The organism is Lysinibacillus sp. GW823-FHT02G10 (genome assembly GCF_058797135.1).
This window is the reverse complement of record NZ_JBXAJI010000001.1, coordinates 1,668,115-1,898,800: the sequence shown is the minus strand read 5'-3', so window position 1 is coordinate 1,898,800 and position 230,686 is coordinate 1,668,115. Positions and strand designations below refer to the sequence as shown.

The following is a 230,686-nucleotide window of genomic DNA, read 5'->3' as shown; positions in this document are numbered from 1 at the left end:
TGTAGAGTCTGTAATTGTTGTAATGAGTTAAGCGCATTTGACGTAGAATCAATGAAGTTTGGAGGATGTTCCAAAGCTTCGCGAATGGCTGTAAGCTGTTCGATGATTGGTTGATTCGCTTCTGCATTACTTTCCTGTAAAGAACCAATAATGGTTGTTAAAGAGTCTTCTAATTGCTTACGAGTCGAAGCATCTGCCTGAATTAATTTTTGCAGTGCCTCAAGCGTTTGAATACTCTTGTTTATGTTGTCTTTAGAAGTTGACAATTGATTTTTAAGTGCCTCTTTCGTTTGCGTAATGGAGGCAGGGTCAAAATTTATACGATTGAGCTTATTGATGATCTCTGTAAAATGTTGGGCAATATTTTGAACAGTTGTGACATCCTTTTTGATGATAGGGGATAGTTCATTAAATAAAGCATCTGCTTCATTCACTAAATGTAAACCCCTTTGAATGGTAGTTAAACCATCTGTTGTTAGTTGTTCCACCTGTGGAACTTGTGTCAGTGCCTGATTAAGTAATTGATTTGCCTCTTTTCCTTGAGTAGAGGCTTGCGTTAAAAATGAATTAATATCAGGTAAATGCTGTTCGATAGTAAAAACATAATTTTCGAATTTGCGGAAATCAGGGATGTCACGTTCCATTTCAATTCCAATTGTATTAAAAATAGAAAAAAGTGTCCCATTGACGGTGGATACAAATTCATTCGAAACCTGCTGTGTAAGTACGCTCGCTCCTTTACTTGTAATTTTAGGGGCAATAGGATTCTTTTTTTCATTTACATAATAATCAATATGGGCCTTCGTTGGTTGGTCGGTTAAAATAGAGGTTAGTTTTTGCGAAAAATCATTTGGAATGATTATGACTGCAAAGTAATCACCATTTTTTAATTGTTCCTTAGCTTTTTTCTCTGTTTCGAGCTTCCAAGTAAAGCTTTTATTCGTACGTAAAGTCTCAATTACTTCATCCCCGACATTAATTGCTTCATCTCTTACAGTGGTTCCCGTATCTTCATTGACAATCGCGATTTTCATATTAGAGGTGTGAGCGTAAGGGTCCATGGAGGCATAAATATTTAGCCAGGCATAAAGAGATGGAAGAAAAATTAGTCCACCTATAATGACAGCTACGACCCAGTTTGTGACAATATTACGGATATCTTTTGTATAAATTTGAAAAACATGCTGGAACGAGTTTTTCATCATAATCACCCCACATTCAAATTTGCATGAACTCTCACTATGTATGTTCCCAAATATACTTGAAATTATGTTATAAATGTGAAATATCTTCATTTAAAGGCGAATTAGTTTACTAGGTTTTCAAAACAATTTATAATCAATCGCGAATGCACTAAAACTAGGGCTTTTAGTGTAAAAAAGGAGGTCACTACTTTAGTGAAAAAATTATTAATTATTGGTTCAGTGATTGTTGTTTTATTTGCAGCAATTATTGTGCTTACCAACGTCTCAAACAAAAGTAAATTAGAAAGTGCAAATAACCCTTATGGCGATAAAAAGCTAAAACAAGAAACAATTGATCAATTGGATGATGAAAACTATCAAAACATTATGTTACCAGACGAACTAGAAGCTAAAATTAAAGCGGGTGAACCGGTTAATGCTTACTTCTTCAGTCCAATCTGTGTACACTGTCAAGCATTTACACCAGTATTAATGCCAATTGCCGATGAGCTTGGTGTTGATATTGCTCAATTGAATGTCTATGAATACGATGATTTATGGGAAAAATATAATATTGAAGCTACACCAACATTCATTCGTTTCGAAGATGGTAAAGAGGTAAATCGCTTTGTAGGAGCTCTTAAAGAAGAAGATTTACGAACGTTCTTAAATACGGTTGTGTTAAATAAATAGAAAAGGAAGAGACTGTATCATAATTATTTAGATACGGTCTCTTTTGTTTTTGTAGTGTATACTAAAAATACTGAATAGTTGTACACTGGAGGAATTCTGAATGTCAATGGATGATTATTTTTATAATGGTGAACTGATGAAATGCTATGAATTAGCGAAGCAGGTGACAAACGAAGAGGACAAAGTATTGGCACAAAAATATATTCGATTATTAGAAGAATATGAATTTGATCGTTATCCAAAGCCAACTGCTCATATCGAAGTACAGCATGTGGAACGAGCTGATGAAAGCTATCCAGAATCAGATCTAGTTGTAGAAATACGAGCAATAAAAGATGAAGAGGCATTTGCGAAGCGTATTCAGCAATTGGAGGAAGTCGCAAAAACTGGAACATCAGCTGACAAAGCGCAATCCTTTTTTACACAAGGAGAGCTGTTCTTATTCGCACATCATTACAATGAAAGTGTTCACTGTTTTCAGCAAGCAGTAAAGGAAAACCCAAACAAGGCTGTCTACTGGGGGATCACAGGGCAGACGATGCATCGTTTTGGTTGGATGCCATTTGATGCGCTCGGTTATTTGGAGCAAGCGATTCAGCTAGATCCAACAAATCCTCGTTGGAAATGGAATAGAGCCCTCGTACTTATTCAATTGGCAAAAGATTTGCAAATGGCTCCATTTATAGCGAATGCTGCACTGACATTGGAGGATGCGCTAGCTTCTTGTGGTGAAGAGCAAAAATCGTTGAAAGCTGCTATTCAAAATACAATCGACAATATGGATAGCTATGTTTTCTCATAAGATAATTGGATGTCTCCAAAGTATATGGAGTCATCCTTTTTACTTAAAAATCAAGTGAGCGGGGTTCGTTGCCATATTTCACAATCATGGTATGATAAGAAAGAAAATGATTTGTAGATATAAAGGACGGATTTTTTATGGCACAAGAAGCGGCAAATAAGTTTATAGAAAACGTATGTAATCATTTAGTTCGCAATATGAATATTACAAAAGTGGAAGAGCATTTTAAAGAAACAATTACTATGCAGCGACAATCAGCCGCAACATCTATGGACTTTTGGGACATGTTGATGATTAATATGCTTTATTTTACTGAGAATGAACAGGCTTGGGAGCAGGAATTTCTAAATATGCTTCAAGCTAAGGAGTGGCTAAAGCCATCAGCTCTTGAAGAGGAATTATTAATGCATCAGATGCGAATTCGTCAACAAGTGGCAGAGCAATTGGATGCTGCAAAGAATTTATTCCATAAGCAATATGAGACAGAAGGCATGACAGAGGAAGCGATTATTTATGACTATGCCTATAGCTCTGCTGGGCATTCCATGCGTATGGATTTATTAACCGTGCTTGTATCCACGCCAGAGCAATCAAAAATACTCTTTGATGCAGATCCACAAGAAACGATACGAATTGTCAATGGCTATATTGCCTACCATACAGATGGATTAATTAATAAAACAAAATTACACTAATTTTGTTACAAAGCTTCACGCGAAAGGAATTTGATTAAATGAATACACCATTTACTTTTAACCATACACAACCAACAAATATGGACCCTACGAAGAAGTACCCTGCTATTTTTTTGCTTCATGGCATGGGCAGCCATGAAGATGATTTACCACAATTAGTGCAGGATTTTCAAGAGCAATGTCATATATTTAGCTTACGAGGGCCAATTACGCAACATCCCGGCTATGCTTTTTTTACCATTCAAGAGGTGGGGCAACCAGATCGTGCAATCTTCGATAAAGTGTTGATTGCATTGCAACGATTTATATTAGAGGCTATCGAAGAATATCAAATCGATCCTCATAAAGTATTTGTTTTAGGCTTTAGCCAAGGTGCGGTTTTAGCACAATCACTTGCCTTTGTGATGGGGAATTTAGTGACGGGTATTGTTGCATTAAGTGGCTATACGCCAAAGTTTGTGACGGAGGAGTATGCTATTCGTTCTGTAGAACATTTACATGCTTTTATTTCGCACGGTGATTATGATTATGTAATACCTTCTCAATGGGGAATGGAAAGCAAGGAGATCTTTGAACAATTTGGTGCCACGGTGACATTTAAACAATACCCAGATGGACATGGTGTAACACCTGATAATCTACGTGATCTAGTAGCATTTTTAGCGCAGCAACTACAGGAAGAAATTCAATAAAAGGAAATCCGAGGCAAAAATTTGTCTCGGTTTTTTTGGCTATCGTAATTCAAATTATTTTTCTCCAATAGTGTTTGGAAGAATCGAGGCAAGAAGGTTCAAATTCACGTCAGTCGGTGGTATCATAGTAGATGTTGTGAATGAACGTGCTTTGTTAGATGAAAAACATGTACTTTATGTGAAAAGAGAGACAGAACAGAACTAAAAGGGGTAAAATAATAATTTGATGTGCTAGATGCAAATTTTGTCGCTTTCTATCGATGAAAGCGTGTAGAAATTATGGAGAAAAGGAATTAAGCTGAATGGAACAAAATCTGAAAACGGAGCATAAACCACTATCCTCCGAAAAAACAAGAGGGAAGTCATCACGTTCTTCTATTTTAGCGCAAACCGTCAAGACAGGGATTATCAAATCCAATTTAATACCTATGTGGGCTGGTTTAACGCTAGGCATGTACAAAAATAAAATGACATTTGTAGACAATATACCAGAAATTATTTTTTCAACAATCGGTTCCGCCCTTGTCATTGGAGCTGCGGGGGCCTTTAATAATGTCTATGATCGTGATATTGATGCAATTATGCCTCGTACACAAAGCAGACCAACTGTAACAGGTGAAATGTCAGCAAAATCGACGTTATCATTAGCTGTTGTAATGTTAATTATTGGCGTAGCTGTGCTGGCACTTGCTTCACCTTTAGCAGCGGCATTTGGATTATTAGGCGTTTTCCTATATGTAGTCCCTTATACAATGTGGACAAAGCGTCGTACGATATATAATACAGAAATCGGTAGTATTAGTGGTGCGGTGCCACCATTAATAGGTTGGTCTGCTGTATCTACAGATATTACACACCCAGCGATACTTGGTTTATTTTTTGTTATGGTCATTTGGCAAATGCCTCACTTTTATGCTATTGCCATTCGCAAACGTGTAGACTATGAAGCAGCCAGTGTACCCATGCTACCAGTTATCAAAGGGATGCGTCGAACGTATTATCAAACCAATTTCTATTTAATACTATTGATTCTATCAAGCTTTTTATTTGGCTCGCTAAGTGTAGGCATCATGCTTGTGGCATTGATCTTAAGTGTTGCTTGGCTAGTGATGAGTATTTACGGTTATCATAGTAATACAGATCAAGTGAAATGGGCTACCAAAATGTTTGTTTTTTCCCTATTCCATATGACTATACTATTCACAACTGTTATTGTGTACTCGCTAGTAGGAGTTATTTTTAAGTTATATTAATTTTTCAAAAATTGCCCTGAAAAAAATAAAGTTGTGCGAAAACAATTACGAAAATAAAAACCAACAAGTTTACTCGTCACTTGTTGGTTTTTTATTGTTGACAGAAATGATTTGGCGGCTAGGCCACTCGAATGCATGTAACTGTCCGCCAAACACAGCTCCACCATCAATGCCAATAATATTATTTTCTCCGAAATAAACACGATAATCGGTTGGATCATGATGCAGGTTATACGTAGGGGTATGGCCAAAGATTACTGTTTTTTCCCCTTGATAGCCTGCGTGGAATTCCTCACGAATCCAAAGTAAGCGCATGGGGTCAGTTTCGGCTATTGCAGCACCTGGCACAACGCCACCGTGGACGAAAATAGCATCCTCTAACTCAATATATATTTCAAATGTCTCGATTAACTGTAAATGTTCTTCAAGCTTAGGGAGCGTTTTAATAAAGCTAGGCAGAGTATTACTTTGGATGGCTTCCTCAAAGTCTGCCAACTGATAGCCATAGCTTGCTAATGTTGCCTCACCACCACAAAGCCCTACCCAATGGTTCCATGGCTTAGCAAGACCTGAACGGCATGCATTGAGCATGATCGCCTCATGATTGCCTAGTAAAACTCGTGCACCTTTTGTCTGTAATTCACTCACTAAATTTAACACACCACTAGAAGAGGGCCCTCTATCAATATAATCACCAAGAAGAAAAAGCTGGTCGTTCATTGGGTCATAGTTTGCTTTTAATAATAATTCTTCCAGTAGCCCTAATTCTCCATGTATGTCACTAATTGCTAGTATACGGTTCATTTACGAGCATCCTTTCTAATAGTACAGCTTTACCCTTAAGTATAGAGAATTATTCTACAAGTTTCGACTTTTCTAGCTTCTCCTAGCTTTTTTCATAGAATTTTTAAAGAAACAATTCTCTTACTACTATGTTTATCATATGAAGGATGTTTTTATAGCTTTATTCATTTGTCTAGAGAAGATGGGTGATGAGAGGAGGGAAATGCTTGAAACGTAACAGCAGAAGCAAATTGCAATGCTCCTACTGTTTGACTTAAAAATTATATCTGTAGTTTTTCCCATGCTTGCTTAGCTATTTGTTCATCAAATGTTGAAATGAGGCGAAAATTATTGCTGTCTAAAATGCGATAATGCTGACTGATGACGTTTTGCTGTAGTCGAAAACCACCATACTCCTGAATGTTTTTCCACCATATGTATCCACCCATTGTTTTCTCTTTTGGCTGCAATGTTCCATTATTTGCGATTAAATCTACAACCTCTAATGGATCACCACCAAGCTCATGCTGTAAAATCGTACTGTCTCTACACAATGTGCAAACTGTAACAGTAGTTGTCCAACCAGCTAGTATACGGCCCTTTTCAATTTGGACAAGTGTTTTTTTTGATAATCCTAGTAAATCACTCATTTGATCCTGTGTGAAAGCTTTTTCTGTACGGATTAATTTCAGTTTTTCTGAAACGAGTGTGATTAATTGTTCACGATTCATCCTAACACCCCTTATTTTCAGATTGTTAAGTTCCATTATACATGAAAGTAAAGAAGCGTGTTTTTCTTTCACCTTGGGAAGTGGCAGAGGTCGCGTAAAATTAAAACAGACTGCCCCTAATGGACAGTCTGTTGGATGTTAGATTTCATATTTTTTCGTATCCGAGATCACCCTGAAGTGGATGCCTTTAATCTGTGCGCTGACTTTATGGCGGAGTGTATCAATATCCACAAGCTCCTCTTTATTTTTGACACACACAGCAATCTCTTGTAAAAGCTTTGTAAAAGATTCTTTAAATAGAGAGCGCATATTATCGAAATCTAAACTACGAAAACTCCCATCAATATCGAAAGCTTCAACTGAATTTAATTGCTTGGAAGCTCCTGCAAACCGATCATCGTAGACTGTGTAATTTTCATCTGTTACCACGATAATAAATAGAACTTCTCCCGTGATTGTTTTTAACTCAATATTTGTTTTGTGTTTTTTTACATCAGTAATAATGTGAATACCATCTGAATGATATAGCTTAAATAATGTCATGTGTATGGCCCCCTGCAACTAAAATCATTTTCTCTATTCATTATATAGTGAAATGGCTAATAATGGAATAAGGAATACTGTTTCCTACTGTTACGATTGAACCTCTGTTTTAAGAGGTAGACTTTTTCGAAGAGGACGAACCTCTATATAATGAATTTGATGACCTTGTTGCTCATAGATGCTAAAAATATAGGAGCCTAGCTCAATATTTTTTGATGCTTTAATGCCGTTATTCACAGTTAAGAACCAACCACCTAATGTTTCCACTTCTTCAGCATCCAGGGTAATGTTTAATAGATTTTCTACATCTTCCACAAGCATTTTTGCATTTAATAAATAGTGATGATCTGTAATTTTTCGAATATCCGCAATTTCATCATCATCAAACTCATCTCGAATTTCACCAACAATTTCTTCTAAAATATCTTCAACCGTTACAAGACCAGATGTACCACCATATTCATCCATTAGGATAGCCATATGGATTCGTTCCTTTTGCATACGTACAAGTAATTCTTGAATGGGCATTGTTTCAATTACGCGAATGACAGGATTTATGAAATCTTCTAGAACTAAGGAGTCGTCTGTAAGTTGTTCAAGTAGACCCTGTGTTAATAGTTCTTTCGCATTGATGAAACCTAATATATTATCTCGGTCCCCATCATAGATCGGGTAACGCGTATATTTTTCAGAAGCGATGTAATGAATAATGTTTGTAAAAGATTCATTTTGTTCAATTCCAATAATTTCTGTTCGGGGAACCATGATTTCACGAGCAATACGTTCATCAAATTCAAAGACGTTATTGACATATTTGAGCTCAGATTTATTGATTTCACCACTCTTAAAGCTTTCAGACAGTAATAATCGCAATTCTTCCTCTGTATGAGATAGCTCATGTTCGCTAGCAGGTTTCATACCGAATAAGCCAACTAACACGCGTGCAGAACCGTTCAAGAACCAAATAAATGGATACATGATCTTATAGAAAAACATAATGGGTTTTGCGAAAAGAAGTGTAATGGATTCAGCTTTTTGAATGGCAGCTGTTTTTGGGGCTAATTCGCCGACCACTACATGTAAAAATGTAGCAATGGCAAAGGCTGTTCCAATTGTAAAGATCGTCATATATTTATCAGAAATACCGATTATTTCAAATAGCGGGTGAAGCATAAATTCAAAAGTTTTTTCACCAACCATCCCGATACCAAGAGCGGTTACAGTAATCCCTAATTGACACGCCGATAAGTATTCATCTAAGTGTTGAACAACATGTTTAGCAGCAACTGCTTTTTTATTGCCTTCTGCAACCAGCTGATCGAGTCTTGAGGAACGTACTTTTACAATGGCAAATTCTGTTGCCACGAAAAAGCCTGTTAAAGCTAATAGAATGGTAAAAATCGATAGGTTTATTATGGTCTCCAAATAGTCGTTCTGTAAAAACAGAACGTCACCTCCTAATTATGAATGAGTAATAATAAAGATTGCATTAATGCAATACTTTCGGGTGAAACATTTTTCTTAATCGTTTCAATTTTTTTATCATCTTGCTTGTTCATTTGTGCGAGCAGAGATGTAACATCATGCTCTAAATCTTGCATTTTTAAACGAAGCACCTGTACATCGATTTCTTCATAGGGTGTGATGTTTAACTCATGTTGGATTTGTACAAGTGAAAGCCCCTGTTGTTTGCGCTGTTCAATAAATTGAAGCCGTTTAATCATGGCTTGGTCATAGTAGCGATAATTTGCTGCAGAACGTTCTGCATCTAGCAAACCAATATTTGTATAGTAATCAATTGTTCGTTTAGTAATGCCTGTTTTTTCTGCAAGCTCGCCAATCTTTAATTTTTCTGTCCCAATGCAAACACCTCCAAACCATCACGTGATACTTTGATTATAACGTGATGGTTTTAGTTTATTCAAATGATAGCCTTTGATATTTCGAAATTATAAGATTTTTTACAAAAAAAGAACGTTTCTACCATGATTAAATGGTAGAGACGTTCCTAGGTTTACGGAAGTAAATAAGTATCGTATAGGTGATGGAGTGCTTCCTCACCATTTTTTTGTAAGAGAATTTCATCATTATATGTAAGTGTTATGCTCGTTTGTTGGCTATCAATTTTGTCGTCAATTATTTGACAGGTAACAGTCACAAAGCCTGATTCAGTAAGCTTTTCTTTCATATCGTCACTCCACGCCTGATCAGAAAATAGTGGAGGCTTCCAAGTACCTCTCACATGTAGCTCATTTTTTTCAAGGTCATAATCCCAGCGTATGTCACGTAAAATAGTTTTAAATAGGTCATTAACCGTAAACGATGTATCTTTATAGTTAATGTCTAGAGCACGTATTGCATGGACATCTCGGCTAACTGCACTAGCTGCGGAATTAGCAGCTGAATTGATGCCTGAGGCAGCATCTTTAATTTCTGAAAATCGACCACCACATCCAGAAAGTAGTGCGCAGATGCATGTGATACAAGCAACTTTTGTCATCCATTTCACAAGTAGTCCCTCCAGTCTAGTAAGTTGTTATAACTATCTTAACGAAAAGAAAAATATGAAGAAAGGGCATGAAGGCGGTAGTTTGTGACGGTTTTGCAACGATGCGACCTCCACTTGATTGTTCGGCATTTGAGAATTATATAAGTCTGAATATTTAGTAAAAAAACAAAAGAATGGGAGCGGTTTGTGATGAAAATTAATGATGAAATGCTTGATCGATTAGGAACATATTTTGTTTATCATGCTGTTTATGATACTTATGGGATTACGTTTGAAAACTTTGTGGAGCGTTGGCTACGAGGCATACTTGACATATAATGAGCTGTACTTTTAAAAACTCCTGGAAACAGGAGTTTTTATCTATAAAAAATACATATTTACTCTTAAATTAGATACTTTACTCATGTCTAATGATGCTATAATTAGCTTAATTGGTTACGTATCTATTACTTTCTATCTAAAGGGGATGATGCATATGAATTTATTGGGGAAAATTCTCACAACTGTCATTTGAACAGTAGGTATTCGCAGTTCTAACAGCTGTGAATATTTATCAAACAAAAAATTAAATGATTGAAACAGCTCAAAAAATGGCACAAGCAGAAACATCTAATATCGCGTACCAGATTCAAAATTTAATAAACAAGCACTTGATGTCTTCTTACAACATATCGTTGTTACTGTGGCGCAAATTGAGGAAGTGACAACTGCCTCTCTTTTAATTTAAAAGGAAATGGTAGAGGTAGTGCGAGTAATGGAAAAATATAGCAGAAATCCTATCAGGTATGACGAACTCCTTACAACAAACACTCGCAAAATTCCATTTTTAGTAGAGAACTAAGGCTGCGTGTCATCTTATGTATAACAGGATGACATGCAGCTATATTGTAAGTTAAATTCTATAAGAATTATTTTTTCTGAATATTTAGTTATTTATTGACGCATAAATGCTATTATTTATTTAGTTGCTATAGGTGGGAGCTGGTACATATGAAATTACTACATAAAATATTACTGACAACGTTATCTACAATGATGATTGTGTTCATCATTATTTTAAGTGTCAATATTGTAAAAACCAATACATTAGCATTGGAGGATGCACGACAGCTTGCTCAATCGCGGGCGTCCGAAAGTGCATATAAAATGCAAATGGAACTTGATTATGCGATGGATACAGCAAGGACAGTAGCCTCTAATCTCCAAGCAATGGTAGCCAATCATAAGGGAGATCGTGATTTAGCAAACGAGATGCTCAAACAATTACTCGAACACAATGACACCTTTCTAGGGGTTTGGACGATTTGGGAGCCAAATGCCTTTGATGGACAAGATGCTCATTTTGCCAATTTGAAGGGGCATGATGCATCAGGTCGTTTCCTTCCATATTGGGCACGCAGTAACAATGGTGTGACGCTTGCTCCTCTAGAAGACTATGAAACTAGTGATTATTATGTATTACCTAAAACGTTGAAACAAGAGGTTATTTTAGAGCCGTTAACTTACCCAGTTGACGGTCAGGATGTATTGATGACTTCCACAGCTATACCTATTCAAATAGATGGAAAAGTCGTTGGTCTTGTTGGAATTGATATAAGCTTAGAGACATTGGTTGCCATTAATAATGAAATTGTACTCTATGATACAGGATATAGTGCCATTGTGTCTCATAAGGGGACATTTGTTTCCCACCCATCTCCTGATTATGTCAATAGACCAGTGACTGAAATGGAAAAATATAAAAATACGGATAAAATTTTGTCTGCTGTTGAACAGGGCAAACCCTATCTAGTAGAGGATTATTCATCCTATTTACAGGAAGCTTCCTTTATTGCTGTCTCACCTATCCAAATTGGTCAAACGTCGACACCGTGGGCATTGCAGGTAATTATTCCGTCTGATGAGGTAATGGCAGCCGCAAGTGAGGCAATGTGGTTATCAATACTACTAGCTATTATTGGTATTATTGTATTAGTTGGTGCCATTACTTGGATAGCTCAACGGATCGTCAAACCAGTGGTTCAGACAGTGGAACAGGTCAAAACCATTGCTGGTGGAAATTTAGCAGTGGAGCCGTTACAGGTTCGTTCGAAGGATGAAATTGGCGAGCTTGCACATGCAATGAATCATATGACAGACAATATGCGTGAGCTGTTACAAGCGGCTACACATATTTCCAATCAGGTGAATGTATACAGCGGAGATTTACGTGCTTCTACCAATGATATGAGCATCAGTATCGAACAGGTGTTAACAACAACAAGTGAGTTGGCGACAGGTGCTACCGTACAAGCCGAACAGGCGTCTACCACATTAGGCGTTACACAAGAGGTTGAGCATAAATTGCAAGCAATTCAAATGGCAATTGAAGAAATGCTTCAGGATTCTCAGCTTACAACAGCGTCTTCTAAACAAGGTTTAATTCATGCAGAGCAGTCTATTCAAGGGATGGAAGTGATGTCTGAAAAAGTGTCACTGACAGCTATGGTCGTCCAACAGCTCAGCGACCAATCAACAGAAATTAATCGTATTTTACAAGTCATTAATGCTATTGCAGGTCAAACAAATTTATTAGCATTAAATGCGGCGATAGAAGCTGCTCGTGCAGGTGAGCACGGCAAGGGCTTTTCGATTGTGGCAGAGGAAGTACGAAAGCTTGCAGAAGAATCAGCCAAATCAACAAGCCAAATCGCCTCCATTATTGATATGGTTGTTAGGGAAGCAGCAAAGGCTAGTGATGCTATGCAAAGTGTTGTCTTAGCTGTGGAAAACAATACGCAATATATTGATGCCAATAAGCAGGCACTTGATGCGATTTTACGCCATATTGTCGATACAGTAGCGCAAATCGATAATGTGACAGCTGCCTCCAGTGTCATTCAAAGGGAGACGCAGGAGGTTGTTCGTGCAGTGGAAAATATGACAGCTGTTAGCCAGCAATCCTCAGCAGGAACAGAGGAGTTATTGGCAACGATGGAACAGCAGAATTTAGCGGTTCATGACATCAATAGCAAAGCCCAACAATTAACAGCTATGACAGACTCTTTACAGGCAGCACTAGCTAAATTTCAATATTAAATTAAAAGAGCTGTAGGCAAGGTGAAATTTTCATCCAACCTTACCTACAGCTCTTAATACTTATTTGAAAAATTGTGTAATAAATTGATTCGCTTCTTGCCAGTTATAAACCCTTACAACATTATTAGGAACGGCAAGACGATTATAAGGTGTATCAAATAACACAACAGGTATTTTTAATTCCTCTGCCAGCATCACCGCATTATCATGCTTATCCTCAAAGAAAGCTTCTACACGATGTTTTTTTGCAGCGGCTAGTTTATCATGGCTGCCGAGAAGCTCAATATGGTCGTAAGGTATAGCTTGCGATTTAAACCAATTGACAGTGATGTCTGCTACATTTTCACCTCGTGCAGAAATATAATACAGCTCAAAATTATTTTTCCAAGCGCTTAGAATATTTTTTGCATCTTTTGCCACCTCAGAGACTTCGTACATATAAGGTTCATTTTCCTTAAACCAAGTATTAAAGGCACTTCGGTCAATAGGGTGTGGGAAGGCAGATAAAAAATCATATTCACAAACATCATCTAGCGTAATATTTACATTGTACTGTTTATTAATATGTGGAATGAGTGTACTTGGACATGTCACAGTCCCATCAATATCAATACCAAAGCGGGGCTTTTTCATGCTAGCACCTCCTTAGGCATTCGCTTTTTGAGCTTCTTCCGCTGCACGTTTTTCTTCCATTTCTGCTGCTAATTTATCAATTTCTTTCTTCAGTTCTTCCACCATTGTTTCTTCTGGCACTTTACGGACTGTTTTCCCCTTCATGAATAACAAGCCTTCACCACGGGCACCAGCAATACCGATATCTGCCTCACGCGCTTCTCCAGGACCGTTTACCGCACAGCCTAGAACAGCCACTTTTAACGGTACATTTAATTTTGAAATATATTCTTCTACTTCATTTGCAATAGAAATTAAATCAATTTCAATGCGTCCACATGTTGGGCAAGAAATCAAAGTTGCCATATTAGAAGCGAGGCCAAAGGATTTTAATAGTTCCCGTGCTACTTTAACCTCTTCTACAGGGTCAGCAGAAAGGGAGATACGTAATGTGTTTCCTATACCTTTTGAAAGGATGGCTCCAAGACCTGCTGCTGATTTTACAGTACCAGCAAATAATGTTCCTGATTCTGTAATCCCTAAATGTAGCGGATAATTAAAGGCTTTAGACGCCTTTTCATAGGCTTCAATGGCAAGGTTAACGTCAGATGCCTTCATTGAAACGATAATATCGTGGAAGTCCAAGTCTTCCAAAATTTTAATATGGTGTAGAGCAGATTCTACCATACCATCAGCCGTAGGATAACCGTATTTTTCTAAAATATGACGCTCTAATGAACCGGCATTTACACCAATACGAATTGGTATACCTTTTGCTTTGGCTGCATTAACAACAGCTTCCACTTTTTCTTTACGACCAATATTACCTGGATTAATACGTACTTTATCAATACCATTTTCAATGGCTTTTAATGCTAATCTATAATCAAAATGAATATCAGCTACTAATGGAATATGAATACGTTTTTTGATTTCGGCAATCGCGTCCGCTGCACGTTCATCTGGTACAGCAACACGAACAACTTGACAGCCTGCTTCCTCAAGACGAAGAATTTCTGCAACTGTTGCTTCTACATCATGTGTTTTGGTTGTACACATACTTTGAATGAATAATTCATTACTACCACCAATTGTTAAGTTACCGACACGCACAGGACGTGTATTTGAACGGTGACAAATTTCACTCATTAACTTTCTCTCCTTTTCGGGCCACTATTTTCAGCCGTCACTGTCATTTATTTTAGCAGTGTAAGAAAATAAGGACAAGGAAGAAACGCTAACTTTTCATTTTCCGCATTTGTTTTCAAGCTCAAATGAGAGAGGAAGCTTGATATTTTCACCTGGAACTAGTGCTTGTAATTGTAAGTGTGGGTTTAAGTTGTAAAAAAGTTGTAAGCGTTCTGGAAAGGTCATGGGAACTTTAGCAGGGTGTAGAGCAAATAAACTATGAATGGTATCTCCTTCAATCGTTTGTACAGTAATATAATTTGGCTCACGTTGTTGTTCACAAAGTCCGTTTTCTGAGCTCTTTGTGGATAAAGCCGCAAGTGGGATAGACCCTTCTGTTAAATCTACTTTGACGACAAAGGCAATTACGATGATGATAGTTGTTAAGATGAATGCTCGCAAAAAATCCCCTCCTTTTCTACACTATATTGAGAAGAGAGGGGATTCATGCACATTATTTTATATTTGGTTGTTTTGGATATTTTGTAAAGGCCACAATTAATAGAGAGATGGTTAAAAATAAAGATAGTACAGTGATAACAGTACTGTTAACGGGCAGATAGTCTGCTAACATCGAAAGTAACGTAGCCCAAGTGATCGCAAAGGTAGTTGTTCTCCAGATATGGCGATACTCACCCCGACGCTTCATCGCCTTCAAGATAAATAAACCTGCTAAAGCATAAAGGGCAATTTGTGCAAAAATAAGCATTGTTGTCACGACGAAAAGCATTAGGAAGGTGAATGGATATAAGAGCCATTTAATGCCCTCTATGTAATCTGTTAAACCAGTTAAACTATCCATATCGAATGTATCAACGGACATACCTGCTGCAAAACGACCTAAAGAGAATACGGACACAATGGTAATCAGTAGAAAAGTATATTGAATAACCTTTCCAATAGGTAATAAACGATAGGCTGCTAGTTTTTTAGGATGTATAAGACTATCAATAAAAAGCTGTGAGTGTTTCATGCTATATCTCCTCCAATCGATATTTTAACATGTTCAATGAGGACAAGATATGAAAGAAGTATAAATGAGGAGGGTCTTGATGTTAAAATGTTAACATTATGTAAAGAAGTTAAAGGATTTCTTTACTTTTTGTTTGGAATCATTTAATGATTAGAACGAGGGTAGTAGAGATGTAGGAATTGGAGCGAAAACAATTGACAATAGATTGGCAAAGCATTCTCTTTCAGTTTTTAGGCGGACTAGGGGTCTTTTTATTTTCCATTAAATTCATGGGGGATGGGCTTCAAAAATCAGCGGATGATCGGTTACGTGAATGGTTAAATCGCTTTACCACAAACCCTGTTATGGGTGTCCTGGTAGGTATATTTGTAACAATTTGCATACAATCAAGTTCTGCCACAACAGTCATCACTGTAGGGTTAGTGAGTGCTGGTTTTTTAACACTGCGTCAAGCAATCGGCGTCATTATGGGGGCAAATATTGGTACAACTATTACAGCATTTATTATTGGTATTAATATTGGACTCTATTTTTACCCTTTATTGGCAATTGGGGCAGCCTGTTTATTTTTCTTAAAGAAAGCAACGTATCAACATATTGGTCAGATTCTATTTGGCTTTGGCGGTTTATTTTTAGGGCTAGAGTTGATGAGTGCTAGTATGCAGGCGTTACACCAGCTTGCAGATTTTGCATCGTTAACGCTTCATTTAAGCAATCAACCGATATTAGGCATATTTTTAGGAACCATTTTCACATTACTTGTGCAAAGCTCTACCGCAACGGTGGGGGTATTGCAAGGTTTATATGCAGAACAATTAATTGGTTTAAATAGTGCCTTACCGATATTGTTTGGGGAAAATATTGGCACGACCATTACAGCTGTTTTAGCTTCTCTTGGTGCTTCTATTTACGCTAAGCGTGCAGCAGCGGCTCATGTATTATTTAATGTGATTGGAACGATTATTTTCATGTTATTGTTCACACCGTTTATGCAATATGTACAGTGGATCAGTGGCATATTTCATTTAGAGCCTCGCATGCAGATTGCCATTGCTCATGGCTCATTCAATGTCTTTAATATGATGATCCAACTACCATTTATTGCTGGACTCGCAGCCTTAGTTACAAAGCTATTGCCGGGACATGATGGCCATATCAATGTAACAACTAAGCATTTAGATCCTTCATTCATTGATTCCTCTCCTGCTATTGCGCTAGGTCAAGCTAAAGAAGAGGTATTACGCATGGGTGAACATGCATTGCGTGGGTTAGAAGAAACGTTTTTATATATGAAATCTGGAGAGACAGAGCATATTCCAACGGTGCTACAGCTAGAAGTCGGGCTAAATCATCTAGACAATGAAATTACTGATTATTTAGTAATGGTGTCTAAGCAGCCTCTTTCCCGTGCAGACTCTGTAAGACATCATACTTTATTGACAAATGTAAGGGATTTTGAACGAATTGGGGATCATTTTGAAAATATATTAGAGCTTTTACAGTACAAGGATCACCACGAGGTAAGCTTAAGTAAATCAGCGCGACAGGACTTAATAGGTATGTTTAGTTTAGCCATAGAGGCAGTGCGCAAAAGTATAGAAGCATTAGATACCGCTAGCTTAAGTTTAGCTCAAGAAGTAACAGAGCTAGAAAGCCTGATTGATGATATGGAAGATAAACTACGTCAAAAGCATATTGCCCGATTAAACACAAATGAGTGTAGTGGGGCTGCAGGAATTGTTTATATGGATATCGTTAGCAACCTAGAGCGTATAGGAGACCATGCAGTAAATATTGCAGATTCTATTTTAGGCATTCGTCATTAATGAAACTTTTCACTTTGTTATTTCGTATGAAAGGCAATGCACGTTAAAAGGAGAGAATCTTTATGGAAGTTGTTGGCTGGATCTTAGTGATTGCCTGCTTTATTATTTCATTTATTGGTTTAGTATATCCAATTATTCCCGGAGTACTGTTTTTAGTCGGTGGGTTTTTGCTCTATGGCTTATTTTTCTCATTCGCAGAGCTAAGCTGGTGGTTTTGGGTCATTGAAATACTATTTGTCGTGTTGTTATTTGGGGCAGATACTGTGGCAAATGCGTTTGGTATCAAAAAGTTTGGTGGTTCCAATGCTGGTATGTGGGGGAGCACCATTGGGTTATTAATTGGTCCATTTGTGATCCCTGTGGCAGGGATTTTAATTGGACCATTTTTAGGGGCTGTGATTGCGGAACTAATCGTTGAGAAACGTACATTTAGTGAGGCAGTGAAAAGTGGTGTAGGTTCTTTAATTGGCTTTTTGACATCTACTGTTGTCAAGGCTGTTATTCAAATTGTTATGATTATTGTATTTTTTATCGCCATTTAATGCCTTTCTTTTAAGGTTTAGTGTGTGAGAGAAAAGGGTAAGATAGTAAACATATCGGTATTTCGGTCAAAAGGCTGAAATCTTCAAATTGAAGTATTTTTCGTTGAATGGTTTGACCAATTTTGATAATCTAAGGATGTACTAATTATTTCTTATTTTAGGGAGGAACTTAACAATGGCTTACGAATTACCACAATTAACTTACGCTTATGACGCATTAGAACCACATATCGATGCAAAAACAATGGAAATTCACCATTCTAAACACCACAATACTTATGTAACAAACTTAAACGCAGCAGTAGAAGGTACTGAATTTGCAGAAAAAGACATTAACGACTTAATCGCAAACCTAGATGCTCTTCCAGCTGACAAACAAACTGCTGTACGCAACAACGGTGGCGGACATGCTAACCATACATTATTCTGGGAAGTAATCGCTCCAGGCGGTTCAAATACACCAGTTGGTGAAGTAGCAAAAGCAATCGATGCTAAATTCGGTTCTTTCGACGCTTTCAAAGAAGAATTTGCTAAAGCTGCTACAACTCGCTTTGGTTCAGGTTGGGCTTGGTTAATCGTTGATGGTGACTCAGTTGCTGTTACGTCTACTCCAAACCAAGACTCTCCAGTAATGGAAGGGAAAACTCCAGTTTTAGGCTTAGATGTATGGGAACATGCATACTACCTAAACTACCAAAACCGTCGTCCAGATTACATCGGTGCTTTCTGGAACGTAGTAAACTGGGATGTAGTAGAAGCTAAATTCCAAGCTGCAAAATAATAACGAATAATTGGCTGTGCCTAAAGTGAGCAATCACGGAGGCATAGCCTTTTTTTGTTGGATAAAACAGCAAATTAAGGGATAGAATCTGAAAATATCAGGATAATGAAGACGAAATATAAGGAGAGCGTGAAATAGGGCAACCTTTCTCCATAAAGTACCGTCAAATAAATGATGTTTTACATAAGAAATCGAAAGTGCGTGCTTTTCTGTCATACCTTCGAATGGTATACTAGGTATCGTGTATTGAAATGATCAGAAGATGAGGAGGGGAATACATATGCGCAAAGCACCTGGAAAAAATCGCGCGGCGAGTGTTAAAGCAAAACATCATTCTAACTTAACATTTCGTATGAATATCCTTTTCTTTGCAATATTTATCGTATTTTCAATGTTAATTTTTAGACTTGGCTATATGCAAATCGTCAAAGGGGAAGATTATGTACGTATTTTAGAGCGTACAGAAGAAGTTCCTGTCAACACAAGTGTACCAAGGGGACGCATGTATGATCGTTACGGTCGTATTTTAGTGGATAATCACCCGGAAAATGCCATTACGTATACGAAAATGCAAACGACCACAACAGAGGAGATGCTTGATATCGCGAAAAAGCTGGCACAGTTAATTGAACAGCCAACAAAGCGTGTCACATTGCGTGATAAACAGGATTTTTGGATATTACAAAATCACGATGCTGCCTATGAAAAAGTCACAGAGGCAGAAAAAACAAAAATTAATGCACAAGAAAATATTACAACAAGTCAAATTAATGCAGAGATTGATAAACTGGTACGGGAACGTATCACAAACGAAGAACTTTTACAATTAACAGAGGCAGATTTAGAGGTATTAGCGATTTATCGTGAGATGGTGTCTGGCTATAATCTATCTCCTCAAATTATTAAAAGTGAAAATGTATCAGCTGATGAATTTGCTCGTGTATCTGAGCGTTTAACTGAACTACCAGGTGTTAATACAACAACAGACTGGAAACGTGTCAAATTATCATCTTTATCTATTCTTGGACGTACAACGGTCCCAACAAAAGGGATACCAAAAGAGAAGCTCAATTACTATTTAGCACGTGACTACTCACGTAATGACCGTGTGGGAGAAAGTTACATTGAAGCACAATATGAAGAATTACTACAAGGTCAAAAAACAGTCGTCAAAAATATTACCAATAAAAAAGGTCAAGTAGTCGATACAGTCACAACCTATGAAGGGGAGCCAGGTAAAGACTTAATCCTTTCATTGGATAGTGAGCTGCAGGCTGAAACGGATAAGATTGTTGAAGAAGAACTGCTTAACTTAAAGGCACTTCCAGGCTCCTATTTATTAGACCGTGCCTTCCTTATTATGATGGATCCAAATACAGGCGATATTTTATCGATGGTAGGTAAGAAAATAGAAAAAAATCCCGAGACAGGGCAAAATGAAGTCATTGACTATGCATATGGATCGTTTACAACAGCCTATGAGGCAGGTTCATCTGTTAAAGCAGCAACAGTCCTCACTGGCTACAATCAGGATGTTATTTCGATGGGTACTTCAATGGGAGACGAGCCGATTATATTAGCTGGCACGGACCCGAAAACGTCTATTTTTAACAGGGCTGGATATATCCCGATGAATGACTTGTTAGCATTAGAACGTTCTTCCAACTCCTATATGTTTAAAATTGCGATGCTGCTTAATGGAACCCCTTATAGTTATGGTATGCCATTACGCTTAAAGGACGATACGTTCTCAAAAATGCGTAATAATTATGCGCAATTTGGTTTAGGTGTGAAAACAGGCATTGATTTACCAAATGAATTTAGCGGAGTGCGTGGTCCATCAGGTCCAACAATGGGTGGTAAAACACTTGACTTGGCGATTGGTCAGTATGATACGTATACACCACTTCAACTTGCACAATATATTTCAACAGTTGCCAATGGTGGCTATCGTATTCAGCCACATGTTGTGAAAGAGGTTCGAGACCCATCACAGGATGGGAAGCAATTAGGGCAGTTAGTAACAGAAGTAGGTCCAACTATTTTGAATCAAATTGATAATCCTAAAGAAGAGATCGATTATGTAAAGCAAGGGCTACGTCGTGTATATACTGGTTCACATGGTACAGCACGAGCACAATTTGCCGATACTCCATATACAGCTGCAGGGAAAACAGGGACAGCAGAGGTAGTGTATTATGGTCCGTTACGTGAGCACTACGGCACAAATACGATTAATTTAACGCATGTTGGCTTTGCCCCATATGAAAATCCTGAAATTGCCTATGCAGTTGTGATCCCATGGGTTAATACAAATTTAGCGCCACACTACTATCAAAATAATGTCATTGCTAGACGTTCTTTAGATAAGTATTTTGAATTAAAAGCAAAATATCAAGCTGAAAAAGTAACTGATAGCAATGTAAAACAGCCAATTTTACCAGCGATTACGGAAGAAAAAATTGGAGAGAATGAGCAGGAATAAAGGGTATTGGATATGCGCTAATACAAAACGGATTTGGAAAAATTATTTTCCAAATCCGTTTTATTTTTACTTTTTTATGAATTTTGAATGATGTTAAGCTAATTCTTAAGTAAATATGGAATGTATACGAAATGCGCAATTCAGAGGTACTTGTCAAAATTGCTGATGAACTGAATCAGTTGTGAAATTTAAACTTAACTAAGTAGTGAAAGGGGCGTTTGCATAGCAAAACACCCCTTTCAGATATTTAGTGCCTTTATGCGGATAATTGCTGAATGGCTAATTCAAATTGCTCTCTTGGTTTTACCCCATAAAGTTCTATATTGTTATAGAAATAAGAAGCAAGCATAAAATCAATCGCCTCTTGAAGTGTGTAGTCCCGATGTTCCATTACTAATGATAAATATGTTTTAAAATAATCGACATTTTGTACTTTTGCATGTTTCATGACAAAGGTCAAACTCTCCTTATCATTAAAATAAATATTTCCTGACACAATTGCTTATTATAACACCTTTCCTATAGGAAGCAAGTTTCCCCTATTGTAAATTCATCTTTACAAACGTTTACAAAGCATTACATTCCTTTACATCTCTTTTACGAACCGTTTATACGACTTCAACAATCAGTCATTATAGTAAAGATTGTAAGACAAATAACTATAAAACAGTTCATGACGGAGGCAAATGAGATGAAAAAGTGGAAGTACTTAACGATGACAGCGGTAATGGGTTCTGCATTAATGCTAGGTGCATGTGGTAGCGATTCTGCACAAAACGGAAACAATACAGAAACGAACGCACCAGCAAGCTCAGGACAAGAAGCTGCTGATGAAAAGCTACAAGGGTCTGTAGCTGGAGATGGCTCATCAACAGTAGCACCAATCATTGAGGCAGTTGTTGAAGAGTATGCAGGTACACAACCAGATGTCAAAGTATCAGTGGGGGTTTCTGGTACTGGTGGTGGTTTTGAAAAATTCATCGCAGGTGAAACAGACTTTTCAAATGCATCTCGTAATATAAAAGATGAAGAGAAAGCGAAATTAGAAGAAGCGGGCATTGATTTTACAGAGCTAGCTTTAGCATATGACGGTTTATCAGTAGTCGTGAACCCAGAAAATGATTGGGCGAAGGACTTAACGGTAGAACAACTACAAAAAATTTGGATTGAAGATGGGACAGAGAAAAAATGGTCTGATATTGATCCATCATGGCCAGATGAAAAAATCGTTTACTATTCACCAGGTACTGATTCAGGCACATACGATTACTTTGATGAAGTGATTTTAGATGGAGCAGATCTAGTAAGCTCAGCAACATTATCAGAGGATGATAATATGCTAGTGCAAGGTGTAGCTGGTGATAAAAATGCGATTGGCTTCTTCGGTTATGCTTACTACCTTGAAAATAAAGATAAATTAAACATTGTCAAAGTAAATGGCGTAGAGCCAACAAATGAAACAATTGAAGGTGGCGAATATACACCACTTTCACGTCCATTATTCACATACGTAAAAAATAGTGCAATGAAGGACAATGAAGCAGCATATGACTTCATTAAATTTACACTTGAAAACGCAGGCGATATGGCTGAAGCAGTGGGCTATGTTCGTTTACCTGAAGAAAAATATACTGAAGGCTTAAAAACTTTAGAAGGCTTAAAATAAGAAGACATGCATAGAGGGGAAGAGATGTATGCTCTTTCCCTCACTTATTTGAAAGGAGCTCCCAATGGTTTCTCAAAAGGAAGATAAGACATCATCTGTGCAGCAATTAATTGCAAATTCGCGCAACCAAAAAACAAAGAAAATAGTGGAAAAAGCCATGCCAGCTCTATTATTTTCTGCAGCTATTATTTCGATATTAACAACATTTGGCATTGTTTTCACCCTTATTTTTGAAACGTTTGAATTCTTTAAACGTGTGTCGATTACGGATTTCCTTTTCGGTACTAAATGGTTACCGTTTTCAGGTAACGAACCGTTATTTGGGATACTGCCATTAATCGCTGGTACATTAAAAGTGACACTTATTGCAGTTGTAGTAGCTGTACCATTTGGAATTGCTTCAGCTATCTATTTAAGTGAATATGCAAGTGAGAAAACACGACGTACAGTGAAACCTATTTTAGAGGTATTAGCAGGTGTGCCAACAATTGTTTATGGCTTCTTCGCTTTAACATTTGTCACACCAGTTTTACAAGAAATTGTACCTGGACTCAAACTATTTAATGCATTAAGTCCTGGTATTGTTGTAGGGATTATGATTTTACCAATGATTACATCTCTTTCAGAAGATGCCATGTCATCTGTACCAAATAGTATGCGTGAAGGAGCCTTAGCTCTAGGTGCGACGAAATTTGAAGTAGCAATCAAAGTAGTATTACCAGCTGCGCTTTCAGGGATTGTCGCTTCTGTTGTGTTAGCTATTTCCCGGGCAATTGGAGAAACAATGATTGTATCGCTTGCAGGTGGTTCAACACCGAAATTTGACCTCAATGTGACAGACTCTATTCAAACAATGACTGCATACATTGTACAGGTTTCAACTGGTGATGCGGGTTATGGTACAACTATTTATTACTCAATTTATTCAGTAGGATTTACACTATTTATCTTTACTCTAGTAATGAATTTACTTGCTCACTATATTTCGAAACGCTTCAGGGAGGTTTACTAGCATGCGCTATATGGATGACACAGTCGTCATGAAACGAATGACAAAGCGTATTACAGCAAATAAAGTTTGGAAAAGTCTCTTTTTCTTAGCTACTACGTTTGCACTTGTTGCTTTAGCTATTTTACTGTACCGCATTGTGACACAGGGGATTGATTACTTAAATATCGATTTCTTGACGAATTTTGCATCACGATTTGCGGATAAGGCAGGTATCAAAGCTGCTTTAATCGGTTCGCTTTGGTTAATGGCAGTTGTAGCACCAGTATCGATTATTTTAGGAGTTGGTACTGCGATTTATTTAGAGGAGTATGCCAAGAAAAATAAAATAAATGACTTTATTCGCATGAATATATCGAATCTAGCAGGTGTTCCTTCCATTGTTTTTGGATTACTTGGATTAACTATTTTTGTACGTATGATGGGTCTAGGAAAAAGCATTTTAGCTGCTGGCTTTACAATGAGTTTGTTAATTTTACCTGTTATCATTGTAGCGGCTCAAGAGGCTATTCGTGCAGTGCCAAACGAACAACGTGAAGCTTCATATGGCATGGGTGCAACGAAATGGCAAACGATTTTGCGTGTTGTATTGCCAGCTGCCATTCCAGGTATTTTGACAGGAAGTATTTTAGCCTTGTCTCGTGCCATTGGAGAAACAGCTCCACTAGTTGTAATTGGAATTCCAGTTATCCTCCAGTTTTTACCGAATGGTTTACTGAGTCAATTTACAGCATTACCAATGCAAATCTATGATTGGGCAAAACGACCACAAGAAGCCTTTCAATACGTAGCAGCCGCAGGTATTTTAGTGCTTATGACAGTGCTGCTACTAATGAATTCGATTGCCATCTATATCCGAAATAAATTCCAAAAACGTTATTAATGAGGTGACCTTATGGTAGTAGATTTTAAAGAGGAAAAAACAATTGTCAAACGGAACCAGGCAACGACTAAGCCTATAGCAGATGTGGCGAAAAATATTGTCTATGATACACGCAATTTAAACTTATGGTATGGTGATCATCATGGTTTAAAAGATGTTAATTTAAGCATCTATGAAAATGAGGTAACGGCTATTATTGGACCATCTGGCTGTGGGAAATCTACGTATCTAAAAACATTAAACCGCATGGTTGAACTTGTACCAATCGTACGTACATCAGGAGAAATTTTATATCGTGAGCGAAATATTTTAGATAAAAACTATACGGTAGAGGAATTAAGAACACGTGTAGGTATGGTATTCCAAAAGCCAAACCCGTTTCCAAAATCCATTTATGATAACATTGCCTATGGACCAAGAATTCATGGCATTAAAAATAAAAAAATTCTCGATGAAATTGTGGAGAAATCATTAAGAGGGGCAGCCATTTGGGACGAGGTAAAAGACCGTTTGAATCAAAATGCCTACGGATTATCAGGTGGTCAGCAACAACGTATTTGTATTGCACGTTGCTTAGCTATTGAGCCTGATGTCATCTTAATGGATGAGCCAACATCTGCCTTAGATCCGATTTCTACGTTGAAAGTGGAAGAGCTGGTTCAAGAACTGAAAAAGGATTATTCCATTGTCATCGTGACACATAATATGCAGCAAGCGGCACGTATTTCTGATCGTACAGCATTCTTCCTAAGTGGAGAGGTTGTCGAATACGATAAAACGGATGTTATTTTCCAAACACCAGCAGATCAACGTACAGAAGACTATATTTCGGGACGTTTCGGCTAAGGAGGAGCAATGAATGATCGTACGTGAACGTTTTGAACAAGAGTTAAAAGAGGTACAGGGACAATTTCTTGCAATTGCTAATAGCAGTATCCTTGCATTAAAAACAGCTTTTGAAGCATTGGTAGAGCAGGATTTAGAAAAGTCTTTGAAAATTTTGGAGGACGATTTAATCATTAATCGCCTTGAAGAAGAAATTAATGACCATGTGATCCTAATGATTGCCAAGCAACAACCAGTAGCAACAGATTTACGCCGTCTCATGGTTCTCGTAAAGGCAGCTTCAGATATGGAAAGAGTAGGGGACTATGCGGTTAATATAGCTAAAGAAGCAATTCGAATTGGTAAGGAGCCGATGATATTCCCAATAACAAATCTCCAAACCATGTGCAATAAAACAGTAGAAATGCTAGAGAGCATCATGAAGGCCTTTACTGAGGAAGATACGGTACGCGCTAAAGAGATTGCAGAGTTAGATGATTACGTGGACGATTTATACGGGGCAACGATCACCCTTTTACTCCGTGCTGGGGTAGAAAACCCCTCCCATATTTCACAGATTACGCACCTAACATTTATTTGCCGCTATTTAGAGCGTTCTGCTGATCATGCTACAAATATTGCTGAACATCTATTTTACTTAGTAAAAGGCAAACATTATGAATTAAATAATTAAGAAAGAAGAGCTGCGTTTTAGCTCTTTTTTTCATTTGCAGAAAAAAATCTCCTGAAGCAGCAACATTGTCTTTGGCTGTAGCGTCTTTATAGCAAGCGTTTTTGTATTGTCAAAAATTTTTTTTGGTTATACTATAGACATTATCCAAAAAATGTGGTGCTTAGGAGGTGCTGCTACATGAAAGATGCAATTGAATCCCTCATCAAGCAATTTGACAAGCAGTTGACAATAGAACAACTTGACTATTTACGTTTTCTCTATGAAAACCTACATATAGAGGAGTTAAGTGAAGGGGAACAACATTATTTTATCGATTATTTTTTCAAGAGTGAGCCATTACGAAATATGGCAGCATTTGCTCTGGAATTGACGGATATCATGCATGAAATCCAAGAGAATATTCCTGCTATTGAGAAGGCAGAACGCTTAGCAAATGGCAAAGAACAACGCCAGTATTATGAACGAAAATGGTCAGAGCTTAGACGTCAAAAGCTTAAGCAACAGACAACGAAAAGCGGCAATATTTACTATGTACCCTTTCATGATTATCAACAAGACCCTGGCCCGATGATTATTTGTTTAGAACAAACGACAGGAATGGCCGCTTATTCTGAGATTTGTAAAAGTATGATTTTAGCGTTATTTATGAGTGCACATCGAGAAGGCCGTGATTTATACATTGTACCGTATGATCGGCAAATTCATGTCCACTACCGCTTTGAAAATGGTCATTTAAATTTAGCTGATTTTAAAAGTTTTATCGAATATAAGGCAAAGGGAGAGGCAGCCATTTTACCTGTTTTACAATTTGTGAAAGCATTGCTACAGGAAAATCAATTAGGTACAGAAGCAGATGTCATTATTTTTACAGAAGGAGCACCTATTGATGGGCAGCATCTCGTTGGCAAGCAAGCAAAAATGATGCTAAAGGAAATGAAGCAAAAATATCATGCTGAATTTTCGGTAATTGCCATGCATGAACATAACTTTAATAAACAGCAATTTTGGTTTGCTAGTAAGGCTTTTTTTGCAGATGATGCCATACAATAACAAGAACGGGGCTAACCATTACAGAAGGTCGGCTCCTTTTTGCTGGCGATACATAGGTAGTTATAAAGGAGAAATACATGGATTCATTACATTGGTTATTACCTAAATTTACAGTCCCAACCTGGCTAGATGGCTTAATTGCTGTCATTATTTGTTTAGTCGGGTGGCTTATTCAACGATTCATCATCAAAAAAATTATTCATCGTGTTGTACTATTTTTAAAAGATCGTCAGCGCAATTTCCAAGCAAATGTACTGGCTCAATTTAGTAAAGCAATTGGCTATGCCTTTATGACGACTGTCATTGTGCTAAGCTTATCTTATTTAATAAAAGTCCCTTTATTTACACATCCATCAACAAAGAATTTTGTATTGTCTATTATGGTGTTTTTTGCTTTTAAAGGGATTTACGATGTTTTGAATTTTTATACGAAACAACCATTTGAATTAACAAGCGAAGAGGATCAGAATGTTTTACTACCGTTTTTTCTACGAATCGGTAAAGTACTTATCATGATTTTTGCTATGTTTACGATTGCTTCCTTTTGGGATTTTAATCTGAATGGCTTTTTAACTGGAATCGGCTTAACGGGTGTGGCGATTGCCTTTGGGATTCGCGATACACTAGCGCATGTATTTGGTGGCATGTCCGTAGCTTTAGATAATCCATTCCAAATAGGAGATTGGATTGCGACAGAGGATCAAAAAATTGAAGGAACGATTGAGGATATCAATTTAAGAAGTACGTTAATTCAAACAGGAGACAAAGGACTTGTGTATGTGCCGAACTCCTATTTAGTGAATCGCCCACTTTATAATTTATCTAAACGAGAAAAACGGAAATGTGAGCAATTTTTATATATCGCTGCTGCTAATAATGAGGAAGACATACGTAGCGCTTTAACGGCCATTCATAAGGAAATTTATTTACATGCTAAAACAGAGAAAGACATGATTCATGTATTTATAGATGAATTTCATCATGATTCGTATCGCGTGCTTGTTCGATTCTTTGTTGCCTCAAATGATACCGCTGTTATGCTGGAAGTGCGGCAGGATATTTTATTTGCCATTCGTCAAATAATGGAGGAGCTATCGATTACATTAGCTAGCCATCCTGAAGAAGAAAGTCTGCGAAATAAAAAATAAATTGAATTGTAAGATAGTTTGCTTTACAATATTACCAAGAAATCAGCTTTGATGAAGAGTAGTAGCTAGTACAATTTGTTATAGAGAGCTAGTGGTTGGTGAAAACTAGTACAAATGTTTAGTGAATGGACTTCGGAGCTCTAATCCTGAAAAAAGTACGGATTAGCGGATGCCTACGTTACAAGGCTTAGAGAGGGTTTTCCTATCAGGAGACCAATGAAGGTGGCACCACGGCTTTTCCGTCCTTTTGTGATGGAAAGGCCTTTTTATATTTTTTTCTTTAGACGGCAAATGTTTTAGCTGAATGAAGAGAAAGCCTTTAGCAGATTTCTGCTGCTAAAGATAGATGAGGTGTAGATGAGCAGAGCTTAGAGAAGGAGAGAAGAGTATGACAGTTGAGCTTAGAAAGTATGCTATGAAAGTATTACATGGGGATATGATGACCCCGATCTCTGTGTATCAATCACTGAAAGGGCAGCATAAAATGTTGTTCGAATCCTCAGCGAAACATGAGGAAAGTGGGCGATATTCCTTTATCGCCATCAATCCAGTGGCTGAACTAAAAGGAAACAATGAAGAATTCGTGTTTTCAAAAGGAGCAGAAAATGACAAGGCTAGAGGCAATGTGCTTGATCGATTAAAAGAACTAATACCCTTTCATAAAGAAAGCTATCCTTTTGCATTCTTTGGAGGAGCTATAGGTTTCTTTGGCTATGAAACAGCATTTTACACAGAAAAAATAGGTGACTATTTACAGGATGATTTAGCTATGCCTGATGTTCATGTTTTTTTCTATGATACATTTATTGTTTTTGATCATCTAACACAAGAAATTACACTAGCTTCGATTGATCTATTTCAGGATGGGCGTTCATTAGAGGAGATGGAAGCTGCTATTACAAGGATGGAGCAACAGCTTTGTGCAGGTACGACCTTTGAGGTATTAAAGGTGGATGAGCTACAGTTTAAGCCTATGATTTCAAAGGAACGATTTGTTGCTTTGGTGGAACGTGCTAAGCAGCATATTTTGAGAGGTGATATTTTCCAAATTGTGTTATCGCAACGTTTTTCTGCGCCGTTTACAGGTTCGCCGTTCTCGCTCTATCGTCAATTGCGCACGTCTAACCCATCACCCTATATGTTTTATATGGATTATGGTGACTATATTATTTTAGGAACATCTCCTGAAAGTCTTGTAAAAGTAAAAAATCGAAAAGTGACAACCAATCCAATAGCAGGTACAAAGCCGCGTGGCACGACAATAGAACAGGATGAAGCCATCGCAAATGCGCTATTAGTGGATAGCAAGGAAATAGCTGAACACCGTATGTTAGTGGATTTGGGTCGCAATGATCTTGGACGTATTGCAAAAGTGGGTTCTGTCAAGCTAACCAAATACATGAAAATTGAGCGCTATAAATATGTGATGCATATGGTATCTGAGGTTATTGCCGAATTGCGAGATGACCTCCATGTACTGGATGTACTTCGTGCTTGTTTACCTGCTGGTACAGTGTCAGGGGCACCAAAAATTCGGGCCATACAATTGATTAATGAATTAGAACCAGTAAAACGTGGGGTGTATGCGGGAGCAGTAGGCTATATTTCGACAACTGGTGATATGGACTTGGCCCTCGCGATTCGCACGATGCTCATTAAGGATCAAAAGGCACATGTACAAGCAGGAGCAGGTATTGTTTATGATTCGATTCCATTGTCAGAATATGAAGAAACACTGAATAAGGCACGTGCCCTATTGGAGGTAAAAAAATGATTCTAATAATAGATAACTACGATTCTTTTACCTATAATTTATTTCAACAAATCAGTATGCTTGGAAAAAGCGTCAAGGTTGTACGGAATGATGTCATTACTATAGAAGAAATTCAAAAACTATCGCCAGAAGCCATCATTTTATCACCAGGGCCAGGAACGCCAAATGAAGCAGGGATAACGATAGAGGTCATCAAGGAACTCTATCAAAAATTCCCTATTTTAGGTATTTGTCTAGGGCACCAATCGATAGGTCAGGCTTTTGGCGCAAATATTGTACAGGCAAAAAATATTATGCATGGAAAGCTGTCCCCATTACAATACGAGCAAACAGGTTTATTTGCCCAATTAGATGGGGATATCGAGGTTATGCGATATCATTCACTTATTATTGAAGAACAAACTTTACACAAGGATTTTAAAATACTCGCCACAGCAGGTGATGACGGAGAGATTATGGCCATTCAACATAAAGAATATCCTCTTTATGGGCTGCAGTTTCATCCTGAATCAATCGGCACAAAAGAAGGCAGTATGATGATGCAAGCCTTTCTAGAAAGTATAGCGTAATAAAAAAGCTGTCGCCTCATATATGAATGGGCGCCAGCTTTTTAAATTATTGTTTCTTGCCTGTAATTAAATTAGCTATTTCTTCTAAAGTCATGGAAGAATTGACCTCATAGGAGCCGATTTGTAAGCTTCTAGCATATTTAGGGTTAGCAAGTAGTAACTCCATTTCAACACTATTGGTAATAATGCCACCGTCTTCAAGTTTTTGGGCCACACTATACGGTGTGATACCACTATAGATTTGCAGAGACATCGTTGTTACATCTGTATACGCTTCTTTATCAGCTTGTTCAGATGCATCTGTTGTAGAAGTTTTTTCAGTCGTATGTACTTGCTTTAATTGATCCTTTAACGAGGCAATTTCTTGATTGGCCTTACTTAGTTTGTTTTGTAGTTCTTTTACCTGTTGTTGATTGGAAAATTCCTTAGTAGGAAGACCAATATTTACATCGAAGCGGTTTGCGAGTGCAAGCAATGCCCCAACAAGAAAAATGGCTATACCAAATGCACGAATGGCAGACTTATTCATCAATCAACGCCCCCCGTTTGCAATCACTTGCCGAACTTGCTCTTCTGTTAAATTTGAGCGAATACTAATATCTGCTACAGAAAGACCCTGTTTATTTAATTCAAGTACCTGACTAATAATAATTTGATGAATCGGTTTTGCTGGTGCTGTTGTTTGTCCAACTTTTGAACTCTGTGCAGCCTGTTGAACGGCCTGCATGACTTGGTGCACTTTAGGATCTTGACCTTTTGGAGGGATACTTGATTTTGATTTCACTTGGAACTCTGGCTCTAGTAAAAGTTCTTCCTCCACAATCTTAAGGCGACGTTTTAAATTATTCGTTTCTTGGAAGATGGAGATAGATAATTCTTCGACATCTTGTTCGATTTTTTTCGAGCTATTTTTGAAAAAGAACGAAACAATGATCAGAAAAATGCCAATACTCATTAATACGATGGATAAATCCAATAGTTTCACCTCAATGTAGTATGTAATTATAAGATATTTTACCATATGCAAACTTAATATGAAATGAAGGTAGATTTTTTTTCAGTTTATGTTATAATAGGTTAGTCGTATAAATCATGCTCAAATTTAAATTCTTGATATAGAGTGGGAGGGTTAATGATGCGCGTAAATATTACTTTAGCTTGCACAGATTGCGGCGAACGTAACTACATTTCTAAAAAGAACAAGCGTAACAATCCAGAGCGTCTTGAACTTAAAAAATATTGCTCTCGCGAGAAGAAATACACTCTTCACCGTGAAACTAAGTAATCGCTCATTAAGCCAAAACCACAAGTGGTTTTGGCTTTCTACATTTTATCACATCATTCAATGTAACAATTCCAGGAGGATATGAAGTTTTACGATATAGGAGGTAGCCTAGATGGATAAAACAACTTTACGAAACACGGTACGCCAAGCCCTTGCAACTATGACGGATGAAGACTATCATCGTCAATCATTAGCTGTGTTAAACAAGGTGCTACAGGAACCATATATAATAGAAGCAAATACAATTGGCATGACCATTTCAAATAAGCCAGAAGTCGACACAATTCTTATAATTGAGGAATTATGGAAACTAGGTAAAAAGGTCGCAGTTCCTAAATGTCACCCAAAAACAAGAGAAATGTCATTTTATGCCATTGAATCATTTGCACAGCTTGAAACTGTATATATGCATTTGCGTGAGCCCATTCCAGCAAAAAGTGAGTTTGTTGACGCAAATGAGATGGATATCATTGTTGTACCAGGCGTTGTTTTTGATCCATACGGTTATCGAATCGGCTATGGCGGTGGTTATTATGACCGCTATGTATTAAACTATAATAAGGGTAAGCTGATGTCGCTGCTCTTTGATGAGCAAATCATTGATTGTGTTCCTACTGAAGCACATGATTGCCCAGTAGATATCATTGTGACGCCCACAAAACGTATTGACTGTGTTGCACAACGAGGAGCGAATGAAAATGGATAAAATGCTAGATATTTATGAACTCTTGAAAACATATGGTACCTATATTTATACACGTGATCCTATTGGCGATTTGATGTTGATGGAGGATGAAATACGTGAGCTCTATAAAGCGAATGTACTAGATATAAAAGATTATCAAATGGCTCTACTGCTTATTCGACAAGAAACAACAAGACTTCGTATGGAAGAGCATAAAAAGTAATGTTTGAAATATAATGTAATTGGGTATTGTAAAATTAATGTAACATGTATGTAATATTCTTAAAAACAGTGGGTTTCCGCTGTTTTTATGTTTTTACGAAACTTTTTACAATGCAAAACGTATATATAGATATCTGGTGCATAGAAAGAGCAGGGAGAAAAAATTTTCCCTAAGATATGTGTTGATTATCTGTTAAAAAAGGATTAAGATATATTTTGTTTCCGTAACAAAATGTAAAAAATTATTATTTTTTTGTAAGGAAGTAGGGAGGATGTTAGGAATGAAATCAATAAAGTGGCCTAAACATTCATTTATGATACTAGCAATTATAGCAACTTGGATCAAAACGGTCATTGTTTACCACACAAGCTTTGAAATGAAAATTGAAAATGCAATGCAACAGTTTATTTTATTTATTAATCCATTAAGCTTCTTGCTATTTACGTATGGTTTATCACTATTCTTTAAATCAGCAAAAGCTAGAAATCGTTATTTGATTACGGTCAGCGTTATTTTGTCCATTGTTTTATACGGAAATGTAGCGTTCTATCGATTCTACAATGATTTTATTACGCTACCAGTATTATTCCAAACAAGTAACTTTAGTGACTTAGGAACATCAGTAGCAGCCATTGTTGAGCCTTGGGATGTATTATATTTCGTTGATGTCGTTATCTTAATCTTAGCGAATAAATTTTTACCAAAAATGAAAGATGCATTTAAAGTGAATATTGAATTCCGTCGTGCATTCTTTGTGCTTGCAATAGCAATGACATTCTTAAATTTAGGATTAGCAGAAACTGAGCGTCCACAATTACTAACACGTAGTTTTGACCGCGAATTATTAGTAAAAAACATTGGTACGTACAATTACCACTTGTATGACATTTATATTCAATCTAAATCATCTGCACAACGTGCGTTAGCCGATGGTAGTGAACTAGTAGAAGTGAACAACTATATACGTTCTAATCAGGCTGCTGTAAATCCAGAGATGTTTGGGAAATATAAAGGTCGTAACCTGATTGTGGTATCGATGGAGTCATTACAAAACTTTGTCATTAATAATGACATGAATGGTCATGAAATTACGCCATTCTTAAACTCTTTAACAAAAGATAAAGATACGTATTATTTCAGTAACTTCTATCACCAAACAGGGTTAGGAAAAACTTCTGACTCGGAGTTTATTGTTGAAAACTCACTGTTTGGTTTAGGTCGAGGTGCTGTATTCTTCACACATGGTGGAAATACGTATAATTCAATGGCTGAACGCCTTGGAGAAAATGGATACTTTACAAATGTCATGCACCCTAATAATAAATCATTCTGGAATCGTGACATGATGTATCAATCGTTAAAAATTAATAAATTCTACGATATAGATTCATATACTGTGGAAGAGGGGCAAGCTGTAAACTGGGGAATGAAAGATGTTCCATTCTTAGAGCAATCAGCTGCTTTAATGAAAGATATGCCTCAGCCATTCTACTCTAGACTTATTACTTTAACGAACCATTATCCATTTACATTGGATCCAGAAGATATTATGATTCCTGAATATGATTCAAATTCAGGTACATTAAATCGTTACTTCCAAACAGTACGTTACATGGATGAGGCTTTAAAAGACTTCTTCCAACAGTTAAAAGATCAAGGTGTCTATGATAATTCTATTATTGTGATGTATGGGGATCACTATGGTATTTCTGAGAACCATAATAAAGCAATGGCACAATATTTAGGAAAAGATCAAATTACACCAATGGATAATGCAATGCTTCAAGAAGTACCTTTATTCATCCACATCCCAGGAGCTGGCGATGGAAAAGAAATGACTGAGATTTCAGGACAAATGGATTTACGTCCAACGATCTTACACCTTCTTGGTGTTGAAACGTCAAAAGATATGCAAATGGGTGCAGATTTATTTTCTCCAGAGCATGAGGACTTTGTAGTCTTCCGTGATGGACGTTTTATTACAGATAAATACGTCTATGCTGGTGAAGCTTGCTATGACAAAGCAACTGGCGAAGAAATAGATGGTGAGCCATGTCAGTCTTATGCTGATCGTGCTACAATGGAGCTAGAAAATTCTGATGCCATCATTAATGGAGACTTACTTCGCTTCTATGACGAAAAAACAGGTAATTTAAAGCAGGATTCAGTTAAATAATCAAAGAGAGATCTCGTATAGGGATCTCTCTTTTTTATTGCTGATAAAAAAGAATTAGTCTCAAGCACTATTCATAAAATTTTTTTGTGAATCCTATGCTAAAGAAAACACCTTTCGCAATGTTTTACAACACTATGCAACGTGAATACACTTTATTGAACATTTCTTTTTATTGACAAATAGCAAGATACGATTATAATAAGTGTAAATATCTGCATAACGAAGATTTGTTTTTCGCATTTCGGAGTATAAGAGTGAAAGGCATCGAAAAGAACGAGTAACTTTAATGGAACTGACAGAGAGTAGCCGGTTGTTGAGAGGCGCAAGGGGATATTAAAGTGAATACATCTTGGAGCTGCGTACCGAAACTATAGTAGGCTACGACGGGGTTGCATCCGTAATCATTGCAAAAGTATCGCTATGGCTGTACTTGTTGAGGAGAGCTATGTGAATAGCTCTCGAAAAAAGGTGGTAACACGTTTATCTACGTCCTTTAGGAATTTCCTAAAGGCGTTTTTTTATGCCTTCTAAGCAAAAACGTGTAAAGCTATTAAAGCCTTGTAAACAAAATCGGTACCCCATTTACTCTTATAGAACTTGCAATATTAATATTTAATATTACAAGGAGATGTTTCGTATGTTTTTAACACCAAAGGAGCAAATAGCGATTATCAAGAAGGGTGCTAACAAGATCGTTGATGAACAGGATTTATTTGAAAAATTAGAGCGATCGTATAAAGAACAGCGACCTTTAACGATTAAGCTAGGGCTCGATCCGTCCGCACCAGATATTCATTTAGGTCATGCGGTTGTTCTACGGAAAATCAAGCAAATGCAAGATTTAGGCCATCATGCAGTTATTGTTATCGGTGATTTTACAGGACGAATTGGCGATCCTACAGGTAAAGCTAAGGGGCGAACAGCCTTAAATGACGATATAGTGAAGAAAAACGCCCAAACTTATTGTGAGCAAATTTTTAAAGTAATAGATCCGAACAAGACAACTGTTCGTTTTAATAGTGAATGGTTAGCGAAGCTGTCCTTTGAAGAAGTCATCAAGCTAGCAGCCACAACATCTGTTGCTCGACTTCTAGAGCGCGAGGATTTTCAGAAACGTTACCAGCAGCACATCCCAATTGGTATACATGAGTTTTTCTACCCACTTATGCAAGCATATGATTCAGTAGAACTTGAGGCAGATATAGAGTTAGGTGGAACGGATCAGACGTTCAATATTTTAATGGGACGCACCTTACAAAAGCATCGAGGATTAGAAAAACAAATTGCTATTTTTATGCCCTTACTAGAGGGGTTAGATGGTATTGAAAAAATGAGTAAGAGTTTAGGTAATTATATTGGCATCAATGAAGCACCTGAGATTATGTTTAAAAAGGTGATGGAAGTACCAGATACTTTAATTATCAAATATTTCGAATTAGCAACAGATGAGCATCCACTACAAGTGCAGGCTATTCAAGATAGACTACAAAAGGGAGAGAATCCCCGCGATTTGAAATTCCTATTAGCAGAAATTATAACGGCTTTATACCATGGATCTACAGCAGTGGAGGAAGCAAGAGCTTATTTTGAAGCAGCATTTCAAAAAAAGGAAATACCAAAAAACATTCCTATACTGCTCTTAGAAATTGATAAGGAAAGAATCGTGGATATCATTCCACAACTAGTGGCAATGGGTTTTATTCAAAGTAAGAGTGAGTTTTTGCGGTTAATCAAGCAAAAAGGAGTATCCTTGAATGGAGAAAAAATGGCGATGGATGACATATCACAAGTATTAATGAATAATGATGTTCTACAAATCGGCAAGAAGCGGTTTCTTCAATTCAATAAGTAATAATAGACAAAAAAGAGCAATCTCCGAAGAGACTGCTCTTTTTCTGTCTGAATTTTAGTGTAATTTTGGTGGGTAACCGCTGTGAACAATCGTCATGATGACGAACCATCCGAATACAGCAGCACTTAATAAGTTGAAAACAACGCTTAATAGGTTCTTTTCTTTAATTGCTTGGAATGTACCAAATACAGCTAAAATCGCTACTAGACCAAAAATAACCATTAATAAGTTCATTAAAAATAGACACTCCTTTCGACATCAGAAAATGAATGTCGCAAACAATATTCCTCCTTAATTGTAAACGTTCTACTTGTTTTTGTCGAGGACTAAAATACTGTAAACTATGAACATTTATCGTCAAATTGTGGCAAAGCCTGTATAATAAGAAGTTGAGGTGATAACTATGATGAACGTACGAAGTTATTCTCTTGGTCCCGTCCAAACGAATTGCTATATCGTATCGAATAAAGAAAAAGAATGTATCGTATTTGATCCAGGTGAAGAGGCGGAGCGTCTAATTAAAACAATCCGTAGCAACGGCTTAAAACCTCTTGCTATCTTTTTAACACATGCCCATTTTGATCATATAGGGGCAGTAGATGCAGTGCGTGAGGTATTTGACGTTCCTGTATGGATTCATGAAAAGGAAGTTAGTTGGCTAGCAGATCCAACGAAGAATGGCTCTAGTAAATATCCTGCATTACCAGATTATAGGGTAGCTGCACCAGCGCAAGATACAATTATCAAAAAAGAACAGCAAATTGAAATGAGTAATTTTGTGTTTCAAGCTGTTTTTACACCTGGGCATTCACCGGGGAGTATTTCTTATATCTTTGAAAATGACGGTTTTGCCATCGTGGGAGATACGTTATTTGAACAAGGTGTAGGACGTACAGATCTATTAGGTGGATCAACCAAAATTTTATTGGAATCTATCCATAATAAACTGTTGACATTACCTGAGGATACTATTATCTATCCTGGACACGGTAATTATACAACGGTAGGCGCAGAAATGGAGACAAATCCTTTTTTAAATGGATTTTAAAACATGGATAATAAACTGTTTTAGCACATAAAAAAGCGTATCTCACCGAAAGTGAGATACGCGATTTTGTTTGTATTAATGACCGCCACCAGGTACGTGAATGAATGTTGTATAGTACGTGAAGCCAGCGAAGAATACAGTTAAATATGCTCCGAAAATGTACATGTACATACGTTCTGAAAGGTTTAAGAAGCCTAATAATAAGAATAAACCTGTATTACCTAAGAATAATAGCGATACCTCGTTCATACCTCCAAGGTAGAACATAACGGCAAAAATACCTGTCCAGAATGCCATAACTTTATACATATTATCCATGAAATTTCCCCTCCTTTTGCCCACGACACAATAATCTCTTACTCATTATAAATGATATGAAAGGTGTCTGTAAACTGGAACTTCTCCATGTTTGTGACAAACAAATGGATTTTTAATCTAGCTATCGATTTCTGTCACGTTTATTTCATATTTACATAAATCGCAATTATGTATCATACTTTCCATTTGCACAAATTCATTGTTCGTAAACAATGCATCTAATTGCCCTTTTAAATAGGATTCATGTAATGAACAAACAATTTCAGAATAGGCTGTCAGTTGCTCCTGGAATGGACAATTGAAGATGGAGAAGATAACTTTTTTTCCTTGCTCAGTTTGTTGAATCTGTGGGATATAGCCAATTAAAGCGGCATTGTCCGTTAATAGCTGAAGTTTTTCATCGAAGGAAAGAGAATTACTTAATGTCAATTCAGCACTCATATAATTTTTCATTTGCTGGTAGCCGTCTTGGTAGCTAATTTCCTGGCACTTTGTTAATGCAGATGGACCAAAGTCTTCAATTAATTGTATCGTCCATTTTAATAAACGATCTTCATCACGTCTTGGAAAAGTAAGAGATACGCCTTTTTCTGAAGCTTTATAAACACGTCCAGGTCTGCCACCTTTACCTGTTTTTACATAGTCAGCTGTAATAATATTTATTTCTGAAAGCTTCGTTAAATGAAGTCGAGCAACGTTTGGATGGATACCAAATTTATCAGCAATATGTTGTACAGTAACTGTTTTTTTCTCTTGCAATATGTACTCATAAATAGAGTATCTTGTTTCATCCGCTAGTGTACTAGTAATTTTTAATGGATGGATCATGAGCTTCACCTCTTTAATTAATTATAAAAATTATGTTCGTCTACCAAGTGTTAGGAAAATAATCATGTTGATACTATTATATTGTATTATTGAAAAAGATACAGTTCATTTCGGCATAAATATTAATTTTTTCATGTATTTATATTCTTTTTTAGTGGAAAATTGCACTTTATCCACATTTTTATAGCAAAAAACATTATTGGCAGAAAATTAACTTATAAATTTTTATTTTCTGAAAAGGGCTTTTCTCGTGGCGAGTTCCTCCTTATACTAGGAAATAACGAATAGAGCGGTCATATTCGAATGAACTAAAAGAGAGGTGCATATATGCAGAATATTGAAACAGTTGTTGAACAAAAATGTGAGCAACTTTTACTAAAGGCCTATCATTTTGGAGCATCCGATTTATTGCTAGTTCCAGGAAACATAAAATATCGGATCTATTTTCGAAAATATGATAAACTTCTCCACGCTGGTGAGCTACCTCATGAACTTGCAGAAAGAATGATCTCTTACTATAAATTTCTTGCAGAATTAGATATTAGTGAGCGTCGTAAACCTCAAAGCGGTGCCTTTCAAAAGGCAATGGAGCAAAATTCTTATTCGTTTCGTGTATCCACACTGCCTTCTGTATTTTTAAAAGAAAGCTTAATTATTCGTTTACTTCTCCAAAATCATGCATTTCCACTAACTTCCCTAAGCTTTTCCAAAAGCGCAGCTTACCAACTCATGGAGCTGGTACAAAACCGACAAGGTCTTCTGTTTTTTACGGGAGCAACCGGCTCTGGCAAGTCTACTTCACTTTATTCCCTCATCCACTACTGTTCCACAGAATTGAATCGACATGTGATTTCTTTAGAAGATCCTGTAGAAAACAGCCAAGCCAATTTACTTCAAATTCAAGTCAACGAGCGAGCAGGCGTTACATATGCTGCAGGATTAAAAGCCATTTTGCGCCATTCACCTGATGTCATTATGATTGGTGAAATTCGCGATAGAGAAACAGCAAATATTGCCATCCAAGCCTCTCTAACAGGGCATTTAGTTGTCTCCACTATTCATGCAAAAGACTCCATTAATTGTCTCTATCGTTTAATGGATTTAGGTGTGTCGATAGAGGAGCTTCGTCAAACGGTTATCGGTATAGTTGCCCAAATGCTTGTTCAAACCTCAGCTATACATGAAGAACGTCGAGCTGTCTATGAGATATTACATGATGACCATCTATCAAGAGCCATCGCCGCCATCAAAGATAAGGGCAATTACAAACTTCCTTATGATTTAACATTAATGGGACAAAAAGAATTAGTGGAGAGCCTATATGCAGTTACAAACATACATCGATAAAATTGTTCTTTTTTATAATCGGGCTACGAAATGGCGGGTAAAGGAGCAAGCTCAGCTTTTCAATCGTTTATGTGTATTAATGCAGGAAGGATATTTATTTCCCCAAGCTATTTCCATGCTACTACCTCATCATATTGAAGCACATGAGGACATACAGCAGCAAATTGATGAAAAGCTCAGACAAGGAGTAGGCGTTGCAGGGATATTTGAAACATTACAGCTAGGGAATCATTATTTAATGGCAATTAAGGTGGCGGAAAACAATGGCCACATGATAGAAGCATTTAAAGGTGTAGCTAAACAGATAACAGTAAGTGAAAAGACTAAAAAAAAGTTAATCAAGCTGCTGATCTATCCTGTCACACTGATTATCTTTTTATTGTTATTATTTTTTGTGTTTCGTACATTTTTTTTGCCGAACATTGAAAGAATGGTCGGCAGTCGTACCTCTGAAACAGAAGAGACAAGCATTGCATTGTCCAATCTGTTATTGCATGTTCCAGATGTAGTTATCTCGACCATGTTCATAGTAATAGGTAGCGTATTCCTTTTTCGATTCTATCTTAAACGACAAGCTGTTGCTCATCAACTTACAGTCTTATTAAAAATCCCCTTTATACAACGCTATTTTAGGTTGACTTTGACAAGGCAATTTGCTGCTTATTTAGGAAGCTTACTACAAAGTGGATTTTCATTACAAGCAAGCCTACAGCTATTAGAGGAACAGCAACTACAACCATTTCTTCAAGTTCTTTCACAGCGTATAAAAGATAGAGTCATCTTTGGGGAATCACTCACACACGCGGTAACGATCATGGCCGTTTTTCAAAAGGATTTTCCGATGTTCGTTGAGCATGGCGAGCACAGCGGATATTTAGGAAAAGAGTTAGTATTGTATAGCGATTTATTAATGGAAAAGCAGGAACAGCTTTTGCAAAAAATATTAGCTTTTGTGCAGCCAAGTTTCTTTATCCTTATAGCTGCTTGTATAATAGCGGCTTATATCAGTTTATTATTACCCATCTATCACATGATTGAATTAGTTTAGGAGGAAGATGATGAAACGTCTTAACCAACAAGCTGGTTTTACTTTAATTGAGATGCTTATAGTTTTGTTAATTATATCCATTCTTATTTTAATTACAATCCCAAATGTTACAAAGCATTTCGCCACAATAGATAAGAAAGGCTGTACGGCTTATATAAGCATGGTACAAGGTCAAGTAGAGGCGTATCGTGTAGATTATATGGCTTATCCTACCTTAGAGGATTTAGTGGCGAAGGGCTATTTAAAGGAAAATGAAACAACCTGCCCAAATAAAGAAGAAATAGTGATTACTAATGAGGGAGAGGTACGTCCAGCCAATGTCAACTTGGAAACAGGTACGGATAGCTAATGAATGTTCATAAAAACGGTGGTTTTACAATTCTTGAAATGCTGGTTGTCTTATTTCTTGTTATGAGTTTAACAGCGATTGTTAGTAAATTCTCATTGAAAATAGCAGAAACCAAGGAATTAGAACGATTTTTTACGCAATTACAACTGGATATTCAATATATTCAAACCTATAGTATGAGCCAACGACAATATATAGCCCTGAAAATGGAAGGTTCAACAAATCGTTATACTATTCAAAAAGATATTTATACTCATTTATATGAACGCTCTTTTCCAAAGGGGGTTGAATTTTTGCCAGCGGAGAGTTCAATTCAAACACTTGTCTATAACTATAGCGGCAATGTGATGACAGCAGGCACCATGGCATTTAAAACACCACAGGGCAAGAAAAAAGTAATCATAACATTAGGGCGAGGGAGAGCTAGGATTGAATGAGTCAGGCTATTCTTTTATAGAAACTATTTTAGGTGTGGGTATTTTGATGCTGCTTTGTACCTCGTTAATTCCCATTACCTATACGATGAAAACAAATCTTGCTAATAAAAAAATGGAGCTAATTGCAGCTGAAACAGCATACGAAGGTTTAAAACAGTACCATGCGATTCAAGTAACAGAGGGCTCTCGGACCATTGAACAGGTTGCTTATCATTGGATAGTTGACGAACAACAAGTCTGTGTCCAATTTCAAAATTTACAAGAGTCACGCCAAAAATGTATCCAAGTGACAGGTGAAGTGCATGAATGAAAAAGGCTATACATTAATAGAAGCTATGTTTCAATTAGTCGTTTTTGTGCTTATTTCTCATTTTTTTGTCCTTATAATACTTTGGTTTGCTGAAATGAAATCAACTATGCTAATAGATGAACAAACAAAGTGGGAACTATTTGTTTCTGACTTGAACCTCTCTCTAAAAGAACTTTCCACCTTTTCCATTCGTGAAGATCAAAAAAGAATAACTTTCCAAACAGCTAATACGCTCCATCATATTGATTGCTACTCGAATATTATTCGTGAGCAGGTAAAGGGTGGACATGTTCCTATGCTAATAGGAATCAATAAATGTCAATTTAGCTATTCCGAAAATAAGCTGACGGTAGCTGTTGAAATGGCTAGTGGTATTCAAAAGGAGCGAACCTTTTATGTGCCAATTATTGAAAAATGACAGAGGGGCTATTTTTTTGATCGCAATTGCATTATTATTTTTTGTAACTACTTTTGTTCTTGCGTATTATATGTCTTATGAAATGCAGTATCGAACATATGATGGGCTAGAAAAATTGAATGTTCGAGCTACGATAAATTTATTGGGACAAATTTTGTCAGACAGTGTAGAATCGTAGTTATAAGAAGGTGAATCGAATTGCGAAAAATATATTTAGTTGGTTTTATGGGTAGTGGAAAAAGTGCATTAGGAAGACGTTTAAGCTATTTATTGAAGATGCCATATTACGATATGGATCATGAGATTGTGCGTCAGCAGGGGATGACAATTCCACAGATTTTTGAAAAATACGGTGAGGCCCACTTTCGAGAAATAGAAACAGAATTTTTGAAAAATTTTAGGGACGAGGCCTGTATTATTTCGACTGGTGGTGGCGTTGCCATCAATGCTGAAAATCGAAAAATTATGAGACGCAGTGGACTGGTGTTTTTTTTAGATGCGTCGTTTGAGGATATTTATAAACGAGTTCAGCATGATCCAAATAGACCCATTGTACAGAGCTCTACAAAGGAGGAGCTAGAAAGTCTGTATCACTACAGAAGGAAGTTTTACCGTGATGCAGGTCATATTCAGGTACTGACAGAAGGTAGGACGATTCGCCAAATTCTAGAGTATTTAGTATTTCAAGTGAAAAGATTGAAAAACGAACGATAAGTAGCTTATTTTTATTTAATGTTCGTGTTTTATTATCTTTTAAAAAATGATTGCCTTTCCAATGCATTTAATGTTAGGATATAGACAAATAAGTAACTAAATGTTCATTGAATACTAAATAGTACCAAGATTTATCTTGGGCGGATGATTGTGCGGGGAGAGAGCGTGTAGACGTCACCGAAGGAGCAAGTAGCAATGGGCTATGAATCTCTCAGGTAAAAGGACTCGTACAAGACGCAACTCTGGAGAGAGCTGTAGTATAACAATAACAGCCACCAAAGGGGAAAGCCGACTGATTGGCAACGGTAAAGCTTGCGAGCCAGTCTGGTGTAACTTTCAGGTGCAAGGACAGAGAATCCCGAAAAGGGGTTCGTCTGTCTTTTTTTATGTCTATAGCCCGTTTTACTTAAGTGACTGTAGGAATACAAAAAGCAGACGAACTACTACCAGTAAAAATGTAACTAACAATAAGGGGGCAAAAAAGAATGTCGAATGAATTAAAACGTACACCTCTATTTGAAGAATACGCGAAATATGGTGCAAAAACAGTTGACTTCGGTGGATGGGAATTACCTGTTCAATTCTCTTCTATTAAAGAAGAACATGATGCAGTACGTAATCGTGCAGGCTTATTTGATGTATCACATATGGGAGAGATTTTAGTAACAGGTCCCGATGCATTAGGTTTTTTACAAAATCTTTTATCAAATGATGTATCAAAAATTGTTGACGGTCAAGCGCAGTACACGGCAATGTGCTACGAAGATGGTGGCGTTGTTGATGATTTATTAACATATAAATTAGCTGACAATCACTATTTATTATGTGTCAATGCAGCTAACATTGAAAAAGACTATGATTGGATGATGGAAAATCAACATCAATATGATGTGACGATTGATAACCAATCGGATGCCTACGCACAAATTGCTCTTCAAGGACCACTAGCAGAAGAAGTTCTTCAATCCCTTACTTCGACTGATGTAAGTGCCATTAAATTTTTCCGCTTCCAAGAGAATGTGGAGGTTGCAGGACATAAAGTATTAGTGTCTCGCAGTGGCTACACAGGTGAAGATGGCTTTGAATTATATGGCGCTCCAGAAGACATCAAAGCGCTTTGGGGTAAAATTTTAGAGGCAGGTCAAGAAAAAGGTGTGGTTCCAGCTGGACTAGGATGTCGTGATACACTTCGTTTTGAAGCGGGGCTACCACTATATGGTCAAGAGCTATCAGCAACAATTTCTCCTCTAGAGGCTGGTATTGGTTTCGCTGTGAAATTAAATAAAGAAGGCTTCATTGGTCATGAAGCATTAGTAGCTCAAAAGGAAAATGGTCTACCACGCAAACTTGTAGGCATTGAAATGATTGATAAAGGCATTCCACGCCATGGCTACAAAGTGTTTAAGGATGGTCAAGAAATCGGTGAAGTGACAACTGGTACACAGCTTCCTTCATCAAAACGTAATGTTGGTCACGCATTAATTGACAGTCAATTCGCAACAATCGGAACTGAACTAGAAATTGAAATTCGCGGTAAACACTTAAAGGTAATAACAGTAGAAACACCGTTTTACAAGCGTTCAAAATAATAGTTGAAAAGAGGGACCTACATTTATGAAACATCGTTATTTACCTATGACGGAGCAAGATCAAAAAGAAATGTTAGACGTAATCGGTGTATCCTCAGTCGATGAGTTATTTGAGGATATTCCTGAGAAAGTCCGTTTTAAAGGCCTTTATGATATTAAAGAAGCAAAATCAGAATCTGCGTTATTAAAAGAGTTAACGGCACTTGCTGCTAAAAATAAGGACACAAATGCCAACGTATCATTTTTAGGTGCAGGTGTTTATAACCACTATAAACCAGTGATCGTAGACCATGTTATTTCTCGTTCAGAATTCTATACAGCTTATACACCATATCAGCCAGAGATTTCACAAGGTGAGCTACAAGCCATCTTTGAATTCCAAACGATGATTGCTGAGCTAACGGGAATGGATCTTGCTAACTCTTCTATGTATGACGGTGGTACAGCATTGGCAGAAGCGGGTATGTTGGCAGCTGGTCATACGCGTCGCAAGAAAATTTTAGTGTCAGAAGCAGTGCACCCAGAATATCGCGATGTTGTTGCTACATATGCATATGGTCAATCCATTGATATCGTGACTATCCCGCAAAAAGATGGTGTGACAGATGTGGGTGCATTAAAAGAGTTAATCGATGACAACACAGCAGCTGTTATTGCACAATATCCAAACTTCTTTGGACAAGTGGAAGATATCCAAGTGATCGGGGATATTGCACATGCTGCAAAAAGCTTACTCGTTGTATCTTCTAACCCATTGGCATTAGGAATTTTAACGCCTCCTGGCAAGCTTGGTGCTGATATTTGTGTAGGTGATGCGCAAGTATTTGGTATTTCTGAAGCCTTCGGCGGCCCACACTGTGGTTTCTTTGCAGTGACAACAAAATTGATGCGTAAGGTACCAGGACGTCTTGTTGGTGAAACAGTGGATGGTGAAGGCCGTCGTGGATACGTATTAACACTACAAGCACGTGAACAACATATCCGTCGTGATAAAGCAACTTCGAATATTTGCTCCAACCAAGCACTACTTGCACTTGCAGCTTCTGTAGCGATGACAGCTCTAGGAAAACAAGGAATTCGTGAAATGGCTACTCAAAATATCGCGAAAACACGTTATGCAAAAAATGCCTTTGAAGCAGCAGGCTTTACAGTAGCATTCCAAGGCGCACACTTCAATGAAATCGTTGTGAAAACGAATAAATGTGTGAAGGAAATCAATAAAGGCTTAATCGAAAAGGGTATTATCGGTGGCTATCCTTTAGGTCAAAATTATGACTCTCTTAAAAATCATGTGCTAATCGCAGTAACTGAATTACGCACGAAAGAAGAAATTGATGCACTTGTTGCAGAAATGGGGGCTCTTAATGCATAACGAAAATCAATCACTCATTTTTGAAATTTCAAAAGAAGGTCGCGTTGGCTATAGTTTAGAAGCACTAGATGTGCCTGAGGTAGACCTAGCAGATTTATTACCTGCAAACTTAGTACGTTCAGAGGCAGCAGAACTACCTGAAGTGTCTGAGCTTGATATTATGCGTCATTATACAGCACTTTCTCGTAGAAACCATGGAGTAGACTCTGGCTTCTATCCGCTTGGCTCTTGTACGATGAAATATAATCCGAAAATTAACGAAACAGTTGCACGTCTTTCTGGCTTTGCAAATGTTCACCCATTACAGGATGAATCAACAGCACAAGGGGCAATGGAGCTTCTTTATGATCTTCAAACTTCTTTAGTGGAAATTACTGGGATGGATGAAGTTACATTACAACCAGCAGCAGGTGCTCATGGAGAATGGACAGCGTTAATGATGATTCGTGCCTTCCATGAAGCAAATGGTGAAGGTCACCGTAACAAGGTAATCGTTCCTGATTCAGCTCACGGTACAAACCCAGCATCTGCGACAGTAGCAGGCTTTGAAACAATCACTGTTAAATCAGATGAAAATGGCTTAGTTGATATCGAAGACCTTCGCAAAGTAGTAGGCTCTGATACAGCAGCACTAATGTTAACGAACCCGAATACACTAGGGTTATTTGAAGAAAACATTATCGAAATGGCAGAGCTAATTCACTCTGTAGGCGGTAAAGTGTACTATGATGGTGCGAACCTCAATGCTGTAATGAGTAAAGCACGTCCTGGCGATATGGGCTTTGACTGTGTGCATTTAAATCTACACAAAACATTTACAGGCCCACATGGTGGCGGTGGTCCAGGTTCTGGTCCAGTAGGTGTAAAAGCAGATTTAATTCCATTCCTACCAAAACCAGTATTAGTAAGAACTGAAGAAGGCACATATCACTTTGACTACGATCGTCCACAATCAATCGGACGCGTAAAACCTTACTATGGTAACTTTGGTATCAATGTTCGTGCTTATACGTACATTCGTACAATGGGTCCTGATGGCTTAAAAGCTGTTACAGAATATGCTGTATTAAACGCCAACTACATGATGCGTCGCTTAGAGCCATTCTATGATCTACCATATAACCGTCACTGTAAACATGAATTTGTCTTATCGGGTCGTCGTCAGAAGAAACTAGGCGTTCGTACATTAGACATCGCAAAACGTCTGTTAGACTTTGGCTACCATCCACCAACAACATACTTCCCATTAAATGTGGAAGAGGCGTTGATGATCGAGCCAACTGAAACAGAATCTAAAGAAACATTAGATGCATTCTGTGATGTAATGATTCAAATTGCGAAAGAAGCAGAAGAAAATCCATCAATCGTTCAAGAAGCACCTCATACAACAGTCGTATCTCGTCTAGACGAAACACGCGCTGCTCGTACACCAGTGCTTCGTTATCAAAAAGCATAGTCTCCAAAACCGTTCACGTTCATGTGAGCGGTTTTTTTGTCAAAAAGACATGCATGAGTTAGTTATGAAAAATCTGAGTATCTTACAAGAGAAGTGCTAAGTAATGCAAAATTAAAAGTTGATGGAAGTTTCGTTGATAAGTATATAAGATTGGTGTTAAAAGACTCTGATCTTGATTTATTTCCATTAAACGATTTAAACTTGGAAGATACCTGTTTTGTTCAGAAAAATTTAAATCTGTGAAAAATTCCATCTTAAAGGGATTCAATTTAAGGACTTAGAGTTAGTGCCTAACTATCTACAATCGAAAGTATAATTAATAAAATCTTTGCACCTTATTAAGCACAAAAATATGATAGGGTTAGGTTGGTTCTATTAAGGGGGGAAAGTGGTGGAAGAAGATATCAAGTTTGGTAATAGTCTATTATACTATAAATGTGATAATATTGAATTTTTAAAAGGTTATGGACAATTGTATACAGAATTTGATGATGGCGTTGCAACTAGGCAGATCAATATAATAAAAAACGATATGTACTGTTCTTCATCATTGCACGATTGGAACGAAGATATTGGATTTTTATTGTATGACGGACATATCGATAGTTTAGATGTAAGCGATAGTGTACCTATTACAAGATTAGATTTTGAGAACAAATGGCAGGAGGGAATTGTAGCTAACAAATCTCCAATAAACTACTTAAAGGGCGATGCATCTCTTCCTTTAGAAGAACATACACTCATTATTCATGTAGTCAATATTTTAGGAAAATGGGGAAAAGGCTTTGTTTTATCTTTATCAAAGCAATTCCCTATTGCTAAAAATGATTATGTAAAATGGTCGAAGGATAAAGAAACTTTTGGGTTAGGAGAGGTTCAGTTTGTATGTGCAGACCAGCAGAAAGCTAATTTTGTTGCCAATATGCTTGCACAGCATGGTGTGAGGAAAAATGATAAAGATCGTACAACCTATATTGATTATGATGTGCTTCGTTTATGTTTAAGAAAAGTTGCGAGGTTTGCATTAAAAAATAGATTATCGATACAGATGCCTAAAATTGGTTCAGGTTTAGCTGGAGGAGATTGGAGAGAGATCGAAAAAATAATAAATGAGGAATTGATTTATTATAAAATTAAATGTACTGTTTTTGAATTGTGATAAATTAAATTAAAGTTAGGGGTGGCATCTATGGTAGATACAAAATTGAGGGAGCGGGTGTTTGACACTTTATACGGTGGGATTATCGGTGATCTAATGGGCGTACCTGTTGAGTTTAAACAAAGAGGGACTTTCCATGTGCAAGATGTGATGGGGTACGGTACTTACAATCAGCCACCTGGTACTTGGTCTGATGATACTTCTTTAACACTCTGCCTGGTCGAGAACATTATTGAAAATGGGGATACCAAAACATTAATGAATAAATTTGTACAATACATGGAGCAGGGCTATCTCACACCATTTGGCGAAATGTTTGATATTGGAATTACTACAGCTGAAGCCGTTTCGAACTATAAAAAAGGTGTTCCGCCAGCAAAATGTGGTAAAACGGGCGAGTTTGATAATGGCAATGGTACGTTAATGAGAATTGCTCCTTTAGTATTCGTTGTCATGCATGAGGTAGATTTTACTAAAAGAAAAGAATTAGTTCATCAGTATACAGAGATTACTCATGGTCACCCACGTTCCATAGTAGGGTCCATCATTTACATTGAACTATTATTAAGCTTATACCGAAATAATTCACTAGAAGTGGCCTTAAAAGAGGTCTTTGAACTACTCCAAAATAATTTACAAAATGAAATGAAAGCAGAGTTAAATGCTTATGCAAGGATTTTTCATGAAAACTTTTTAAATACGCCTGAAGACGAGATTCAATCGAGTGGCTATATTGTTCATTCGCTAGAAGCGGCTATTTGGTGTGTAGGTAATTCTACAACATTTAAAGAAGCGATTCTGATGGCAGTTAATTTAGGAGAAGATACGGACACCGTTGCAGCAATTACAGGATCGATCGCGGGAATGTATAAACAGTTGGACAATATTCCAGAAGAATGGTTAGGTAAAATTGTCAGTAAACAAAAGGTTGATGCCTTAATCCTGGCGTTTTATAAATTTTGTGCAGCGCAGACGTAAAAAAGTTTATTGGAAAGGACGGTGACGACATGTTACCTATACATAATAGCTATACAGCAAATCCACCAGCAACAGATCACCAAATTGTGCACATAGAACATAGGCTGAATTGCCAACTTCCGAGTGCGTATACACTTGTATTAAAGGAAAGTAACGGTTTATCGTTTACGAATGGCGTGTTCATTTATGGTACAGAGGAAGTAATAGAAAGAAACCAGACTTGGGAAGTGGAGGAATATGCAAAAGGCTATATTGCAATTGGTGATGATAGTGGAGGAATGGTCTTTTTAATGGACATAAAGGCAGAGGATTATCGTGTTTTAGCAGTAGATAGTGGTGATATGAACCCAAAGCATGCAACATTGATTACTTGTGATTTCTACAAGTGGCTACAAGAAGGGTGTCGGTATTAGCAAAAGAGAAAAATGAAAAGCTTCTTCCTACTAGAAGGAAGGAGCTTTTCATTTGTTTTTATGTCTATTATTGGAGAAAAATAATTGAAAATAAAGCAAAATTATTACGTAATCTATTATTTTTTGAATTTTTTAGAAAATTATGTTGAATTATTGGAGAGAGGTAGTATAATGAAAATATAGTTACATAAATGGTTAATAATTCCTTATTAAGAGGAATTATTGGCAAAAAATAGTGACTATAAACTAAAAAAATGAAGAAATGAGGCGATTTTAATGATTAACATGATTCAGTATTTAGAGCAAAATCCGACGTTAGTGACATTGTTAAAAGAAAAAAAAGCTTCTCTCATTGGTGTAACAGCATTAGAACAAAAGGCAATATTGGATTCGTTTGATGAAGATTTCTGTTCTCAAAGTTTAATTTGGTACTAAAATATTTTATAAATAAACCTATATGGATAGCTATAAGTTTTTATTTATTTATTGGTTTATATTTAATTAATGTAACTTATAGCTCTCCTTCAATAAATATTGAAATTCAAGAAGAAGACGGCCAATGGTTCGTAAAGAAGCCATATTTTAAAAAATGGGCAGATAATCATCAAATAATGCTAGGGGATATTGTTTTAGAAGTTAATGGTACGCACACAGAAAATGTTTCTAATCTAGAATATGATTCTGTGATTAGAGCAGCAAATGAATTAGTAATAAAAAAGCCAGATGGCCAGATATTAGTGGTGAAAATAAGGCATTTAGATATTCCTCAACAATTCTATTATGTGTTAGTTATTCCTTCTTGTTATTTTCTACTCACTTTATTTATTACTTTATATATTAAATACAAACAAAAAAATTCTAACTTAATTAAATTACTTATTTTATTTATCCTTACTGTTTCTCTGGCATATGTTAGTAGCGGTGCTTCAAGCCGACTAGATCCTATTGGAATAATAGTAAATAGAAGCAGTATGTTGTTATGTTTAGTAATTTTAATACATTTTTTAAAAGAGTACTTTTATTTTCTGAATCTCAAATGGATATTTTTTGAAAATGTAAAAATACTTTATTTAATTCCTATATCTGCTGTTATACTTAGTTTTTTTAGTATAATAATTCCATATACACATTACCACCATTCTTATATTGTACTTGGTATTTTCTTTCTACTCTTGGTGACCTTATTAACCATTATGATAGTCGGGTATCTAAAATATAAAGTACCTCAACTAAAAGTTCTGTTGAGTAGTGTTTTTATACCATTTTTACCTTTTCTTTTTATGTACGCTTTACCTGTAATAGTATTTAATAGGTATATACTTTCTGCAGAAATTTGTTCTCTATTCTTAATGCTTATTCCTTTTAGTTTTATCTTTACACAACTTACTGAACGTATATTTGATATGGAGTATTTTATTTCACGATTACGATATTACTTCAATTTCTCATTTGGATTTACTATGTGGTTGTTAATAGGACTATATTTACTCACTGATCTTTCAATTACGCGCATGACGGAGATTTTCTTTTTTGCCTTTCTATCGTTAATGGCGTTGTTCTACATTAAAGAGCGGATTGATTATCGTAAGCGGAAAATTTTATTTTCTACAAAAGGCGACTACATCCACCGCTTGTATACGACCGTTGAGAGTATTGGTAGAGTGGTGAAAATTGAGGACTTATTGGAGAAATTTGTACAGGAGGTTGTGGTTCAGCTTGAAATGGAAAGTGTGTATGTGCTCACATATGATTTTCAAACACATCAAGTTACCTTAACAAATAAATCCAAAGAATACACGCAGCATCAAATAGATGAGGTACTAGTCGAACGATTAGGCTTGGGAGATATTAAAAAGACAGATCATTTCTATATCGCCTTTATTCATCAGGATGTGAACTATAAACGAATCCTTGTTGTGGATCATAATAAAACGATTTATCTCAAGGACGAGGAACTGCTCTGGCTAGAATTATTGCTGCTCTATTTAAATAATTTTATCGAAAACACAAAAATGGTTGAGGAGCTTTTAAATCAGTTAAAGCATATGAAAGAAGCTGATAATCGACAGCTACCATGGCTCAATAAATTACTCTGGCTAAGGTTCGAGGAAGAAAAATATCAGTTAGCACAGGAACTTCATGATACGATTTTACAAGAACAACTGCACATTGCAAGGGAAATGGATGTCCTCATGCATACCAAAGAAAAAGAGGAGATCCCATCTAAACTTATAAAGCTTCATGAACATATGATTATCTCTCTGAATGATTTGAGGGGCTATTGCGAAAACTTAAAGCCACCTCTATTAGATACATTGGGCTTAAATGCAGCCCTTGAAAAACTAATACAGAAAATTCATAAACGGGCTAATTTTGTTTTGATATATACGATTGACCGCCTCTATTTAGAGGATGAGCGTTTAAATTTAATGATTTATCGACTGTTCCAAGAATTATTAAACAATGCGTTAAAACATTCCTATGCTAATACAGTTGAAATACATTTATTGGGCACCGAAGAGGGATTCCAAATTTTGTATAGCGATGATGGTGTTGGTTGTAATATAGATGATATTCTACTTGCCGATTCTATGGGCATACAAGGCATGCAGGAGCGCGTTCAAGCTTTTAATGGGAAATTCGCATTAGATAGCAAAGTAGGAGAAGGGATGACGATTCGTATCCAAGTAAGTGAAACCCAACATACGAATCCCTATACCTATAAGACCCTGACCCGACCAACTTATATGATACGAGGATAACCAGATGAAGCGGAAGCATAAGTGCATATATTTTTTTAATACCTTTTAATCTCTTCGTAGAGGCTACGAATGTGGGTTAGAAGGCTTTTGTTTGAAAAGTATTTATTTATAATCAAAAATGATAAAACGTTATCAAAAAAATATTATTTGTTAAATAGTAAATCAGGAAAAAATACACTTTTTAGAGTATTTACCTAATATTCAAGGAAATTATGGCCATATGACCGATATAATTCAGGAGAAGGATTGAGGAGGTCAATAGATTTGAATAAAAAATTATTTTTAACAGCAGCAGCTATTCCTGTTGCACTTATCGTTCCCACTGTAGCAGGTGCGGCCGAAACAGTTTCAGTCACTGGAGAAAATATTGTCAATGCAACATTAAAAGTAGAAAAATTACCAAATGATTCAATCGTCAATGCCTATCAATGGTATTATCTAGAGGAAATTACTGGTGAAGAGGGTTCAACAAATAAGCCCATCTCGGGAGCAACATCTATTTCCTTAAAAGTGCCTGTTGAAGCAGCTGGAAAAAGCATTTTTGTGGAAGCAACTACGACAGACGGTAAAAAATTTAAAAGTGCACCGCGCACTATTCAGCCATTAGAGCTCGATATCACCATTCCAACGTTAGAAGGTCAATCCGCTGGTTTTGTAGCACCTGGAGAAACAGTGAAAGTAGCTGGTATTACTGTAACTGATAAGAATGGTGCAAAATTGCAAAGTGATCAAATTACATATAGTTATCAATGGTTTTATAAATTAGGCGATAACTCCTTTACTATCATAGAGGGAGCTGCAGGTAGTACATATACGATTCCGAAGGATGCCATTGAAAAGGATATTAAAAATATTGCTGTCACTGTCAAAGCAAAAGTGGGTCTTTCTTTTGCGGAATCTAAACTATCTGATACCATCACAGTCTCTAAACAACCCACTGATACTTTAACGAAAGAGATTAAAGCTTTACTGGTCAATGATAATAAATACAATGTATCAAGTTTAGCAGAATTTAGTGCTAAAGTTGCGGAACTAGAAAAAAACTATCAATCCTTATCAGCGGCAGCTAAAGGTAATGTGTCTAATTATGATGTCTTAAAGCGAGCACTTGCTGATGTTGAATTAATAACTAAGTTAAATGAAAAATGGAGTAAAATAGAGACTAGTAATGAAAAAGAAATAAAGGAACTAGAAGAGGCTTATAATAAGCTAGATCTGTTACAGCGTAGCTTAGATGTAGATGAGACCCTATATACGAGCATTAAAAATCTATTAAACGAGCCAAATGATCTTGAAGAGATAAAAGAAGTCAGAAAACTCAATCAAGCTATTATTAATTTATTATCTTATGAAAATTCACTTGTGAAATATGTAGCTTCGGATGTTGATTCCTTACAAGCGAGCGTAAAGACAATCGAAGCAGATATTGAGAAATTATCACAAAGCTACCGAGCCGCTGTTCAAAACCAAGCAATTTTGTCTGAGGCTAAATCGGATATTAAAAAGGTCGAGCAATTCATTAAATCATTTGATAAATTAGCTACAAATAGTACGCCTAATAAACAAGTGACGACTGCTAAATCAATACGTACAGCCTATGAAAAATTAACGTATAAACAATTAAAATTAGTGCCAGATGTGTATGTGCAGCGTTTGACTACAGCAGAACGTGCAGAAGAAAGCCAAATTATAAATTTAAATAATGTCATAGATAGCTATATTAGTGATGATGTTTATCCGTTCAATCCGTCTGCTGGTTCATGGCAAAGTCATGTCAATAATGTTAATCAAATGATCAAGGAATATAAGAGCTTAACAAAAGCCTCCGCAGCACAAATTATTGGTTACGATAGTCTTGTTACTTTACAGAAAGATTTAAAAGCAGCTGAAAAAGTAATTAAAGATATGGATGCCTATCAAAAATTATCTGCAACAACTGGTGTAACGGAAAGTAAACTTAATTCAAGCTATACAGGTACTTTAAAAGCTTATAATAATCTTACAAATTTACAGCAATCACTTGTATATAATGCTGAAGAATTTTTACTAAACACGCCAAAGATTTCAGTTGATGGCAATGGTAAAGTGCCTACTGATAAAGCAGCAGCAGAGGCGTTAAAGGCGGATATAGCCAAATTTGCGGATGTTACGAAATATTCATTCAATCAATTAGAAACCGCTGTTAATACAGCTTCTGAATCCTATAAAAAATTGTCTTCAGCTGCAAGAAAATACGTGACAAATTATTATTTATTAACAGCAGCAAATAAGGATATTACAGGAGTAAAATCATTCTATAAAAAAATACAGACTGCTAGAGAAGAAACAGATGCTGCGAAAAAGGCTAAAAAAGTTGAAACAGTGCAAAAAGCTTATGCGAAATTACCTGCGAATCAGCAGCATTTAGCAAAAGAACAATATGAAGCTTTATTAAAAAATCAAAATATAGATGAAAATGCATCGAAAATTACACAGCTAAATAATGATATTGCCACAATTGTTTCCAATAATCTCTATGTCGTAACGATTGAACGTATTAAAAATCTTTCTACACAATATAGTAGCCTTAGTTCAAGTGAGAAAAAACTGATTACGAACTATGATATTTTAAAAACTGCGCTTGCAGACGTGAAAAAAGTGGAAAGCTTTATGAAGACCTATGAGAAATCCTTTGCTTCAAATCCAAGCACTGTGATCAAGGCATATGAAAAGCTTACATCTAAACAAGTGAGCCTGATTGATGCAGGAACTAGACAATTGATCATTGATAAGCAAAAAGGACAACAACAAACGAATGAAAATGCATTGTCATTAATTGAATCCATCAATTCACTTCTTGTAAAAGGTGAATATATCAATGGTTTACAGGAGAAAGTAAGTGAAATCCGTAAAGCCTATGATGCTCTGAGTGATGCTGATAAGAAGGTTGTTAAAAATTATTCGAAGCTCACGCAAGCAGAGGGTGATTTGAAGAAGGTTGAAGAGGTGCATGCTATATACGAACCAGCAGGGAGCAGTAATGATGCTGCACGTAAAGCATGGCAAACAGCCTATGGAAAGCTCTCTAAAAGATTAGAGTTACTCTATACAAACATGTATCCAACCGAGCAATAATTGTTACTTCCAGATGGCCTCGAACAGTTTTCGAGGCTTTTCTTTATACATAAGATTTGTCTAGTAATTTGATTGTCCGCTATACTATGTACAACAAAGGAAGAAATTTTTTACATAAAGATTGTAGTTTCACAAAGAAGGTAGGAACAAAAGATGTATAAAATAGGTGTTGTTGGTCCCATTCAATCCGTTGAAAGAATTATTGCCTTAGCACGAGAAATCGAACAGGATATGGAATTTATTCCGTATATATATGAAGTGGCGACAGAAACAAAGCATCTTGTGGAGACACATAATCAGGCTGTCGATTTCTGGTTGTTTTCTGGTTACATCCCTTATAAGCTTGCCAGTCAAACGAATGTATCCAAAGATAAATTGACCCATATTATTTTTTCCGAAGCGGCTATTTATCGGGGTTTTTTAGAGCAATCCTATCAGCAAAAAAAGTTTATAGAAAATGTTAGTATCGATATTATTCCTTCGCCTTCTCAAATGGCTTCAGAAAGTCTTGCAGAGATTCAGCATAATGTCCATCATATGTATTTAAAGGAATTTGATGTCGCTATTGATCCACAAGAGCTATTTGATTTCCACTATAGTCTTTGGCAGGCGGGCAAAATTGATTTTGCGATTACTTGTTATCCCTCTGTTGATGAAGAGCTGAAGAAACGAGGCGTTCCATCATATTGGGTTTCCCCGACAAAAACAGAAATTTATCATACAGTTCAGCTTTTTACAGAGAAGATCAAAACGTCCTACTATAAAGAGACACAAATTGGTGCAGTCATGCTTGAAATTAAGGACTTTGATTCATTAAAAGAGCGCATGAAGCAAGGCTATCGTATTCAATATTTAGAATTGCGTACGAAGGAAAATCTACTACAGCTCTGTGAACAGATTGATGGCTCTCTTATTGAAGAGGGGAATGGTAAATATACGATCTTTAGTACAAGAGGTGCGATTGAAGGGCAAATACGATTTTTACAGGAAAAAATGTATCAGTTGTCGATTGAAATGGAGACGAAGGTGACAGCGGGCATTGGCTTTGCTCAAACAGTGTTCAATGCTGAGTTACATGCTCACCGAGGACTAAGACAGACGAAGGAAAACGAGGCTATTGACATCGTGATGATACAGGATGATGGCACCATTATTGAATCGGTAGGGAATGTAGAAGAGCTATCCTATTCCTACCGAGCAGAAGACCCTTATATTTTAGAAAAACTAAAAAAAGGGAATATTAGTATTAAAACCTATATGAAAATCCATGCACTTGTACAAAAAATGCATTGGAAGCATTTTACGACAAAGGATTTAGCGACACAACTGCAAATGAGCGAGAGAAATGCCCAACGAATCGTAGCAGATTTATGTAATGTAGATTTAGCGAGAATTTGTGGGGAAGAATTGCAGCATACTCGAGGCAGACCTATTAAAATGTATCAACTTGTCTAAAAACAAAAATGTCCCAAACCAATAAATGGTGTGGGACATTTTTTTATGCTTTTTGAAGCCTTAAATACTGATAAATTAATGAATTTAGCGGTTATTTAGGTAAATAATATAGATTTACGAAGACGATTATCTATTAGAAATTTTCAAAAAAATATTGTCTTTTTATTGAACTTTGATTATTATACGAATATATAACGAAAATGTCGGTATATAAAAGGGGATTTACGGACAAGGGGGCAAGCATATTCAAGAATAGTCGTGGCAATAAAGAGAGGATTTCTATATATGGGAGGGATATGAATGACAACAAATGAAATAACGAAGAAATCTAGAAATGTCATCCTTGCACTTTTATTTTTAGGCTGGTCTTTAGGGAATTTAGATCGCTATATTATGAACTATGCAGTAGTCTCGATTACAGGGGATTTGCAACTGGATGCATCTTCAACGGGTATTATTTTAAGCGCTTTCTTTTTAGGCTATGCCATTATGCAAATACCGGGTGGCTGGCTTGCCGATAAGTTTGGCGCAAAACGAGTTTTATTAATGGCTGTTATCACGTGGTCTATTTTTACGGGCCTAACGGCTATTGCTTGGTCTTTAACAGCAATGATTGTGATTCGCTTCTTATTTGGCATTGGTGAGGGTGGTTTTCAGCCATCAAGCTCTAAAATTATTGCTACGATTTTCCCAAAAGAGGAAAGAGGTAGAGCGATGTCCATCATGCTTACTTCTGGTGGCATTGTTTCACTCATCGTCCCTTTGCTAGCTGCTTATTTATTAGGAACGATTGGCTGGCGCATGATGTTTATCATCATTGGGGCCATTGGGGCAATAATTGCCTTTATATATTGGAAATACATTCAACTCCCGAAAGATGAGGCAGCTACAGCTGGAACAGAAAATACTACGAACAAAGTGAATTTTAAAGAGTTACTGAAAACACCCCTAATGTGGAATTTAATCATTGCTTATTTTTGTATTTATGCAGTGAACTGGGGATTAGTTTCTTGGATTCCAACATATCTTCAAAAAAATCGAGGCTTGGATTTAATGTCCATTGGTTGGGCGCAAACAATACCTGCGATTACAACGATAATTGGTGTATATGGTAGTGGCTATATCATTGATAAGCTACCAAAAGGTATGGAGAAAGTGTTAGGCTCCATCTCCTGCGCAGTCATTGGTCTTTTATTGTATTTAATGTTTACTGCCAAAACAGTGACGTTATTTATTGGTTACCAAACAGTCGTTTCGATATTTATTGCGTTTGTCATTACATTACTACCTGTTATTGTACTCAAGAAATTACCTTCTTCTATCACAGGTTCTGCAATGGGGATTGCCAATACAGGGGGACAATTAGCAGGGTTTGTTACACCGATGGCAATTGGATTTATGGTGGATGCCTTTAATGGCTCCTTTGATGCAGCCTTTTGGATGTTAATTGGCTTTGCGCTTATCTGTATTGTGTCGCTTGTCACACTAAACGACCAAAAAGGAACATTGTTAAAAGCATAATGAAATTGGAGGGACAAATATGAGTTATCATGAGAAAATTTCAATGTTAATTGAAGCAAAACAGCAAGCTACAGTAGCATTAAGCGATGCAATTTGGGCTGTACCCGAGCTTCATTTTCAAGAAAAGAAATCGATGGAATATATGAAACAGGCACTAGAAAAAGAGGGTTTTCAAACACAAGTCGGTGTTGCGGGTCTTGAAACAGCGCTTGTTGGAACTTATGGTTCTGGCAAGCCTGTAATTGCCTTTTTAGGTGAATATGATGCGCTTCCAGGCTTGAGTCAAAAAGGTGGGGCGACACAACATGAGCCTCTTGTGGATGGTGGAAGCGGACATGGCTGTGGTCATAACTTATTAGGTACTGGCGCATTCGCAGCTGCTGTTGCTGTAAAGGATTATTTAGAGCAAAATCATCAGTCAGCAACAATCCGTTTTTACGGTTGCCCTGCAGAGGAGAATGGATCTGGTAAAGCTTATATGGCAAAGGCTGGCCTTTTTGATGATGTTGATATCGCGATCTCTTGGCATCCAGGTACGTTTTCGACTGTGATGACGTGTAGTTCTCTAGCAAACTATGCCGCAACGTTTAAGTTTACGGGCAAAAGTGCTCATGCCGCAGCTGCACCACATCTTGGACGAAGTGCTTTAGATGCTGTTGAGCTTATGAATGTTGGGGTAAACTACTTACGAGAACACATCATTCCAGAAGCGCGTGTGCATTATGCCATTACTAATTCTGGTGGAACTTCGCCAAATGTAGTTCAACCATATGCAGAGGTAACGTATCTAGTTAGGGCACCTAAAAAGCAGCAAGTACAGGAAATTTATCAACGCGTTGAGAACATTGCAAAGGGTGCCACAATGATGACAGGGACGTCAGTGGACATCGAGTTTGAAGGTGCTGCTTCGAATCTTATTACAAATAAAACACTTTATGATGTGATGTATCAACAAATACTTGAAATTGGTATGCCAGACTATACAATAGAGGATGAACAGTATGCGCAGGCTATTTTCAATACGTTTACACCAGAAGTACAAGCAGCTTCATTAGTAGGCTTACGTAAAGAAGATGCCAAGCTATTACAAGGAAAAGTGATTGCTGATCATGTTCCAGGCATGCTACCTGAATTTATTATGGGTGGCTCTACAGATGTTGGAGATGTTAGCTGGAACGTACCAACCGTACAGTGTACAACTGTATGCATGGCATTAGGGACACCATTACATACATGGCAGGTAGTGTCTCAGGGAGTGACCCCAATAGCGCATAAAGGAATGCTACAGGCTGCTAAAATTATGGCTTGTACAGCCTTAGCGTTGCTGGATAATCCTCTATACATTGAAAAAGCGAAAAAGGAATGGCAAGAACGTCTAGATGGTGAAACATATCAATCTTTAATTCCAGAGGGAACACAGCCACCTAAGCGCTAACAGGATAGAGTCTTCATAGGAGAACTATGAAGGCTCTGTTTTTGCCTCATTTTGAAAGGAGAACGCGACATGTCAACACAACCCAATCATCAGCATCATCTTCTAGCACAGTGGGTATCACAGTATCGTGCAGCTACCAAAGAAGGGCAATGTGCTAATTATATCCCTGCTTTAGCCAAAAAAGATCCTAATCAATTAGCTGTGGCGATTGTTGGGACTGAAGGCCACGAAATCAAAGCGGGAGATACCGAAGAACTATTTACCCTTCAAAGCGTTTCCAAGGTTATTACCTTTATTTTAGCCTGTATGGATCGAGGCTTACCATATGTTTTAGAAAGAGTAGATGTTGAACCAACAGGAGATACCTTTAACTCAATTATTCGCTTAGAAAGTCATCAGCCAGGTAAACCCTTTAACCCGATGATTAATGCTGGGGCTATTACGGTATCCTCCATGTTGGCTGGTCATTCTCCACAAGAGAAGGTCACAAAGATTCTACAATTTTTAGAACAAATCATAGGCAAGCAATTGAGTATCAATGAAGAAGTATTCCAGTCAGAGTGGCAAACGGCTAATCGTAATCGAGCATTGGCCTACTACTTAATGGATTCAGGGTTTTTAGATTGTCCAGTAGAGGCGGCGCTTGAGGTTTATTTGAAGCAATGTGCAATTGAAGTCAATGTATCAGATTTAGCCATGATTGGCCTAGTTATTGCGAATGATGGCTATCACCCACTGTTAAAGAAACAGCTATTCCCAAAACAAGTGGCAAAATTAGCGAAGGCTTTGATGGTAACGTGTGGTATGTACAATGCCTCAGGGAAGTTTGCAGCATTTATTGGTCTCCCTGCCAAAAGTGGTGTATCAGGTGCGATTCTTGCGGCTGTTCCAGGACATGCAGGCCTACACTCGCCGTTTCCTACTGGCTGTGGTATCGGAATTTACGGCCCAGCGATTGATTCAATAGGAAACAGTGTTGCAGGTGTACAGTTGCTGAAACAGCTAGCAACAGAATGGGATATGACTATTTTTTAATAAGTGAAGATGATTTCAGCGCTTAGTCTGAAGTCATCTTTTTTTCATTTTATAAATAATAAATAAAACGATAAACCAAATTGGTGTTAACAGCAGTGCTGTACGCGTAGCCTCAGAAATAAACATCACTATTAATAAAAAGGCGAAAAACGCAAGCACAACGTAGTTGATAAAAGGTGTCAGTGGTGCTTTGAAGATTGAAGCTTCATGTAAAGCACGTTTTTTTCGTTTGTAGATAATGTGCGAAATGATGATAATGCTCCACACCCATATAAAACAAATTGCACTAATCGTCGTCACAACACTAAAGGCGTTCTCTGGCATCAACTTACTTAACAGAGCACCAGCTGATACAACAATAGTAGAAATAACGAGTGCATTACTTGGTACACTGTTTTTGTTGAGTTTGGCGAATGCTGGAGATGCCTGTTTATTGTTACCAAGATTATAGAGCATCCGACTTGTGGAGAATAACCCACTGTTACCTGCTGAAGCCGCTGAAGTAAGCACAACAAAATTTATAATACCAGCAGCAATCGGTATACCTGCTAATGTAAACACTTGGACAAAGGGGCTGCTTGAAGCAGACATCTCATACCATGGGTTAATACATAAAATGACAAATAATGCCCCTACATAGAAAAGTAAAATGCGAAATGGAATTTTATTAATGGCAGAAGGAATATTTTTTTGAGGATCTGCTGTTTCAGCTGCTGAAACCCCCACTAATTCCACACCAACAAATGCAAAGACAACCATTTGGAAGGCCATTAAAAAGCCGTATATTCCATTTGGGAACATGCCTCCATGTGCCCACAGGTTTTCAACTGATACTGTTCCTGAGCTAGTTTGGAAGCCAGTTACTAGCATAATAAGACCAATAATAATAAGTGCTACAATTGTAATAACTTTAATAATAGCGAACCAAAATTCTAGCTCACCAAAAAGCTTAACAGTTAATAGATTTAGTAGTAATAACAATACGAGGCAACCAATGGCTGGCACCCATTGTGGGATATCAAACCAATATTGTGTATAAACCCCCACCGCAATAATGTCTGCCATCGCCGTCATAATCCAACAGAACCAGTATGTCCAACCTGTGATATAACCTGCCCAAGGCCCTATGTATTCGGATGCGAAATCCGTAAATGAAGTGTAGCCTGCATTGGATAGTAACAATTCACCTAAGGCACGCATCACAAAAAATAGCGCTGTCCCTACAATTAAGTAGGCTAGGATGATCGAAGGCCCTGCTAAGGCAATAGCTTTTCCAGAGCCTAAAAATAAACCAGTCCCAATTGTTCCACCAATGGCAATAAGCTGTACATGGCGATTTTTTAAATCTCGTTTTAATTGTTGCTGTTCCACGTTAATCCCCCTCAAAGATGCATAAAAAACTATGACTGGAAAAATAAAAAGAGACTAGTTGTGACACTAGTCTCGGAAAAACGTCAGAATAACAAATACCATTTATTCGCAGATGTCTACATGAAATGGTGTAGCATCGCTTATAAAAGCTGTATTACTCCTCTGTCCTTTTGCCTGAGATAGTGAACCCTTCGGCGACGCAATGTGCGCTCTCTCCAGAACTGCTCCTGCTATAGTTTGATCCATAGCATTCATAGCTTATTAACTTGATAATCAATTATTATTGTAAGATATTATACATCCTAACAGTGCTTCTAAAATTATTCAACAATAAATTTTAACTATTTTCAGAAAAATAGAAGAATAGGGTTCGTAACTGGCATATCTCTAACGAAAAATAGTATTTTTGGTCATACAAAGTGTTTCGTGAAGGAGTTTTTAAATATGAGGTGGTTTATTGGAAGATTGCTCAACGTAGCTTTCGAAGTGCTCAAACATAAGTGAAAACCGCTCCAAAAAGACATCAAAGCGCTCATTTTTATGAGGATCCGACTCAAGTAGCGAACTCGTTCAAAGTAGATTTTGTATCAAATAAGGGGACTATAATGCGTTTTGTTGCTTTACTTTTTTATTTTAATGACATGAAGCTCGTACAGCATCATTTGAAATAGATATAATATAGTAGAAACTCTGAATTTTTTAAAAAAGAAGCCGTCTCATAGTACTTTGAGACGACTTTTTTTGATGAGAGCATTAATATTTTTTTGCTTTTATTTTACCTGTCCAAGTTTTGAAACCACCTTGAAGTTGGTAAATTTGGTTGTACCCACGTTTTTTAAGAAATAGTGCAGCACGTGAGCTACGGCCTGTATTTTGACAGTATAGATATACTGGTAAATCTGGGCGGATTTCTTTATAACGTTGACGTAGTGTTGTCGAAGGCACATTTCGTGCACCAAGAATGTGACCAGCATCAAATTCTTTTTGCTCACGAACATCGATCAGCTGGGCTTTACGATAGCCTTCTATGAATTGCTCTTGTGTTAGGTTGGTTACGGCTTTTTTGAGTCGTAGTGCATTAATTCCGATATATGCAATTGTGACTACTAAAACGACACCGATTGTGATAAGTATGTCCAAGATTTTCTTACCCCTTTCTATCTTCTCTATTATTATAAAAGATGCGCTAGCGATAGTCCAATGAGTTTGATAAAATTAACTAGGTTGTAGCGAATTCGCTTTTTTCGTTACACAAGCAATCGTTCGCAAGTTGAACTGTAGTATAATATTCGTTAAAGTTGACCCACAGGTGGGGCCTGATGGATCATTTTATATTTGTAGGAGATGAGCATATGACAACTTGGTATTTTTTAAATTCAGGGAAATGTAGTCCTTCTTTTAATATGGCACTAGATGAAGCCTTACTTGATTGGCATAGTGAGGGGTTAATTCCACCAGTAATTCGTTTCTACGAGTGGGAGCCTGCGACATTATCCATTGGTTATTTTCAACAAGCTAAGAGAGATATTAATTTAGATGCTGTGCGTGAACAAGGCTTAGGTTTTGTACGTCGACCAACTGGTGGACGAGCTGTCCTACATGAACATGAGCTAACTTATAGTGTCATTGTGACGGAAAGCTATCCGAATATGCCAGAATCTGTGACAGAGGCATATCGTGTGTTAAGTGAGGGAATTTTGCAAGGTTTCCATAACCTAGGTATGGATGCCTATTTTAGTGTACCTGATACAGAGGAGAAAAGAGCGGACCTGAAGAGTCCAAAAAGTGCTGTTTGCTTTGATGCACCAAGTTGGTATGAACTTGTCGTAGAAGGGAAAAAAATAGCTGGAAGTGCTCAAACACGTCAAAAGGGTGTCATTTTACAGCATGGCGCCATTTTATTAGATTTGGATCAAGAGAAATTATTATCCGTATTTAATTTCTCCAGTGAAGAAGCGAAGAATCGTATGCGTAGAAAGCTACCAGAAAAGGCTGTTGCCATCAACAGTCTTGTAAAAGAGCCAGTGACAGTTGAACAATGTGTGACAGCTTTTAGAGATGGCTTTGCAAAATCGTTGCAAATTGAATTAAAACCATTTACACTTTCTGAGGAGCAATTAGAATATGTCCAAGCTTTAGAAGAAAAAAAATATGCTTCAGATGAGTGGAACTTTAAAAAGTAAAAAATGGTATGAAAAAAATATTTTTTAACGTTCAATCCTAGTCATAACAAGTAGTTCTGAATCTATTAAAAAAAGCAAGAGTTGAATTAAAAAACTATATATAGTATCTTTTTTAAAGACATATACACAATATGTAGTGTTTAACGACACAAGATATTGTGTATTTATTTTGTAATGAAGAAAACAAGGGAGGCTAAACGATGGTACTCACAAATCATCAACCCGAAGTAAACAATCAATTTGAACAGTTAAACAAAGATATTGAACAATTCCCGCAGGTACACCCCGTAACATCTGATATGCATATTACACACAAAGGTGTATCAAGACTTGTCATGATCGATCGCTATTCGTTTAAAGACACAGAAAAGAAAACATTGAAAGCCGGCGACTTTGTTGTATTAACGGTAAAAGCTGATCCGAAATTTCCTGCACGTGGTTTAGGGACAATTCAAAAATTGGACATGTCTACAAAAACAGCAGAGATTTTAATTGAAGAGGATTATCGTAGCGCATTAGACGATCCACAAGAGCAAGAAACGGGTGTGATTACGCGTTCAATTGACGTGTTAGAAAAGCCTCTTGAGATATTTTATGAACAGATTGCAAAACGAAACGCAACAGGCCTTGCTGCTGTTGAAAAAACACCAGAAAAACGCCAAGAATGGTTTGAAAAATTTTATGAGCAATTAGTATCCTTGAAATTCATTCCAGCTGGACGAGTGATTTATGGAGCTGGATCTGAAACTGATGTAACCTTCTTTAACTGTTACGTGATGCCATTTGTCGCTGACTCTCGTGAAGGTATCAGTGATCACCGTAAGCAAGTTATGGAGATTATGAGCCGTGGTGGAGGTGTTGGAACAAATGGTTCAACATTACGCCCACGCAACACATTAGCTCGTGGTGTAAACGGTAAATCATCTGGTTCTGTCTCCTGGTTAGATGACATTGCTAAATTGACACATCTAGTGGAGCAAGGTGGATCACGTCGTGGCGCACAAATGATTATGCTAGCAGATTGGCATCCAGATATTGTGGAGTTTATTATTTCCAAAATGCAAAATCCACGTATTCTGCGTTACCTGATCGAAAATACAACGGATGAAACAATTATCCGTCTAGCCAAAGAAAAATTAAACTTCAAGCCACTTTCTATGCAAGAAGAAGCGATGTATCAAGGCATCGTGAATTATAAAAACATTGAAGGCTTAGGTGGATTTGATACAGCTATCATTCGTGAGGCTGAAAATAAATTACGTGATGGCGGCACGTACACTGTTCATAACCCAGAGTTTTTAACAGGTGCCAACATTTCTGTGACATTAACAAAAGAATTTATGGAAGCAGTTGAAAAAGATGCTGACTTCGAGCTTCGTTTCCCAGCCGTTGAAGAATATACAAAGGAAGAAATGAGCGTTTACAACACGAAATGGCATGAAGTTGGTGATGTTCGTGAATGGGAGAAAATGGGCTATAAAGTCCGCACATACCGTACAATTAAAGCAAAAGAGTTATGGAATTTAATTAATGTATGTGCAACATACTCGGCAGAGCCAGGTATTTTCTTCATTGACAACGCCAATGACATGACAAATGCAAAGGCATACGGTCAAAGTGTTGTAGCGACGAACCCATGTGGTGAGCAACCACTTGCACCATATTCTGTGTGTAACTTAGCTGCTGTGAATTTAGCACAGTTTGCGAATAAAGAAAATCAATCAGTTGATTACGAAGCACTACGTGAAACAGTTCGTGTTGGTGTTCGTATGCAGGATAATGTGATTGATGCGACACCTTACTTCTTAGAAGAAAACCGTGTACAAGCTCTTGGTGAACGTCGTGTCGGATTAGGTGTTATGGGCTTAGCCGATTTGCTGATTTACTGTGAAAAAGAATACGGTTCAGAAGCAGGTAATGCGTTAGTCGATGAAATCTTTAAAACAATCGCTGAAACTGCGTATGAGGCGTCTACAGAGCTTGCGAAAGAGCGTGGTAGCTTCCCATTCTTAGTAGGTGCTACAGACGAAGAAACAGCTCGTTTACGTAAAGCCTTTACAGAGACAGGCTTTATGCAAAAAATGCCTGCTCATATCAAAGAGCAAATTTTAGCGACTGGAATCCGTAACTCACATTTATTAACGGTGGCACCAACAGGGTCAACAGGAACAATGGTAGGGGTAGCAACAGGTCTTGAGCCATACTTCTCCTTCACGTACTATCGTTCTGGTCGTCTAGGTAAATTCATTGAAGTAAAAGCTGAAATTGTCCAAGAATATTTGAACCGTCATCCAGAAGTAAATGAGCAAGAGCTTCCAGAATGGTTCGTTACAGCAATGGAGCTAAAACCAGAAGCGCATGCGGATGTGCAATGTATTATTCAAAAATGGATCGATTCATCTATTTCTAAAACTGTAAACGCACCAAAAGGCTATACAGTACAGCAAGTTGAAAAAGTGTACGAGCGACTATATAAAGGTGGCGCTAAGGGTGGTACGGTCTATGTTGACGGTAGCCGTGATTCACAAGTACTTACACTAAAAGCAGAAGAAAATGATATGGATCAACTTTCATTTGAAGAGGAATTGGTTGAAGAACATACAAAACGTCCAGTCGTATTAGTAGATACGATTCAAGCGTTAGAGTCAACAACTGTTATTGGCTCAGACGTTGGGAATACATGCCCAGTATGCCGTAAAGGCACAGTCGAAGAAATGGGCGGCTGTAATACATGTACAAACTGTGGCGCACAGTTGAAATGCGGTCTGTAATTAATATTTTAAATTAATTTGTTGTGGCTTTGAAATAAAGTTGCGATCTATATAATGGCAATGAAATACCTCTTTAGATATTTTATCTAGAGGGGTATTTTTCATGTCTAACACAAACAGAACATCTAAAATTATAATTGGCTGTATAACAAGAAGAATTTTTTGAGGTGCAAATTACTTCAATTAGGCGACTCTTGTTGAGTTGTAGGGGAATGTTAGTACAATAAAAAGAAGTGTTGTTAGATACATTAAATAAACTAAATGAAATGATTTTGTGCAGCAATTCATTCAAGCCAGGGGTGGCACTATCAACATCATTGGTGATAACATTCAAGCAAAATAAGATTTTCCTAAGCATGTCTGTAAAGCAACGTGTGCAGACAATGCGGCCATGGAGAACTTCTTTGGCTAAATGTATTACAGAGAAGAATTGATCTCCGACGAAGCGTTTAAGAAGAAAATAGAAAAGTATATCGATTACTATAATAATGATCGAATTAAACAAAAATTGGCCGGCATGAGTTCAGTAAAATACCGAACTTATGCCAGCCAATTAGCTGCATAAATAAAACTCTAACTTTAAGGGGTCACTACCAATACAAGCGATCTAACATTTTTCTTTTTTGTCTCAGCCTCTTGTATTTGGCTTTTTCTATTCTGAAAGCTGTTCTTTTCCAACTGTATCTTTTATATAAGAGTGAGAGTTTGCGGCTTCTTCAATTTCCTTGAATGCCCAATGTGTTGCTTTGACATCTGGGAAGCTTGGTTTTGTCACACCGTTTAATGGACCACGTTCAAACATGCGGTTCATCATTACGACTACTTGTGCACGTGTTAAAGCAACATTTGGTGCAAAGCTTCCATTCTCAAGGCCATTGATGAGGCCTGCAGTACGGTTTGCTTCAATAATCCACTGTGCCCAATGGCCTTCAGTATCCTTGAACGTAATTGCCACACCTTCTTCAACATAAAGCTGTTTATAGTTGGCTACGACTGCCGCCATTTCAGCACGTGTGATGTTGGCATTTGTATGGAAGTTACCATTGTTATCACCATTCATAATGCCCTGTTCTTTTACAAAGGCAATTGCTCCTGCAGCACTATGGTTTTTGGCTACATCTTTAAACGGTGCTTTCTTTAATGCTTGTCCTTCTGTATAGCCTAAAATACGAGCCATCATGATCGCTACTTGTGCGCGTGTAACATTCTTATCAGGACCAAATGTGCCGTTGGGGAATCCTTTAATATAAGCTTCATGCTCGCTTACCTCTGGCTTTTCAAATTGAATAATGGTAAACGTACTAAATTTATCTACAGTGAAGCGTAGACCAAGCTCACCCTTTGCCATTGTGACGACTTTAGGAAAGACCACTTTTTTCTCACCATCTGAGTGTTCAATAAAGACGGCTAGTTGCTCTAAGAATCTTTGACGTGCTACTGCTTCTGTTGGTACCTTTACATCTCTTAGTGGTAGTGTTACTTGTACTGGACGACTTGGCATATTCGTTTCTATTGTCATTGGACGAGCTACCACACCCCAATCGTTACTTTGTAGTGTCTCTCGGACAACTTTTTCTACTTTAGCGCGTTCTTCAATCGCTTGACGCTCGCTTTCTTTCTTTACTGGTACTAAACGGAAGTAGAAGTTATCGTCAAGGCCTTCCATTGAGCTTTGTGGAATTGCAATATGACCATTTACTGTTGAAATTTCTAGTGATAAACCATTGTCACGTAATGTTTGTAGAGATTGCTTTGGTATTTCTACTGTTACTTTATCCACTTCATCATTCACATCAGGAATGACGATACGTGCAATGTTATTGCCAATTTGTTTTGCTTTTTCTACAGTTTCTAATGCTTGCGATGGTGTGAAGTTGACGAAGTCTGTCATTTCACCATTGGCATGTTTAGTGCGTTCAATTTCCACTGTTGTTTTTTCAAGTGGATGGTTACCATCAATTTCTAATGCTACTTGGATTTTCGTTGTTGTCGAGCTTGGATTAGTTGTTGCAGGGATAGAATTTGGCGTCCATGTATCACCATTGCTACTTGATTTTTGAACCGTAAAATTAATTTTATATGTTTTTGTTGTAAATCCATCTTCTGCTGTGACAACAATTGTTGTTGTACCTGGTAAACTTGTTGCATTCGTCACGACTGCACTCGCTTTATCCTTATCTGCGACAGTCGGAATTACCTTAGGAACCATAGTAGTGTATGACGGTAATTCGACATTGTATATTTCTTTTTGAGATTCGAACTCTGCTACAGTTGAGGCGTTAACAGTTAGATTACTTAATGTTGCATTATTGCTTAAAGTTGGTGTTAAATTTTTAACCGTAAAATTAATTCTATATGTTTTTGTTGTAAACCCATCTTCTGCTGTGACAACAATTGTTGTTGTGCCTGGTAAACTTGTTGCATTTGTCACAACAGCATTCGCTTTATCCTTATCTGCAACAGTTGCCATTACACCTGGAACCGTAGTAGTACCTGCTGGTAATTCTACGTTGTATATTTCCCTTTCAGATTCAAACTCTGCTACAGTTGAAGCATTAACTGTTAAGTCTCTTAATGTTGCATTATTGCTTACAGTTGGTGTTGAATTATTTTCAACATCCTCTAAAGTCTGTTCAATATTGCTATCTAAACTATAAAAATACTCAACTGTTTTAGCTTCACCAGGTTTCATGTTACCAACAGCAAAAGTTAAACCAATCCATGAATCATAAGTTGTTTCAGCTACTTTACCGTCATCATTAAATGCAGTTGGATCAAATGGATTGGAACTATTAATGGATGCGCGTGATTTTGAATCTGTAGACATCAAAATCAATGCATTTCCAGTAATAGGACCCTTCGATAATACAACAGATTTAGCATCATGCGGATAGTTAAATGGAACCGAATTGATAGTATCAAATATAAGATTCTTATCCGCATCAATATCAGGATCTACAGAACGCATATAACGTACATCTAAAAGTTCTCTATCTGTCATATTCGTCATTTTAACTGTAGCTTTAAAAAATTTATCATTTGCTTTAAATGAAACAGTTTGTTCTATTTTTAATGCACCATCAGACGTTACCCCACTCGTTTTTGCTACTAAATTATCTTCTGTCGATAAATCTTCATTAGTGCTCATTAGAATCTCCATAGATCCTAAAGCATTTGCATTTAAAAATACTTTTGTGCTATCATCACTTTCTTTATAACCAACATAAAATCCTTCGTATGGGCTTCCTGGTAAGAAATAATCGCCACTGTTCATTGCTTCCCCACTATCAAACCCATCAGAATCCACTGTAAATCCTAAATTTTGACGTCCAGTAGGATGGAAATCTATTGGGGCTGCACTTTCCGTTCCAAACGAACCACCTTTTGAAATCCCCATCTCAATGTATTTTCCTCCAAGGAAGATATCATCACCAACTTTTTCATGTCTCGCATAGGAAACATTTTCCGGAACTATCAACTCTTCAGGTTGAGATTCTTCCGGCGCTATCGGCTCTTCAATTTGTGATGCTTCTGCTCCTACAGAACTTATAGGAAACAAGCTAAGTAATAACATACAAATTGTCATTATCAATAATTCTTTGCTTTTTTTCATAACTTTTTCTCCTTTCCGAATAGGATAATGCCTCGTTTTATATTTTTTTATAATGAGGATTCATTAACAAAGTTATTATAAATAAACAAACTCTCAAATAACTCTCAAAAAAATAATGAATTTTCCTATTTAGATAGAAGAGTTTTACAAGTCTTTAATAAATACATTTAATCCATACTTATATTTGAATATGTAATCTTTTTGTGTTATTCAATAATTTATCAGATTTTTATCAGTTATTTTAAACATGCTCCTAAATTTTGCCCTTTGTTTTTAAATGAGCAGTTTTACAATTATTAAAACAATCATGACTACTCCTTGTTTTTTTTTTTTGAGGGAATAGAGAGAGCCTATCATCTAGCTAGATTTGTAGAACGAGATGATTTTTTTGGATATTTATGTTAAATCCACTATAATGTATGTGGAGCAGGTTAGTTTATTGATTTGCTTAGAATATTTTGAGTTTCATTTATTAAAGCTTAAGGAGACAAGCATATGACGTTATATTCTGTCCTAGTGGCGAACAGTGCTTTACAAACAGTTGATTGTACAGGAATTGCTGAAATAACAGTAAGAGAATTAAAAAAATTATATCCAATTACAGAGAGTACACCAACACAGTCGTGGCATTTGATGGATGATGATGCACGAGTTTTACATGCAGCAGATGAATCAGATTTTGAAAATTTGAATATATTTGAATGGAATAATCCACCTTATGACTTAGGGCTTTATAATGAAAAATCCTTTGTATACGGCATCGAGGGAAATTGGGGTCCTCAATTTTTAGAAGATTTTTTAAGTTATTTGAAGGAACATATACAACCAGAGCAAGGTGCTGAATTAATTAGGTTTTGGGCAGGGGATTATGATAAAAAACTAAAAATCCGTCGTATTACGATGGATGACCTTGAATTGCATCACCTTGAAAGCTTAAAGAACGAGGAATACATACGTGTCGCTTTTGTATAGCTACCTCTGAATGATGGAACTCCACATAATAAAAAGCAAAAACATAAAGCAATAGATGAAAAGGCAAATCAAGCCCTATTTCCAAATTTAGAAGATGAGGTAGAAATTTTATCAAAAGAAGAAGATGAATTATTTCAGGAAAATTAATCTTAACTATCTACATGTTAGCAAGACAAAATTGATTAGCCCCATTCATAGAGTGGAAGAGGTTAGAAAATGGGATAGGTATAGTTACTCGCCATTATCAAATCCACCTCCATTAATATAGCGGTAGTTTGGAGGGGATAGATACCCAATCGAAAGCTGTCATTTTGTTTCAAAACGGCAGCTTTCTTAGTGTTGAAAAATAAAACAGTCAATTGAAAGGTAGAAATGGATTTCCGTTGCAAGCTACTTGCTTTCCTGTGGGCGACCGCCAAGCCGCTTCCTCCGCTACCGCTCCGTTTAGTGGCTCGCCTGTCTCTCTATCCCACGGGAGTCAAGTAGCCTTCCACTCCAACCCACCAAAGTGTTACCTTTTTATAGAAAGTTTTTTAGTAAATTGAAGGTGTTCACTACTCTTTATGAAATGGTGTTGTCAAGCATCACATCTCCACATTGAAATAACCCTCTAAGAATATAGATAATGGGCGATTTGATCGCTCCACTACTATGAAAAAAGTAAAGACATTTTGCAGAATAATTGATTGGAGTGGAGCCAGCGTCACTCCTAGGGGATTTAGCGTCACAGATGAGACCCTAGAGCGAACGTAAGTGAGTGAAGCGGCTCATCGGACGCCCCCTGGAAAGGACGCTGGCGGAACGGAAATCAACCTCTCACCTTGCAAAGTTACTTTTTCTGCTGTTGACATCATCTTTTTTCAACAACAAAGCTGTCATTTTGTTTCAAAATGGCAGCTTTTTATATACAGCACAATCAATGCTCTTTACATTTAGGGATTACATCAGGAAGGTCTTTTTATTTGATGATAGATTTTAGAAGGAGTATTCTTCAAAATATGGAATTAAAATAAAGTTCGCTAAAAAGATGCATTTTACCATCGTCGAGACTCAGTTTTAGTGGTTTGGCACATCACTTTATTAATCATTACATGTTTGGAAACAGAATGAACAATAAAAGGAGAGAAAAACATGAGTATAGAAATTTTTAATGGAGAACGATCTGTAGAGAGTGTGCAATTTGAAAAATTATTGTTTTCACAAAGTAATAAAAAGAGCTTTTCTAGTATTGAAAATGCTCAACAATTTATTAAGCAAAGAGGAACAGAAAATATTCACCCCTATGTGATTGGGGAGGATGTCAATCTTTTAAGCGCTTTGAAGGAGCAAACATTCGAGGATATGCAGGTTTTTATTTTAAATGACCAAAAGTCTTCATCACAAATGGTGATTCTTTATATTCATGGTGGAGCTTGGACGAATCAACCTTTAAATTTACACTGGTTGTTCATGGATAAAATGGCACAAGCCTTAAATGCAAAAGTTATTGCGCCTATCTATCCAAAAGTCCCTCATTTTAGCTATCAAGATACGTACCCAAAGATGCTCAGCTTATATAAAGAGATTCTAGCATCTATTGAAAGCTCCAATCAATTAACCATTATAGGAGATTCAGCAGGTGGAAATATAGCACTTGGTCTAATTCAACTGTTGAAGCGAGACGGTCTGCCTCAACCACAAGATATTATTTTATTGTCGGCATGTGTTGATATGAGTTTAGAAAATCCACTTATTCAGGAATATGAAGAAAACGATCCCATGTTAGCTAGTGAAGGAATGGAAGTCATAACAAAAATATGGGCAGCTGATAAAGCTCTAAAGGATCCAATAATTAGTCCAATTTATGGCGATTTTCAAGGAGTTGGCAAGATAACTCATTTTATTGGGTCCCACGAAAGCTTATATCCAGATGCAATACAGTTTGATGAAAAGCTAACAGAACAAGGCGTTGCAATCAATACCTTTGTTTATCCTAAGATGAATCATGTGTTTGTTGTGATGCCGATCCCTGAGGCAGTGGATGCGCAACAGAAGATTATCAATATCCTAAGTAAATAATTCACAGAAAAACGTGTTTTGAGCCATTCAAAATACGTTTTTTTCTATATACATTTTTAGCAAGGTTTATTTATTTGTAGATGTTTGAAAAATAAAATTTGTGAATTGCAGAAATCGCAGAAGGATTTGTCAAAATTAGTTGGTGTCTCAAAACAATCAATCACTGCAATTGATTTGGGAAAATTTAATCAATCATTAGAGCTTACCTCCAATATTTTAAAAGCTCCTGAATATGATGGGTGTTTTTTTACAGCCCTACTAGTAAGTAAAAAAAGATTCTAAGTAAGCTAAATTGTACGTTTAACCCCTTTGGATAGGCCTATTTAAAGGGTGTTTTTATTGTTCGCCAGAATCTTTGAGATTACCACTTATTCCTTGATAACGACCAGTTGTCGATAATCCATTTACAACATGTATGGAAAAATTTATAGTGAGGCGTAGAAAGGACAGTGATCATATGAAGGTGGAAATATCGATTGACCCTACATATAAAGAACCCAAAGTAATCATTCTCACAGATAAAATGACTGATGACATTGAGCATCTTATGCAAATTATTACTACGACAGCAGAAAGCACTTTATTAGCTTTCTCCCATAAAGGCGTTGAATTGATCGATAGTAAGGAGATCGTGCGTATTTATACAGAGCAAAAAAAGGTTTGTGTCCAGAGCATTCACGGTGTTTATACGGTACGTTTGCGTCTTTATGAGCTGGAGGAAAAGCTCAATCCTCAAATGTTTCTCCGTATTTCAAATGCTGAAATAGTCAATCGCTACATGATCAAGCATATGGACATTAGTAGAACAGGTACAATCGGAGTTGAATTGAAGAATGGCACGAAAACATACGCTTCTAGGCGTTATGTAAGCAAAATTAAGAAGCAATTAGGAATCTGAGGTGATAAATATGCGAAAAGACATTTTAACACGTATTATTGGTGGATTTTTGATAGGTATAGTAATGGGACAAATTGTGCAATTCTTTGTATCAATGGGCATAGGGCAAGGAAAATATGTTTGGGTGGTACCAGAATTTCGTGCTTACTTTACAGATGAAATAAGTGCAATAATTACTCAAATTCTATTAACGGGTGTTATTGGCATTACCTTTGCTCTTGCTGCACTTATTTTTGAAATGGCTAGCTGGGGAATGTTGAAGCAATATTTCGTCCACTTTTTCATAACGGCAATGATTTGGATACCGATTGTAACGCTACTATGGATGCCAAAAACGATGGCTAATATTTTTTCTCTCGTAGCCAGCTTTCTTGGAACTTATATTGTGACATGGGTTTTACAATATAGATTTTCACAACGTGACATAGAAAAAATTAATGCGATTCTTACCAATCGAGGTGAAGAGCAGGATGATTAACATAAGAGATTTAACAAAGCTTTATAAAGAGCGTGTAGTCGTTAATCAATTAAATTTACAAATCCATCAAGGTGAACTTTTCGCTCTTTTAGGACAAAATGGTGCTGGCAAAACAACCACAATCAAAATGTTGTGTGGGCTCCTTTCACCTACAGAGGGGGATGCCACAATAGATGGAAAAAGCATTGTGCAAAATACACAGGCTGTAAAACAAGTTATTAATATTTCTCCTCAAGAAACGGCCATTGCGCCTAATTTAACGGTATATGAAAATCTATTATTATTCAGTCAGATTTATGGCTACGAAAAAGAAAAAGCACAACAACAAGTATATGACAAAATGGCCTTATTCGGACTGACTCCACATCAGCATGACAAGGCTAAGACACTATCTGGCGGCTACCAGCGTCGTTTAAGTGTAGCAATGGCTTTAATGTCAAACCCAAAGGTATTGTTCCTCGATGAACCGACTTTAGGGATGGACATACGGGCAAGGAATGATGTATGGAACATATTGAAGCACTTAAAAGGACATGTCACGATTATTTTGACCTCCCATTATTTGGAGGAGATAGAGGCTTTAGCTGATCGTGTAGGAATTATGCATCATGGGCAAATATGTGCACTAGGCACGATCCAACAATTGATCAGTGAAACAGGCAAGCATTCTTTAGAAGAGGTATTCTTGGAAAAAACAGAGGAGGCGTTATTGTGAGGGTAGCTGCGTTTGCAACAAGGAATCATAAAGAGATTGTCCGTGATCCAATCACTTTATTATTTGGTATAGGCTTACCAATTCTTTTATTGGGCTTATTTTCTGTTATGCAAAAAAATATGCCATTTGCTTTATATGAAATGAATAACCTAACACCGGGCGTCATTGTATTTAGTTTTTCTTTTCTCACACTGTTTTCAGGAATGTTACTAGGAAAAGATAAAAGTTCATCCTTTTTAATGAGGATTTTTGTTTCTCCTTTGTCTGCCGCTGATTACATTTTAGGGTATATGATACCTTTACTACCAATAGCTCTGCTACAAATTTTTGTTTGTTTAGCTACCGCCATGTTTTTAGGGTTGCCATTTAATAAGTCTATCCTCTTTATGATTCTTGCACTTCTAATAATTTCACCACTCTATATTAGTTGTGGATTATTATTTGGGACATTATTTACAGATAAGCAGGTAGGAGGGATATTTGCCATCTTTGTTAATGTGACAACTTGGTTAAGTGGAACATGGTTCGAATTAGATATGATTGGTGGACCATTCCAAAAGATTGCGCAGCTTTTACCTTTCATGCACGCAGTCAATGCAGCTAGGGCTATCTTACATGCAGAGTATGCGAATGTGTTTTATTCACTTATTGTTGTCATTGGTTATACAATAATTATGACAATTCTCGCTATCTTTATGTTTAAGCAGAAAATGCAAGGCAGTACAAAATGAAAAAAAGGCAGCTCCGACGTTGGGCTGCCTTTTTTATTAATCATGATTTAATGTCGCAGCGATTTCAGGTTGCTGCTCTACTTGGCGTAGCATATTAAAGGAAGCAATCGCTACTTCTACTTGATCGTCCTTCGGTTCACGAGTTGTTAGTAATTGGAGCCATAAGCCAGGGTAGCCAAGGAAGCGTAACACTGGAATATTACGGCAGGCATTTGTCGCTTGTAAGACTTCAAATGAGATCCCCAGAACAACAGGAATTAATAGAATACGATCTAAAATACGAAGCCACAGTGGATCTGTAGGCACAAAGAAATATAAAAACATCCCAACGAACACTGTGAATAATATGAAGCTACTGCCGCAACGATAGTGTAGGCGTGATTGAGCTTGAACATTTTTTACGGTAATGTCTAATCCAGCTTCATAGCAATTTATCACCTTGTGCTCTGCACCATGGTACTGAAATACTCGTTTAATGAGGGGTGTTAACGAGATAAAATATAAATAGGCTAGCAGTAACAATAATTTAATACCGCTTTCCAGTAAAATTTGTCCCGTTTTTCCTTCAATCCATTTTGAGAAAAAATCAGCTATAAAAACAGGAATTAATGTAAAGGCAAATTTTCCAAATAGAAAGGAAAGAATACCTACTACAGCAACGCCCAGTATCATTTGAAGTTTAGAGCCTTCTTCTTTATGATCTTCCTCTTCACCAGGTGTCACATCATAGCGATCCCCAGCAAATTGCATGTGACGAGAACCTAAGCCAGCGGATTCAATTAGCGCGACAACGCCTCGTACAAATGGGATTTTTTTAAGCTTTTGTAACAAAGGTTTTTGTACTTTTTTGAAATGATAATAATCAATGGAATCATCGTTACGACGAATGGCTGTAACAGTATGTTCCTTTCCTCCGAACATCACACCCTCTAATTGTGCTTGTCCCCCGTATACAGGTGAATTGCTCAAGGCTAACACCACTCTCTTTATATATTTCAACTGTACCATTGTACTAAATTTAGTGAAAAACCTCTACCGTTACGCATAGTAAATTTTCTATATGGCTACACTAATCGTACATTTTAGGAAATAATTAGTGTGCATAAAGGAGAGGTATAGGGTGAAAGTAGCGACAATTACAGCACTTGTCAATGCGCTTGTTTTAGCGCTGTGCTTAAAAGGTTTACATTATTTCCATCTCATTAAATGGCATCCGATAGGGTTTTATAAAAAATGGAATTGGTTTGAAGAAAGCTCCAAATTATTTCAATGGACCTTTTTTATTTTTCTACTATTTATTATCGGCTTATTTTTATACATGACTATGCGCTATGTATATATCATCCCAGCTGTTTTTTCTTCCCTTTTATTAGGTCTTTTGGTGACCATCTCATTGGAATGGATTGCTTTAGATTTACCATTACAGCTTACGTCTTTTAAAAAACTGTCGATTCCCTTTATGGTGACCGTTATTTGTTTATTACGTTTCTTGCTTGAAACCGCCAATTTCCATCAGAAGGAACATACAGCACAAAAACAAAGTTGAAGGTACAAAATATCCCCTTCGTTTAAGGGGATATTTATGGCACCACTAGTTGAAATTAGTTGCTGAATGCACGGTGTATGATAAAATAAATGGCAAGTACATAGAAAGAGGCGAATAGAAGCGTGAAGTTATTATGTTTGAATGGACCGAACTTAAATCGACTTGGTAAACGAGAGCCACATATTTATGGACATGAAACATTGGATGATGTTCGAGAAAATGTTCAAAATCTTGCGGCTTCTTTAGGTGCTACAGTTGAATTTCGTCAATCCAATCATGAAGGGGTACTAGTAGATTGGGTGCATGAAGCAGAGGACGAAAAATATGATGGTATTATCTTTAATCCTGGTGCATATACCCATACAAGCATCGCATTGCATGATGCGATAGCAGGTATTTCTGTGCCAGTTATCGAAGTACATATTTCCAATATCCACAAACGTGAGGCTTTCCGACATCATTCCTATCTTGCTCCGGCCTGCCTTGGTCAAATTTGTGGACTAGGTACGAAAGGCTATGAACTGGCACTACGTACATTTATCGAGAGGGAGAATTGATTATGTTGAAATTACAAAAGCTACGTAAAGCACTTCAAGAACAAAGCATCGATGGTATTTTAATTACGAATGGGTACAACCGTCGCTATATGACAGGTTTTACAGGGACAGCAGGCGTAGCAATTGTGTCTCAAAATGATGCTGTATTTATTACAGATTTCCGTTATACAGAGCAGGCTGCTGCACAAATTCAGGACTTCCGTATTGTCAAGCATGAAGCCACAATTATTGAAGAAATTGCTACTCAAGTAAATAATATGGGTATCAAATTATTAGGCTTTGAGAAAGATACTGTAAGCTATGGCACTTATGAACTGTATAAATCGAAGATTCAAGCAGATTTAGTGCCGATTTCTGGGCTAATTGAAAAAATTCGCTTGATTAAGACGGAACAAGAGATTAATATTATTAAGGCTGCGTGTGAAATTGCAGATCACGCATTTACACATATTTTAGGCTTCATCAAGCCTGGTAAAACCGAGCTTGAAGTTTCGAATGAATTAGAATTTTTCATGCGTAAACAAGGAGCAACTCAGTCTTCGTTTGACACGATTGTTGCGTCTGGTCTTCGTTCAGCATTACCACACGGCGTTGCAACGAATAAAGTGATTGAAAAAGGCGACTTTGTTACATTAGACTTTGGTGCGCTTTATAATGGCTATATTTCGGATATCACACGTACTGTGGCTGTGGGAGAACCATCTGAAAAATTGGTAGATATGTACAATACAGTCCTTGCTTCTCAACTGTTAGCACTTGAAAAAGTGGGTCCTGGATTAACAGGTATTCAAGCGGACGCGATTGCACGTGACTACTTAAAAGAAAAAGGATATGGCGAAGCATTTGGTCATTCTTTAGGACACGGTATTGGTCTTGAAGTACATGAAGGCCCTGGCTTATCGATGCGTTCTGATACAGTGCTAGAGCCAGGTATGGCCGTGACGATTGAACCAGGTGTTTACTTACCTGGAATCGGTGGTGTCCGTATCGAGGATGATATTTTAATCACAGAAACGGGTAATGAACTACTAACACATTCGTCAAAAGAACTCATTATTTTATAAACTTTGGAGGAACACAAATGATCTCAGTAAACGATTTCCGTACAGGTCTAACAATTATTGTTGATGGCCAATTATACCGCGTGTTAGATTTCCAACACGTAAAACCAGGTAAAGGTGCTGCGTTCGTACGTTCTAAATTACGTAACCTACGTAACGGCTCAGTGAATGAAAAAACATTCCGCGCTGGTGAAAAAGTTGAAAAGGCACAAATCGATAATCGTAAAATGCAATATTTATATGCACAAGGTGACGAGCATGTATTTATGGACTTGGAATCATATGAGCAAACTGAACTAGCTTCATCTGCTATTGAGTATGAATTAAAATTCCTAAAAGAAAACATGGAAGTGCATATTCAATCTTACCAAGGTGAAATGTTAGGTGTTGAATTACCAAACACTGTTCAATTAGAAGTAACAGAAACAGAACCAGGAATCAAAGGTGATACAGCTTCTGGCGGTACAAAACCTGCTACTCTTGAAACAGGTCTAATCGTACAAGTACCATTCTTCGTTAACCAAGGTGACGTTTTAATCATTAACACGGATGAAGGTTCTTACGTTTCGCGTGCATAATGATCAGCCTACTCTTTTCATTAAAGAGTAGGTTTTTATTTTTTTCTTATACATATACTGTCAAATCGTTCATTTAATGTGATAATAGATAGAAGCACTATTTAATTTTTATTGAGGTACTATCAAGTTTCTATCATCCGATAGATGGTCATTACTGGTAGAATTGTTTACAATCAGAGTAAGGAGTGAAAGGTATGCTACAAACAACATTTGATATGCGATATCCAATTATACAAGCACCAATGGCAGGCGTGACATCACCTAAATTTGTGGCGGCTTGTGCTGAGGCAGGCCTATTAGGTTCAATTGGTGCAGGTTACTTAGATGGTGAACAAACAAAGCAGTTTATTCAAGAAGTGAAGAAATTAACGACAAAGCCCTTTGCGGTCAATTTATTTGTGCAAGAAGAACCCAAAATTGATGTCGAGGTTTTACAACAAGCCAGAATGGCACTGCAACCTTTTTACGATGAATTAGGATTATCCCCTGTACAGAGCGTAACATCAAAGGAAGTTTTTGCGGGACAGGTTCAAGCTGTGATTGAAGAAAAGGTAGCAGTTTGTTCATTTACATTTGGGCTGCCATCTCCGGCTGTTCTTAAACAATTAAAAGATCATGGCGTCTATACGATTGGTACTGCAACCACATTAGAGGAAGCCATACTGGTGGAGCAAGCAGGAATGGATGCGGTTGTATTACAAGGGGGAGAGGCTGGCGGTCATCGAGGCTCTTTTACTGACCCTTTGCAATTAATTCCATTACATGACTTACTACAACAAGTAGTGGGAAAAGTTGCGATTCCGATTATAGCTGCGGGAGGCCTTGTAACCAAAGAGGATATTCAAAAGGCACTTGAAAGTGGGGCACAGGCAGTACAAATTGGTACGGCTTTACTAGTAGCAGATGAATGCGAAATTTCGCCACTCTATAAAAATGCTGTATTGGCATCAAAAGAACAACAAACGACGATTACGCTTGCATTTACTGGTAAACCAGCAAGAGGTTTAGCAAATGATTTCACGAAACGTATGGAGGATGCGACAGTAGCACCCTATCCACTACAAAATTATCTAACGACTACCATTCGTAAGGAAAGTGCTGAGCAAGGTAATGCAGAATATTTATCCATGTGGATGGGTGAAAATAGTCACCTCATACAGCAAACGGATACGGTGAAAAACATTGTGAGCAAACTATTATAATTTTTTATCGTAGAAGATCTCTATACATCTGTATAGAGGTCTTTTTTTTTGAAGAGCGACATATATTGCTGTACACGAGGGGGCGTAGGAATGGAATTACAAGACGTATTAAGAGTTGCTGGAGTGGGACTAGTCGTTGCGCTTCTTCATGTTTTCTTTGATCAAACAGGGAAGAAGGAGTTTTCATTTTTCCTCTTTTTCATTGCTTACTTATATATGACAGCAGAATTACTTCGATTTTTACGTCTATTCTTTAATGAGATTTTAACCTTCTTCCAATGGCTTACCTCATCCGGGTAATGTGAATGGAAATTGTCATCGTCGCTGTTGTCATGCTGCTTTTATTATTGCTGATAAAAGAAGTTATACAGCCACTCCATGCGCTAATCAGTGTGATGTTTTCTTTTTTGCTTTTTGGCATGTTGTTCTCGACGCTTTTATTGCCTTTCGCCAAACAATTGTTAGAAACACTTGCGTTTTTACCTTATGCGAAGGCTATTTTAATCAGTGCAAGTATGTTCTATGTCGGGCAGTGGGTGGCATTGCTTTTGGCAGAACATAATTATAAAGTGCTCGGGAACATCGTTTTTGCTGCGGTGAAAATTGTGATTTTGCTGTATTGGTTTAAAGAATTTCTGGCTGTTCTACAGGAGGTGTCGGCCATTTTAAAAAGGCTAAACTAAGGAGCGAAGCCATTGCAGGAGCAAATATTATCGTTTTTAATCGACCCATTCTTTCTCTTGCTCAAGATGACGCTCATGCTTTGCAGCTACGTCATCATCATTTTGATTGTGAACATGCTATTACCAGAGTTTGAAAAAGGGACAAGGATACTTTTTTTTCTTATCGTTTTAGCAACAATCGGTCCTGTTGTTGTCAACTCCTTTACATTAATTGATGAAATTGCACAAGGACTAGCCCATCTATTTACGGCATTTTATCCGATTCTTACATCAAGCTTTTTATTATCCAGTAGTATTACAGCGATTGCTTCCTGGCAGCCTTTTTTACTGTTTTTTGTACAAGTCCTCACCATTATCAGTAGTAAGTGGCTTATTCCTGGCGTGCTTTTGGCCATTGTCTTTGATGTATGCAGTGTGATCGTAAAGGAAATATCCTTTACTCGAATAGCTGAATTGATTCGCTTTACAATTATGAGCATCGTGTCGGCCTCAGTTATTTGCTATGTCTTACTGATGACCGCAAGCGGTGTAGCAGCATTTAGTGTCAATGCGGCTGTAGCAGAGCCCGTCAAAAAATTAATTGAAGAAAATATTCCAGTTGTTGGTTCTTTTATTGTGGATAGTTTTTCGATGTTTCAGCATATGACTCAATTTACATCTTCTCTTACAAGTATTAGCGCCTTTATCGCCGTCATTACGGTGTCTTTTATCCCAACCGTGCAGCTTGTAGTTAGTGCCTATTCTTTGAAAATGCTCGCTGCTATTTTAGAACCGATTGCCTTTGATGATATTTGTAGACTACTAGATCAAGTTAGCAAATCACTATTTACTTTATGTGCTGTATCATTTTTAATTGCTTTTTCATTTATGTTTTCTTGTTTTTTCCTCATTGTGTTCGTACAAGTCATGGCAGGGGGGAGATAGATTGATTCTTTTATTGGCATTGCTGTTTGTCTGTCAGATTTTTGTGTTTCTAACGGATGATAAGGAAATAATTTCACTGACAAAGTTGGTCATCACGTTAGTATTTTTGCAATTGCTATTAAAGATTCCATTTATCAATTCATAGGAAGAAACAAGCGTACATACACTTGAAAAAGAGAAGATGAAAGGAGGCAATGTACAAGTGATGTGGAAAAGACACGAAAAAAAACAACGTCATTGATGGTTTTAATTTTGATAGCTGCCTCCGTGGGAATTTTCATCATTTTACCTATGTATCAAACGAATTCAACAAGCGACAATGGTTCACCGCTCACGAATGAAGAAAAACTTGAGCAAACCCTGAAGGCAATGGAAGGTGTTGGGAAGGTTAAAGTCTACTTTTATTATGGAGAGATGACAGATGATCAGAATGCCAATAAACTATTCAGCCAATATTTTCGAGGGACTGAACAAGGCACGAAAAACGTGACAGGAATGCTCGTTGTTTCAGAGGGTGCTTCCGATATCTTTGTGAAAAATGAAATTCGTGCTGTCGTCAGTCAAGTGATGCAATTACCGATTCATCGAATTATTATCGTTCCAATGGAAAATAAGGAGGAAAAGTAAATGCGCGTACGTAGAAGAACAGTTTGGTTTATGACATTATTAAGTTTAGTAGCAGTCATTTCAGTGTATTATTTGGTAGATCCAGCAAAGCAATTCAATGGTCTTACTATTTTTACAGATGATACACTGCAACAAACAGCTGTCACAGGTGTTACAGATCAGGAGGCAACAAATGATATAACACAAGAAGTATCTTCACCAAGTCACTTATTTGAAGAAATGCGTATGCAGGTTAGTGATGAGAGAAGCCAGCTTCGTGAACAGTTAACACAAAAGATTGCCTCAGAAGAATATTCTGCCGAAGAAAAAAATGAGGCATATAATGAAATGGATGGCCTTATTAAACGTGAATCAGCTGAAGCTATGCTTGAGATGCTCGTAAAATCATTAGGCTACTCTGATGCGTTTGTTCGTGCTGAGGGAGAAAAAGTGTCGGTGACAGTGATGGCAGAGGAATTGTCAAAAGCCCAAGCAAACGAAATTATTTATTTGGTAAAAACAGAGATGGAAGGCGCAAATGATGTGCAAGTTAAGTTCAGTGCAAATAATTATTAAAAAATAAAGAAAAAAATAAATTTTTAGTTAATTATTAAAAGGTTGTTATATATCAGCTTCATGAAAAGGCTTTCGCTTAGTAAAGGAAAGCCTTTTATTTTGTTCATATTTACTTAATTTTCATTTAACTATTTCAAATTGATACGAAAAAATATAGAATAGTTATTGTAGTAGATTTTAATTCATAAGGAGAGTTAGAAATGTTCAAAATTCAAGAAATTCGTGAAATTATCAAATTAGTGGATTCTTCTTCTATTGACGAGTTTGTGTATGAAGTAGATGGCGCAAAAGTAAAACTTAAAAAGAATAATGTTGTTGTTACAGAAACTGTAGCACCTAAAAAAGAAGTAGTAGCCCCTGTTGTACAACAATCTGCACCAGCAGAAGCTCCAGCAGTAACATCTGCACCAGCGAAAGAAGAAGCGCCAGCACCAGCTGCAGCGGCACCATCAGTTAACGACCCATCGTTACATAAAATTGTATCTCCAATGGTCGGTACTTTCTATCAAGCACCAAACCCAGATTCTCCTGCTTACGTAAAAGTGGGTGACAAAGTAGGGGACGAAACAATCGTATGTATCGTAGAAGCAATGAAATTATTCAACGAAATCGAAGCAGAAGTGCAAGGGGAAATCGTTGAAATTCTAGTTAAAGATGGCGACTTAGTAGAGTACGGCCAACCATTATTCCTTGTAAAAGCTAAGTAAGGAGTGCAAAACAAATGAAAAAAGTTTTAATTGCAAACCGCGGCGAAATCGCTGTGCGTATCATTCGTGCTTGTAAAGAGTTAGGCATTCAATCGGTTGCTGTGTACTCTGAAGCAGATGCTGACGCATTACATGTGAAGTTAGCAGACGAAGCTTATTGCATCGGACCGAAGCTATCAAAAGATTCTTATCTTAGCTTCCCAGCGCTACTTAGCGTAGCTGAAAAGACAGGTGCTGATGGCATCCACCCAGGATATGGCTTCGTATCAGAAAACGCTGATTTTGCTGAAGCTTGTGAAAACGCTGGCATTAAATTTATCGGTCCATCATCTGATTCTATTAAAATTATGGGCATCAAGGACGTTGCACGTACAACAATGGAAGCAGCAGGCGTTCCACTTGTTCCAGGTACTGGTATTGTACCAGATATCGAAACTGGTAAAGAATGGGCTGCTAAAATTGGTTACCCTGTCATCATCAAAGCAACTGCTGGTGGTGGCGGTAAAGGAATCCGTGTAGCACGTACAGAAGAAGATCTTGTAAAAGGTATTGAAATTACGCAAAAAGAGGCTGCTGCAGCATTCGGTAACCCTGGCGTATATTTAGAGAAATTTATCGAGTACTTCCGTCACTGTGAAATCCAAGTTTTAGCAGATGGCTACGGTAACGTGGTGCATTTAGGCGAACGTGACTGTACGGTTCAACGTCGTATGCAGAAGTTAGTAGAGGAAGCTCCATCTCCAGCCCTATCCTCTGAGCGTCGTGCTGAAATGGGTGCAGCTGCAGTAAAAGCGGCACAAGCATGTAACTATGAAGGTGCTGGCACAATCGAGTTTATCTATGACTATCAAGAGGACAAGTTCTACTTCATGGAAATGAACACTCGTATTCAGGTTGAGCACCCAGTAACAGAAATGATTTCTGGTGTAGATCTTGTACAACAACAATTAAAAATTGCATCTGGTGAGAAGCTTCCATTCACACAAGATGATATAAAATTAAATGGTTGGGCGATTGAATGCCGTATTAACGCAGAAAATGCCTATAAAAACTTCATGCCTTCAGCAGGAACTGTTGATACGTATATAACACCAGGTGGCTATGGTGTACGTATTGATTCTGCTGTCTATGCAGGCTATACAATCCCACCATATTACGATTCAATGGTAGCAAAACTAATTGTTCACGCGGATACACGTGAAGAAGCGATTGCAAAAATGAACCGCGCCTTAAGTGAATTCGAAGTATCTGGTCCTGGAATTAATACAACCATTCCATTCCACCAAGCACTAATGAACAATGATGTCTTCAAATCAGCGCAATTCAATACGAAGTTCCTAGAAGAGAACGATGTATTGGGTGTAGCAGAAAAAGTGAAGTAAGCGTTCGCAAGTTTAAACCTCCTAGCTATTATTAGTTAGGAGGTTTTTTATGTCTAAGCATAACTAGATAGAAGACTTACTTGCAGGTAGGAAGATCAATCATAGAAGTAAGATTGACCGTTATAGAAGCTTAAACCGTACTAGTTGAAGTGTGAAAAAGATTATAAAAGTTCTATTTTATAGATAGAAGATCGTTATCTGGTGTTAACATACCATTCTTTGTTGAATAATCTCCTATGTTTCTGTAAAGCACAGCTGTCTTTATCGCATGGCCTTCTTTCGCAAATACAAGAAGGAAAATATCTTCCCGTACATCTAATCCACTAATACTACCTTTAAACTGTATGTTCATTGTTTCTTCAATCGCATCTTTCGTTGTATAAGGTCCAAAAATTTGCGCTTTTTCCCAATCAAAATCCGTTAATTTATTTAGTGAAACTATAGTTGTACCATTATTTGCTTTTTCCATTATATTTTTCGCAAGCAATGTATCTTCACTAGCACTATTCCCAAAAAATAAAAAAAACATTGTAAACATGAGGACAACCCCACCGATGCCAAACAACCATTTTTGTAACATACTCTACCTCTACTTTATCTCAAATCAATTCTATATTATAGAAAGAATACTATATAATAGAAGAAAGAAATAGTCATCCCCCTGAAAAGGAGTGAAACAATGGATGCCAATATACAATAAGCTAGTGAGGGATAAAATTTTAGAAGTAATTGAAGCGAAGGGTTTATCCTATCATGCACGCATTTTAGAACCTAGTGAGCTGGTAAAGGCAATAAAGGCTAAAATGATAGAAGAAGCTACAGAATTTTACGAAGCCCAGCATAAAGAAGATAGTGTTGAAGAGCTCGCAGACATACTGGAGCTCATTCATATGGCTATCGGTGTGCTAGGTGTAAGCTTTGAGGAGCTAGAAGCGACCCGTGTACACAAGAAGAAAGCTCGTGGGGGATTTGAAAAGGGAATTTATTTAATCGATGTCGTGGATCAGTAAAGTCGGTTTTAAATTAAAACGGCTTTCGACAGCCAAACCTTCCTTTTTATAGTATAATAAATGTAAGTACAGCACTTGTTTGTGATGTGTAAGGGAAAGGATGATATTTGTATGGCAGAGAAAGTAGGACAATCTTTCGTACAACCAACACCTTCTGGGAAAGAAGAGCTTGGAAAAATTGAGGTAGCGGCAGAGGTGATCGAGGTTGTGGCTGGGATTGCTGTCAATGAAGTAGAAGGCATTGCTGCAACTCGTGGGAATATTGCGACGGGTGTCGTGGAACGTTTCGGTAAAAAAGTACACAATAAAGGCATTAAATCAGGTGTAACGGAAACTGGTGAAATTGCGATTGATGTATTTTGCTCTGTGAAATATGGATATGCCATTCCTAAAGTAGCAAAAGAAGTTCAAACGCAAATCCGTCAGGCTATTTTTAATATGACGGCACTAGAAACAGCAGAAGTAAATGTGCATATTACAGGTATTCACTTTGAAAAAGAAGAGACAGTAGTGCATGAATAAAAAAGAAAAGGATTGCCCAATGATGATTCGTTCATCATTGGGCAGTCCTTTTTATATGGATTTCTCTAGGATGTTCATGTGGATGTATCGCTATTTTATAATTCTATATGCTTTGGCTTTCTCCAGAATAACGCAAGTATGACGCCTAGCACCAATACGATTGTAGCAAAGTAGTATGGATAGTTCAGATTGATATCGAACAATATCCCACCTAGAATTGGGCCAAAAATATTACCAAGACTTGTAAACATAGAGTTCATGCCACCAACAAATCCTTGTTCATTTCCGGCAATTTTCGATAAATACGAAGTAACAGCAGGTCGAATTAAATCGAAGCCTACGAAAATAAAGAATGTCACGAATAAGATGGCAAAATAATGACTCACGATCGTCATGGCGAATGTTAATACTGCTGAAAGGATTAGTGAGTAACGAATAACATTAATCTCACCCATTTTCTTTGTCAGCCAATCAAATAGTATTAATTGAGCTAGTGCCCCAACAATACCACTTCCTGTAATAATTATGGCAATATCCGATGGTGTAAACGCAAATTTGTGATCAACGAATAAGCTAAACAATGATTCGAATGCAGCGAGGCCAAATGATAACACGAAAATAAGAATGAATGGTATGAAGTAGAGTGGACTAAACACACGTTTGACACTACCTAACATGGATTGTGCTACTTCTTCATTGTCTGTAGCACGTGTTGGCTCTTTTAAAAACAGCAATGACAGGATAGCTGCGAACAGACCAAGTACCCCAGCTGCATAAAATGGGACACGTGTACCAATTTCAGCTAAAAAACCACCGATCCCAGGGCCGATAATAAAACCTGTGCTAATGGCTGCACTCATATAGCCAAGTGCCTTAGGGCGCTGTGCCAATGTCGTAATATCAGCTATATAGGCGGTTACAGCTGGCATAATGAAAGCGGCACTCACGCCACCTAACATACGAGAGACAAAAAGAATTTCAACAGAACGACCAAACCCAAATAAAAACTCAGAAAGTCCAAAAATAAAAAGACCTGCAACAATCATAACTTTGCGGCCAATATTATCAACAAGCTTACCTGCAATTGGTGATGCAATTAATTGTGTAATGGCAAAGGCTGCCACCATATAACCAACAACAGAGCCAGAAATATGTAGCTCATTCATGATGGTTGGTAAAACAGGGATGACTAAACCAATCCCTAAAAAGGCAATGAAAAGATTAGATAATAAAATAGCTAAGGTTATATTTTGTTTCTTGCTCATAAACTTCTCCTTCTAATTGTTCGCGATACATGTTTTCAATCTACTAGAATATTTCCATGTAATACGATAAACCCTATAGTAACTATAGGGTCAAAAGATTTGTTTTTATTTTTTAAAATTTTTATCAGTTTGGGAGTTCTGGCTGAGAGTTATACGAATGCGCCACTACTTTTTCGGAGGAATTTTGTGTCTCTTGTTTTTGCCTAATCTTTAATTCTACTATAAATTTCTTTTCTTGTTCCATAGTGAGCGTTGCTGGCATGTATAGCTCATACACTTGCGACTCAAATAGTTCCTCCTGAGCTAATACATGATTTCTCAACTTTTCATAGAATGAAAAATAAGTATCAGGATCGTAAATAAAGGCAATGCATACATATTTACCGCCAGGAATAATGGTTTGTTGTATGTTTGGTGAAAGCTGCGAAAATGTGCGCTCCGTTAATAGGGGAGTGAAAATAGCATCATAAATGATGTCATTGACATCTTTATAGGGCTCTAGTGGATAAATACAGCCATAACGACTGTTTAAGACACTGCCTTCCTTTTCGATGATTTTAATTAAAGTGGCATAGTATGTACTGGTGCTCGATGTCGGTGTTAATTCAGTAGTGGTTACTTGAAGAACGGGCATTGCTTCCTCTATTTGCGCATAAATCTCACCGAAGACTGGGATATCAATTTGCTCTTGTAATTGCTTTTTTGTTTTCAGTAAGGTATTTTTTGCTTCGTTTAAACGTGAAATTTTTTCATTGATGCGTAGCTCCTGCTGAGCTAAAAAATCAAGCAATTCCTCTGAGGTTAATCTAAGTGCTTTTTTTATATCATCGAGCGTCACGCCGATATATTTAAGGGACTTTATAATGTCTAAATAGAATAGCTGATTGCCTTTATAATACCGATAATTGGTGAAGGTATCGATATAAGCAGGCTTAAATAAATCAATTTGATCATAATAACGTAATGTCTGAACCGATAAGTTTGAAAGTTTGGCAACCTCACCTATCGTATAATAATGTTCCTTCATAAATGGCCTCCACTAATAAAAGCTAAAAAAGTTTCGAATGGCATCAAAACGAATTTTATGCTTGCATCCACCCAGTAAAATAGGTGAGATGTACGTTCCTTCATTTGTTGATATTGTTCTTCACTGTCAACCATTTTAAATGTTTTTTGCAGCTAAGACATATAGCTTCAGTTTGCATTGTGACACCTCTAAAGTTTTTTCTTTATTATACCATTACGAACAGGAAACATTCATTTTTGGAATACCACTATTCGATGAGAAGTGGGCTTAAACAAAAAGTTCCTTGAAAAAGGTTCAGATTATTGAAAACTTGCTTGAAATCGTGTTTCTCATGTGATTTTATGCTATTATAAACCTTAATGCCACTTAAGAAGGAGAGCTTTACATGAAACGACATGAAGCACGCGAAAAAGCGTTGCAAGTTTTGTTTCAGCTAGACAATACGGATCTAACAGTTGAAGAAGCAATGGGCCATATTAAAGGTCAACCTACCAATGCCTTCTACGAAAAGATCGTAAATGGAACAGCTGAACATTTGGAGGAAATCGATGCTACATTAGAACAGCATCTTGAAAAGTGGTCACTTGCCCGTCTACCCAAAATTGAAAGAACGGTTTTACGTTTAGCTGTATATGAATTGTTATACATGCCAGAAACACCAAAAAGAGTAGTACTAAACGAAGCAATCGAGTTATGTAAAACATTTGGCGATGATAGTTCATCTAAATTCGTCAATGGTGTACTTTCTAAATTTACAGAACAAGAATAATGTGTTGAATTGGAAGGAGTAACGAAGGTTTATGTCAAGTGCAATTATTAATGGTAAAGAGATTGGTCAAGAAATTCGTAATGCTGTAGCAGAGCGTGTCATTCGTTTAAAAGAGCGAGGATTGACACCTGGTTTAGCGGTTGTGTTAGTTGGAGACAACCAGGCATCAGCTACATATGTGAGAAATAAACAAAAATCTTGTGAAGCGATTGGTATGTTTTCAGAACTCATTAAATTACCCGAAGAGACAACGCAAGAGGAATTACTAGCACAAATTGAGCTTTTAAATCAACGTGAGGATATTCATGGTATTTTAGTTCAATTACCACTCCCAAAACATATTGATGAGGATACAGTCATTGCAACGATTGCTGTCGAGAAGGATGTGGATGGATTCTCACCTGTAAGCGTTGGGAAAATGATGCTTGGCCAAGAAACATTTTTACCTTGTACACCGTTTGGCGTGATGAAGCTTCTTGAGTATTCAGGAATTGAAATCGCAGGAAAGCATGCTGTAATCGTAGGTCGTAGTCATATCGTTGGTAAACCAATGGGACAACTACTTTTACAAAAGGATGCAACGGTAACCTATACACACTCTAAAACGCCAGATTTACCTTCATTTACAAAACAAGCAGATATTTTAATTGCCGCAGTCGGACGTGCAAACTTTATTACGAAAGAGCACGTGAAAGAAGGGGCTGTTGTTATTGATGTAGGCATTAATCGCGATGACAACAATAAATTATGCGGTGACGTAAACTTTGCAGAAGTAGATGGAATTGCGTCTCATATTACGCCTGTACCAGGTGGTGTAGGACCAATGACCATCACAATGTTACTATTCAACACAGTGCAAGCAGCTGAAAATACGCTTGCAAAATAAAAAACCTTTTGAAGAAAGTCATCTCAACATTGTGTGAGGTGACTTTTTTGTTGTGTAAATTCAGAACTTTTCTTCGATTATGTCGTCTAATGTAACGTTTGGGACATACATACTGAGGAGGAGGTTTTTATGGAAAATATCGATATTATGTTAATTGTCAAGCATATCATTATTGGACTTGTCCAAGGCTTTACAGAGCCAATTCCTGTATCGTCGAGTGGACATGTAATGATTGCTAGCGAAATGCTGGGACTAGGTGAACAAGGTTTTACTTTTGCCATCTTAACCAATACAGCTTCGTTACTTGCTATTATGTATATTTATCGTGAGGATATTGTTCGTCTGATCAGTCATTTTTTTCTTTACTTGAAAACTAGAGAAAAGCGGTATAACGCAGATTTTCGCTTTGCTCTCTATATTGTCATCGGTTCAATTCCTGCTGGCGTTTTAGGGGTGTTATTAAGTGATGTTATTGCAGATAACGTAAGTATGACAACGATTGCGCTCATGCTATTTGTGACAGGGACTGCATTATGGTTAATTCGTAATATGCGTGGCAAGAAGAAAGATGCAGATTTACGTGCTAAAGATGCCATCATTGTAGGGCTGGGGCAAGCAGTTGCTTTAACGCCAGGCATTAGCCGTTCAGGAGCTACGATTATTTCCGCCATAGCAGTAGGGATGAAGCAGGATACAGCCTTACGTTTTTCCTTTATGCTTTATATTCCTGTAAGTTTGGGTGGGGTAGTCCTTGGCATTACAGATTTTTTAGACGAGCCGAATAAAGGTGCCTTAGCTCTTCCATATGCCGCCACTTTCTTGGCAACACTCATTATGACTTATTTTGCGATGCGTTGGTTTATGGGCATTATGAAAAGTGGCAAACTTAGCTACTTTACGTATTATTGTTTTATTGTAGGAACTCTTTTATTACTATTTTATTAAAATATAAAGTCTCATAACGTATGAAGTTATGGGGCTTTGTTTGTTATTTTTCATAATATACGATTTCTAATAGTGAGAACGTGTAGGAATGTGTTATAGTTGTTTTTCGATAGAAGAAAGACAGTCATTTTTTCTATCGAAACTGCATTTTGGCACGTCAACGACTGCAAAAAATGTTATGATAGGTGTAGTTTTGTGAAAAACTTGATTTTAGTAAAGGAGCCGAAAACATGTCCTCTGCTTCTTATTTAACAGTAAAAGCGTTAACAAAATATATTAAACGAAAATTCGATGCAGATCCACATTTGCGTGAAGTGTATGTAAAAGGTGAATTATCAAATGTGAAAATTCATCAATCCGGCCATATTTACTTTACATTAAAGGATGATGGTGCCCGAATAGCTGCGACGATGTTTAAAGCAGCGGCTACCAAATTAGCGTTTGAACCAAAGGAAGGTATGCAAGTATTTATCCGAGGGGATGTAAACGTTTACGAAGGCTATGGAACCTATCAGCTATATGTACAGGAAATGCAACCGGATGGCATTGGTAGCCTATTTGTTGCCTTCAATCAATTAAAAGAGCAATTACAAAAAGAAGGTCTTTTTAAACCTGAGTGGAAGCAACCGATACCAAAATTTCCTGAAAAAATTGGTGTGCTCACGTCAACAACTGGTGCAGCTATACGGGATATTTGTTCAACCTTAAAGAGGCGTTACCCACTTGCTGAAATTTTGATTTATCCAACCCTTGTACAAGGAGCTCAGGCTGCACCGAATATTGTGCAAAATATTCAACGTGCTAATCAAGAGGCAAGCTGTGATGTGTTGATTGTCGGGCGAGGAGGAGGCTCCATCGAGGATTTATGGGCTTTTAATGAAGAAATTGTGGCAAGAGCTATTTTTGAAAGCCGAATTCCTATTATTAGTGCGGTTGGCCATGAAACAGATACAACGATCGCCGATTATGTAGCCGATTTACGTGCACCTACTCCAACAGCTGCTGCTGAGTTGGCTGTGCCCGATCAAGCGGATCTCTACCAACGCGTGCTTACGCAGAAATCACAGCTACATCAAATGGTTAGGTCGCAACTTATGGCAGAGCGACAACGTCTAAATAAGCTCCAGCAGTCTTATCCATTGTCAATGCCAGAAAGACTTTATCGACCTTTTACAGAAAGATTGGCACAGCTTGAGTCAGGATTACAGGCAGCAATGCAAGTGAGCTTGATGAAAAAAGCTGCCCAACTTCAACAATTACATAGTACGGTGGAGCAACATTCACCCAAAAAGGCACTTGCTTTTCATCAGAGAGAGCTTGAAGCGCGCGTTCAACAATTATCACGTGCTACAACGTATTATGTGGCAAAAAAGCAACAACAATTTGAGTCAACCGTTAGAACATTAGAAGCTTTAAATCCACTGTCAATTCTAACAAGAGGATTTACAGTAGCATATAAAGATCAGCAAATGATCAAATCATCCACTGAGGTACAAAAGCAAGATCAACTGACACTGACTTTCCATGATGGAAAGGTTGTGGCTAACGTGACGAATATCTTGCCAAAGAATGAGGGGGAATTGTTGTGACTGAAAAACAACAAACATTTGCAGAAGCCATGACGGCACTAGAAGAAATCGTTCGCCAGTTAGAACAGGGTGATGTGCCATTGGAAAATGCGATTGATTTATACAAGCAAGGAATGGAGCTATCAAAGTTTTGCCATAGTAAGCTGCAACATGCTGAGGAGCAGCTTGTATCAATTGTCCAAGAGACTGGTGAAACAACAGCATTTGATCCACTAAAGGGAGAGAATTAGGAAATGAATGAGCCATTAAAGTACTTTATTGAAAGCAATACACCACAAATTGAAGAGATGATGTTTGCACTTGTTGAACAAATTGATGCACCAGCAGATTTAAAGGAATCCATGCTTTATTCATTAAAGGCAGGGGGTAAACGAATTCGTCCGCTTTTTGTGTTAGCGGTACTAGAGCTTTACCGTAAAAATCTTCAGGACGGTTTGATTGTCGGTTCGGTTATTGAAATCATTCACACATATTCTTTAATCCATGATGATCTACCAAGCATGGATAATGATGATTTTAGAAGAGGCAAGCCAACAAATCATAAAGTTTATGGAGAAGCGCTGGCTACGCTTGCTGGTGATGCATTAAACACACTGGCATTTGGCATTTTAGCACGCATGGATATCTCTGCTGAAAAGCGTATTGAGCTTGTCCAGTTGCTAAGCGTTGCAGCAGGTGCAGAAGGCATGGTTGGTGGTCAAGTACTAGATATGGAAGGGGAGCAACGTCAGCTTAATTTAGCTGAATTGGAACAAGTCCATGTCAATAAAACAGGTGCTTTATTGCGTTTTAGTATTGAAGCGGGAGCCGTACTTGCAGATGTATCAGCACAAGACCGTGCTACATTGAAAGAATATGCGCACCATATTGGTTTAGCTTTCCAAATTCAAGACGATATTTTAGATATTGAGGGAACGACTGAAGAACTAGGAAAAACAGCTGGAAAAGATGTCGCTAGTGATAAAAGCACTTATCCAGCACTCTTAACCCTAGAGGGAGCAAAAGAAAAGCTTGCTGAGCATTATCAACATGCCATTAACGCACTCGATCAATTACCAATAGATGTCAGCCTATTACGTGACTTTGCTGCTTATATAGTTCATCGTAAAAACTAAGAGAAAATCAAGGCGTTGAAGGAAAAGAATATGCTAGAATAGGTGGGAACGTTTGCAATATGTAAACAATGAAGTGCTCGTACTTTTAGCATATTGATAACACTGCTATAATGGTGGAAACACAATTGCGGTGAATATTTTATTGAAAAGGTGTGTGAGAAAGGTGGATTTAAATAAAATAACTAGTCCATCCTTTTTAAAAAACTTAAATAAGAAGGAGCTTGAGCAGCTTGCCCAAGAAATTCGTACCTTCTTAATCGAAAAATGTTCTGTCACAGGTGGGCATATCGGGCCGAATTTAGGCGTAGTTGAGTTAACGATGATGCTGCATAAAATGTTTGACAGTCCTAAAGATAAGTTTTTGTGGGATGTTGGCCACCAAGCTTACGTGCATAAAATTTTAACAGGTCGTGCGAGTCAATTTGACACACTACGTCAGTTCAAAGGGCTTTGTGGATTTCCGAAGCGCGTGGAGAGTGAACATGATGAGTGGGAAACAGGTCATAGCTCGACATCTTTATCAGCAGCCATGGGTATGGCAGCAGCACGTGATATAAAAAAAGAAAACAACTTTGTTATCCCTATTATTGGTGATGGGGCTTTAACAGGTGGTATGGCACTTGAGGCATTAAATCATATTGGCCATGCAAAAACAAATATGATTGTCATCCTCAATGATAATGAAATGTCGATTGCACCAAATGTTGGCGCATTACACAATGTTTTAGGTCGTCTACGTACAGCCAAGGAGTATTCAAAAGCCAAGGAAGAGCTGGAATCACTTATTAATAAGATTCCAGTATTAGGTGGAAAGCTTGCCTCTACTGTTGAACGCGTAAAGGATAGCTTAAAATATTTAGTAGTATCTGGTGTGTTTTTTGAGGAACTAGGTTTTAAATATCTTGGTCCAATTGATGGACATGATTTTGAAGCGCTTGAAATGACATTATCACATGCGAAAAAAGTAAAAGGGCCAGTCCTTGTTCATGTTATTACGAAAAAAGGAAAGGGCTATAAACCAGCCGAGGATGATACAATCGGAAATTGGCATGGAACAGGTCCTTATAAAATTGAAAATGGTGCCTTTGTGAAGTCTGAGACTACTGGACCAGCTTGGAGTAGTTTAATTGCTGAGACGGTTCGTAAAATTGCTCATGAAAATGAGCGAGTGGTAACGATTACACCTGCCATGCCTGTAGGTTCAAAGCTACAAGGTATTCAAAAGGACTTCCCAAATCGTTTCTTTGATGTAGGGATTGCGGAGCAGCATGCGGCAACGATGGCTGCAGGATTAGCTACGCAAAAGATGAAGCCATTTTTAGCGATTTATTCTACGTTCCTGCAACGTGCATATGACCAAGTATTGCATGATATTGCTCGTCCGAATTTAAATGTCTTTATTGGTATTGATCGGGCTGGTTTAGTGGGAGCAGATGGGGAAACACATCAAGGTGTATTTGATATTGCTTTCCTTCGTCATATTCCAAACATGACAATTATGATGCCAAAGGATGAGAATGAAGGGCAACATATGGTAAAAACAGCAATTGATTATGATGGTGGTCCAATTGCACTTCGTTATCCACGTGGTAATGGAATTGGTGTGCCATTAGATGATGAGCTTATAGCTTTACCAATTGGTAGCTGGGAAGTTTTACGTGAGGGGAAAGATGCATCTATTTTGACATTTGGAACAACGATTCCAATGGCAATGGCTGCTGCTGAAATGCTTGCGCAACAAGGAATCGATATTGAAGTGGTCAATGCACGCTTTATCAAACCGATGGATGAGGATATGCTACACCGTATATTATCTAGTCAAAAACCGATTTTAACAATTGAAGAAGCAGTTCTACAAGGTGGATTTGGTAGTGGTGTATTAGAGTTTGCTCATGACCACGGCTATTTAAATGCGCTAGTTGATCGAATGGGCATCCCAGATCAATATATTGAGCATGGTAACGTAGATCAGCTACTCGCAGAAATTCATATGACAGCAGAAGATACGGTTGCACGTATGCATGTATTACTTCAACAAAAACAGCAAGTGGGTTTGAATAAATAATGACAAAACAACCAAAAGAACGTGTAGATATTTTACTTGTAGAGCGTGGACTATGTGAAACAAGAGAAAAAGCAAAACGGTCCATTATGGCAGGCCTTGTCTTTTCAAATGAAATACGAATTGATAAGGCAGGCGAGAAAATTGCCGTCGATGCACCGCTACAAGTAAAGGGCTCAGATTTAAAATATGTGAGTCGTGGAGGCCTTAAATTAGAAAAGGCGCTACAAATTTTTGATATGTCTGTAGAAGGGAAGCTAATGCTTGACATTGGCTCCTCTACAGGTGGCTTTACAGATTGTGCCTTACAACATGGTGCAAGACATTGCTATGCACTAGATGTTGGCTCGAACCAATTAGCATGGAAAATTCGCTCTGATGAACGAGTGACAGTAATGGAGAAAACGAATTTTCGTTACACCACGGCAGCTGATTTATCAGAAGGTTTACCTGATTTTGCAACAATCGATGTTAGCTTTATTTCGTTATCACTGATTTTACCAGTATTAAAAACATTATTGCTGCCAGGCGGGGATGTTATGGCATTGGTGAAACCTCAGTTTGAAGCTGGGAAAGATAAAGTAGGTAAAAAAGGAATTGTTCGTGATAAAAAAGTACATTTAGAAGTTTTGGAAAAAACGGCTGCAATGGCAACTGAGGTTGGTTTTGTAGTAAAAGATGCTTCATACTCTCCAATCACAGGTGGAGAAGGAAATATTGAATTTTTATTCCATTTAGTGAATCCTATTGGACAAGAAGTGCTACCTGCATATACAGCTTTTAATGCACTCGTTGAAGAAGCGCATAATTCATTAAAATAACACGTGCTCGCTTATAGAGCCGTGTTTTTTCTTGTGCTTTTTTGTTGAAAATGGTAGTGTGATTATACACATATACAATTATTTATAAGAGGTGATTTCGTTGAATAAGGGACAACGACATATACGGATTCGGGATATTATCGCCAATCATGAAATTGAAACACAAGATGATTTAGTCGATTTTTTAAAAGAAGCAGGCTATAATGTGACACAAGCTACAGTATCACGAGATATTAAAGAGCTTCATTTAGTAAAAGTACCATTACAGGATGGGCGTTATAAATATAGCCTACCCGCAGATCAACGTTTCAATCCAGTCCAAAAATTACATCGTGCATTAGCGGATGCTTTTGTAAGTATTGATGGGGCATCACATTTTTTAGTCATGAAAGCTCTTCCTGGGAATGCGAATGCCATTGCTTCCCTACTTGACCATTTAGATTGGCCGGAAATTTTAGGTACAATTTCTGGAGATGATACCATTTTAATTATTTGTCGAAATGAAAATGAGCGTGAAAATACAAAAAATCGTTTATTAGACATGCTATAAAAAATGGTTAATTTGATTTAGAGGTGACAATTTGTGTTAAGAGAGCTTAGTATTCGAAACTTTGCCATCATTGAGGATTTGACTGTCAGCTTTTTAGAAGGCTTAACAGTTCTCACAGGGGAAACAGGTGCCGGAAAATCTATTATCATTGATGCGGTGCATTTACTTGCAGGAGGACGAGGCAACACTGAATTTATTCGTCATGGCGCAAGAAAAGCAGAATTGGGTGGCTTATTTCAAATTTCGAGTTCAGTTCATCCTGTTCTGAAAAAGTTAGAAGAAGCAGGCATTGAAATAGAAGAAGATACAATTATTTTACGTCGTGATTTGAATGATACCGGTAAAAGTATTTGCCGAGTGAATGGTAAGCTCGTGCCTTTGTCGGTACTAAGAGACATTGGGGCAAGTCTCATAGATATTCATGGCCAACATGAAAATCAAGAGCTAATGGATGAAAAGCAGCACATCAATTTGCTTGATCAGTTTGCAGAAGAAGAGCTGTCGCCGATTCAAAAAAACTATCGCGCCCAATATGATGAATACCGTTTGCTCAAAAAAGACTTAGCTTCTATATCCATTGATGAGCAGTTGATGGCACAACGTATCGATTTGTATCAATTTCAAATTAAAGAGTTGGACGAAGCTAATTTAAAGTTAGGTGAGGAAGACGAGCTTCTAGACGAACGCCGTCGTCTGATGAATTTTAATAAAATTTTTGAACGTTCTAGTGCAGCCTATGAAGCCATTCAGGGCGAAACGAAAGGGCTTGATTGGATCGGAACAGCAATGGGTGCTTTAGAAGATGCTGCAACGGTTGATGAGCAATTCAAAGAATCATCTGAGGCAGTGACAACTGCGTTTTATGCATTACAGGATGCAGCCTATCAGGTCAAAAATGTGTTAGATGAATTGGAATTTGACCCTGCACGTTTAAACGAGGTTGAGCAGCGTTTAGCGTTGTTGCAAACTTTAAAACGCAAATATGGAACGACAGTGGAAGAGATTTTGGCTTATTATGAAAAAATTAAAAACGAGTTAAATGAGCTGTTGAATCGTGATGAGATTTTGCAGGTGAAAGAACGACGTGTATTAGAGATGGAAGCTGTACTCAATGAGCTGGCTAGTGAACTTTCAACTGTACGTAAAGCTGCAGCTCAACAATTGAGTGAAGCAATTATGGCAGAGCTACGTGAATTACATATGGAAAAAGCAAAATTTATTGTCAATTTCGATGAATTACCCTATTTCGATGCCAATGGGAAAGATCAAATTATCTTCTACATTTCCACAAACGTTGGGGAACCACCAAAGTCTTTACCGAAAATTGCATCAGGTGGAGAATTATCACGAATGATGCTAGCGTTGAAAACCATTTTCTCTTCTTCCAATGGAATTACTTCCATTATCTTTGATGAGGTGGATACAGGTGTCAGTGGTCGTGTTGCGCAGGCGATTGCAGAGAAAATTGCCGCGATTTCTGTTAATTCTCAAGTTTTATGTATTTCACATTTACCTCAAGTTGCAGCGATGGCTGATCATCATTACTTCATTAAAAAAGAAGTCGAGCATGATCGAACGTTTACTTCCTTATCAGAGATTGATCAAGATGCTCGTATAGAGGAAGTTAGCCGTATGATGTCTGGAACGGAAATTACAGCGTTGACACTACAGCATGCCACTGAGCTTTTAAAAATGGCAGATGAACGAAAAAAACAAATGCGTTAACCATTATTCCAGAAACAGTTTCAGCTGTTTCTGGCTTTTTTCATTTTGCGCAAATATTTACCGCTTATAAGAACGTCACAACAACACATAGTAAAAAGACAAAAATGAAAAGGAGGTGTCGTATGAATCGTCATTGGCGTCAATTAGTCATTTTGCCTATGCTCATCTTTTTATTAGTGTTGCCTATACAAGCTTTAGCCGCCAAAAAGCTTATACCAATGGGCGAAGCAATTGGAATTCAACTTCAATTGTCCCATGTATTTGTCGCACACGATGTACTGTTAGCTTCCAATCAGTGGATGAAAGGAGGCGCTGTTATTGAAAAAATAAATGATATACCAGTAAAATCTCTTGCTGATGCCAAGCAGGCTGTGGCAAAAGATGGCCAACAGACATGGACGATCAATAGTGAAGGCCAACAAATTACATTGGAATTACAAAACCAAGAAGCAGAGCATGTCATTTCCTTTTTAAAAGATGAAACAGATGGAGTAGGAACACTGACTTATATTGATCCAGAGACAAAAAATTACGGTGCACTAGGTCATCAAATTGTCGATTCAACCCTACAAGAAGCCCCTGTTTTTAGAGCTGGCTCCATTTTTTTAGCTTCTATTCAGCAAATCCGAAAAAGCACACCAGGCCAACCTGGCTATAAAATTTCCTCCATTGAAAAGCATCAAGAACGTCTAGGCAGTATAGATAAAAATACTATTTATGGTATTTTTGGCCGCTGGGAAGACGGTTATCAACAAAGATTACCCAAAGCGATAGAAATTATGCATGAAAAAGATATAAAAACGGGGAAAGCTGAAATCTATACAGCCATTGAAGGCAGTAAGGTGGAAACCTTTTCAATAGAAATTACCAAAGTGGAAAATGAACGCCTTGAATTTATAGTATCTGACGAGAAGCTCATTGAAAAAACAGGTGGCATTTTGCAGGGAATGAGTGGCAGTCCTATTATCCAAGACGGTCGTTTTGTCGGTGCTGTGACACATATGTTTGTGGAGGAGCCGAAAAAAGGTGCAGCGCTAACAGTAGCGGAAATGTTAAGAAGGTCTTCATAAAAAGGTATGAAAGGTAAAAATCCGTTTAATTTTCCCTAGGCAGGACAAAAGCCGCGGGAAACTACACGGATTTTTTACCTTTATTTCATCGAATCCAACATGTATTTCCGGTAATTTCCTGAAGAAGGCATGATATTTAAAAAAACTGTAGTTTTATCTACTAAATTTATCTAAAATAAGTTATAAGAGCATTCGACAAGTCGCGTCATTTAGCGTAACTTGTCGATATTAAAAGAAAGTATCGGACTACATACTCATTTTTGGAAATAGAAAAGGTTTTTAAAACAAAAATGTCGAAAATTCCACAGTGTGCCAAAAACGGCATTTAGGGGTTTAGGTTATCGCTTTGAGGTGTTCAAAGCAAGTCCAGAAGGAGGAATTGAAATGACAAAGGTAAAAGTAGCGATTGCAGATGATAATCGTGAGTTATTAAAAACAATGGAGCAGTATTTTCAAGGACATGCCGAAATAGAAATTATTGCAACTGCTTCAAATGGAAAAGTATGTCTACAAATGCTTGAGGAATTTACACCAGATATTTTACTTCTAGATATAATAATGCCTCATCTTGACGGTTTAGCTGTATTAGAGTCCATGTATCAAAATGAGAAAATGTCATCAATTCAAGTCATTATGCTAACGGCTTTTGGCCAAGAGGATGTCATGAAACAGGCGGTGGATTTAGGAGCTTCTTATTTCATGCTAAAGCCCTTTGAATTCGACCAATTGGTACAAAAGATTTTACATTGTGCTGGACAGAAGGCGACACTTCCGAAAAAGACAAGCGTATTACAACCGACAGTACCTCAAAAATTAAATCAGCATCAATTAGACAGTACGATTACAGCCATCATCAAAGAAATCGGTGTCCCTGCACATATTAAGGGCTACTCCTATTTGCGTGAAGCCATTCAAATGGTCTTTGAGGATATTGAATTATTAGGATCTGTGACAAAAATTTTATATCCAGAAATCGCTAAAAAATTTAATACGACACCATCCCGCGTGGAACGTGCGATTCGTCACGCCATAGAGGTAGCCTGGAATCGTGGCAATTATGAATCCATTTCGTCAATGTTTGGCTATACAGTCCATCACTTGAAATCCAAACCAACAAATAGCGAATTCATCGCCATGATCGCAGACAAAATTCGTATTGATATGATGGCTAGCTAGTACCGATATATATCATTAACATATACAGCAATTATACTTCGCATAGTATAGCGCCTTTTTAAATCTATAGTTTAAAGGGGCGCTTTTTTTGTTACTTGAACAAATACTGTGGAAATTTCTGTGGCTGACCTTTAACATTGAAATCGTTAAAAGAACGTCAAATCAGCTAAAAATACGCGATATATACATGTATAGTGGATTTAACGTCATATTCTAAAGATGAAGAGTAAAATCATTTGAGACCTTTCTACAAACTTATAGTAGGTGATTACAATAAAAAGTATAAATTTTCAATTAGAGGGAATGAATTCGCTCGAAATCACACAGATAACAGAAGAGCTATTTGAGGTGCGTTTAGCATTCGATGGTAAAATAAGTATGCAATATATGAATCGACAGCAATTGATACAACTAGGTTCTACTTTCCGAATTGAAAGGAATATCAATACACCGTTAGTTAAAAAGACCTATTTAGACCTATAGTTTAGTGGGAAGCACCCGTGGATACCTGTACTTGGAAGATGATATATTCAAAATAGGCTGATGGAATTACTTTGAATTTATCGGTAATTTTAATAAAAAAACTCAAAAACAAACAAATTATTAGTACTAAATATCTATAATTTTTTAGAAGTAATAAAATATTGTCTTATATTTTAATGATTAAGTGGTACTATTTTCTTTCTTGGTAGTGACAATGGTCTCTAAACAAATGTAAGTGGATTGTATATACTTACATATAGAGGGAAGGAGGAGGTAGCTTGATTCTAGTTCGAAATGAAAACTTCGAAATTTCTGAGGAAAATGGCAAGGTATTTATGCTTACTTTTAGCGCAGGTTTCCCATTAAAAGAATTTGATAGCATCCTACGTAGTCATCCACGACTGAAATTATCTAATTTTTCAATTTTAAAAAATGTGTTATCAACCCAGAATACCAATCCTGTTGAAATTGGACGCTGGCTTCCGAACATTGAAGCAGAAGTGGCACGTGATAAGATGTCAGCCTCTGTTTTTATATATGAAACGCATGATTATATTCAAAATAATAAAGAAAAATTAACACAACAAATCCGAGAAACACTCAATGAAAATGGAATTATACATGGCATATTAGATTTTGATATATTGAAGGCTGAACCAGGAAAAGCATTCTTAATTGCTCAAGGTGAGCAACCTATAGCAGGAATAGATGCACAAATTACATACTTACCTAAACCCGAGAGAAAGCCAGTCATTCGTGAAGACGGTAAAGCGGATTACTATGATATGAATTTTATTTCGGAAATTTCAGAAGGCTCTTGGCTAGGTGAAAAGATTCCTGCTACATTAGGTAAACCAGGGAAAAATGTGCTAGGTCAAGAAGTTGCTGCTGTACCTGGACGAGATTATCCTATCAAATATGATACAAAATCTGCCTATGAAGTGGAAGAAGACGGAAAAATCGTCATTCGCTCGAAAATTGCTGGCGTTTTAGATGATGTCAAAGGCATGATTGGTGTAAACAGGCACCTTCCTATAAATGGTGATGTAGGAGTAGAAACAGGTAACCTTGAATTTAATGGTTCACTTAGTATTAAAGGTACAGTAACAAATGGCTATACAGTTATTGCGACTGGCGATATTTCCATTGAAGGGGCTGAGGGTGTAAGCGGTGCCAAGCTTATTAAATCCATTGAGGGTGATGTATATATTCGTGGGGGCATCTTTGGTCTTGGTTCAACAGTGGTAGAAGCAGGTGGCAATATATTTGTTAAACATGTAAATGAAGCAAATTTATTTGCAGCTAATAGTATTCATATTGGTTTTTACGCACTAGGTTCACAACTTTCTGCTCATTCAATATATGTGGATGAACGAAAAGGTAAAATTATTGGGGGACGTGCAGTAGCTAAAAATACGATTGTTACGGCCATTTCAGGAAACCGATTAGAGCGTCGAACAGATTTAATAATAGAAAGTATTAATAAGCAGGAAAATAACACCGTGATGCAGGAAAAAGCAGCACAGCTAAAACAATTGCAAACAGAGATTTCAGCACACGAGAATAGCATGAAAAATTTATTACCTTTTCTCAATCAAATGTCCAAAGAACAATCAGCGTCATTTGAGGTAACAAAACAAGCCTTAACTAAATTAAAGGCTGAAGCGATTACATTAGATCGTGAAATAAAACTATTAATGGATGAAATGCGTCATGTAGGGAAAGAAGAGATTATTGTGACAAAAGAGGCGCACCCTGGAACTTATATTCAAATTGGTAGAAAATCATCTTTATTAAGCAAAATGACGAATGGTAAATTCCTACTAGAATTTGGTGAGTTAAATGTCTAAGGCAGCTTTTATCCCTGTTTTTGCACATCGAGGTGCTTCTGCTTATGCATTAGAGAATACCTTTCAAGCTTTTGAAAAGGCATTAGAGCTAGGTGCTGATGGGATTGAACTAGATATTCAATTCTCAAAAGATGGATTACCTGTAGTGTATCATGATCCACAATTATCGAGGTTAGTAGGCACCAATAAATTGGTGAGCGATTGTACGATGGAGGAGCTTCTGCGCTTTAAACTTGGCAAGCCTTGGAGACGTCTATTTTCGTCCTATAAAATGCCAGCGTTTGAGGCAGTTTTAGCATGGGCAAATATACAGCAGATGCCGTTGAATATTGAATTAAAATCAACGATATTGGACAATAAGAGTGGGCTAATTCATTTTCTTGGAGGCTTGGCTCTGCCAAAAGGTAGTCATTTTTCATCCTTTCACTATGAGCTTTTAGAGATCGTAAAAAAGCATAGACCTGAATTTGAAACGGCCCTTATTGCTACGAAAAAAATAAAATGGGATCTTCTAGCTGATTATAAAGCGGCTGATAGTGTGCATATGCATAAAAGGTACTACAAACCAAGATATTTGGAGGCCTGTGTTACAAGTGAAAAAGCATGTCGTTTTTATGCTATTGATGGCACGGAACCATTTTTAACTAATCCGCACCCTTCTGTTATTGGTTGGATTACGGATTATCCTGATAAAGTTATCACATCTCAGCAGCGGATATAAAAAGAGCTATCCAGTAAGTCTTGCATGACTTATTTGGATAGCTTTTTTTATTTTTTTTGGAAGCGTGGTGCTACTTTTCCGTTTTTTCGATCGCGATGCAGTAAAAATCCAGCGAAAAAACCAAAGCCTATGACGAAGAAAATGACACCAACTACAAATTGCAGCCATAAAAATGGGAATGGTGAAATAAGCTTACCAAATAATGTATCACGCATAAATTTAATGCCACCTGCAGCCATAAGACCTGGAATAAGCATTACAATAAATGCAGCTAAACGGGCCATGTATACCCCTCCTTATTCCTATGATTAATTTTACCTGTGGATGGGGGAATGTCAAGGAAGGGTATAAACCAATATAATATTTTTAGCTAAAAACGTGACAGGACAGAAAGTAGCAATTGTAACTGAATGTTTAGAAAATTCTTACTTAAATAAGAATATGTAATAATAGTTGCGAAATTGTGAATTTGTCAGTATTGTAAAAATAAGTGGAGCAATATTATCCATTACTAAACAATTTCTTCTTTAAGTATTAGGGTCTAAACACCTACTACCGAATAGGAGCTCAGAATTTGCTGAGTGAGGACGCTATGAAGATTAGATTGTTAGATAAAACTTGATTGGATGGGCATTTGGGGATGCACTTTCCAAAGCAAAGGGGCGAGTTTCATGGAAATCTTCAAGTATATGGAAAAGTATGATTACGAACAATTGGTATTTTGCCAAGATGAAGCATCAGGGTTAAAAGCGGTTATCGCTATCCATGATACAACACTTGGACCAGCACTAGGTGGAGCACGTATGTGGACGTATGCGTCGGAAGAAAATGCAATTGAAGATGCATTACGTTTAGCACGAGGAATGACTTACAAAAATGCTGCAGCTGGTTTAAACCTTGGCGGTGGAAAAACGGTCATTATTGGTGACCCATTTAAAGATAAAAACGAAGAGATGTTCCGTGCGTTAGGTCGTTTCATTCAAGGATTAAATGGCCGCTATATTACAGCTGAAGATGTAGGTACAACGGTATCAGATATGGATTTAATCCATGAAGAAACAAATTATGTAACAGGAATTTCTCCTGCATTCGGTTCTTCAGGTAACCCATCTCCAGTAACAGCTTATGGTGTTTACCGTGGTATGAAGGCAGCTGCAAAAGAAGCATTCGGTTCAGACTCACTAGAAGGATTAAAAGTTTCTGTACAGGGTCTAGGAAATGTAGCCTACAAGCTTTGCGAGTATTTACATAATGAAGGGGCAAAACTTGTTGTAACAGATATCAATCAGGCAGCTATTGATCGAGTTGTTAATGACTTCGACGCGATTGCAGTGGCACCAGATGAAATCTATGCGCAAGAAGTAGATATCTTCTCACCTTGTGCATTAGGGGCAATTTTAAATGATGAAACAATTCCGCAATTAAAAGCGAAAGTGATTGCTGGATCTGCAAATAACCAATTAAAAGATTCACGTCATGGAGACTACCTACATGAATTAGGTATCGTCTATGCACCAGATTATGTAATCAATGCTGGTGGCGTTATTAACGTTGCGGATGAATTATATGGCTATAATCGTGAACGTGCAATGAAACGCGTTGATGGCATTTATGATAGTATTGAAAAAATCTTTGCTATTTCAAAACGAGATGGCATTCCAACATATGTGGCAGCGAACCGCTTAGCTGAGGAACGTATCGCTCGCGTAGCAAAATCGCGCAGCCAATTTTTAAAAAATGAAAAAAATATTTTACATGGTCGCTAATTTAGACAGTTGATACATGAAGAGAAGTCGCATTGTCGACTTCTTCTATTTTCAACAAGAAATTAGGGCTTTAATGAAGTAAAGCTAAAGTTTTTCTAAAGCACTGACTGTTAAAAAAATCACTTGGTTATTGTTTAATAGAATCCTTTAGCACTTTTCTCAATAGGGGGAATAAACATGGCTCAAAATTATGATGTTGTCATTTTAGGTGGAGGTACAGGTGGATATGTTGCAGCCATCCGAGCTGCTCAGCTAGGCTTAAAAACAGCCATTGTAGAGCGTGAGCGTTTAGGAGGTACATGCTTGCATAAAGGCTGTATTCCAAGTAAAGCGTTACTCCGAAGTGCCGAAGTATATCGTATGGCTAATAAAACAGCTAGCGAATATGGTGTCGATATTGAAGGTGTAACATTACAATTTGACAAAGTTCAAGCTAGGAAACAAGCAATCGTTGAGCAATTAAGCCAAGGTGTGAATACACTGATGAAAAAAGGCAAAATAGATGTTTATCATGGTACAGGGCGAATTTTGGGTCCATCTATTTTCTCACCTATGCCTGGTACAATATCTGTAGAAATGTCCAATGGCGATGAAAATGAAATGCTTGTGCCTACGAATGTTGTCATTGCAACGGGCTCAAAGCCTCGTGGTATGGCAGGGTTAACGATAGATGGGCAATATGTGCTGAATTCAGACCACGCATTACAGTTAGAAAGTTTACCAAAGTCACTCCTAATCGTTGGTGGTGGTGTTATTGGAATTGAGTGGGCATCTATGCTATGCGATTTTGGTGTATATGTAACAGTAGTAGAATATGGTCCATCCATTTTACCAGCTGAAGATGCGGACATCGTTAAAGAAGTGACGAAACAACTTGAGAAACGAGGCGTTCGTATTGTTACGAATGCTCGCTTAGATACAAATACATTCAAAATTGAAAATGATAACGTTTTCATTTCTGCGCAAGTGAATGAAAAAGAAGAAGTTTTTGAGGCTGATAAACTATTACTTTGTGTAGGACGTGAGGCGAATACGCAAGGTATTGGTCTAGAAAATACAGAGATTGAAGTGGAAAATGGCTTTATTAAAGTGAATGGTTCCTATCAAACGAAAGAGTCTCATATGTATGCCATAGGAGATGTGATTGGTGGCTTACAATTAGCGCATGTTGCTTCTCATGAAGGGCTTTCAGCTATTGAGCATATAGCAACAGGGAAAACCGAGACATTGGATGCACTAAAAGTACCGAAATGTGTTTATTCCTATCCAGAAGTTGCTAGCATTGGATTAACAGAAAGTGCTGCTAAAGAACAAGGATTTTCATTAAAGATTGGTAAATTCCCGTTTAAGGCCATTGGTAAAGCATTAGTAAATGGAGAGACAGAAGGCTTTGTCAAAATTATTGCTGATGAAGAAACAGATGATATTTTGGGTATTCATATGGTAGGGCCTCATGTAACAGATTTAATTGGTGAAGCATCCTTAGCAAAAGTGTTAGATGCAACACCATGGGAAATTAGTCAGGCAATTCATCCACATCCATCCTTAAATGAGGTGTTAGTGGAATCTGCTCTAGCAGTGGATGATCGCGCTATCCATTTTTAATTTTCTGAATTTCATAACTAACATATCCAAATGTGGGGATATAGGATAAGATAGTTATTTCTCTATAATACGAAAGGGGTGTTCGTATGCAAGATGTTCAAATCAAACATGAAGATTTAGGTTTGTCAAATGAAGATGTACTTGCTATGTTCGAAACAATGTTAATGGCCAGAAGACTGGATGAGCGTATGTGGTTGTTAAACCGTTCTGGTAAAATTCCGTTTGTAATTTCCTGTCAAGGTCAAGAGGCGGCACAGGTTGGAGCAGCCTTTGCACTGGATAAAAGTAAGGATTATATTGCACCTTATTATCGTGATATGGGTGTTGTTTTACATTTTGGTATGACACCAAGAGAACTGATGCTATCTGCGTTTGCTAAAGCAGAAGATCCAAACTCTGGGGGTCGTCAAATGCCAGGCCACTTTGGTCAAAAGAAAAATCGTATTTTAACAGGTTCATCTCCTGTTACGACTCAAGTTCCACACGCAGTGGGCGTTGCACTTGCAGGACGTCTACAAAATGAAGATTTTGTTTCTTTCGTTACGCTTGGTGAAGGTTCATCCAACCAAGGAGACTTCCATGAAGGAGCGAACTTTGCAGGTGTGCATAAGCTACCAGTCATTATTATGGTAGAAAACAATCAATATGCGATTTCTGTGCCAGTAGAGCGTCAGCTAGGCTGTGCAAAAGTATCTGATCGTGGGATTGGCTATGGAATGCCAGGAGTGACAGTGGATGGGAAAAATCCGTTACAAGTGTATAAAGTGGTGAAAGAGGCTGCAGATCGTGCACGTAATGGGGAAGGTCCAAGCTTAATCGAAACAGTAACTTATCGTTTAACAGCCCATTCTTCAGATGATGATGACCGTCAATACCGTACGGCTGAAGATATTGCAGAAGGCAAAGCAAAGGATCCGATTGTATTATTTGAAAAGTATTTAATGGATACTGGCGTGATGACTGACGCGATACGTACTGAAATCGAAGAGCGTGTTATGGCAGAAGTAAATGAAGCAACTGATTATGCTGAAGCGGCTCCATATGCACAACCAGAGCATGCACTTAAATATGTTTATGCACCAGTGGACGGAGGTGACATGTAATGGCAGTAATGTCTTATATTGATGCGATTACATTAGCAATGAAAGAAGAGATGGAACGTGACGAACGAGTTTTCATTTTAGGAGAGGACGTTGGTCGTAAAGGTGGTGTATTCAAAGCCACTACTGGGCTATACGATCAATTTGGTGAATACCGCGTGCTTGATACACCGCTTGCAGAAAGTGCAATAGCTGGTGTGGGTATTGGTGCTGCGATGTACGGTATGCGTCCGATTGCTGAAATGCAATTTGCTGATTTTATTATGCCAGCTGTCAATCAAATCGTCTCAGAGGCAGCCAAAATTCGTTACCGTTCTAATAATGACTGGACTTGTCCAATGGTCATCCGCGCACCTTTTGGCGGAGGTATTCACGGGGCACTTTATCATTCACAATCTGTTGAAGCACTTTTTGCTGGTACACCTGGTTTGAAAATTGTCATTCCATCAACACCGTATGATGCAAAAGGCTTATTGAAAGCTGCTATTCGTGATGAAGATCCAGTATTATTTTTCGAACATAAACGTGCCTATCGTTTAATTAAAGGGGAAGTACCACTAGATGATTACACATTGCCAATTGGTAAAGCAGATGTAAAACGTGAAGGAGATGACGTGACAGTCATTACCTATGGTTTAGCAGTCCACTTTGCTTTACAAGCGGCAGAACGCCTAGCTGCGGATGGTATTTCCGCTCATATCCTTGACTTGCGTACAGTTTACCCTCTGGATAAAGAAGCGATTATTGAGGCTGCAAGTAAGACAGGTAAAGTATTGCTTGTCACAGAGGATAATAAAGAAGGTAGTATCATGAGTGAGGTTGCTGCAATTATTGCAGAACATTGTTTATTTGAGCTTGATGCACCAATTCAACGTCTAGCGGGACCTGATGTGCCAGCCATGCCATATGCACCAACGATGGAGAAATATTTTATGATTAATCCTGATAAAGTGGAACGTGCTATGCGAGAACTTGCTGCGTTCTAATAGATTAGAACAAGGCTGAATGAAAAAATAAAAGCCTCAGACGGAACAACAGATTTTGACTTTGCACATATGAAAGTCAAAATCTGTCTAAATGCCTGTCTACCTTTAATGTTTTTAGCGCTGCATCAGGTACAATGACGCCTAGGCTTAATTGATGGGAGGAATAAAAGATGTCGGTTCAAAATATTACAATGCCACAGCTCGGCGAAAGTGTAACAGAAGGTACAATTGAAAAATGGCTTGTAAAGCCTGGAGATACAGTTAAAAAGTATGATCCATTAGCAGAGGTTGTTACAGATAAAGTAAATGCTGAAATCCCGTCATCATTTGAAGGGATTATCACGGAGCTTCTTGCGCAAGAAGGTCAGACATTACCAGTTGGAGCAGTCGTTTGCTCGATTGAAATAGCGGGAGAAGGTGAATTACCAGCACCGCCACCTGAAAAAAAATCAACGGTAAGTACGGCTATTTTAAATGCAGGTGTTCAAAAGAAACAGGAGGCACCACAGCAGGTAGCAGCTCCAGTATCTGCACCAAAAGAGGCACGTACGGGTAAAGTACGTTATTCACCAGCTGTTCTTCGACTTGCACAGGAGCATGATATAGCTTTAGACCTTGTAACAGGTACTGGCGAGGGTGGTCGTATTACACGAAAAGACCTGTTAAAGCTAATTGAAACAGGTAATATCCCAACGGCAAATGATGTAGCACAAGCAGCTCCAACCGTTCAAACGACATCAGCACCTACAGCAGCTTCTGCATCACAGCAACAAGTGGAAAAAGCAGCTGCACCTGTACAACCTATTCATCCAGGAGATATCGAAATTCCAGTGACGAAGATCCGTCGTGCCATTGCGAATAATATGGTGAAAAGTGTACATGAAGCGCCGCATGCTTGGATGATGATGGAAGTGGATGTAACAGATTTAGTGACTTATCGTGATAGCTTAAAGAATGAATTTAAGCAAAAAGAAGGCTTTAATCTTACATATTTCGCCTTCTTTGTAAAAGCGGTTGCTCAAGCTTTAAAAGAATTCCCAATGCTGAATTCGATGTGGGCGGAAGATAAAATCATTCAAAAACATGACATCAATATTTCGATTGCAGTAGCAACGGATGATGCCTTATTTGTACCTGTTATAAAACACGCAGATGAAAAATCCATTAAAGGAATTGCGAAAGAAATCAATGAACTGGCTATCAAAGTTCGTACAGGAAAATTAGCAATGGATGACATTACTGGTGGTACATTTACAGTGAATAATACAGGTGCATTTGGCTCTGTTCAATCAATGGGCATCATCAATTACCCACAAGCAGCGATTCTACAAGTGGAAAGTATTGTAAAAAAACCTGTTGTTTTACCAGGTGGAATGTTTGCTGCACGTGATATTGTGAATTTATGTTTATCATTAGATCATCGTGTGCTTGATGGACTTGTCTGTGGTAAATTCCTAAATAGAGTAAAAGAAATACTCGAAAATACAAATAAATCTTCAACGTCAGTCTACTGATGACTTGTCGGAAACCTGCTGTATAAGGGTTTCCGATTTTTTTTATGCTTTTCGAGTCGCAATTTGTCATGTAGAATAACAAATAGAAACTACTAAGGGGGGAAGCTGATTAAGCGTCCGCATGTCAAACAACATGAAAAATATTGAATTTGAAATACCAGCCTATTCAGACTGGCAAGATGCAGCAATCAAAGCTTTAAAAGGGAAACCATTTGAGTCACTATTCACAAAAACAAATGAAGGTGTTACACTACAGCCGCTTTACACGCAAGAAAGTTTAGTAGCTAAGCTTGGAGAAGAGCTTGATTTACAAGTTGCCACAATCCGTTCCCTACAAAATGATCAAGTATTTCAGGTGGCACAACAAATTCACGCTGATTCAAGCGAAGCTTTTTTTGCACAGCTTGAGGATAGTCTAGCTCGAGGCAATGAAGTTATTACGATTGATAGCCGAGTGAGCTTTGCTTGGACAGAAGAAGTATTGGTCAAATTAGCATCATATTTCTCAGAATATTCGTTTAAAATTACTATTGAAAATTCAAAAGACCCATTATTAGCAGTATTCGACAACATTCCAGTAGATCAACAAGAAGCCATTAAAGGTTACATTATTTCAAAAGACCCTATCACTTTGACTGCATTTCCGAACGTGCGCTCAGTCAGTGCAGACACAATAGTTTATCATAATGAAGGTGCTAACGCTGTACAAGAATTAGCCTATGCACTTGCATTAGCAGCCAAATTTGCAGAACAAGAAAAAAGCTTTGAAGCGTTCTCGAAGAAATTCTTTGTATCTTTTGCCATTGATACACAATTCTTTACGGAGATTGCAAAGCTACGTGCTTTTAAAGTACTTTGGAAAGCGTTCTCATCCGCTTATGGCGCAACAGATCATATCAAAATCCCTACTGTTGCTGAAACATCATTAAGAAGCTTTTCTAAATTAGATGTGTATGTAAATTTATTACGCTCTTCAAATGAAGCGCTTTCTGGTTTAATCGGTGGTGCTGATCTCTTTACGGTTCATCCACATGACGTGTTAACAAAGCCTACGGATCAATCCATTCGTATCGCTCGTAATGTGTCATTAATTTTAAGAGAAGAAACAAATGTCTTAAAAGTAAAAGATCCAGCAGGGGGCTCTTACTTTATCGAGTCGTTAACAGCAGATTTTGTGAAAGAAGCATGGGCACTATTTTTAGACATCCAGGCAGCTGGTGGTATCGATGAATATACAGCCTCTGGCAAGCTTGCAGAAGAAGTGGAAGCATCCTATCAAAAACGCATCAAAGCTGCCCAAACACGTAAGCAATCATTAATTGGAACGAATATTTATGCTAATCCAGCTGATATTCTTGAACAGGATACAAATCCATTATTTGCTGATATTAAGCGTATCGCTGCTCCATTTGAGGACTTACGTGCAGACATGACAGCAGCAGATGTAAAAACAGGTATTTTAGCATTAGGATCATTAAAAAGCTCTAAACCACGCGCAGATTTTGTAGCGGGCTTCTTAAACACAGTGGGTCTTGTACCAGAAAAAAGTGAGCCAGTGACAACTGTAGAAGAGGCAGTAGCTTGGCTGAAGGCGACAGAGGCTAAGTATGTAGTGATTGCAGGCAATGATGATGATACAAAAGCATTTGTATCAGCCATTTTAGCTGAAAAACCAGCGAATGTGCTTGTAGATGTAGCGGGCAAATTTAAAGACGAAGAAGAAGCATGGTTAGCAAATAGCTTAAACGGCTTTATTTTCGCAGGACAAAACATCATTGAAAAATTACAGTCCGTGTTTGCGAGCATGAAGGAGGTCCAACGATGAGCAAGCCAAATTTTAATGCAGTAGAAATAGAAAAGGTTTTAACAGCTGAAGCACCTCAAGCGTCTGAAGATAAGTTCATGACAAATGAGGGGATTGAAATTAAAGATATTTACACAAAAGAAGATATTAAAGAGGCTAAACATCTAAATGATGTGGCAGGGATTGCACCCAACACACGTGGACCATACCCTACTATGTATGTAGCACGTCCATGGACGGTTCGGCAATACGCTGGTTTCTCAACTGCTGAAGAATCCAATGCCTTTTACAAACGAAATTTGGCCATGGGACAAAAAGGTCTTTCTGTCGCGTTTGATTTAGCAACACACCGAGGCTATGACTCTGATCATCCACGTGTAACAGGGGACGTAGGAAAAGCTGGGGTTGCGATTGACTCAGTTGAGGATATGAAAATCCTTTTCGATCAAATCCCGTTAGACCAAATGTCTGTTTCAATGACAATGAATGGTGCCGTATTACCCGTCCTTGCATTCTATATTGTAGCAGCAGAAGAACAAGGGGTAACGCCAGATCAATTAGCAGGTACCATTCAAAATGATATTTTAAAAGAATACATGGTGCGTAATACATATATTTACCCACCAGCTATGTCAATGAAAATCATTGCAGATATTTTTGAATATACAGCGAAGTATATGCCAAAATTTAACTCTATTTCAATTTCGGGTTACCATATTCAAGAAGCAGGCGCAACAAATGACATTGAGCTTGCCTATACATTAGCAGATGGCTTGGAGTATGTACGAACAGGATTAAAAGCAGGCATTGATATTGATGCATTTGCACCTCGCCTATCGTTCTTCTGGGCAATTGGTATGAACTATTACATGGAAGTTGCTAAAATGCGTGCAGCACGTCGTATTTGGGCACAAATGATGTCTACGTTTAACCCGAAAAATCCAAAGACATTAGCATTACGTACGCACTCCCAAACATCTGGCTGGTCATTAACTGAGCAAGATCCATTTAACAATGTTGCACGTACTTTAATCGAAGCAAATGCTTCTTCGATGGGACATACGCAATCCCTTCATACAAATGCATTAGATGAAGCGATTGCACTTCCAACAGATTTCTCAGCACGTATCGCGCGTAATACACAGTTATTTTTACAAGAGGAAACAGCGATGACAAAAGTCATTGATCCTTGGGGTGGTTCGTACTACGTAGAGAAATTAACAGAAGAAATTACGAAATCTGCTTGGGCGTTAATCGAAGAAATTGAAGCGCTTGGTGGTATGGCTAAAGCGATTGAAACGGGACTTCCAAAAATGAAGGTTGAGGAAGCTGCAGCAAAACGTCAAGCGAAAATTGATTCTAAAACAGAAACGATTGTTGGCGTGAATAAGTATCGCTTAGCAAAAGAAGAGCCAATCGATATTTTAGATATCGATAATACCATTGTTCGTCAAAAACAAATTGAACGTTTAGAAGCGATGAAGGCAGCTCGTGATGAAGCGGAAGTTCAAAAACATTTAGCTCGCTTAACGAAGGCGGCTCAAGATGGAGAAGAAAACCTGCTAGCGGTAGCAGTGGATGCAGCGCGCGCTCGTGCTTCTTTAGGTGAAATATCTGATGCGATTGAAGCAGTTTCTGGTCGTCATAAAGCGGTCATTCGTTCGATCTCTGGTGTTTACTCTGCAAACTTCTCTGATGAGGAGCAAATTGCGGAAGTGAAACAAATGACAGAAGAATTCCTTGAAAATGAAGGTCGTCGTCCGCGTATTTTAGTTGCTAAAATGGGACAAGATGGACATGACCGTGGTGCAAAGGTTGTCGCAACTGGTTATGCAGATTTAGGCTTTGACGTAGATATTTCTCCATTATTTATGACGCCTGCTGAGGCTGCTCAAATGGCTGTTGAAAATGATGTTCATGTTATTGGTGTGTCTTCACTAGCAGCAGGACATAAAACATTAGTGCCTGAATTGATAGCTGAGCTTGAAAAACTAGGTCGTGAAGATATTATCATTATTGTGGGTGGTGTTATACCAGCACAAGATTATGATTTCCTTTATAATGCTGGTGCAGTAGCCATTTTCGGACCAGGTACAGTGATTCCTGTATCCGCACAAAAAATTATTGAAGAAATCTACAAACGTTTAGGCTATGAGGAAGTGTCTGAATAATGGACAAAAATAAAGGAATGGAAGAAAGTGCGCTATTTGTCATGGACGGAGTAGAGGCGACTCACGACGGGATGCAATATGGTACACCCAAAAAGTTCCGAAAGAAAAAGGCAGACACTCTAAATGTAGGAGAGCTTGCACAACAAGTACGTGCGGGCTCTCGCACACATTTATCAAAAGCCATTACCCTCATTGAAAGTTCAAACGCTACCCATAAAGTGCAGGCACAAGAACTATTGCAGGAGCTTCTTCCACATACAGGCAATAGTATCCGAATTGGCATAACAGGTGTGCCTGGGGCAGGAAAAAGCTCATTCATAGAGGCTTTCGGTACTATGCTTTGTGATATGGGGAAACGAGTTGCTGTTCTTGCCATTGATCCAAGTTCTTCTCTATCGGGAGGAAGTATACTTGGCGATAAAACGCGTATGGAAGAGCTCGTTAAGAAGCCTAGTGCATTTGTGCGTCCATCGCCATCGGCAGGTACCCTAGGGGGTGTTCACAAAAAGACACGAGAAACCATGTTAGTTTGTGAGGCAGCAGGCTATGATGTGATTTTAATTGAAACAGTTGGTGTTGGACAAAGTGAAACCTATGTCCGTGGCATGGTTGACTTCTTCCTGCTTCTTGTTTTAACAGGAGCGGGGGATGAATTGCAGGGCATGAAAAAAGGCATTATGGAATTAGCAGATGCAATTGTCGTCCATAAGGCGGATGGTGATAATGTACGTCTAGCTAAAAAAACGGTTGCAGAGTACAAACAAATTTTGCACTTTTTACAGCCTGCTACACCTGGTTGGATGTCAACTGCCATGCCTGTTAGTTCACTAGAAAATCGAGGACTTGATAAGGTTTGGGAAACAATTGGGGAATTCAAGCAAATCGTAGAAGCAAATCACTATTGGGCTACCCGACGCCAGCAACAAACAAAAGAGTGGTTCCAATCGATGATTACCGATCATTTAATAGATCTCTTTTATGGAAACCCGCAACGTAAAGCACAAGTACAACAGCTTGAACGTCAAATTTTAAGTGGACAGTTGACAGTTACACAAGGTGTGGATCGTTTATTTAGCGAGGAGCAGGAAGACAAGTAAACGAGTCTTATTGAAATCGTAGTAATTTCAACTGAAATGTGTTGAGCAAGTAGGTGCACAAATTGCTTGCAAACTGCTATGATAAGAGATGGATAAGCGTCAAAAATCTACTATCTGAAATATAACTAAATTGGCGCGAACTTGAAAGGAGCTATCGCTATATGAATATGGATTACGATTTATTTATGCAGGAAATTTTAAAAACAGCACGTGCTGAAATTGAGGCAGCTGGTTATGAACAATTAACAACACCCGAAGCTGTAGAAGAGGCGTTTGCTCGTCCAGGTACAACATTAGTAATGGTGAACTCAGTGTGTGGTTGTGCGGGTGGTATCGCTCGTCCAGCAGCAGCACAATGCGTTCATTATGATAAACGTCCAGACCATTTAGTAACAGTGTTTGCAGGGCAAGATAAAGAAGCAACTGCAGCAGCGCGTTACCATTTTGGAGAAGATCATCTACCTTCATCACCATCATTCGTTTTATTAAAAGACGGACAAGTTGTCGCAGAAGTGGGACGCTATGAAATTGAAGGGCATGACCCAATGTCAGTTGTGACAAATTTACAAGCAAACTTTGAAGAATATTGTGACGAACTTTAAGTCTATTCTTGCATAAGAAAAATCATTTTCAATCAAGTAGAAAAGCCTCATAGATCATGCTATCTATGTAGGCTTCCTACTGATCCTCATGTATAGGTAGTTTCATTATTATTAAAATTTTTGTAATATTGGCTAAATAATTAGCTGAATGAGTGAAGAGTACTAAAGGATGGGAGGCAGTCGGCCTGAAGAAGTTTTCAATCGGCTATCGAACTTTAAAAACAGCAATTGGTGCGGCCATCGCTATTGCCATTGCACAGTATTTTGATTTAGCCTCATATGCATCTGCTGGTATTCTAACCATATTATGTGTGCAGCCAACAAAAAAGAAATCCATTTATGCAGCCTATACACGATTGGTTGCAAGTATTGTAGCAATGCTTTTTGCCTTTGTAAGCTTTGAGTTATTTGCTTATCATCCACTTACACTAGCAGGCATGCTTATACTCTTTATTCCTACTATTGTATCTTTAAAGGTTGCGGATGGATTTATCTCCAGTGTCGTGATTATTATGCATATTTACGCTGCTGAAGGTTATTCATTAACACTTGTTTATAATGAATTAGCGTTGATGGCTATCGGTTATGGAACAGGGATTGCCATTAATATGTATATGCCAGACATTCAAAAGGAATTAAATTACTACAGAGTCAAAATAGAGGAGCTATATAGTAAGATTTTTTTAGAAATTGCCAGCTATTTACGGCAAGGAGATACGTTGTGGAACGGCCAAGAAATTATCGATGCAATCAAAGCACTAGAAGAGGCAAAATCATTAGCGTTTAAAGATGTTCAAAACCATTTTACAAGACGTAAAAATGATTACTATGTATATTTCGATATGCGAGAGCAGCAGCTAGAAATTATCGAAAGAGTGCTACCCAAAGTGACAACATTACCTGTTATAGTACAAGAGGCTGAAATTGTGGCAGATTTTTTACAAGACCTAGGTGAGCATGTTCATTCGGGGAATACGGCTAGTCAGTATCGCGAAAAGCTCGAACATGTTAAGCGCGATTTTTCTCAGCTTCCTTTACCACAAAGCCACGAGCAATTTATCGCTCAGGCAGCCCTCTATCAGTTTATAGAGGAAATGGACAGGTATTTAGAAATAAAGCAGTCATTTAAAGGGTTAAAGGCTAAAAAAGAGCGCCCACAGTAGTGTGGACGCCTCGTGCTTTGCCTTAAATTATCATAGATAATCCGAATGCTAGAGATGAGATTAGCATAATTGCGATCATACTATAAATAACGACTTTTTGAAATTTTTTATTACTCATATGCTCGTTCGCTCCTTCTTTTCTTATAAATAGTTTAGCAAATCTGAAAAATTTCTCAAGTAGTAGAGTTTTGACAAAAAAGTCTGTAAAATAGAGTATGTACCATAACAGAAGGAGATGTCACCATGGAGAAAGTAGACCATATTGGGATTGCAGTGCGCGATCTTGATGAACGCATTACATATTATACAGAAACTTTGGGCTTAAAGTTGATGAAAGTGGAAGAAGTAGAATCTCAACAGGTTCGTGTGGCATTTATCGACGCAGGGAACGTGAAAATCGAGCTATTAGAACCAATGAGTGATAAAAGTGCCATCCATGGTTTTATTGAAAAACGTGGAGAAGGAATTCATCATGTTGCGTTTGGTGTGACGGGAATTCGTGAACGAATGGCAGAGCTTCGTGAAAAAGGTGTACGTCTCTTATCCGAAGAGCCAGGGCCAGGTGCTGGAGGGGCAGAGGTTGCGTTTATGCATCCTAAATCCTCATTTGGGGTGTTATATGAATTATGTGATAAAAGTGGAAAAGGGGATAAGTGATTAGTATGGATATGTTCGACAAAATCAATGACTTGTATGACCGTAAAACGGTAATTGAACTTGGTGGTGGCTATGATCGCATCGATAAGCAGCATGAGAAGGGGAAACTTACTGCTCGTGAGCGTATAGACTTGTTGCTAGACGAAGGTACATTTTTCGAAATCAACCCATTTATTACACACCGTACAGTAGACTTCGGCATGGAAAAAATGGAGGGACCTGGTGATGGTGTCGTAACTGGATTCGGTAAAATTAACGGACGTCCAGTATACTTATTCTCTCAAGATTTCACAGTGTTTGGTGGGGCGCTTGGTGAGATGCATGCGAAAAAAATGGCAACAGTAATGGATCTAGCTGCTAAAAATGGTACACCATTTATCGGCATCAATGACTCAGGCGGTGCACGTATTCAAGAGGGTGTTCTTTCATTAGATGGCTATGGTCATATCTTCTACCGAAATGCCATTTATTCTGGTGTGATTCCGCAAATCTCTGTGATTATGGGACCTTGTGCTGGTGGAGCTGTTTATTCTCCAGCTATTACTGACTTTATTCTAATGGTGGATAAGACATCTCAAATGTTCATTACAGGACCTAAAGTAATCGAAACGGTAACAGGAGAGAAAATTTCTGCTGAAGATTTAGGTGGTTCGAAAGTAAATAATGCGGTCAGTGGGAATGCTCATTTCCGTGCTCCTTCTGAAGAGGCAGCGATTGATGAAATTAAAAAACTACTAAGCTACTTACCACAAAACAATAAAGAAAAGGCACCTCGTCAAGCTAGACCTGAAGGGGATGACTACCGTCCAGAAATCGTAGATACAGTACCAATCGAAACAACACGTCCATATGATGTACGTAAAGTTGTTGAGCAAGTAGTGGATGAAGGTTCGTTCATGGAAGTACATGCAGAGTTTGCTAAAAACGTAGTAGTCGGTTTTGCACGTATTGCTGGCGAATCAGTTGGACTTGTTTGTAACCAACCAAAAGTTCTTGCTGGTGGCTTAGATATCGATTCTTCTGATAAAGCAGCTCGTTTCATTCGTACTTGTGATGCATACAATATCCCAATCATCACATTTGAAGACGTTTCTGGCTTCTTCCCAGGTGTTAAACAAGAACATGGTGGTATTATTCGTCATGGTGCGAAAATTCTTTATGCTTATTCAGAAGCGACTGTTCCAAAAATTACAGTGATTTTACGAAAAGCTTATGGAGGCGCTTACGTTGCGTTAAACTCTAAATCAATTGGTGCTGACCTTGTATTTGCATGGCCAAATGCTGAAATTGCTGTTATGGGTGCTGCTGGCGCAGCTAACATCATTTTTGCCCGTGAAATTGCAAAATCAGATGACCCAGAAGCAACTCGTGCAGCAAAAATCGAAGAATATAAAGAGAAATTTGCTAACCCATATGTTGCAGCATCTCGCGGTATGGTAGACGACGTAATCGATCCACGAGATACACGTATCAAGCTGATTCAAGGACTTGATATGCTGTCAAACAAACATGAAACACGTCCAGAGAAAAAGCACGGTAATATTCCTCTATAATAGTCATACAAGCCTAGCAGCTCAAAAGTTGCTAGGTTTTTCATTGCCAAAAAGTGAAACATTTTTGTTTGTCATCCGTACTGATAGATATGAGGAGTTGAGATGAATGGAATGGAAGCAATTACAAACAGAGCAAGAAAAGATTCATGCACAACTTAGAAAAGCATCTAGATTAAACGAACAAAATCAGTTAATTGATGGGCAAATTAAACATACACAACAGGAAATAGACACTCATACAGCAGCACTCCACCAAATTCGATCCAAACTTGATAAATTGGATGGTTTCTCGTTTATGAATATGATTCGTACATGGACAGGGCAACAAGATGAACTGAGGGCAGAAAAAATTGATAAGGCGGCAGTACTTGAATTAAAGCTGAATGAAGCAAAGAAAATGCAAAATGATTTAGCAGAGGACAACGTGCAAGTGATGAATCAGCTTGCCCAGATTGATGAAAATGCGCTACAGCAATCACTTCAACAGGTCTACCTTAAAAAGAAGAAGTATTTACAGATTCATGATGCTGCCCAAGCAGAAAGGCTAGAGCATTTAGCACATGAGGAAATGCTAACAAAGCAGCTCATTAGAGAAATTAAAGAGGCGGAGGAAGCGGGAGAAGTAGCTCTTACAAGGCTAGGGCAAGCAGCAGCTTCATTACATTCGGCCAATGGATATTCCACATGGGATACATTTTTTGGCGGTGGGCTGATTGCTACGCACTTAAAGCATGATGCACTCGATCAGTCTGAAAACTATTTACATAGTGCTCAAATTGCGTTACAACGGTTTCATAATGAATTATTAGATGTTCATGAAATGTCTACGAAATCGATGCATATTGAAACAGATGGGTTTGTTAAGTTTGCTGATTACTTTTTTGATGATATTTTTTCAGCATGGTCTGTTCATTCTAAAATCTCGACAGCAAGGGAACAGGTCTCGCGTGTTCAAGATGATGTACATAATACGATTTGGCGCTTACAGGATAAACATAATAAAGCTGTCAACTACCTACAATCATTAGAAAAAGAAAAAGAGCTTATTTTCAATGACTAGGGAAAGTCTGAGATTTTTCTCAGACTTTTTATTTTGGTAGTATTGTTCAATGATTTCAACTCTTCTGACGTTGTGCTAAAATGATACATATACTATAACGTGGAAATACACGTAAACTAAGGGAGTTTTACAACATGACAAGTCGTTTAGTAGAAGAGTTTTTTGAGTTCGTACAAATTGATTCGGAAACAAAACATGAACAACTAATAGCACCAATTCTTGTAGATAAGTTAACTGCACTTGGATTTTCAGTGATTCAAGACGATGCACATACGCGTAATGGACATGGGGCAGGTAATATTATTGCCACATTAAAAGGCACATTGGATGTAGAGCCAATCTATTTCACTTCTCATATGGATACTGTCGTTCCAGGAAAAGGCATCAAACCGTCTTTACGTGAAGATGGCTATATCGTATCAGATGGTACAACGATTTTAGGTGCCGATGATAAAGCAGGACTAGCTGCTCTATTTGAGATGGTCAAACGTTTGAAAGAGCAAAATATTGCACATGGCGATATTGAATTTATTATTACGGCTGGTGAAGAAAGTGGCCTTGTTGGCGCTAAAGAGTTAGATCCAGCTAACATTAAAGCAAAATATGGATTTGCGGTTGATAGCGATGGCAAAGTTGGTGGTATCGTGACAGCAGCACCATTCCAAGCGAAAATTTTCACAAAGATTATTGGAAAAACGGCACATGCAGGGGTTGCTCCTGAAAAGGGCATTTCTGCCATAACAGTCGCATCAAAATGCATTGCTCAAATGAAACTAGGTCGTTTAGATGAAGAAACAACAGCGAATATTGGGCGTTTTGAAGGTGGACAAGCGACGAATATTGTTTGTGACGAAGTGACAATCCTTGCAGAAGCACGCTCTATAGACAAAGCTAAATTGGATGCGCAAACAAAGCATATGCAAGATACGTTTGAACAAGTAGCTGCTTCTTTAGGCGCACGTGCAGAGGTAGAAGTGAAGCTAATGTATCCAGGCTTCCGTGTAACGGAATCGGATAAAGTAGTTCAGGTAGCTATGGCTGCTGCACGCAATATTGATCGTACACCGACACTAGGCATTTCTGGTGGAGGCTCAGATGCAAACGTCATCGCAGGCTTTGGTATTCCTACAGTTAATTTATCTGTTGGATACGAGGATATCCATACAACAAATGAAAAAATACCAGTAGAAGAACTTGAAAAATTAGCAGATTTACTAGTAGAAATCGTCAAAGAATCGGCGAAAAACTAACAGTCGAATAAGGATGTGACCCTATGGAAAGTGTCAAAGCAGTCGTTTTTGCTTGTGGGACAGAGGAGTATGCTGTGCCTGTGGAGCAAGCGATTTCAATTGAAAAATTAGAGCAAGTAACACCTATTCCTCATTTACCTAACTATCTTCTAGGCTTTACAAGAATTCGCGGAGAGCTTGTACCTGTTCTTGATTTTGAACGCATACTGTACAATCGTTCATCGAATACAGCAACTGCTCGTATCATTGTGTTGAATACAGATGTTGTTAATTATGGATTACTTGTTACAGAAGCACGTGAAATTCTTGATTTCGATGAATCAGTACTTCAGCAATTGGGTCTAGTCAATTATAGTAAAACACGCTATTTTACTGCGGTAGCTAATCTTGAAAATCGAATGATAACATATGTTGATCCAAAAATACTGGTTAATTCATTAGAGGGCATTAGGGAAATTATCGATTATTTACACAAAATGCTTGAAAATGAAAAGAAAAACGTAGAGGCTTAAGTACTCTACGTTTTTTATGTTTGAATAGTAAATTTAACCTGTATTTTGTCGTTTTTACCTGATCATACATGTGACAATTATGCATTATACCTACAGACAAACAATTGCTAACCGCGTATGATAATGATTAAGAAAAAACTGAAAAAGGCAAACTTCACCGAAAGGGAGGGACGCAAAGCCATGAGTCTAAACACTATAATTTCAGTGCAAGATTGTCAGGTTGCCAGGTTCTGTTCTAGGAGCCGTGGCGAGTAGAATGGAGTTAGTTCGTATGAAGAGACAATTAAAAGTATGGACCGCACTAATCGTCATCATGATTAGTTCATTAGCTTTATCAAGTGGAAAGGTTGATGCAATGTCTATACAGGAAAAGGCTACTTGGCTGTGGGATACATCCCTCATCATTGATGACCAAGAAAAAATATTATTATTTTTAGAACATAACGATGTCAATAAAGTTTATCTGCAAATCGATCAAGGCATAGCGAGCAATGACTATAAGCATTTTATTAGTAACGCTTCTCACAGAGGTATTCGCATTTATGCATTGGATGGTGCTGCAAGCTGGGTTTCAGCTGAGGGTAGTCGAAGCCAAGACGAATTGTTTAATTGGTTACATACATATAATGAGAATTCAACTGAATCTGAGCAATTTTCTGGGGTTCATCTTGATGTAGAACCTTATTTAAATAGTGGATGGAGCTTACATCAAGCACAAACGATAGAATCCTATCAAACACTAATAATGAAAGCAAGTGAGAAAGCAAGTCAGTTACAACTTACTTTAGAAGTAGATATGCCATTTTGGTTTGATGAAGTTCAGTATAATAACCAATTTGGAAAAGGGTTATTAGCTGATTGGGTCATTGAGCATACGGATAGTGTGACGATCATGGCCTATCGTGATGCTGCAAAAGATATTATCTCTATTGTAGAACATGAAATCGCGTATGCTTCCACTGTGAATAAATCAATTGTAATTGGTGTAGAAACAGGCGCTTCAGAGGAAGGGGAAAATATTACTTTTTATGATAATGGAGAAGCCTTTATGAATGAACAGCTTATACTTGTTCAGCGACATTTTTCAAATAACGATGCTTTTCATGGAGTAGCCATTCATTATGTGGAGAATTGGATGACCATGCGTCCATAAAAAAAGTCCTTCCAGTGTTAAACTGGAAGGGCTTTTCTATTGGTATTAGGACAGTCGACCACTGTAGTCCTCGAATTTAAATTCACGAATGACTTTAATACCTTCTTCATCATTATAAGAAACGATAGATGGTAAGTTGACACCGTTAAACATATGGTTTTTCACCATTGAATAATGAGCCATATCTGTGAATACAAGACGATCACCTGGTTTTAATGGCTGTTCAAACGAATAATCGCCAATCACATCACCAGCTAGACATGTTAGTCCACCTAAGCGATACGTGTGTGCTAATTCATTTGCTTGTCCAGAACCAATAATCATTGGACGGTAAGGCATTTCAAGTACATCAGGCATGTGACATGTTGCTGATGTATCTAAAATAGCAAGATCCATTCCATTTTCTTGAATATCTAGCACCGTTGCTACTAAATAGCCTGTATTAAGGGCTACTGCTTCACCTGGCTCAAGATAAACAAGCAGGTTATACTTTTCTTGAATATAATTAATGATGTTCACAAGTTTTTCTACATCATAATCATCACGTGTAATATGGTGACCGCCACCGAAGTTTAACCATTTCATTTGGTGTAAAACATCACCAAATTTTTCCTCAACTACTTCAATAATACGCTCTAATGTATCAGAATTTTGTTCACACATCGCATGGAAGTGTAAGCCATCGATACCATCAAGCTGTGATTTATCAAAGTTAGCCAATGTTGTACCAAGGCGAGAGTTTGTGTAACAAGGATCATAAAGAGCTGTTTCAATTTCAGAGTATTCAGGATTCACACGAATACCACATTCAATTGTTTTACCAGCAGATTTAACTTTATCCTTGAACTGAGCCCATTGGTTAAATGAGTTAAATACGATGTGATCCACATAGCCTAGAAGCTCGTCCATTTCATGCTCAATATAAGCAGGTGCATAAACGTGAACTTCTTTGCCCATTTTTTCATAGCCAAGACGTGCCTCATGCAGTGAGCTAGATGTAATGCCCGCTAAATATTCCCCTACTAGTGGGAATGTTGAATGCATAGAGAAGCCTTTAAGGGCTAATAAAATGCGGCAGCCTGTTCGATCTTGAATTGATTTTAAAAGCTCAAGATTCTTTGTTAATAATCGCTCATCCACTACATAAGAAGGGGATGGAACTTTTGAAAAATCAATTGGTTTCATCGGCTTAATTCCTTTGCATCTAAATCAAGGTCTAATAATTCTGGGTTATGGCTTTCTTGCCATGGTAGACCCCATTTATTTAGTGCATCCATGAATGGATCTGGATTGAAATCTTCCACATTCCATACACCTGGTTTACGCCATTCACCGTTCATCACAAGCATTGCACCGATCATAGCTGGTACGCCAGTTGTGTAAGAAATCGCTTGTGAACCAACCTCGTTGTAGCACTCTTCGTGGTCACATACGTTGTACACATAGTACGTTTTTTCTTTGCCATCTTTTAGACCGCGAATGATACAACCGATGTTTGTTTTACCTTTTGTACGTGGTCCAAGTGAAGCTGGATCTGGTAATACCGCTTTAAGGAAGTGGATTGGTTGAATCATTTGCCCTTCGAATTCGATTGGCTCAATTGATGTCATACCTACGTTTTCTAACACTTTTAAGTGTGTTAAGTATTTTTCAGAGAACGTCATCCAGAAGCGGATTTGTTTTAAACCTTTGATATTTTTTGCAAGGGATTCAAGCTCTTCATGGTATAGAAGGTAAATATCTTTTGGTCCGATTTCAGGTAGGTTATACACTTCTTTTTTCTCAAGTGGTGCAGTTTCAATCCACTCGCCTTCTTTCCAGTAACGACCATTCGCTGTAATTTCACGAATGTTAATTTCTGGGTTGAAGTTTGTTGCGAAATGATATCCATGATCTCCCGCATTGGCATCCACGATATCGATATAGTGGATTTCATCAAATTCATGTTTTTGTGCATGAGCTGTGAAAACGCCTGTTACACCTGGGTCAAAACCGCTTCCAAGTAATGCAGTTAAGCCAGCTTTTTCAAACTTCTCTTTATAAGCCCATTGCCATTTATATTCAAATTTTGCCGTTTCAGGTGGCTCGTAGTTTGCAGTATCCACATAGTGCACACCTGTCGCTAAGCAAGCATCCATAATCGTTAAGTCCTGATAAGGTAGAGCCACGTTAATCACTACATCTGGTCCGAAAGCTTTAATAAGCTCAATAACCTCTTCTGTATTGTCTGCGTCTACCTGTGCAGTATGAATTTTTGTTTTTCCGCCGTCTAGTTTTTCTTTTAGAGCGTCACATTTTGAAACAGTTCTACTTGCGATACAAATTTCCTCAAATACGTCCGAATTTTGAACACACTTGTGTACCACAACACTGGCAACTCCGCCAGCTCCGATAATCAATGCTTTACCCAATTGTCTACCCCCAAGTTCATATAAAGTATTGTCAAACAAGCTGATTATACAGAAAATTGATATACTACTCAATCATTGTTTTAAAATTTTCTACAAAAAATTTTATTTTTCTACAACAATTAGACGTATACGGAGGGGAATGCCTCGGAAAAGAAGGGAATCATGAATAAATCTACAACGCCATTTTAGTAAAAATAGCTGTTGTATAGACTTAAATAATTGGTGAAGTTTCATCACAATTCATCCAAGATACTACGACATCAAGTAAATATTTTTCTAAATGAATGTTTTGACATAGTATCTCTTCCGATTGACGATTTGATACCATCTACTAAATCATTTCTACTAACTTTACATAAAAAAATCCCTCTACATATAGAAAGGGAAGGAACCACATTAAACGTGCTACAGGTATCTGTGTACTGGAAAATGATGCATATTATTTCAGAAAACGATTGGATACTTGTTGTTTTTCTTCCCCCCATATATAGAAGAAAATCACAAGCAAAGTACTAAAAAAACCCATCACAAGAGCATACGTACTGAGGGCTACTCCCACTTGACTTTGCATGGCATAAATAAAAATGGCCCCTATTGTTAACAAGTTGCCTGTAACAATCGATACTAGATGAAAGCGTTTATTCATAGCAAGCCCTCCTATTAGATGAATTGGTAATGCTCAGGATTTAAGATAATTAACTTCAATTATCGCACAATTCAGAACTTTTTCCAATGTTTTTATCTTACTAGAATAATTAAAGATGCTTTTTTAATACATCTTTTTGTAGTATGATGAAACACAAAAGGAATATTCATAGATTATTACAAGAAAGGGGAGAGGATGGATCGTGAAATTACGCAATTCATTAACTTTTCAACTTGGGACGATTATCGCTGGTATTTTAGTGGTGATGCTAGGGATTACTTCGTTCGCTACATACATAACTGCTTACAATAAACTTTATGATGCTGCTGGTGTTGAGGCCTATGGCTGTGCCAATATTACGACAGGTTTGATCAATCCGCAACAATTGGACAAGGCCATTCAAGGCGACAAGGCTGTACAGGAAAGCATTGGGAACGATTTGAACTGGACAACAGGTCATAAAGATATTTTCCAAACACAATATATTTTATCGTTGGATGGCACATTATTAGCGCTTGATGATCATTTGGCTGAAAAAGGTTATGCCCCTGGTGATCAATTTTATTTAGATAAAGAAGCTATTGATATGTTGCTTACACATAAGCATCCAACATATTCACAGCCTTATACCTATGCAGGGATGGACCGTTTATCTGGCTATGCCCCTATTTTTAAAGACCATGATTCCAGTAAAGAAATTATTGCCATTAGTGTCATCGACTTTGATGCTAATATCGTGAAGGAGCGAACATGGGATGTTGTACGAAATGGGATTTTAATTAGTATTTTCCCTATGCTAATTGCTTCCATCATTACAGGCTTTTTAATTCGTCGTAAAGTAAGACCGATTAGTGTGCTGATTCAGCAGGCGAAAGAAATTGCCAATGGTAATTTAGCTGTACCTGAAACAAAAATTAACAGTAAAGATGAAGTAGCGGATTTAGCGAATACATTAAATCGAATGACAGCTAATTTACAAAATATGATTATGACGATGCGTTCCACTTCTAACACTTTAACGAATAACGCAGATGAAACCGCTTCCACCCTGAACGATATGAGCAATACCATTCAAGGTGTCGCTAATAATATCGAAGAGGTAACAAGTGCCGTGACGGCAGGGATGCACCATGCTGAAAATGCGACAGATGTTCTTACTTCTTTAGCGCAGGACCTTCAAATGATTCAAAGCAATACCAATAACAGTGCTGATAATGCTAGACAAACGATGGAATTAGCAACAGAGGGTGAGCGACTAGCAAAAGATATAAGCAATGATATGGCATTAATCCACAGCGGATCGGGTGAGGTACAACAAACAGTAGAAAACTTGGTTACATCTGCAACCAAAATTCAAACGATTACAACGTCTATTGCAAACATCGCATCACAAACAAATTTGCTAGCACTGAATGCTTCCATTGAAGCGGCTAGAGCAGGGGAGCATGGCAAAGGCTTTGCTATTGTTGCTGAGGAAGTACGGAAGCTTGCTGAGCAATCTAATCAAGAGGTATTGCAAGTTGAACAGCTTATTCAGGATATAATGAAGCATGTGCAGCAGGTCATGTCATCTACGAATGATAATACGCAATATATTGAAAAAGGAACAGAGACAGTACGTCTAACCGCACAATCTTTAGGAAATATTTCTACAGCAGTGGCTGCAACAGTAGAAGAAATGATTACCATTTCTAATGCTATGACCGCTGAAAACGAAAAATCTACACGTATTGTGCAGATGATTCAACAATTAACAGAATCTATTCGTGATATAGAAGAAACGATGAATATGATTACTGTCGCAGCACAGCAAACAACTGCAAGCATTGATGAGGTGGCACATGGCTCTAATGAAACAAATCACATGGCACACACACTCGAACAGCATGTAAAGGCGTTTAAATTAAAAGAATAATAGAAAGATTAGGACATGTTGGCTTTTGCTTATACTACTTAAATGGTAAACTAGCAATAAGATTTTTCTTTTGCGAAGGTGAGGATTTTAATGGTGGTAAAACAAATGAACGAGCAAGTTCAACAAGTCAATGACTTATTTTTGAGTGGTCAAGTAAAGGAAAGTTATCAACTAGCTAAAGAAATATTGGGCAATGATACAGCGATCGCAGAAGAGGCCTATCAAGTCATTCAGCAGCATGTGGCAATGCTAGAGGCAAATGGGTATGCAAATATGCCTCAGCCTACTGATGACAAAGCAAAGCAAAGTAAGGAACGTACAGATGGTTCGTATCCAGAACGAGATGTTCTCGCAGCTTATATAGGTAGTCAGGATGATGAGCAATTTGGTAAAGTGGTCGATGAATTATTAGCAGGTCCTATAGAAGCGCAGGCGAACGCCTACTATACAATGGCAGAATATTATGCCCTTGCAAAAGAACAGGATAAGGCATCAGTACAGTATGCGGAGGCAATCAAATTGCAGCCTAATAAGGCATTGTATTGGGGAGCATTTGCACAGTTTTTAAATCGTCACGAAGGTAGCCCTTATTTGGCATTAAGACTGATTGAAGAAGCAATACTCCTAGATGGAATGAATCCTCGTTGGCACTATATTCAAGGTAATATATTTTTCCAGCTAGTAGCAGCGACAAAAAATTTAAGCTATTTACCTGCCTTGGAAGAAGCATGGGAGAAAGCTAAAAAACGTTGTACAGCTAAGCAGGTCACATTGAAATTGGATTTGGAGAAGTCAAAAGATTTGTTAGCGCAATGGAAAAAGCAAATGCTCTAACAGGTATCTATTAATAATTATTTCCTTTCAAGTATAATTATGCTATAGTGAAACCATAAACGGACGTATGAAGCTTATCGATGACATGAAAGAAGTGTTTTTTTGAGTTTATATGTAGCGTATGTATTGGTAGGAATTGCCATTGCCATGCCTGTAGGAGCTATTACAGTAGAAATGACAAAGCAAGGACTCAAAAATGGTTTTATGCACGGCTGGGCAGTTGGACTTGGTGGCATGACCATTGATATTGTATTGGTTTTTGCTTTGTATATGGGACTAGCTTCCATCTTGGCTATGCCTTTAATTCAACTACCTATGTGGATTATTGGAGCGGGCTTTTTATTCTTGTTAGGCTATGATTCTATCAAGAACGCTGACCATGATATTACATTGGCAGGAGAAAAAGTAACCAAATCGTTTTTTGCCTCTTATTTTAACGGCTTACTAGTGGCCATTTCGCCTGGTAATCTTGTTTTTTGGGTCAACGTATTTGGTGTGGTGCTAGCAAAATCTTATGGACAAGGGGAGTCAACGAGCTTTTTAATTATTGCTGCTGGTGTTTTAAGTGGAATTTTACTCCACGATATCGGTTTGCTGACCATTGTCTCGGTTACTCGTAAAGCTATGAATCGGAAGATGATTAGGACATTTACAATTGTCGCAGGATTCTTATTGATTGGTTTTGCTTGTTATTTTATCTATGAATTTATACAAGGAATTAAGATTTATATATGAAAAGTGCGATCCCTAAAGATCGCACTTTTTTTATTGCGCAATAGCCTCAGTATGCTCTTTTAAACAAGCTAAAATTTCTTCTGCTACTTCATGCGCTAATGCTAGTTCTGAAGTAAAGCCAACACAAGAACAATTCATCTCACCTAAAATATAGCAATCTTCTCCGACTTCATTGGTATCTAGCATAAAGTCGGCTGTCCAGATTAGCGGTAAATCATAATTGCCTAGTAGGTTTGTTACTTGAGGGAGCTGCTTTAAAAAGTTTTGTACCAGCTCTTGCCAGTCTTCAGGTTTGTCATAGCGATATTGAGCGCCAGAGAATAGAGTTGCACTAAAGGCATCCTCGGTAGCAGCTGGTTTTTTATGTACGACGTGTACAGGATGATCGCGCAACATGAATAAGCGGATTTCGCCTTCTGTAATCCTTGGAAGAAAGCGCATATCGATTAACATACCATTCGTCCCTGTAATATACTGCTCACAAAATGTCATAAAGTCGCCAAGCTGCCAATATTCTACATGATTATCTTTTGCTTCAGTACATTTGATTTGTGCATCAAGTGGCACTTCAGTGATACCCTCTGCTAGCGGTTCCACCAATTTTACACGCCAAATACCTTCTCCAGTTGAACCACGATTTTGCTTCAAAACACGCTCTGTTAAGGCTAAGGAAGTAGGGAATTGTTTTTTGAATGCTTCGATTGTGTAGTAGGCAAATGTATCATCAGGTACTAAATTTGTTGTCGTCAGTTTTGATAATACGTCTTTTGAACCATAGCTAATCATGGCGTCTGGATGTGGCATCCCTATAACGCCAGCTTGGCATAGCTCTCGTAGCATAGCAAAGTACTCTTCCTCATGCTGTAAGTTGCCTGGGTTAATGCGAGATACATAGGCAATACCATGTTCCTTAACATAGTGAAAGATTTCCTGCTTTTTTGTGATATCAAAGAAGAGTACCTCTGCATCCTGTCCACGTTGCTGTAGCGCTTCCACCATTGGCATTGTATCTGGGCGATAGCCATCTGGGCCTTTATCTGTGCCGCCTTCCACCTCGAAAAAAATAACTTTTTTATCCATAAAATACCTCCTTATATCTGTTGTTATGTTCAGTATAGTAGACAAATAAGGAGAAAAGATAGATAAAATATGTAAATTTTATGTATAAATTCATATATTACTATCTCGGTAATAGGAGGTATTGACTATTAAAATTCATAACTCTCTTAACTTTCTGTTTTCAAGTTTGCTTTTTCTGAAATACTGTAAGGTATAAAATCATAAGAAGAATTAGCAATGTACCAATAAACTGATAGCCACCAAAAGCAATCTTTAACCACCAAACACTTGTGATGACAGCCATTAATGGTTCAAGACTACCTAGTAGGCTTGACTCCTTTGGTGAAAGATAGTGCAAGCTAGCAATATAAAACCAAAAAGCGAGCATTGTCCCAAAAATAACAATAAAGAGAAAATAGGCAATGGTTGAAAACGTCCAATCAGATAGATCGATAGCCCATGGTGGGTGAGCTATACTCATAACTATACCACCGATGATCATCGACCAGCCGACAACTAGTAATGAATGGAATTGCTGTAAAAGTGGGACGGCATAAATGGTATAAAATGCAACAGAAAGACCAGATAAGATACCCCATAACACAGCCATTAAAGGAACGGACAATGTTGAAAAAGAACCGTTTGTTAATAATAAAAAGGTCCCCACAAGTGTAAGTGATACAGCTATACCATCCTGCTTTGTCAATGGACTTTGCCTCGTTAGAAAGTAATAAGCCATGATAAACAGTGGTGCTAAATATTGCAATAATGTGGCTACAGCTGAATTACCAATAGCGATTGACATCATATAGGTGTATTGGACAGCAAGCATGCCAAGTAGGCTAAATAAAATTTGTCTAAAAGCATTTTGCTTTGTGCGCCATATGACGAAAATGGATTCATGCCGATGGGTCATTTTATAAATAGCGATTAGTAACAGACCTGCTAAAAGTAAACGACTAGAAACAAGCCAGCCGACCTCTAAATTGTCCTGCTGAAATAGTCGTTGGGCAACGGTCCCTCCGATTCCCCAGAAACTTGCTCCAAGAATAACTAGTAGAAAGCCCAGTGTACGTTTATTTTGGATAATTTGATTCATCTGTTTACATCTCCTAAACTATCAATATAAGATGATTATAAAGTGATTAAGTGGAAATAAATATCGATTTAATCCAATAAAATATCAATATATTGAGGTGTTAGAGATGCCGTTAACACATATTAAAATTGCCAAGGATTTACAAGAATTAACCTTGCATGGAACAAAAGAATTTCCAGTTGCCTTGTATGAAACGATTATGCGATTAGAAAGCATGGATTTTCTACCTCTCCATTGGCATAAAGAAATACAATTTGTTTTGATAAAAAAGGGATGTGCTCAGTATCGAGTGGGGACGGACGTTTTTGTTTTGAACCAAGGCGAGGGGCTCTTTATTAATGCCTCTGGATTACATGAAGCAAAGCCTTATCAAATCGAGCAAGCGATCGTTTATTGTGTAAATGTAGATCCAAAGTTAATGGGGGGGCATGAGGGCAGTATCTTTTTCTCAAAATATGTAGAACCGTATATTACAAGTAATCGAATACCTTATGTCAAACTAACAGGAGAGTTGGCACAGAAAGTAGCAACGATTGCGGAATTAATGCGAGAGCAAACCGCTTTTTTTGAGTTAAAGGTACGGAGAGAGCTTCTATTTATTTGGGAATCCATGCTAACCCAATCCTTATTGACAGAACAAATAATGGATTCTGCCACTATTGTGCAGCATGAACGAGCAAAAGCTATGCTAGATTTTTTACATGCACATTATCAGCAGAAAATAGCATTAGAAGATTTAGCTGGCCATGTGTATATAAGTCGCGCTGAATGTAGTCGTTTTTTTAAGAAAATAGTGGGCATGACACCGTTTACCTATTTATGCCAATATCGACTGCGCAAAAGCATAGAATTATTGAAAGGTAATGAGCTATCGATAACAGAAATAGCTGTTAATACAGGCTTTAGTACCGTCAGTTATTATATTGAAAAGTTTAAAGAATACACTGGCTATCCGCCACATGTTTATCGTAAGAAGTTTTTAAGTGTGAAAAATAATTGAACGTGAATGGAAATAGGACCATCTTTTATTCTCAAATTCTATACAAGATGAACCATTTGGCATAAAGTAAAATTATTAGTAGAGAGGGGGCATTGTGAATGATGGTCTTAAAAAGTAAGCAAAATATTTGGCTAGCCTTATTATTAGTGGTATTAGCGAGTAACTATACACTCTATAATACAGGATTTGGCACATCCCTTTTACCTATCGAAACAAATGGTGTTGTCATGGGCTCATTAATTGACTGTATTGTGGTGGTGCCTGTGCTATTTATGCTTTATAAAGGTAAATTTTCATTAAAGCAAGCCATCCTATTAGCTGCAGCTGGCTGTATTGCTGCACGTTTTATCATTCCTATGGAACACCTTCAGCCTTATGTGGCAGTGACATGGGCTGGCTTTGCGATTGAAGGGTCTATTATTCTATTAGAAATTATCCTAGTGGCAACACTTGTACGATACCTGCCAAAAATCCTAGGGGAAGTGCGGAGAAGCTCTTTACCAGATCTCTTTTCATTTTCAAAAGCTGTAGAAAAACATGCACCCAAGCATCCAGTTATTCAGTTGATCTGTGCTGATTTATTAGTGCTTTATTATGGTTTCGCGAGTTGGAAAAGACAAGAACGACAAGGTTTATCTTTGCATAAAAATTCTAGCTATATCGCTTTTCAGCTCATGATTATTCATGGGATTGCTATTGAAACGATTGGTATTCACTGGTGGCTACATGAAAAGTCAATGATACTTTCCATTGTGTTGCTTGTTTTTAATATTTATTCAGTAATCTTCTTTCTTGCGGATATGCAGGCTATTCGCCTAAATCCTGTTTATGTCACAAATGATACATTGTACTTATCTCTGGGATTAATGAAACGTACTGTAATTCGTTTTGATCATATTGCTGAAATCATCGAAGACAAGGAGCGGTTAGAGGGAAAATTATCAAAAGATACGATAGACTTTATAGCACGTGATTTTGGTGAGGCCTATCCGCATTTTATTTTGAAAATGAAGGAGCCTGTGGAAGTAACGTTTATGCTAGGGATCAAGAAGCACTATAGTCACATAGCCATTAAAGCAGACCAGGTTCAAGAATTTAGACAAATGCTTGTAGAAGGAATGGCAATGAGCCAACATCATTAAAATTACTAATAAAAAAGTAGTAGTCAATGTTTTGTGATCAAAACATTGACTATTTTTTTATTGATTGATTTTAATACTATTTAAACTAATTTTAACCTTCGGATTTTATAGTTTTAATGTACTGAGAATGATTGATTTACAGGAGGGCTTTGTTTTAGCGAAAGATTGAGAAAATTGTATGCCTGAGATAAAAGGGGAAGTGTAATAACAGCACGAATTAGTACATGATTAAAAAACCGCAATGTTCAACATGGCTATATGGAAGTTCCAATAACGAAGAGATCAATCAAATACAGTCTATGACAGAGCAACAGCCATCCTTTGGTATGTAGTGAACGGATTGAAATGACAAAATTCCAGCCTGCACTAGCAGAATTAAGGACAGAAAGACGATATGAGCAGATTACAAACACCAGATCACTTGTTCCAAAACTTTCTTTAATAAAAGGCGAAGCGCATTTATTGGAGAAATATTATAATAAGCTTAATGAGCAACATACCATTTCTGACAGCATTACAAAAATTTTTATTCCCGTACATCCAATCGATGTTCTTAAAGAACAAGTAATGTTAGAAAATGTAAGAGTAACAAAAGATACGAAAACAAAAACCTCGGCATCTTTCTAGTCGATCAAAATCTACGAGCAAGTATTCCTTTACTGGTGTTTTTTATGTAAAGGATATCTGTCCTATTATGATCGACACTACAACAAGTAAAGAGGAGTTATTGAGAAGCGCTACTATCTGTTCATTCGAAGAGTAGCATTGCAAAAATATAAAGCGGTTACAAAGATGATAAATACTAGCATAGAAGAGGAGGGATTGTGTATGAACGATTGCATTCTTTTACAGTCTAGTCAAGATTGGCATCTACAGAGAATGTATATGAAGAAGTTTAACAAACTGGTACTGGTAAAAAGTGTTCATCATAATTCAGCAGAGACAAGAGCCAAACTACAATATGAATTTTCCTTGTTTTCGAATGAGCAAAATCCTTGGTTATTAAAGCCAATAGCTATTGATTATATAGATGATCAATATGCGATCATCTATGAAAATTTTAATGGAGTCCCCTTAAAGCAATTCAGTAATAAATTGATTTCTTTGCATCAATTTCTCCAGATTGCCATTGACCTTGTCAATATTTGTATGAAAATGCAACAAAGTGGTTTACTTTATCTACACCTACATCCTAATCAAATCTTAATCAATCCTAATTCTTTAAAAATAAAACTATTAAGCTCTGAATTTAGTACAAAATATGATGTAGAATCTCCAGTTGTGATTGAAAATCCCTATGAACGACTAGAACAGCTACCCTATTATGCACCTGAGCAAACTGGCAGACTTCATTTAGAGGTAGACTATCGGACAGATTTATATGCACTGGGGACCATTTTTTACGAAATACTGGGCGGTCAATTGCCTTTTCAAGCAAAGGATGCCGTCGATTTGATTTATGAAATCATCACAAAAAAACCAGAACCATTGGTAAGTTTAGACAGTCGTTACCATTCATTGCTTTGGGAAATGATTGAAAAGCTATTAGCTAAAAACCCAGCTGATCGTTATCAAAGTGCCATTGGTTTGAGAGAGGATTTGCTACAAATCCAACAGAAACTTTTAGTAAACGAACCGCTTGAAAATTTCCTGCTTGGTGAACAGGATTTGCATCTGAATACGGGACTGTCTACTAAGCTTTATGGGAGAGAATCGCAATTCGCAGAGCTTTCCTCTGTTTTTCGTCAGGTTGCAAAAGGTGACAAAAAGATGGTTACGATATCAGGACAAGCAGGGTATGGAAAGTCCAAGTTAGTTCAAGAATTAAAGGGTGAAATAGCGGCCGCAAAAGGCTATTTTATTACAACTAAGTATGAGCAATTGCAATTAGAAAATGACTATTCCATTGTTATCCATCCTTTAAGGAGTTTATTGAAATTTATTTATATGGAAGGTGAAAGGTCTGTCCATTTATGGAAAAAATTATTTCAAGAGGTTAAATTAGTTGTGACAGATGAACTTATCCATCTATTACCTGAACTTAAATGGTTTGTGAAGGAGGAAGTACATTTCCAAAAAGAAGTTAGCCAAAATACAAAACAGCTCCATTCCTATACGTTTATATCGATTCAAAAAATTTTATTAACATTTGCTATGCAGAAGAAACCAGTTATATGGTTTGTAGATGATTTGCATTGGGCCAATCAAAGTACAGTTGAAATTATGACCCAAATTTTTGAGCAACACCGAGCAGGATACTTTATGATGATTGGTACATTCCGAGTGAATAAGGACAGCGCAGAGGAGGAAAATCAGCAAAGAACTTCTAGTTTTTCGAGCGGTCATCATATCCATTTACCCTTGCTTCAGGAACAACATGTTCAACAATGGTTGGAGGCGTCTTTCCATGCAAAGCCTCATACCATACAGATAATTGCCAAGCAATTATTTAATTTGACCAACGGGAATCCGTTATTTGTGAAAGAGGCGTTTCGATCACTCCAGCAAGATAACACAATTTATCTTAATGCAACAACAAAAGAATGGGAGTTTAATCGTAAGAAATTTAATTTATCCCGATTGAACAACGAGCTACTTGTCTTTATTGAAACTAGAATGGCTAATTTAACAACAGAAGCCCATGAGATTTTACGCATAGTTGCATGTTTTGGTCAGCGCTTTGAATTTACAGATGTCTTAAAGCTCGTGTCCTTATCAGCTCAAGCGTTATTAAAACACCTTGAAACACTTGTTGAGAATGGCTTTATTATTCCGTTAGATGCCCATTATAAATGGGCAAGTACGTTAGAGCATGAAGGAATTTTACATACATTTTCTACCAAATTCCAATTTGTTCACGATCGTATTCAACAAGTAGCTTATCAGGACTTATCAGGGCAATTGCGTGCTAAATACCATTATCAAATTGGCCAGCTTTTAACAGATGACTCTCAAATGGCTGCAGATCATGATCGATTAAGCGAAATCGTCATGCATTTCAATTACAGTCGCCACTTATTGACTGGGGAAGAAAAGCAAAAGCTGGCTATCTGGAATTATCAACTCGGTATTGAGGCTAAAAGAATAGGGCTCTTTGACAATGCGCTAAAATTTTTTACAACTAGTAAAGAACTATTGACGCCTGATCATTGGGAGACTAGGAGAGAACAGTCGGTTAAATTATATGCGAATTTAGGTGAATGTGAATATTTAACAGGCCACTACGAACAATCGGAAATGCATTTAACAGAAGCTTTGCAACATGCAGAGACAAAATTAGAAAAACTGATGATTAACAATTTGAAAACGGTATTATACATTGAGTCCGATAACCCTACTATTGGTCTAGAAGCAGGCTTGGCAGGTTTTCAAGTTGCGAATCTTAAAATTTCAGCATATCCTAAAAAGTCACAGCTTCTAAAAGAGTATCTATTGTTGAAATGGGCATTGCGACATATGTCTGACCAAGACTTGTTGCAGCATCCGCCAACGAATAGTAAAGAAATTGATATTTTGATTCATTTAATTATTAATATGACGGCAAGTGCTTTCCTATTAAATCCTAACTTAACAGGCATTCTTTTAATGAAAGGGCTGCGTTTACAGTTGAAGTATGGCGCTACATCGAAAAGCGGCATGGTATTGATTAACTATGCTATGCTTTTAAATGCAGGTTTTGCCAATATAAAAGAAGCCACTCGCTTTGGCAAACTTGCCATCATTGTTGCGGATAACCAAGAAAGCATATATATCAAGGGCCATACTTATTATGTGTATGGCGTGTTTATCAGTCATTGGACAGAGCCCTATGAAACCAGTATTCAATATATTAATGAGGCTCAAGCAAAAAGCCAAGAGCTTGGCTTATATCATTTAGTATCCTCAGCATCATGTTTTATTGTCGCTATACGCCTTATTCAGGGTGTTAACCTAGAGGATTTACAACAAGAAATTAGACGACAACAAGAGGAATTTTCTATTCATGCAAGTACCCTTTCGATTGACTTTTTAGCCGAAATGGGGAGATGGATGAATATCCTCCGTTCTCCACATCATCCTGTATATTGGGCTTGTCCCATCACAATACAGGATCAGCCTGCTATTAAAATCATGCATTATACTTTGCGTTTACAAATGTCCTTTTTATTAGCGGATGAAATACAAGGGAAAGCGATTCTGGTGGAATTAAAGAAGCTAAGTAAGGACACTTATACATTACCAATCACCACGGTCTATTATTTTTATCGGGCCATGTGGCAATTTCACTTTCTGCTTAGTCAAAATTGTCAGGTACAGGAGCAGAGGTTATTTTTAACGGATATACGTCAAAGCCTCAAGAAATTTAAGAAATGGGCTGTTTATTCTTCAGAAAATTATGAGCATCTCTATGCTTTATTAATGGCAGAGAATTACCGTTTACACAATAACGACAGTGAGGCAGAACTCTATTATGACCGAGCAATACGATTAGCAAGTATGAATGGTTTTGTACAGGATACAGCCTTAGCATATGAACGAGCTGCAAACTATTATCTCGCAAAACAGCAAAAGAAAACGGCAAGGCATTATATATTGAATGGTATTCAAAGTATTGAAACGTGGGGAGCAGAAACAGTTGCTAGCAGATGGGCAAGAGAATATCAAGTGCATCGCAAACTGGAGAATCACAGTAGAGAATCACTCACGTTTGATATGATGACGGTTTTTGAGACGACTCAATCATTTGCAACAGCTATTCGTATGGAAGATTTACTGCATAAAATATTGTTTTCACTGTTAAAGCATGTGGGGGCAGATAGTGGCTATTTCATTCATAAACAGCAGCAGGAATTATTGGTGTTAGCAAAGGCGGAAGCTGCGGAAAAAACATTTACGATGTATGATCAACAAAGTATGGAGAATTTTAATGCGAATATGCAATCGATAATACGCTATGTTCTTAATAGTAAAGAGCATGTGATTATCGACAATACACAAATAACACAGCATCCTCTTTTCTCCTATTCGACGGCTAAATCTATTCTTTGCCTACCGATTATCCATCAAAATGAAATTATTTCGATATTGTATTTTGAGAATACTTTAATGACGAATGCCTTCCATCCATCTCATGTTCAGCTATTGAAAGTAATTGCGGCTCAAATTGCCGTTTCTTTTGAAAATGCGAAAATATATGGAGATTTAGAAAAACGTGTTCAGTTGCGTACTAGGGAGCTAGATGAGACGAATCGGCATTTGATAAAAATGAATGAACGTTTAGAAAAAAATGAACTGGAACGTAAAAAACTCTTGCATAGTATTTCCCATGAATTACGCTCCCCGTTAACCTCTACATTAGGGTATATAGAACTTATGCTAGAGGGCGTGATTGATGACGCAGTAGCCAGAAAGAAATATTTAATACGAAGTAAAGAAAGGCTATTATCATTAAATAACTTAATTCAAGATTTGTTTGATTTAGCAAATCTAGAAGCTGGTAGAGCAGAATTTTCTTTTACAGAGGTAAAGGCAAAGGAATTATTTTTACAAATGGCAACCCGTTATGAGGATGAAGTAAAACAATCAGGATTAGCATTCAGTGCTCACTTTTACGGTCATGAAGAAGCTCAGCTACTGATTGATAAAACGCGAATCAATCAAGTGATTGAAAATATCATGACCAATGCAATGAAATATACATCAAATGGTGGTATTCAATTGTCCTTCCATGTAGAGGACAAGCACTTGATTTGTTCGATAGCAGATAGTGGCATTGGTATTGCTGAGAGTGATCTTCCCTTTATTTTTGATAGCTATTATCGAGCAACTAACACTCATGAAGCACATTCGCATGGCATTGGCTTAGCTATCTGTAAACAAATTGTTCGCCAGCATAATGGTGAGATTTTTGTTGAAAGTCTTGAAAATGAAGGAAGCATATTTAGCTTTACATTACCACTAGTTAAGGTATTGGTAAAAAATTAAAAAGGGGTGGTGAGTGTTTTCTTACTTCTCACCACTCTCTTTTTTATAAACGAATTGGTAGCCAAAGCCTCTCACTGTTTGAATCCATTTCGGCTTTGAGGGGATATCTTCAATTTTACGACGAAGCGTACTAATATGGACAGATACGGTTTTCAAATCAGTGACACCGTCATAGCCCCACACATGATCAATGAGTTGATCGACACTAATCACTTGATTCGCATGCTCAATTAGAAAAAAAAGGAGTAGCTTCTCCTTCGTAAATAAATTTAAAAGCTGTCCATCCTTATAAACATTTTTCTCATCTAAATGTATGGACAGATTATCTATATGTACAATATTACTTTTCTTTGTTGGGTTTCTTCTTTTTAAATTTGCTTGGATACGGGCCAATAATTCTTTTGGAATAAATGGCTTTGTCATATAATCATCTGCCCCCACCTCAAAGCCCTCAAGTTTCTGTTCAATTAGATGATTGACGGTCACAAAAATGATAATGACATCCGATACATCACGGATTCTTTTGGCTAACTCGAAGCCTGTACCATCTGGTAAATTAACATCTAACAAGATTAAATCTGGTTGTTGCGTGACAGCGAGATGCCAGCCACTGGATAGAGATGATGCCTTTAATACATTATAGTTAGCATTAGCTAGCGTGAGCGATAAAACCTCCATAATATCTATATCATCTTCCACTATTAAAATTTTCTCGTTCGACATATCTATTAATCACCTTCCTATTTCAAATATACCAACTTTTGTCTAGGTTGGGAATTAGAAGACTTAGGACTCGAATGATTTTAGAATCCCTCATAACCTTAGTCAAAATAATCATGCAAGTTTACTAAAAAAAATAAAGACTTCTATTTCCCATGAGAAAATGAAGTCTCTAAAAAATTAATCTAGGTGTGCGATAGCATGGAGTAGATCGTCACGGATGGCCTCCCAAAATTGCTGTTGAACACTATCACTGTACGTATAAAGCTCTTTATGTTGAACATGCTCATAGATGGCAGCAATCGTTTCTTGATGAAAAGAGAGACGATGGTTTAATAGCTCTCGTTCTTCTTCAATACAAAATAGTTTATAAATATCGGATAAGCGTTCAAACTTTGCTAATTTCTGTGTCATCACTTCATATTGTGTTTGATGAAAACGTCCTACGGCAGAAGTCATTGAGATTTTTGCCCGATGCTCTGCTTGTAATGTCCGATACTCCTCTTGACGGATGGCCACACGATACCAAAATTCATAACGATTAGGTAATTCTTTTAGTTCATAGGTAAGTAATGATTTTAAAATTGAATGCACTTGTTCATATGTATCGATGATCTTCGCTGGTTCTTTAAAAATGCCAAACATACTACCACCCCCATGTAGTTTAATACTACGAGTGAAGATTAAAATCCTTTAAAATAATCATAATATTCAAAAACGAGAACCTGCTAATTATTGAAACCCTGACTCCGTAGTTACGTAAAGATTTACAGGGGGTGAGTGAATGTATGAGTATAAATTTGTACAAACACATTTAGGTAGCTTTTTTCAGGAATCTACCTATCGGAAAACAATCGAAGAATACGCGAAGCAAGGTTGGCGTTTAGTGCAAGTATTGCCGATTGCTTATAATGGTCATGGGAAACCAACAGACTATGAAATCATTTTTGAGAGATTATTATCATGACTATCAATGAACGCTAGATTCTTGCCATAAATGGTGGGAGTTTAGCGTTTTCTTATTTTAATACAAAATTTGCTGTTTTTATTAACAAAAATAGTGTATTCAGAAAAATATAGAAATAGCATTTACAAAACAAAAATATATGTGTTAACTTAAATATTGTTAATGGTTAACTTAAAAGAGGGAGGTTAACAATGCAACATTTTTGGGTTGTCGGTACAGATACGGATGTTGGGAAAACAATTGTCACCACCATGTTGATGTGTCATTTACAAAAACAAGGCTTGAAAGTTTCACCATACAAGCCTGTGCAAACAGGAGAGGTATACGAAAACGGTCGTGGCTATTATCATGATACAGCCATGTATGAAAAGTATTCCTTACAAAAGCTTCAACAAGAGCATCTCAATAGCTATTCATTTAGAGAAGCTGCATCGCCACATTTTGCTGCGCAACTGGAGGGGCAGCAAATTGATGTCAATGAGCTATTATTGCGGATTCAATTATTACAAGCGTCCTATGATGTTGTGATATGTGAAGGAGCGGGTGGGCTTTTTGTTCCTTTTACTGCTCTCCATGGGATGACGCTGCTTGATGTCATCGTCAGTAGCAAGCTGCCAGTAGTGCTTGTTACAAGGACATCCCTAGGGACGATCAATCACACATTATTAACAATAGAGGCATTGCGCTCTCGTGAAGTTGACGTTCTTGGCATAGTGTTTAATGGGAACACAGGTAGCAGTATGGAGCAAGATAATATACAAACGATTTTACAGTACCATCCCTTGCCCTATGCGATTATTCCAAAGCTACAAAATTTGTCACAGCTAAAGGATTATGCCATGACGCACACAACACTGTTTGAAAGGCTTTTTAACTATGAAACAAGCATTAACTGATTTACAGCTAAGAGATTTACGTCATGTTTGGCATCCATGCTCACAAATGAAGGACTATGAGGCATTTCCACCCATCGTCATAAAAAAGGGGCAAGGCGTGTGGCTTTATGACGAACATGATCAGCGTTATTTGGATGCTGTATCTTCTTGGTGGGTTAATTTATTTGGACATGCCAATCCGCGTATTAGCAAAGCTTTAAGTGAGCAAGCATTTACATTAGAGCATACGATCTTTGCTAATTTTACACATGAACCAGCCATACAATTGGCTGAAAAATTAACCACATTAGCACCACAGGGATTACATAAAGTCTTTTTTGCCGATAATGGCTCATCTGCTATTGAAGTTGCACTGAAAATGAGCTTTCAATACCATATGCAGACGGGGAAACCAGCAAAAAAGCGCTTTCTCGCCTTGACGGATGCCTATCATGGAGAAACTATTGGTGCTTTATCCATAGGAGGGGTAGGGCTTTACAATGAAGTTTACCAGCCACTGTTATTAGATACTGTTCGTGCTAAAGGGCCAGATTGCTTCCGCTGTCCATTTCAGGAAGATCCAGCAAGCTGTAATGCACCATGTAGTCAATTTGTTGAGGAACAACTTCAAGCGCATCATGAGGAAATCACAGCAGTTATTATTGAACCATTAATTCAGGCTGCAGCAGGTATGAAAATGTACCCACCTGTCTATTTACAGCGCTTACGGGCGTTGTGCTCACATTATGATGTGCACTTCATTGCAGATGAAATTGCTGTAGGTTTTGGTCGGACCGGTACATTATTTGCCTGTCAACAAGCGGACATCATGCCAGATTTTATGTGTTTATCAAAGGGGCTAACAGGTGGTTATTTACCTTTATCAGTTGTCTTAACGACGGAGCAAATCTATGACGCTTTTTATGATGATTACGGAACAATGAAGGCTTTTTTACATTCGCATAGCTATTCAGGCAATACATTGGCCTGTCGTGTGGCACTGGAAGTATTAACGATGTTTCAAGAGGAACAAGTGATGGAGATGATTCAGCACAAGGGACAATACATGCGAGCGTTAGCCATGGAAGCTTTTTGTGATATGCCTTATGTGGGTGAATACCGACAAGTTGGTTTAGTGGGAGCAATTGAACTAGTAAAGGACCGGCGGACAAAGGAAGCGTTCGCCAGTGAGGAGCGTATCGGCTATCAAATTTATCAACGGGCTTTAACGAAAGGCTTACTCATCAGACCGCTCGGCAATGTTCTGTATTTTATGCCACCTTATATTATTTCTGAAGAGGAAATGTCATTTATGATTCATACAACGAAAGAGACAATCGAACAATTTTTCCAGGACAGGAGGGCTAAGGGTGGGTAAGCGACAACAAACATTAGCGCTAGTCATGATTGCCATGTTTGCTGCTCTAACAGCAATCGGAGCTTTTGTTAAAATTCCATTGCCTGTCGTACCGTTTACATTACAGATTGTTTTTGTATTTTTAGCAGGCTGTTTATTGGGTAGTCGGAATGGTTTTTATAGTCAACTTGTCTATGTCAGCGTGGGCTTAGTAGGCTTACCTGTTTTTACACAGGGTGGTGGTATCACATATGTCTTACAGCCAACTTTTGGTTATCTGATTGGCTTTGCCCTAGCCGCCTATGTGATTGGGTTCATTATTGAAAGGATTGAGACGCCGACGAAAAAGCATTTTATTGCAGCAACCATTATTGGGCTGGTTATTATTTATGCTGTGGCTGTTCCTTATTTGTATGTAGCATTGAATTTCTGGTTAGACATGAAGTCAAGCTGGTCACATGTGTTTGTTGTCGGCTTTTTAAGTAGTATTGTCGCTGATTTTTGCTTAGCTATTACATCAGCGCTATTAGCTGAGCGCTTGTATAAAGTATTTCAGTCAGCAAGAAATGTGAAATTTTCACACGTAGAGGGGGAGAATGTAATATGAATTATTACCAATTAGCACAAGAAGTTATTGCTGGAAAGATCATTAGCAATGAAGAGGCACTTGCCATATTAAATAGTGAGGATGATGCGCTATTACAGCTTATGGATGGTGCTTTTACGATTCGTCGTCATTATTATGGTAAAAAAGTTAAATTGAATATGATTATGAACGCCAAAAGCGGATATTGCCCCGAGGATTGTGGCTATTGCTCCCAGTCCTCTAAATCAACGGCTCCTATTGAGAAATATCCATTTATTACAAAAGAGGAAATTTTAGCAGGTGCAAAACGAGCGTTTGACAATAAGATTGGGACGTATTGTATTGTAGCCAGTGGTCGTGGGCCAACACGTAAGGATGTCAATGTCGTGAGTGAGGCGGTTGCTGAAATAAAAGAAAAGTATGGCTTGAAGGTTTGTGCCTGTCTTGGCTTACTAAAAGAAGAACAGGCACAGCAACTAAAGGAAGCGGGGGTGGATCGCTACAATCATAATTTAAATACATCGGAACGTCATCATTCCTTCATCACGACCTCACATACATATGAGGATCGTGTCAATACGGTAGAGATTGTGAAAAAGCATGGAATTTCACCTTGCTCGGGTGCCATTATTGGGATGAAGGAAACAAAAGAGGATGTCGTCAATATTGCACGCGCCCTCCATCAATTGGACGCTGATTCTATTCCTGTAAACTTTTTAAATGCAATTGATGGCACAAAGCTAGAAGGGACTAAGGATTTAAATCCCCGTTATTGTTTAAAGGTTTTAGCTTTATTCCGCTACATCAATCCGACAAAGGAAATCCGTATTTCGGGTGGTCGTGAAATCAATTTGGGCTCACTTCAGCCACTTGGTCTCTATGCAGCTAATAGTATTTTTGTTGGGGATTATTTAACAACAGCAGGACAGGAAGCGAATAGCGATTATCGCATGCTGGAGGATTTGGGCTTCGAAATAGAATTAACACATAAACAAGAAGAAGTATTTTGTTAAACTTATGACATGTAAATCTACTACTACAGCAAAAACCGTACTATTGTACGGTTTTTTGGTTGTAGTGAAAAGAGACGGATAGACCTGACATCACTGGCAGTGGATATACCTATAAAATCAAGGTTTTCACAAATTGTTCAATGAAAGCGTTTTGAAATTGAACAGTTTGTGAAGACCTTCACATAAAGCTTTCTTTTTAAAAAAATCAGCGTAAAATAAGAATCAAGTAAGGAATTGTTATAAAACAGTTGATAAGTCATATCACAAATTTTGGTGGTTGTTATATTACAAAAATAATGAGTGAAGGGAGCTTTTCACATGTGGGTTATTACAGTTTTTGATAAAAAGGACGTTCGAATTTTTGAGTACGCGAGCAAAAATGAGGCAACAGAAGCTTTAGCAAAATTCAAGAAAAATGCCGTTTTAACGTATACAAAATGAGTTGCTGATAAAGCAGCCCTCTACCGACAGAGGGCTGTTTTTTAATGTACAACAATGGAAACAGCACTGTACATTAATAATAGTGCCATAATCATGTTAAATGGTTTTCGGTATTGCTGTAGTGCTTTTTGAAAAACGGAGCCACATAATGCCCAACTAAATGTACTGATTACCCCTACTAGCGCTAAAAAGAACGAGAAGAGTAGATAGCTTATGTAGGATGAGTAGTAGGGTAGGATGTAAGTTACGACAACAGTAAGACCAAATAAAATACCTTTTGGGTTAATAAATTGAACGAACGCTCCTAAAAAAAATAGGTTTCGTTTTTTTTCTTCATTGTCGTGATCCTCTAATTCTTTGCTTGTTAAAATTTTATAAGCCAGGTACAACATATAGCCTACACCAAATATGGTTAGGGGTAATTCAATGGCAGGTAAAATGTTTAACATGATCGTGTTAAAAAAGCTACTAAGACCAATAATGATGAAAAAACCAATCCCTACACCTAAACAGAATGGAATCGTTTTCGCTAAGCCATATTGTTTAGCAAAAACCATCGCCATAAAATTATTCGGGCCAGGTGTAAAGCTTGTAATGATGATAAATAATAAAAAGGAAAATACAGGCAAAACAATCCCTTCTTTCAAGTTGTATGATATAATGCACGAAATAGACTGTATAACGTCGGTCTTTTTATTATACAAAACGTGCGTTATATTGTACATACAAGGAGGGCTTTTGGATGGAAGAAATTCATCTCGTCTTTGCGAGAAATTTAAAGGCAATTCGAGAAAGGGAGAAATTAAGCTTAGAGAAGGTTTCTCAGCTTAGTGGCGTGAGTAAAACGATGATTGGTCAAATTGAGAGGGGAGAATCCAGTCCAACTTTGACAACAATTTGGAAAATTGCAAATGGATTAAAGGTTTCGTTTACAGAGCTTATTCATCCTCCCCAACCTGAGACGGAGGTTATTCGCGGTAAAGAAATTCAAGTATTGAAGGAAGATCATGGCCGATATATGGTTTATCCTCATTTCCCCTATCAAAAGGATAGTCGTTTTGAAATATATACAATTGAAATCAAAGAAAATGGAACGTTAGATGCTGAGGCTCATCGAGAAGGAACGGAGGAATATATAACCGTTTTTGATGGGGAATTAATCATCCATATACAGGGTCAGGATTATCGATTAACAAGTGGTGATGCCATACGATTTAAGGCTGACCGTCCACACACATACAGCAATCCAGGTAGTACAGTAACACGACTTAGTATGACTATTTACTATCCACATTAAAAAACGTATAAACGCTTTTCACAGCGTTTATACGTTTTCGTTTTATAAAATACTAGCTAAACGTTTAATTCCCTCACGGATGACTTCAGGTGTTGCATTTGTATAGTTAAGACGCATTGTATTCACATTCGTTTTTGATGTGTAGAATGGATCGCCAGGCACGAAGGCTACCTTTTGTTCCATCGCTTTATTGAATACATCAAGGGCCGGTGTACCGTCCTTCATTGTTGCCCAAATGAACATGCCACCCTCTGGTCGTGTATATTCAACATGGGCAGGGAAAAACTCCTGCATAGCATCAAGCATCGCATCCGACTGATTTTTATATAAAGCAATAATTTTCTTTACATGTTCGGTATAATCATTACTTGCTAAGTAATCGTAGATAACATATTGTGAAAAAATATTAGTATGAAGATCAGACGCTTGCTTCGCTGTTTCAATATGCTGCAAAAGCTCTTTGTTTTTTGTGATAATAAAGCCAAGACGCATGCCTGGTGTGACCGTTTTAGAGAAAGAACCTAGTAAAATACTATTTTCTAATTTACCAGCACCGATATATGGAAGTGGCTCCCCTTGGAAACGTAGCTCTCCGTATGGATCATCCTCAATTAAAGCAACATCATATTTTGCCACTATTTCGCAAATTTGCTCACGCTTTTCTTTCGAATATGTGAGTCCTGTTGGGTTTTGGAAGTTCGGCACCGTATAAATGAATTTTACATTTGGTTGTTGTAGAGCACGCTCTAACTCTTCTAAGTTAAGACCATCATTTTCTAGCGTAACACCATGGAAAGTTGGCTCTGTTAATGTAAAGGCTTGAATAGCCCCTAGGTAACCTGGCTCTTCGATGATAATGCCATCGCCTTTATTGATAAGTACTTTACCAATTAGTTCAAGCGCTTGCTGTGAACCTGTAGTAATAAAGACATCGTCAGCATGTACATCAAGTCCATGGACACGTTGATATTTCGCGGCAATATATTCACGCAATGGTGCATAACCCTGTGTGGATGAATATTGGAATAATCGGCTGCCATTTACTGTAATAGCATGGTCTACGGATGCTCTCAATGCTTCAATCGGGAAAGAAATCGGGTTTGGAAGCCCGCCCGCAAAGGAAATAACGTCCTCTGCATCTGTCACTTTTAAAATATTTCGAATAAATGAGGATGGTGTTTTTAAGATTCTTTCAGAATATTGCATAATTATCGGTCCTTTTTTTCTGATTTTTTAAAAATTATATCATTGTCATCGTGTGCATACAATATTATCATTGTATGCAAGACAATTAAACTATTGTATGCAAATTAAGAGAAAGAAGGGCCTAGTGAATGCCTATTAATTCATTTGACGAGTATCCAATGAGTTGGAAGCCGGATATTAGCAATATTTCTGCTCCGTTATATATAGCCATCGCACATCAGCTAGAACAAGATATTAAGGATGGAAAGCTAGTACCAGGCACAAAATTGCCACCCCAGCGTGAATTAGCTGATTTTTTAGATGTGAATTTGAGTACGATTACAAGAGCCTTTAAGCTTTGTGGCCAAAAAGGATTAATTTATGCCTCGATTGGCAGCGGTACATTCGTTTCAACAGATGCGGCTAGCAATAAAATGTTACTGCCAACCAACCATGCCACACCTATCATTGAAATGGGCTCGGTTTTACCAGATAATTTTGTTAATGATGATATTACACGCTTTATGAAGAAAATGATAAACGAACCTAGTTTTAGCATGCTATTTCAATATGGACGACCTGAGGGCAATGCATGGCAAAACGAAGCCGTGATGAAGCTACTCGAACTAGTAAATTTTCAAACAGACCAGCCTATTCTTCTAGGAGCAGGCGGACAAAATGCCATTGTGGGAACCCTTGCAGCTTTATTTCAGCCAGGCGACCGCATTGGTACAGATCCAATTACCTATGCAGGCATTAAAACAGCTGCAAATATGCTTGGTATCCAGCTTGTGGCTATCCAACAATGTCAGGGTGAAATGACAAAAGAAGGATTACTATATGCTTGTAAAAATGAACATATCAAAGGAATCTATGTGATCCCTGATTTTCATAACCCAACGACTCATACGATGTCAGTAGAAACAAGAAAAATGATTGCAGACGTGGCAAGACAGAAGGATTTGCTTGTAATCGAGGATGCTATCTATAGCTTTCTCAAGGAGCAACCGCTTGCTCCGATTGCTTCTTATGCACCTGATAAGGTTATTTACATTGCTAGCCTATCTAAAACACTATCACCTGGTTTACGATTATCCTTCCTTGTGACACCGCCTGCGCTACGTAAAAAAATAATGGAGACACTCTATAATATCAACATTTCTGTTTCTCCTATCATGCTGGAGCTTGCAGCACGATTAATCCATGAAGGTGTTGCCCAAACGATATTAGAAAAACACCGAGCATATGCCAAGCAGCAAAATGCGCTTGTCGATCAGTATTTAGGGGATTATCACATATTAGGGGATGAGGAATGTATTTTTAGGTGGCTCCAATTGCCTGACAAATTTACGGGTGTTCAATTTGAATTGTTAGCTTCGAAAGCTGGTGTACAAGTCTATGCAGCGGAACGCTTTGCCGTAGGGAATACAAAGCCTGTCAATGCCGTTCGTTTAGCCATTGCAGCGCCAGAATCTCAACTTGAGCAAGCGTTAATTATTTTAAAGGACCTCCTCGAAAGTAATGGTGATTATGCATTTGTTGATTAGAGGTTATGGGGCGTATAATAAGGCTAAGAAAGAAACGAGGTGATGAACATGGCACATAAAGGGCGTGTTATTTTGCATGTGGATATGAACAGTTTCTATGCTTCTGTGGAGCAAGCACATGACCCAAGTTTAAAGGGGAAGCCTATCGCAATTGCAGGGAACCCAAAGGAACGGCGTGGCATTTTAGTAACTTGTTCATATGAAGCAAGAGCGCTAGGCATTTATACAACTATGACTGTTCATGAAGCAAAGCGTAAATGTCCTGAGCTATTGTTATTACCTCCAGATTTTCAAAAGTATCGTCATGCATCTAAAGAAATGTTCACCATTCTTCGAAGCTATACACCATTAGTAGAGCCTGTTTCGATTGATGAGGGTTACTTGGATGTGACTGAGCTAAGCAAGGAACGGCATGCCTTAAGTATTGCCCAGGAAATACAAGCGCGCATTTTAGCTGAGCTGGATTTACCTTGTTCCATCGGTATTGCACCGAATAAATTTTTAGCGAAAACAGCCTCTGATATGAAGAAACCAATGGGGATTACCGTACTACGAATACGGGATATTGAACAGCAATTATGGCATCGTGAGGTTGTCAACATGCATGGGATTGGAGCAAGTACTGCTAAAAAATTAAATGCACAAGGCATCTTTACAATAGGTGATTTAGCTAAGACAGAAGAATTTAAAATGAAGCAAATTTTAGGGAAGAATGGGGTACGGCTTCGAGCAAGGGCCAATGGGGTGGATCAGCGCATGGTCGATCCTGAGGCAATCTTTGATACGAAAAGCGTTGGGAATTCAACAACATTACCAGAAGATGTAACAGATGTTCGTACACTTCATAAAACAATCGAAGGTCTATGTAAAAAAGTGGTGGAGCGTCTTGATGCCAAGCGCTTAGCAGGTTCAACTGTGAGCATTCAAATTCGGGATGCTGATTGGCATAATCATACACGTTCGAAAACAATGTCCAATGTCCTGTATCGTTATGAAGAAATTTACGACATTGCTTGTACTTTATTTGATAAGCATTGGGATGAATCTCCTGTAAGATTACTTGGTGTAACGGTTTCCAATGTGGTGGATCGTAAAGATTATTCACAGCAATTATCGATATTTGATTTTCAGGAGCATGCGAAAGATGAACCGATTCTCAAGCTTGTCGATGAAATTGAGGGACGGTTTGGCAAGGGGATTATAAAACGTGGTGTAGATTTAGGGAAACGTTCCTCCTATCAATCACAAACAAGCTTTAGTAAAGATTTTTTAGATGACCATGAATGAGAAAGAATGAAAGTAGGTGTATCTATGCAATACAAGGAGTATGGGGATGCTAACAATCCTTTCATGATGTTTATTCATGGAGGGGGCGTTGGAGGGTGGATGTGGGATCAGCAAGTTCGCCATTTTTCCCATTATCACTGTGTTATACCTGAGCTAATGACACACAATCCATTTTCCATTGAACAAAGTGCGAAAGAGCTTCTTCTGCTTATTGAGAAAAAAGCCAATGGGAAGCCTGTTATAGTAATTGGTTTCTCTTTAGGAGCGCAAATCGCTATTCAAATGCTAAGTCTACAGCCTAGTTTAATCGATTTTACGATCATCAATAGTGCGCTCGTGATACCCTCTCCTACTGTGGAAAGGATGCTTCAACCGTTTATTCGGCTGTCATTTCCGCTTATAAAAAATAAAACATTTGCGAAACTTCAAGCAAAAGCCCTGTACATTCAAGAAGACTATTTTGAGCGTTACTATCAAGAGAGTGCCACGATGAAAGTAGATACATTGATTCAAATTTTGCGAGAAAATATGTCGTTTTCCATCCCAGCTGACTTTAACAAAGCTCAAGGAAAGATCCTAATAACTGTGGGAGAAAAAGAGAAAAGCAACATGAGAAAATCCGCTAAAGCACTTGTGCGAAGTCATCCAAATAGCAAGGGTGTGTTATTGAAGAACATCGGTCACGGCGTCTCATTAGCCCAGCCTGCATTTTTTAATCGCTTTGTAGAGAATTGGATTAAGGATGGTCAATTACCTGAAGGGACAGTTATTCGGTAGGGGAACCCCATTACGAATCGTCATCCATAATGGAGTTGATGTATGGATCATTGAAAATAGTGAGGATATAAGTGTTTATGCTGCAATATCCATTCCTTCATTTCTATCATCATTTCTTCGTAGCTAGGGACAATAAATGAAAAGTCATTTCTTGTATTTATTAATGTTTTATTGATTTGAACAACGTGATGAGGAAGAATTTTTATACTGTTGTTCAGGAAGTGCTTATTAAATAGATGCAGTAGATCGAGTTTAGAAATACTTGTCGTATTGACGAGATGATAGAGTCCTGTTAAATCTTGTTGTGCAGCACGTTCAATGGCTTTAGCCAAAGTAAGTGTTGTCACTCCCGTCCAAATAGCACCCGAATAGCCATAGACGGGACTTTTTTGTTGCATAAACCAATTGAAGAGTCCGATGCCATCCTTTTTCAAATCAGGACCAATTATGGAATTACGAAATGTTATGTGCTTGTCGTTATTCACTTCCCCTATACCTTTGGTGCGGTCATAAAAGGTTTCCCCGTCTAGTACACTATTTTCATAGTAGGGAGCACTTTTGCCTGAAAATACGCAGTCGGTACTTATATGAATAAGCTTTGTGTGACGATTTTCAAGGAGAGATACAATGGCATGCGGTAAATAGCTATTCAGTAAAACACTTTGGGCAGGATGAGCCTCACAAGCATTGTTTAAAACACCAATACAATTAATGACGACATCTACCTCATTGTCTAGTAGTAGCGACCTTAAAAAATGGGAGTCTGTCACATCACCTGTTCTATTATTGCCATAGGGAAAAGGGGTTCGAGAGTATGTTGTTACATCATGCCCTTGTTCACATAAATAGATGGCAATGGTATGACCAGCCATGCCTGTAGCACCGAGCACTAAAAATTTCATGGTTTTCCTCCTGTCCAATGAAGGAGCTCTTCTTGTATAAGAGGCAATGTTAATAGCTTTACTTTAATGTCAGCCACACTTAATTGTTGGGTATTGTTCGAGTTATATTCATCCGTTAATGTAATTTTTGGAGAGCCCTCATCGAGGTATTTTCCATAATTTAAATCCCGATTATCCGCGGGGATTCGATAGAAATGGCCCATATCAATAGCTTTTGCTGCTTCCTCCTTCGTACATAATACTTCATACATTTTTTCTCCGTGCCGTGTTCCGATAATTTGCATGGCGTTGTTTGCTTGAAAGATCTCAAGTAAAGCCTGTGCTAAATTTGCTATTGTGGCAGCAGGTGATTTTTGCACCATAATATCCCCGTTTTGAGCATGTGAGAATGCGTACAATACCAATTCTACCGCTTCCTCAAGGCTCATCATAAAACGTGTCATATGAGGGTCCGTAATCGTTAAAGGTTTCCCAGCCTTTATTTGTTCAATGAATAATGGGATAACCGAGCCTCGCGAAGCCATGACATTACCGTATCGAGTGCCACAAATTAGGGTATGGTGAGGGTCAACCATTCGTGACTTTGCAATAAACGTTTTTTCCATCATTGCCTTGGATATACCCATCGCATTGACAGGGTACGCGGCCTTATCTGTTGACAGGCAAATGATTTTCTTGACGCCAGCTTGAATGGCGGCTGTTAGTACGTGATCTGTTCCTAAAATATTGGTTTTCACAGCTTCTAAGGGAAAAAATTCGCAGGAGGGAACTTGCTTGAGAGCGGCGGCATGAAATACATAGTCAACATTATACATCGCATTGTGAATGCTTTGAATATCGCGGACATCCCCGATATAAAATTTAATTTTTGTATGCTGATAGTGTTTTCGCATATCATCTTGCTTTTTTTCATCCCTTGAAAAAATCCGAATTTCCTTGATATCCGTATTTAAGAATCGCTTTAATACGGCGTTCCCGAAAGAGCCCGTGCCTCCAGTAATCAATAATATTTTATCTGTAAACATTGTATAGTTCGTTACACCTCCTGCATGCTATTATTTCAATCCTCTTTGATGTAGGTCACATTCTGAGTTCTCCCTAGGGTAGTTGTACCAATAAGCAAATTCGTTAGTATATTTACTTGTCGGATTTTTATCCATCAGGGCGCAATTAAAATCCCAATCTCCTGCAATATCTTTGCGTATCGTAAATTTCGCATCTCCAATTAAACTTCTCCTGATAATCTTAAATTGCCCAGGCAAGGAATAGCGGTTGGATTCATCTTTAATAAAAGCAAAGCCATTTTTAATAATCATGTTGTAGTAGTAAATATCAAATGTGCCATCCACTTGTGCTAGTACATTGCGAATAGCAGGTAAATAGTGGTCATCACTATCGATGATGGCTATATAATCTCCTGTTGCTTCTGCAATGCAGCGATTGTAGGCAACACTCGCACCTAAATTCGTTGGGTGAACGATGATTTTTAAAGCTGCACAGTTTTTCTGATAATCCTGTAAAATGGCTAGCGTATTGTCTGTAGAGCCATCATCTACCACAATAATTTCATAGGCATATTCTTTAGGAATACTATCAAGCATCGTTACGATCCATTCTTCGCTATTAAATGCAGGTGATAAAAAACTAATCTTCATCTGATCCCTCCATTCTATGTTCATTAGTAGAGTTGTTCCATGTGACTGAGTAGATCCTTTAATACAATATGCGTAGACGTAGTGCTACTGTAGGCAATTGCTTATTTTAGGATGTTTTTAAGAGAGTGTTTTTAGATAGAATTTTTATGTTTACTAGAGATATGGCATAAGAAAGACGAAAATTTACTAACATAAGCACATTTAGCAAGAGAGGTCATAAACTAGCGAGAGCGCTTTTTTTAGAAAGAGGGATACGATGACAAAAAGAATAGCATTTATTTGTAGCGTGGAATCTTACAAACTTTCGGATGCCCATATTTTCAAAGATTTGTGTCTAGTGCCTATTTTATTGGGGGAACATTTAGGCTATGAGGTCACTATTGTCACGACAGAAATGAATGAAGCTCTACTTCAACAAGTCTTTCCCACTGTAAAATTTGAGTCTGTACCATTTGAAGATGATTATGTGGTGAATATGAATGCTTATTTAGCCCAACATGCAAGGGACATCGACATTGCCTTTGCTATTGGACCCTATCCATCCTATTTAGCTATTTTGAAAACCTATAAGCATTTTAATCCAAATGGCAAAATTTATATGAAATTAGATGTCAATCGATTTTGGCTAAATCGATTAAAAACCTATCCCTATTTTTTAGAGTTGTTGCAGCTTTGTGATCTCCTTACCTCTGAATGCATATCTATTCAAACAGCAATCAAAGACTTTTCACAATTGGATGTGAAACATATACCCAATGGTTTTTATGAACATTTTCCCACAGAGCCAGTGCCGTTTCACGAGAAAGAAAATAGAATTCTAACAGTTGGGCGATTGGATGCACCAGAGAAGCAAACAATTTTGACAGTCAAGGCATTTTTAGCAGCACAACTGCCAGATTGGGAGCTTCGTTTAGTAGGGCCGATGTCAGTCTCATTTCAAGAAGAGCTGAGACTATTACTAGATAGTCATCCGCTTGCCGCTCAAGTAACGATGGTAGGACCTATTTTTGATAAGGTCCAGCTAGAAGAGGAGTATCGTAAGGCTAAAATTTTTTGCTTAACGTCTTTAGTCGAATGCTATGCCCATGTCTTTGCGGAGGCAGCTAAAAATGGTTGCTATATCGTGACAACAGATGTGGATGGTGCTGCTGATATTACACAACAACAGCGTTTTGGTACAATCCATCCTACACATGATTGGGAGGCGATAGGTCGGACATTGCAACAAGTTGCAGCACAGGAATCATTATTGGCAGATACTTGTGTCCAGCTTCAAGCATTTGCCCGCAAGGAATTAAATTGGAGGCAGATCGTCAAGAAGGTTGCCAATTATTTAGGTGAATAAAAGTGAATCTTTTCTGGATTGAGAGGAGTATTCTTTTCTTTATACCAGTATTTCCTATATAATAAAAACTAGTTTTATAAAGCTAGACAATCATGGGTAGACACAAGGGGAGACTAGAATGGAAATACTACAAGCAACAATGGATGAACTAGAGGACTTAGCAAAACTGTTTGATGAATATCGTCAATTTTATGGAATTGAGTCAGATATAAGCAGTGCCAAGGCATTTTTACAATTACGATTGGCCTTGAAAGAATCCGTCATTTTTATCGCGCTGATGGATGACAAGATAATTGGATTTACACAATTATATCCAACATTTTCGTCCATTGCTTTACAGCGAGCCTATATTTTAAATGATATTTATGTAACAGAAGATGCTAGAGGCCTAGGGGTGGGCAAGGCATTGATGGAAAAGGTATTTCATTATTGTGAGCAACAGTATGCTCGCTATGTCACGTTACAAACGGCGGCTGATAATGTAAATGCACGTAAGCTTTATGAAAAGCTACAAATGAAGCAAGATGAATATTGTAATTATGTTAAATATTTTATGTAAGCCGAAGTGGTGAATCTCATCGTTGGATGAAAATGCTTCTTTCAGATCATAAATATCCCCTAGATCGTTTTGATCTAGGGGATATTTTTAATTCTAACTATTTTATTTCAAGCGTATAGGGTTGTGTGCTAGCTTTGCCATCAAACTCACTTACTTCAATATAGTATTTGCCTGCATCAAGCTCCACCGTACCAACCTCGGCATCACCAACACCGTAAAGATCGAATGTTTTGACGGTTTTTCCGTTTGCATCTAACACTCGAATAACACCATCCAACGCTTTTTCTGTTTGGAGTGAGAAGAAGACTTCGCGTTTCTGATCGTTATTCCATTCAAAATAGTCTTTATCACCAAATGGTATACCTGCATTTAAATATTGCGTTGCAACCCATTTCTCATCCTTTTTCACAAGAACAGATGGCTTGCTAGGTACTCCATTTACTAATTTTGAATCCGCATCTTCATCCACATGCTTATGATCAAACAATGTTAATGTATAAGGCTGAATCGATACTTGGCCAAGCCCCATGCTGTTGACTAGAATAAAATAGCCTCGATCCTTCTTCGCCTTAAACGATGTATTTACATCGTTTGTACCCATCATTCCAAGTAACATTTCAAGAATATTATCACCTAAGCCAAATGGAATTTCTGTCTCCATTTCTTTGGCATCAATCTTCATATTGCCGTTCGTATCTTCGATAATAGCTCCTGCAAATTTCAAGTCTTTTTGCAGTTCTTTAGGTAGCTGAGCCAATTGTTCATTAGTAAAAGGAACTGAAGAAAGAAGCAGACTCATGACCTCATCATTGCCTTGTTGCTTATAGTAGTAATAATCTACATCATCTTGATAAATCAGGTGGTCTCTATAAGTAGTACCTAGTTGAATTTTTAGCGCTTTTGCTTCCTCATGATTGTTTGGATTGTACTCTGCTGGAATATCGCCTATTTTCTTTGTTTTCAATGTATAAGGCTCAGCAGATCGTTCTCCAGCATTGACAACGGCTACCACGTATGTTTTGTCCTTTTTCAATGGTATGACCTTTGCATCGTCTTCGTTACCAGCTGAACCAAGTAGTAGTGCCAGTATACCAAGGTCATTAGTTAAGGAAGAAACGGGAATTAATTCTTTTGTTTCTTCATCATATTCAAACACTGTACCTGTCGGCATTTGGTTCATGCCTTTCAAAAAGCTGAAGCTATAAAGGGCGTCTTCCTTCGCTTTAAATAAGAAATAATCCTCATCATAATCTGTTTGGAAATAAGCTTTTTGATCGTCACCTATTTCAAAGCGGATTGCTTGCTTAATGATAGGGTCAACATTTTCTAGATTGCCTGAAGCCGTAGGATTCAATAACATACTCATCAGGCTGTCAATTTCATTACGTTTTTTTATGTTGTTTTCTATAAGCGGTAATGGGCTCTCTGGAACATTTTCTTCGATCATGGCTTCATCTACAGGTAGACCATCCTCATCAGGTGGGAGGGAAACTACTTCACCTTTTAATGTGTAAGGGATCATCGATTCACTGATCGTTTCTTCTTTTTCGATGCCGCCACTAAAGAACATCTCCATAGAAAACTCGCTATTACTTTCATTAGATACACTTAAAACGTACTCTTGATCTGGAACAGCGTCGATAATCATACGAACCGGTTCACCTTTTGCTGTACCATAAGCGGTCTGCATTGGATAGGCTTCTTCTTCACCTTCATCATTTTCAGCTTGATCGATTTCTTCTGGTGGCACAGGATTAAAGTCATCTTTTAGATAAAGCTCCATAGAGGCAGTGACACCAGGAATTCCCGATAGATCAAATTGTAACGTCGTCGGTTTTTTGACAGAGAACGTGAAGTAATCTTGATCTTGTTGTTGATCTTTTGACAGTAATGTATAGTTTTTACCTGCTGTACTATATGGGAACTTTTTAATAGGCTCCATCGTAGACTTGTCTATTGTATCAATTGGCAAGTCCTTCGTCGTTTGTGCTGTAAAAATGTAAGTAGATTTGCCTTTTAAACTATAGCTTCCATTATGATCTTTGACACCAATGACAAGCGTTCCCTTTTGATCTGCTTTAAATAGATAACCTTCTTTTTTTCCTACGCGAACATCATTGACATGGATAGGCTCTACATCACCAATCCCGCTATTTGGGTAGAAATATAAATCAAAGGCATAGTCGTATTTGTCAGCGCCTTTTAATGTTAATTGAGCATATTCATTTTCTTCTAAATCGACTTTATACCATTTCTTTTCGTCTTGCTGTTCAAAAGCACCCTGTTCTGTATTTAGCTTATTTTTAGCAAGGATCTTGGCGTTCTTAATACGATCTTCCTTTGTCTCTGAATAATGCTTAGGCAATTTATTTAAATCAAATTGTAATGCTTTTACAGGATCAACTAATCCGTGACCATAAGTAAGATCATAGCCTTTCTCGCCCAAATCTTGTGCGGTCATTTCTAAAATCGCTTCTATTTGATGCGGTTTTAAAGATGGGTCTTTGGATTTAAGAAGAGAGGCGATACCTGCCACGACAGGAGAGGCCATGGATGTTCCACTAAACTTGACAAAAGATGATCCTTTCTTCGCATCATGAACGGTACTATAAATGTCTTCACCTGGTGCAACAATATCCACAGATGGTCCGTAATTGGAGTAGCTCGATAGTTTGTTACGTTCGTTTGTTGAACCAACACTAATGACACCTTCGAAAGAAGCGGGGAAGGAATATTCATCTGTCGATTCATTTCCTGCGGCCGCCACAATTGTAATCCCACTATCAATCGCTTTCTGAACGGCTTCCTTCATCAGGGGAGATTCACCATAGCCTCCTAGACTCATATTAATGACGTCAACGCCCTGCTCAATTGCATAAAGAATACCCTGTGCAATGATGAAATCATTAGCACCTTCTTTGCCGTTAAATACATCAATTGGCAGTAACTTTGCATTCGGATTAATCCCATGCCCACCTACGCCATTATCTTTTGCTGCGGCGATAATACCTGCCACATGTGTTCCGTGATCGCCTGAATAAGTAGTATTAGCAGGTGCTGCTGCATTATAGGGTGGAAGTACTTGTGACTTTAGATCGGGGTGTTTAAAATCTACACCAGAATCAATGACAGCAACTGTGACATCATGGTTGCCTGCTAATTCTAGTGCCTTATCCATTTGCAGTAAGTTTAAATGATACATCTCTTGTTTTTTAGGATCAGCTTCTTTATTAAAAGAATGATAGATGTAACTAGGAGATACACTTGATATTCCGTTTTGCTTTAAATAGTAAGAGACGGCTTTTTCGATCGATACGCCTTTATTTAGTTGTACAACATCATACCCTAATGAAGGAATGGAGCGGATGACCTTGGAGCCAATTTTTTTATGTACGTTTTTATCAAGACCTGAATGCTTGATAACAATTGTATCCTTACTCATCCATTTTTCTTCATTCTTCTCTGTTTGTTTGCCACTGTTTGCCAGCATGTTTTTCGCTTTATGCTGAGGTGCCTCAGCAAAGGCAGAAGCAGCAGGAACCATGAGTGCAGCAGATGCTACAACAGCGACTGATTTTTTATACCAACTTTTCAATTGTTATCTCTCCTTGGTGTTATAAATTAAATCTCGACTATATTAATACGGACAAAGATTAGAAAAGTTTCGTAATGGAGGAAAATTTTTCTTTGCTATTTTAATTTTTGGTAGGTATAACGAAAAAACCTAGCATTATTAAAAGCTTTAGATCTGTTCTATTAATTGTTGTAGCTCCTGCTTGGAACGAGGGATGTTGATATTTTCCTGCAATAGCTTCTTTTTTTGCAAAGCTATGACCATTTCAAAAATCCATGGACGTTCAAGATGCGCGCGATGTAACAATTCGTCTTCATAAAACAAGGTGATTGGATCACCGTTATAAATAATTTTTCCAGCCTCCATAACAATGATTAGATCTGCCCATTCATAGGCGAGAGGTATGTCATGGGTTGCTAGTAAAATGGTTCTCTCACCATCATCTAATTTGGCTAAGTATTGTAATACTTGTGTAGCATAATAATTATCAAGACCTGCTGTTGGTTCATCTAACAAAAGGACAGAGGGCTCCATCGCTAAAACACCTGCCATTGCTACACGTTTTTTCTGACCTACGCTTAAAAAATGAATGGGTTTATCAAGCAAATCTTCCACTTCGGTTTGCGCAACGGCCCATGCTATTTTTTCTTCCGTTTTTTCAGTAGACCAGCCGAGATTCAATGGGCCAAATGCTATATCTTGCTTGACGGTCCCTGAAAAAAGCTGATGATCTGCATTCTGAAAAACAATGCCGACTTTTTGGCGTAGGGCCTTTAAAGCTTTTCGACTATATTCCAGATCGTTGCCTTCGAATACAATCGTTCCAGCTGTAGGTTTTAAAATACCGTTAAGATGCTGAAATAAAGTCGATTTTCCTGCGCCATTATGTCCGAGTATGGCGATTTTTTTACCTTTTGGAATGTCTAATGTAATATCTGACAACGCCTTCGTACCATCCGCATAGGCATAAGATAATTGGTTGAGTTCAAAATAAAATGCTGTCATGTAAAATACCCTCCATATACGATGAGGACTAGTAAAATAGCTGCCATGCCTAGCCAATTTTTCTTGCTATAAGAGCCCATCTCTTGCCAGTAGACGGCCTCGCCTCCACGTGATTGCATGGCATTGTTGAGCTCTCGGCTACGCTGAAACATTTCCACAAATAATGCCACAATAAGCATGGAGACAGAGCGTAGCCATTGCATCGGTGAATGATAGCCAAGACGTGCTTGCTGGGCGAGATGTATATTTTGCATGCTTTCTAAAAACATAAAAATAAAACGATAGGTTAGTTCGACGAGCTCCACTAATAAAGAGGGGAGTCGCCATTGTCGTAGCACATAACATATTCCTTGTACGGAAGTGGTTAGAATTAAAAAGTATAAACAACTAATGCTGCCAAGGACAATAAAGAACAGCTGTTGCACTGCTAACACACTTGCATTCCCGATAAAGACAGTCCAATTCCTAAATGTAAACGACCAAATATGGGCAGGGAGTGTATTCGTTGATGATGTAAAGGAAAGTAAAATAGATACGAGACTTGTTAATAAGAAAAAGCTAGGTAGCAATAATAATTTGCCGTAGTATGCAAGCGGAATTTTTGCACCTAAAATGATAAAAGCACTCATTACAAAAAATGTAATGAGTGAAAGTCGTTCATCTCTCATGATGAGCGTTATGAGAAGTAGTCCAAGTGAAAATATCATTTTTTCTAGCGGATGAACGGACGCTAGCTTATTCAGATAGGCATACTTATCAATGAGTAACATAATGGTTAACCTTCTTTGTGTTTGCCACGCATATAGCCGATGAAGTAGCCAATAAAGCCAGCTCCTATAGCTGCCTGTAGCACGAATAATAAGCTTTCGATTTCACCACTTGGTGGCTCCCATAGACTTTCAAACCATGGTTCATATTCCGCATTAATTTCACCAATAGCTGCTTCTGCTTCTCCATCAGCACCACCAAATTCAGCACCTTTTTGTATGAATAAGGGAATGATGGCTAACAACACAACAATTGCTAATAACAATAAATTTTTCTTCATTTGTTAATGTGCCTCCTTTGTTGAGAAAACACGTAACGTTTTTAATTCGCTAACATTGTATTTTTTCAAGAAATTCATCACAATGACCGTTAAAATTCCTTCACTCACTGCTAAAGGAATTTGAGTTAAGGCAAAAATACCTGCAAACTTTGTAAAGGATGCCATAAAGCCTCCAACCTCTGAAGGAAAGGCTAGTGCTAGTTGTACAGAAGTCACAATGTATGTACCTAAATCACCAAGCATAGCTGCAAAGAATATGGCTAGTGAAAATGACAACCCTACTTTTTGAGCCCCTTTAAAGACAAAGTAAGCAATAAAAGGACCAACAATAGCCATAGAAAAGGCATTAGCCCCTAAAGTTGTAATTCCTCCATGAGCTAATAATAAAGATTGAAATAATAAAACGATTGTTCCAATTACACTCATTGCTAGAGGGCCAAAGAGTACTGTCCCAAGTCCTACACCAGTTGGGTGAGAGCAACTACCTGTAACTGAAGGGATTTTTAGGGCGGATAGCACAAAGGCAAAGGCTCCTGAAAGCCCCAAAAGCATTTTGGTTTCAGGATTTTCATCAATGGTTTTTCGAATAGAACGCAATCCTAGAATGATAAATGGGATAGAGATCACCCACCAAAAAATAGCCCATTCGATTGGTAAAAAACCTTCCATGATATGCATGGCAAAGGCACGTTTTGGCACGATTAAAAAGGCCAGTAAAAAATAACTAAGTTTCCACCATGATAATTTCAAAAAGCTTTCCTCCTAACTAATTAATAGATTTTTAGAATATTGCGTGCGTAATTAAAAAAAGCACTTCTCCTTAGGTGGAAAAGTGCATAGCTAAAAAAGCAAATAACAGTCTCATCTGCTAAGCCGCACACCTATCCTCGTAGGTTGAAACGATCACTTATTTTTCGGCAGGTCTCCTGGCTCTAGTTCAATGCTTTATAGGTCTTCCCATCCGTTGGACAGTGACATATTCTATAAAGCTCCCTATTACAGTGGCGGGACCGCGCCGGACTCAAACCGGCTTCCCTTTTAAGCAAAATGACAAGCACTTTGCACCGAAAAACATTCAAATTGTGAGATTTCACGACAAAGTGTAACATGAATTTCCATAAATATGCTATACCTTTTATGAAATTTTTTAAATTAAAGGTCAACGGTGAATATTCTGATAAAAGTTTGTGCGCAAATTATATAGATTGTATAAATTTCATACCTAGTTCCATTCAAAATTGATAAATTTGTCATAAATTTTTAAAGAAATATTGAAATTTTAAAATAATAAGATATGATAAAGACAGTTTTCTATTTAAAATTCTACTAAAAATTTCATATAAAACGTCAATAAGTGCTCGAATAGCTCGAGATAATAGGGAAATTGGTGAAAATCCAATACAGCCCCCGCTACTGTAATAGCTGATGAAATCGCAAAGCCACTGGTACAAACTTGGGAAGGTGCGACAGTAAAATGAAGCTTAAGTCAGGAAACCTGCTTATTTGATTGTGCATGCAAACTTTTCGGAGGGAGAAGTTGAAGCGAAAGCGGGTACCTGTATTTCATTCTATTCGTTTTTATTTGGCTTCTACAAAACCTTTACTCTTCGTTATAGAGTAAAGGTTTTTCTTTTTCCAAAAAGCAAATGAGGGGAGACAGAAGATGACAACTTGGAATTTAGAGGGGATGAAAACACATCTCTTTATTTGCAATGGCAGTAGCTGCATGAAAAAGGATGGGGAGGAAATTACCTTAGCCATTCGAGATGAGATACAGCGGCAAGCACTCGATCAGGAAATACATACGACAAGAACGCGCTGTAATGGACGCTGCAAGGATGCTTGTGTGGTAATCGCTTATCCTCAAGGAAACTGGTATCGTGTGCCATCAACAGAGCATGCTAGAACACTAGTACAAGATTTACATCATGAATCCTTATACAACGAACATGTCTTTACACTTCGTGAAGGTACATTACAGCGTACTGCTCAAACAACTGCCATTAAAGGGATCGAAAAGGTGAAAGAGGGGTAACAACATGGCGCAAAAAGGAAAAATTTTCGTAGTAGGCTTTGGACCTGGAGATTTTAAGCATATTACGACACGTGCAGTAGAGGCTTTACAACAAAGTGATATGATTATAGGCTATAAAACCTATGTAGAGCTGATTCAAGATTTAGTAAGTGCAAAATCGATTGTTAGTACAGGCATGACAGAAGAAGTGTCGCGTGCACAGGAAGCCGTTCGTCAAGCTGAAGCAGGGAGCATCGTCTCAGTAATTTCGAGTGGTGATGCAGGCGTCTATGGCATGGCAGGATTAGTCTATGAGGTGTTAATTGAGCTAGGCTGGACAGAAGCAACAGGAATTGAAGTTGAAATTGTTCCTGGGATTTCTGCGATTAATTCATGCGCTAGCATACTTGGTGCACCTATTATGCATGATGCTTGTACAATCAGTTTGAGTGACCATCTAACACCTTGGAATTTAATTGCAAAGCGTGTCGAGGCAGCTGCAATGGCGGACTTTGTCATTGCTTTATACAATCCTAAAAGTGGACGTCGAACAAGACAAATTGTCGAGGCTCAACGAATACTCTTAGAATATCGTTCGCCAGACACACCAGTTGGGCTTGTGAAAAGTGCCTATCGAGAACGTCAAGAAGTGACCATGACAACACTAGCAGAAATGCTAGAACATGATATTGGTATGTTGACAACTGTCATTATCGGGAATTCGTCAACATTTTTCTATGACAATAAGATGATTACGCCCCGCGGTTACCAACGTAAATATACCCTGGGTGAAGAGAAACAGCCATTACGTCCACATCAACGTTTACGCGAAGAAAATGAACCTTGGGCAATGAACCAAGAGACGGGAACAGCGCGAAATGACTTTACGGCTGACCCTAATGCAGGGCGCTTTAATAAACCCAGTATAGCCGCTACGCCAAAGCCGAAAAAAACAGCTCTTGGAATGGCTACAGCGGCACTTGCAATGGTAAAAGGGACAAGCGCAGTCAAAGTAACACCGAAGCTTGTACAGCAAAAAATAGAATCTATTTTTGAATTAGCAGTAAGTCCTGGTGTAGCCAATAAGTTTTTTACTCCCCAGCAAATGATGATGTTAGCGGAGGTCGTTGGGGATGAGGGGACGATGGAATACACACCAGATCATCAAATTCATTTGAAAATACCAACGACTGCCCCTGAACAGATCACAGAGAAATTACAGGAAGTAGGGTTTTTATTATCCCCGATTGGTGATGTGTTATCACTGAAGGCTTGTGATTTTTGCTACGGTGAAAAGGCTGATTCAATACCATATGCAGAGGAAATACAAGAAAAACTAGGCGGTATGTCCTTACCGAAGACATTAAATATTGGCTTTAATGGCTGTGGGATGGCCTGTTATCGGGCTGTATTTGATGATATTGGCATCGTCTACCGCAAAAGTAAATTTGATGTCTTTATTGGAGCAAAACCAGTCGGTCGTACAGCACACGCAGCACAGCCTGTTGTAGAAGGGCTGGAGCCTGAGCAGCTGATTCCACTCATTACAGATATTATTGAAGAATATAAAGCAAATGCTCATCCAAATGAACGCTTATTTAAATATTTTAAACGTGTGAAAAAAATACTGCATTTTACGTATCAAGATATGTCTTCCAAAATAAAAGTAGAGCCAGCTCCGTGCGGCGACTAGTAAGGAGTAGAGAGATGAAAGCTATTTTATTTGTCGGCCATGGGAGCCGTTTAGCAGCAGGAAATGATGAGGTTCGTACATTTATCGAACAAATGACACCGCGTATTGATGAACAATTTTTAGTGGAAACTTGTTTCCTTGAATTTGCTTCACCTAACATCGAAGAAGGTATTACAAACTGTGTGAAAAAGGGAGCTACAGAGGTACATGTAATTCCAATCATTTTACTGCATGCAGGCCATTCAAAACTGCATATTCCAGCGGAAATAGAGCATGCGCGTGAGCATTATCCAACAATTACCTTCACATATGGTCAAACAATTGGTATCCATGATGAAATCTTTGCCATTTTACAAGATCGCCTAGCTGAAATTGGCTTTAATTCAGAACAAGAGCAGGAAGACACAGCGATTTTATTGATTGCACGAGGTGGCAGTGATCCATCTGCTAATGGTGATTTTTATAAAATCACGCGACTTTTATGGGAAAAACTACCTGTGAAATACGTAGAAAGTGCTTTTATGGGTGTCACAGATCCACGAGTTGAAGAAGGAATTGAACGTTGTGTCAAACTAGGTGCAAAAAAAATCATCATGTTACCATACTTTTTATTCACAGGCATTTTGATGGAACGCATGCATGGCATGTGTGAGAAGTTTAATGAACTTTATCCAGATTGTGATATTCAAATTGCTAACTATTTTGGCTACCATGAACGGTTACAAAATGTTTTATTAGAGCGTATTGAACAGGCAATCAACGGTACATCAACAGGTATGCAAGATCTAGAAGATTATCGCGCCTATGCGGCAGTACATGGACATGCACATCACCATCACCATCATGATCACGATCATGGACATGCGCATCATCATCATCACGACCATCACCATCATGACCATCATGACCATCACCATCATGACCATCATCATGAAGAGGAGCCGGTAAAATGATTTTCATGTTAGCAGGGACAAGTGATGCAAGGGATCTAGCCCTTGCATTACAAAGCGCAGGTTATGCGGTAACCGCTACGGTCGTCACTGAATCGGCAGCCTCTAGTCTTGCTGACGTTGGCCTGCCACATTTAATCGGTAGACTGACAGCTGAGGAAATGGCGACCATCATGACAGAGCAGGGCTATCAATTGGTGGTAGATGCTTCTCATCCATTTGCGGAGGAAGCCTCTAAAAATGCGATGGCAGCGGCAGAGCAGGCAAAGATTCCTTATATTCGCTATGAAAGAGCTCATGAACATTATGCCCATCCTTTGATTACTGTTGTAAAGGATTATGAGGAGGCAGCTCAGCTAGCTGCAGAAAAACGCGGTGTCATTATGCTAACGACAGGTAGTAAAACACTCGCTACATTTACAAAGGTTTTACAGGGCTTAGAAAACACAAGAGTAATCGCTCGTATGCTTCCACGACTAGATAATATGGAAAAATGTGAGGCACTTGGCGTGGCGCAGCGAGATATTGTGGCTATTCAAGGTCCGTTTTCAAAGGAATTAAATGAAGCTCTATTTCGTCAATACGGAGTGACGTTGATGATTACCAAAGAAAGCGGTAAAGTGGGCTCAGTTGATGAGAAGCTAGAGGCAGCTCTCGCATGCCAGATTGAAACGATTCTTATTGCACGACCAAATATACAGTACGGCCAACAATATTCAACATTTGAAGAAGTATTACAGGCTGTTGAACATACAATTTAGGAGGCATTTTCCATGGATTTTAAAACAGATTTTAAACCATTAACGGTAGACCCAGATAAAATTTACGATTACAGTTTCTCTATTATTGCAGAGGAAATGGGCGAGCATGACTTCTCAGAAGATGAATGGAAAGTTGTACGTCGCATTATCCATGCATCAGCTGATTTCGAGCTAGGTCGTAGTGTCATCATTACACCAGGTGCTATTGAAGCGGGTATCAAGTCTATTCTTGCAGGACGTCATGTCATTGCAGATGTGCAAATGATTGAAAGTGGCTCTGGTAAAAAGCGTTTCCAAAAACATGGTGGTGATTTGCATTGCTATATTGCGGATGAAGATGTATCAATAGAAGCGAAAAAACAAAATACAACACGTGCCATTATTTCGATGCAAAAGGCATCAAAATTACATGAAGGTGGTATTTATGCCATTGGTAATGCACCAACTGCATTGCTGGAATTGATTCGATTAATTAAAGAAGGGCTAGCAAAACCAGATTTAATTATCGGTATGCCTGTTGGTTTTGTGTCAGCAGCTGAGTCAAAAGAAGAGCTGCTTAAACTAGAAGGGATTCCGTACATTACAAATGTTGGTCGTAAAGGCGGTAGTACAGTGACGGTTGCTGCTTTAAATGCCATCTCACTTTTAGCGGACGAACAGGCGAAAAAATAATGGAGCGGAAGCCAAAAAAGGACCCCAAGGACATGCGTCACGGTTATACGACGGGAGCCTGTGCAACTGCTGTATCAAAGGCTGCACTGCTTGCCCTTATTACCAAGGAGGAGCAAGAGACAAGCACGATTCATTTACCTATTGGTCGAGATGCAACCTTTACAATTGAAAAATGCATATTTGAAGAAAATGCTGTCAGCTGTGAAACGATTAAAGATGCTGGTGATGATCCTGATGCGACCCATCAGGCACTCATCGTTGGCACAGTGAGCTGGGCAGATACACCTGGGATTCATTTAGATGGAGGTATTGGCGTCGGGCGTGTCACAAAGCCTGGCCTGCCAGTGCCTGTCGGAGAGGCAGCCATTAATCCTGTACCCCGTAAAATGATTTATAGCACGGTCCAAGGTGTGTTGGACGAATTTCACATTACTCGAGGCGTGAATGTGGTGATTTCTGTACCTAAGGGTGAGGAGATTGCTAAAAAAACGTTAAATGGACGACTCGGTATACTTGGGGGCATCTCAATCCTAGGCACAAGGGGAACCGTCGTGCCTTTTTCGAGTTCTGCTTATATGGCCAGTATTGTCCAAGCCATCAGTGTAGCGAAAGAGGCTGGCTGTGAGCATTTAGTGGTGACAACAGGTGGACGAAGTGAGAAGTTTGCGATGAAACAATACCCACATCTAGCAGAAGAAGCGTTTATTGAAATGGGTGACTTTGTAGGTTTTACATTAAAGCATTGTAAGCGTCTAGGCATCAAACAAGTTTCACTCGTTGGGATGATGGGGAAATTTTCTAAAGTCGCACAAGGAGTCATGATGGTGCATTCCAAAAGTGCACCAATCGATTTTAATTTTTTAGCACAACTGGCAGAGGATATAGGGGCAGATAGAGAAACGATAGCACAAGTTCTGGAGGCAAATACAGCTTCACAAGTGGGTGAGATTATGATGGAGAAGGGCTATGATGCGTTCTTCCATCGTTTATGTGAGGCCTGCTGCTATTCCTCTATCCATCATATTAAGGGCGGTTTAACGCTTTCCACATCGATCTATTCGATGCAGGGACAATTATTAGGAAGGGCTGATGACATTGCATCGATCGATGAAGTTGATTGGGATCGGGGATAACGGATTAGCAAGCTTATTACCCCAATACCTTCAGTGGATTGAAGACTGTGAGGTACTTGTTGGTGGTGAGCGAGTACTTGATTTTTTCCCAGACTTTAGGGGTGAAAAAATCTTGATAAAAGGAGGTCTTTCAACACTTGTTGAAAGATTGTCTGAAGAAACAAGAAATACCGTGATTCTTGCATCTGGAGATCCATTATTTTATGGCATCGGAGGCTATTTAGCCAAAAAGCTACAAATAGAGGTTTATCCCTATATGAGCTCTGTCCAACTGGCCTTTGCGAAAATGGGAGAGAGCTGGCAGGATGCTTACGTAACGAGTATTCATGGACGACCAATGAAGGGCTTGGCACAGCGAATTGATGGCAAAAAGAAAGTAGCACTTTTAACAGATGTAGAGAATAGTCCGAATGCTCTTGCTCGATATTTAAAGTATTTTGGTATGACGGAATATCGTGCGTTTGTAGCCGAAAATTTACAGGGCGACAACGAAAAAAGTGGCTGGTACTCGCTCGATGAAATGGAAGTTACTCATTTTTCTCCTTTAAATGTCGTGGTTTTAAAACAAACAATAGCACCGAAACGCTACACACTTGGGATTGATGATGAAGAATTTTCACAACGAAAGCCAGATAAAGGACTTATTACGAAGAAAGAAATTCGAGTTTTAAGTTTGCAAGCCATGCAGCTTCAACGGGATAGCATTATTTGGGATATTGGCACATGTACGGGATCCATGGCTATTGAGGCAGGTAAGCTTGCTCCTGAGGGACAAGTTTTTGCTGTAGAAAAAAATGCCCCTGATTTAGAAAACTGTCTTCAAAACCAACAAAAGTTTCGAGTCGATATAACTGCTATCCATAGTAAAGCACCAGAGGGTTTAGACAACTTTCCAGACCCTGATGCCATTTTCATCGGGGGCACTGGTGGTGAAATGGTTGAGTTACTGCAATTATGCTGCCAGCGTTTAAAGCAAAATGGGCGCATTGTCTTAAATGCGGCGACTATTGAAAATTTATATAAAGCTGTTGAGGCATTTAAAGCTTGTGGTTTTGCTGTTGACATTTTACAGGCTCAGCTGGCACGCAGTAAACCAATTTTAGATATGACACGCTTTGTGCCATTAAATCCAATATACATTATTTCCGCTTATCGAAAGGAAGAAAATCATGAGTAATCTAGGAATTTTATATGGCTTAGGCGTTGGTCCTGGCGATCCAGAATTAATTACAGTAAAGGCATTTCGAGTGATTCAGGAATCACCTGTTATTGCTTACCCAAAAAAGCTAAAAGGCAGTAAAAGCTATGCCCATCGTATTGTAGATGTGTATATTAATCCAGAAGAAAAAGATATGCTTGGTCTTGTATTCCCAATGACAAAAGATGAGGCTGTTCTAGAACGTGAATGGACAAAGTCAGTAGAACTTGTCTACGAAAAATTACAAGCAGGCAAAGATGTAGCCTTTGTTACAGAGGGCGATCCATTATTGTATAGTACGTTTATTCATATGATGAAGCTAATGCAGGACAAGCATCCAGATGTCGAAATTCGTACGGTACCAGGGATTTCTTCTTTTAATGGCTCTGCATCACGCTTAGGCATTGCGTTAGCGGATGGTGATGATCGTGTTGCGATTATTCCTGCGTATGACAATTACGAAGCTATGCGTGAAGCGATTGAAACACATGATGCTGTTGTTTTTATTAAAGTGGCGAAAGTGATTGATTTAATGCTTGAAGTGCTACGCGATTTAGATTTATTAGATAAAGCATCCGTGGTGACAAAGGTAACATCTGATGAAGAAATCATTTGGGATGTGCGTGAGTTGGATGGTGTCGATTTAGAATATTTAACATTAATGGTGGTGCGTAAATAATGAAAAAAATCTATATTGTCGGCGCTGGTCCTGGTGATCCAGATTTAATTACAGTCAAAGGTTTACATATGTTACAAACAGCGGACGTTGTCATGTATACAGATTCTTTAGTGAGTGAGGACCTTATTGCGAAAGCTAGACCAGATGCGGAGGTCATTCGTACAGCTGGTATGCATTTGGAGGAAATGGTTGCTGTGATGGTGGACCGAGTCAATGCTGGTAAAACAGTGGCACGTATGCATACAGGTGATCCAGCGATGTATGGTGCCATTATGGAGCAAGTTGCGCTATTAAAAAAGGAAGGCATTGGGTATGAAGTCATTCCAGGAGTTAGCTCTGTATTTGCATCGGCCGCTGCAATCGGAGCTGAGCTAACAATTCCTGATCTAACACAAACCCTTATTCTAACACGTGCAGAGGGGCGCACACCTGTACCAGAATTTGAAAAGCTGCGTGATTTAGCGAGCCATCATTGTACAATTGCCTTATTCCTTAGTGCAACGCTGACGAAAAAAATTGTCAAAGAGCTACAAAGTGCTGGTTGGGCTGATGACACGCCTGTAGCAGTTATTCAACGAGCTTCATGGCCCGATCAAAAAATCGTACGAACAACTTTAATCGAATTAGATGAAGCGATGCGTGTGAATGGTATTCGTAAGCATGCGATGATTTTAGCGGGCTGGGCATTAGACCCGAACATTCATGATAAAGATCAATATCGTTCGAAGTTATATGATGCAAGCTTTACACATGGCTTTAGAAAAGGTGTGAAGACAAGTGATTGAGTTACAAGAGGGTGTGTTACCAGAGGTTGATCAACGTAATCCTTATGCCGTTGTAGCCATTACGAAGCATGGTGTCCAAATAGGACGTCGTCTGCAGCAAACCTTTGCAGCAAGCGATTTATATTATATGAGTAAATTTGAACAAGGCGATGAAGAAGAAAAGCATATTCAACTGTTTACAGGAACAGTGCGCCTGCTATTGCCAACACTATTTAAGCAATATAAAGGGTTGATTTTAATTATTTCACTAGGGGCAGTTGTACGAATGATTGCGCCGATTTTAAAGGATAAAAAGACAGACCCAGGTGTTGTGGTGATTGATGATCGAGGGGAAAATGTTATTAGCGTATTATCAGGGCATTTAGGTGGTGCCAATGAGCTAACACACGAGGTGGCAGCTGCACTTGGTGCAAATCCGATTATTACAACGGCTTCTGATGTACAAAAGACGATTCCAGTTGATTTATTTGGAGCCCGCTTTGGCTGGGTATGGGATAGTGCGGATAAATTGACACCAGTTAGTGCATCTGTTGTAAATGAGGAACATGTAGCCATTGTACAGGAAACAGGCGAACGTGATTGGTGGATGCGTGATACACCGATGCCAGAGCAAATTAAAATCTATCCATCAACACAGGCAGCCATCCAAGCTACTCCCCATGCCACATTATTAATAACAGATCGAATCATTGAACCTGAAGAAGAGGTTCTTCTAGAAAACGGTGTTATTTATCGCCCAAAATCCATTGTGCTAGGAATGGGCTGTAACCGTGGTACATCTTTAGAGGAAATTGAACAAGTAATCGATGAAACCTTGGCAGAGCTAAAGCTTTCGAAAAAAAGTGTGAAAGCCTTATGCACGATTGATTTGAAGAAAGATGAGCAATGTTTCTTAGAGATTACGAAGAAATATGATTGGGAGTTCGTTACGTATACACCGGATGAATTAAATGAAATCGAATTTCCATCACCCTCTGAAACAGTCTTTAAATATACGGGTGCATACGGAGTGAGTGAACCAGCAGCTATGCGCTATGCACAGGTTCCATCACTTCTATTAGAGAAGAAAAAATCGGGTAATGCTACGATTTCAGTTGCTAGATACCTATTTTAAGGAGGAAGTCCATGCAAACAAATCGCTTTGTACTAGCTGGTACGGGTAGTGGTGTAGGCAAAACTACTTTTACCATTGGACTGATGAAGGCACTTCAAAACAAAGGGAACGTGGTGCAGGGCTTTAAATGCGGTCCTGATTATATCGACCCAACCTATCATACAGCTGTAACGGGCAGAGTATCACGTAATATTGATAGCTGGATGTTTTCACACGAAGCAGTCCGTGATATTGTGGCACGTGCAAGTATAGATGCAGATGTATCTATTATTGAAGGTGTGATGGGCTTTTATGACGGTAAAAGCCCTTTATCTGACGCTGGGTCTGCTGCTGATATTAGCGTAGTGACAGAGAGTCCTGTTATTTTAATTGTCAATTGTGCTAGCATGGCACGTAGCGTAGCAGCAGTTGTAAAAGGCTTCCAATTACTATCAGATAAGCCGAATATCGTTGGTGTTATTGCGAACCAGGTTGGTAGTGTCGGTCATTACGAAATTGCGAAGGCAGCTATTGAACAAGAATGCGGCATACCTGTTATTGGCTACCTAAAGCGTGAGGAAGGGATCGATATCCCGAGTCGTCATTTAGGGTTAGTACCTGCTATTGAAAGAGGAGAGCTAGATTCATTTTTTGATAAACTAGGGAACCTGATGGCGGAAACGATTGATTTGGATCAATTAATACATTTAACAAAGGCTCCTATCTTGCAAGAATCAGGCCATTTATTTAGGGAGGAGCCTTCACGAAATATTTGTATAGCAGTTGCAAGAGATGCAGCTTTTAATTTTTATTATGAAGAAAACTTGGCTTTGTTACGTGCGAAAGGTGCGACACTACAGTTTTTCTCACCGCTTGCGAATGAGCCTGTACCAGCTGAAGCAGATGGCTTGTATATTGGTGGTGGCTTTCCTGAGGAATTTGCAGAGTCACTTGCTACCAATACAGTCGTTAAAGACTCTATTCGTCAAGTCATTGCTAAAGGTCTTCCAACATTAGCTGAGTGTGGGGGCTTTATGTATTTAACAGAGGCCATTACAAATAGCCATGGCGACCGCTATGACATGGTAGGGGTAATTCCTGGAGAAGTGGCGATGCAAACAAAACTAGCAGCACTTGGTTATCGTGAAATTTTTGGCACAGCCGATAATTTCTTAATTGGTGCTGAGGAACAAGCGAAGGGCCATGAGTTCCATTATTCCAAATATAGTGGTTCTCACAATACAGCAGCCTATGAAACGATTGGTCGTTTTGGCAAAAAGAAAGAAGGCTATCAAGAAGGAAATTTAGTGGCTGGCTATACTCATTTCCATTTTGTATCAAACCCAAAGCTAGTTGACAATTGGTTAACAGCTTGTAAGAAGGTGAAAAGTAATGACTAATTATTTTCCTATTCATATCAATCTAGAATATAAAACAGTTGTGATTGTAGGCGGGGGTCACGTGGCAACGCAGAAGGTAGCATCCCTGTTACCAGCAAAGGCAAACATCGTGATTGTCAGTCCAACCTTACATAACACATTACAGTCACTTGCAGAGTCAGGGCAAATTACTTGGAAGCAAAAGGAATTTGAACCTCGTGATTTAGATGACGCCATTCTCATTATCGCTGCAACGAATGTGACAGCAGTTAACGAAGCCGTTCAAGAAGCAGCACAGCATTGGCAATTAATCAACCGAACAGATAAACAAAGTGAAAGTGATTTTATTACGCCTGCTACTGTTCGCCGTGGTCCATTGGTGGTAACTGTTTCGACATCGGGAGCAAGCCCAAGTCTAGCCCGCAAGATTAAAGCAGATTTAGAAGAGCAATTCGATGATGCTTATGATGACTATGTATGCTTTTTACAGCAAGCTCGATTAATGATTGCTGCTAAGTATGATAAAGGTCCACAAAGACGTGCGGCATTACAAGCATTGCTAGAGCCAAACATCCTTGAATGGACACGTCATGGTGAGATCGATCGACGAGAAGCATATTTACAACAACTATTGATGGGAGCAACGCAATGAAGGATGGAATCGTATATATCGTGGGAGCAGGTCCTGGCGATCCGAAGCTCATTACTGTGTATGGACTGGAATGTATTCAAAAGTCTGATGTAATTGCTTATGACCGTCTTGTAAATCCTAAATTGCTTGATTTTGCAAAAAAGGATGCGGAGCTAGTTTATTGTGGCAAATTACCTGGGAAGCATCATCTTATTCAAGAGGAAATAAATGCATTACTCGTTGAAAAAGCACAAGAAGGTAAAATTGTTACACGCCTAAAAGGTGGCGATCCCTTTGTTTTTGGACGTGGCGCGGAGGAAGCTGAAATATTAAAAAATCATGGCATTGCCTATGAAATCGTTCCGGGGATTACAGCAGGAATTGCAGCTCCTGCATACGCAGGAATTCCAGTTACACATAGGGACTTCGCGACAAGCTTTGCCCTTGTAACTGGACATGGTCGTGAAGAAAAAGGACAAGATTTTTTGAATTGGCCCGCTTTAGCTACGGGTATAGATACCGTTGCCTTTTATATGAGCGTTGGTAATATTGCCTACATTGCTCGCAAATTAATCGAAAATGGACGGAAGGCAACAACGCCAGTAGCGGTCATTGAGTGGGGAACAACTGCTCAGCAACGCACGATTACAGGGCCGCTAGATGAGATAGCCAGCATCATTGAGCGTGAAGGGTACCATAACCCTTCTATGATTGTTGTTGGCGAGGTTGTCAATGTACGGGAAAAAATTCAATGGTTTGAAGAGCAAGGACTTACCTTTTCATAATCATTTCTTATAAGCGCACAAGGAGGAAGCACTATGACTGTCATTGAAGCATTAAAAAAACGTCGAGCAATTCGTAATTACACGACACAACCAGTAGAGAAAGAAAAAATTGAGCAAATTTTACAGGCAGCAACCTATGCACCAAATGACCGGATGCGTGAGCCCTGGCATTTTTATGTCATTCAAGATGAAGCCATGAAGCGTTATGAAGAAATGGCAAGTGCTTATTTACAAGAACGCTTTCCCACGAAGCCAAATTTAGTGGAAAGTTCATTAAAGGTTGTACAAACAACCCCTGTAGCCATTGTGGTGACAGCTGACATAGTAGAAGGGGACACAGATGCGACAGAAGATAATGTCTTTGCTGTATGTAGTGCCATTATGTCTATGTGGTTGACAGCAGAGGAGCTAGGTCTTGGCTTTGTTTGGCGTACACGTGGTGTTGGCCTCGTACATGATCCTCGTATGCATACGTTTATTGGTGCAAGCGACGCTCAAAAAGTAGTTGGTACAATATTTATTGGCTACCCACAGGAGCAAGAACAAACCGACAAGAAACGAACGCCGTTTGCAGAAAAGACAACATGGCTGTAAGGAGGCTATCAGTATGGCAAGAAAAGGCTTGTTTTTAGTATATACAGGTGAGGGTAAGGGCAAAACGACAGCATCTCTTGGCGTTACATTGCGTGCAGTTGGTCGAGGCTTAAATGTGCGTTATCTGCAGTTTATCAAATCCCCAGAACGTACTTATGGAGAGCAAATTGCCCTTCGTAAGCTAGGCGTAGAAATGGAACAAATGGGCATAGGTTTTACATGGACAAAAACACCTGAGGAGCATCGAGCTGCATTAGCCAAGGCTTGGAAAAAAACGAAGGCAGCTCTACAGGATGACAGCATTGATTTATTGGTCCTAGATGAACTCAACAATGCCCTAGCGATCACCAAGTTTCCAATCGATGATGTCCTTCCCCTAGCAGAAGTCATCGAGGCAATCCAACACCGCCCTTCTACAATGCATTTGGTTGTCACAGGACGAAGTGCGAATCCAGCATTACTAGCAATGGCTGATTTAGTGTCAACCATTGAGGCGACAAAGCATTACTATGATGAAGGGATTCCAGCGGTGAAAGGGCTCGAATTTTAAAGCCCTTTACAATTGCTGGAGGGAATACACACGAAGCGAAAACGAATACATGCGTTCTGCCATAGAATAATTACGGAGGAGAGTGACTATGCCAGCAAAATCAATCATGATTCAAGGAACAGCTTCCGATGTTGGAAAAAGTATGATTTGTACTGCACTATGTCGTATATTTTCAGATGATGGACTGAAGGTAGTCCCATTTAAATCACAAAATATGGCTCTTAATTCATTTGTTACAAAGGATGGCGGTGAAATCGGCCGCGCACAAGGGGTACAGGCAGAGGCGGCTCGTGTTGTTGCAACGACAGATATGAACCCTATCTTGCTGAAACCGAAGCAAGATATGATGTCAGAGGTTATCGTTCATGGTAAGCATTTTTTAAATATGGATGCCAAAAGCTACCGCAATAATTTTGTGCAAGAAGCGATGCCAATCGTAGAAAAATCAGTTCGCACGCTTCAACATACATATGATGTTATTGTCCTAGAGGGCGCTGGTAGCCCAGCAGAAATTAACTTAAAGGATCGCGATATTGCGAATATGCGAATGGCTCATTTAGCAGATGCAGCGGTAGTCCTCGTTGCTGATATTGATCGTGGCGGTGTCTTTGCCTCGATTGTTGGTACACTGGCATTGTTAGATGAGGAAGAACGAGCACGTGTTAAGGGATTAATTATCAATAAGTTTAGAGGCATGCGTGAATTACTGGATGATGGTTTGGCATGGGTGGAGCGCGAAACTGGTATTCCGGTACTTGGTGTGATTCCTTATGTCGATGTCAATATTGAAGCAGAGGATTCTCTTGCATTATCGTCACTACGTTTTAAAAAACCAAAGCCAGGCGAATTTGCTGTAGATGTAGCCATGATTCGTTTACCTCGTATTTCAAACTTCACCGATATTGATCCATTTTTCGATGAGCCTGAGGTGGGTGTACGTTTAATTGGTCATGTCAATGAATTAGGTACACCAGATTTACTCATTCTGCCAGGAACGAAAAGTACAATGGATGATTTAGCTTGGCTAAAAGCACAGGGCTTCGATCAAGCCATCACACATTTACGTGAGTACGGTACTAAAATTATTGGCATTTGTGGCGGTTTCCAAATGCTTGGTGAAACATTACTTGATCCAGAAGCAGTGGAGGGGAATGGTGAATCTGCAGATGGTCTTGGGCTATTACCGATGGAAACCATTTTTGTAGGCAATAAAAAAACGGTGCAAATGACAGGCGTAAGAGGGCAGGACACATTGACAGGCTATGAAATCCATCTAGGGCGTACAAAAATTTTACGTGGTGCGGTATCACCGTTTTTACTATTAGAGGATGGAAGAGAAGATGGTGCGGTTAGTCAAGATGAGCAAGTGATTGGCACATATTTCCACGGCTTGTTCCATAATCGTCCCTTTACCCGCCAACTCGTCAATGAAATACGAGTGAAAAAAGGGCTAGCAGCTTTACCAAGTGATGTGAAAAGTGACGCAGAACGAAGAGAAGATGCCTATAATATGTTAGCCGACCACGTTCGTGCAAATCTTGATATGAAAAAAATATATGAAATATTATCGTTAGAGGTATCTATATGACGAGAAAAGGACCGTTAGCCATTAACTATGAGGCATTATGGCAGGAAGGCATGAAGGACTGGCATGGCAATATGCCTGAACGAATGGTGAATGATCAGCTAGAGGAGCAATTTTGGGCCCAATCAGTGGCACGTAAAAAAGTGGGACAAACAGATCCTTATGCTGCATTGATTTTTCAGGAGCTTCAAAAAAAGATTGAACCTCAGCATTCTGTATTAGAAATTGGTCCTGGGTGGGGCAATTATACATTTCCATTAGCTGATAAAGTAAGGAAGCTCACATGTGTGGATAGCTCTGAAAGCATTTTGCATTACTTACAGCAGTGTATGCCGCAGGAGGAGCACGTTTCCTATATTCATGCAAAGTGGGAAAGTTTAGAGCATGATGAGATTGAACCACATGATATCGTCTTGGGCGTGAATTGTTTTTACCGAATGTATGAAATAAAAGCAGCTTTATATCACATGAATCGGCTGGCGAGAAAGCGTGCTATCATTGGGATGACGACAGGCCCCATTCAGCCACACTATGAAAAGTTATATGAAAAGTATGGTTATGACATTAAATTTCCGCGCAGAGATTATATCGAGTTTTTGAATCTACTCTATGAAATGGATATTTACGCGGATTGTCAGATTATCCCTCTAGAACGTGTCTATGAATATGAAAGCTATGAGCAGCTTGTGACAACGCAGAGTAAAAAAATATTAACGACGAATTTTCAGCGAGCCCATGTAGAAGAATCACTGCTACCTTTTATCGAAGAAAAGGATGGACGTTATTATTATCGTCATGATTTCCATGCGGCGCTTGTTTCATGGCAACCAAAATAATTAAGAAACCTTTGGAGAAACTGTACACCAAAGGTTTTTCTTATGGGAATGGATAAGGTACAATAAAATGATATAAATAAGAAGTGAGGTGGCTTATGTTGCAGCTACATTTTCTAGGGACAGGCGCAGGCATGCCTTCAAAAGAACGAAATACAAGTGCTCTGATGGTAAAGCTATTAGACGAAGTGAGTGAAATGTGGCTATTTGACTGTGGGGAGGCGACACAGCATCAAATCCTTCATACGTCGTTAAAGCCACGGAAAGTGACGAAAATATTTATTACACATTTACATGGGGATCATATTTTTGGACTTCCAGGCTTTTTAAGCTCGCGTTCCTTTCAAGGTGGGGATGAGCCGCTAACGATCTTCGGACCATCTGGCTTACAACAGTGGATTGAACAAACATTGGCCCTATCAAAAACCCATTTAACATATCCTTTACGCTTTGTAGAAGTACAAGAAGGCATTATTTTTGAGGATGCTCATTTTACAATTCATGCTAAGGAATTACGCCATGTTGTACCTTGCTATGGGTATCGTATCGAACAAAAGGATTTACCAGGCGAATTATTAATCGACAAAGCACAGGCACTTGGTGTTCCAAAGGGACCTTTACTAGGCCAATTAAAAAATGGCCACGATATTGTACTTGAAAATGGTGATGTGGTACTTGCGAAAGACGTGGTGGCACCAGCCAAAAAGGGCTTTACATTGTCAGTCTTAGGCGACACGAAATATTGTGAAGAAGCAATCCAATTATCAATGGGCGCTGATATCATTGTCCATGAAGCAACTTTTGATGGTACAACAACAGATTTAGCAGCAAGCTACGGTCATGCAACAAATGTGGAGGCAGCAAAAGTCGCACAGCAAGCTGGAGCACACTATTTATTATTAAATCATTTAAGCGCACGTTTTCTTCCATATGACTTACCTCAATTTTTAGCTGAAGCACAGGGGATTTTTCCGAATACATTCCTAACAGCTGATCAAGCCGTATATACATGGCAACATAATAAATTATTTTGATATAGTTAATAAGTAAGAAACATCTATTAGAGGAGATTCTTCTAATAGATGTTTTTAGTTTATAGTCCTAAAGGTGTGTAGATAATTTTGTTTAAATATTACTGTTTAATCATGAGAATGATCCTTTTTTGCATGCCTCTACTAGTACAAAATAGTTAGATTTATCCTCCTTGCTTATCTATTCCAGAATTTTTACAAATTAATGACAATTTAAACTTCTTCAAAAATTATTATTTTATATTTAATAAATTGTTAATGAAATATATGGAAGTAATATTGTATGATGAAGTGGAAATAATCGTAATTTTTAGGGGGATCTCATCATGAGAAAGTCAATGAAATGGAAAATGCTTCTGGAGATTATGGGCATTGTGGTGTTCATTATAGCGGCATTTTCTATTTATGTTTATCAAGCTACATATAAAAGTGAAAAAAGCAATGGAGAAGCAATCGCCAACTCCATTGTCATGGGGTTGGAAGGAGCGATTCAATCTAGAGAAAAAGCAGAAGAAATTATGGAAAAAGAAATGATTGCCGAATCTGTAATGGCTTCTTACATCATTGACAAAGGTGCTACATATGAGGATTTAAAGGCCATTGCTGAGCGTGGTGGCATCGATGAGATTTGGAGTACAGATGATAAAGGGAATACAACGGTGACATCAGTAGCTCCAACTGTTGATTTTAACTTTGGCGCTGATCCAAACGGACAAGCTGCCGAATATATGCAACTTTTAGATGGAAGAGCGAAAGAAATTGTCCAAAAAGCACAAATTCGCGATGTCGATGATCAATTTTTCAAATTTGTCGGGGTAGGTAGCTGGAATCCAGCAACTCCACAAATTGTACAGGTGGCTCGCCATGGACAGCAGCTACTAGATTTAGAAGCAAGTATCGGCAGTGAATCTTATATCGATCAACTGAACAACTATTTATCCTCAACCGTATTATTCGCCGCTATTGTAGATGAAAAAGGCCAAGCCATTGCCGCTACAGTAAAACAAAATTTAGCGAATATTGGTTTTGAGCCAGCCCAATTTTCAGCACAAAAGTCGACTGAATTTTCAGGGCGCTACGATGGCACACGTGTCACGCAATATGTAAAGCCATTATCAAACGGTACATACTTAGCTATTATTGTATCCAATGTTATCCTCTCACAAATTTTGGTAGGCACAATTGTAGCTTCATTGATCGTTGTCTGTGTGATTTTCTTCACTACGGGCCTGTCTATTTCAAAGCAAGTATCGCGTATTTTAAGTGTGCGCAATTCCTTAGAGGAAATTAGTAAAGGAGAAGCCGATTTAACCAAGCGTATTCCAATCCATGCAAAGGATGAGATTGGCCAATTAGTGACATCATTTAATGGGATGATGGATAATTTCCAACAAATTATGTGTGAGATAAAGCAAGGGGCCAATCAAATAAAAGAAGCTACCTATACAATTCAAGAAAATGCTCATGAAACACTTGAATCAGCCGCAATTATCCAAGGAGAATCTAGTCAGGTAGCTCAGGCCTCCTTTGCACAACAGAATAATACGGCAGACAGTGCGCATTCAATGGAGGAATTGGCGCGCAGCATTCAATATATTTCGGAATCCATAGCAGAAATTTCTAGTATTTCACGTAATACTGAGGAAAACGCAGATAATGGATTACAAATTATGCAGTCCTTACAAAAGCAATTAGTGACTGTTCATGAGAAAACGAATTTTGCGGTGATTGGAACACAGGAGCTTGAAAAGCTATCTACAATGATCGGGGAATTTACCAATGTGATTACGGGAATTTCTGATCAAACGAATTTACTGGCATTAAATGCATCTATTGAAGCGGCGCGTGCTGGTGAAGCGGGGAAAGGCTTTGCCGTTGTAGCTGAAGAAGTTCGGAAATTAGCTGAAGATTCTAAGAGTGCGGCGGATAGAATCACCCAGGTGGTGATGAATGTCCAAAAGGAAACAGCCAATATTGTAGCAACCATCCAAGCAACAGCAGATGTCTTACATGCAGGACGTGCAATCGTACAAGAAGCACAGCAATCGTTTGAAGGAATTCATAATGATGTACAGGTGTTAGCAACACAAGTGGATTTAGTATCAAGCTCCACTGAGGAAATTGCTGCTAGTACAGAGGAAGTAACAGCTACCATGGAAGATGTTTCGCTCTTGGCTAAGCAGACATCGCAAAGTGTTGATGCCGTTGCTCAAAAGGCTAAACATCAAGCGGAAAATATGGAGAGCATGACCGCATTTATCGACCAATTAAATACAACAGCGGCAAACCTCCAACTATCAGCAGGCAAATATAAAGTATAAAAGGAAAAATATAGTACGATAAATCACTATATTCCCGTATAATTGAAAAAAGGGGTGTGGTTTAAATGAATCAACAAAAGATGCCGCCAGCATTATTACGATTAATCGTCATTTTTCCCAATGTGCTGAGCTATTTACTATTATTCGGTCTAATTATTTTTGTCATGACAAATTATGAAACATTAAAAGCAACCAATAATTTAACTGTGTGGATTATTTTTATTGTCGTATTAGCACCCGCTGCTGCCTACACGACTTTCAGCATCGTAAAGAAAATCCGAGCAGGGCATATGTAACTCACAAGTGTTGTTATTAGAGCATGTTCTAATAACAACACATTTTTTTTTGACAAATTGGGTTCAATCCTCTATATTTTTGTTAGTCATAACTAACATTTAGAGGGCGTGTAAAATGAAAAAAGATACAAAGGATAAAATTCTTGCCGCTGCAACAAGCTTAATGACTGAAAGGGGCTACTCCAATGTCTCTGTGAAAGACATTGCTTTAACTGCTGGAGTGAGTGAAATGACTGTTTTTCGTCATTTTGAAACAAAAATGGGGATTCTACAAGCTGTGCTAGATAGAAATTCTTATATTCCATACTTTGAACAGTTATTTGCTCGAGATTTATCAGGAAATCTAGTGAATGACTTACAGCAAATTGCTAACGCTTATCTAGCTTTTATGGAAAAAAATAAAGCGACATTTCTCATTACTACACAAGATAGAAGTATACTACCAGGAGTAATGGAGCTTATTTCGGATAGCCAAACCAAACAATTACTAAAATTATTGGAAGGTTATTTTCAAGTCCAAATCCAACAGAGAAAGATGAAGGATATTGATACAAATGGGCAGGCCACTGTTTTTTTAACGAGCCTTTTCGGTTTCTTTGTATCCAATGCATTTTGGGATGATCATTTTTTAAAAAACCAAAAGGAAAGTTTTGTTGATCATTTAGTAGCTACTTTTGTGGGTGGAGTCTGTATTTAATGCTCTACCCACAAAGCTTTCATATATTTTTTAAATAAAATGTTAGTTATAACTAACTAACAAATTAAAGGGGATTCAAACATGAAGGAAAAAAGAAATGTTATAGTAGCAATTTTACTATCTGCAGCATTTGTGTCCATTCTCAACCAGACTTTATTACTCATAGCTATGCCGCCCATTATGGAAGATTTTAAGATTCATGCTAACTTAGCACAATGGCTCACGACGGTTTATTTATTGACGAATGGAATTCTCATCCCCATTACAGCATTTCTAATCGGTCGTTTTTCAAATCGATTGCTGCTAATCGTTGCCCTCACGTTATTTAGTATCGGTACATTTTTAGGTGCCTTTGCACCAACTTTTACAATTTTGCTTCTCGCAAGAATTATTCAAGCAGCTGGAGCAGGGGTGATTATGCCGTTAATGCAAACGATTTTATTAACGATGTATCCAAAAGAAAAACGGGGTTCGATTATGGGGCTAGCGGGTCTTGTAACAGGTTTTGCGCCAGCAGTTGGCCCAACTTTATCTGGCTGGATTTTAGAACACCTTACATGGCGACATTTATTTTTTACTGTCCTACCTGTTTCGGTCATTGTGTTAACAGTAGCGACGATTTTTATGAAAAATGTAACGACTACAAAAGAGGGAAAGCTAGATGCTCTTTCAATCGTGTTCTCTTCATTAGGGTGGGGAGGTTTGTTATATGGTTTTAGTATTGCAGGAACAGCAGGCTTCCAGTCAATGCAGGTTGGTGTCACATTAGGGATGGGTGGGACGATGTTAGCTTTATTTATTAGGCGACAGCTACGATTACCCAAACCCATGCTTGAATTTCGTGTCTTTCAATCTACTATGTTCTCTATCACAACCTTCTTATCAAGTTTGGTCTATGCCATTATGATTGGTACACAAATACTATTAACCTTTTATATTCAAAACGTGCGTCAACTTTCTGCACTTGAAACAGGATTAGTTTTATTAATTGGTGCTCTAGTGATGGGCTTTATGTCTCCAGTGACAGGGAAGATTTTCGATAAAGTTGGAGGAAAGGGCTTAGCACTAGTAGGATTCACATGTATTTTTATTGGAACAAGTCTGCTTATAATGATATCAATGAATACGAACCTTTTGCTACTGGCAGGGGTGTTTACGATGATTTCCTTTGGGATTTCAATGATTATGATGCCCCTAACAACGGCTGGCATGAATGCGTTACCTACACATTTAATGGCCCATGCAACAGCAATGACTAGCACATTGCGTATGGTTGGGGGTGCATTAGTGACGGCATTACTTGTAACCATCATGAGTACTGTGACTACTTTACAACATGAGTTGGGAGAAGCTGATGCGATGCTAAATGGTATTCGAACTGCTTTTATTGCCACAACGATTTTAAGTAGCATTGGACTACTATTGTCTCTATATGTAAGGAAAGGGCCAAGTACTCATTAACCTCAATTTCTAATACGCATAAAAATAGCCTAAATAGAGAAACTAAGGGGAGAAGAGGCTTCACGATTTTAGAAAAGAGGTGCTTTTTGTGGATCCAACAAATTGTGATTTTTCACCAATGAAAGAAACTTTAAAAGATGAGCTTCTCGAAGTGATCATGTCCTTACAGCAGAGTGTGCAGGAAATGGATACAGATGCAAATTGTCTCCTCGGTAATTTTGAGAAAATTAAAGAGAAGTTTATGACAATTGAAATGAAAGCTGCGACGTTCTATTTAAATTGTTATCTTTCCCCGTTTACTGAAAAGTATCCAGAGCTATCACATAGTGTGCAAAATATGTCTTTGAGAAGGCATGGTGGTTTAATTGTTATTCAAAGACAGGATGCTTTAGAGAATTTAATTCAGCCTGGTATTCATATTGGTGCAGATTTAACCCATTCTTTATTAGAATCTATTTTCTTCCCTGGTAATCCCCTTCACGATGGAGCGGTACTTGTCCATCAAAATCAAATTGAGTCAGCTGCCAATGTACTGCCATTGTCAGAGCGGTATACAGGGGAAAAGAAATTAGGAACAAGACATCGTGCAGCGCTGGGATTGAGTGAGCAAAGTGATGCACTTGTAATGGTTGTATCAGAAGAAACGGGTAGAATTTCTTTTGCTCTTAAGGGCAATTTATATCCTGTTACAACACCTGGCATCATATAGGGGGTCTCCCTATGTTTAAAAAATATCTTGAATTCAAGATATTTTTCTTGCGGAAGTATCACTTGCGTGGTAAAGTGATAACTGAAGGGAGGGTGAAGTCATGAGAAATCATACACTAGGCACCTTAACGTGGATTCGGATGATGCGCTTTACAACGCAAAGTAATCAGTTATCGAATGAATTTTTAAAACGTTTCGACTTAACGACAGCACAATTTGATGTGTTAATCCAGATTAAAACATATGCCCCGATTACACAGTCTCAATTAGCAGAAAAAGTAACTGTAACACAAGGTGGCATGTCTCGCATGCTTGCCCGACTAGAAAAAGAGGGACTAATCGAGCGTAAACAAAATTGGAAGACGAAAACCATCTCATTGACATCAAAAGGGGAGCAAATGATTGATGCAGCAACACCTAGTCAACTTCACTTCCAGTCTTCGTTTTTTGAAGAAGTATTATCAGCTGAAGAAATTAAATCTTTATATATTGCGATGACAAAGCTTGAAAAACATAGCCGAGAAAAAAAATTGCCGCCCGTGTAATTTTTTTTGTAAAATCACTTGCTTAGTCAAGTGAAAATGATGAGGAGGAACAATTAGGATGAACAAATTAAGCGGACACCATCATATATCAATGCTAACGAAAAATGGTAAACAGAATAATCATTTCTACACAACTATTTTAGGGTTACGACGTGTGAAAAAAACGGTGAATCAAGACTCACCTTCCATGTATCACTTATTTTATGGAGACTTAACAGGAGCAGCAGGTACAGAATTAACATTTTTTGAAATGCCTGTTGCAGGACGTACAGTGCGAGGGACGAATGCTATTACACGTATTGGCTTACTTGTACCTAGCTTCGAAAGCCTACTATATTGGAAAGAACGCTTTCAGCAGCTAGAGGTTAAACATAGCGATATCACTACTTATGCAGGCAAAGAGGCTTTATTTTTTGAAGATCATGAAGGTTTACGGATGGTATTGTTAAACCACCAAGGACAAGAAACGCCTGCTCAATGGCAACCATGGGATGGAAATGATATACCGCAGGAACATCGTATTTTAGGCATGGGGACTATTGAAATCACTGTGCGATATTTACCAAGAACGGTCAATTTATTACAAGATTTATTTCACTATACAGTTATTGCAGAAAAGGACAAAGAAACGGTCCTACAATCGATAGAAGGGGAAGTACTTGGCGAGATTGTTGTCAAAGAATTAGAAGGACCAAGCGAGAAACCTGGTAAAGGCAGTATTCACCATCTTGCGTTACGTGTTGCAACTGTTGAAGAATTACAGCAATGGGATACCAAAATCAAGGAGCTTGGATTGGATAGTACTGGTGTGGTTGATCGTTATTATTTCCAAAGTCTATATTTTAGAGATCGTAACGGTATTTTATTTGAAATGGCGACAGATGGGCCAGGGTTTACGGTAGATTCAGCAGTGGAAGAACTTGGCAAAGAGTTAGACCTCCCGCCATTTTTAGAAGAGAGACGTTCAGAAATTGAAGCTATTTTAGAACCGCTTGAATAAGGAGAGATAACACATGATGGAAAAATATCGTATTGATCAAGCACAAGGACTCGAATTCGGACTGTACTCTTTAGGTGATCATATCCCTAATCCACTAACGGGCGAGCGTATTTCTGCTCAACAACGACTAAAAGAGCTAGTCGAGGCAAGTCAATTAGCAGAGCAAGCTGGAATTGATGTATTTGGTATAGGTGAAAGTCATCAGTCTTATTTTACAACACAGGCACATACGGTCGTGTTAGGTGCTATCGCACAAGCAACTTCGACTATTAAATTGTCTAGCTCCGCAACCGTATTAAGTGTTTCAGACCCTGTACGAGTATATGAGGATTTTGCCACAATTGATTTATTATCAGATGGTCGTGCAGAAATTGTAGCGGGACGTGGTTCACGTGTAGGTGCCTATCACTTATTAGGTGTTGATTTACAAGATTATGAAGAAATCTTTGAGGAAAAATTAGAGCTTCTTATGAAAATCAATGACGAGGAGCTTGTGACTTGGGAAGGGCAATTTAGAGCACCTCTCCACCATGCACAGATTTTACCGCAGCCAAAAAACGGCTCGTTGCCAATATGGCGTGCGGTGGGTGGACCACCTGCCAGCGCCATTAAAGCAGGTTATATGGGCATTCCGATGATGCTTACAACATTAGGTGGACCTGCTATCAACTTTAAACCATCAGTGGATGCCTATCGCGAAGCGGCAGAGCGCAAAGGCTTTGACCCAAATGAATTACCTATTGCCACAACAAGCTTGTTTTATGTAGCAGACACAACAAAAGAGGCATTACAGGGCATGTATCCACATTTAAACGGTGGTTTCCAAGCTATTCGTGGTGGGGGCTATCCAAAGCAACAATTTGCACAAGCGCCTGATACACGTGATGCTTTAATGGTGGGCAGTAAAGAGCAAATTATTGAAAAACTACTTTATCAATACGAACTATATGGCATGCAACGCTTTATGGCACAAATCGATTTTGGTGGCGTACCATTCGAAAAATTGATGAAAAATATTGAAATCATTGGTAATGATATAATTCCAGCGATAAAAAAACACACAGCAAAATAAGGAGTGGCTCATTATGAAAATTGTCGCACTTGCGGGTTCTATTGTCGGCTCAAAAACAAGAACAGCTACGCAAAAAATGGTCGAGATGTTACAAGAAAAATACCCACAGCATGAAGTAACATTACTAGATCTTGCTGACTATCAGCTAGTTTTTAGTGATGGACGTAATTACTTTGACTATGAAGGCGATACAAAATATGTGACGGAAACCATTATGGCTGCAGATGCAATCGTTATTGGGACGCCAACATTCCAAGCATCTATACCAGCTACATTAAAAAACATCTTTGACCTTTTACCTGTCAATGCCTTCCGCGATAAAGTCGTCAGTGTTATTGTTACAGCAGGTACATCCAAGCATTATTTAATGGTGGAACAGCAACTAAAGCCGATCCTTGCTTATATGAAAGCGCACATCGTACCGACCTATGTATTTATAGAAGAAAAGGATTTTTTACGTAAAGAAATTGTCAATGATGATGTCCTTTTTCGTTTAGAACGGTTAGCGGAGGATACCGTGATGGTTACAGAGGCTTTTGCAGAAATTCGAGCCAAAAAAGATGCTGAATATGATTTTTAAAGATTAATAGAAGAAACGCTGTGAAGTAGTCTGACACAGCGTTTCTTTTTGTGTCAAGGCTAGCTATAAGTTCGTGACAATCATGATAAAAATAAAACCCAAATCACTTTGAGTTTTTAATAAAGGTGGTTAAGGGTAAATAGAGGATAGAACTGGTTCTTCTGTAGCTAACAAAGCCGTATACTTTCCATATGGAGAAATGGATATAGAAACTTCTAGTAGTTCCCAACGTTTTAAAATTAAAGAGTGTGTGTAGGAAACTTGAGATTTGAATATTGTTAGGGGCGATATAGAATCCCTACTAAAGTAATTAGATAGTGTAGTATACTTCAATGCAAATGATGGGAGAGATGGAAATGGAAAACGATTGGGATAAAGCTATAGGTTCTCTTTCTAAAATAAACGTTTTTTCAAATCCAAATAACGAGCCTGTTACCATAAATGGTGAAGCTGATGATTTGAAATGTATAGGTGTTGGGACAGATGCGGCTGTTTTTCAAGCTCTTTCCGCCCCAGCGTATGCATTTAAACTATATGCCAAAGACAAAGTGCACAAAGTAAAAGTTGAAGCAAATGTGTATCAAATACTTGGAGATTCACCTTTCTTTTCAACATGCTTTGCTTCACATGAAGAATACCTTGTTTTAAGTTACGAAGAAGGAAAAACGCTTTTTGATTGCATTCTACAAGGTATTCACATTCCAAAACAGGTTATAAATGAAGTAGAGGATGCAAGAGAATATGTTCGGAAGAAGGGCCTTAACCCTCGTGATATTCATTTGAAAAATATTTTGCTACAGAATGGAAGGGCAAAAATAATTGATGTCTCTGAGTACACACTACAGGGTAATGATCATCGATGGGAGCATTTAAAAAAAGGATATGAGCAATACTATCATTTAATTGATGGAAATTCTGTGCCGTTTTGGTTAGTAGAAACAATACGAAAGTGGTATAACCAGCGTGGAAAGAATACTTCATACGAAGAGTTTACAAAAAATATTTTAAAGTTTCTATTAAAAAATAATTGAACTTACGGGAGCTACCTTTTACGAGATGCTTTAATAGAAATAAAGAAAACAGACAACAAGATTTCATTGACTGTTTTAAAAACTACTTATTCGCTTATAATAGTGGGTTTATCGAATGAGACAATATCAATAATATGGTCTAAACAAACAATCTGATAATGGAATAGCTCCTTGTAGGAATAGATATCGAGAGCTATAGTTCCTTTACTTATAAAATCTAAATAAGTTGATTTTGTAAAAAGACGTACTGAGTTACCCAAGAAATCATCTTCTTGATTGACAAAATGAAATGATTCGTCAAAAACAGTATAGGCTACATATGAATCGAATTCTATATGTATGACCGGTAATGTCTTATCAATTTCAATAGGATAGACATCATTTATAGTATATTCCTCAAAACTTATATCCTCGCTTTCGGCGCTGACGGAAGCTCTAGAAATAGAAACTCTCAAAGAGTTTGTCCCTGGCTCTACTATATTATCTAAAAACAAATAACCTTTCCATTGCATTAAATCTTCATAGTTCATACAAATCACCCTTCCATATTATCACTCGAGATTATGGTCATTTTATAGTTAGAATTTCAAAATGTCAATTTTGAGATTGGTTGAATTAGAATAAAAATTTATTGTTTATCAATAAAAAATGATTGACTTAGAATATATTTTGGATTTATGATTGTTACAGCGAGTTGTAGAAAGCTGCAGTGTAGGAATTAAACATAAAAATATTTAGGAGAGAAGAAAAAGTTATGAAAAAATATATTTTTGCATTAATGCCAATCATATTAGGCGTACTTAGTTTTTTAATCTTTATGGTGAAAGGGAGTAATGTAGCACCTGATGGTACATTAGAAGAACCATTCTTTCTTATTCCAATAGGATTTTTATTGTTAGTTATTGGATTTATATGTGTAGTAGGGGTGGCGTTAAATTCGGTTATTAAAAAGACACAATACGTTAAATAATAGATAAAACAACCAGGTCATACATAAGAGACTTGGTTATTTTTAATATTTACTTAATAAAAGCACTACATTTGTGTGGGAGTTTTGTTTACACGATGTATGGAGTAGACTGATGATTTGATTGAACAACATAAATAGCTATTTTAGTTGACTGCAAAATTGTACTTGAAGGTTTTGCATGATAAGTTTGTAACTACCTTTTTTCAAGGCAGTCATCTTCGTTTAATGGTTGTACATTAATTTCATAAGAAAAACTTATGTTGATTGAGCTGAAAGATTAATAGTATTTTATGATAATCATTTTGCTTAACGCTACAGTTTGCATGAAGTTTATGGAATTGTGGTATGATTATTTTTAGAGAGTAGGGGGTCAATAAACATGGTATTTTCTCTTTTTAAAAAAAAGAAGGAACCACAGCAGCTAAAAAATAGAGTGGAGTTTTGTATCACTAATTTAGCACTTGGTGCGGCAGATGTGTATGATGTATTAGTAGAACGAGAAGATATTGAGATAGAGGAATCTGGTTGTACATCCCATTGTGAAATCTGTGAGCAAGGTATTTTTGCGATAGTAAATGGGGAAGTTGTGACAGCAGATGACGCGGAGACATTGGTACAGGCTATTGATGAAGAATTAAAACAAAATCCACTTTTCTAATGAAAAAACAGCTTGCTGGAGCACAAGCTGTTTTTTGATGGAAATGTAATTACCAACCACGGACGTATTGTACGGGAGGCTGCACGTCTTCTCCTAGCTCTTTAGCTGCATGTAGTGCCCAGTAAGGGTCTCGTAATAAAACACGCGCTAAGAATATTAAATCTGCACGATTATTTTGGAGTATCTCTTCGGCTTGAATGGCTGTGGTAATAAGACCAACTGCACCAGTAGGAATATCAGCCCCATGCTTTATCGCTTCTGCATGTGGTACCTGATAGCCTGGAAAGACATTGATGGCTGCTGGTACAACGCCCCCTGTTGACACATCAACTAAATCAACACCTTGAGATTTCATCCAGCGGCTAAAAACAATAAAGTCATCCATTGTTGTACCATCTTCCGCATAATCTTCCGCAGAGACACGTACCAATAAAGGACCATCCCATACACTGCGAACAGCATCGATGACTTGACGTAGAATGCGATATCGATTTTCCTGTGAGCCCCCATATTGATCTTGACGTTTATTCGTAGCAGGTGATAAAAACTCGCTAATTAAATAGCCATGTGCGCCATGAATTTCTAGTACATCAAAGCCAGCCTTTGCGGCACGAATAGCTGCTTGTTTAAATGCCTCGATGACATAGTGAATGTCCTCTTCTGTCATTTCTGTTGGTGTTTTATAGTCTGAACTAAAGGCAATAGCTGATGGAGCAAAAATTTCGCCATCTACTGTTGCTTTGCGACCAGCATGTGCAAGCTGGATGCCTGTTTTAGCGCCGTACGCTTTCATCCCCTCAACTAATTGACTTAATCCTTCAATATGTGCATCATCCCAAATCCCTAAATCCTTATTTGAGATACGACCTTCTGGCACAACACCAGTAGCTTCTAAAATGATTAAGCCTACTTGACCAGCTGCACGTGTTGCATAATGGACGAAATGAAAGGGCGTTACCATGCCATCGTCTTGTGCTGAGTACATGCACATAGGTGCCATCACAACACGGTTTTTTAAGGTGATAGATTGCAATGTATAGGGTTCGAATAATTTACTCAAAATAAAGCCTCCTAATTCCTAGTGATACACTCTATTTTGCACATAATGCTACCCATTTGCAAGTGAACGAGATCGTGCCTCCGCTTCTTTAATGCAAGCTTCGATGGCTTCATTAAATTGATATTGTTCTAATGCCTGTATCCCTGCCTCCGTCGTGCCACCAGGACTCGTCACCTTTTTGCGTAAGACATCTGGTTCATCTAATGACTGCTTGAGCATCTCAGCTGTCCCCGCAAGTGTTTGAGTCATTAGCAAGCGCACCGTATCTTTCGATAAGCCTACCTTCGTCCCTACTCGTTCAAAAGCTTCCATTAAATAATAGATATAGGCAGGGCCGCTACCTGAAAGGGCTGTGACTGCATGTAACTGATCTTCATCGACTTCAATAACGGAGCCAACAGCCTCTAATAACTGGAGGAATAGGATACGCTGGTCTGCAGATACCTCGTTATTGAATGCAATGCCACTTGCTGACATGCCGATTGTAGCGGAAGTATTCGGCATCACCCTTGCTACTGGGCGACTCCCTAAAAATTCTGTAATTGTATCAATCGCAATGCCTGCTAAAATAGATAGTACAGCAGTGTGTGCCGTAAGTTTAGGCTTTAAATCACACATAGCAGCAATAGCATCTTTCGGCTTCATCGCTAAGATAATCAGATCTGCCTGTTGAAAAATCGCAGGATCAAACACACAATGGACACCATATGTTTCATGTAGGAAATGTAAGCGTTCCTTGTCTGAGCGATTGGTGACGTAAATTTCCTGTGGTGTGAACACCTTTTGTTTAATCCAGCCTTGCATCAATGCTTCCGCCATTGAGCCTGCACCGATAAATAAAATTTTTTTCATGAACAAAACCTCCAGTTCAAAATAAAAAAGCGCTCTCGTCCTTATCTAGAAGGACGAAAACGCTCTCGTTTCCGCGGTACCACCTTTGTTTGCCAATTGTTGGCACAACTCTTAGCCCTCTTATCGCAAGGGAAACGGTTATGTTTGCATAACTGCTCAGAAGTAGGTTCGGTAATGGGAGCGGGTGATGTTACTCTCAGCAAATGTAACACTCTCTAACACCTTCACCAGATACGTACTCGTCTTCTTCAACGCACATAAATAATTAGATTATTCAAAATTATAGTGAGGAATAGGCAACCTGTCAACAGGAGGATGACGAAAACAGAAAAAACTTGTAAAATAGAATGAATCAGTATTCACAAGTGCGTGAAAAGGGGGAGACAACTTTGTCTATATACAAAATAGAAATACCAACACCCTATGCAGTAGGAGATGTCAATGCATTTATTGTAAAAGGCGATGCACTTAGCATTTTTGATGTTGGCCCAAAAACAATGGAAGCCTATGATGCTTTAAAATGGGGGATTCGAGCAGCAGGCTTTGACATGCAAGATATTGAACAGGTTGTGTTAACCCATCATCATCCAGATCATGCGGGATGGGTCGATGCTTTTCCATATGCAGAAATTTTAGGGCATGCCTATAATGACAAATGGCTTCGTCATGATGAAGACTTTTTACGCTATCATGAACAATTTTACAGTGAACGTTTATTGGAGCATGGGGTACCACAAGAATATATTGCAAAAAGTGTCCATGTTCGTCGTGAATTGGAGCTTGTAGGGGAACGACCATTAACGCAAATTTTGGCAGATGGAGATGAAGTTCCTGGGCATTCAGGATTAAAGGCAATCGAAACATTAGGTCACGCACAAAGTCACTTTATTTTTTGGGATGAAAAAACTCATCATGTGATTGGTGGAGATTTATTGCTTGAAAAAATAACACCCAATCCATTAATAGAGCCACCATTGGATCGTACTGTAGGACGTACAAAATCTTTACTACAATATAATGCATCCCTTGAAATTCTACGTCAATTACCTGTCAAAATGATGCATACAGGGCATGGAGCAGAGCTAGAGGATATTCCGTTGTTAATTGATAAACGATTAGAGCGACAGCACCAACAATCAATGAAGGTTTTTGAATTATTAGGCGATGATCAATTAACAGTTGTCCAAGTAACAAAACGCTTGTATCCGGCTATCTTCCAGCATCAGCTTGGTTTAACTTTATCTAAAACACTTGGTCATTTAGATTACCTAGAGGCCAATGAGTATATTACGTCAACAAAGACAGAAGCAGGTATCTTTTTATTTCAAAGGAAGTAGGTTTATACATGAAACATCCTAACAAAACAATCTTTGTGACAGGAGCTACAAGTGGGGTTGGCTTAAAAATCACTGAATTACTAGTAGCTCAAGGGCATATTGTTTATGCCACAGGTCGCAATGCCGTTGCACTAAAGGTGCTAGAGCGTTTAGGTGCTCAAGTGATCCAAGCGGATTTAACCAATCTACATACACTTGATGATGTTTGTGCGCAGCTACCACCGATTGATGTAGCGATTCTTTCAGCAGGTGTAGGGAAGTTTGCTGTAGCCCCTGCTTTACAGGATGAGGATATTGCGCAAATGATCGAATTAAATGTTAGCGTACCCATTTATCTTGCCAAACGATTAGCCTCTAAGATGATAGAGCGCAAACAGGGCCATTTAATATTCATTGGTTCTCAGGCTGGGAAGGTGGCCACACCAAAAGCGAGTGTCTATGCTGCGACGAAACATGCTATTGTCGGTTTTACCAATGGATTGCGTATGGAATTAGCTCCGTACAATGTAAAAGTGACAGCCATCCATCCTGGTCCCATTGATACACCATTTTTAGATAAAGCCAATGATACAAGTGGCTACCGAGAATCCTTAGGGCGCTTTTTATTGTCAGCGGAGGAAGTAGCTCAAGAGACAGTGAAAACGATTGATCGTCCTGTTCGTGAGATTAATCTACCTAGAATTATGGGATTGTCGAGTAAATTGTATGCATTAGCCCCTGCAACCATTGAATGGCTAGGCAAATCATTTTTCCATAAGAAATAACAACGTTTGAAACTGTAAACATGCTTCACGTGCATGTCTACGGTTTTTTCATATTTACATATAATTGTAGCTATAGTAGTAAAAAGAAAGAGTTGAAAAGGAGACATAGATGTATACAATTGGTCAAGTTGCAAAATTTCTAGGAGTTTCTAGAGATACCTTAAAATTTTATGAAGAAAAGGGGTTAGTAAAGCCCCAGCAAAATAGTGAAAATGGGTATAGAACATACAATCATTTTGATATATACGATATCACAACAATCAATTTTTATAGAGAAATTGATTTTGAAATCAAAAAGATTCAGGAATTGAGAAAAGGCAAGAGTATAGAGGGCATCCAATCATTGTTAGTAGAAAAAGAACAAGTAATGTTAGAGGAAATAGCTTATAAAAAGCTACAATTAAAAAAGCTCCAGCTTGTAAAAGAGGATTGTCAAAAAATTAGCCAATATCTAGGCACGTATACTATAAAGGAAATGAAACCATTAGAAATAATGGGCGTAATAGATCATTATACAGCCTATGATGAATATGATTCGCTAAAAGAAAATGCAGACAGTATAAAAAAAGCGGTAATTCTTACTTCTTTAAGAAGAGTTATTAGATTCGATGATAGCGGAATGCTCGAAAATAAATTTATGGTTGTCAGGAAAGTAGAAAATAGCGATCATCCAATTAAAGGTGAAGTTTTAGCGCATCCCAAATGTCTTTATACAGTTATTGAAGATGGGCGCTGGTCAACAGGTGGCAAAAATACAGACAATAAAGTAGAGGCTAGTATAAGAAAAGTAGCTAAGGAAAATGGCTATGAGCTTTTAGGGCTTGTTTATATCAACTTATTGCTTACCACTTATGAAGAAGGGCTTGAACGTATTTTTTTAGAAATGTATGTACCGATAAAATAAAGGCAAAATGGGTTTGACCTGTGAGCAACCCCTAGGTTTATGCTGAAGATATTCAGATGAAATGGGGGATCTACTTGCGTAGAAAAAAGAAATTAAAAAAACCAGTAGCAAGCTTTATTATTTTAACCAATATTATTTTTTGGCCACTTTTCTGTGTTGTAGGAGCCGTCAAGCTATTAGGCTATCCTACTTGGCTATTTGATACCGTACGCTGTCTATCGGCTTGGTCATCCACCTTTGCCTTTGCGTTACTATTTCCAAGAATCTATCCTGGGCAACGTTTTATACACTTTGTCAAACAAAAATTCAAAAACAAATTGTCACTTTCAGTAATTGTTTTAATCGTGATGATACAAACAGCTATCTTTATCATGATTTTGTTTCATATCATGAATAATTATGAAGAAACCTCTATTTTTACGCTGTCTTCATGGGGCATGCTCAGTTTTTATTTTTTTAAAACGCTTTTGTCAGGACCACTGGGTGAGGAGTTAGGATGGAGGGGCTTTGCACTGCTGGAGCTGCAAAAGAAGTATTCGCCATTAATAGCTTCAATTATCATAGGCTTTTGGTGGGGAATGTGGCATTTACCGATATGGCTTACAACAGGGTTTATGGGAATGGATTTGATCAAATATAGCTTCTTCTTTATGTTAACGATTATAGCTACAACCATCATCATGACAGTATTTTATACGATCAATCAGAATTTAATCATTCCTATTATTATTCATCAGCTCTTTAATTTTTTTATCGGCTCCATTAATGGAAACCTAATTGATTTAATTATGTATAATGCCATTTTATATTCGGCGGTGGCCGTTCTACTTATTTTGATTAATCCTAAAAAAGTATTGTATAAGATACAATCAGCCAAGTAACTAGAAAGAATCCAGTTTGTATCATGGATTCTTTTTTTCGTCCGTTGCTAAATTTATATAGTATACATTTATATATATAGTAAAAAAACGTTTTTTCGAGTGAATTGCCATGGATTTCTTGTCAACCTTATACAAGGAACGACTTACTTTTGACAATAAAAATAAAAGTCTATGAATTTATAAAAATACACTTGTATTTATTTTTATAACATGATACTATTCGTGTATAAACTTTTAAATGAATGTATAAACATACATATCGATAGAGCAATGGAGGCGCATTTTTAATGGCAAATAAAAAAGTAGTATTAGCTTATTCAGGTGGACTTGATACTTCGGTAGCAATTCCATGGTTAAAAGAACAAGGTTGGGACGTAATTGCAGTATGTCTTGACGTTGGCGAAGGGAAAGATCTTGAATTCGTAAAAAATAAAGCTCTTCAAGTAGGAGCGATTGAATCTTATATGGTGGATGCGAAAGACGAATTTGCTGAAGGGTATGCATTAATTTCTTTACAAGCACATACTTGGTATGAGCAAAAGTATCCATTAGTATCAGCACTTTCCCGTCCACTTATCTCGAAAAAACTAGTAGAGATTGCTAATCAAGTAGGCGCAGATGCTGTTGCGCATGGTTGCACAGGTAAAGGGAATGACCAAGTTCGTTTTGAAGTATCGATTAAAGCATTAAATCCAGATTTAGAGGTATTAGCACCAGTACGTGAGTGGGGCTGGAGCCGTGATGAGGAAATCGAATATGCAATGAAGCATAATGTACCGATTCCTGCAACATTGGATTCACCATTCTCAATCGACCAAAACCTATGGGGCCGTGCGAATGAAGCTGGCATCATGGAAGACCCATGGGTGTCACCACCAGAAGAAGCTTATGGCTTAACTGTTTCTGTTGAAAATGCACCGAATGAAGCAGAGTATGTGGAAATCGAGTTTGTAGCTGGTAAACCAGTAGCATTAAACGGAAAAGAAATGAAGCTTGCTGATTTAATTCAAGAATTAAATGCAGTAGCAGGTGCTCATGGTGTAGGACGTATCGATCACGTTGAAAATCGTTTAGTTGGTATTAAATCTCGTGAGGTTTATGAAATTCCAGGTGCAAAAGTGCTGTTAACAGCGCATAAAGAGCTTGAGGACTTAACGCTTGTAAAAGAATTAGCACACTTCAAGCCAGTAATCGAGAAAAAACTATCCGAATTAATTTACGACGGTCTATGGTTCTCACCATTACGTGATGCTCTGGAAGCATTCCTTGCGCAAACACAACAATATGTGAATGGTACAGTACGTGTGAAACTATTTAAAGGACATGCGATTGTAGAAGGACGTAAATCACCAAATTCATTATACAGTGAAAAGCTAGCAACATACTCGAAGGAAGATCAATTCAATCATGCTTCCGCTGTAGGCTTTATCGAGTTATGGGGTCTACCAACTGTAGTGAACTCATCTGTGAATAAAAAGTAATGTTGAACAAGCAAGGTGTGGTGAGGCATTTGTGCTTTTACTACACCTTTTGATAAGTAATCGAGGAAAAGGTGAGCTGACATGACAAAACTTTGGGGTGGACGTTTCCAAAAATCAGCAGAAGCATGGGTAGACGAATTTGGCGCATCCATTGGCTTTGACCAGCAACTTGTGCTAGAGGACCTTGAAGGTAGTGTTGCACATGTCACAATGCTTGGTGCCACAGGAATTTTACCAGCAGCTGATGTAGAGGCCATACTAAGTGGACTTGCCCAATTAAAAGATAAGGCAATCGCAGGTGAGCTTGAATTTAGCGTTGCCAATGAAGATATACACTTAAATTTAGAAAAAATGTTAATTGATTTAATAGGTCCTGTCGGTGGCAAACTACATACAGGACGTAGCCGAAATGACCAAGTAGCAACGGATATGCATCTTTTCTTGAAAAAGCGTGTGCAGGAAGCAATTGATTTAATTGTGACGTTCCAACAAACACTATTAGACAAAGCACAAGAGCATATTGAAACGATTGCACCAGGTTATACGCATCTACAACGTGCACAGCCAATCTCCTTTGCACACCATTTAATGGCTTATTTTTGGATGCTAGAGCGTGATAAACAACGTTTTACAGAATCCATAAAACGTATTGATATTTTACCTTTAGGTGCTGGGGCAATGGCAGGGACAACTTTCCCGATTGACCGTTTAAAATCAGCAGAGTTATTAGGGTTTAGCGAGGTTTACGCAAACTCCATGGATGCTGTAAGTGATCGTGATTTTATCGTGGAATTTTTAAGTCATTCCTCCTTACTTATGGCGCATTTATCACGCTTTGCTGAGGAAATTATTATCTGGTCTACAGATGAATTTAAATTTATCGAACTGGATGATGCCTTCTCAACAGGTTCTTCGATTATGCCACAAAAGAAAAACCCAGATATGGCAGAGCTTATTCGTGGTAAAACAGGGCGTGTTTATGGGAATCTAATGGGCTTATTAACGGTGTTAAAAGGCACACCATTAACATATAACAAAGATATGCAGGAGGACAAAGAGGGGATGTTTGACACTGTTCATACGATTCTTGGTTCCCTTAAAATCTTTGAAGGTATGGTTCGTACAATGACTGTCAACACGGAACGCTTACATCAGGCTGTTCACGCTGATTTTTCAAATGCAACGGAGCTAGCAGATTACCTTGCTACAAAGGGGATGCCATTCCGTGAGGCACATGAGGTGACTGGTAAGCTTGTCTTTACATGTATTCAAAAGGGCATTTATTTATTAGACTTGCCATTGGAAGAAATGCAGCAAGAAAGTACGTTAATTGAAGCGGATATTTATGATGTACTAGCGCCAGAAGCTGCTGTTCGCCGCCGCCATTCCTTAGGTGGTACTGGCTTTGAACAAGTAAAAATCCAAATTGAAAAAGCGAAAGCCTGTCTTGTAGCCATTTAATTTTTGCGTGCATGTCCTTGTGACTTTTTGCATAGATATTCATTAAAGCTGTCCTGTGAGGCACTATGAAAACCTTTATCCTTTTTCACTGAGCCAGAGGGTGACGTGAAGAAGAGAACCTTACATATGTGAAGGACAATCCCCAATTCTGGAGACGCGGAATTGGGGTTTTTGTATAAGTAAATGTAGGAGGGATGAAGAAATGAATGAACGTTTTACAAAGGGGCTCGAAACAATTAAACAATATGTGACAGAAGAAGAAGCAGCACGGATGATTGAATCAGATGCATTAGCCGATATAGCACCCGATTTACGCAAAATGATTATTGAATTTGCTTACGGTGATGTCTATGCACGGCCTGGGCTGGATGCAAAGAGTCGAGCACTCGTCGTGATAACAGCGGTAGTTACACAAGGTGCTGCACCACAAACCAAAACGCATATTCAGCGTGGATTACATGCAGGCTTGACACAGACAGAAGTGGTCGAGGCACTTTTACAATTAGCACCCTACATCGGTTTTCCAAGAGTGCAAAATGCTTTAACGATAGCCCAACAAGTCTTTGCAGAAAAAAGCTAAAGCATGTATAAAAAATAGAAGAAGGTTCATAATAAGAGAGGAACCACTTATTAATCTGATCTGATGGGGAGGATGCAGAATGAGTAGTAATAGTCAAACACCCAAAGACCAAGAATCTCAGGAAAGTCCGCCACAACTGTTGAAGGTTGAAGCTTCATAAATCTTAAGCCTAAAGGTGAAACAGAACATTCTGTTTTGCTATAGATTAAGAAGAAGTGTAAACCATATCAGTTAAAAATCAAATAGAAGCAATAAGTGTCCATGGATCCAGAATTATTCTGGGTCCTTTTTGTTTCTTATTTGGGGTCTAAAGTACTCAAGATCCGCTCTAAATGAAATTTAAAGCGCTCATAAGGAAGGAGAACCCGCTCTAAATGAAGTTCAAAGCACTACTAAGGGAAGGCTCCCGCTCTTATTGTGAAAAAACCTCTACTCAACACCATAAAAAATTCCTTCATTTGACATTAAAGAAAATCTGTATTACTCTATACATAACAGATTTCTGTTTGGTTACAAGCAATACAGATTGGAGGGTTATTATGCAAATACAATTAGATCCAAACAGTGAATTGCAGCTATATAAACAATTGGCCAATCAAATAATAGAATGCATTGCGCAAGGTGAGCTGAAAAATGGTGATACTTTACCGTCTGTACGTTCGATGGCTACAGATCTAGGCATCAATGTTAGCACGGTCAGTAAAAGTTATCATGAGCTTGAAGAGAAGGGCTTAATTGAATTGAAGCCGAAAGCAAAAGCGGTCATTATTGGTGGTCAAAAGAGAGCGCTGGAAGAAACGGAGGTTGAAAAAGTCGAAAATGCCTTGAAGCCTATCATGGCGGAGGCTTTTGCGCGTGGCCTCGAGAAAGAGCAAATGACAAGTTTGTTCCAGCGAATTTTAAAACAATGGAAGTAGGGGTAGTATGCTTATAATTGTAGGCATCTTTATCATTGTCGGAATTATGGAAATGATGACACCACATTTAACAAGAAAAACACTTGTTTTTGGTGTTTCCATACCCGAACCATATGTCAAACATCCACAATTAAAGCTGTGGAAGAAGCATTATAGCCAAATCATCGCAGGGATTGCTGGCTTATTCTTAGTAGGTCAAATCGCTCTCTATCTTTCACCTATACAAGAGGAGAAGGTATCTTTAATTTCCTTTATCCTTTTGTATGTCATGCTCCTTTTATCATCAGGTCTTTACATGAGTTATCATGCTAAAACGAAAAAATTAAAGGTGCAGGAGCAGTGGGAGGCACAAATAAAAACAGTATATGTGACAGATTTGTCTATCCGTCAGAAAGAGGAAACATTATCACCTATATTTTTTAGTGTACCCATTATCATCACACTTGCATTAATCGCTTTTACGTACATGAACTATGAGTCAATCCCTGAGGTTTTCGCAACACATTGGAATGGGGCAGGAGAGGTCGATGGTTGGACTCAAAAATCGCGGCTTTCAGTCATCAGTATGCCACTTATATTATTGGCAATACAAATTAGTTTTTTCATGATGAGTCAAGGCATGAAAAGTGCCAAAATTCAATTAAGTGCACAGGCCAAAGAAGCATCCATTCATCGGGAGTTAACTCAGCGTAAATACGGAAGCTGGTACCTGGCAGCCATTAATTTTAGTATGACAATTCTATTTGTTGTTTTACACTATACAACTGTTATTTTACAAGACCAAACCGCTCCCTACTTCTTCCCACTTTTTCTTGTCTTTAATGTCGTTACGTTGGGTGGTTTACTAGTGTTCATTTGGAAGCTCAGTAAAAGTAATGAACGTTTTGATGAGGTACATACAAATGAAACAGCTGCCACAGATGATCAATACTGGAAATGGGGTATTTTTTATTGCAATAAAAATGATCCATCCTTATTAGTGCCTAAAAAGTTCGGGATTGGTTGGACTGTAAATTTCGCGAACAAATGGTGTTACATCTTAATAGCGATTACGTTACTGCCAATTTTATTGGTGATTTTCATATAGAAAGGAAGATTAGATGAAAAAATGGTTATTGATTTGCTGTACAATTTTACTTTTAGCTGCCTGTGGGCAAAAAGAGGTCACTGCACAACATCAAGGATCAAAGGGGACAAATGCAATGAATGAACAGTTTATTGGAAAATGGGAAGGAACTATTGAAACGCCAAATGGACCATTACCGCTTATTATCGATTTAAAGAAGGAAAGTGGTACATTATCCGTGCCAGCACAGGGCTTATCTAATTTTCCATTTCAAAGTGTGACGTATACAGGTGATAAAGTAAAAGTGTCCATAAATTTAAACGGCTCTGCTATTGCCATTAATGGCACAATCAAAAATGAACAAATAGAGGCTACATTTCAACAAAATGGTGGGAAATTTCCTTTAATACTAAAGGCTTATAAAGAGCAACCTGTTACCTATGACACATTAAAAATTCCCGTTCAAAACGGTAACTTAACGGTAGCTGTACAAAAGGCTTCTCCATCTCCATCACCAGTGGCACTGATAATAGCAGGATCGGGGCCAACTGATAAAGATGGTAATTCGGCTTTGGCTGGAAAAAATAATAGCTTGAAAATGTTGGCCGAAGGTTTAGCACAACAGGGCATTGCGACGGTGCGTTATGATAAGCGAGGACTTGGTGACAATCAAGCGCTCTTAACAAAGGAAGAGGATGGAACGTTTGACCAATACGTTGATGATGCTGTACAAATTATCCAAACATTGATGGCTGATAAAGCCTACACAAGTGTCCATGTGATTGGTCATAGCGAAGGCTCACTCATTGGTTTGCTCGCGGCTCAAAAGACAGGCGTAGCATCCTTTGTCTCCATTGCCGGTGCAGGTAGATCGTTAGATGAAGTGCTTTTAGAGCAATTAAAAGGTCAATTAGCACCAAAGCTTTTTAATGAATCCACGAATATTTTGACAGCTTTAAAGCAAGGTGAGCAAGTGAAAAATATTTCGCCAGAGCTACAGGCCCTTTTCCGTCCATCTGTACAGCCTTTCCTGATTTCCTTGCTAAAATATCAACCTGCTAATGAGCTTGCAAAAGTAAAAAGCCGTGTATTGCTAGTACAAGGAACAACGGATTTACAAGTGAAGGAAGCCGATGCTGAGGCATTGAAGAAAGGCAAACAAGACTCAAAATTACTTTATCTAGCGGGTATGAATCACGTATTGAAAAAGGCACCGGCAGATCGCGCCAAAAACTTAGCAACCTATGCAGACCCTTCGCTGCCACTGCATGAAGAATTACTACCAGCAATTGAGCAATTTATTAAAAATGAAAAGTAGGATGATTAACCTTGGGAGTACTTGTCTATTTAATAATCATGCTGCCGTTTCTCATCTTCGCCATTGTTCTATCGCAAGGTAAAGGAGCTTTTCTACTTGAAGGCTTTCATACGATGGCACAGGAAGATAAAGAACAATATGATGAAAAGGCACTGGCAAGATTTATGGGAAAAATGATGTATGGCTACTGTTTTTGTGTACTTTTATGGATACTAAACGAATTTTTCCATACACAATGGTTATTTCATGTAGGTCTTGTACTTTTTGTCGCCCTTACGATATTTTTATTGATCTATGCGAACACAGGTAATCGTTTCAAAAAATAGCATGTAAGAAAAAGTAGAACCATTTTATAATGGTTCTATTTTTTTGTAAGCGCTTTATGAAAATTCTTTAAAATCTAAATATTTGGAAAACCGTAATTTTAGTGTCACGAATATGCTCGTTCATGCGCTGTTTTTCTTCTTTTCTGTAAAAATAGAATTTTAAGAATAATTAGTATTATTATAGATGACATTAAAAAATTACTAAGTTAGGAGAATTCTTTGATATGTCGCAAATGTTAGCACTGACGATAGTACTTGCTATTCTTTACATCGGAGATATCGTAGCAACAAGAACGAAGGCGTGGATTCCATCTGTGTTCGTCTGTGCGGTATTATTTTTAATTGGCTATTGGACATTCTTCCCGAAAGATATTGTTAGTATTGCCGGGATTGGTCCAGTCGTTGCCACGATGTTAATGTATTTATTAATTACGAATATGGGTACACTTCTGTCCCTTAAGGAATTGAAAAACCAGTGGAAAGCCATCGTTATTTCTTTAGCTGGTATTGTAGGCATCATCGCCATATTATTTACAATTGGTGCCTTGCTATTTGATTTAAAAACGATGATTGTTGCAGTTCCACCATTAGTCGGTGGTGTTGTGGCAGCGCTAGTGATGTCAGAAGGCGCTTCTGCAGCTGGCTTAGAGGATTTAGCCGTCTTTGCCATTGTAATTTATGTTATTCAAGGTTTTGCAGGATATCCCATCACGTCCATTGTATTGAAGCGTGAAGCAAAACGTTTATTAAAAGAACATCAGCAAGGGAATATACAATCGGTAACACAGGTAGAGGAAGATGTTGAACAGGCATCTGAGCAACCAAAATTATTTAGTAAAATTCCTACCAAGTACAATACAGAATACTTTAAATTTTTCCGTTTAGCGCTTGTTGGATTATTAGCGTATGGTACATCTACAGCATTAGCACCTGTTGTGACAGTCAATGCGTTAGTGCTATGCCTAGTGTTTGGTGTCCTTGCATCGACATTTGGTTTTTTAGAAAGACAACCATTGCAAAAAGCAAATGGCTTCGGTTTTGCCATTATGGGGTTAATGCTCTTTATATTTGATGGCTTAAAACAGGCTTCCCCTGAAATGCTGATGCGTATTATTGTGCCATTAGTAGTGTCTATTGTCTTAGCAGTCATTGGTATGTATATTTTCTCTTTCATCGCAGGAAAAGTTTTAAAGGTCAGCCCGAATTTAGCGTTTGCTGTATCCTTAACAGCGCTCTATGGGTTCCCAGCAGATTATATTTTAACGAATGAAGTAGTGAAATCGTCCACAGCCGATCAAAAAGAACGAGAAATGCTGTTAAGTCATATGTTACCACCGATGCTTGTGGGAGGTTTCATTAGTGTAACGATAACATCTGTGATTTTAGCGGGTATTTTTGTCAATTGGCTATAAAGAAGGAGAGAGTCAGCATGAATAAAATGAAAGAAATTATTGCGGAATTAAATAGTGAGCTTGTGGCAATTCGTCAAAAATTGCACAGTGAGCCAGAGCTTTCTTGGGAAGAATATGAAACAACGAATTATGTAGCAGCATATTTAGAGAACCTTGGTATTCCGTATAGACGAATAGAGCCAACAGGCATTATTGCGGAGTTAAAAGGGGGCAAGGAAGGAAAAACCGTTGCCTTACGTGCAGATATGGATGCATTATCAGTTTATGAAATACGAGAAGATATTCCGTATCGCTCTAAAACGGATGGTAAGATGCATGCCTGTGGTCATGATGCGCATACAGCCATGTTGCTGATTGCAGCTAAGACATTACATATGGTACAAGAAGAAATTGAGGGAACAGTTCGTTTTATTTTCCAGCCAGCGGAAGAAGTAGCTACAGGCGCAAAAGCGATGGTAGAGCAAGGAGCAATGAAAGGTGTAGATAACGTCTTTGGTATTCATATTTGGTCACAAATTGACACAGGGAAAATTCAGTGTAATAAAGGTCCTGCCTTTGCCTCTGCTGATATTTTCAAAGTGCGCTTTAAAGGGCAGGGCGGTCATGCCGCAGTCCCACATGATGCCATTGATGCCGTGATGATTGCTTCAACGTTTGCTTTGAATGTCCAAACAGTTGTGGCACGTACAGTCAATCCACTTCAACCTGCCGTTCTTACAATTGGAAAAATGGAGGTTGGCACACGCTTTAATGTAATTGCAGAAGATGCCATTTTAGAAGGGACTGTGCGTTGTTTTGATAAAGAGGTTCGTTCACATATCGAAACGCAAATTCGTCATTATGCTGACCAGATTGCCTCACTTTATGGTGGCACAGCAGAGGTCGTTTATGAATATGGTACACAAGCCGTCAACAATGATGTGGCGAGTGCCAGCTTAGTCGAGCGCCTTGCAGCTGAACATTTTGGCGCGGATGCTTATCATATTGATGATCCGACAATGGGTGGAGAAGACTTTAGCTTTTACTTAGATGAAGTACCTGGCTGTTTTGCTCTAGTAGGCTCAGGCAATACAGAAAAGGATACACGCTGGGCACATCATAACGGCCATTTTAATATCGATGAAGATGGTTTGCGCGTTGGAGCCGAATTATATGTACAATATGCGTTAACTTGGTTAAGCGAAAACTAATAAAGTGAAGTAACTAAGCTTCTTATGAAATTAGTATAAATTCACCTTAGCTGGTCATAATAAAGAAGATTTCACTTATGAAATCTATAATGATGAGGAGGATGAAAAATGAGTAGGTTCGAACAACTAGACCCCAAATCTCAAAAAATCCACCGCAACTGGTCAAGGATTAAGCGATCAAAATCGCAAGTAAATGGTGAAACGGAGATTACTCTCCATAACCGTCTCTTGCGAAGTGAAGCAAAGGCCCGTCAGTTTTAATCATGCTAGAAAAGTAAGTGTCATCAAGCCCAGAAAAAATTCTGGGTTTTTCTTTATGACTAAGAAAGATGTATTATATTGTAAGGAAGTAATTTCTAACAGAAAAGGAGAGGAAAGCTATGATTAATCCTATTCCCATTTATCTACAGCAATTTGCAGGAAACGTCCAAATTATAGATGACGTTGAATCCCAGTTTCAGCTTCATTCTAGTGCAGGCAATGAACAATTTGAAATTTGGTATTACGGTGATTTGCTAATGATTGAAGGGGAGGAAATGCCTTATATTACAGGCTCAACCGCTAGAATCGTTGCTAAAAATCCTTTATCCGCCGAGGAAATTTTGCTCTTTGATGCGACTCTACATGGTTATAATGCGCTATTTTGTGAGGCGTATACAGAGAATCACCGTGACAACCGTCCACTAGAAAAATATAATTTACCCGAAACAGAAGTCGTATTATCATTTTTCTATAACATCGACTATGACGAAGAAATAGACGACTATGAGGTAGATGAACAAGAAAATGTTCAACTTATAAATGGAGAAACCACTAACTGGGAAACGATTAAAAGAAATGGCTATGATGCATTTGCTTTTTATTTTAAAAAAGAAGATGGAACACTTTTAGCATTTACTGAAGAAGAACTAGCCTAATAGGAAGGGATTTTCGCGAAATGCAACTCATACAATTTACACAAGATTTAGCAAATCCAATTCATCAATACCAATCCATCGATACATTTTATAGAAAAATCACGAAAACGGAAGTACCTACGACGATCGGTTTCATCTATATTGAGTCTGGCGGTGTGGTTGGTTTGCATGAAGCCCCCATTCCACAGCTATTTATCGTTATTAATGGAGAGGGATGGATTAGTGGTGAAGATGGTGAAAAAATCACGATAAAAACAGGACAGGGAGTACTATGGCATCAAGGACAGGCACATGAATCTGGTAGTATAACGGGCTTAACAGCACTTGTTATCCAAGCGGAGCAGATAAATCTTACATAAATAAAAGTGTAACGGTAGTTGCAAGAACCGTTACACTTTTTCATATTGTTTAACCAATTTAACTGTTTTAAGTAGATGGCCATCAAATTGTTCATCAAATTCTTCTATTGCTACAAATCCCTTTGCTTGATAAAAATGCATACCAAGTTTATTTTCTTTCTCTACACAAACAAATAAAGACGATAGATTTGGGAGCATGCGTAGTCCTTCCTGTAAAAGTGCAGTACCCACGCCCTTACCATGCATATCAGGATGTAAATAAATCGCATGTAGCTCCGCCTCACCTTGTGTTACATTTGAAAAATTAGCAAAGCCTACTAGCCATTCATCAAAAATTGCAACGAGAAACGGACTATTGATAAGACGTTCGATTAATCGTTCTCGACTATAAGCTAGTTGTAAAAAACGATCTTGAATGTCACGTGGAATGATTCCTTCGTATGTATGATGCCAGCTTATTCTAGCAATTTCTTGTACAAAAGTAATGTCATTTTCTTGCATCTGTCGTATAATAAGTGTCAACACTTTTCACCTGCTATTCTAATTTTTCTCTTTATTGTAACATTCAATCATTCAAAGGGGGTCACTTTCATGCAAGTAATTGAAAAAGCTTTTGGCTATATCACGAGAACGCATGAGGATCAATTACAGGTACTCGTATTTGAACAGAATTCAGTTGGGGCAGGTATCCAGGTGCCCAAAGGTACGGTTGAGGAAGGGGAAACACCTTTAGATGCTGTGAAACGTGAAATGCTAGAAGAAACAGGTCTAACCACACTTGTCGTTCAAGCGCTAATAGCACAGGACTATTTTAATCATCCATCAGGTGTTTTACAGAAACGGTATTTTTATCATTTAACATCCGATGAAACACGGGATGCATGGCAACATCATCCAACAGGCTTAAACGAAGGGGATTTAATCTTTTCATTCTATTGGATTTCAGCTGAGCAAGATGCCCTGCTAGCAAAGGGGCATGGCGATTATTTATACCGATTGTTAGCAAAGGTGAGAAATTGAACCTATTATAATAAAACCGCGTCAATTGGACGCGGTTTTTATGTTGATTCAATTAAGCCTTGGCAGCAATCTCTAGGGCTTGTGCAAAATCAGCAATTAAATCATCAACATGCTCAAGTCCTACAGAAAAACGTAGAAGACCATCTGTGATGCCTCGTTTAGCACGCTCTTCAGGCTCCATAGCCGCATGACTCATTTTTGCAGGGTAAGAAAGGATAGATTCTACTCCTCCAAGAGAGACCGCAAATACTGGAATTGTCATCGCCTCAACCAATGCTTTTGCAGCAGCATAGCTTGGTAGTCGGAAGGATAAAACGGCCCCAGGACTTGTGCTTTGACGTTGATGAATAGCGTAGCCTGGGTGTGAAGCAAGCCCTGGATAGTAGACCTGCTCAACTAGTGGATTGCTAGCCAAATACACAGCAATTTTTTGTGCAGATTCAGCAGAACGACTAAAACGTACATCTGTTGTTTTGATGTTTTGTAGTAGTGTGAATGAATCCTGTACACCTAAAATATTACCGAATGAATTTTGGATAAAGTAGAGATCCTGACCTAGCTTTTCATCGGCAGTAACCGTTAAGCCAGCAATAATATCAGAATGTCCAGATAAAAACTTCGTTGCACTATGAATGACGACATCTACACCAAGTTCTAGTGGGCGTTGGTGTAACGGTGTCATAAAAGTATTATCCAAGAATGTAAGGCAGTGGTGTTGCTTGGCAAGCGCCACTACACCACGAATATCTGTAATGCCTAACGTTGGATTTGATGGTGTTTCCATATAAAGTAGTTTTGTAGCTGGCGTGATTGCTGCTTCTACAGCTGCTAGATCCGTAAAATCTACAAATGTATGGGAAATCCCAAAGCGCGGCAACACCTTTGTTACAAAACGATAGGTTCCACCATAAACATCCTCAGTCATGACGATATGATCTCCCTGCGATAACAGCATTAATGCTGCTGATACGGCAGCGATACCAGATGAAAATGCATGGGCACGAACGCCTCCCTCAAGCTCTGCTACAGCTTTTTCTAACGCATCTCTTGTAGGGTTGCCTGAACGAGCATAATCATATTCTCCAAATTCATCTATACTTTCTTGATGGAAAGTAGACGACAGATACATCGGGACGTTAACAGCCCCTTTTTTATTACTATAGCCATCACGAACACCTGCGTGAATGAGGCTTGTTTCAATACGTTGCTTCATCAATTACGCCTCTTTTCTAAGGATATCAAACACTTGTCGTAAGTCTGCAATTAAATCTTCTGCTTCCTCAATGCCAACAGAGAAGCGTAATAAACGATCACAAACGCCACGCTCCACACGCTCTTCATAAGGCATATCTGCATGTGTTTGTGTAGCAGGATACGTAATAAAGCTTTCGACACCGCCAAGACTTTCAGCAAAAGTAATTAACTTTAAGTTACGAAGGAATGGGTCAATCCACTCAGGCTTTTGCAAGCGGAATGACAGCATGCCACCTTTTCCAGTGTAAAGGACATCGGTCACTAACTCTTCTTCCTCTAAGTAAGCAGCAATCGCCTTCGCATTGGCATCATGTTGCTTTAAGCGTAGATGCATTGTTTTTAGACCACGAATAAGTAACCATGAATCCATAGCTCCTAGCACCATTCCACTACCATTATGAATAAAGCCAATGCGTTCGGCTAATTCTGTGCCTTTAGCAACCACTAGCCCAGCTAAAACATCATTATGACCACCAATATACTTCGTTGCAGAATGAAGCACAATATCTGCACCTAATTCAATAGGGCGTTGGAAGTAAGGCGTATAAAAAGTATTATCCACAATTAGCCATGCCCCATGCTTATGTGCTAACTCCGCATACACTTGTAAATCAAACTCCTGCATAAGTGGATTTGTAGGTGTTTCAATAAATATTGCACGTGTATTTTCATTCATTAATGCTTCCACCTGTTCAACCGATTCAAATTTTGAATAAACAGGCTTAATATTATAAGTATCTTGGAAGAAATTAAAAAGTCTATATGTACCACCATATAAATCATCTGGCACGACTAATTCATCGCCTGGTTTAAATAGGGATAACACCAATTGAATGGCAGCCATCCCGGAGCTACAGGCAAAGCCCATATCGCCACCCTCTAAATCAGCAATTCCTGCTTCTAAAAGAGCACGTGTTGGATTTTTTGTACGTGTATAGTCAAAACCAGTAGATTCACCAATCCCAGTATGTTTATAAGCGGTCGATAAATGAATGGGTGGGCTCACAGCTCCTGTTGCTGGGTCACTTAAATTACCAAGTTGTACAAGCTTTGTTTCAATACTTCTGTTTAATGTCATGACGTCACTCTTTTCTTCAATATTATTAAAAGCAACAACTTTTGCTTTCAATTTAATAGTATTCTCAATAATTGTTACCAATTTAACATGGATACTAAAGAAGAACAAGGTGATTTCTGAAAATTAGCTAGATTATTTATAGTTAATCACCTAGGAATAGTAGGAGATTAATTTACTTCTTGTTATTTTCTAATGGAGTGATCTTTAGCAAGAATGAGCAGTTTCAAGTAGAGCTAAAGAAGTGGAGGATAGTTTCTAGTTAGCAGATACAAGATAGAAAGTAGCGGATAGAACGTGAAAAGTGATGGATAGAGCAGACAAAGTGAGGGATTGGTTCAAAAGTAGCGGTTAGGACGTGAAAAGTAGCGGATACAACGTAAAAAATGAGGGATAGAGCAGACAAAGTGGGGGATAGGTTTTGAAGTAGCGGTTAGAACGTGAAAAGTAGCGGATACAACGTAAAAAATGAGGGATAGAGCGGACAAAGTGAGGGATAGGTTTTGAAGTAGCGGTTAGAACGTGAAAAGTAGCGGATAGAACGTGAAAAGTGATGGATAGAGCAGACAAAGTGGGGGATAGGTTTTGAAGTAGCGGTTAGAACGTGAAAAGTAGCGGATACAACGCGAAAAGTGGTGGATAGAGCAGACAAAGTGGGGGATAGGTTTTGAAGTAGCGGTTAGAACGTGAAAAGTAGTGGATAGAGCAGACAAAGTAAGGGATAGGTTTGAAGTAGCGGTTAGAATACAAGTAAAGGAAACAAAATAAAAACATCTGCCTCCTTTAAATGAGAGACAGATGCTTTAACAACATGTTAGGCTTGTTCTTTTTTTAGCAAGTCGCGAATTTCTTTGAGAAGCTCTTCTTTGGCATCGAGTTCAGGTGCTGGTTCTTCCACGACTGCTTCTTCTTTTTTACGTGTGAGCTTTGTCATAATTCGTAAGGCCATAAAAATGGCAAATGCTATGATTAAAAAATCAATGATGGATTGTAGAAATACACCAAAATTGATTTGGGCTTCACCTGAGCCAAAAACAAAACTCTTTGTTAAATCAATACCACCTGTTAAAACACCGACTAATGGCATGATGATATTTTCAACTAAGGAGGTAACAATTTTACCGAAAGCACCACCAATGACTACTGCTACTGCTAGATCGACAATATTGCCTTTCATCGCAAATTCTTTAAAGTCTTTCCACAAAATAAATTCCTCCCTATTATTATCCAATAAACGAATCAATCTGTATTTTACTATATTTTTAGCAAACCTTTCAACTGCTTTCATGGTGGAAATGATGTACTTTCATAGATATGGAAGACTTCATTCTTTCAAAATGAAAAGATATACTGCACATTACGGAAAATTTGGTAATATAGAAAAAGAATACTAGATTAGGTGTGACGTATGGCAAAGAAAAAGAATAACAAACCTCTGTTATCACCCGCGACAAAATTGGGTATGATAGCATTATTGATTCCAATTGCAATTACCGTGTATGTTCTCACATTTTTTGCTTGGAAGGAGCTTCAAACATTACCGATATTCGAAAAGCTTGTCCAGCAAAAGGCAATTGAGGAGATTCAACAGCATTTCGATATGAAAATTCCTGAGCAATACATTCCCGTTTATGTAGCTGCAGAAGAAAAATATGGTGTACCCTGGACATTACTTGCTGCGCATCATCGTATTGAAACACGGTTTTCTACGGTAAAATCAATGGTATCATCTGCAGGGGCAGAGGGGCATATGCAATTCATGCCCTGTACATTCGTTGGCTGGCAGCATCCCACATGCTCAGGTTTGGGAAAAGGAAGCATCACAAAAACTGAATTGATGAGTCCTGAGACGATTGCTAAATATGGAGGATATGGCGTTGACGCAAATGGGGATGGAATAGCTGATCCCTATGATATTGAGGATGCAGTATTTAGTGCTGCGAATTACTTATCCAAATACGGTGCTGCGACAGGGAATATTAAGAAAGCTGTTTACCAATACAACCATAGCGAGAAATATGTTGAGGATGTGTTATATTACTACCAGTTGTATGATGATTTTCACGATGAGCTCCAAGCAGCTGTTCTCTTACATGAAAAAAAATAAAGAGCCATCACATTGGATGGCTCTTCATTACATATTTAAGTTGCTTTACGCATACCTTTTAAAATAAGGCTGACGATAAAGATCAACACGATGGCACCGATTAGTGCTGGGAACACGTAGAAATCACTTACTCTCCAGCCCCAGTTCCCTAAAACCATACTACCAATCCAAGAACCGACAATCCCTGCAATAATATTCCCGATGATGCCGCCTGGTACATCTTTACCTAAAATGACGCCAGCTAGCCATCCAAGAATTCCTCCAATAATTAAATACCAAATGAAACTAATCATTACTTTCATCTCCTTAAATTTAAGATATAATGGCGATTACTTAGTTATACCCTGAATGGAGTAGATTAAACACTGTGATTTTGTTTAGTAATTATTACATGTTGTAAATAAGGCTGTAGACAAGTGAATGCAGCTCCTTTGCTGTGCTCACTTTATAGCTAATCCACCTGCATAAACTACCGTGAAAATGTCCACATTAACTACAATTACTTCTATATTGTACATACACCGATTATCGCTTACTTCTATAGTATGTTCATGTATTCAATTCGTACCAGAAATGCATGCAACGCCCAATCGCCAGTAACAATAAAAAAACAGCCATTTAACTAAATTATTTACTACAATAACCTTTTCATTCGTGAAAAAATACATTATTTTTTATTGAAACAGAATGTCAATTCTATGTGCGATTCCTTATTTCTTTGGGAGAGTTTTTTGTGTAGAAAAAGAAAAATGGGTAAATTTCCACTTTTTAATAGTTTGAAAATTCTGTATAAAGGGATTATAATGAAGAAAAGGAGCGTGGTCATATGAATATGGCTGTTATGAAACGTTTAAATCGTCAAGGCTTTTTAATTGCTGGTTTGCATTTATTAGTAATGCTAAATCTTGCAGCTGATTTCTTATTCGCATCGTAACCAATTTAATAGAAAGGTGAATGAAATGTTTATCCCATATTAAAACAACCGTGTAGTCTTATTGTAAAACAGGCTCACGGTTGTTTTATTATGCTTAATTAACTGAGAAAAGGGATTATTCTGCTAAATGTCAAATACATAGTTTATACAAGGGAGTGATGAAATGACGTCAAGATTGGATCAAGCATTTTATGATTTGGAAAGACCATTTGCATGGTTAGACCTAGATGCACTAGATAAAAATATACAAATGGTTCAAGATGCTTGTGGCGGAAAACAAATTCGTATTGCAACTAAATCGATTCGTTCTATTGAGGTCCTTCGTTATATACAAAAAAAACTTGTGAATGTTGTGGGGTTTATGACATTTACTGCAGCAGAGACCCTTTTTTTATTAGAGCAGCAGTTTGATGACTTATTGCTTGGCTATCCAGTAATGGAGGAAGCAACGATTCGTCGATTGTTGCATTTTGTAAAGGAGGGAAAAATCGTCACCTTTATGGTAGACAGACCAGAACATATCCAACTATTGGCGAAATTAGGACAAGAGATTGGCGTACGTGTACAGGTTTGCATTGATCTTAATGTTTCTAATGATTTTAAAGTATTGTATTTTGGAACAAAACGTTCGTCATTGTCTTCTCTTGAAACGTTGACACCTTTTTTACAAACCATTCAAAACACCCCTGTAATTGAAGTGGTAGGAGCGATGGGCTATGAGGCTCAAATAGCAGGGGTTGGCAATCGTCCTGCAAATGCTTTAAAAGGTAGAGTCATAGAAGCCATGCAAGTACAAGCCAAAAAGCAAGTAACGCAGTTTCGTCGATTAGCGATCGCCCATATCAAGGCTTATTTTCCAAATCTACGCTTTGTTAATGGTGGAGGATCAGGAAGTATGACGTACACCAATCAACAGAAGGAAGTAACGGAAATTACAGTTGGCTCGGCTTTTTATGCACCAGCATTGTTCGATCAATTTACACATTTACAGCTAGAAAAGGCTGCTGGATTTGCCTTACGTGTAACAAGAATGCCTGAAAAAAATATCGTTGTTTGTCATGGGGGAGGCTATACGGCTTCTGGAGCCATTGGGATGGATCGTTTGCCTGTATTCTATGACTCTACCACTTTTGCATATCTTAGCCTAGAAGGCGCAGGGGAAGTGCAAACACCTATTAAGGTCAAAGGGAAGAGTATCAATATTGGCGATACCATTTATTTTCGACATGCGAAGGCTGGAGAGCTTTGTGAGCGTTTTCAGGTCCTGCATGCTATTCGCGGGGACAAGTATGCAGGACATTACACAACATATAGGGGGGATGGACAATGTTTTCTATAGAAAAATGGCGAAATGGTGAAAAGTGGACAAACTGGGCTGGGAATGTTATTTCCTATCCGAGTGAAATGTATTTACCACACTCTATTGATGAAGTTTCAGCAATTGTGAAGCATGCGTGTCAATCAGGAAAGACAATCCGTGTCACAGGCGCTGCTCATTCTTTTAGCGCTGTGGCTATGCCTGAGCATATAGCAATTTCCTTACATAATCTGCGTGGATTAATCGCTGTGAATGAGGAAAGGCAGGAGGCAACATTATGGGCGGGGACCTACCTATATGAAATTGGACCAATGCTAGCGAAACACGGTTTTGCGTTAATCAATATGGGCGATATACAGGAGCAAACCATTGCAGGGGCAGTGTCAACTGGCACACATGGCACAGGGGTTACACTTGGTTCTCTATCGTCAGCTGTCCAGGCATGGGGATTTGTAGACGGTACTGGTACTTATCAGGAACATAGGAGAGGTATGGATGATTTATCTGAAGCACTGCATGTATCACTTGGGATGCTAGGTGTTCTGGTCAAAGTAACGATTAAGGTCATACCACTATATGGTTTGCATTATGTGGGGGCAAGAGAAACATTGACAAATGGTCTCTCGTTATTTGCGGAGGATATTCGTCAACATCGTCATGTGGAGTGGTTTTATTTCCCTGGTAGTGAAACAATTCAAGTAAAACGGATGAATGCGGTCGCGCCTGTTTTTCAAAGTGAATGGAATAAAAAAATAGAAACGTTAAAGCTACAAATAGTAGAAAACGGGGCTTTCTTTGCGATGTCAGAGCTTTGTAAGTGGAAACCAGGTTTAAGTGGTGCCATGAGCAAGATAGCGGCTGCCAATGTGGTAGAAAGTGAAAAAGTAGGGATAAGCTACGAAATTTATCCCTCACCTCGTAGCGTGAAGTTTCAAGAGAGTGAATATGCCATCCCTTTATCACAGTTTGAAGCTTGTTTGGAGGAAATCCATGCAACCTTTAAAAAAGGGACTTTTAATGTTCATTTTCCTTTAGAATGTCGAACAACTGCAGGCGAAGCAGGTTTTTTAAGTCCAACACAAGGGCGTGAGTCGGCTTTTATAGCCTTTCATATGTATAAGGGAATGGCAGAAGAGCCTTACTTTAAATGGGTGCATACATTGATGCAAAAATATGAAGGTCGTCCTCACTGGGGAAAACAACATCATTTAACAGCGCAAACGGTCTATGCGTTGTATCCAGAGATTGAAAAATTTTTAAGCATTCGACACCAATACGATCCTGAACAAATATTTTTTACAGGATACTTAAAAAAGTTGTTTCTATTGTAAGCGTTATCTCTAGGATTGGATAACTTAGCTTATTCAAATATATGGGAATTTTTTATTTATCTATTTTTGTTTATTATTAAAAAATTAAAATTTGAACGAAATGTCAAAATTTTTATCAAAGCGAGATAAAACTGATGCTTAATCAGCATGTAAACGATTTCAATTTTGACAGATTTTTTGAATTGTTTAAACAATTCAAAAAATAGTGTTGACGAGACCTTTTTTTCGTACTATGATAACAACAATTTAACACGTTCGTTACAGCAGTAGTCGTCTAAGAGGCTATTACTCTATAAACAAAAATTAAAAAGACAGAACATTTTGTCTATAGCAACGAACATAGTATGGATAGCAATGAGGGGCGTTTAAAATGAGAAGTGACATGATTAAAGTAGGCGTAGATCGAGCGCCACATCGAAGTCTTTTATATGCAACAGGCAAAGTAAAAGCAAAAGATCTAGGCAAACCATTTATTGGGGTTTGTAACTCTTATATCGACATAATACCAGGTCACGTTCATTTACGTACGTTCGCTGATGTAGTGAAAGAAGCTATTATTGAAGCGGGTGGTATTCCATTCGAATTTAATACAATTGGTGTCGATGATGGTATTGCAATGGGGCATATTGGTATGCGTTATTCCTTACCAAGTCGTGAAATTATAGCAGACTCTGCTGAAACAGTTATTAATGCACACTGGTTTGATGGCGTATTTTATATTCCAAACTGTGACAAAATTACACCAGGAATGCTTATGGCAGCAGTTCGTACGAATGTACCATCTATCTTTGTTTCAGGTGGTCCAATGGAGGCTGGAACTTCTGCAGCAGGGAAACAGCTTTCCTTAACATCTGTGTTTGAAGGTGTAGGAGCACACAAATCAGGAAAAATGTCTGCGGAAGAGCTGTTGGATATTGAGAATAATGCTTGTCCGACGTGTGGTTCATGCTCAGGCATGTTTACAGCAAATTCCATGAACTGCTTAATGGAAATGCTTGGTGTTGCTTTACCTGGAAATGGTACAATCGTTGCCACTTCTGAAGAGCGTCACAAGCTGATTAAAGAAGCAGCTAAGCAATTAATTCGCATGGTCAAGGAAGACGTTAAACCTCGCGATATTATTACAAAAGAGGCAATTGATGATGCTTTTGCTCTTGATATGGCAATGGGGGGCTCCACAAATACAGTTCTTCATACATTAGCAATTGCCAATGAAGCCGAAATAGATTACAACATTGAAGATATTAATAAAGTAGCGGAAAGAGTGCCTTATTTAGCAAAAATCATGCCTGCTTCAGATATTTCAATGGATGATATTAATAAAGCGGGTGGAGTAAGTGCCATTATTAATGAATTAACATCTATTCCAGGTGCTATTCATCCAGACCGTCCAACCGTAGCAGGCGTTACAATGGGTGAGCTTGTCAAAGATTATCACATCACGAATGATCAAGTCATTCGAACAAAAGACAATCCGTATAGTGCTGTAGGTGGATTATCCGTTTTATTCGGTAACATCGCACCAGATGGCTCTGTTATTAAAGTAGGGGCCGTTGATCCTTCTATCAAAGTATTCAAGGGCGAGGCAATTGTCTTTGATTCACAAGAAGCAGCACAAGAAAACATTGATAATGGAACGGTGAAAGAGGGCCATGTAGTCGTCATTCGCTATGAAGGACCTAAGGGTGGCCCAGGGATGCCAGAAATGCTTGCACCAACATCTGCCATTCAAGGTCGAGGCCTTGGTACAAAGGTTGCATTAATTACAGATGGTCGTTTCTCAGGTGCATCTCGTGGTATTTCAATTGGCCATATTTCACCAGAAGCTGCTGAAGGCGGTCCAATCGCTTTAGTAGAAAACGGAGATATTATCGAAATTGATCTACCAAATCGTACGATTAATTTACAAGTTTCAGATGAAATTTTAGCTGAACGTCGTGCAAAATTACCAGTCTTTGAGCCAAAAATCAAACGTGGTTGGTTAGCAAGATATTCAAAATTAGTGACGAGCGCTTCCACTGGAGGCGTAATGAAAATTTAACAACTAGATAAATAAAAACGTTGATGAGGTTAAAGGTTCTAGAGCCTTGTATCTACCAGAGAGCCGGTCGTGCTGGAAGCCGGCGATACAACTAGATCCGACATCCCCTCGGAGTGGGCTATTAAACGTGTTTACACCATTAGATAGCTCCGGGCATAGTCGAAAGTGCTCGTTATTAATGAATAAATGTTTTATGGCACTATATTGGATGCGATGTCTTTCGCATTGGTGCATAAATGCAGTCATTTATTCGCGAGGTAGCAATTATTTGCTATAAAAAAGGGTGGTACCATGGAAAGTCTTTTTCATCCCTACGTAAGGTAGTTCTTTGCGTGTGGAGAAAAAGGCTTTTTATTATTTTCACGATGCAATTGAACAACCTCTCAACGAAAAGGATGAGAGGAATAGTCAATCCAGCTATTGACACTTCACTAATCTACAACACTGATGTGTGAGTTTGAAAGAAATGAAGGAGGCATAATTTGATGAGTGCGAATGTTTCAATCAATGAACAAGAACAATTAGCTACAACAGCAACAGCTGAACAAACCTATCAAGCGAAGGACGGTGCAGATGTATTAGTGCAGGCATTGCACGATCAAGGGGTTGAAATTGTCTTTGGCTATCCAGGAGGAGCCGTATTACAAATTTATGATGCGATGTATAAAAACCCAATTCGCCATATTTTAACAAGACATGAACAGGGTGCTATTCATGCGGCGGAAGGTTATGCTCGTGTTTCAGGTAAAACGGGCGTTGTTATTGCCACAAGTGGACCTGGTGCAACAAACCTTGTAACAGGTATTGCGGATGCCATGATCGACTCTATTCCATTGGTTGTTTTTACAGGACAGGTTGCGACATCTGTGATCGGAACAGATGCTTTCCAAGAAGCCGATATTATGGGGATTACAACACCGATTACAAAGCACAACTATCAGGTGCAGGATGTCAATGATATTCCCCGCATTGTGAAGGAAGCTTTCCATATCGCTAGCACAGGTCGTAAGGGACCAGTTGTCGTGGATTTCCCAAAAAATGTTTCCCAAATGTTGTTTGATGTAGAGAATCCACCGCAAGCACCTGATGAAATTTATTTACCAGGCTATCAGCCAACATATAAACCAAATTATTTACAAGTCCAAAAGGCGATTCAAGCCATTTCATTGGCAAAAAACCCAATCATCTTAGCGGGTGCAGGTGTTCTTTTTGCGGATGCACGTGAGGAATTAACGACTTTCGCAGAAAAATATCGTATTCCAGTAACGAACACATTGCTAGGATTGGGCTCCATCCATGGTGAACATGACTTATTCCTTGGGATGGCAGGGATGCATGGTACAGCTACAGCAAATACAGCGATCACAAAATCGGATTTATTACTCAATATTGGGGCACGATTTGATGATCGTCTAACAGGTAATCTAGCTACATTTGCACCAAATGCAACGATTATCCATATCGATATTGATCCTGCTGAAATTGGCAAAAATGTACCGACAGATATTCCAATTGTTGCTGATGCCAAGGAGGCTTTAAAAGCACTATTGAAAAAGGATTTCCAAGGTCCTGATACAGCCGAATGGTTAGCTTATTTAAGGAATCATGCGATGGAATATCCATTATGGTATTGCAAGGATACAAATACGCAAGAAATCCTACCACAAGAGGCATTGCAATTAGTGCACAAGGTAACTGAAGGTAATGCCATTGTGACGACAGATGTTGGGCAGCATCAAATGTGGGCAGCGCAATATTATCATTTAAATAATGATCATTCATGGGTAACGTCTGGTGGACTTGGTACGATGGGCTTCGGCTTCCCGGCCGCAATTGGCGCCCAATTTGCGAAGCCAGACAAAAAAGTTATTTCGATTGTAGGAGATGCAGGATTCCAAATGACGGCACAGGAGCTATCCATCCTACAGGAATTTAACTTACCAGTAAAAATAGTGATTTTGAATAATAGCTGTCTTGGCATGGTGCGTCAATGGCAACAAACATTCTATGAAGAGCGCTATTCATCATCACTTATGCCGATCCAACCAGATTTTGTTAAGTTAGCTGATGCTTATAACATTAAAGGTTATCGTATTAACACAATCGATGAAGCAGAGTCTATTTTCCGTGAGGCACTGTTGTCTGATGAGCCAGTATTAATTGACTGTCGAGTGAAACAGCTTGAATGTGTTTACCCAATGGTAGCACCTGGCACAGGCTTACATGAAATGATTGGGGTGAAAAAAAATTGAAGCGAGTAATTACCGTAACTGTGATTAACCAAAGTGGTGTATTAAACCGTTTGACAGGTTTATTGATGAAGCGTCAGTTCAATATTGAATCGATTACAGTAGGTCATACGGAGCAACCGAATTTTTCAAAGATGACCTTCGTTGTCAACATAGAGGACGAACGCAAAATTGAGCAACTAGTGAAACAGCTATCCAAGCAAATTGATGTGTTAAAGGTCAATGACATTACCGATAAATCGATTGTTCTGCGAGAGCTAGCACTAGTAAAGGTGATTTCCCCACCAAATTTACGTTTGGAAATGAATTCAATTGTTGAACCGTTCCGCGCCCAAATTATTGATACAGCCAAAAATGTTGTGACGTATCAAGTAGTAGGGCATCCAGAGAAGATTGATGCCTTTATCGAACTCATTCGACCATATGGCATTAAAGAACTTACACGTACAGGGGCAACTGCCTCCGTTCGTGAAACACAAAAAGTCTCAAACCCGCAGCTCTCTATTTTAAAATAGTTTGCATATAAAAATGAATAGCTTTATAGACAGAGCAAGTATCTAAAGCTATAAAAAACAAAACATATTCTAGGAGGAAATTAACAATGGCTACAATGTACTATGAGCAAAATATCAACGAGGACGTATTAAAAGGAAAGAAAATCGCAATTATCGGTTACGGTTCACAAGGTCATGCACATGCTTTAAACCTTAAAGAATCAGGTTTTGACGTGGTAGTAGGGGTTCGTCCAGGTGGATCCTTCGATGCTGCAAAAGCAGATGGTATTGACGTGAAAACAGTGGCTGAAGCAGCACAAGAAGCAGATGTTATCCAAATTCTACTACCAGATGAGCGCCAAAAAGCAGTTTATGAAGCGGAAATTGCGCCACATTTACAAGCTGGTAAAGCATTGATGTTTGCACACGGCTTCAATATCCATTTCGGTCAAATTACACCACCAGCAGACGTTGACGTATTTTTAGTAGCACCAAAAGGACCAGGACATCTAGTTCGTCGTCAATTCCAAGAAGGTGCTGGGGTACCAGGACTATTCGCTATTCACCAAGATGCTACAGGCCAAGCAAAAGATTTAGCACTTGCGTATGGTAAAGGAATCGGTGCTGCACGTGGTGGGCTTCTTGAAACAACATTCAAAGAAGAAACAGAGACAGATTTATTCGGTGAACAAGCGGTACTTTGTGGTGGTGCAACACAACTAGTAAGAGCAGGATTCGAAACATTAGTAGAAGCTGGTTATCAACCAGAATTAGCCTACTTTGAAACACTACATGAGCTTAAATTAATTGTTGACCTAATGTTTGAGGGCGGTATGGCAACAATGCGCTACTCAGTTTCAGATACAGCAGAGTGGGGAGATTATGTTGCAGGACCACGCATTATCGATGAGTCTGTAAAAGCTCGTATGAAAGACGTATTAACAGATATCCAAGATGGTACATTTGCTCGTCGTTGGATTCAAGAAAATGAAAATGGTCGTCCAGAATATACAAAATTCAAAGAAGCTGGTGCGAACCATCAAATCGAAGAAGTAGGCGCAAAACTACGTGCTATGATGCCATTCATCAACGAAGGTAAAGAAAAAGTTGTGAGAGAAGTGGCGACAAGTGCGAAAAATTGATATTTTCGATACTACGCTTCGCGATGGTGAACAATCTGCTGGGATCAACTTAAACACAGCCGAGAAGATTGAAATTGCCAAACAATTAGAGCGCCTTGGTGTGACAATTATAGAAGCAGGATTTCCTGCTTCGTCACCCGGTGACTTTGATGCAGTCCATCGCATAGCAGGTACAGTAAAAAATTCCATTGTGACGGGGCTAGCTCGCTGTATCCAAAAGGATATTGATGCTACATGGGAAGCGATAAAAGTAGCACAACAGCCACATATTCACATTTTTCTAGCCACATCACCTATTCATATGGAATACAAATTAAAAAAATCCCCTGAGCAAGTGGTGGAGCAAGCGGTAGAGGCTGTTAAATACGCTAAAAAGTACTTCCCACTTGTACAATGGTCTGCCGAGGATGCATTCCGCTCTGATCGTGAATTTTTAGTGCGAATTATGAACGAAGTGGTTGCTGCTGGTGCAACAACGATTAATGTTCCAGACACTGTAGGATATGCATCCCCGCAAGAATATGGTGCATTATTTAAGTTCCTACTGGAAAATGTCAAAGGTGCTGACAAAGTGAAATTCTCTGCCCATTGTCATGATGATTTAGGGATGGCAACAGCTAACACGATTGCCGCAATAGAAAATGGTGCTGCACAAGTCGAAGGAACGATCAATGGTATCGGCGAACGCGCAGGTAATGTGGCACTCGAGGAAATTGCTGTAGCACTTCATATTCGCAAGGATATTTATCAGGTGCAAACGGGCATTCAGTTGCAAGAAATTAAACGTACGTCTCAATTAGTCAGTAAATTGACAAATGTTGTGATTCAGCCAAATAAAGCGATTGTAGGAAGAAATGCATTTGCACACGAATCGGGCATCCATCAAGACGGTGTCTTAAAAAATCCAGAAACCTATGAAATTATTTCACCTGCTTTAATCGGCGAAGGTGAGATTCCATTAGTTCTCGGGAAACATTCTGGTCGTGCAGCCTTCCGTGATCGTGCGGAAACAATGGGCTTCCATCTTTCTGATGAAAAGTTGAACAAAGCATTTGTGGAATTTAAAAAATTGGCTGATCGTAAAAAAGAAATTACAGAGGAAGATTTACTTACTCTTCTTACTGAGCAACAAGTTCAAGTAGAAGATGTACCACTCTTTGAGTTGAAAATGGTGCAGGTGCAATATGGTACTGAAAATATTCCTACAGCTACAGCCATTGTGCTTACACCTGAGGGACTAGAAAAAACCGTTGTAGCTACTGGCTCTGGTTCAGTAGAAGCAATTTTTAATACACTGGAGCAACTTGTGCCTGGAGCTGTACATGTCATTGATTACCGTGTGACTTCGGTTGGCAAAGGACGAGATGCACTGGGTGAAGCGGTTATTAATATTCGCTATGATGAGGTTTCGACTACAGGCCGTAATTCCTCTCAAGATGTTTTAGAAGCATCGGCAAAAGCTTATTTAAATGCTATTAACCGTCATTTAATTCAAGCAAGCCTTCGCGCACATCCTGTATAGGTTTCTGAGGTAGTGAATTGTATGAAGTACCATTCACAAGTCGGATGCAATGATGTCATGGCGTATTGTATCAATTAACCAAAAATTACGCTTAGACGTAATGACTACGCTCACCTCGATAAAAGGTAGGTGAGCGTCTTTACTAAATTAGCGAATACGCTATACAAAGAAAGGTGTTTTGACGATGGAGAGAAAAATTACAGTACTTCCCGGTGATGGAATTGGGCCAGAGGTTGTTGCTTCTGCTGTACGTGTATTACAGGTGATTGGTAAACGATTTAATCATACATTTCATTTAGGATATGCAACAATTGGTGGTGCTGCGATCGACCAGCACAATAATCCATTACCTGGTGAAACAATCGAGATGTGTGAAAATAGTGATGCGATTTTATTAGGAGCTGTAGGTGGTCCAAAGTGGGATCAAAACCCTCCTGAATTGCGCCCAGAGAAAGGGTTACTGCGAATTCGGAAACACTTCGATTTATTTGCCAATCTACGTCCAGTAAAGGCGTTCCCGAGTTTACTAGATGCTTCACCATTAAAGCGTGAAGTGGCTGAGAACGTTGATTTAATGATTGTACGTGAACTAACAGGCGGCGTATACTTCGGGGAACCACGTATGCGTACTGAAAATGGCGCAATTGATACAACGGTTTACTCTAAAGCAGAGGTAGAGCGTATCGTTGAAAATGCCTTTGAACTAGCACGTTTACGTGGTGGCAAATTATGCTCTGTTGACAAGGCGAATGTGCTTGAAACAAGTCGCTTATGGCGTGAAGTTGTAGAAGCAAAGAAAAAAGAGTATCCAGATGTAATCGTAGAACATAACCTAGTAGACTCTGTCGCAATGAAACTTATTACAAATCCTGGACACTATGATGTAGTCGTTACTGAAAATATGTTTGGTGATATTTTAAGTGATGAAGCATCTGTTATTACTGGTTCTCTAGGTGTTTTACCATCAGCATCCATTCGTGGTGATAATTTTGGCTTATATGAACCAGTACATGGCTCCGCACCAGAAATTGCAGAGCAAGGTGTAGCAAATCCTGCTGCAACCATTTTATCCGTAGCGATGATGCTGCAATATTCATTTGGCTTAAAAGAAGAAGCAGCAGAAATTGAACGCGCGGTAAGTGCAGTATTTGATGATGGCTACTTTACAGCAGATCTTGCTCGTGACGGCAGTCGTATTTTATCGACTAATGAATGGAC

228 protein-coding genes, 5 riboswitches and 2 other annotated features (2 of these 235 running past the window's edge) are annotated in these 230,686 nt (G+C 38.3%); of the genes, 177 read left to right on the top strand and 51 right to left on the bottom strand.

What is annotated here, in order from left to right:
- Positions 1–1,202: the 5' portion of a YhgE/Pip family protein gene (locus AC1RFD_RS09865; RefSeq protein ID WP_492474864.1), read on the bottom strand. 1,093 nt of this gene lie to the left of the window's left edge; the window shows 1,202 of its 2,295 coding nt (coding positions 1–1,202); the start codon lies at positions 1,200–1,202; its stop codon lies off the left edge, out of view.
- Positions 1,203–1,397: 195 nt separating this feature from the next.
- On the opposite strand from AC1RFD_RS09865, the gene AC1RFD_RS09860 reads away from it, so the two are divergent.
- From AC1RFD_RS09860 to cyoE, 5 genes are all read left to right on the top strand, one after another.
- A complete protein-coding gene (locus AC1RFD_RS09860; protein WP_048392230.1) occupies positions 1,398–1,877 on the top strand; it encodes a thioredoxin family protein in 480 nt (159 codons plus the stop codon).
- 100 nt (positions 1,878–1,977) lie between these two features.
- Positions 1,978–2,679, top strand: coding sequence for a tetratricopeptide repeat protein (locus AC1RFD_RS09855; protein WP_416141851.1), 702 nt, complete (start codon positions 1,978–1,980; stop codon positions 2,677–2,679).
- Positions 2,680–2,816: 137 nt separating this feature from the next.
- Positions 2,817–3,374: a hypothetical protein gene (locus tag AC1RFD_RS09850; protein ID WP_066036433.1), complete on the top strand. Its 558-nt coding sequence runs from the start codon at positions 2,817–2,819 to the stop codon at positions 3,372–3,374.
- A gap of 38 nt (positions 3,375–3,412) precedes the next feature.
- The gene (locus AC1RFD_RS09845; RefSeq protein WP_066036432.1) at positions 3,413–4,066 is read left to right on the top strand and encodes an alpha/beta hydrolase; all 654 of its coding nucleotides are present in this window, start codon (positions 3,413–3,415) and stop codon (positions 4,064–4,066) included.
- A gap of 302 nt (positions 4,067–4,368) precedes the next feature.
- Positions 4,369–5,319, top strand: coding sequence for a heme o synthase (gene cyoE / locus AC1RFD_RS09840; protein ID WP_048392234.1), 951 nt, complete (start codon positions 4,369–4,371; stop codon positions 5,317–5,319).
- A gap of 69 nt (positions 5,320–5,388) precedes the next feature.
- On the opposite strand, the gene AC1RFD_RS09835 is transcribed toward cyoE, so the two are convergent.
- The 6 genes from AC1RFD_RS09835 to AC1RFD_RS09810 all read right to left on the bottom strand — a co-directional run bounded on the left by AC1RFD_RS09835 (position 5,389) and on the right by AC1RFD_RS09810 (position 9,876).
- A complete protein-coding gene (locus tag AC1RFD_RS09835) occupies positions 5,389–6,123 on the bottom strand; it encodes a metallophosphoesterase (RefSeq protein WP_416141850.1) in 735 nt (244 codons plus the stop codon).
- Between the two features lie 260 nt (positions 6,124–6,383).
- Positions 6,384–6,833 carry a helix-turn-helix transcriptional regulator gene (locus AC1RFD_RS09830; RefSeq protein ID WP_009370152.1) on the bottom strand — a complete coding sequence of 150 codons (450 nt, stop codon included), beginning with the start codon at positions 6,831–6,833 and terminating at the stop codon, positions 6,384–6,386.
- 138 nt (positions 6,834–6,971) lie between these two features.
- Entirely contained in the window at positions 6,972–7,376 is a 405-nt protein-coding gene (locus AC1RFD_RS09825) for a hypothetical protein (protein ID WP_004227282.1), read from the bottom strand.
- A 90-nt stretch (positions 7,377–7,466) separates the two neighbouring features.
- Entirely contained in the window at positions 7,467–8,801 is a 1,335-nt protein-coding gene (locus tag AC1RFD_RS09820; RefSeq protein ID WP_048392236.1) for a hemolysin family protein, read from the bottom strand.
- A 32-nt stretch (positions 8,802–8,833) separates the two neighbouring features.
- Positions 8,834–9,175 (bottom strand): MerR family transcriptional regulator, encoded by a 342-nt coding sequence (locus tag AC1RFD_RS09815; RefSeq protein WP_233732834.1) that lies wholly within the window; start codon positions 9,173–9,175, stop codon positions 8,834–8,836.
- Between the two features lie 215 nt (positions 9,176–9,390).
- The gene (locus AC1RFD_RS09810; RefSeq protein ID WP_233732832.1) at positions 9,391–9,876 is read right to left on the bottom strand and encodes a hypothetical protein; all 486 of its coding nucleotides are present in this window, start codon (positions 9,874–9,876) and stop codon (positions 9,391–9,393) included.
- 198 nt (positions 9,877–10,074) lie between these two features.
- Here AC1RFD_RS09810 and AC1RFD_RS09805 point away from each other — a divergent pair, with 198 nt between their 5' ends.
- Together AC1RFD_RS09805 and AC1RFD_RS09800 are read left to right on the top strand one after the other, a co-directional pair.
- Complete coding sequence (locus tag AC1RFD_RS09805) at positions 10,075–10,203, top strand: hypothetical protein (RefSeq protein ID WP_255349862.1); 129 nt, start codon at positions 10,075–10,077, stop codon at positions 10,201–10,203.
- 672 nt (positions 10,204–10,875) lie between these two features.
- A complete protein-coding gene (locus AC1RFD_RS09800; protein ID WP_492474863.1) occupies positions 10,876–12,963 on the top strand; it encodes a methyl-accepting chemotaxis protein in 2,088 nt (695 codons plus the stop codon).
- A 60-nt stretch (positions 12,964–13,023) separates the two neighbouring features.
- Here the strand turns inward: AC1RFD_RS09800 and AC1RFD_RS09795 are convergent, their stop codons facing one another.
- The 4 genes from AC1RFD_RS09795 to AC1RFD_RS09780 form a co-directional block, all read right to left on the bottom strand.
- Positions 13,024–13,596: a 5' nucleotidase, NT5C type gene (locus AC1RFD_RS09795; protein ID WP_048392241.1), complete on the bottom strand. Its 573-nt coding sequence runs from the start codon at positions 13,594–13,596 to the stop codon at positions 13,024–13,026.
- Positions 13,597–13,608: 12 nt separating this feature from the next.
- Positions 13,609–14,724 carry a flavodoxin-dependent (E)-4-hydroxy-3-methylbut-2-enyl-diphosphate synthase gene (gene ispG, locus AC1RFD_RS09790; RefSeq protein WP_004230987.1) on the bottom strand — a complete coding sequence of 372 codons (1,116 nt, stop codon included), beginning with the start codon at positions 14,722–14,724 and terminating at the stop codon, positions 13,609–13,611.
- Between the two features lie 96 nt (positions 14,725–14,820).
- Positions 14,821–15,165: a hypothetical protein gene (locus AC1RFD_RS09785; RefSeq protein ID WP_004230996.1), complete on the bottom strand. Its 345-nt coding sequence runs from the start codon at positions 15,163–15,165 to the stop codon at positions 14,821–14,823.
- Between the two features lie 52 nt (positions 15,166–15,217).
- The gene (locus tag AC1RFD_RS09780; RefSeq protein WP_205444381.1) at positions 15,218–15,736 is read right to left on the bottom strand and encodes a DUF1189 family protein; all 519 of its coding nucleotides are present in this window, start codon (positions 15,734–15,736) and stop codon (positions 15,218–15,220) included.
- A gap of 194 nt (positions 15,737–15,930) precedes the next feature.
- Here AC1RFD_RS09780 and AC1RFD_RS09775 point away from each other — a divergent pair, with 194 nt between their 5' ends.
- The 4 genes from AC1RFD_RS09775 to AC1RFD_RS09760 all read left to right on the top strand — a co-directional run bounded on the left by AC1RFD_RS09775 (position 15,931) and on the right by AC1RFD_RS09760 (position 21,370).
- The gene (locus tag AC1RFD_RS09775) at positions 15,931–17,562 is read left to right on the top strand and encodes a Na/Pi cotransporter family protein (RefSeq protein ID WP_279495591.1); all 1,632 of its coding nucleotides are present in this window, start codon (positions 15,931–15,933) and stop codon (positions 17,560–17,562) included.
- A 62-nt stretch (positions 17,563–17,624) separates the two neighbouring features.
- Entirely contained in the window at positions 17,625–18,104 is a 480-nt protein-coding gene (locus AC1RFD_RS09770; protein WP_004230999.1) for a DUF456 domain-containing protein, read from the top strand.
- 175 nt (positions 18,105–18,279) lie between these two features.
- A complete protein-coding gene (locus AC1RFD_RS09765; RefSeq protein ID WP_016995356.1) occupies positions 18,280–18,885 on the top strand; it encodes a superoxide dismutase in 606 nt (201 codons plus the stop codon).
- A gap of 280 nt (positions 18,886–19,165) precedes the next feature.
- Positions 19,166–21,370, top strand: a complete 2,205-nt coding sequence (locus AC1RFD_RS09760; protein ID WP_048392244.1) for a peptidoglycan D,D-transpeptidase FtsI family protein — start codon at positions 19,166–19,168, stop codon at positions 21,368–21,370.
- 256 nt (positions 21,371–21,626) lie between these two features.
- On the opposite strand, the gene AC1RFD_RS09755 is transcribed toward AC1RFD_RS09760, so the two are convergent.
- Entirely contained in the window at positions 21,627–21,818 is a 192-nt protein-coding gene (locus AC1RFD_RS09755) for a hypothetical protein (RefSeq protein ID WP_009370174.1), read from the bottom strand.
- Between the two features lie 243 nt (positions 21,819–22,061).
- On the opposite strand from AC1RFD_RS09755, the gene AC1RFD_RS09750 reads away from it, so the two are divergent.
- The 9 genes from AC1RFD_RS09750 to AC1RFD_RS09710 all read left to right on the top strand — a co-directional run bounded on the left by AC1RFD_RS09750 (position 22,062) and on the right by AC1RFD_RS09710 (position 30,988).
- Complete coding sequence (locus AC1RFD_RS09750) at positions 22,062–23,036, top strand: PstS family phosphate ABC transporter substrate-binding protein (RefSeq protein WP_004231003.1); 975 nt, start codon at positions 22,062–22,064, stop codon at positions 23,034–23,036.
- A 64-nt stretch (positions 23,037–23,100) separates the two neighbouring features.
- The gene (gene pstC, locus AC1RFD_RS09745) at positions 23,101–24,048 is read left to right on the top strand and encodes a phosphate ABC transporter permease subunit PstC (protein ID WP_048392245.1); all 948 of its coding nucleotides are present in this window, start codon (positions 23,101–23,103) and stop codon (positions 24,046–24,048) included.
- Position 24,049: 1 nt separating this feature from the next.
- The gene (pstA, locus tag AC1RFD_RS09740) at positions 24,050–24,928 is read left to right on the top strand and encodes a phosphate ABC transporter permease PstA (protein ID WP_328024349.1); all 879 of its coding nucleotides are present in this window, start codon (positions 24,050–24,052) and stop codon (positions 24,926–24,928) included.
- A gap of 12 nt (positions 24,929–24,940) precedes the next feature.
- On the top strand, positions 24,941–25,774 hold the full coding sequence (pstB, locus tag AC1RFD_RS09735; protein ID WP_112118240.1) for a phosphate ABC transporter ATP-binding protein PstB: 834 nt from the start codon (positions 24,941–24,943) through the stop codon (positions 25,772–25,774).
- 13 nt (positions 25,775–25,787) lie between these two features.
- Positions 25,788–26,447: a phosphate signaling complex protein PhoU gene (gene phoU, locus AC1RFD_RS09730; protein ID WP_048392248.1), complete on the top strand. Its 660-nt coding sequence runs from the start codon at positions 25,788–25,790 to the stop codon at positions 26,445–26,447.
- 177 nt (positions 26,448–26,624) lie between these two features.
- Positions 26,625–27,497 (top strand): vWA domain-containing protein, encoded by an 873-nt coding sequence (locus tag AC1RFD_RS09725; RefSeq protein ID WP_048392249.1) that lies wholly within the window; start codon positions 26,625–26,627, stop codon positions 27,495–27,497.
- Between the two features lie 77 nt (positions 27,498–27,574).
- On the top strand, positions 27,575–28,645 hold the full coding sequence (locus tag AC1RFD_RS09720; RefSeq protein ID WP_054549135.1) for a mechanosensitive ion channel family protein: 1,071 nt from the start codon (positions 27,575–27,577) through the stop codon (positions 28,643–28,645).
- A 39-nt stretch (positions 28,646–28,684) separates the two neighbouring features.
- Positions 28,685–28,895 (top strand) — a binding site (T-box leader).
- Positions 28,896–29,033: 138 nt separating this feature from the next.
- Positions 29,034–30,419, top strand: a complete 1,386-nt coding sequence (gene trpE, locus AC1RFD_RS09715; RefSeq protein WP_054549136.1) for an anthranilate synthase component I — start codon at positions 29,034–29,036, stop codon at positions 30,417–30,419.
- Positions 30,416–30,988 carry an anthranilate synthase component II gene (locus tag AC1RFD_RS09710; protein ID WP_054549137.1) on the top strand — a complete coding sequence of 191 codons (573 nt, stop codon included), beginning with the start codon at positions 30,416–30,418 and terminating at the stop codon, positions 30,986–30,988. The genes trpE and AC1RFD_RS09710 overlap by 4 nt, the downstream gene beginning before the upstream one ends.
- 46 nt (positions 30,989–31,034) lie before the next feature.
- Here AC1RFD_RS09710 and AC1RFD_RS09705 read toward each other — a convergent pair whose 3' ends face one another.
- Positions 31,035–31,517 (bottom strand): hypothetical protein, encoded by a 483-nt coding sequence (locus AC1RFD_RS09705; RefSeq protein ID WP_054549222.1) that lies wholly within the window; start codon positions 31,515–31,517, stop codon positions 31,035–31,037.
- A gap of 3 nt (positions 31,518–31,520) precedes the next feature.
- Positions 31,521–31,973: a hypothetical protein gene (locus tag AC1RFD_RS09700; RefSeq protein WP_231595624.1), complete on the bottom strand. Its 453-nt coding sequence runs from the start codon at positions 31,971–31,973 to the stop codon at positions 31,521–31,523.
- 150 nt (positions 31,974–32,123) lie between these two features.
- Between AC1RFD_RS09700 and rpmG the strand changes: the two genes are divergently transcribed.
- The 5 genes from rpmG (at position 32,124) to tyrS (ending at position 37,209) form a co-directional block, all read left to right on the top strand.
- On the top strand, positions 32,124–32,273 hold the full coding sequence (rpmG, locus tag AC1RFD_RS09695) for a 50S ribosomal protein L33 (protein ID WP_008408521.1): 150 nt from the start codon (positions 32,124–32,126) through the stop codon (positions 32,271–32,273).
- Positions 32,274–32,385: 112 nt separating this feature from the next.
- Positions 32,386–32,979, top strand: coding sequence for a 5-formyltetrahydrofolate cyclo-ligase (locus AC1RFD_RS09690; RefSeq protein WP_048392254.1), 594 nt, complete (start codon positions 32,386–32,388; stop codon positions 32,977–32,979).
- Complete coding sequence (locus AC1RFD_RS09685; RefSeq protein ID WP_004231021.1) at positions 32,972–33,181, top strand: YqgQ family protein; 210 nt, start codon at positions 32,972–32,974, stop codon at positions 33,179–33,181. Before AC1RFD_RS09690 ends, AC1RFD_RS09685 begins: the two co-directional genes overlap by 8 nt.
- 280 nt (positions 33,182–33,461) lie before the next feature.
- Positions 33,462–35,357 carry an LTA synthase family protein gene (locus tag AC1RFD_RS09680; protein ID WP_048392681.1) on the top strand — a complete coding sequence of 632 codons (1,896 nt, stop codon included), beginning with the start codon at positions 33,462–33,464 and terminating at the stop codon, positions 35,355–35,357.
- A 255-nt stretch (positions 35,358–35,612) separates the two neighbouring features.
- Positions 35,613–35,854 (top strand) — a binding site (T-box leader).
- Between the two features lie 140 nt (positions 35,855–35,994).
- Positions 35,995–37,209 carry a tyrosine--tRNA ligase gene (gene tyrS / locus AC1RFD_RS09675; protein WP_492474862.1) on the top strand — a complete coding sequence of 405 codons (1,215 nt, stop codon included), beginning with the start codon at positions 35,995–35,997 and terminating at the stop codon, positions 37,207–37,209.
- A gap of 54 nt (positions 37,210–37,263) precedes the next feature.
- Here the strand turns inward: tyrS and AC1RFD_RS09670 are convergent, their stop codons facing one another.
- Positions 37,264–37,443: a DUF2759 domain-containing protein gene (locus tag AC1RFD_RS09670; RefSeq protein ID WP_004231029.1), complete on the bottom strand. Its 180-nt coding sequence runs from the start codon at positions 37,441–37,443 to the stop codon at positions 37,264–37,266.
- A 169-nt stretch (positions 37,444–37,612) separates the two neighbouring features.
- Between AC1RFD_RS09670 and AC1RFD_RS09665 the strand changes: the two genes are divergently transcribed.
- Entirely contained in the window at positions 37,613–38,257 is a 645-nt protein-coding gene (locus AC1RFD_RS09665; RefSeq protein WP_048392256.1) for an MBL fold metallo-hydrolase, read from the top strand.
- Between the two features lie 75 nt (positions 38,258–38,332).
- Here the strand turns inward: AC1RFD_RS09665 and AC1RFD_RS09660 are convergent, their stop codons facing one another.
- Positions 38,333–38,575, bottom strand: a complete 243-nt coding sequence (locus tag AC1RFD_RS09660; protein WP_004231035.1) for a DUF2626 family protein — start codon at positions 38,573–38,575, stop codon at positions 38,333–38,335.
- A 117-nt stretch (positions 38,576–38,692) separates the two neighbouring features.
- A complete protein-coding gene (locus AC1RFD_RS09655) occupies positions 38,693–39,403 on the bottom strand; it encodes a helix-turn-helix transcriptional regulator (RefSeq protein ID WP_048392257.1) in 711 nt (236 codons plus the stop codon).
- A gap of 327 nt (positions 39,404–39,730) precedes the next feature.
- On the opposite strand from AC1RFD_RS09655, the gene comGA reads away from it, so the two are divergent.
- The 21 genes from comGA to AC1RFD_RS09550 all read left to right on the top strand — a co-directional run bounded on the left by comGA (position 39,731) and on the right by AC1RFD_RS09550 (position 62,315).
- Positions 39,731–40,750, top strand: coding sequence for a competence type IV pilus ATPase ComGA (comGA, locus tag AC1RFD_RS09650; protein WP_492474861.1), 1,020 nt, complete (start codon positions 39,731–39,733; stop codon positions 40,748–40,750).
- Complete coding sequence (gene comGB / locus AC1RFD_RS09645) at positions 40,725–41,798, top strand: competence type IV pilus assembly protein ComGB (protein ID WP_048392259.1); 1,074 nt, start codon at positions 40,725–40,727, stop codon at positions 41,796–41,798. The genes comGA and comGB overlap by 26 nt, the downstream gene beginning before the upstream one ends.
- Positions 41,799–41,808: 10 nt before the next feature.
- Positions 41,809–42,147 carry a competence type IV pilus major pilin ComGC gene (gene comGC, locus AC1RFD_RS09640; protein ID WP_048392260.1) on the top strand — a complete coding sequence of 113 codons (339 nt, stop codon included), beginning with the start codon at positions 41,809–41,811 and terminating at the stop codon, positions 42,145–42,147.
- Complete coding sequence (gene comGD, locus AC1RFD_RS09635; RefSeq protein ID WP_048392261.1) at positions 42,147–42,584, top strand: competence type IV pilus minor pilin ComGD; 438 nt, start codon at positions 42,147–42,149, stop codon at positions 42,582–42,584. Before comGC ends, comGD begins: the two co-directional genes overlap by 1 nt.
- Positions 42,577–42,894: a hypothetical protein gene (locus AC1RFD_RS09630; RefSeq protein WP_054549142.1), complete on the top strand. Its 318-nt coding sequence runs from the start codon at positions 42,577–42,579 to the stop codon at positions 42,892–42,894. The genes comGD and AC1RFD_RS09630 overlap by 8 nt, the downstream gene beginning before the upstream one ends.
- Entirely contained in the window at positions 42,887–43,312 is a 426-nt protein-coding gene (gene comGF, locus AC1RFD_RS09625) for a competence type IV pilus minor pilin ComGF (protein WP_054549143.1), read from the top strand. The genes AC1RFD_RS09630 and comGF overlap by 8 nt, the downstream gene beginning before the upstream one ends.
- 16 nt (positions 43,313–43,328) lie before the next feature.
- Positions 43,329–43,490 carry a hypothetical protein gene (locus tag AC1RFD_RS09620; RefSeq protein ID WP_225340350.1) on the top strand — a complete coding sequence of 54 codons (162 nt, stop codon included), beginning with the start codon at positions 43,329–43,331 and terminating at the stop codon, positions 43,488–43,490.
- A 20-nt stretch (positions 43,491–43,510) separates the two neighbouring features.
- Positions 43,511–44,026, top strand: a complete 516-nt coding sequence (locus AC1RFD_RS09615) for a shikimate kinase (RefSeq protein ID WP_004231053.1) — start codon at positions 43,511–43,513, stop codon at positions 44,024–44,026.
- A gap of 144 nt (positions 44,027–44,170) precedes the next feature.
- Positions 44,171–44,263: riboswitch (glycine riboswitch) on the top strand.
- Positions 44,264–44,511: 248 nt separating this feature from the next.
- Positions 44,512–45,615 (top strand): glycine cleavage system aminomethyltransferase GcvT, encoded by a 1,104-nt coding sequence (gene gcvT, locus AC1RFD_RS09610; protein WP_054549144.1) that lies wholly within the window; start codon positions 44,512–44,514, stop codon positions 45,613–45,615.
- Positions 45,616–45,640: 25 nt separating this feature from the next.
- Positions 45,641–46,987 (top strand): aminomethyl-transferring glycine dehydrogenase subunit GcvPA, encoded by a 1,347-nt coding sequence (gene gcvPA, locus AC1RFD_RS09605; protein WP_216485571.1) that lies wholly within the window; start codon positions 45,641–45,643, stop codon positions 46,985–46,987.
- A complete protein-coding gene (gcvPB, locus tag AC1RFD_RS09600) occupies positions 46,980–48,443 on the top strand; it encodes an aminomethyl-transferring glycine dehydrogenase subunit GcvPB (RefSeq protein WP_048392265.1) in 1,464 nt (487 codons plus the stop codon). Before gcvPA ends, gcvPB begins: the two co-directional genes overlap by 8 nt.
- A 391-nt stretch (positions 48,444–48,834) precedes the next feature.
- Positions 48,835–49,602, top strand: coding sequence for a macro domain-containing protein (locus tag AC1RFD_RS09595; RefSeq protein WP_492474860.1), 768 nt, complete (start codon positions 48,835–48,837; stop codon positions 49,600–49,602).
- Positions 49,603–49,632: 30 nt separating this feature from the next.
- Positions 49,633–50,580 carry an ADP-ribosylglycohydrolase family protein gene (locus tag AC1RFD_RS09590; protein ID WP_054549146.1) on the top strand — a complete coding sequence of 316 codons (948 nt, stop codon included), beginning with the start codon at positions 49,633–49,635 and terminating at the stop codon, positions 50,578–50,580.
- Positions 50,581–50,609: 29 nt separating this feature from the next.
- Complete coding sequence (locus AC1RFD_RS09585) at positions 50,610–50,993, top strand: SMI1/KNR4 family protein (protein ID WP_066036352.1); 384 nt, start codon at positions 50,610–50,612, stop codon at positions 50,991–50,993.
- Between the two features lie 276 nt (positions 50,994–51,269).
- Positions 51,270–51,428, top strand: a complete 159-nt coding sequence (gene comX, locus AC1RFD_RS09580; RefSeq protein ID WP_009370188.1) for a competence pheromone ComX — start codon at positions 51,270–51,272, stop codon at positions 51,426–51,428.
- Positions 51,419–53,755, top strand: a complete 2,337-nt coding sequence (locus tag AC1RFD_RS09575) for an ATP-binding protein (RefSeq protein WP_492474859.1) — start codon at positions 51,419–51,421, stop codon at positions 53,753–53,755. Before comX ends, AC1RFD_RS09575 begins: the two co-directional genes overlap by 10 nt.
- Before the next feature lie 264 nt (positions 53,756–54,019).
- Positions 54,020–56,869, top strand: a complete 2,850-nt coding sequence (locus AC1RFD_RS09570; RefSeq protein WP_288584368.1) for a hypothetical protein — start codon at positions 54,020–54,022, stop codon at positions 56,867–56,869.
- A 153-nt stretch (positions 56,870–57,022) separates the two neighbouring features.
- A complete protein-coding gene (locus AC1RFD_RS09565; protein WP_054549149.1) occupies positions 57,023–58,324 on the top strand; it encodes a hypothetical protein in 1,302 nt (433 codons plus the stop codon).
- A gap of 300 nt (positions 58,325–58,624) precedes the next feature.
- Complete coding sequence (locus AC1RFD_RS09560; protein WP_048392272.1) at positions 58,625–59,845, top strand: MFS transporter; 1,221 nt, start codon at positions 58,625–58,627, stop codon at positions 59,843–59,845.
- A gap of 19 nt (positions 59,846–59,864) precedes the next feature.
- The gene (locus AC1RFD_RS09555) at positions 59,865–61,280 is read left to right on the top strand and encodes a M20 family metallopeptidase (RefSeq protein WP_259950872.1); all 1,416 of its coding nucleotides are present in this window, start codon (positions 59,865–59,867) and stop codon (positions 61,278–61,280) included.
- A 69-nt stretch (positions 61,281–61,349) separates the two neighbouring features.
- Positions 61,350–62,315, top strand: a complete 966-nt coding sequence (locus AC1RFD_RS09550) for a glutaminase (protein WP_103118422.1) — start codon at positions 61,350–61,352, stop codon at positions 62,313–62,315.
- Positions 62,316–62,348: 33 nt separating this feature from the next.
- On the opposite strand, the gene AC1RFD_RS09545 is transcribed toward AC1RFD_RS09550, so the two are convergent.
- Together AC1RFD_RS09545 and AC1RFD_RS09540 are read right to left on the bottom strand one after the other, a co-directional pair.
- A complete protein-coding gene (locus AC1RFD_RS09545; RefSeq protein WP_048392275.1) occupies positions 62,349–63,686 on the bottom strand; it encodes an amino acid permease in 1,338 nt (445 codons plus the stop codon).
- Between the two features lie 152 nt (positions 63,687–63,838).
- Positions 63,839–63,915, bottom strand: a riboswitch (glycine riboswitch).
- A gap of 524 nt (positions 63,916–64,439) precedes the next feature.
- The gene (locus AC1RFD_RS09540; RefSeq protein ID WP_004231073.1) at positions 64,440–64,826 is read right to left on the bottom strand and encodes a rhodanese-like domain-containing protein; all 387 of its coding nucleotides are present in this window, start codon (positions 64,824–64,826) and stop codon (positions 64,440–64,442) included.
- Between the two features lie 212 nt (positions 64,827–65,038).
- On the opposite strand from AC1RFD_RS09540, the gene AC1RFD_RS09535 reads away from it, so the two are divergent.
- The 3 genes from AC1RFD_RS09535 to AC1RFD_RS09525 all read left to right on the top strand — a co-directional run bounded on the left by AC1RFD_RS09535 (position 65,039) and on the right by AC1RFD_RS09525 (position 69,205).
- Positions 65,039–65,869 (top strand): lipoate--protein ligase family protein, encoded by an 831-nt coding sequence (locus AC1RFD_RS09535; RefSeq protein WP_048392686.1) that lies wholly within the window; start codon positions 65,039–65,041, stop codon positions 65,867–65,869.
- A 200-nt stretch (positions 65,870–66,069) separates the two neighbouring features.
- A complete protein-coding gene (locus tag AC1RFD_RS09530) occupies positions 66,070–68,640 on the top strand; it encodes a vitamin B12-dependent ribonucleotide reductase (RefSeq protein WP_048392276.1) in 2,571 nt (856 codons plus the stop codon).
- Between the two features lie 412 nt (positions 68,641–69,052).
- Positions 69,053–69,205 (top strand): IS3 family transposase, encoded by a 153-nt coding sequence (locus AC1RFD_RS09525; protein ID WP_387255307.1) that lies wholly within the window; start codon positions 69,053–69,055, stop codon positions 69,203–69,205.
- 87 nt (positions 69,206–69,292) lie between these two features.
- Here AC1RFD_RS09525 and AC1RFD_RS09520 read toward each other — a convergent pair whose 3' ends face one another.
- The gene (locus tag AC1RFD_RS09520; RefSeq protein WP_492474858.1) at positions 69,293–72,253 is read right to left on the bottom strand and encodes an S-layer homology domain-containing protein; all 2,961 of its coding nucleotides are present in this window, start codon (positions 72,251–72,253) and stop codon (positions 69,293–69,295) included.
- Positions 72,254–72,748: 495 nt separating this feature from the next.
- Here AC1RFD_RS09520 and AC1RFD_RS09515 point away from each other — a divergent pair, with 495 nt between their 5' ends.
- The 6 genes from AC1RFD_RS09515 to AC1RFD_RS09490 all read left to right on the top strand — a co-directional run bounded on the left by AC1RFD_RS09515 (position 72,749) and on the right by AC1RFD_RS09490 (position 78,105).
- On the top strand, positions 72,749–73,225 hold the full coding sequence (locus AC1RFD_RS09515) for a hypothetical protein (protein WP_492474857.1): 477 nt from the start codon (positions 72,749–72,751) through the stop codon (positions 73,223–73,225).
- Positions 73,226–74,356: 1,131 nt separating this feature from the next.
- Entirely contained in the window at positions 74,357–75,283 is a 927-nt protein-coding gene (locus tag AC1RFD_RS09510) for an alpha/beta hydrolase fold domain-containing protein (protein ID WP_054549156.1), read from the top strand.
- Positions 75,284–75,740: 457 nt separating this feature from the next.
- A complete protein-coding gene (locus tag AC1RFD_RS09505) occupies positions 75,741–76,181 on the top strand; it encodes a LytTR family DNA-binding domain-containing protein (protein ID WP_048392281.1) in 441 nt (146 codons plus the stop codon).
- A gap of 10 nt (positions 76,182–76,191) precedes the next feature.
- Positions 76,192–76,659 (top strand): DUF3021 domain-containing protein, encoded by a 468-nt coding sequence (locus AC1RFD_RS09500; protein ID WP_048392282.1) that lies wholly within the window; start codon positions 76,192–76,194, stop codon positions 76,657–76,659.
- The gene (locus AC1RFD_RS09495; protein WP_048392283.1) at positions 76,652–77,374 is read left to right on the top strand and encodes an ABC transporter ATP-binding protein; all 723 of its coding nucleotides are present in this window, start codon (positions 76,652–76,654) and stop codon (positions 77,372–77,374) included. Before AC1RFD_RS09500 ends, AC1RFD_RS09495 begins: the two co-directional genes overlap by 8 nt.
- Positions 77,371–78,105: an ABC transporter permease gene (locus AC1RFD_RS09490; protein ID WP_416141842.1), complete on the top strand. Its 735-nt coding sequence runs from the start codon at positions 77,371–77,373 to the stop codon at positions 78,103–78,105. Before AC1RFD_RS09495 ends, AC1RFD_RS09490 begins: the two co-directional genes overlap by 4 nt.
- Positions 78,106–78,141: 36 nt before the next feature.
- Here AC1RFD_RS09490 and AC1RFD_RS09485 read toward each other — a convergent pair whose 3' ends face one another.
- The gene (locus tag AC1RFD_RS09485) at positions 78,142–79,113 is read right to left on the bottom strand and encodes a DUF1385 domain-containing protein (protein WP_048392285.1); all 972 of its coding nucleotides are present in this window, start codon (positions 79,111–79,113) and stop codon (positions 78,142–78,144) included.
- A gap of 112 nt (positions 79,114–79,225) precedes the next feature.
- Here AC1RFD_RS09485 and AC1RFD_RS09480 point away from each other — a divergent pair, with 112 nt between their 5' ends.
- The 13 genes from AC1RFD_RS09480 to accC all read left to right on the top strand — a co-directional run bounded on the left by AC1RFD_RS09480 (position 79,226) and on the right by accC (position 87,927).
- The gene (locus AC1RFD_RS09480; RefSeq protein ID WP_048392286.1) at positions 79,226–79,651 is read left to right on the top strand and encodes a hypothetical protein; all 426 of its coding nucleotides are present in this window, start codon (positions 79,226–79,228) and stop codon (positions 79,649–79,651) included.
- A gap of 122 nt (positions 79,652–79,773) precedes the next feature.
- Positions 79,774–80,208, top strand: a complete 435-nt coding sequence (gene aroQ / locus AC1RFD_RS09475) for a type II 3-dehydroquinate dehydratase (RefSeq protein ID WP_004231111.1) — start codon at positions 79,774–79,776, stop codon at positions 80,206–80,208.
- A gap of 2 nt (positions 80,209–80,210) precedes the next feature.
- Positions 80,211–81,272 (top strand): M24 family metallopeptidase, encoded by a 1,062-nt coding sequence (locus AC1RFD_RS09470; protein WP_081010950.1) that lies wholly within the window; start codon positions 80,211–80,213, stop codon positions 81,270–81,272.
- A gap of 17 nt (positions 81,273–81,289) precedes the next feature.
- Complete coding sequence (gene efp, locus AC1RFD_RS09465) at positions 81,290–81,847, top strand: elongation factor P (protein ID WP_004231115.1); 558 nt, start codon at positions 81,290–81,292, stop codon at positions 81,845–81,847.
- Positions 81,848–82,041: 194 nt separating this feature from the next.
- A complete protein-coding gene (locus AC1RFD_RS09460) occupies positions 82,042–83,049 on the top strand; it encodes an NAD(P)H-dependent flavin oxidoreductase (RefSeq protein WP_048392287.1) in 1,008 nt (335 codons plus the stop codon).
- A 90-nt stretch (positions 83,050–83,139) separates the two neighbouring features.
- On the top strand, positions 83,140–83,349 hold the full coding sequence (locus AC1RFD_RS09455) for a hypothetical protein (protein ID WP_012295089.1): 210 nt from the start codon (positions 83,140–83,142) through the stop codon (positions 83,347–83,349).
- 5 nt (positions 83,350–83,354) lie between these two features.
- Positions 83,355–83,732 (top strand): hypothetical protein, encoded by a 378-nt coding sequence (locus tag AC1RFD_RS09450; protein ID WP_016994741.1) that lies wholly within the window; start codon positions 83,355–83,357, stop codon positions 83,730–83,732.
- Between the two features lie 12 nt (positions 83,733–83,744).
- Entirely contained in the window at positions 83,745–84,656 is a 912-nt protein-coding gene (locus tag AC1RFD_RS09445; RefSeq protein WP_004231121.1) for a stage III sporulation protein AE, read from the top strand.
- A gap of 1 nt (position 84,657) precedes the next feature.
- Positions 84,658–84,801 carry a hypothetical protein gene (locus AC1RFD_RS09440; RefSeq protein ID WP_004231124.1) on the top strand — a complete coding sequence of 48 codons (144 nt, stop codon included), beginning with the start codon at positions 84,658–84,660 and terminating at the stop codon, positions 84,799–84,801.
- A 62-nt stretch (positions 84,802–84,863) separates the two neighbouring features.
- A complete protein-coding gene (locus AC1RFD_RS09435; RefSeq protein WP_048392288.1) occupies positions 84,864–85,283 on the top strand; it encodes a SpoIIIAG-related protein in 420 nt (139 codons plus the stop codon).
- A complete protein-coding gene (locus AC1RFD_RS09430; protein WP_004231131.1) occupies positions 85,284–85,838 on the top strand; it encodes a SpoIIIAH-like family protein in 555 nt (184 codons plus the stop codon).
- 200 nt (positions 85,839–86,038) lie between these two features.
- Positions 86,039–86,545 (top strand): acetyl-CoA carboxylase biotin carboxyl carrier protein, encoded by a 507-nt coding sequence (gene accB / locus AC1RFD_RS09425; RefSeq protein WP_054549160.1) that lies wholly within the window; start codon positions 86,039–86,041, stop codon positions 86,543–86,545.
- A 14-nt stretch (positions 86,546–86,559) separates the two neighbouring features.
- Positions 86,560–87,927 carry an acetyl-CoA carboxylase biotin carboxylase subunit gene (gene accC / locus AC1RFD_RS09420; RefSeq protein WP_004231135.1) on the top strand — a complete coding sequence of 456 codons (1,368 nt, stop codon included), beginning with the start codon at positions 86,560–86,562 and terminating at the stop codon, positions 87,925–87,927.
- Between the two features lie 172 nt (positions 87,928–88,099).
- Here the strand turns inward: accC and AC1RFD_RS09415 are convergent, their stop codons facing one another.
- Positions 88,100–88,507, bottom strand: a complete 408-nt coding sequence (locus AC1RFD_RS09415) for a hypothetical protein (protein ID WP_066036190.1) — start codon at positions 88,505–88,507, stop codon at positions 88,100–88,102.
- Between the two features lie 103 nt (positions 88,508–88,610).
- Here AC1RFD_RS09415 and AC1RFD_RS09410 point away from each other — a divergent pair, with 103 nt between their 5' ends.
- Both AC1RFD_RS09410 and AC1RFD_RS09405 read left to right on the top strand, forming a co-directional pair.
- Positions 88,611–88,937, top strand: coding sequence for a nucleoside triphosphate pyrophosphohydrolase (locus tag AC1RFD_RS09410; RefSeq protein WP_048392290.1), 327 nt, complete (start codon positions 88,611–88,613; stop codon positions 88,935–88,937).
- Positions 88,938–89,048: 111 nt separating this feature from the next.
- Positions 89,049–89,459: an Asp23/Gls24 family envelope stress response protein gene (locus AC1RFD_RS09405; RefSeq protein ID WP_004231142.1), complete on the top strand. Its 411-nt coding sequence runs from the start codon at positions 89,049–89,051 to the stop codon at positions 89,457–89,459.
- 95 nt (positions 89,460–89,554) lie between these two features.
- Here the strand turns inward: AC1RFD_RS09405 and AC1RFD_RS09400 are convergent, their stop codons facing one another.
- Together AC1RFD_RS09400 and AC1RFD_RS09395 are read right to left on the bottom strand one after the other, a co-directional pair.
- Positions 89,555–90,724: an MFS transporter gene (locus AC1RFD_RS09400; RefSeq protein ID WP_492474856.1), complete on the bottom strand. Its 1,170-nt coding sequence runs from the start codon at positions 90,722–90,724 to the stop codon at positions 89,555–89,557.
- 124 nt (positions 90,725–90,848) lie between these two features.
- Complete coding sequence (locus tag AC1RFD_RS09395; protein WP_492474855.1) at positions 90,849–91,751, bottom strand: MerR family transcriptional regulator; 903 nt, start codon at positions 91,749–91,751, stop codon at positions 90,849–90,851.
- A 385-nt stretch (positions 91,752–92,136) separates the two neighbouring features.
- Between AC1RFD_RS09395 and nusB the strand changes: the two genes are divergently transcribed.
- The 15 genes from nusB (at position 92,137) to AC1RFD_RS09320 (ending at position 107,513) form a co-directional block, all read left to right on the top strand.
- Complete coding sequence (gene nusB / locus AC1RFD_RS09390; protein WP_004231146.1) at positions 92,137–92,520, top strand: transcription antitermination factor NusB; 384 nt, start codon at positions 92,137–92,139, stop codon at positions 92,518–92,520.
- Positions 92,521–92,551: 31 nt separating this feature from the next.
- Positions 92,552–93,406 (top strand): bifunctional methylenetetrahydrofolate dehydrogenase/methenyltetrahydrofolate cyclohydrolase FolD, encoded by an 855-nt coding sequence (gene folD, locus AC1RFD_RS09385; RefSeq protein WP_054549163.1) that lies wholly within the window; start codon positions 92,552–92,554, stop codon positions 93,404–93,406.
- 129 nt (positions 93,407–93,535) lie between these two features.
- The gene (locus AC1RFD_RS09380) at positions 93,536–94,351 is read left to right on the top strand and encodes an undecaprenyl-diphosphate phosphatase (protein ID WP_048392294.1); all 816 of its coding nucleotides are present in this window, start codon (positions 93,536–93,538) and stop codon (positions 94,349–94,351) included.
- A 230-nt stretch (positions 94,352–94,581) separates the two neighbouring features.
- The gene (xseA, locus tag AC1RFD_RS09375; protein WP_054549164.1) at positions 94,582–95,940 is read left to right on the top strand and encodes an exodeoxyribonuclease VII large subunit; all 1,359 of its coding nucleotides are present in this window, start codon (positions 94,582–94,584) and stop codon (positions 95,938–95,940) included.
- Positions 95,937–96,170, top strand: coding sequence for an exodeoxyribonuclease VII small subunit (xseB, locus tag AC1RFD_RS09370; protein WP_008179899.1), 234 nt, complete (start codon positions 95,937–95,939; stop codon positions 96,168–96,170). Before xseA ends, xseB begins: the two co-directional genes overlap by 4 nt.
- A 3-nt stretch (positions 96,171–96,173) precedes the next feature.
- Positions 96,174–97,055 carry a polyprenyl synthetase family protein gene (locus AC1RFD_RS09365; RefSeq protein ID WP_054549165.1) on the top strand — a complete coding sequence of 294 codons (882 nt, stop codon included), beginning with the start codon at positions 96,174–96,176 and terminating at the stop codon, positions 97,053–97,055.
- A 163-nt stretch (positions 97,056–97,218) separates the two neighbouring features.
- The gene (gene dxs / locus AC1RFD_RS09360) at positions 97,219–99,120 is read left to right on the top strand and encodes a 1-deoxy-D-xylulose-5-phosphate synthase (RefSeq protein WP_048392297.1); all 1,902 of its coding nucleotides are present in this window, start codon (positions 97,219–97,221) and stop codon (positions 99,118–99,120) included.
- A complete protein-coding gene (locus AC1RFD_RS09355) occupies positions 99,120–99,938 on the top strand; it encodes a TlyA family RNA methyltransferase (protein ID WP_054549166.1) in 819 nt (272 codons plus the stop codon). The genes dxs and AC1RFD_RS09355 overlap by 1 nt, the downstream gene beginning before the upstream one ends.
- A 100-nt stretch (positions 99,939–100,038) precedes the next feature.
- On the top strand, positions 100,039–100,488 hold the full coding sequence (gene ahrC / locus AC1RFD_RS09350; RefSeq protein WP_004231170.1) for a transcriptional regulator AhrC/ArgR: 450 nt from the start codon (positions 100,039–100,041) through the stop codon (positions 100,486–100,488).
- Between the two features lie 33 nt (positions 100,489–100,521).
- Entirely contained in the window at positions 100,522–102,213 is a 1,692-nt protein-coding gene (gene recN, locus AC1RFD_RS09345) for a DNA repair protein RecN (RefSeq protein WP_054549167.1), read from the top strand.
- Between the two features lie 122 nt (positions 102,214–102,335).
- The gene (locus tag AC1RFD_RS09340) at positions 102,336–103,283 is read left to right on the top strand and encodes a SpoIVB peptidase S55 domain-containing protein (protein ID WP_048392300.1); all 948 of its coding nucleotides are present in this window, start codon (positions 102,336–102,338) and stop codon (positions 103,281–103,283) included.
- A gap of 384 nt (positions 103,284–103,667) precedes the next feature.
- The gene (spo0A, locus tag AC1RFD_RS09335) at positions 103,668–104,459 is read left to right on the top strand and encodes a sporulation transcription factor Spo0A (protein WP_016993890.1); all 792 of its coding nucleotides are present in this window, start codon (positions 103,668–103,670) and stop codon (positions 104,457–104,459) included.
- Between the two features lie 303 nt (positions 104,460–104,762).
- Positions 104,763–104,942: a hypothetical protein gene (locus AC1RFD_RS09330; protein WP_081010951.1), complete on the top strand. Its 180-nt coding sequence runs from the start codon at positions 104,763–104,765 to the stop codon at positions 104,940–104,942.
- Positions 104,943–105,220: 278 nt separating this feature from the next.
- A complete protein-coding gene (locus AC1RFD_RS09325) occupies positions 105,221–106,792 on the top strand; it encodes a flagellar assembly protein A (protein WP_048392301.1) in 1,572 nt (523 codons plus the stop codon).
- Positions 106,785–107,513 (top strand): glycerophosphodiester phosphodiesterase, encoded by a 729-nt coding sequence (locus tag AC1RFD_RS09320; protein ID WP_054549168.1) that lies wholly within the window; start codon positions 106,785–106,787, stop codon positions 107,511–107,513. The genes AC1RFD_RS09325 and AC1RFD_RS09320 overlap by 8 nt, the downstream gene beginning before the upstream one ends.
- 47 nt (positions 107,514–107,560) lie before the next feature.
- On the opposite strand, the gene AC1RFD_RS09315 is transcribed toward AC1RFD_RS09320, so the two are convergent.
- Positions 107,561–107,797, bottom strand: coding sequence for a DUF2627 domain-containing protein (locus AC1RFD_RS09315; RefSeq protein ID WP_004231186.1), 237 nt, complete (start codon positions 107,795–107,797; stop codon positions 107,561–107,563).
- 387 nt (positions 107,798–108,184) lie between these two features.
- Here AC1RFD_RS09315 and AC1RFD_RS09310 point away from each other — a divergent pair, with 387 nt between their 5' ends.
- From AC1RFD_RS09310 to AC1RFD_RS09265, 10 genes are all read left to right on the top strand, one after another.
- Complete coding sequence (locus tag AC1RFD_RS09310; protein WP_048392303.1) at positions 108,185–109,279, top strand: Leu/Phe/Val dehydrogenase; 1,095 nt, start codon at positions 108,185–108,187, stop codon at positions 109,277–109,279.
- 177 nt (positions 109,280–109,456) lie between these two features.
- Positions 109,457–110,884: a dihydrolipoyl dehydrogenase gene (gene lpdA, locus AC1RFD_RS09305; RefSeq protein WP_054549169.1), complete on the top strand. Its 1,428-nt coding sequence runs from the start codon at positions 109,457–109,459 to the stop codon at positions 110,882–110,884.
- 86 nt (positions 110,885–110,970) lie between these two features.
- Positions 110,971–111,987, top strand: a complete 1,017-nt coding sequence (locus AC1RFD_RS09300) for a thiamine pyrophosphate-dependent dehydrogenase E1 component subunit alpha (protein WP_048392305.1) — start codon at positions 110,971–110,973, stop codon at positions 111,985–111,987.
- Complete coding sequence (locus tag AC1RFD_RS09295; protein ID WP_016993882.1) at positions 111,987–112,970, top strand: alpha-ketoacid dehydrogenase subunit beta; 984 nt, start codon at positions 111,987–111,989, stop codon at positions 112,968–112,970. Before AC1RFD_RS09300 ends, AC1RFD_RS09295 begins: the two co-directional genes overlap by 1 nt.
- Before the next feature lie 170 nt (positions 112,971–113,140).
- Complete coding sequence (locus AC1RFD_RS09290; protein WP_054549171.1) at positions 113,141–114,484, top strand: dihydrolipoamide acetyltransferase family protein; 1,344 nt, start codon at positions 113,141–113,143, stop codon at positions 114,482–114,484.
- A 121-nt stretch (positions 114,485–114,605) separates the two neighbouring features.
- Complete coding sequence (locus AC1RFD_RS09285; RefSeq protein ID WP_054549172.1) at positions 114,606–116,309, top strand: methylmalonyl-CoA mutase family protein; 1,704 nt, start codon at positions 114,606–114,608, stop codon at positions 116,307–116,309.
- The gene (scpA, locus tag AC1RFD_RS09280; RefSeq protein ID WP_004231201.1) at positions 116,306–118,459 is read left to right on the top strand and encodes a methylmalonyl-CoA mutase; all 2,154 of its coding nucleotides are present in this window, start codon (positions 116,306–116,308) and stop codon (positions 118,457–118,459) included. The genes AC1RFD_RS09285 and scpA overlap by 4 nt, the downstream gene beginning before the upstream one ends.
- The gene (meaB, locus tag AC1RFD_RS09275) at positions 118,459–119,556 is read left to right on the top strand and encodes a methylmalonyl Co-A mutase-associated GTPase MeaB (protein ID WP_048392309.1); all 1,098 of its coding nucleotides are present in this window, start codon (positions 118,459–118,461) and stop codon (positions 119,554–119,556) included. The genes scpA and meaB overlap by 1 nt, the downstream gene beginning before the upstream one ends.
- A 161-nt stretch (positions 119,557–119,717) precedes the next feature.
- Positions 119,718–120,158: a BrxA/BrxB family bacilliredoxin gene (locus AC1RFD_RS09270; RefSeq protein WP_004231203.1), complete on the top strand. Its 441-nt coding sequence runs from the start codon at positions 119,718–119,720 to the stop codon at positions 120,156–120,158.
- Positions 120,159–120,310: 152 nt separating this feature from the next.
- Positions 120,311–121,321, top strand: coding sequence for an aromatic acid exporter family protein (locus AC1RFD_RS09265; protein ID WP_081010952.1), 1,011 nt, complete (start codon positions 120,311–120,313; stop codon positions 121,319–121,321).
- A gap of 22 nt (positions 121,322–121,343) precedes the next feature.
- Here AC1RFD_RS09265 and prli42 read toward each other — a convergent pair whose 3' ends face one another.
- Positions 121,344–121,439, bottom strand: a complete 96-nt coding sequence (prli42, locus tag AC1RFD_RS09260; protein ID WP_009370219.1) for a stressosome-associated protein Prli42 — start codon at positions 121,437–121,439, stop codon at positions 121,344–121,346.
- A gap of 125 nt (positions 121,440–121,564) precedes the next feature.
- Here prli42 and mce point away from each other — a divergent pair, with 125 nt between their 5' ends.
- The 6 genes from mce to AC1RFD_RS09230 all read left to right on the top strand — a co-directional run bounded on the left by mce (position 121,565) and on the right by AC1RFD_RS09230 (position 127,506).
- Positions 121,565–121,978, top strand: coding sequence for a methylmalonyl-CoA epimerase (gene mce, locus AC1RFD_RS09255; RefSeq protein ID WP_004231207.1), 414 nt, complete (start codon positions 121,565–121,567; stop codon positions 121,976–121,978).
- A gap of 5 nt (positions 121,979–121,983) precedes the next feature.
- Positions 121,984–123,531: an acyl-CoA carboxylase subunit beta gene (locus AC1RFD_RS09250; protein ID WP_009370220.1), complete on the top strand. Its 1,548-nt coding sequence runs from the start codon at positions 121,984–121,986 to the stop codon at positions 123,529–123,531.
- Between the two features lie 106 nt (positions 123,532–123,637).
- Positions 123,638–124,591: a hypothetical protein gene (locus tag AC1RFD_RS09245; protein ID WP_054549173.1), complete on the top strand. Its 954-nt coding sequence runs from the start codon at positions 123,638–123,640 to the stop codon at positions 124,589–124,591.
- 134 nt (positions 124,592–124,725) lie between these two features.
- Positions 124,726–125,841: a M20/M25/M40 family metallo-hydrolase gene (locus AC1RFD_RS09240; RefSeq protein ID WP_054549174.1), complete on the top strand. Its 1,116-nt coding sequence runs from the start codon at positions 124,726–124,728 to the stop codon at positions 125,839–125,841.
- 23 nt (positions 125,842–125,864) lie between these two features.
- Entirely contained in the window at positions 125,865–126,353 is a 489-nt protein-coding gene (locus tag AC1RFD_RS09235; RefSeq protein WP_054549175.1) for a chemotaxis protein CheW, read from the top strand.
- A gap of 136 nt (positions 126,354–126,489) precedes the next feature.
- Positions 126,490–126,581, top strand: a riboswitch (cyclic di-GMP riboswitch).
- Between the two features lie 43 nt (positions 126,582–126,624).
- Entirely contained in the window at positions 126,625–127,506 is an 882-nt protein-coding gene (locus AC1RFD_RS09230; RefSeq protein WP_066036258.1) for an amidase, read from the top strand.
- A 45-nt stretch (positions 127,507–127,551) separates the two neighbouring features.
- Here the strand turns inward: AC1RFD_RS09230 and nspC are convergent, their stop codons facing one another.
- The 3 genes from nspC to AC1RFD_RS09215 all read right to left on the bottom strand — a co-directional run bounded on the left by nspC (position 127,552) and on the right by AC1RFD_RS09215 (position 130,563).
- Positions 127,552–128,691 (bottom strand): carboxynorspermidine decarboxylase, encoded by a 1,140-nt coding sequence (nspC, locus tag AC1RFD_RS09225; protein ID WP_004231219.1) that lies wholly within the window; start codon positions 128,689–128,691, stop codon positions 127,552–127,554.
- Entirely contained in the window at positions 128,688–129,917 is a 1,230-nt protein-coding gene (locus AC1RFD_RS09220) for a saccharopine dehydrogenase family protein (protein ID WP_048392314.1), read from the bottom strand. The genes nspC and AC1RFD_RS09220 overlap by 4 nt, the downstream gene beginning before the upstream one ends.
- A 439-nt stretch (positions 129,918–130,356) precedes the next feature.
- Complete coding sequence (locus tag AC1RFD_RS09215; RefSeq protein ID WP_054549177.1) at positions 130,357–130,563, bottom strand: hypothetical protein; 207 nt, start codon at positions 130,561–130,563, stop codon at positions 130,357–130,359.
- A 202-nt stretch (positions 130,564–130,765) separates the two neighbouring features.
- Here AC1RFD_RS09215 and AC1RFD_RS09210 point away from each other — a divergent pair, with 202 nt between their 5' ends.
- The 3 genes from AC1RFD_RS09210 to AC1RFD_RS09200 all read left to right on the top strand — a co-directional run bounded on the left by AC1RFD_RS09210 (position 130,766) and on the right by AC1RFD_RS09200 (position 134,047).
- On the top strand, positions 130,766–132,478 hold the full coding sequence (locus tag AC1RFD_RS09210; RefSeq protein ID WP_054549178.1) for a methyl-accepting chemotaxis protein: 1,713 nt from the start codon (positions 130,766–130,768) through the stop codon (positions 132,476–132,478).
- Between the two features lie 105 nt (positions 132,479–132,583).
- Positions 132,584–133,312 (top strand): tetratricopeptide repeat protein, encoded by a 729-nt coding sequence (locus AC1RFD_RS09205; RefSeq protein WP_492474854.1) that lies wholly within the window; start codon positions 132,584–132,586, stop codon positions 133,310–133,312.
- 102 nt (positions 133,313–133,414) lie between these two features.
- Positions 133,415–134,047, top strand: coding sequence for a LysE family translocator (locus AC1RFD_RS09200; RefSeq protein WP_492474853.1), 633 nt, complete (start codon positions 133,415–133,417; stop codon positions 134,045–134,047).
- A gap of 30 nt (positions 134,048–134,077) precedes the next feature.
- Here the strand turns inward: AC1RFD_RS09200 and AC1RFD_RS09195 are convergent, their stop codons facing one another.
- Together AC1RFD_RS09195 and AC1RFD_RS09190 are read right to left on the bottom strand one after the other, a co-directional pair.
- Positions 134,078–135,127 (bottom strand): Cj0069 family protein, encoded by a 1,050-nt coding sequence (locus tag AC1RFD_RS09195; RefSeq protein ID WP_048392318.1) that lies wholly within the window; start codon positions 135,125–135,127, stop codon positions 134,078–134,080.
- Between the two features lie 160 nt (positions 135,128–135,287).
- On the bottom strand, positions 135,288–136,205 hold the full coding sequence (locus AC1RFD_RS09190) for a DMT family transporter (RefSeq protein ID WP_054549180.1): 918 nt from the start codon (positions 136,203–136,205) through the stop codon (positions 135,288–135,290).
- 106 nt (positions 136,206–136,311) lie between these two features.
- On the opposite strand from AC1RFD_RS09190, the gene AC1RFD_RS09185 reads away from it, so the two are divergent.
- From AC1RFD_RS09185 to AC1RFD_RS09170, 4 genes are all read left to right on the top strand, one after another.
- Positions 136,312–137,205, top strand: a complete 894-nt coding sequence (locus AC1RFD_RS09185; protein ID WP_054549181.1) for an AraC family transcriptional regulator — start codon at positions 136,312–136,314, stop codon at positions 137,203–137,205.
- A 98-nt stretch (positions 137,206–137,303) separates the two neighbouring features.
- A complete protein-coding gene (locus tag AC1RFD_RS09180) occupies positions 137,304–138,347 on the top strand; it encodes a hypothetical protein (protein WP_054549182.1) in 1,044 nt (347 codons plus the stop codon).
- 345 nt (positions 138,348–138,692) lie between these two features.
- Positions 138,693–138,974, top strand: a complete 282-nt coding sequence (locus AC1RFD_RS09175) for a hypothetical protein (protein WP_054549183.1) — start codon at positions 138,693–138,695, stop codon at positions 138,972–138,974.
- A 201-nt stretch (positions 138,975–139,175) separates the two neighbouring features.
- Positions 139,176–144,311: an ATP-binding protein gene (locus tag AC1RFD_RS09170; protein ID WP_492474852.1), complete on the top strand. Its 5,136-nt coding sequence runs from the start codon at positions 139,176–139,178 to the stop codon at positions 144,309–144,311.
- A 21-nt stretch (positions 144,312–144,332) separates the two neighbouring features.
- On the opposite strand, the gene AC1RFD_RS09165 is transcribed toward AC1RFD_RS09170, so the two are convergent.
- Both AC1RFD_RS09165 and AC1RFD_RS09160 read right to left on the bottom strand, forming a co-directional pair.
- A complete protein-coding gene (locus AC1RFD_RS09165; RefSeq protein WP_048392324.1) occupies positions 144,333–145,034 on the bottom strand; it encodes a response regulator transcription factor in 702 nt (233 codons plus the stop codon).
- A 177-nt stretch (positions 145,035–145,211) separates the two neighbouring features.
- A complete protein-coding gene (locus tag AC1RFD_RS09160; protein ID WP_103118398.1) occupies positions 145,212–145,676 on the bottom strand; it encodes a hypothetical protein in 465 nt (154 codons plus the stop codon).
- A gap of 139 nt (positions 145,677–145,815) precedes the next feature.
- Between AC1RFD_RS09160 and AC1RFD_RS09155 the strand changes: the two genes are divergently transcribed.
- The 6 genes from AC1RFD_RS09155 to AC1RFD_RS09130 all read left to right on the top strand — a co-directional run bounded on the left by AC1RFD_RS09155 (position 145,816) and on the right by AC1RFD_RS09130 (position 150,270).
- Positions 145,816–145,998 carry a DUF4177 domain-containing protein gene (locus AC1RFD_RS09155; RefSeq protein WP_048392326.1) on the top strand — a complete coding sequence of 61 codons (183 nt, stop codon included), beginning with the start codon at positions 145,816–145,818 and terminating at the stop codon, positions 145,996–145,998.
- 191 nt (positions 145,999–146,189) lie between these two features.
- Positions 146,190–146,894: a dethiobiotin synthase gene (gene bioD / locus AC1RFD_RS09150; RefSeq protein WP_492474851.1), complete on the top strand. Its 705-nt coding sequence runs from the start codon at positions 146,190–146,192 to the stop codon at positions 146,892–146,894.
- A complete protein-coding gene (gene bioA, locus AC1RFD_RS09145; protein WP_342556790.1) occupies positions 146,875–148,251 on the top strand; it encodes an adenosylmethionine--8-amino-7-oxononanoate transaminase in 1,377 nt (458 codons plus the stop codon). The genes bioD and bioA overlap by 20 nt, the downstream gene beginning before the upstream one ends.
- The gene (locus tag AC1RFD_RS09140; RefSeq protein ID WP_259950828.1) at positions 148,244–148,837 is read left to right on the top strand and encodes a biotin transporter BioY; all 594 of its coding nucleotides are present in this window, start codon (positions 148,244–148,246) and stop codon (positions 148,835–148,837) included. The genes bioA and AC1RFD_RS09140 overlap by 8 nt, the downstream gene beginning before the upstream one ends.
- Positions 148,834–149,829: a biotin synthase BioB gene (bioB, locus tag AC1RFD_RS09135; RefSeq protein WP_112118343.1), complete on the top strand. Its 996-nt coding sequence runs from the start codon at positions 148,834–148,836 to the stop codon at positions 149,827–149,829. The genes AC1RFD_RS09140 and bioB overlap by 4 nt, the downstream gene beginning before the upstream one ends.
- Positions 149,830–150,147: 318 nt before the next feature.
- Entirely contained in the window at positions 150,148–150,270 is a 123-nt protein-coding gene (locus AC1RFD_RS09130) for a hypothetical protein (protein ID WP_004231260.1), read from the top strand.
- Positions 150,271–150,311: 41 nt separating this feature from the next.
- Here the strand turns inward: AC1RFD_RS09130 and AC1RFD_RS09125 are convergent, their stop codons facing one another.
- On the bottom strand, positions 150,312–150,899 hold the full coding sequence (locus tag AC1RFD_RS09125) for a LysE family transporter (RefSeq protein ID WP_279496359.1): 588 nt from the start codon (positions 150,897–150,899) through the stop codon (positions 150,312–150,314).
- Between the two features lie 113 nt (positions 150,900–151,012).
- Between AC1RFD_RS09125 and AC1RFD_RS09120 the strand changes: the two genes are divergently transcribed.
- Positions 151,013–151,567, top strand: coding sequence for a helix-turn-helix domain-containing protein (locus AC1RFD_RS09120; protein WP_054549190.1), 555 nt, complete (start codon positions 151,013–151,015; stop codon positions 151,565–151,567).
- 42 nt (positions 151,568–151,609) lie between these two features.
- Here AC1RFD_RS09120 and AC1RFD_RS09115 read toward each other — a convergent pair whose 3' ends face one another.
- Complete coding sequence (locus AC1RFD_RS09115) at positions 151,610–152,773, bottom strand: aminotransferase-like domain-containing protein (protein WP_492474850.1); 1,164 nt, start codon at positions 152,771–152,773, stop codon at positions 151,610–151,612.
- A 128-nt stretch (positions 152,774–152,901) separates the two neighbouring features.
- Here AC1RFD_RS09115 and AC1RFD_RS09110 point away from each other — a divergent pair, with 128 nt between their 5' ends.
- From AC1RFD_RS09110 to AC1RFD_RS09100, 3 genes are read left to right on the top strand one after another with little or no spacing between them, the layout of a single operon-like run.
- Positions 152,902–154,299: an aminotransferase-like domain-containing protein gene (locus AC1RFD_RS09110; RefSeq protein ID WP_004231269.1), complete on the top strand. Its 1,398-nt coding sequence runs from the start codon at positions 152,902–152,904 to the stop codon at positions 154,297–154,299.
- 48 nt (positions 154,300–154,347) lie between these two features.
- On the top strand, positions 154,348–155,586 hold the full coding sequence (locus tag AC1RFD_RS09105) for a DNA polymerase IV (RefSeq protein ID WP_004231271.1): 1,239 nt from the start codon (positions 154,348–154,350) through the stop codon (positions 155,584–155,586).
- A 24-nt stretch (positions 155,587–155,610) separates the two neighbouring features.
- A complete protein-coding gene (locus AC1RFD_RS09100) occupies positions 155,611–156,363 on the top strand; it encodes an alpha/beta fold hydrolase (RefSeq protein WP_492474849.1) in 753 nt (250 codons plus the stop codon).
- Between the two features lie 47 nt (positions 156,364–156,410).
- Here AC1RFD_RS09100 and AC1RFD_RS09095 read toward each other — a convergent pair whose 3' ends face one another.
- Genes AC1RFD_RS09095 through AC1RFD_RS09085 form a run of 3 tightly spaced genes read right to left on the bottom strand, consistent with a single transcriptional unit; the run spans position 156,411 to position 158,920 of the window.
- Positions 156,411–157,265 (bottom strand): SDR family oxidoreductase, encoded by an 855-nt coding sequence (locus tag AC1RFD_RS09095; RefSeq protein WP_492474848.1) that lies wholly within the window; start codon positions 157,263–157,265, stop codon positions 156,411–156,413.
- Positions 157,262–158,290, bottom strand: a complete 1,029-nt coding sequence (locus tag AC1RFD_RS09090) for a polysaccharide biosynthesis protein (RefSeq protein ID WP_054549192.1) — start codon at positions 158,288–158,290, stop codon at positions 157,262–157,264. Before AC1RFD_RS09090 ends, AC1RFD_RS09095 begins: the two co-directional genes overlap by 4 nt.
- A gap of 30 nt (positions 158,291–158,320) precedes the next feature.
- A complete protein-coding gene (locus AC1RFD_RS09085; RefSeq protein ID WP_016993848.1) occupies positions 158,321–158,920 on the bottom strand; it encodes a glycosyltransferase family 2 protein in 600 nt (199 codons plus the stop codon).
- Between the two features lie 256 nt (positions 158,921–159,176).
- Between AC1RFD_RS09085 and AC1RFD_RS09080 the strand changes: the two genes are divergently transcribed.
- Both AC1RFD_RS09080 and AC1RFD_RS09075 read left to right on the top strand, forming a co-directional pair.
- Positions 159,177–160,265: a glycosyltransferase family 4 protein gene (locus AC1RFD_RS09080; RefSeq protein ID WP_115673362.1), complete on the top strand. Its 1,089-nt coding sequence runs from the start codon at positions 159,177–159,179 to the stop codon at positions 160,263–160,265.
- 118 nt (positions 160,266–160,383) lie between these two features.
- A complete protein-coding gene (locus tag AC1RFD_RS09075) occupies positions 160,384–160,824 on the top strand; it encodes a GNAT family N-acetyltransferase (RefSeq protein ID WP_048392339.1) in 441 nt (146 codons plus the stop codon).
- Between the two features lie 97 nt (positions 160,825–160,921).
- Here the strand turns inward: AC1RFD_RS09075 and AC1RFD_RS09070 are convergent, their stop codons facing one another.
- The 5 genes from AC1RFD_RS09070 to AC1RFD_RS09050 form a co-directional block, all read right to left on the bottom strand.
- Positions 160,922–164,419 carry a S8 family serine peptidase gene (locus AC1RFD_RS09070; protein WP_492474847.1) on the bottom strand — a complete coding sequence of 1,166 codons (3,498 nt, stop codon included), beginning with the start codon at positions 164,417–164,419 and terminating at the stop codon, positions 160,922–160,924.
- A gap of 147 nt (positions 164,420–164,566) precedes the next feature.
- Positions 164,567–165,403 carry an energy-coupling factor ABC transporter ATP-binding protein gene (locus tag AC1RFD_RS09065; RefSeq protein WP_048392341.1) on the bottom strand — a complete coding sequence of 279 codons (837 nt, stop codon included), beginning with the start codon at positions 165,401–165,403 and terminating at the stop codon, positions 164,567–164,569.
- Positions 165,400–166,173, bottom strand: a complete 774-nt coding sequence (gene cbiQ, locus AC1RFD_RS09060; protein ID WP_492474846.1) for a cobalt ECF transporter T component CbiQ — start codon at positions 166,171–166,173, stop codon at positions 165,400–165,402. The genes AC1RFD_RS09065 and cbiQ overlap by 4 nt, the downstream gene beginning before the upstream one ends.
- 5 nt (positions 166,174–166,178) lie before the next feature.
- Positions 166,179–166,451, bottom strand: a complete 273-nt coding sequence (locus tag AC1RFD_RS09055; protein WP_009370241.1) for an energy-coupling factor ABC transporter substrate-binding protein — start codon at positions 166,449–166,451, stop codon at positions 166,179–166,181.
- A 3-nt stretch (positions 166,452–166,454) separates the two neighbouring features.
- Complete coding sequence (locus tag AC1RFD_RS09050; protein ID WP_048392343.1) at positions 166,455–167,201, bottom strand: energy-coupling factor ABC transporter permease; 747 nt, start codon at positions 167,199–167,201, stop codon at positions 166,455–166,457.
- 149 nt (positions 167,202–167,350) lie between these two features.
- Positions 167,351–167,535: riboswitch (cobalamin riboswitch) on the bottom strand.
- A gap of 251 nt (positions 167,536–167,786) precedes the next feature.
- A riboswitch (cobalamin riboswitch) is annotated at positions 167,787–167,968 on the top strand.
- Between the two features lie 146 nt (positions 167,969–168,114).
- Here AC1RFD_RS09050 and AC1RFD_RS09045 point away from each other — a divergent pair.
- From AC1RFD_RS09045 to AC1RFD_RS08910, 28 genes are all read left to right on the top strand, one after another.
- Complete coding sequence (locus tag AC1RFD_RS09045) at positions 168,115–168,486, top strand: (2Fe-2S) ferredoxin domain-containing protein (protein WP_004231296.1); 372 nt, start codon at positions 168,115–168,117, stop codon at positions 168,484–168,486.
- Positions 168,487–168,490: 4 nt separating this feature from the next.
- On the top strand, positions 168,491–170,158 hold the full coding sequence (gene cobJ / locus AC1RFD_RS09040) for a precorrin-3B C(17)-methyltransferase (protein WP_492474845.1): 1,668 nt from the start codon (positions 168,491–168,493) through the stop codon (positions 170,156–170,158).
- Positions 170,159–170,172: 14 nt separating this feature from the next.
- Positions 170,173–171,111 (top strand): sirohydrochlorin chelatase, encoded by a 939-nt coding sequence (locus AC1RFD_RS09035; RefSeq protein ID WP_259419668.1) that lies wholly within the window; start codon positions 170,173–170,175, stop codon positions 171,109–171,111.
- Positions 171,108–171,869, top strand: a complete 762-nt coding sequence (gene cobK, locus AC1RFD_RS09030; protein WP_054549200.1) for a precorrin-6A reductase — start codon at positions 171,108–171,110, stop codon at positions 171,867–171,869. The genes AC1RFD_RS09035 and cobK overlap by 4 nt, the downstream gene beginning before the upstream one ends.
- 12 nt (positions 171,870–171,881) lie before the next feature.
- On the top strand, positions 171,882–172,541 hold the full coding sequence (locus tag AC1RFD_RS09025; protein ID WP_004231303.1) for a precorrin-8X methylmutase: 660 nt from the start codon (positions 171,882–171,884) through the stop codon (positions 172,539–172,541).
- The gene (locus AC1RFD_RS09020) at positions 172,541–173,674 is read left to right on the top strand and encodes a cobalt-precorrin-5B (C(1))-methyltransferase (protein ID WP_054549201.1); all 1,134 of its coding nucleotides are present in this window, start codon (positions 172,541–172,543) and stop codon (positions 173,672–173,674) included. The genes AC1RFD_RS09025 and AC1RFD_RS09020 overlap by 1 nt, the downstream gene beginning before the upstream one ends.
- Positions 173,631–174,851: a precorrin-6y C5,15-methyltransferase (decarboxylating) subunit CbiE gene (gene cbiE, locus AC1RFD_RS09015; RefSeq protein WP_259419667.1), complete on the top strand. Its 1,221-nt coding sequence runs from the start codon at positions 173,631–173,633 to the stop codon at positions 174,849–174,851. The genes AC1RFD_RS09020 and cbiE overlap by 44 nt, the downstream gene beginning before the upstream one ends.
- A complete protein-coding gene (cobI, locus tag AC1RFD_RS09010) occupies positions 174,844–175,551 on the top strand; it encodes a precorrin-2 C(20)-methyltransferase (protein WP_004231310.1) in 708 nt (235 codons plus the stop codon). Before cbiE ends, cobI begins: the two co-directional genes overlap by 8 nt.
- On the top strand, positions 175,551–176,336 hold the full coding sequence (gene cobM / locus AC1RFD_RS09005) for a precorrin-4 C(11)-methyltransferase (RefSeq protein ID WP_004231312.1): 786 nt from the start codon (positions 175,551–175,553) through the stop codon (positions 176,334–176,336). The genes cobI and cobM overlap by 1 nt, the downstream gene beginning before the upstream one ends.
- A complete protein-coding gene (locus AC1RFD_RS09000) occupies positions 176,329–177,450 on the top strand; it encodes a cobalt-precorrin 5A hydrolase (protein ID WP_048392350.1) in 1,122 nt (373 codons plus the stop codon). Before cobM ends, AC1RFD_RS09000 begins: the two co-directional genes overlap by 8 nt.
- An 11-nt stretch (positions 177,451–177,461) precedes the next feature.
- Positions 177,462–178,829, top strand: coding sequence for a cobyrinic acid a,c-diamide synthase CobB (locus AC1RFD_RS08995; protein WP_048392351.1), 1,368 nt, complete (start codon positions 177,462–177,464; stop codon positions 178,827–178,829).
- The gene (locus tag AC1RFD_RS08990) at positions 178,822–179,460 is read left to right on the top strand and encodes a precorrin-2 dehydrogenase/sirohydrochlorin ferrochelatase family protein (RefSeq protein WP_009370253.1); all 639 of its coding nucleotides are present in this window, start codon (positions 178,822–178,824) and stop codon (positions 179,458–179,460) included. The genes AC1RFD_RS08995 and AC1RFD_RS08990 overlap by 8 nt, the downstream gene beginning before the upstream one ends.
- Entirely contained in the window at positions 179,457–180,224 is a 768-nt protein-coding gene (gene cobA / locus AC1RFD_RS08985) for a uroporphyrinogen-III C-methyltransferase (protein ID WP_054549204.1), read from the top strand. The genes AC1RFD_RS08990 and cobA overlap by 4 nt, the downstream gene beginning before the upstream one ends.
- Before the next feature lie 33 nt (positions 180,225–180,257).
- On the top strand, positions 180,258–180,818 hold the full coding sequence (locus AC1RFD_RS08980) for a nitroreductase family protein (protein WP_048392353.1): 561 nt from the start codon (positions 180,258–180,260) through the stop codon (positions 180,816–180,818).
- 13 nt (positions 180,819–180,831) lie between these two features.
- Positions 180,832–181,368 (top strand): cob(I)yrinic acid a,c-diamide adenosyltransferase, encoded by a 537-nt coding sequence (locus tag AC1RFD_RS08975; RefSeq protein WP_048392354.1) that lies wholly within the window; start codon positions 180,832–180,834, stop codon positions 181,366–181,368.
- A gap of 88 nt (positions 181,369–181,456) precedes the next feature.
- The gene (locus tag AC1RFD_RS08970) at positions 181,457–182,956 is read left to right on the top strand and encodes a cobyric acid synthase (protein ID WP_066036245.1); all 1,500 of its coding nucleotides are present in this window, start codon (positions 181,457–181,459) and stop codon (positions 182,954–182,956) included.
- Positions 182,953–183,789: a class I SAM-dependent methyltransferase gene (locus AC1RFD_RS08965; RefSeq protein WP_048392356.1), complete on the top strand. Its 837-nt coding sequence runs from the start codon at positions 182,953–182,955 to the stop codon at positions 183,787–183,789. Before AC1RFD_RS08970 ends, AC1RFD_RS08965 begins: the two co-directional genes overlap by 4 nt.
- Before the next feature lie 98 nt (positions 183,790–183,887).
- Positions 183,888–184,820, top strand: a complete 933-nt coding sequence (gene rnz / locus AC1RFD_RS08960; protein WP_054549205.1) for a ribonuclease Z — start codon at positions 183,888–183,890, stop codon at positions 184,818–184,820.
- Between the two features lie 323 nt (positions 184,821–185,143).
- Positions 185,144–187,138: a methyl-accepting chemotaxis protein gene (locus AC1RFD_RS08955; protein WP_492474844.1), complete on the top strand. Its 1,995-nt coding sequence runs from the start codon at positions 185,144–185,146 to the stop codon at positions 187,136–187,138.
- A 65-nt stretch (positions 187,139–187,203) separates the two neighbouring features.
- Positions 187,204–187,434: a hypothetical protein gene (locus tag AC1RFD_RS08950; protein WP_009370265.1), complete on the top strand. Its 231-nt coding sequence runs from the start codon at positions 187,204–187,206 to the stop codon at positions 187,432–187,434.
- A 115-nt stretch (positions 187,435–187,549) separates the two neighbouring features.
- Positions 187,550–188,131, top strand: a complete 582-nt coding sequence (locus AC1RFD_RS08945) for a TetR/AcrR family transcriptional regulator (RefSeq protein WP_103118379.1) — start codon at positions 187,550–187,552, stop codon at positions 188,129–188,131.
- A gap of 81 nt (positions 188,132–188,212) precedes the next feature.
- Entirely contained in the window at positions 188,213–189,592 is a 1,380-nt protein-coding gene (locus tag AC1RFD_RS08940; protein WP_492474843.1) for an MDR family MFS transporter, read from the top strand.
- Between the two features lie 88 nt (positions 189,593–189,680).
- Positions 189,681–190,301 carry a sporulation-specific diadenylate cyclase CdaS gene (gene cdaS / locus AC1RFD_RS08935; RefSeq protein ID WP_054549207.1) on the top strand — a complete coding sequence of 207 codons (621 nt, stop codon included), beginning with the start codon at positions 189,681–189,683 and terminating at the stop codon, positions 190,299–190,301.
- Positions 190,302–190,401: 100 nt separating this feature from the next.
- Positions 190,402–190,845 (top strand): MarR family winged helix-turn-helix transcriptional regulator, encoded by a 444-nt coding sequence (locus tag AC1RFD_RS08930; protein WP_048392361.1) that lies wholly within the window; start codon positions 190,402–190,404, stop codon positions 190,843–190,845.
- A gap of 58 nt (positions 190,846–190,903) precedes the next feature.
- A complete protein-coding gene (locus tag AC1RFD_RS08925; RefSeq protein ID WP_492474842.1) occupies positions 190,904–191,845 on the top strand; it encodes a ring-cleaving dioxygenase in 942 nt (313 codons plus the stop codon).
- A 16-nt stretch (positions 191,846–191,861) separates the two neighbouring features.
- A complete protein-coding gene (locus AC1RFD_RS08920; RefSeq protein WP_036218710.1) occupies positions 191,862–192,917 on the top strand; it encodes an LLM class flavin-dependent oxidoreductase in 1,056 nt (351 codons plus the stop codon).
- 13 nt (positions 192,918–192,930) lie between these two features.
- Positions 192,931–193,497 (top strand): NADPH-dependent FMN reductase, encoded by a 567-nt coding sequence (locus AC1RFD_RS08915; protein WP_328024916.1) that lies wholly within the window; start codon positions 192,931–192,933, stop codon positions 193,495–193,497.
- Positions 193,498–193,853: 356 nt separating this feature from the next.
- On the top strand, positions 193,854–194,528 hold the full coding sequence (locus tag AC1RFD_RS08910) for a serine/threonine protein kinase (RefSeq protein ID WP_421927275.1): 675 nt from the start codon (positions 193,854–193,856) through the stop codon (positions 194,526–194,528).
- A gap of 86 nt (positions 194,529–194,614) precedes the next feature.
- Here the strand turns inward: AC1RFD_RS08910 and AC1RFD_RS08905 are convergent, their stop codons facing one another.
- Positions 194,615–195,058, bottom strand: a complete 444-nt coding sequence (locus AC1RFD_RS08905) for a hypothetical protein (RefSeq protein WP_004231350.1) — start codon at positions 195,056–195,058, stop codon at positions 194,615–194,617.
- A gap of 224 nt (positions 195,059–195,282) precedes the next feature.
- Here AC1RFD_RS08905 and AC1RFD_RS08900 point away from each other — a divergent pair, with 224 nt between their 5' ends.
- The gene (locus tag AC1RFD_RS08900) at positions 195,283–195,498 is read left to right on the top strand and encodes a DUF3955 domain-containing protein (protein ID WP_054549210.1); all 216 of its coding nucleotides are present in this window, start codon (positions 195,283–195,285) and stop codon (positions 195,496–195,498) included.
- Positions 195,499–195,877: 379 nt separating this feature from the next.
- Positions 195,878–196,156, top strand: a complete 279-nt coding sequence (locus AC1RFD_RS08895) for a YuzB family protein (RefSeq protein ID WP_492474841.1) — start codon at positions 195,878–195,880, stop codon at positions 196,154–196,156.
- Between the two features lie 49 nt (positions 196,157–196,205).
- Here AC1RFD_RS08895 and namA read toward each other — a convergent pair whose 3' ends face one another.
- Together namA and proC are read right to left on the bottom strand one after the other, a co-directional pair.
- Positions 196,206–197,216, bottom strand: a complete 1,011-nt coding sequence (gene namA / locus AC1RFD_RS08890; RefSeq protein ID WP_048392367.1) for an NADPH dehydrogenase NamA — start codon at positions 197,214–197,216, stop codon at positions 196,206–196,208.
- A 48-nt stretch (positions 197,217–197,264) separates the two neighbouring features.
- A complete protein-coding gene (gene proC / locus AC1RFD_RS08885) occupies positions 197,265–198,068 on the bottom strand; it encodes a pyrroline-5-carboxylate reductase (RefSeq protein WP_004231357.1) in 804 nt (267 codons plus the stop codon).
- 347 nt (positions 198,069–198,415) lie between these two features.
- Here proC and AC1RFD_RS08880 point away from each other — a divergent pair, with 347 nt between their 5' ends.
- The 16 genes from AC1RFD_RS08880 (at position 198,416) to AC1RFD_RS08805 (ending at position 212,981) form a co-directional block, all read left to right on the top strand.
- Positions 198,416–199,405, top strand: a complete 990-nt coding sequence (locus AC1RFD_RS08880) for an MBL fold metallo-hydrolase (RefSeq protein ID WP_492474840.1) — start codon at positions 198,416–198,418, stop codon at positions 199,403–199,405.
- Between the two features lie 8 nt (positions 199,406–199,413).
- Positions 199,414–200,169 carry an SDR family NAD(P)-dependent oxidoreductase gene (locus AC1RFD_RS08875; RefSeq protein WP_048392368.1) on the top strand — a complete coding sequence of 252 codons (756 nt, stop codon included), beginning with the start codon at positions 199,414–199,416 and terminating at the stop codon, positions 200,167–200,169.
- Positions 200,170–200,278: 109 nt separating this feature from the next.
- The gene (locus AC1RFD_RS08870; RefSeq protein ID WP_004231362.1) at positions 200,279–201,073 is read left to right on the top strand and encodes a MerR family transcriptional regulator; all 795 of its coding nucleotides are present in this window, start codon (positions 200,279–200,281) and stop codon (positions 201,071–201,073) included.
- Positions 201,074–201,147: 74 nt separating this feature from the next.
- Positions 201,148–201,954, top strand: coding sequence for a CPBP family intramembrane glutamic endopeptidase (locus AC1RFD_RS08865; RefSeq protein ID WP_492474839.1), 807 nt, complete (start codon positions 201,148–201,150; stop codon positions 201,952–201,954).
- Between the two features lie 287 nt (positions 201,955–202,241).
- Entirely contained in the window at positions 202,242–203,435 is a 1,194-nt protein-coding gene (locus AC1RFD_RS08860) for an argininosuccinate synthase (protein ID WP_004231366.1), read from the top strand.
- Positions 203,436–203,516: 81 nt separating this feature from the next.
- On the top strand, positions 203,517–204,896 hold the full coding sequence (gene argH / locus AC1RFD_RS08855; RefSeq protein WP_305192908.1) for an argininosuccinate lyase: 1,380 nt from the start codon (positions 203,517–203,519) through the stop codon (positions 204,894–204,896).
- 202 nt (positions 204,897–205,098) lie between these two features.
- Positions 205,099–205,476: a carboxymuconolactone decarboxylase family protein gene (locus AC1RFD_RS08850; protein ID WP_112118372.1), complete on the top strand. Its 378-nt coding sequence runs from the start codon at positions 205,099–205,101 to the stop codon at positions 205,474–205,476.
- Positions 205,477–206,015: 539 nt separating this feature from the next.
- Entirely contained in the window at positions 206,016–206,393 is a 378-nt protein-coding gene (locus AC1RFD_RS08845) for a GntR family transcriptional regulator (RefSeq protein WP_054549216.1), read from the top strand.
- Positions 206,394–206,400: 7 nt separating this feature from the next.
- Positions 206,401–207,480, top strand: coding sequence for a DUF1648 domain-containing protein (locus AC1RFD_RS08840; protein ID WP_054549217.1), 1,080 nt, complete (start codon positions 206,401–206,403; stop codon positions 207,478–207,480).
- Positions 207,481–207,493: 13 nt separating this feature from the next.
- Positions 207,494–208,777, top strand: coding sequence for an alpha/beta hydrolase (locus tag AC1RFD_RS08835; protein WP_115673346.1), 1,284 nt, complete (start codon positions 207,494–207,496; stop codon positions 208,775–208,777).
- A gap of 11 nt (positions 208,778–208,788) precedes the next feature.
- Positions 208,789–209,103 carry a DUF3784 domain-containing protein gene (locus tag AC1RFD_RS08830; RefSeq protein WP_054549218.1) on the top strand — a complete coding sequence of 105 codons (315 nt, stop codon included), beginning with the start codon at positions 208,789–208,791 and terminating at the stop codon, positions 209,101–209,103.
- A 224-nt stretch (positions 209,104–209,327) separates the two neighbouring features.
- Entirely contained in the window at positions 209,328–210,515 is a 1,188-nt protein-coding gene (locus AC1RFD_RS08825) for a hypothetical protein (RefSeq protein WP_115673345.1), read from the top strand.
- A 17-nt stretch (positions 210,516–210,532) separates the two neighbouring features.
- Positions 210,533–211,705: an amidohydrolase gene (locus AC1RFD_RS08820; protein ID WP_492474838.1), complete on the top strand. Its 1,173-nt coding sequence runs from the start codon at positions 210,533–210,535 to the stop codon at positions 211,703–211,705.
- A gap of 108 nt (positions 211,706–211,813) precedes the next feature.
- Complete coding sequence (locus AC1RFD_RS08815) at positions 211,814–211,966, top strand: YpzG family protein (RefSeq protein ID WP_004231380.1); 153 nt, start codon at positions 211,814–211,816, stop codon at positions 211,964–211,966.
- Positions 211,967–212,085: 119 nt separating this feature from the next.
- A complete protein-coding gene (locus tag AC1RFD_RS08810; RefSeq protein WP_492474837.1) occupies positions 212,086–212,622 on the top strand; it encodes a hypothetical protein in 537 nt (178 codons plus the stop codon).
- Between the two features lie 20 nt (positions 212,623–212,642).
- Positions 212,643–212,981, top strand: coding sequence for a cupin domain-containing protein (locus AC1RFD_RS08805; protein WP_054549221.1), 339 nt, complete (start codon positions 212,643–212,645; stop codon positions 212,979–212,981).
- 30 nt (positions 212,982–213,011) lie between these two features.
- Here the strand turns inward: AC1RFD_RS08805 and AC1RFD_RS08800 are convergent, their stop codons facing one another.
- Entirely contained in the window at positions 213,012–213,503 is a 492-nt protein-coding gene (locus AC1RFD_RS08800; RefSeq protein WP_004231387.1) for a GNAT family N-acetyltransferase, read from the bottom strand.
- 69 nt (positions 213,504–213,572) lie between these two features.
- Here AC1RFD_RS08800 and AC1RFD_RS08795 point away from each other — a divergent pair, with 69 nt between their 5' ends.
- A complete protein-coding gene (locus AC1RFD_RS08795; RefSeq protein ID WP_004231389.1) occupies positions 213,573–214,001 on the top strand; it encodes an NUDIX hydrolase in 429 nt (142 codons plus the stop codon).
- Between the two features lie 52 nt (positions 214,002–214,053).
- Here the strand turns inward: AC1RFD_RS08795 and AC1RFD_RS08790 are convergent, their stop codons facing one another.
- The 3 genes from AC1RFD_RS08790 to mscL form a co-directional block, all read right to left on the bottom strand.
- On the bottom strand, positions 214,054–215,214 hold the full coding sequence (locus tag AC1RFD_RS08790) for an aminotransferase class I/II-fold pyridoxal phosphate-dependent enzyme (RefSeq protein WP_048392380.1): 1,161 nt from the start codon (positions 215,212–215,214) through the stop codon (positions 214,054–214,056).
- A gap of 3 nt (positions 215,215–215,217) precedes the next feature.
- Positions 215,218–216,333 carry a methionine biosynthesis PLP-dependent protein gene (locus tag AC1RFD_RS08785; RefSeq protein WP_026023403.1) on the bottom strand — a complete coding sequence of 372 codons (1,116 nt, stop codon included), beginning with the start codon at positions 216,331–216,333 and terminating at the stop codon, positions 215,218–215,220.
- An 811-nt stretch (positions 216,334–217,144) separates the two neighbouring features.
- Positions 217,145–217,534, bottom strand: a complete 390-nt coding sequence (mscL, locus tag AC1RFD_RS08780) for a large conductance mechanosensitive channel protein MscL (RefSeq protein ID WP_009370295.1) — start codon at positions 217,532–217,534, stop codon at positions 217,145–217,147.
- Positions 217,535–217,738: 204 nt separating this feature from the next.
- On the opposite strand from mscL, the gene AC1RFD_RS08775 reads away from it, so the two are divergent.
- Positions 217,739–218,437 (top strand): lytic transglycosylase domain-containing protein, encoded by a 699-nt coding sequence (locus tag AC1RFD_RS08775; protein ID WP_016995260.1) that lies wholly within the window; start codon positions 217,739–217,741, stop codon positions 218,435–218,437.
- Positions 218,438–218,472: 35 nt separating this feature from the next.
- Here AC1RFD_RS08775 and AC1RFD_RS08770 read toward each other — a convergent pair whose 3' ends face one another.
- Positions 218,473–218,730, bottom strand: a complete 258-nt coding sequence (locus AC1RFD_RS08770) for a GlsB/YeaQ/YmgE family stress response membrane protein (protein WP_004231402.1) — start codon at positions 218,728–218,730, stop codon at positions 218,473–218,475.
- An 804-nt stretch (positions 218,731–219,534) separates the two neighbouring features.
- On the opposite strand from AC1RFD_RS08770, the gene AC1RFD_RS08765 reads away from it, so the two are divergent.
- The 8 genes from AC1RFD_RS08765 to leuB form a co-directional block, all read left to right on the top strand.
- The gene (locus tag AC1RFD_RS08765; RefSeq protein ID WP_492474836.1) at positions 219,535–220,710 is read left to right on the top strand and encodes an amino acid deaminase/aldolase; all 1,176 of its coding nucleotides are present in this window, start codon (positions 219,535–219,537) and stop codon (positions 220,708–220,710) included.
- On the top strand, positions 220,698–222,020 hold the full coding sequence (locus tag AC1RFD_RS08760; RefSeq protein ID WP_305192902.1) for a D-arabinono-1,4-lactone oxidase: 1,323 nt from the start codon (positions 220,698–220,700) through the stop codon (positions 222,018–222,020). The genes AC1RFD_RS08765 and AC1RFD_RS08760 overlap by 13 nt, the downstream gene beginning before the upstream one ends.
- 370 nt (positions 222,021–222,390) lie before the next feature.
- Entirely contained in the window at positions 222,391–224,061 is a 1,671-nt protein-coding gene (gene ilvD, locus AC1RFD_RS08755) for a dihydroxy-acid dehydratase (protein WP_103118364.1), read from the top strand.
- A 485-nt stretch (positions 224,062–224,546) separates the two neighbouring features.
- Positions 224,547–226,313 (top strand): biosynthetic-type acetolactate synthase large subunit, encoded by a 1,767-nt coding sequence (gene ilvB, locus AC1RFD_RS08750; protein ID WP_492474835.1) that lies wholly within the window; start codon positions 224,547–224,549, stop codon positions 226,311–226,313.
- The gene (gene ilvN, locus AC1RFD_RS08745; RefSeq protein WP_016991907.1) at positions 226,310–226,825 is read left to right on the top strand and encodes an acetolactate synthase small subunit; all 516 of its coding nucleotides are present in this window, start codon (positions 226,310–226,312) and stop codon (positions 226,823–226,825) included. The genes ilvB and ilvN overlap by 4 nt, the downstream gene beginning before the upstream one ends.
- Positions 226,826–226,911: 86 nt before the next feature.
- A complete protein-coding gene (gene ilvC / locus AC1RFD_RS08740) occupies positions 226,912–227,946 on the top strand; it encodes a ketol-acid reductoisomerase (protein WP_016991908.1) in 1,035 nt (344 codons plus the stop codon).
- Positions 227,933–229,468: a 2-isopropylmalate synthase gene (locus tag AC1RFD_RS08735; RefSeq protein WP_048392386.1), complete on the top strand. Its 1,536-nt coding sequence runs from the start codon at positions 227,933–227,935 to the stop codon at positions 229,466–229,468. Before ilvC ends, AC1RFD_RS08735 begins: the two co-directional genes overlap by 14 nt.
- A 184-nt stretch (positions 229,469–229,652) precedes the next feature.
- On the top strand, positions 229,653–230,686 hold the 5' portion of the coding sequence (gene leuB, locus AC1RFD_RS08730; protein WP_492474834.1) for a 3-isopropylmalate dehydrogenase. It continues 67 nt past the right edge of the window; only the first 1,034 of its 1,101 coding nucleotides appear in the window; it begins with the start codon at positions 229,653–229,655; its stop codon lies beyond the right edge, outside the window.

Coding starts and splice junctions, on each gene's coding strand:
- AC1RFD_RS09855 (WP_416141851.1), top strand. CDS start 1,978: ATGTCAATGGATGATTATTTTTATAATGGTGAACTGATGAAATGCTAT.
- AC1RFD_RS09850 (WP_066036433.1), top strand. CDS start 2,817: ATGGCACAAGAAGCGGCAAATAAGTTTATAGAAAACGTATGTAATCAT.
- AC1RFD_RS09845 (WP_066036432.1), top strand. CDS start 3,413: ATGAATACACCATTTACTTTTAACCATACACAACCAACAAATATGGAC.
- cyoE (WP_048392234.1), top strand. CDS start 4,369: ATGGAACAAAATCTGAAAACGGAGCATAAACCACTATCCTCCGAAAAA.
- AC1RFD_RS09835 (WP_416141850.1), bottom strand. CDS start 6,123: ATGAACCGTATACTAGCAATTAGTGACATACATGGAGAATTAGGGCTA.
- AC1RFD_RS09830 (WP_009370152.1), bottom strand. CDS start 6,833: ATGAATCGTGAACAATTAATCACACTCGTTTCAGAAAAACTGAAATTA.
- AC1RFD_RS09825 (WP_004227282.1), bottom strand. CDS start 7,376: ATGACATTATTTAAGCTATATCATTCAGATGGTATTCACATTATTACT.
- AC1RFD_RS09810 (WP_233732832.1), bottom strand. CDS start 9,876: ATGACAAAAGTTGCTTGTATCACATGCATCTGCGCACTACTTTCTGGA.
- AC1RFD_RS09805 (WP_255349862.1), top strand. CDS start 10,075: ATGAAAATTAATGATGAAATGCTTGATCGATTAGGAACATATTTTGTT.
- AC1RFD_RS09800 (WP_492474863.1), top strand. CDS start 10,876: ATGAAATTACTACATAAAATATTACTGACAACGTTATCTACAATGATG.
- AC1RFD_RS09795 (WP_048392241.1), bottom strand. CDS start 13,596: ATGAAAAAGCCCCGCTTTGGTATTGATATTGATGGGACTGTGACATGT.
- ispG (WP_004230987.1), bottom strand. CDS start 14,724: ATGAGTGAAATTTGTCACCGTTCAAATACACGTCCTGTGCGTGTCGGT.
- AC1RFD_RS09780 (WP_205444381.1), bottom strand. CDS start 15,736: ATGAAACACTCACAGCTTTTTATTGATAGTCTTATACATCCTAAAAAA.
- AC1RFD_RS09770 (WP_004230999.1), top strand. CDS start 17,625: ATGGAAGTTGTTGGCTGGATCTTAGTGATTGCCTGCTTTATTATTTCA.
- AC1RFD_RS09765 (WP_016995356.1), top strand. CDS start 18,280: ATGGCTTACGAATTACCACAATTAACTTACGCTTATGACGCATTAGAA.
- AC1RFD_RS09760 (WP_048392244.1), top strand. CDS start 19,166: ATGCGCAAAGCACCTGGAAAAAATCGCGCGGCGAGTGTTAAAGCAAAA.
- AC1RFD_RS09755 (WP_009370174.1), bottom strand. CDS start 21,818: ATGAAACATGCAAAAGTACAAAATGTCGATTATTTTAAAACATATTTA.
- AC1RFD_RS09750 (WP_004231003.1), top strand. CDS start 22,062: ATGAAAAAGTGGAAGTACTTAACGATGACAGCGGTAATGGGTTCTGCA.
- pstC (WP_048392245.1), top strand. CDS start 23,101: ATGGTTTCTCAAAAGGAAGATAAGACATCATCTGTGCAGCAATTAATT.
- pstA (WP_328024349.1), top strand. CDS start 24,050: ATGCGCTATATGGATGACACAGTCGTCATGAAACGAATGACAAAGCGT.
- pstB (WP_112118240.1), top strand. CDS start 24,941: ATGGTAGTAGATTTTAAAGAGGAAAAAACAATTGTCAAACGGAACCAG.
- phoU (WP_048392248.1), top strand. CDS start 25,788: ATGATCGTACGTGAACGTTTTGAACAAGAGTTAAAAGAGGTACAGGGA.
- AC1RFD_RS09725 (WP_048392249.1), top strand. CDS start 26,625: ATGAAAGATGCAATTGAATCCCTCATCAAGCAATTTGACAAGCAGTTG.
- AC1RFD_RS09720 (WP_054549135.1), top strand. CDS start 27,575: ATGGATTCATTACATTGGTTATTACCTAAATTTACAGTCCCAACCTGG.
- trpE (WP_054549136.1), top strand. CDS start 29,034: ATGACAGTTGAGCTTAGAAAGTATGCTATGAAAGTATTACATGGGGAT.
- AC1RFD_RS09710 (WP_054549137.1), top strand. CDS start 30,416: ATGATTCTAATAATAGATAACTACGATTCTTTTACCTATAATTTATTT.
- AC1RFD_RS09705 (WP_054549222.1), bottom strand. CDS start 31,517: ATGAATAAGTCTGCCATTCGTGCATTTGGTATAGCCATTTTTCTTGTT.
- rpmG (WP_008408521.1), top strand. CDS start 32,124: ATGCGCGTAAATATTACTTTAGCTTGCACAGATTGCGGCGAACGTAAC.
- AC1RFD_RS09690 (WP_048392254.1), top strand. CDS start 32,386: ATGGATAAAACAACTTTACGAAACACGGTACGCCAAGCCCTTGCAACT.
- AC1RFD_RS09685 (WP_004231021.1), top strand. CDS start 32,972: ATGGATAAAATGCTAGATATTTATGAACTCTTGAAAACATATGGTACC.
- AC1RFD_RS09680 (WP_048392681.1), top strand. CDS start 33,462: ATGAAATCAATAAAGTGGCCTAAACATTCATTTATGATACTAGCAATT.
- tyrS (WP_492474862.1), top strand. CDS start 35,995: ATGTTTTTAACACCAAAGGAGCAAATAGCGATTATCAAGAAGGGTGCT.
- AC1RFD_RS09670 (WP_004231029.1), bottom strand. CDS start 37,443: ATGAACTTATTAATGGTTATTTTTGGTCTAGTAGCGATTTTAGCTGTA.
- AC1RFD_RS09665 (WP_048392256.1), top strand. CDS start 37,613: ATGATGAACGTACGAAGTTATTCTCTTGGTCCCGTCCAAACGAATTGC.
- AC1RFD_RS09660 (WP_004231035.1), bottom strand. CDS start 38,575: ATGGATAATATGTATAAAGTTATGGCATTCTGGACAGGTATTTTTGCC.
- AC1RFD_RS09655 (WP_048392257.1), bottom strand. CDS start 39,403: ATGATCCATCCATTAAAAATTACTAGTACACTAGCGGATGAAACAAGA.
- comGA (WP_492474861.1), top strand. CDS start 39,731: ATGCAGAATATTGAAACAGTTGTTGAACAAAAATGTGAGCAACTTTTA.
- comGB (WP_048392259.1), top strand. CDS start 40,725: ATGCAGTTACAAACATACATCGATAAAATTGTTCTTTTTTATAATCGG.
- comGC (WP_048392260.1), top strand. CDS start 41,809: ATGAAACGTCTTAACCAACAAGCTGGTTTTACTTTAATTGAGATGCTT.
- comGD (WP_048392261.1), top strand. CDS start 42,147: ATGAATGTTCATAAAAACGGTGGTTTTACAATTCTTGAAATGCTGGTT.
- comGF (WP_054549143.1), top strand. CDS start 42,887: ATGAATGAAAAAGGCTATACATTAATAGAAGCTATGTTTCAATTAGTC.
- gcvT (WP_054549144.1), top strand. CDS start 44,512: ATGTCGAATGAATTAAAACGTACACCTCTATTTGAAGAATACGCGAAA.
- gcvPA (WP_216485571.1), top strand. CDS start 45,641: ATGAAACATCGTTATTTACCTATGACGGAGCAAGATCAAAAAGAAATG.
- gcvPB (WP_048392265.1), top strand. CDS start 46,980: ATGCATAACGAAAATCAATCACTCATTTTTGAAATTTCAAAAGAAGGT.
- AC1RFD_RS09590 (WP_054549146.1), top strand. CDS start 49,633: ATGGTAGATACAAAATTGAGGGAGCGGGTGTTTGACACTTTATACGGT.
- AC1RFD_RS09585 (WP_066036352.1), top strand. CDS start 50,610: ATGTTACCTATACATAATAGCTATACAGCAAATCCACCAGCAACAGAT.
- comX (WP_009370188.1), top strand. CDS start 51,270: ATGATTAACATGATTCAGTATTTAGAGCAAAATCCGACGTTAGTGACA.
- AC1RFD_RS09565 (WP_054549149.1), top strand. CDS start 57,023: ATGTATAAAATAGGTGTTGTTGGTCCCATTCAATCCGTTGAAAGAATT.
- AC1RFD_RS09560 (WP_048392272.1), top strand. CDS start 58,625: ATGACAACAAATGAAATAACGAAGAAATCTAGAAATGTCATCCTTGCA.
- AC1RFD_RS09555 (WP_259950872.1), top strand. CDS start 59,865: ATGAGTTATCATGAGAAAATTTCAATGTTAATTGAAGCAAAACAGCAA.
- AC1RFD_RS09550 (WP_103118422.1), top strand. CDS start 61,350: ATGTCAACACAACCCAATCATCAGCATCATCTTCTAGCACAGTGGGTA.
- AC1RFD_RS09535 (WP_048392686.1), top strand. CDS start 65,039: ATGACAACTTGGTATTTTTTAAATTCAGGGAAATGTAGTCCTTCTTTT.
- AC1RFD_RS09530 (WP_048392276.1), top strand. CDS start 66,070: ATGGTACTCACAAATCATCAACCCGAAGTAAACAATCAATTTGAACAG.
- AC1RFD_RS09525 (WP_387255307.1), top strand. CDS start 69,053: ATGTATTACAGAGAAGAATTGATCTCCGACGAAGCGTTTAAGAAGAAA.
- AC1RFD_RS09520 (WP_492474858.1), bottom strand. CDS start 72,253: ATGAAAAAAAGCAAAGAATTATTGATAATGACAATTTGTATGTTATTA.
- AC1RFD_RS09515 (WP_492474857.1), top strand. CDS start 72,749: ATGACGTTATATTCTGTCCTAGTGGCGAACAGTGCTTTACAAACAGTT.
- AC1RFD_RS09510 (WP_054549156.1), top strand. CDS start 74,357: ATGAGTATAGAAATTTTTAATGGAGAACGATCTGTAGAGAGTGTGCAA.
- AC1RFD_RS09505 (WP_048392281.1), top strand. CDS start 75,741: ATGAAGGTGGAAATATCGATTGACCCTACATATAAAGAACCCAAAGTA.
- AC1RFD_RS09500 (WP_048392282.1), top strand. CDS start 76,192: ATGCGAAAAGACATTTTAACACGTATTATTGGTGGATTTTTGATAGGT.
- AC1RFD_RS09495 (WP_048392283.1), top strand. CDS start 76,652: ATGATTAACATAAGAGATTTAACAAAGCTTTATAAAGAGCGTGTAGTC.
- AC1RFD_RS09485 (WP_048392285.1), bottom strand. CDS start 79,113: ATGGTACAGTTGAAATATATAAAGAGAGTGGTGTTAGCCTTGAGCAAT.
- AC1RFD_RS09470 (WP_081010950.1), top strand. CDS start 80,211: ATGTTGAAATTACAAAAGCTACGTAAAGCACTTCAAGAACAAAGCATC.
- efp (WP_004231115.1), top strand. CDS start 81,290: ATGATCTCAGTAAACGATTTCCGTACAGGTCTAACAATTATTGTTGAT.
- AC1RFD_RS09460 (WP_048392287.1), top strand. CDS start 82,042: ATGCTACAAACAACATTTGATATGCGATATCCAATTATACAAGCACCA.
- AC1RFD_RS09455 (WP_012295089.1), top strand. CDS start 83,140: ATGGAATTACAAGACGTATTAAGAGTTGCTGGAGTGGGACTAGTCGTT.
- AC1RFD_RS09450 (WP_016994741.1), top strand. CDS start 83,355: ATGGAAATTGTCATCGTCGCTGTTGTCATGCTGCTTTTATTATTGCTG.
- AC1RFD_RS09430 (WP_004231131.1), top strand. CDS start 85,284: ATGCGCGTACGTAGAAGAACAGTTTGGTTTATGACATTATTAAGTTTA.
- accB (WP_054549160.1), top strand. CDS start 86,039: ATGTTCAAAATTCAAGAAATTCGTGAAATTATCAAATTAGTGGATTCT.
- accC (WP_004231135.1), top strand. CDS start 86,560: ATGAAAAAAGTTTTAATTGCAAACCGCGGCGAAATCGCTGTGCGTATC.
- AC1RFD_RS09415 (WP_066036190.1), bottom strand. CDS start 88,507: ATGTTACAAAAATGGTTGTTTGGCATCGGTGGGGTTGTCCTCATGTTT.
- AC1RFD_RS09410 (WP_048392290.1), top strand. CDS start 88,611: ATGCCAATATACAATAAGCTAGTGAGGGATAAAATTTTAGAAGTAATT.
- AC1RFD_RS09405 (WP_004231142.1), top strand. CDS start 89,049: ATGGCAGAGAAAGTAGGACAATCTTTCGTACAACCAACACCTTCTGGG.
- AC1RFD_RS09400 (WP_492474856.1), bottom strand. CDS start 90,724: ATGAGCAAGAAACAAAATATAACCTTAGCTATTTTATTATCTAATCTT.
- AC1RFD_RS09395 (WP_492474855.1), bottom strand. CDS start 91,751: ATGAAGGAACATTATTATACGATAGGTGAGGTTGCCAAACTTTCAAAC.
- nusB (WP_004231146.1), top strand. CDS start 92,137: ATGAAACGACATGAAGCACGCGAAAAAGCGTTGCAAGTTTTGTTTCAG.
- folD (WP_054549163.1), top strand. CDS start 92,552: ATGTCAAGTGCAATTATTAATGGTAAAGAGATTGGTCAAGAAATTCGT.
- AC1RFD_RS09380 (WP_048392294.1), top strand. CDS start 93,536: ATGGAAAATATCGATATTATGTTAATTGTCAAGCATATCATTATTGGA.
- xseA (WP_054549164.1), top strand. CDS start 94,582: ATGTCCTCTGCTTCTTATTTAACAGTAAAAGCGTTAACAAAATATATT.
- AC1RFD_RS09365 (WP_054549165.1), top strand. CDS start 96,174: ATGAATGAGCCATTAAAGTACTTTATTGAAAGCAATACACCACAAATT.
- AC1RFD_RS09355 (WP_054549166.1), top strand. CDS start 99,120: ATGACAAAACAACCAAAAGAACGTGTAGATATTTTACTTGTAGAGCGT.
- AC1RFD_RS09340 (WP_048392300.1), top strand. CDS start 102,336: ATGAATCGTCATTGGCGTCAATTAGTCATTTTGCCTATGCTCATCTTT.
- spo0A (WP_016993890.1), top strand. CDS start 103,668: ATGACAAAGGTAAAAGTAGCGATTGCAGATGATAATCGTGAGTTATTA.
- AC1RFD_RS09330 (WP_081010951.1), top strand. CDS start 104,763: ATGAATTCGCTCGAAATCACACAGATAACAGAAGAGCTATTTGAGGTG.
- AC1RFD_RS09320 (WP_054549168.1), top strand. CDS start 106,785: ATGTCTAAGGCAGCTTTTATCCCTGTTTTTGCACATCGAGGTGCTTCT.
- AC1RFD_RS09315 (WP_004231186.1), bottom strand. CDS start 107,797: ATGGCCCGTTTAGCTGCATTTATTGTAATGCTTATTCCAGGTCTTATG.
- AC1RFD_RS09310 (WP_048392303.1), top strand. CDS start 108,185: ATGGAAATCTTCAAGTATATGGAAAAGTATGATTACGAACAATTGGTA.
- lpdA (WP_054549169.1), top strand. CDS start 109,457: ATGGCTCAAAATTATGATGTTGTCATTTTAGGTGGAGGTACAGGTGGA.
- AC1RFD_RS09300 (WP_048392305.1), top strand. CDS start 110,971: ATGCAAGATGTTCAAATCAAACATGAAGATTTAGGTTTGTCAAATGAA.
- AC1RFD_RS09295 (WP_016993882.1), top strand. CDS start 111,987: ATGGCAGTAATGTCTTATATTGATGCGATTACATTAGCAATGAAAGAA.
- AC1RFD_RS09290 (WP_054549171.1), top strand. CDS start 113,141: ATGTCGGTTCAAAATATTACAATGCCACAGCTCGGCGAAAGTGTAACA.
- AC1RFD_RS09285 (WP_054549172.1), top strand. CDS start 114,606: ATGTCAAACAACATGAAAAATATTGAATTTGAAATACCAGCCTATTCA.
- scpA (WP_004231201.1), top strand. CDS start 116,306: ATGAGCAAGCCAAATTTTAATGCAGTAGAAATAGAAAAGGTTTTAACA.
- meaB (WP_048392309.1), top strand. CDS start 118,459: ATGGACAAAAATAAAGGAATGGAAGAAAGTGCGCTATTTGTCATGGAC.
- AC1RFD_RS09270 (WP_004231203.1), top strand. CDS start 119,718: ATGAATATGGATTACGATTTATTTATGCAGGAAATTTTAAAAACAGCA.
- prli42 (WP_009370219.1), bottom strand. CDS start 121,439: ATGAGTAATAAAAAATTTCAAAAAGTCGTTATTTATAGTATGATCGCA.
- mce (WP_004231207.1), top strand. CDS start 121,565: ATGGAGAAAGTAGACCATATTGGGATTGCAGTGCGCGATCTTGATGAA.
- AC1RFD_RS09250 (WP_009370220.1), top strand. CDS start 121,984: ATGGATATGTTCGACAAAATCAATGACTTGTATGACCGTAAAACGGTA.
- AC1RFD_RS09245 (WP_054549173.1), top strand. CDS start 123,638: ATGGAATGGAAGCAATTACAAACAGAGCAAGAAAAGATTCATGCACAA.
- AC1RFD_RS09240 (WP_054549174.1), top strand. CDS start 124,726: ATGACAAGTCGTTTAGTAGAAGAGTTTTTTGAGTTCGTACAAATTGAT.
- AC1RFD_RS09235 (WP_054549175.1), top strand. CDS start 125,865: ATGGAAAGTGTCAAAGCAGTCGTTTTTGCTTGTGGGACAGAGGAGTAT.
- AC1RFD_RS09230 (WP_066036258.1), top strand. CDS start 126,625: ATGAAGAGACAATTAAAAGTATGGACCGCACTAATCGTCATCATGATT.
- nspC (WP_004231219.1), bottom strand. CDS start 128,691: ATGAAACCAATTGATTTTTCAAAAGTTCCATCCCCTTCTTATGTAGTG.
- AC1RFD_RS09215 (WP_054549177.1), bottom strand. CDS start 130,563: ATGAATAAACGCTTTCATCTAGTATCGATTGTTACAGGCAACTTGTTA.
- AC1RFD_RS09205 (WP_492474854.1), top strand. CDS start 132,584: ATGAACGAGCAAGTTCAACAAGTCAATGACTTATTTTTGAGTGGTCAA.
- AC1RFD_RS09195 (WP_048392318.1), bottom strand. CDS start 135,127: ATGGATAAAAAAGTTATTTTTTTCGAGGTGGAAGGCGGCACAGATAAA.
- AC1RFD_RS09190 (WP_054549180.1), bottom strand. CDS start 136,205: ATGAATCAAATTATCCAAAATAAACGTACACTGGGCTTTCTACTAGTT.
- AC1RFD_RS09185 (WP_054549181.1), top strand. CDS start 136,312: ATGCCGTTAACACATATTAAAATTGCCAAGGATTTACAAGAATTAACC.
- AC1RFD_RS09180 (WP_054549182.1), top strand. CDS start 137,304: ATGATGGTCTTAAAAAGTAAGCAAAATATTTGGCTAGCCTTATTATTA.
- AC1RFD_RS09175 (WP_054549183.1), top strand. CDS start 138,693: ATGACAAAATTCCAGCCTGCACTAGCAGAATTAAGGACAGAAAGACGA.
- AC1RFD_RS09170 (WP_492474852.1), top strand. CDS start 139,176: ATGAACGATTGCATTCTTTTACAGTCTAGTCAAGATTGGCATCTACAG.
- AC1RFD_RS09165 (WP_048392324.1), bottom strand. CDS start 145,034: ATGTCGAACGAGAAAATTTTAATAGTGGAAGATGATATAGATATTATG.
- AC1RFD_RS09160 (WP_103118398.1), bottom strand. CDS start 145,676: ATGTTTGGCATTTTTAAAGAACCAGCGAAGATCATCGATACATATGAA.
- AC1RFD_RS09155 (WP_048392326.1), top strand. CDS start 145,816: ATGTATGAGTATAAATTTGTACAAACACATTTAGGTAGCTTTTTTCAG.
- bioD (WP_492474851.1), top strand. CDS start 146,190: ATGCAACATTTTTGGGTTGTCGGTACAGATACGGATGTTGGGAAAACA.
- bioA (WP_342556790.1), top strand. CDS start 146,875: ATGAAACAAGCATTAACTGATTTACAGCTAAGAGATTTACGTCATGTT.
- bioB (WP_112118343.1), top strand. CDS start 148,834: ATGAATTATTACCAATTAGCACAAGAAGTTATTGCTGGAAAGATCATT.
- AC1RFD_RS09130 (WP_004231260.1), top strand. CDS start 150,148: ATGTGGGTTATTACAGTTTTTGATAAAAAGGACGTTCGAATTTTTGAG.
- AC1RFD_RS09120 (WP_054549190.1), top strand. CDS start 151,013: ATGGAAGAAATTCATCTCGTCTTTGCGAGAAATTTAAAGGCAATTCGA.
- AC1RFD_RS09115 (WP_492474850.1), bottom strand. CDS start 152,773: ATGCAATATTCTGAAAGAATCTTAAAAACACCATCCTCATTTATTCGA.
- AC1RFD_RS09110 (WP_004231269.1), top strand. CDS start 152,902: ATGCCTATTAATTCATTTGACGAGTATCCAATGAGTTGGAAGCCGGAT.
- AC1RFD_RS09105 (WP_004231271.1), top strand. CDS start 154,348: ATGGCACATAAAGGGCGTGTTATTTTGCATGTGGATATGAACAGTTTC.
- AC1RFD_RS09100 (WP_492474849.1), top strand. CDS start 155,611: ATGCAATACAAGGAGTATGGGGATGCTAACAATCCTTTCATGATGTTT.
- AC1RFD_RS09095 (WP_492474848.1), bottom strand. CDS start 157,265: ATGAAATTTTTAGTGCTCGGTGCTACAGGCATGGCTGGTCATACCATT.
- AC1RFD_RS09090 (WP_054549192.1), bottom strand. CDS start 158,290: ATGTTTACAGATAAAATATTATTGATTACTGGAGGCACGGGCTCTTTC.
- AC1RFD_RS09085 (WP_016993848.1), bottom strand. CDS start 158,920: ATGAAGATTAGTTTTTTATCACCTGCATTTAATAGCGAAGAATGGATC.
- AC1RFD_RS09080 (WP_115673362.1), top strand. CDS start 159,177: ATGACAAAAAGAATAGCATTTATTTGTAGCGTGGAATCTTACAAACTT.
- AC1RFD_RS09075 (WP_048392339.1), top strand. CDS start 160,384: ATGGAAATACTACAAGCAACAATGGATGAACTAGAGGACTTAGCAAAA.
- AC1RFD_RS09065 (WP_048392341.1), bottom strand. CDS start 165,403: ATGACAGCATTTTATTTTGAACTCAACCAATTATCTTATGCCTATGCG.
- cbiQ (WP_492474846.1), bottom strand. CDS start 166,173: ATGTTACTCATTGATAAGTATGCCTATCTGAATAAGCTAGCGTCCGTT.
- AC1RFD_RS09055 (WP_009370241.1), bottom strand. CDS start 166,451: ATGAAGAAAAATTTATTGTTATTAGCAATTGTTGTGTTGTTAGCCATC.
- AC1RFD_RS09045 (WP_004231296.1), top strand. CDS start 168,115: ATGACAACTTGGAATTTAGAGGGGATGAAAACACATCTCTTTATTTGC.
- cobJ (WP_492474845.1), top strand. CDS start 168,491: ATGGCGCAAAAAGGAAAAATTTTCGTAGTAGGCTTTGGACCTGGAGAT.
- AC1RFD_RS09035 (WP_259419668.1), top strand. CDS start 170,173: ATGAAAGCTATTTTATTTGTCGGCCATGGGAGCCGTTTAGCAGCAGGA.
- cobK (WP_054549200.1), top strand. CDS start 171,108: ATGATTTTCATGTTAGCAGGGACAAGTGATGCAAGGGATCTAGCCCTT.
- AC1RFD_RS09025 (WP_004231303.1), top strand. CDS start 171,882: ATGGATTTTAAAACAGATTTTAAACCATTAACGGTAGACCCAGATAAA.
- AC1RFD_RS09020 (WP_054549201.1), top strand. CDS start 172,541: ATGGAGCGGAAGCCAAAAAAGGACCCCAAGGACATGCGTCACGGTTAT.
- cbiE (WP_259419667.1), top strand. CDS start 173,631: ATGACATTGCATCGATCGATGAAGTTGATTGGGATCGGGGATAACGGA.
- cobI (WP_004231310.1), top strand. CDS start 174,844: ATGAGTAATCTAGGAATTTTATATGGCTTAGGCGTTGGTCCTGGCGAT.
- cobM (WP_004231312.1), top strand. CDS start 175,551: ATGAAAAAAATCTATATTGTCGGCGCTGGTCCTGGTGATCCAGATTTA.
- AC1RFD_RS08995 (WP_048392351.1), top strand. CDS start 177,462: ATGCAAACAAATCGCTTTGTACTAGCTGGTACGGGTAGTGGTGTAGGC.
- AC1RFD_RS08990 (WP_009370253.1), top strand. CDS start 178,822: ATGACTAATTATTTTCCTATTCATATCAATCTAGAATATAAAACAGTT.
- cobA (WP_054549204.1), top strand. CDS start 179,457: ATGAAGGATGGAATCGTATATATCGTGGGAGCAGGTCCTGGCGATCCG.
- AC1RFD_RS08980 (WP_048392353.1), top strand. CDS start 180,258: ATGACTGTCATTGAAGCATTAAAAAAACGTCGAGCAATTCGTAATTAC.
- AC1RFD_RS08975 (WP_048392354.1), top strand. CDS start 180,832: ATGGCAAGAAAAGGCTTGTTTTTAGTATATACAGGTGAGGGTAAGGGC.
- AC1RFD_RS08970 (WP_066036245.1), top strand. CDS start 181,457: ATGCCAGCAAAATCAATCATGATTCAAGGAACAGCTTCCGATGTTGGA.
- AC1RFD_RS08965 (WP_048392356.1), top strand. CDS start 182,953: ATGACGAGAAAAGGACCGTTAGCCATTAACTATGAGGCATTATGGCAG.
- AC1RFD_RS08955 (WP_492474844.1), top strand. CDS start 185,144: ATGAGAAAGTCAATGAAATGGAAAATGCTTCTGGAGATTATGGGCATT.
- AC1RFD_RS08950 (WP_009370265.1), top strand. CDS start 187,204: ATGAATCAACAAAAGATGCCGCCAGCATTATTACGATTAATCGTCATT.
- AC1RFD_RS08945 (WP_103118379.1), top strand. CDS start 187,550: ATGAAAAAAGATACAAAGGATAAAATTCTTGCCGCTGCAACAAGCTTA.
- AC1RFD_RS08940 (WP_492474843.1), top strand. CDS start 188,213: ATGAAGGAAAAAAGAAATGTTATAGTAGCAATTTTACTATCTGCAGCA.
- AC1RFD_RS08930 (WP_048392361.1), top strand. CDS start 190,402: ATGAGAAATCATACACTAGGCACCTTAACGTGGATTCGGATGATGCGC.
- AC1RFD_RS08925 (WP_492474842.1), top strand. CDS start 190,904: ATGAACAAATTAAGCGGACACCATCATATATCAATGCTAACGAAAAAT.
- AC1RFD_RS08920 (WP_036218710.1), top strand. CDS start 191,862: ATGGAAAAATATCGTATTGATCAAGCACAAGGACTCGAATTCGGACTG.
- AC1RFD_RS08915 (WP_328024916.1), top strand. CDS start 192,931: ATGAAAATTGTCGCACTTGCGGGTTCTATTGTCGGCTCAAAAACAAGA.
- AC1RFD_RS08910 (WP_421927275.1), top strand. CDS start 193,854: ATGGAAAACGATTGGGATAAAGCTATAGGTTCTCTTTCTAAAATAAAC.
- AC1RFD_RS08905 (WP_004231350.1), bottom strand. CDS start 195,058: ATGAACTATGAAGATTTAATGCAATGGAAAGGTTATTTGTTTTTAGAT.
- AC1RFD_RS08900 (WP_054549210.1), top strand. CDS start 195,283: ATGAAAAAATATATTTTTGCATTAATGCCAATCATATTAGGCGTACTT.
- AC1RFD_RS08895 (WP_492474841.1), top strand. CDS start 195,878: ATGGTATTTTCTCTTTTTAAAAAAAAGAAGGAACCACAGCAGCTAAAA.
- proC (WP_004231357.1), bottom strand. CDS start 198,068: ATGAAAAAAATTTTATTTATCGGTGCAGGCTCAATGGCGGAAGCATTG.
- AC1RFD_RS08880 (WP_492474840.1), top strand. CDS start 198,416: ATGAATCAGTATTCACAAGTGCGTGAAAAGGGGGAGACAACTTTGTCT.
- AC1RFD_RS08875 (WP_048392368.1), top strand. CDS start 199,414: ATGAAACATCCTAACAAAACAATCTTTGTGACAGGAGCTACAAGTGGG.
- AC1RFD_RS08870 (WP_004231362.1), top strand. CDS start 200,279: ATGTATACAATTGGTCAAGTTGCAAAATTTCTAGGAGTTTCTAGAGAT.
- AC1RFD_RS08860 (WP_004231366.1), top strand. CDS start 202,242: ATGGCAAATAAAAAAGTAGTATTAGCTTATTCAGGTGGACTTGATACT.
- argH (WP_305192908.1), top strand. CDS start 203,517: ATGACAAAACTTTGGGGTGGACGTTTCCAAAAATCAGCAGAAGCATGG.
- AC1RFD_RS08850 (WP_112118372.1), top strand. CDS start 205,099: ATGAATGAACGTTTTACAAAGGGGCTCGAAACAATTAAACAATATGTG.
- AC1RFD_RS08845 (WP_054549216.1), top strand. CDS start 206,016: ATGCAAATACAATTAGATCCAAACAGTGAATTGCAGCTATATAAACAA.
- AC1RFD_RS08840 (WP_054549217.1), top strand. CDS start 206,401: ATGCTTATAATTGTAGGCATCTTTATCATTGTCGGAATTATGGAAATG.
- AC1RFD_RS08835 (WP_115673346.1), top strand. CDS start 207,494: ATGAAAAAATGGTTATTGATTTGCTGTACAATTTTACTTTTAGCTGCC.
- AC1RFD_RS08825 (WP_115673345.1), top strand. CDS start 209,328: ATGTCGCAAATGTTAGCACTGACGATAGTACTTGCTATTCTTTACATC.
- AC1RFD_RS08820 (WP_492474838.1), top strand. CDS start 210,533: ATGAATAAAATGAAAGAAATTATTGCGGAATTAAATAGTGAGCTTGTG.
- AC1RFD_RS08815 (WP_004231380.1), top strand. CDS start 211,814: ATGAGTAGGTTCGAACAACTAGACCCCAAATCTCAAAAAATCCACCGC.
- AC1RFD_RS08810 (WP_492474837.1), top strand. CDS start 212,086: ATGATTAATCCTATTCCCATTTATCTACAGCAATTTGCAGGAAACGTC.
- AC1RFD_RS08805 (WP_054549221.1), top strand. CDS start 212,643: ATGCAACTCATACAATTTACACAAGATTTAGCAAATCCAATTCATCAA.
- AC1RFD_RS08795 (WP_004231389.1), top strand. CDS start 213,573: ATGCAAGTAATTGAAAAAGCTTTTGGCTATATCACGAGAACGCATGAG.
- AC1RFD_RS08790 (WP_048392380.1), bottom strand. CDS start 215,214: ATGAAGCAACGTATTGAAACAAGCCTCATTCACGCAGGTGTTCGTGAT.
- AC1RFD_RS08785 (WP_026023403.1), bottom strand. CDS start 216,333: ATGACATTAAACAGAAGTATTGAAACAAAGCTTGTACAACTTGGTAAT.
- AC1RFD_RS08775 (WP_016995260.1), top strand. CDS start 217,739: ATGGCAAAGAAAAAGAATAACAAACCTCTGTTATCACCCGCGACAAAA.
- AC1RFD_RS08770 (WP_004231402.1), bottom strand. CDS start 218,730: ATGATTAGTTTCATTTGGTATTTAATTATTGGAGGAATTCTTGGATGG.
- AC1RFD_RS08765 (WP_492474836.1), top strand. CDS start 219,535: ATGACGTCAAGATTGGATCAAGCATTTTATGATTTGGAAAGACCATTT.
- AC1RFD_RS08760 (WP_305192902.1), top strand. CDS start 220,698: ATGTTTTCTATAGAAAAATGGCGAAATGGTGAAAAGTGGACAAACTGG.
- ilvD (WP_103118364.1), top strand. CDS start 222,391: ATGAGAAGTGACATGATTAAAGTAGGCGTAGATCGAGCGCCACATCGA.
- ilvB (WP_492474835.1), top strand. CDS start 224,547: ATGAGTGCGAATGTTTCAATCAATGAACAAGAACAATTAGCTACAACA.
- ilvC (WP_016991908.1), top strand. CDS start 226,912: ATGGCTACAATGTACTATGAGCAAAATATCAACGAGGACGTATTAAAA.